This window comes from Paenibacillus sp. PK1-4R (genome assembly GCF_030369595.1).
Classification (GTDB): domain Bacteria; phylum Bacillota; class Bacilli; order Paenibacillales; family Paenibacillaceae; genus Paenibacillus.
The window spans coordinates 6283630-6514315 of record NZ_CP126535.1 but is presented as its reverse complement, the minus strand read 5'-3'; the positions used below and the strand labels follow the sequence as shown (position 1 = coordinate 6514315).

Below are 230686 nucleotides of genomic sequence, written 5' to 3'. Positions count from 1 at the left end.
GGATGTGCTGACAACGGCTTCCGTTGGACGCGAGGACATCGTGAAGAAGAAAACCGTAAACTGTATTGTCATCCCGGATGGTCCTAGCCAGGGCCGCACGGTGGAGCAAGCAGACGGACGTCCAGTACAACTGGTGTATGATACCGATCCGGAAGCGTTCTTTACGTACATGACGGATTTGGGTAAAAAAGCTGCTCCGCAGCGCTACTAATTCAGGCAGCCTCTGGGCTTGCCATCCTTAAAGGTACAACAAAAATAAAGCCGCAGGCAGTGTCCGGAAATGGGGTTGACCCCATAATCCCGTCCCTGCCGTGCGGCTTTTTGTTTTGGGCTGATTTTATATAGATTGATAACAGCGATCGGAAGTTTGTTCTGTCATCGAAGTGGCATGTGTGAATATTCTTAAGTTCAATCTGTATAACAATCTAAGCTGCCCGCTATATTTTAAATCGACTAATCAATCCGTTCAGCTCACTGGACAATACCCGCAGAGATTCGGCGGATGCACGCATCTCATCCATAGATTGCAACTGGCTTCCGGTAGCGTGCGACACCTGTTGGATACTTGAAGAGGATTCGCGTGAGATATGTTCCATATCCTCCACAGAAGCGGATACTTCTTCTGCACTGGCAGACAGCTGCTCGGATGCTGCGGATACTTCGTGCAGACGATCATTCATCGTCTCTATCCCGGTATGAATGGATGTGAATGAACGGCCTGCCTCCTGAACAACAGCGAGACCGGATTGAACTGCTGATGTGCTGGCAGACATATGTTCTGACAACAGGGCGGTCTGGCGTGTCATCTCGGCGATCAGTTCGGTTACATGCTGGGATGATTGCTCTGATTCCCCCGCAAGCTTGCGAACCTCTGAGGCAACCACCGCAAACCCGCTGCCATACTCTCCTGCACGAGCCGCTTCAATACTTGCATTAAGTGCGAGCAGATTGGTCTGTGAAGCGATGCCTTTCATCAGATGTGCCACCGATTCAATTTTACCTGAGTACTGCTCCAGCTGAGAGGTGGAGGCCACCATCTGCACATTTGCTTGATGAATTTTGTCCATGCTGTCAATCGCCGTGTTGATGTTGGCTTGACCTTGCACCGCGTTATTAGTCGTTTCCTGTGAGACATCCGCGACCATGGAGGAAGAATTGGCAATATGCTGCATGCTACGCGTAATCTCTTCCATGGCTACTGTGACTTCGCCTGCACGTGCTACCTGTTCTGCAGCTCCATTGGCCGTATGATTGGTATGCTCGGCAATACGCTGACTAGCTTCGGCAGTCGCCTGTGAATGTTTCGATACACCTTCTGCAGCCTCTAGCAGAGAATCGGAGCTTTGACGGATGCCCGTCATGACATCCCGGGTACCTGTAACCAGATGTTTGAACTCGGAAGCGAGCTGTCCCACCTCGTCCTTGCGACTAAGTTCAACGTTGACGGTCAGGTCGCCTTTTCCTACCTGGGTAATTAACTTCTTCAACTTCACCAATGGTCGGGTCAAGTAATGGGCGAATCCATACACCAGCAAGACACTCAGCAGAACAATAGCCAAGGCTGTCCAGATCATGGTCATACGGTTGCGGGACATCAGTTCATAGACCGCAGTGGAGTCCAGATCCGCACCGACCAGCCCCAGTACTTTTCCGTCATCTCCATGGATCGGCACATATGCTGTAATGGTAGCGCCATATTCATCCTGTGTGAGTTCACCCCGAATAGGCTCATTCTGTTCAAAAGCTTGCAGCATTCCTTCATAATGGGTCTCTTCTGCGGAACCGTAAGGGGAGAAGTCATCCTCTGCCACATCCGCAGCAGCCCCATCCACAACGTAGAAATATGTATTTGTTCCATTTTCTTCGCGAGTACCAAGTGTGTACAGATATTTGAGCCCATTGGCCTCGCGCAGCTGACTAAGCTGCTCACGCAATGTGCCATAATACGCTGTCTCCTCCTGTCCGGTACTGAGTGGTGCATACAGAGAGGTGTCAATTATTGCTACTGCCCGTTCAGCCACAGCCTGTGCCTGCATCCCCATGGATTGTTCGACCAGTTGAGCCGATGAACGGTACATGGTAATGCCAAGAACCGCACCCGCGGCCAGCATCAGACAGGAAAAAAATAAAAAGATCCTCATAAACAAACTGTTCATTGGTAAAAGTGTTCCCCCTTGATCTGTTGAATCAATCGTCTCTTTGTCTCTTTACTTGGTGTTTGTCGTTCTTCTTTGGTTCGTATGTATTGTATATCCAATATACAGTTTTCTACTTGAAATATCGGCATCCGGTCCATAAAGAATTAGCCCCCAAGTCAATTTGATCCGGGAGCTAGTTTCGTTTCAATCCTATATTGACCATGCCCATCATTGGAAGAAACCTCATGGTTACTCCTTAGAGGGGCTTCATATAACTGAGTGATTACCTGATTACATTGTTCCGCCGCCCTGGCGAACAGAGGCAGGAATCTTTTCAGGTCCCTGATTAATATATTTATTAATAAAAGTACCCACCTTGGCATCATCGAATTGGTCGAGCTTCATCGTTTTGGTCCATGCGGTCACCACGACTTCACTGCCTTCGGGAATATCCTTGTTGGGTACAGCCAGAATACCTGCTCCGGCTTCGCGGAATTTAGCGAGGTATTTCAGATGTTCCTTCAAATCCTCGCTTGCGTTCTCACGATAATAGATGATGATATCCCCGTGCTCCAGATTGTGTACCAGGTAATTATAACCCGGGAAGTCGGTGTAAAATCCAAACTTGATATCATGCGGATTATGCGGCCCTGAAGTCGGGATCTTCATCTCATACTGAATAGGGTCCTCCGTATGGTCAGCCCCGTAATATTTATCGTCCGTCACGTCGATTGTCGCGTTGGACTCCAGATCAGCTACATTATATGTTTTACCTGCCCCTTGCATGAAGAAAAGGCCAAACGTAATAATCGACACAGCCATCATTACGTGTGCAGCCAGCCGAAGGGATCGACTTTTTTTCTGAATGTCCGCCCGCTCTTTCTTTTTCATGTGGCCCAGGATTTTGCCCTGTGTGCGTGATGCCCAGATATAGGCGGCGATGGAGAACAGCAACACGATTACACCTACGATGAGCCACAGGTAGGATGTACCTGCCTCGTGCTCCATTTGCATATGATCCATATGAGTCATGTCCATAGAGAGTTCCTCTGCTTTCTTTGTAAAATGAGTGATTAATACACTACATAATGTAGTGTTTATGGCAACGGTGAATCCTCTCATTACGTAACGAGAGTTGCTATAAGAACATACCTCTTGCACTACACATTATAGTGTATGAAACATATTCGGCGCAACGCTGTCTTGGAAAATCAAAAAAAGACGTTCCCCGCGTGAGCAGGGAACGCCTTAATATAATCTAATGGGATAACAGCGATCGGAAGGTTGTTCTGTCATCGAAGTAACGAGTGTAAATAGCTTTATTCCAACTGAACTATTTTACAGACGACCAAATGGTGAAAGCATCAGGCTGATCAGTCCAATAATAATTTCACCCAGCAATTGATAAACAATAAAGAACACGACCGCATTGGCGATCAGCACACTGTACATGCTGTCGATGGCTGCTTTGGTGCGATTCAGTGGATATTGGAACAGCACCGAGTTCAGAGCGACAAAGACAATGATATATGAGACAGCAAGCAAGGAGATCGCGATGGAATACGAGATAATAATAAACAGATTCGCCAGAACAAGGGATACTACAGCAGGAACAAGCAATGTACCGAACTGGGCAACCAATGTTTTGGGACGGAAGGTTATTTTTTCAATCTTCAGAATAGCGTACATCAGTGCAATTGAGGCAATTAGGATAATGACGGTGAACAATAGCGGCCTTAAAAATCCACCAATGAACAAGCCGTCCATGCCTATGCGACTAAAGGTAATTAAGAAGTATGTAGAAGATAGAACTGCAATCAGCGCCATCGTTAGCCATCCGTTTAGTGAATGCTGGTCGCCAACGGTTTTCATCGTCTGATAAGGACGGGCCAATACACTGAGGAAATAGGATAGATACTGTTTACTTACTTCTTTGGCTTGCTGAACTTTCTCATTCTGCACGATATTATTCCACTGATTGGAGCTATTGTCTCCTGCAGAAGCATGGTCATTGGTGCCTGTTGATTCTCTTGCCTGTTCCTTGTGAATAGATACGGATGGTGTGTTGGATGGAGCGGATGCCTGGGAAGAGGTAGCCTGTGTGCTGGACCAACGGGTATATTCGGGTTCGGAAGCAGCAGCAGATTCCGGGTTCGGTACAGGAGTTGGTGATGAGGTTGTTTGCGTCAGATTAGAGCCGCACCTCTCGCAAAAATGGGCATCTCCATTTTCATGATTACATACTGGACATTTCATGGTATAAGCCTCCAATTTCTAGAAAATAAAAACATGTCAACATTGTGTCTCATTTTAACGGTTGATGACGAAGTTTGTCTATGTTTCGCAGGAATTAATACCCCTACAGAGAGAAAGTTGAAACGAAGACTCGAATGCTGTGTATTAAAACGTAGTTTAGAAGTAACAATAGTATAGGACTGACATGCAGGCATTTTAATGTAAATTCACCGTGGTTTAAGACGAATTTTTTTTGGGGGTAAATGTCTTATCGTTCGCTTCTGTGTGTGATTTACATGTTAAGTATATCTTTTGGGTTGCTCATTTCAGAAGATTTATGTATAATCAATCGTGTTAACACGTCGAATGTACGGTAGTAAGAGATGTGGGTGAGTTCATGGAACTACTGGACAGCAATGAGAGCAAGAAGAAGATGTGCCAGTATTATAACGAAATCTCGAAGGAACTGTTCGGATTTGGCACCACTCTCCTGAGAGTGACCATTGACCAGAATATTGTGACCTTCTACGCGAAGCACCGACGTTCACCGCGCTCTGATGCCCTGGAAGGGGAGGCCCCCGGCTTAAAGCTGGAAGTGGACTTCCGCATGTCTGTCTTATATAAGAAGAAATTCCGGGAGAAGCTCGAGCAACACATGGGTTTGCCAATTGAAGCTATATTGCGGGATTATGATGCGTCCACTCAGTGGGCGATCACAAATGTGATTCTGGAACAGGCTTAGGATGGATCGGCAGGATTAATTCTTGTTGATGTATGCAGAGGTTATGGCCCGGATTCATGATCAGGTTCCGTACAATTTCATATGATGGCGTCTGTCTTTGGATTGATTCTGAAGCAGAAACCGATGATGTACCGGCAGCGGGTGTCGCTTTCCTTTGTTTACGAAGAAAAGTGTTCTTGTTTATACAAGAATGCTTTTCTTTTTGTTTTTTAAGTCGAACTATACACACTCAACTAACGCAATTTACACGGGCACTCGATGACAGAACAACCTTCCGATCGCTGTTATCCCCAGATTTTTTGATCCTTTAATAAAGGTGAAATCCGGTGATAAAGGCGCACGCTTCGCTTCTTCAGGTTATTTCTGTCCTCTCCGTTATGTGTAAATGCTTAGCAGAGCATGTAAGCTAGTTCAACTTAATGGTTGGGTTGTTAAAACACATATATCAGGGGGAATCAGGATCATGATGAAAAAGTGGATTAGCGGTTTGGCAGCAGTGGCAATGACATCAGTATTACTTGCAGGTTGTGGCAGCAGCACGGATGATGCGACAGGCGGATCAGGCAGTGGGGGAACAGCAGCGAACAAATTGGTTATCTCCACTTGGGGCTTCTCGGAAGATTTCTTTAATGAAGAAGTATTTGGTCCCTTTGAAAAAGAACATAATGTAGACATCGTGCTCGAAGTCGGCAATAACGCTGAACGTCTGAATAAAATTCGTCAAGGTACATCAAATGTCGATGTTATCTACCTGTCTGATTATTATGCACAACAAGGTATCGATGAAGGTCTGTTTGAGAAAATCGACCGCTCCAAAATTCCAAATGTAAATGACATTTATGATATTGCCAAAGCACCACTTGGTGAAGATTATGGCCCGGCCTACACGGTTGGACAGCTCGGTATCGCTTATAACCCGGATCTCGTATCCAAAGAAGTGACTTCATGGAGTGACCTGTGGGACCCGGCGTTCGAAGGTAACCTGACCATTCCGAATATTACGGCAACAGCAGGCCCAATGATTGTGGATGCAGCTTCTCGTGTAGCTGGAAACGATACGTTTAATGAAGATGCGGCATTTGCTGAACTGAAAAAACTGAGCGGCAATGTGGTGAAATTCTACAGCCAAACATCCGAATTCGTGAACATGTTCTCCCAAGAAGAGATTGCTGGCGGACCGATCATGGAAATGTATTTCAAAGATCTGAAAGCAGCCGTGCCCAATGCAAAGTTTGTTACACCTAGCGAAGGTGCATATGCCGTGATGAACACGATCAATGTCGTGAAGGGCAGCAAAAACAAAGAGCTGGCTGAAGAGTTCATCAACTGGCAGCTGAGCCAGGATGTACAAGCGAAATCTGCCAAAGCTAAAGTTGATTCCCCGGTTAATACAAAGGTTGAACTGACTGCTGAAGAAGCAGAAGGCGTAACATACGGCGCTGAAGTTGTTGAGAAGCTGAACAAGCTGGATATGGAATTTGTGAATCAACAGGTTAAAGGCTGGACAGATCGCTGGAACCGCGAGATTGCACAATAAATACAAGTAACCGACTGACTTAAAAGTTATCTTTGGTCAACATGTTTAACTTATATCATTTGCAGCAAGCAACCATATCACCGCATAGGAGTTGAGAACGGATGAGTGAAGCGCAAAATCGCATCATTCTGGACGTGGACACGGGGATTGACGATGCACTGGCGATTTTGCTGGCCGTCAAAAGCCGGAAGTTGGACATTCTCGGTATCACCACAGTCTGTGGGAACGTATCACTCCAGCAGGCAACAGAGAATACGTGCAAAATTCTTGAACTCGCGGGTGCACCTGAAATTCCGGTCATTGCCGGAGCAGCTGGACCGCTCACTCGCAAATCGCATTATGAACACCGGGTACATGGACAGGACGGATTGGGCGGTGCGCTGCCTGATCCTGCCGTGTCTAAGAAAGCCGAGGAAGGTTTTGCGCCAGACTTTATCGTGGAACAAGCCAAGCAATATCCGGGCGAACTGACATTAATCATGACCGCACCCTTAACGAACTTGGCCCTCGCGCTTATGAAGTGCCCTGAATTGCCTTCTTTATTGAAGGAAGTCATCTTCATGGGTGGTGTTGTTCGCGGACATGGCAATATTACACCAACCGCTGAGTACAACACATACGCTGATCCAGAGGCCGCTCGCATTGTACTGCATGCAGGTATCGAGAAGCTTACTCAAGTCGGACTGGATGTAACGCGTCAAACGCTGCTGAATGAAGCAACGATTGAGCGTCTCACCAATCCTGCACTACGCGCTTACGTGGCTCAGAGCACGGAGATTTATATCAACCGATATGAACAAATGAACGGCGTCCGCGCTTGCGCGTTACATGATCCACTAGCCGTTGGCGTAGCCCTTGCCCCGGAACTGGTAGGACGCAAATCCTATTACGTCGATGTCGAAACCGCCAGCCGCCTGTGCGATGGCCAGATGGTATGTGACTTCCAAAACCGTTTGGGTGAGCAGCCCAACACGCTCGTCTGCGAAACCGTAGACGCAGAAGCATTCCTTGAACTGTTTATCAACGCATTAAATGCGTAGCTATGATAGTTAAATTCATGTTTTACACAATAACGTAGTGACAGAAGAAAGCTGGAGAAGCGAAGCGTTCGCCTTTATCCCCGGATTTCACCTTTTCAATAAGGATCAAAAAATCTGGGGATAACAGCGATCGAAAGATTCTTCTGGCACGGAGTGGGCTAGTGTAAAGTTGTGCTTTTAACGTGTGAATAAAACCATTTTACAAGTCAGGAGTATCGCGATGAAGAAATCAGTAATCTACTGGCTACTGCTGCCGGGATTCGTGTTTTTGGCGGCATTTATGATAATTCCGATTGTCCTGACGATCGGGTCGACGTTTTTCCAAGAAAACTCCTTCACGTTTGAAGGATACATGCATTTTTTCAGAGACCCATACTTTTTGAAAATATTGCTTACGACGCTGCAAGTCAGCGTGGTCACCACCATCGTCTGTGTGGTGCTCGGATTCCCGACAGCTTATTATATTTCGCAGAAAGCGCCGCGCCGCAAAGGTATTTTGCTGGCACTGGCGATCTTCCCACTGCTGACGAGCCCGGTCGTGCGCTCGTTTAGCTGGATGATCATTCTTGGACGCAAAGGGCTGATTAATAACACCCTTGTAGGCCTTGGTATCGTGGACAAGCCGCTGGACATTCTGTACACGCCGGCAGCGATGATGATCGGTCTGACACACCTGTTCCTGCCATTGATGATTATCTCTCTGGTGGGCGTGCTGGAGAACATTGACGGTGACCTGCTCAAAGCAGCACAAAGTCTGGGCGCCTCGCGTATTACGGCATTCCGCCGGGTCGTGTTCCCACTGGCTGTGCCAGGACTTGTGATCGGAGCCGTGCTTGTCTTTGTCGGAAGCCTGACGGCGTATACCACACCTGCCCTCCTTGGAGGCAAGCAACGTGTAATTGCTACGTTCCTGTATCAAAACGCCATGACCCTCAACGACTGGTATCTGGCCTCGGTTGTTGCCGCGATTATGATTGTAATTACATTTGTCGTGGTCGGTGTCATGAACAAAATGGCCAAAACTTTAAATCCGAAGGGGTAGACATATGCGGGAGAAACATATCGGGCTGGGCCTGTTCAGTCTGCTGGTCTTTATCTTTCTGCTGGGCCCGCTTCTGATCATATCGGTCACTTCGTTTGAACCGGGAACGGTACTCAAATTTCCGCCGGAAGGGTTCTCCTTCCGCTGGTATGAGAATATTTTCAACACAGGCGGATTCCTCCGCACATTCCAAACGTCCATCATCATTTCCCTGCTGGGGAACCTGTTGGCGCTGGTGCTCGGAGTTCCGGCTGCGTATGCACTCAGTCGTTACGATTTCAAAGGCAAGTCTGTGCTGAACGCACTGTTCCTGTCCCCGGTACTGATCCCGGGAATCGTGCTTGGTTTTACATTGATGAAATACCTGATCGTAATCTACCATCTGCCAATGTATCTCGGACTATTGATCGGTCATACGATTATCATGCTTCCATTTATCATTCGAGTTATCGCATCGAGTCTGTCGAGCTTTGACTTTGCAGTGGAAGAAGCTGCGCTGAGTCTTGGTGCGGGACGGGTAAGAACGTTCTTTACGATTGTGCTTCCTAACATCCGCTCAGGAATTATCGCTGCGGTGTTGATTGCCTTCTTGGAGTCCTTCAACAACGTGGACATCTCGGTGTTCATGACCGGACCAGGGGTAAGCACATTACCGATCCAGATGCTGACGTATGTGGAGAATTACTTTGACCCAACGATTGCAGCGATTTCCGTGCTGTTGATGGTACTGACCGGACTCTTAATGTTCGTGATCGAACGGATCATGGGCGGTTTTTCATACTTTACTAAACGTTAATTGGAGGCGCAGAACGCTATGGCATTGCTGACATTAGACCACGTATCCGTGGCATACGATAAGCAGACAATCCTGAAGGATTTTCAGTTGGAGCTGGAAAAAGGTAAACTGCTCTCCCTGCTCGGACCGAGCGGTTGCGGCAAAACAACTACGCTGCGCCTCATCGCCGGATTTCTGGAAGCATCGCAGGGCAAGTTTATGTTCGGCGGCAAGGATTATACAAAGGTTCCGGCGAACAAGCGGAACTTCGGATTTGTATTTCAGAGTTACGCGTTATTCCCGCATCTGTCTGTCTATGACAACGTGGCCTTTGGCCTCAGGATGCGTAAAGTAAAAGACAAGGATATCTCTTCCCGTGTGATGCGAATCCTGGAAGTTGTTAACCTAAATGGATTTGAGAAACGTTTTCCACAAGAACTGTCCGGTGGACAGCGTCAGCGTGTGGCGATTGCCCGCGCATTGGTCATTGAACCTGACCTGCTCTTGTTCGACGAACCGCTCAGTAACCTGGATGCCAACCTGCGCCTTAACATGCGGGTGGAGATTCGCCGGATTCAGCAAGAGCTGGGCATTACAACGTTGTATGTCTCTCATGATCAGGAAGAGTGTTTCTCGATCTCGGATCAGGTAGCGATTATGAACAAAGGTGTGGTTGAGCAGCTCGACCGCCCGGAAACGATTTTTAAATATCCGGCAACGGAGTTTGTAGCACGGTTTATCGGGTTCCATAATTTCATTGAATTTGCGGAGCGTAGTGATGCAGGTGAAGTGATCACATTGACCGCAGGTGGACGCACATTTACTGCAACAGCACATCCCGGAACATCACGTCCGGGTGCTCGTAAAGGCGCGATTCGCCCGGATGATCTGATCGTTAGTGGAGATACTTCTGCGGATGTGGTGAATGCTTTGCCGGGGATTATCAAAGTCAGCACGTATCTGGGACGCAGTTATCAGTATGTAATTGAGACGGAACTCGGTGATTTTACAGCAAATCAGGAGATGGAGACACCTTACCTTAGTGGGCAACGTGTTAGCCTGATTTTCCCACAGGACAAGCTTGTACTGGTGGAGTAGTCGTGAATGGTTGGAATAGCTTGAGGAAATAAGAGCAGTAAAGAAGGCAACTCATGCGATGATTCCGGACGAGGGCAGTGGTGCGCAGTCATGTGCAGTACAGCAGATTAAAGTGCAGGTTCATTGTCCGGTTGGCATCGCGGTGAAATGCTTGTGAAGAAGGAGATTATGCCCCATGCGTGCAGATCAACTGATTGTTAATGTACATGTGTATAACAGTTATTATAAACGGTTTGAAATGAACAACGTTGCTGTACTCGACGGCAGATTCCTGTATGTTGGACCCGGTGGGCCTGAGATGATTCAGGCAGACGAAGTCATTGATGCGCGGGGAAGATACATGATTCCTGGCTTGATTGATATCCATCTGCATATCGAAAGTACGATGGTGACACCGGAAACCTTTTCTCATGGTCTGATTGGCAGCGGGGTAACATCCATTGTCGCAGAACCGCATGAGATGGCTAATGTATTTGGGCTGGAGGGTGTGCAGGAGATGATGACTGCGAGTCGGGAGACGACGGTGGACATGTTCTATGCGATTCCAAGTTCCGTTCCTGCAACCCCGATGGAGACAACAGGTGGTTCGATTGAAATCGAAGATATGGACGTGTTGCTCGCCACTGGCGAGATCATTTGTCTGGGCGAGATCATGAACTATGTCGATGTCATCCGTGATCCGGAGTGTAAGACAAACCAGATTTTACAGCATATCCGCAAAAACTATCCCGATCTGGTGATCGAAGGTCATACACCGAAACTGCTTGGACTCGATCTGCATCGACTGATCTACGCAGGTATCGATTCGGACCATACTCATCAGAGCATTGAGGGATTGCAGGCGCGGATTGCGGCAGGTATGTTTATTGAAATTCAGGAGAAATCAATGACACCGGAAGTCATGGAGTACCTGATTCAACATGATGTGGCACAGCACTTCTGCTTTGTAACAGATGATGTGATGCCGGATTCACTGGTGGAGCATGGTCATCTGAATCATATTGTACGTAAAGCGATTCAGATGGGGATGCGTCCGGAAGATGCGATCTACGCCGCAACATCTACCCCTGCTTCCCGAATGAAAATGACCGATCGTGGCAGCGTAGCCCCAGGCAAAGTGGCCGATTATGTGTTGGTATCCAACCTGGAGGAGCTCGCTATTGATCAGGTGTACAAAAACGGCCGCAAAGCTTATGACGATTACGAACCGTATAAGCAGGAACGCATAACCGGGCAGTTCCCACCTCACTTCTATAAGAGTGTACAGTTGGAGAAGTTGGGCGTAGCAGATTTTGCAATTCAGTTGTCAGACCCAAAAGTCAGCGGATCAGGTGTTGATTTCGCTGGTGAAGGTGAGTATCAATGCCGTGTCATGATGGTCAAGGATGGTTCTACTTTTGTAGAAGAACATATTGCACCGGTTCAGTCTTCGGATGGTGAATTGTTATGGGAAGAAAGCGGATATGCGCAAATCGCGACCTTTGAACGTTATGGTGTGAACGGCAATCGTGCACATGGTCTGATTGGTGGAGACACCATCAAGCGTGGCGCCATTGCAACGACATATTCACACGACAATCACAACCTGCTGGTTGTAGGACGTAATCGTGAAGATATGATAATCGCAGCTAACACGGTAATTTCAAGCCAAGGTGGCTTCTGTGTGGTGGAAGACGGTAAGGTGCTGTCCCATCTGGAACTTCCCGTAGGTGGCATTTTGACGGAAGAACCACTTGCAGTGGTGTCCCATCAAGTGAAGGAACTGAGAGCAGCGATGTTGTCTCTTGGATATGTACATTACAACCCGATCATGTCGATCAGTACTCACTCCCTTGCGGTAAGTCCGGCGCTGAAAATTACGGACCATGGCCTGATTGATGTGAATGCAGGTAAGGTTGTATCGTTAGTAATTTAATTAGAATACACACATTCTGTGGTGTACCTCCAATTAGATCGTTTGATAGTGGAGTAAATTTGGATTAGAAAAAGAAGGGCACCTCAGTTCACTACGATTTATGTTGTGGAAGGGGGGTGTTCTTTTTATATAAAAGAGCCACCAGCTTTCTTTCAAAAGCTACCCGCTCGATTTCGCCTATCCTTATTTGACCCGCGAGAAGAATTTGCCCTCATAAAATAAAAAAATCGCTAATTTAGCGATTTTCATTGGGCTATGTTTATAGCTCTTATACAAATTGCTTCATCGTCAAATTATAATAATTTCTCCGGGTTTTTCACTTTAATTGAAACAACCTCTCCGCAATCCAAGCAAACCGTGAATACTCTTTCTGAGCCAAGCGCCAATTTCTTATCCATTGGACGAAGATTGATAAAATCCGTTGCTTGTACGAAAGACGTTCCTCCACAATCAGTACATTTCTCCATATATTCATCCCACCTTTTAATCTTTAATAGGTTCTTTAATATATTATATTCCATTAACTGGAACAAGACAATTGCTTATATATCTGTTTGTGTAGGCTTCGCTCATATGCAAAGATCTGATCGTCTATAGTACGATGTTTCATTGTTTGGACGGGACAATTGAATACGTATATAGTAAGAAGAGAATGTTTGGACGCAAAAGCAGGAGGATAGACAACCACTATGAATGAAATAAATAATGCTAAAACCATATTTTTCGACGTGGATGACACCTTATATGATCACTTACAGCCGCTTCGTGGCGCGTTGCAGGACGTTCTCGGCCTGCCGGATGATTTTTCTTATGCTGAGGCCTATCACCGTTTTCGTTATTACAGTGACTGGCTGTCTGCACAAGAAGATCTGTCCGCTGTACCGGAGCCGGATGCAGTGGAGCGAATGCGCCGTCGGAGGTTTGAGTTGACGATGGAGGAATTTGGACTTCCCCTACAACTGGGACAGGCTGAAAAACTGCAAGCACAGTATCTGAGCAGACAGTTCGAGATTGTGCCTTTTGAAGGAGCGTATGAGCTGATCAGAAAGCTTCAGGCAGAAGGCCATACTGTTGGTCTAATCACCAATGGAGAAGGAGAACATCAGCGGCGCAAGCTTGAAGCACTGGATGTGCTTAGTCTCGTGGACGAGCATCTGATCTTCATCTCCGGTATGACTGGTTATGCGAAGCCTGATCGCAGGTTGTTTGAATATGTGAGTAAGCAGTCCGGGACAGATGCTCGTTCCAGCTATTACATCGGAGACTCGTGGCGTAATGATGTGGTAGGTGCAGTGGATGCGGGCTGGACAGTTATCTGGTTCAACCATCGGGATGCGCTGCCGGAGTCCGATCATCAACCTCATTTTGTAGCACGTAGCTATGAGGAAATCAGTTCTATTCTGACATTTGAACCTGTCCGAGTTTAAGGAGACTTATGTTTAAAGGAGCAGTCCTTTTACCGTCTTAGGTGCAGGTCTGCTTTTTTTTATACAATAACTTCTAAAGGCGTCAATAATGAAGTGTCTAACTCTTCGCTTTCGATTACAATTGCCATGAGTCCAGTTTCTGTTTTGGTTTCGTGCCATTCATGTATATCCCAGAGAACCGCTTCGCCACAACGAACCTTGATGTATTCATTTGCTTCACCTCTAACCCAACCCTCTCCACTTACGATCAAAAGGAGTTGAGGAACCACAGCTTGGTGATAACCTACTACTCCACCTTCAGCTAAATGCATACATCCGATATGAGCTGCTTTGTTGGTCTGCGTAATACGTGACATTACAAAATTAGAATCAAATTTGGTTATCTTTTTTCCTGACTCTTGTTTAAATTGAAACATCCTCATGTTTACCTCCGCAATAGTGACTAAGTTAACTTCCTATAATGGTAACTATCTTTATGATGGGTATCATCCTATTTCACTAATTTATGGATAATCCAATCAGATGAGTCTATCATAGCTCCAATCGTTTAGGAACAATTTGCTCACATTCATCATTTTGTTAATTGTCTGTGCCAACGTTTCTATGAAGCTCTGCTTCATGAAATCTTCATTCGAAAGAGTAGTTCAGAGCCTTCCCAAATAATATATACGGTGTTATAATTAAAACAAGATTTAGATTAAGTCTAAATTAAAATAACGAATTAAAGCAATCCATAACAATCATTCAAATTCTATTTTTATATTCGAGAGGGGATAAATTCCATGAACACAATCCAAACTAGAAACAACACTTTTGCTAACAACGCCACAGCACTTCAAGAGGTTCTGAACCGTCAGATCGCAGGCTGGTCTGTACTGTACACGAAAATGCATAACTTCCACTGGTATGTTCAAGGACCTCATTTCTTCACACTGCATGCCAAATTCGAAGAGCTGTACAATTTGGCTACAGCGAATATGGACGAAGTTGCAGAACGTTTGCTGGCTATTGGTGGACGTCCGGTGGCTACGATGGCTGAACAGCTGCGTCTGTCTCCAATTGAAGAGGCACAAGGCCAGTTGTCTGCTGAACGTATGGTAGATTCGGTGGTTGCTGATCTACGCACGATGGTGGAAGTGATTCGTCAAGGCATTCACGAAGCAGGAGAAGTAGAAGATAACGCAACGGAAGATATGCTGATTGGATTCACTGCTGCACTGGATAAAGAGGTCTGGATGTTAAACGCATTTCTGGGCAAATAAGCAAAGTCACCCTACATCCTGACAACGATATGTAGAGTCCGTGAACAAAGTGTCCGTTCGCTTACAAATCCGGTGCGCTTGCCGTATAATGATGGCATTCAAGATGTACAGAATGGTGGAATGAACAATGCGGTCAGACCTGGAACAATTGCAGGAAGAAGCTGAACGGTTTATATATACATGTTATGAAGAGCTGGGCCATTCGCGTGAAGACGCGCAGGCCCGGCTTGTTGCCGTTATGGGCGAGATCGAAGTAACCGGTACTTATGTGCATACCACAGAGGAATTGGAGCAGGGTTGTAAAATGGCATGGCGGAACAGTAATCGCTGCATCGGACGGCTGTTCTGGGACAAACTTCGGATCGTGGATGCCCGTCATGCCGATACGGCAGGAACGGCAGCGGATGCTGTGTTGAATCATATTCATGTGGCATCAAACGGAGGCAAAGTAATTCCGATGATTACTATCCTTCCACCGGATGGGCCGAATGGAGCTCCGGTACGTGTCTGGAATCATCAGCTTATTCGTTATGCAGGATATGAGACAGAGCAAGGCATTATTGGAGATCCTGCTTCGGTGGAACTGACCAAGGCGGCGATGTCACTTGGCTGGCAAGGAGCAGGTAGCTCATATGATGTGTTACCGCTCATTATTCAGGTACAAGGACAAGCGCCAGAGTGGTATGTTATACCCGAAGAAGAGATTGTGGAAGTGATGATTGAACACCCAGAGCGGGAAGAGATTGCGGAGCTTGGCATGCGCTGGTACGGTGTGCCGATGATCGCCGATATGCGTCTGGAGATTGGTGGTATATCCTACCCGGCAGCGCCGTTCAATGGTTGGTATATGGGTACTGAGATTGGCGCCCGTAATCTGGCGGACACGTTCCGGTATAACAAATTGCCTGCGGTGGCGGCAGCATTTGGATTGAATACGTCGAGTGAAACGACATTGTGGAAGGACCGTGCTTTGGTGGAGCTGAATGTTGCTGTGCTGCATTCGTTCAAAAAAGCAGGCGTGAGCATTGTGGATCACCACACGGCGGCAGCGCAATTTGCTATGTTTGAACAGCGGGAAGAGAAGGCTGGACGTGAGCTGACCGGGGATTGGGTGTGGCTGATTCCGCCAGTGTCTCCAGCGACAACGCATATTTTCCACAGCTCCTATCGTAATGAGATCGTGAAGCCGAACTTTTTCCATCAGGATCAGGCGTATACCCTGAAAGATGGTGTGGCATCTGCCGCAGAGCCGAGAAGTAGCGAGCAGCAGAATGCACAGGTAGAGAATCCCCAGCCACAGGCCGGAGATGCACCAATGAAATGCCCGTTTGCACATTAAATTGTGCAGGCGGGTTATTTTTTGTGATCCTTTTTTATCAAACGAAGGGCTTTAAAATAGGAAAAAAATGAAAAGATTCTTTCTCTATATGGAAATATATAACACACCTATAATGAAGCCATGACTTTGACTTCACATAGGGGAGGGAACAATCCATGGGTTATATTGAAACGTTGCGAGGAATGGTTGGCAATGCTCCTGTTATTTTGGTGAGACCGAGTATATTGATCTTAAACAAGACAGGTGAGATTCTATTGGTTCGACATCTGGATGATACGTGGGGAGTACCGGGTGGAAATATGGAGCTCGGCGAATCGGTGGAAGAGTCTGCAATAAGAGAAGTCAGAGAAGAGATTGGGATAGAGATCAAGAAACTTCATCTGTATGGCGTCTTCTCAGGAAAAGAGTTATACACGAAATTAAGAAATGGGCATGAATACTACAATGTGGTCATTGGTTATATTTGCACGGAGTATGAGGGAGAACTGAAGCCAGATGGGGTTGAAGTCTTTGAAGCGGAATTTTTCAAACCAACGGAATTGCCTGAAAGGACCGACCCTTACTTAAAAAGAAAAATCCAAGAAAATGCAGAGCATATAGCAACATTATTGGGAAAAGTATAATCGAGAGGTTGCCACCGAAATGGTTTCTCTCACGAGTTGTAGAGCTAACGAACCGAGCGCTTCTTATAGGGCGGATTATTTGTGGAATTGTAATTTAACGAAGTAGAAATTGAAGCAAATAACACTTGTGCAGTTCGTTAGAAAATAATTATGCCAATAAAGGGATGTCCTCCGTCATGTTCGTGACTTGTGGGACATCTCCCTTTTGCTTTTACACCCGTCTTGTCTTATACCGACTTCGCATCGCGGCCTGAACTACAATGGCAACAGCAATCAACACCAGATTGAACACAAACACGGAGTAAAGCGATCCAACTTCCATAAGCAACGCAGCAACCAGTGGAGATACGATGGAGCCGATCTCGGCAGCTGAGACAATTTTGCCTATGACAGAACTTCGACTCTCGTCCGGGATATGATCACCAATATGAGCAAAGAACGAATCCATGTAACATGCTCCGCCCACCCCGCCAATCAACATGCCAACGTAGACCCATAGATGGGAGGACGTGCTTAGAAATACAGCAACTTCGATTCCAATGAGAAACATGCCGAGCATACAGAGTAACAGACGATCGCCTAACCGGTCAGAGAGATAACCAACAAAGGGAGCAGCGGCAAGCGTAGAAATCCCTGAGACGGTGAAGGCGAGACTGGTTGCAAACGGGTCCCAATGCATGATGTGAGCTGCATACAGTGCAAAATAGGTGAGGAATACCGCATAGGCGCTCATCTCCAAAAAATGTACTGTGCCGTAGCCGAGAAGCTGTTGCCGCTGTGTGAGCTTTGTGTATTTGCCAATCGTTGTTGATTTGTGAGATTGGTTGGATTGGTAAGTTAAGGAGGTATCCGTAGCTTCTGAATACAGTGCATTAGAGGTTGCTGAAGGTAAAGGAGGGGTCTCATCCGTGTGGAGCACCGGGTGTGTTAAGTTGTCCAGTGGTTCTTGCTCCACAACAGCCGAAAGCTCTTCTATTACTGGTTCGTTCAACCTATCCCCAGACTCATGATTAGCTCTAGCAGGTGCCGACGTCTTCATCCCCATCGCAGCGACCACGGCCATCAGACAACATACGGTAACGAGTAAAAAAGGCACCGACAATGTCCAGTGCAGCGCAAGCCAGCCACTAATGACTGGGCCAAGTACCATACCGCCACCTTCACTGCTGCTGATATACCCATTGTACAGCCCGCGGTTGTCTATATTACCCCCATCTCCGATGATGGAACGCACAACCACGGTAAGGCCGGTGGAAGCGAGTCCTTGCAGCAGCCGAAGCAGACCGAATAATACCGCAGCAGAAGACAATGCGAAGCCGCCCATACAGACAGCGAGCAGGATCAGCATCAGGATGAGCGCATTTTTCCCTCCGAGCTTTTTATAAATTGCCGCAGCAGGAACACCGCCAATCACTTTCCCCACATAAAAGAGTGCAAAAATAACCCCCATCATCCAGCCGGACAGGCCGAATTCCTCAATAAACAAAGGAAACAGGGGCAGGATCATGAATCCGCCCATCTGACTGAGGAAACAAATGGTCATCAGCAAAGGCAGGTTACGACGAATATCCAAGAGCCAAGACTCCTCTCACACATAAAATGGAATCCTAAAAATCCTTCAATTACTCCATATGGGTACGTATTATCGACATTACCTGTAATGTATGCAGAATTTTAAACAATAAGAAGAAATGACATGCGGCGTTTACATCAAAACCATTGCGGATATACCTGAATCATATATAATAGATGGGTTATCTATAAGGATGCATGAATGAAAGTGTACAGAATTAAGAGGTACCTCAAGTATAAGGGGGCGATGTGAAGCATGTCAGAACAACAACCGATTATCCGCTTTGAAGCGGTGACTCAGCAATACGATCAGGATGAAGCCGTATTGAAGGCAGTCAGCTTTGAGATTGAGCGGGGTAAATTTTATACGCTTCTTGGCCCATCGGGCTGCGGGAAAACAACGATATTGCGGTTGATTGCCGGTTTTGCGGAGCCGACTCAGGGCAGTATTTATTTTAATGGTGCGCTCATCAACCGAGTGCCTGCCCACCAGCGGCAAGTGAATACCGTATTTCAGGATTATGCGTTATTTCCACATTTGAATGTATTTGAGAACGTAGCTTTTGGCTTGCGGATCAAAAAGATGAAAACGGCTGAAATTCGCAGCAAAGTGTTGGAAGCCCTCAAATTCGTCAATCTGTCCGGTTATGAGAACCGTGAAATTGGCGAAATGTCTGGTGGACAACGACAACGTGTTGCGATTGCACGCGCCATTGTGAACGAACCTGAAATTCTGCTGCTGGACGAGCCGCTCTCAGCACTCGATCTGAAGCTGCGGACCGAAATGCAGTATGAATTAAGGGAGCTGCAACAGCGACTGGGCATCACGTTTATCTTTGTTACACATGATCAGGAAGAAGCCTTGGCGATGTCCGACGAGATCTTTGTCCTGAATGGCGGCGTGATCCAACAGAGCGGTACACCGAATGATATCTATGATGAGCCGATTAACCGCTTTGTGGCAGACTTTATCGGGGAATCGAACATTGTATCGGGCAAAATGAAGCAGGACTTTGTGGTGGAATTCGCTGGCGCACAGCACGAGTGTGTCGATCAGGGTCTCCAGCCGGACGAGCCGGTAGAGATTGTCATTCGCCCAGAGGATCTTGAGATTACAACCGAAGAACAAGGTAAGCTGAAGGTCAATGTGGACTCCCAGTTATTCCGCGGAGTGCATTACGAAATATCCACGTACGACGATGCGGGCAATGAGTGGCTTGTTCATTCAACCAAGAAAGCTGTTGTCGGCGCGCGGATAGGGCTCTATTTTGACCCGGAAGCTGTACACGTTATGCGCTTTAACGAGACCGAAGAAGAGTTCGACAAACGACTCGAAGCCTATCAAGAGGCCGCTCATGCAGACTAAGGCCAGCACACGCAATGCGTATCTGATTCCATATGTACTATGGATGGTGTTGTTTGTTGTGGCGCCGGTTCTGCTGGTCATCTATTATTCATTCTTCGATGTGGAGGGTAACTTCACGTTTGGCAACTACGCCCGCTTCTTTACGCCGGTGTACTTGCAGATGACGCTCAGTTCGTTCTGGTATGCATTTCTGATTACGGCGTTCTCGCTGCTTATCTCGTATCCAACGGCGTATATGCTGACCCGGACGAAGCACAAGCAGCTGTGGTTGCTGCTGATCATTCTGCCAAGCTGGATCAATCTTTTGTTAAAAGCGTACGCCTTTATCGGCTTGTTTGGAACGTACGGTTTGACCAACTCCCTGCTTGAAGTCGTGGGTATTGGCACACAGCAGATTTTGTTCACCGATTTCAGTTTTATCTTTGTCTCGGTGTACATCTTCATTCCATTCATGATCCTGCCGATCTTCAATGCGTTGGAAGAGATGAATCCATCGTTGATCTACGCGGCGCGGGATCTGGGTGCCTCATCTTGGCTGACCTTCCGCCGGGTTATCTTTCCGCTGACGATTAGCGGTGTGAAATCAGGCTGTCAGGCTGTATTTATTCCAGCACTGTCTCTGTTCATGATTACCCGCCTTATTGCGGGGAACCGTGTAATTACGCTGGGAACAGCGATTGAACAGCATTTTCTCGTCACCCAGGACTGGGGGATGGGTTCAACGATTGCCGTCTTTTTGATTATTGCGATGGCGATTATTATGTTCCTGACTGGATCAGGCAAGAAGGAGGTGCGTAATGGGAAGAAACGGAAAGCTGTCTAACGTCTATCTGGCCGTTGTATTCGCCATATTGTACGCACCGATTGCGTATCTGATCTTCTACTCCTTCAACAGCGGCGGTCACATGCGCAGCTTCGAAGGATTCACGCTTGAATGGTACAGAGAAGTGTTTGCCGATACACGGCTGCTCATCATTGTGCTGAATACATTTATCATTGCGCTCCTGTCATCAGCGATCTCAACGATCCTTGGTGTTGCAGGAGCACTGGCGATCTACCATGTGCGTCGCAAACGGACCAAGAACACGCTGCTGTCACTCAATAACGTGCTCATCGTGAGTCCCGATGTCATCATTGGTGCATCGTTCCTGATCCTGTTTACCATGATTGGTATCAAACTGGGCTTCACTTCGGTCCTGCTGTCTCATATCGCATTCAGTGTACCGATCGTTGTGATCATGGTACTGCCGAAGCTGCAGGAGATGAGTCCAACACTGATGGATGCAGCACGCGATCTGGGCGCTGGTTCATGGCAGATTCTGACGCGTGTGGTGCTGCCATACGTGAAACCGGGTATTTTTGCCGGATTCTTCATGGCATTGACGTACTCGCTCGATGATTTTGCGGTAACATTCTTTGTCACGGGTAATGGATACTCCACACTCTCGGTAGAGATATACTCCAGAGCAAGGCAGGGTGTTTCCTTGTCCATCAATGCTTTGTCTACCCTGTTGTTCCTGCTCACGGTGCTGCTGGTGGTTGGATATTACTTCATTAACCGCCGTGCAACACGGATACCTCCAGGAGGAAAGGGGCTGCGACCATGAAGCAACTGGTACGGACATTTGCGCTTGTTTTTGTGGCCGCCTTTGCCCTGATGATCCTGGCTTCGTATCTGAATAAGAGTCAGGGGTATTCTGGCGGAAACACGCTGACCATCTATAACTGGGGCGATTATATCGACCCGGATCTGCTCAAGGAATTTGAGGATGAGACAGGCATTAAGGTCATCTATCAGACGTTTGATTCCAATGAAGCGATGCTGACCAAGATTGAGCAGGGCGGTACTACGTTTGATGTGGCGATTCCTTCTGAATATGCGATTAGCAAAATGAAAGAGGAAGACCTGCTCGTTCCAATTGATCACAGCAAATTGACTAACCTGAGCAACATCGATCCGCGATTCTTGGACTTGTCCTTTGACGAAGGCAACAAGTACTCGATCCCTTATTTCTGGGGAACAGTGGGGGTTGTGTTCAATCCCGAACTGGTGGATGGATTGACGTTTGATAGCTGGAACGACCTGTGGGACCCGCGTCTGAAAAACCAAATCCTGCTCCTTGATGGCGCACGCGAAGTCATTGGGATGGGATTGAACAGTCTCGGGTATTCTCTGAATGATACCAACGAAGACCATTTGCAAGAAGCGCTGAAGAAGCTGTCTACATTGACACCAAACGTCAGAGCAATTGTGGGTGATGAGATCAAGATGCTGCTTGCGAACGAGGAAGCGGCAGTTGGACTTGTATGGTCCGGGGATGCATCCGAGATTATGGATGAGAACGACAAGCTGGATTACATGGTGCCAGAAGAGGGATCAAACCTCTGGTTCGATAACATGGTTATTCCAAAGACGGCGAGTAATATTGAAGGGGCACACCAGTTTATCAACTTCATGCTGGACCCAGACCATGCGGCTCGCAATGCCGAGTATGTGGGATATTCCACACCAAACGCTGAGGCCCTTAAGCTGCTGCCAGAGGACATCTCGGAGGATGAACGGTTCTATCCAGACGAGACACTGACAGGTAAGCTGGAGGTCTACGATAATCTGGGTAAAAAAATGCTCTCGCATTATAACGACCTGTTCCTGGAGTTTAAAATGCACAGTAAATAACCGCCAATAACGTGTGCACAGTTCGTTAGATTATGAAAAAAACAAAAAGGGTTGCTGCTCGTCATTTCATTTGAATGACGAGCAGCAACCCTTTTTTATTACCTACTTCAGAGCAATAGCGCTTGAAGTGCCATATAAGATGAACATTACAGGGCACACGTTAACGGAGCGGGCAGAAATAAGCTATAGAAGCGGAGCGTTCGCCTTTATCACCGGATTTTCCCATTGTAAAATGGGAATCAAAAAATCCGGGGATAACAGCGATCGAAAGATTATTCTGCACGTGGAGTGGCTCAGTGTGAACCCGTACCTTATTCATCTTATATGAATGACACTACATGCGCTTTTTGCGACCCACCATGATCCAAGCCCCACCCATAATCAGCACAATCGCCACAAACGGCTGGATAAAGCTCAAACTGCTCAGCATCGTGCCAATCGACATCACGGCAAAGAACAGCAGGGAGATAACCGTTAGAATGTTGATGGGGATCAGCAACCATTTGTTCCGACCACCGAACCAGTATAATTCGAACAAACCAACAGCTACAGCCAGAATGAAGCCCGGCCACATCGTACCCCAGTTGTTAAACAGCATAGCGATCTGACAGACGATACCAACAGTGAGTAACAACCCACCGGGAACCAGTAGTCCAACCCCTCTGCCAATCATGGAGAAGTACAGCCAGTGGAAGAACAGTCCTAGTGGAATCACGAACAACGTGGGCCAGAAAGTCGCAAAGATCGTACCCGGACCGAGTGAACCTCCCTGGTTCAGAATCAGGTACACGCCCAGCAAAATGAGAACAGGCGCAAGGATCGTACGTTTAGCCATAATATCTCTCCTTCTTAATACAAGATCAATTTCCGAACGGTTGTATGTAGAGCAATACTTTCGTTATTCACAGCATACCATGAACTGGAAAAGTCTATCCTCCGTCTTTGGAGTTAAAGTGAACCTAGACCAAAGTCTAGGTAAGTATTTGGGCAACTACCTCTTTGTAGATGAGTGTGTAGTTGAACATACTAAAAACCCACTCTGTTGAAGAGTGGGTTCTGTCATTCTTTTTATCCAAAACGAAGCTTGTTATTTCACCACATCTGAATGTTTCTTGCCCCAGCTGTTCACACCGTCATCCTCAATAATGGAGATGGCAGCGTCGGCGATATCGGGGTTCGTCATCAGTTTCTCCTGAATACGGAACTTGATGTCATCCGCATCAGCCAGGCTGAGTCCTTTGGTCAACTCAATGAGACCTTCCACATGATAATAACGGCCTTCCTGAATAATACGCATCATCTGAATGTCAGCAACATGTGTGTCTGCCAGAATGGTTTGGGACACTTTGTCCTCAATATCCTGTGGAGCCGCTACACCAATCAATCCGATCATATTATCGTAACCGACACGGAAGGCTACAGCGATCATCAGACATCCAATAATCGTTGTCACAATGCCATCGAGCAATGCAAAATTGGTTAATGCAATGACTACAACGGAGATCAAGGCGAGTGTCGCACCGAGTACTGCTACAACATCTTCGTAGAATACGAGACGGGTTGGTGGCGCAGCACGGCCTACATTTTTGATGGCAGCAGGGACCAAGGCCAATCCGGCGGCTTTGGGTGCGCGTGCTTCTTTTAGAATTTCCTTCATGGCTTTGATCAGGATGGCCCCGTCAATGACAATGTTCAGAACAAGCACTCCGATGTTAATCCAGAGACCGCCGGTATGACCAACAGGATGCTGGAGCAGGTGAATCCCCTCATGAATGGTCTCATAGGCCATAATCGTCACGACAATAACGGCGATCATACAGAAAATGTTGATGACCCGTCCGAATCCGGTCGGGAAGCGGCGTGTAGGTTTTTTCTCGGACAACACACTTCCGACAAAGACAAACCCTTGGTTAATGGCATCAGCGAGTGAATGCATCGCCGAAGCGAACATGGCACCACTGCCACTGAATAGGAAGGCTCCCCCTTTGCACACCGCAAGAACAGCATTACCTGCCATCGCTACAGCGGAGGATGTGTTTCCTTTTTTGACGAGAGACATAAAGCTCTCAGACTTCGGTTGTTCAGCCACTTCGTGTGTTCCTCCCAGATCAATGTATTAGGTGTAGAAAAGGCATTTTATCTATACAGCATGTGCATTTCCACTAAATGTTATTATAACCGCTTTGACATATCCCAGCATTATGCAAAAAAGGTCATATCATCATGTGCATCTCAGTACTCAATGGCATCCAATTCACGTAAATTCCGGTTAGACTGTTCCAACAGTTCCGTAAACGTCCCAGTGACATAATATACAAAATCCGGATCATGTACATACATAATAATTTGCCCAACCGTTCCTTGCTCTGTCGGATCAAAATCGAACATCAGATACAGTGAGCCACCTCCAAGCATGCCAAACGTGATCCATTTCTTTTGAAAAAGGTAGGGTTTGATTCGAGGATCAAGCTCACGGATCTCTTCTTCGGTAAAATAATCATCCATGCGGTTCTCCACCAGAGTGGACTGCTCCTTTTGAATCTTTTCCAGGGATAACAGGTAAAATGGCTCAGACTCTCGCCCTTCCTCGAGGCTTGGATACAAGACGTGAAAGCCATATCCACTCCCATTTTTACGTTTATAAAACGCACGAAAATCAGCAGGTAATCGAATACCGTGTTCCTGCTCGAATGCGTCAAGCTGCTCATCCGTCACGCCTTCAAACTCGCGATATGCGGTGAGCAGCTCCCGGTTTTCCTCATCTTGTACCTTCTCCTCCAGCAACATATCCAGTTCATCCATCAATTCATATATACGCTGTTCTGGCATCCAATTCCCTCCGTATGAGCTATTCAGATAATATGGTGAGTGATATGCGAGCAAACTGTGCCTGATTTCACCTCATATTATAGTTATAATCCGGAAAAGCACACAAGAAACCGGAGTCCTTGCTTTACCTACTACAATGGTCTCATTATTCAAAGGCGGTAACAACAAATAAAGCGTGAGCAACAGGGGACCCCCCTGTAACTCACGCTAGTTATTTATCTACTATATAAATAAAACTAATCTTTTACACGAAAACGTAGAGGGCAGAAATAACCTGAAGAAGCGAAGTGTTCGCCTTTATCACCAGATTTTCACCTTTATATAAAGTAAATAAAAAATCTGGGGATAACAGCGATCGGAAGGTTGTTCTGTCATCGGAGTAGCGAGTGTAAATACTTTAGTTCGTTTTATATAGTCCTCTTTAATCAAACTTCCAGCAGGACAAACTCAGGTTGCCATACTGATAGGCTTTGAACAGGAGCGATGCCTGTTTGTTCTGATGCCCCGCACCCATAGCGAGCAACAGTGGTACAAAATGCTCCGGCGTAGGCACGGCGGCTTGAGCTGAAGGTGCCAGTGTATCATAGGAAAAGAGAGACTCCGTATCCCAACTCACCAGCTTGTCATGCAGCCAGTTATCAAACTCTGATGCCCACGGGTCAACACCGTTACTTTCCCAGTTCAATCGACGTAGATTGTGGACGGTTCCGCCGCTGCCGATCACAAGAATGTCTTGCTCGCGTAAGGAAGCGAGCGCTTGTCCAACCTGATATTGCTGCTCACCTGTCAGATAGCGATTCACGGACAAGGCAATTACGGGAATGTCCGCATCTGGGTAGAGCAGGCGTAGAACGACCCAGGCGCCGTGATCCAGGCCACGAACATCATCCGTTTGTACCGGGATCCCTGCTTCTGCAAATAAACGCTCTACCTCGGCTGTGGTCTCTGCCTGTCCTTGAGCCGGGTACTTGATCTGATACAGCTCGGGTTGGAAACCACCGAAATCATAGATGGTCTCGTAATTAGCTACCGAGGATACAAGCTGAGTGGTGGATTCCCAGTGAGCAGAGAACAATACGATTGCTTTAGGTTTTGGCAGTTCCTGTCCGAGTTTCTGCAGAAATTCGGTGTACACATTCTCCTCCAGTGCAAGTGACGGGGCACCGTGAGCAATAAACAGAGATGGCATCATTTTGAATTCAGTCCTTTCGGTCTTCGGTAGTCAGATTTGCATCCGTCCGAAGCCAGTGTTGAAATTGTTGATATAGATCGGGGGTCACCTGGTGTCCACCGTTGTAAGGTACATATGTGACGTGATTGGTGTGTTGACGGAAGAAATTGGCGTTATCTTCGCCCAGTTGCAGCGGGAATAGATGATCCTGATCTCCATGTGAGATGAACACAGACAGCTCCGAATCGGGTTGCAGCTTGTACTCGTCTTTCACAAATTGCGGGATGTACCCACTCATGGCTACTATGCCTTTAATGGCATCTCCCATCACCAGCGATAGGGTCATTGCCATAATAGCGCCCTGGCTGAATCCGGCGATATAACGCCGCGTGGGATCAATCGCATATTTGGCGGACAGATCAACAATCAACTGTTGCAATCCCAGCACAGAGGCATCATACAATTCACGGATGGGGTTGCCAATGCTTTTGATCTGAAAATAAGCATAACCACTACCCTGAACGATAGGCCCACGGATGGCAACAATAATAAAATCAGACTGCATAGGCTCCATTAAACGAAGCATATCCTGTTCATCTGATCCCATGCCATGTAAGGCGAAGATTACAGGGTAACGTTGATCTGCATTGTAATGGGACGGTAAGCGGACTTCATGTATATAAGGAGAATTCATTGAAAACACCACCTGATGAGGAATGAGTTAATATATCGCTTTGATGATAAAGTTCACTAATATGAAATAAATATTCTTATTTATGAACAAAATTTATCATGGTTTCATTGTAGGGTCAATACTTTTTTTGTATGATGAATATATGTTGTTTATTAAAAATCTTGAATGTATCTACAATAAATGCCGCTGCGAATGGTTTATATCTTATTCCCGAGGACGTGATCAGGATGTTAAAAAGTATCGTGCCTATTCTGAGAATATTTGATGAAAATAAAGCTAGAGAGTTCTACCTTGAATATCTAGGGTTTCAATTGGATTGGGAACATCGATTTGAGCAAGATATGCCCTTATATATGCAGGTTTCGCTCGATTCCATCGTGATTCATCTGTCCGAACATCATGGAGATTGTACACCTGGAGCTGCCTTGCGCGTGGAAACAGATAACTTGGATACATTCCATGGTGCACTTCGTCAGAAAAAGTACAAAAATGCGAGACCAGGTATAGAGGAGACCCCTTGGAATTCAAGAGAAATGACCGTGACAGATCCGTTTGGTAATCGGATTATATTTGTTGAGGCAAGCGCCGAATAGTTAACCTGAAGAAGCGACGCGTACGACTGGTGTCTTAGATAGATCAATAGAAGGGGAGGGACGCAATATGGATATTGGCTTGGCTATTCGTACGATCCGCAAGCAGAAACAGATTACGATCATGCAGATGTGTGAGGGCACGGGGTTGTCCAAAGGTTTTATCAGCAACGTGGAAAATAACAAAACGTCACCTTCCATTGCTACGCTTGAGAGTATTGCGGATTATCTGGAAGTGCCACTTCCCTATTTACTGCTGACACCGGAGCAACGGATGAATGTGGTACGCAAGAACGAGCGCAAGGAAACAACGGCGGGAAGCGGACAGATCAAAGTGCAGCAGCTTACAGCCAAAGGTGCGATGCGTATGTCCATTGTGGAGTTACCGCCAGGTGCTTCAACCGGGGTGAGCAAACATGCCGGAGAGGAAAGCCATCTGGTGTTGCAGGGCAAGATTCGTGCGGAGCAATGCGAGGATGTGGAAGTTCTTGAAGTGGGTGATTCGTTTACCTGGAATGCGATCGTGCCCCATGAAGTGACCAATATCGGTGAGGAGCCTGCGGTGGTGCTCATTGCAGTGTCCAAAGAATTGGGTCTGGATCATTTATAGAATAAAAAAAGGACGGCTCCCAAGTCATGAACATGCGAACCTGCATACATGTACAATGGGAAACGTCCTTTTATATTTCTAACGAACTGAGCGAGCCCTATTAGGTGATTTAAAGCAGATATCGAGATGTAACGAATCTCAGACGCTTTAGTTCACTGCTGTGCGTGTATTTGGCTACATTTCACAAGACTTCTGGCGAAATAACGTCGCAGAGATTCGTTACGTTTCTCATTTCCTGCAAAAAAGCACAATAAGGTGCGAGAGATTCGTTAGAAAGGTCAGAAGCACCTGTCTATTGTGGATTAGTCGTCCAGATGCCTGCTGCTTTAACGAAGACACGGTCGGACAGCTTGAGCGTTGCGAGTGCAAGTTCAGCTACATCTTCCGCTTGCATCATGCGATCTTCGTCGCCAATTTTCAGTCCGGCATTGGTCGCAAGCTCCGTATTAACGGTGCTTGGTGTCAGTGCTGTTACACGAATGTTGGACTTGCGCACTTCCTGCATCAGAGATTCGGTCATGCCAAGTAGCGCAAATTTGGATGCACAGTATGCCGAACCTGTAGCGAATCCGCGTTCACCTGCAGTGGAAGCAATATTGATGATACTGCCGCTACTTTCCTTGATCATGCTTGGAAGGACAGCACGTGTGACGTAATATGTACCCATAACGTTAACATGCAGAATGCGTTCCCACTCTTCCGGGTCCATATCCAGCAATGTGCCGAAGCTTGCGATACCTGCATTATTGATGAGGATATCCACCGCGCCGAGTTCCATCTCAATGGCTGCTACAGCGGCTTCCGCCTGTGTGCGATCCGAGATATCTGCTACAGCACTGGTTACTTTCACACCGTATTCTTGACTAAGAGACTGTTGAAGAGCCTGTAGATCGGAAGCGGTACGTGCGATAAGGCCAAGGTGCACACCTTCTTTGGCAAGGGCTTCAGCGATGGCACGACCGATACCTTTTCCGGCACCTGTGATGACAGCTGTTTTATTTTTAAGTTCCATGTGGATAATTCCTCCTTAGAATTGGACTGGCATTTGATTATACTATATTACCCACAGTTCGGAAATTTGCTTCATCACTATTTGGTAATCTCGATGCTGCCAGAGGAGGTACGGGCCTTGATTACTTCCCGGCTTACCATTGGGGATTCAGGTACATCCACACTTCCCGAAGTAGCCTTAGCATCGTAGATTCCGTCAAAATCAGGTGCAGCTTGAATGAAAATATCTCCTGATGTTCCAGACGCATTAATCGGGGCGGAATGGGACTGCTCAATATGAATGCTACCCGAAGTGAATTGAACATCAGCTGCGCCGTTTAATTCAGTAATCTCAATATCTCCTGATTTAATCTTACTGTTTACATGACCGGCAATCTGATCTGCTGTGAAGCTTCCGGATGTCTGTTTCACGGTCATGTCTCCATCAATCATGGAAGCGTTAATGTCACCCGAAGTTAGAACCAATTCAATATTGGGCGCCTTGATGTTTTCCAGACGTATTGAACCTGAGGTATTATTCAGCTCAAGCTGATTGGCATTTAGCCCTGTCAGATCCCATTCACTTGAAGAGGAGTCCAGCTTAACCTCATTTAGTTGGTGTCCTTCAGGCAGGGCAACGGTTATTGTGGAGTCTTGATCATTCCAGTACAAGGTGAAAAACTGCAATCGTTCACGTTCTGTCTGCGCCAGTTGGAATGTGCCGTTGGATAAAGTGGCCTGTTCGAAGCTTTTGACTACAGCAGGGTCCCATTTGCCATCCACTTCGATATAACCATTCGAATCCGGGCTTACAACAAATTCAATATCTGCACTGAAATTAGCATTCATGATAATGTTCTGCAATTCATCTGCTTTGAAATCCCATCGTTTGGAATAATGCTCCCGTTCATCCCCGAACTGAACGCCATAAATGGATGTCCCAAGTAAACCTATTCCGATACATATCACGGCAAGCGCAAGCCATTTTTTGGTACTCATGCGGAAACATCTCCTTTCATCGTGTTTTTATTCCATCTAATATATTGAAGAGTGACGATTTTGAAGGCTCTAAAGACATAATTCGATGTGATGGCAAACAAAATGCCGACACCGAAAGCGCCAATCGCAACGAAGATCTCTGCTTTATCGAGTTGGCTCAGGAATAAGAAATCCACAACCGCTGCCACAGGAGCCAATACCAGCAAGGAAAGGCTGGCAATAACAAGCCATACCGACCACATCATGAGACCAAGGGGGATGCCAAGAATCAGATTCAGAAATAACAGGCCGATGGCTGTGAAAAATTTGCGAGTGGCTCTGGTGCTGTTTCTGGGTGACCGCATTTCGCGATACGTCGGTGCATAGAATGCATCTGAACCCGGCGTATGAATGTCATAACGATCACCGAGTGCTTCCTTGGCGATTTCTTCCGGCTGTCCGAGTTCCCGAGCGATCTCTTCTTCCAGCCTGCCTTCTCGTAGTCCAAGCTCGAAATGTTGATCATAGTCGGCGAGCAACTCAGCCCGTTCGAATGGGTCCATCGGCCGTAGATGAACTTCCATGGCTTTCATAAATTGTTGTCTATTCATTAGGGGTTCCTTCCTCAATCAGATTTGCGACATTGCGCACAAATTCATTCCATTCTGTCGTCAGTGCCGTCATGTAGTCGCGACCTGTATCGGACAGTCGGTAATACTTGCGCGGCGGGCCTTCAGTTGATTCTTGCAGGTAGGTGGTGCAGTAACCGTCATTCACAAGCCGGCGAAGCAAGGGATACAGTGCACCTTCAGCAACTTCGATATGTTTGGAGACAGCCTGAGCCAGTTCGTAGCCATACCGATCCTGGCGGTTTATTAATACCAGGACGCACAGCTCCAATACTCCTTTTTTGAACTGGATGTTCACATTCACACAGGTTCCTCCTTCGTAGCTTCATTTATAGCTATTGTATATTGTTCAGTAGTGGTGAAGTCATCATAGCATCCAGTACTGTTTAATGCAAGGTAGTGATTTTAAAATAGTTCCGTATCACGATTGATCGATAATAAGTTCGTTTAATACTGATGCTTAGCTGAAGCTGTCTGTTTAGCTATAATTCAGCATACGCAAAAACCGGATCGGTTACTTCCGTCTGGAGGCGGATTCCGATCCGGTCTGTGAGATGAACTTTTGTTTCTTTGGTTTACAGGTTAATCGCTAAATGTCGGTTATTCTTGTGCATCCAGAACTTTAAGGTCTTCCACAGCAGGGCCCTCAATGACATGGCCTGCATAATCGAAGCGGGAACCATGGCATGGGCAATCCCACGAACGCTCGCCCTCGTTCCATTCGACTTCGCACCCCAGATGAGTACAGGTGGTATCCACCAGAAACAGCTTGCCACTGGTGTCCTTGTAGGCGCCAGCACGTTTGCCATTATGACGAACGACGGCTCCTTCGTCTTCGCCAATATCACTAACGTTTTTGTGCACAATACCTACTTTACCGGAGATTAATTCCTTGGCTACATTCACATTTTCCACAATAAAATGTTTCATGCCAGGATCGGCCTTGAATCTTGCCGGATCGAATACAGCGGCATGAGGATTGTCACGTCCACTGATGCGATCCGCAAGAATGTGTCCTGCCATCGTGCCAGTTGTCATTCCCCATTTGGCAAACCCGGTCGCCACATAGACACGTTCATGTCTTCCGGTAATCGGTCCAATGTAAGGCACCTTGTCAATAGAGATCAGATCCTGGGCTGACCAGCGAAAAGGAATGTTGCGAATGCCAAATGTCTCCGCTGCGAACTGCTCCAGACGTTCATAATGACCGAAGGTGCAGATGCCTTGTCCGGTTTTGTGATTTTCGCCGCCAAAGAGGATAAGTTCCTTACCGTCATGCAAGACGGTACGCAAGGAACGGTACGGTGTATCGTCCGAGATGTACATGCCGCCCGCATAGGGTTTCTCCGGTTCGACTAATACAGCGTAGGATCGTTCGGCGTGTAATCGTGTGAAATAAAACCCGGAATCATAGACGGGAAAATGAGAAGCCACGACAACATGTTCCGCTGTTACGGATGGGCCATCTCCATAAGTTCTGACATGTAGTGAAGCGTCTTCCTCTACATCCGTAACTGTCGTATGCTCGTAGATCTGTACCCCTTGTTTCACAGCGGAATCGAGCAAGTAGTGCAGGTAGGCCAGCGGATCAAAGCGTGCCTGACCCGGCATGCGGATACCCGCTCTGGCGGGAACTGGAATAGGGAGTGGATCTACCCACTCACCAGGGATATTGAGTTTGCCATAGGCGGTCAGCTCGATCTCCAGTTTTTTAATGTTTTCCTCTGATTGAATATAGACGTAGGCATCTTCCTCTGCCCACTGGCAATCAATCTGTTTTTCCTTCACCAGATTGCGCATCCACTTGGCAGCATCGGCATTGCCTTCATAGTACATCCGAGCCTGTTCTTGTCCGAAGTGATGCATAATTTCATCAAATATGACGCCGTGTTGTGTAGATACCTTGGCAGTGGTATGACCGGTCGTGCCATCCAACACTTTTCCAGCCTCCAGCACGACTACACGCATACCCGTCTGCGCGAGCAGATAGGCTGTAGTAATGCCTGCAATACCGGCTCCAATAATCGCTACATCAGCGGTGATATCTTCGGTCAGTTTTGGATAGCTATCGAATTCATGCGTAGCACGCCACAGTGATTCGGGGACCGGGGGCAGACCCGTCTTGGGCTGCTGATTGTCGCTCATTTTTTTTCCTCCTTGATCGTCTTCAATCTATCGAATGGGATGTTGTTCAGCGCACATCGTTGTACTCTTATTCATGATTGCCAGACTATGCCAGGAAAAAACGGTGTTGTTCAGATTTTGCAGAGGGGATGTTCACAATTTCCTGCACAGAACCTCTGTTTTTTTGTTAGACATGCTATATGATAGGATTACCGAAACCGTTTTAGGTTTTGAAAAGGAGGTAGAGTTTTACACCTGTAAACGTTGATTATAAAAGAATTAGTCTATCCATCGGAAGAAAGATTTCAACCGAATTAACCTCCGTTTTTTCTTGATATATGTATTCGCTATCATTTTAATTAACTACCGATAACCAAAGGAGATTCCATATGACGACCAACCAAACGAAATATCCGTTTCAAGATACAGCACTAGAGTTAGACACCCGTGTGAAGGACCTTGTATCCCGCTTGACGGAAGATGAAAAAATTGAATCCATGCTGCAATATCAGCCAGCAGTAGACCGCCTGGGTGTGCCTGCATACAAACACGGAACAGAAGCGGCCCACGGCTTGGCCTGGCTTGGCGAAGCAACATCTTTCCCACAACCAGTGGGGCTTGCATGCACGTGGGATGCGGATCTGATGAAGGAGATTGGCTCCGTGCTCGGAGACGAGGCACGTGTATTTTATAAACGAAATCCGGCAGTGAACGGTCTTACGCTGTGGGCACCTACAGTAGATATGGAACGTGACCCGCGCTGGGGACGGAATGAAGAGGCGTATGGTGAAGATCCAGAACTGACAGCCGAGCTGACAACAGCAATGGTCAAAGGAATTCAGGGCGACCATCCGAAGTATTACAAAGCGGTTGCTACTTTGAAGCATTTTCTTGCGAATAATAACGAAGTGGATCGCGGAAGTGGTTCGTCCAGCATTGATCCGCGCAACATGCGTGAATATTATCTGAAAGCGTTCGAGAAGCCATTTAAGGAAGGCGGCGCACAGTCCATGATGACGGCGTACAACTCCATTAATGGTACACCAGCGTTGTTGCATCCATTTGTGAACGAGATTGTCAAAGGCGAATGGGGCATGGATGGTTTCATTGTCAGCGACGCAGGCGATGTAATGGGCATCAAGAACGATCATAAATACTATGATTCCCACACACCGGGTACGGTAGAATCTGTGAAGGCAGGAATTGATAGCATCACCGATGATGCCGAACTGTCCAAACAGGCACTACGTGAAGGATTGGAACAAGGTACACTCACGATGGATGACATCGACAAAGCGTTGTTTAATACGTTCCGTGTGCGTTTCCGTCTGGGCGAGTTTGATCCGGAAGAAGGCAACCCGTACGCTGCTATTGGTGAAGAGTCCATGATGACGGAGAAAGCAAAAGAACTGTCGCTCAGAGCTGCCAGAGAACAAGTGGTATTGCTCAAAAACGACCAAGGCACGCTCCCGCTGGACAAAACAAAAGCTGGTAAAGTGGCTGTGATTGGTCAATTGGGCGGAACGGTCTATCGTGACTGGTATGCAGGCACCATGCCGTATAACGTATCCCCACTTGAGGCGATCCGTGGCAAAGTAGGCAGCGATAAAGTATCGTTCAAGGATGGTAATGACCGTATTACGTTAACTTCCGTAGCCAATGGGAAGAAGATTGGACTGGCAGATGGTGAAAAATCACCTGTCATTGCTTCGGGTGAAGCAGAGACATTTATGGTATCCGACTGGGGCTTCGGAAGTTATACCTTGCAGGCGGAAAGCAACGGCAAATATCTGACCACAGATGAAGAGACCGTAACGGCTTCCGCAGATGAAGTGTATGGTTGGTTAGTGAAGGAAGTATTCCACCTGTTGCCACAAGAGGATGGCAGTGTAGGTCTGACCACTTGGAACGGCAAAACAGTGACTGCACCTAATGGTGGAAACGATGCATTTGCAGTGTCCGAAGAACTGAAAACCTTTGGTGCCACAGAGACATTCAAGCAGGATGTGGTTGTGGATGGACTTGAGGAGGCGGTAGCAGCTGCCAAGGCTGCGGAAACGGCGATTGTCTTTGTTGGTAACAATCCGCTTGTAAATGGTAAAGAAGAAATTGATCGTCCAAGTCTGGATCTGGCCGAATCTCAGCAACGTTTGGTTGAGGCGGTCTATGCCGCGAACCCGAATACGGTTGTGGTCATCGTGGGTAGTTATCCATTCACATCGAATTGGGTTCAGGAGAACATCCCGGCGGTATTGTACACTTCACACGCAGGACAGGAACTGGGTAACGCAGTAGCAGACGTACTCTATGGCGACTATGCGCCAGCAGGCCGTTTGAACATGACATGGGTACAATCAGCAGATCAACTGACCGACATCAAGGATTACGATATCATTCAATCCGGTCGGACATATCAATATTTTGAAGGTAATGTATTGTATCCGTTTGGACATGGTCTGACGTATGCAACGTTTAAATACAGCAATTTGGAACTTAGCCCAGCTCAAGTGGGTACAGAGGGCAACGTTACGGTAACTGTAGATGTGAGCAATACGGGTTCAATCGCCAGTGACGAAGTTGTACAGTTGTACGTTCGTGCAGGCAAATCGCGTGTGAAACGTCCACTCAAAACGTTAAAAGGATTCCGTCGTCTTCATATCGAAGCGGGAGCTACAGCGAAAGTCAGCTTCACCTTGCCTGTTCAGGAACTGGCAATCTGGGATGTAACTCGTGATCGGTATGTCGTGGAAAGTGGAACTTACTCCATCATGGTTGCCAAGTCATCCTCTGATGTCCAACTGGTTGCAGACCTGACGGTAGAAGGAGAGACGATCCCTGCCCGTAATCTGGGTGTGGCTACTCGTGCTGAGAATTATGATGCTTACCTGGGTGTTGATCTGGATGAGAGCAAAGAGGGCGGAAGTGCTGTCCGTGCAGTTGGCGAGCAAGGATGGATTGCTTTCAAGGATGCCGATCTGGGTAGTGGGGCAGCAGCAATTGGAGCGCGTGTCTCCGCAGAACAAGCAGGTGCTGTGTTAGAAGTTCGACTCGGTTCAGCAGACGGTACGCTCGCAGGACGTGTGGAACTGGCGCAAGGTGAAGCCCAGCAGTGGTCTACCGTGATGGCTGAACTCACAGGTGCATCAGGTGCGCAGGATGTATACATTGTGTTGTCTGCAGGCGTGCGCATCAGTCACTTCGAGATTCGTTAAGTCAAATAACTCATGAAAAAGCCTCCGAACTTATTCGGAGGCTTTTGTTTATTGTTTGCTATCAAACGCATTTTTTATTGTCCATTAAACGTATTTTTATTTTCCGTCAAACGTAATCATTTTTTGCACAAATTGTTTCAATTGTTTGTTGGTTTCATTCAGCTGCTCAATTGTGCTCATAAAATTGTTTACGAGTTCAGCCTGTTCTTGGGAGCTCGCAGTGATCTCACCAAGTTCATTCTCCATGCCTTGAATGGATTGCCGAACCGAGAGAAGAGAATCTTCAATACGGGCCGTTGCTTCTTTGGTATCCACAGACAGTTTGCGAATTTCTTTGGCAACAACGCCAAAACCTGCACCAGCTTCCCCTACACGAGCAGCTTCAATGGCTGCATTCAAGCCGAGCAGATTGGTTTGTTCGGAGATTTCACGAATGAAGCTGGCGACTTGAGTTACATTGCCTGATTTCTGTACGGCTTGTTTGGAATTATTCCGGATCTCTTCGGTTGTGGCACTGAGTTCCTCGGAGTGTGCAGCTACATGCTGTACACTGTCAATTAACTGGTTGGTCAGATTTTCGGTAGCATCCATGAGCTGTTGCAGCTGGTCCTGGTCATCCATACTGTAGAGCAGGTTAAACAGGGCGATGACTTCACCTTTTTCATTTTTAATGGGGATAAAAGCCACGTCAAAAGGAACACCGAATAAATCTTTAGGGTAGTGATCGAATCGTTTGACTGTACCGCCGTTGAGATCAGCAAAATTTCGATTTCCATCCAATAGAGGGTCGCCGGGTTGATAATTCAGTTGCTTTAACGATTCCCCTGCTGAGAAATATAGGAATTTCTCATGATCAATAACGGAGAGGGTTACATCCTGACGAATCGTATCTCGAAAGAAAGGCATACATGTAATTAATGCTTGAACAATATCCATATAAAAGATGATTCCTCCCTGGTTACCTTATGTAAACGGTTAAATTTTAAATGCTAACTTAGTAACTACCTATATTATATATCGTCATGCAATAGAGAAGAAAATAGAGAGAATGGATAAAACCTATTTCTTAAAGCAGACCGCTATACGCCAAAAAGACACGAGTCCGCTGGGGACTCGTGCCATGTTAGTTGGTGAGGGGAATAAAACCAAATTTTACAGCATACTGAGCTGCATTGTAACGATGGTTCGAGTGGCTAGTGTTGCACTGACATCAATCAAACGCTGATTCCGACTGCCGCGGAAGGGAAGGGAGACATCACGCTCCGCTTCAACGTATCGCCCGTCAATAATCACATCACACAACTGGGCAAGCTCCGCTCTCGCAGGGTCGGTAATCAGTTCTTCATATCCAAATCCCGTGTAGGCCCATACCGTCAGATCAGGACGTGCAGCTCGGAGCTGCTGGACCCAAGACGTACATTCTGCTGCCGAGAAAAAGGGATCACCACCACACAACGTAACGCCATCCAGCAATGGATGGGTCGTCACTTCATGCAGAATCTGCTGCTGCCGCTCCTCTGTAAAGGGCTCACCCGCTCGAAAGCTCCACGAATCCGGACTGAAGCAGCCTGGACAGGCGTGACGACATCCGCTGATGAACAACACAGCACGCAGGCCTGTCCCTTCATTCACCGATTCCGGGATGTAACCATATAGATTCACCGGTGCTTCACCCGATCCCGCACTTCGGCTTGCTTCGCAGCATTGAAGCGTACTTTGTAATCTCCGGTCAGATAGCCAGTTACGCGGCGTAACCGCTGGAAGTGCACATGGTTCTCGTGGGCTTCACAGCCTGGACATACATCCCCAATGACGCCTTCATAACCACATGCAGGGCAGCGATCAATCGGATGATTAATAGAGAAATAACCGATATCCTGTGCCAGTGCATACTGCACAATTCGCAGGAAAGCTACGGTGTTGGCCCGAACGTTTCCGTCAAGCTCCACATAGGAGATTGCACCCGCGTTACATAAAGTGTGGAACGGGGCCTCCAGTTCAATCTTCCGATAAGCTGGAAGAGTGTGGTATACCGGGATATGGAATGAGTTCGTATAATACTCACGATCATTAACCCCGGCAATGAGGCCGTATCGTTCTCTGTCGATCTTCGTGAATTTGCCGGACAAGCCTTCGGCAGGTGTGGCAAACAGGGTGATATTCAGGTTATGCTGCTCGCTCATCCGGTCACAGAACTCTCTCATGGTCCGAATAATGTTGAGCGCTTCGTGGTGTACATGTGGGTCCTGCCCATGATGGCGCCCATAGAGAGCTGTCATACATTCCGCAAGACCGATAAAACCAAGAGATAATGTTCCATGTTTTAATAGATCGGCAACCGGCTCGTTCGGGCCAAGCTGTTCTCCACCTTCCCATACACCCTCCCGCATCATGAAGTCCGATGCTTTGGCAGGCTGTGCTGTCTGAATTCGGTAGCGATGCAGCAGGCCGGAAGTGGCATTATGCATAACCGACTCCAAAGCAGTGTAGAATCCCGCACGGTCAGCGACAGCTCTGGCACCTTGGCAGATGCCAAACCGGATGCCGAGTTTCACGAGGTTAATGGTGTTGAAGGACAGATTACCTTTGCCACTTTGACGATTGCGACCAAACCGGTCAGCCAGTGTACGTGTGCGGCATCCCATAGTTGCAATGATCGTATCCGGATCTTCCGGATGATAGAAAGGCAGATTGAACGAAGCATCAACATTGACAAAGTTGGGATACATCCGCCGGGATGAACAGGTGACTGCGAGGCGGAACAAATCATAGTTCGGCTCTCCATGAGCCTGATTGATCCCCTGTTTACATTGGAAAATATGTTGAGGGAACACGGGAGTCTCCCCGTTGCCCAGGCCACGGATGGTTGCTTCGAGCAATGAACGCGATACCAACCTTCCTTCCGCTGAAGTACATAATCCATAGTTCAGTGAAGTGAATGGAATCTGACCACCTGCCCGGCTGCTCATTGTATTCAAGTTATGAATCAGTGATTCAGCAGCTTGTCCTGTCTCCAGCTCAGTCTCTTCATAGGCGAAGGCATATGCGCGCGGGCACTGATTTTTCGCTTCGATGCTGTCCAGATAAAGCTGTTCATCCTCAAGCAGGGCATGCTCACCAAAGAGGCGTTGCCCTTTGCGATAATGTTTGCGGAACGATCGCTGTACATAAGGGGCCAAATCCCAGTCAATCTTATTGGCCGATACACCGCCATATTGACTGTTCTGCTGGGATTGGAAGATGATCGCAACCAGGGCCATTGCAGACATGATCGTCTGAGGTGTGCGAACCGATCCGTTGCCTGTATTGAAACCCGCAGCAAGGAGACGGTCAAACGGGATAAAGATGCAGTTGGTCGTTCCAAGTGCATACTGATCCAGATCGTGTACATACAGATCCCCATTCTCCACAGCTTGGGCAAGCTCTTCCGGCAACACATGACGCAGAGCATGCCACTTGGCGGTCTCCGAACCGAGCCTGCTCATCTTGCCGCTGAAGGAGTCCCCGTTCAGATTTGCATTTTCCCTCAGCGTATCGGCGTCTTCTGCGCCAATAATGCGTCTTCCCAGGTCGGATAATAGATCGGATGCCGGTGGAGTGGCATACTCAAGCATGTTCATGTAAGGTTCCTCCTAAAATGATTTGGTTATCATTTAATTCACGTTAAATACTATATGTAGATTCGTATTATCCATTTATAAACTATATGTGGTTTTTTGGGTGTGATAATGGTCACACAACGTAGTGGGCAAAGTGGACTTTCCTTTAATTGCTGCGGATAAAGGTTTCCAAAGTCTGAGTAGAAGCGTATAATTTCTAGTTATCTTGCAAGGATAATATTCGAAGTTGGACAAGATGGACTTTAATCAAGCTGAAAAGGCGATTTGCAGTACATTTTCAGTCTTTAACTATCAGTTCAAGACCTGCTTTTGTCCGAAAACGGGCTATCGGCAGGCAGTATGATTCTCTTTTACTTCTACGGTGTTAATCATATAAGTATAGATTGTGACAGCTATTCGGATTCTTGATGAGCCCTTGTACGTGATTAACATTCTGATATACAGATTAGAAAGTGCAGCTAAGACAAAAGGGGTGGATCATGGGGACGGCAGAAGGCATTACGAGAGGCTTCTATGAAGATATAAAGGAAGCTGCGGCCCATATCGTAGACGTATTAAGCGGTATATTGAAGGTCAATACCATCTTTATTGCCACGAATGACGGTGTGACCAATGTCATTTTGGAGGCCTTTAATCGTACGGAAGAGTTAGTTGTTAAAGGCAGTACACTTCCTTTTACGGATTCATATTGCAGCCTGGTATTAAGAGACAACGGTAGTGTTCTTACGATCCCGGATACATGTGAACATCCGATGACACGATCCATGGGCGTTACGAGCGGACTTGGCAATCGCTTCTTCGTGGGCGTGCCTATTATGAGAAGATCGGGCGAAACATTTGGTACCATATGTCTAATGGATGATCCTGGTTATGTGATCAGCGAAACCGATATGAAGACACTGAAGGCGATGGCTGTATTCCTGGGCTATGTTGTCGATTTGGAAAGCACGTTGCATGTTCAGGAGCGGAAATTGAGTGATTCGGAACAAATGCAAGAACAGCTCCAGGCAGAGAAAGAACGTGCCGAATCTGAGGCCATGACCAAAACACAGATGTTGAAATTGATGAGTCACGAGATTCGCAATCCCTTGAATGGTATTTTGGGACTGACAGATCTGATGCGCACACCGGATATGCCAGAGGAGCAGTCCGAATATGTGAACATGATTGAGACAAGCGGCAATATTCTGCTTTCCTTGCTGAATAATATGATGAATTTCAACATTAATGAAGCAGGTAAAACGGTTATACATGATGATCCGTTTGATCTGGTAGGCACCATTGAGAATACCGTGTATCTCTATGCCGGCATTGCGACGGGCAAGAACATTGAGCTGGGATTAAATCTTGAACTGAATGTATCACAAGTGTTCGTTGGTGATGAAGTCAAGATCGGACAGTTGCTTGCACACGTCATTCAGTATGCTCTCGATTCAACGCGTGAAGGTTCCGTTCTGATCACAGCAGTGGTGAACGGAGAAGAATTGGAGGAGACCGGTACACTTCAGCTCAAGGTGAAGTACACGGGTCAGATGTTATCGGAGAAGAAGACACAAACCTTTAACAGCCAAGATGAAAATTTGAATATCCAAAAACTGATTGGAAGCAATCTGGGTTTAGCTGTAAGCCAGAATCTTGCCATTCTCATGCATGGCCGTATTCAGGTGAGCAGTGTGAAGGAAAATGAGACGGAATTCAATATCTCCCTTCCATTGCGCAGATACTGGGAGTTACCTCAACTCGCAAGTGTTCAGCAGCGGTTAAAAGGGAAAAAGGTGTTACTCGCCAAGGACCCTGACATTTTGCAAGGCGTCTCTTCCCTGATGCGTAGGTGGGAGATGGATGTACACATGACCTCGGGTTTAACATTAGCGCATGATTGGATCAAGGAAGGATTCATGCCTGATGTAGCCGTGGTGGATATGGGATTACTGGAAGGCGGAGCGGTTGATTTTGTACATGAACTGAAACAGCGACTGGAAAATCTGCCCGTCATTGTTCTTGTTCCTTATGGTATGCACATTGAATTGCATGAAGCAGAAGCCTTTGATGCTGTCCTGACAAAGCCAGTCAGACAAGCTGATCTGTTGAATGCATTGAGCATTACTTTGCCTTAAATGAGCAGATACATGAAGGAATATTTAATTGGCGCACCTTATAGGTGCGCTTTTTTTCATTTTCCATTTTCTGAGCCAAAGCCCTTTTATTCCGAGCTGGTTACGTTACAATAGAAAGTGAACTTCATCTTTATAACCAACAGAGGAGGATGTACATTGGATTATCGCAGATTAGGTGGAAGCGGACTGAAAGTAAGCGAGATCAGCCTGGGAAGCTGGCTGACGTACGGAGGGTATGTGGAACGTGAGAATGCGGTGAAATCAATTGAAACTGCATTTGATGAAGGCATTAACTTTTTTGATACAGCCAATGTATATGAACGGGGTGCAGCAGAAGAACTGCTTGGGCAGACGCTCAAAGCTTATTCCCGTGACTCTTATGTACTTGCAACCAAAGTATTTGGCAAAATGGGTGATGGTCCGAATGACCAGGGGCTGTCTCGCAAACATATCAAGGAGCAATGTGAAGCCAGCTTGAAGCGCCTGGGCGTTGAATATGTGGATATCTATTACTGCCATCGTTATCATACCGAAACACCAATTGAAGAAACACTCCGGGCGCTGGATGATCTGGTACGTCAAGGCAAAGTGTTATATGTCGGCGTCAGCCAGTGGACTGCGGCTCAGATGGAAGCTGCGTTGGGTACAGCAGACCGTCTGCTCCTGGATCGTATCGTGGTCAATCAGCCGGTGTACAACATGTTTGACCGTTATATCGAAAATGAGATTATCCCGCTCGGCGAGCGTAAAGGCATCGGACAAGTCGTATACTCCCCGCTTGCTCAAGGTCTATTGACCGGGAAATATACGTCCGTTTCCGATATCCCAGAGAATAGCCGTGCGGCCAAGCTAGGATGGGACGAAGGAAAGATCAATGCGGATCGCATCGGGAAAGTTCGTCAACTGATTGAAGTGGCGGACAAGCTGGATCTGAAGGTTGGCCAACTGGCCCTTGCCTGGATTCTGCGCCAGAACAATGTATCCAGTGCACTTGTCGGGGCGAGTCGTCCCGAGCAGGTAAAAGAGAACGCGGCTGCATCTGGCGTGAAGCTGGATGCTGCCATTGTTGAGGAGATCGAGAGCATCCTTGCTTGATTTTCTGTGAGCACACAAGCTGAGATGATATATACTAATCCATAAAGCAAGGGATGTCTTGTGCGCCTGAATAGGCGAACGAGACATCCCTTTTTTGGAGAACGTTGAAAGGTTAGCTTATTGAAAGGCAAGATCTTACTGTGTAAGAGGCAAGGAACGAAAATTTAAGGCACACACACGGTTACGCCCTGTATTCTTGGCTTCATATAAAGCACGGTCGGCCTGTTCGAAGAAGTCGTCATCGTCATGAGCATCACAATGATCCGGATACACGGCCACACCAATGGAGATGGTTAGACGTGTTGTGTGTCCGTCGGGCAGAGCAAAATGGTATTTCTCTACTGCCTGCCGGATAGATTCGGCGGTAGCCACGGCCTGACGGTGTCCACAGTCGAGCAAGAGAATGGCGAATTCTTCCCCACCGTTTCGTGACACGATATCAGCAGAACGTGCGTGCTCAACGAGCAGTTGTCCAAGTTGCTTCAGGACCGCATCACCGGCGGAATGACCAAAGGTGTCATTTACCTTTTTGAACCGGTCAATATCAATGGCAAGCAAGGAAAGCTTTTGTTGGTAATCCCGCGCACGATGGAGTTCCAGTTGAAGTGATTTTTCGAACTGTCGTCGATTGCTCAGGTTGGTAAGATGATCGGTAGATGCTCTTTTTTCCAATAGAAATAACATTTCATTGGATTTATTAATGAATTCTGCGATGAAATAGATAAATATTCCACCGGCAAAGGAAATGGTCATTTGTAACGGATATATCTTCATTAATGAATTCATGCTGTCTGTATTCAACATAAGGATGATAAAGATTAATGTTATGCCAAGCAGATTCATTGTAATTATTTTGGTCAGTCTGGACCAGGGAGCATAGGCGAAGTATACACCGGACAGTCCGATCAGAGTCATGACAAATCCTGCATCTATGGCAGAGGATGATAAACCGAACATCAGAATACGAAGGACCGAGATCATGAGTCCAGTAACGACCGAAGCCACTCCTCCCAGATATACCGCTGCGGTGACGATGGCCAGATGCCGTAGATCTACAATCGTAGTCTCGTTCAGAGGGAAGGAATAGTTCATGAGTACTGTGCCATATATACCGAATAATAAGCCGCCGATCAACTGAACACGTAACGAGGGAAAAGGCAATCGGATACTATAGAACTTTGCGATGATCCCGGACACATACATAAACGTAATCATGACACAGATATTAATGAAAAAAGTGCTAAACAACCGACATTCCCCCTTTTTACGCACATCCCTATATTTTATCTGAAAAGTGGTGCTGTAGCGAACCATATTATCCCAAATTTATGAGGGGATTGCTGGGAAAGATGTTTTATTTGCATATACAGGATGTTAGAGTGATATTGACTTCAATATACAATGAGATTTATACTTAATCTAAATCAAAATTTATTCCTTCTTTTTGGGAAGACCATCATAAGTAGAATATCAGTGTCTGATTTCATATAAAATGGATCAATAATAAAGGAGAAATGGTTGTGAGAACTTTAAATCTGACGATACAACGGCAAGCGGTATATGATGTGGTGCGTCATTCGGAGGATCACCCGACAGCTGCTGATGTCATGAATCGACTCGTGGAACAAGGATATAATCTGGCCTATGGTACGGTGTATAATTCTCTTCGTTATCTGACGGACAAAGAATTGATACGGGAACTTAAACTCGGAGAGACAGCAAGTAGGTACGATGCCCGTATGGATGATCATCAGCACATTATGTGTGAAGTGTGCGGCAAAGTGGACGAGGTGATGACGGAGGTTCCTCCACAATGGATGAAACAGGTAGCTGAAGAAACTGGATATGCAATCGATCATGCTCATGTGGTCTTTGGAGGTGTCTGCGGGGAATGCAGAAACAAACGGATCAAGTAAAAATAAAACTGCCTGGCCGTCGTTTACCCCTTAGGGTTAAACCCGCCTTGTCCGATGCAGCGCCCCTTGTGGACAATTGTCCTGTTACACGGCGTGTTATTCTGATTAGCCCGATGCCGGGGCAGGTTCATGAACTGGTAAAAGCCTTAACGGATAGCTGCTTTGATGTACTGGTTTTCCATCGCTGGGAACCGGATCTGCATGAGCGTCTTGTCTTTGATCTGTTGATCTATGACCTATCTGTTGCCGGAACGATCGATGCATTTGCCGGCATTAGCAGCCGATTGAATCGTGAGGCTGAGCATACAACCCCTTGTCTGTATCTGGTCGGTGAGAAGATGATTGGCAGCGCGAGTGGACCGATGCTTCAGGAGGAATTGCTGGTGTGGCCTGCACGCCCGCAGGAAGCTCTATATCGGGTGCAGCGTATGATTGGCAACAGCCCTGCTCTGCCCAAACGTGGGTTTTTGCCTGAGGAAGGGCAGCGTATCGGATTTAAGGATCTGTGGCTTGATCGGGAACGGATGAGTGTGCAGCGCGATAATAATCGGATTCATCTGACCAAGACCGAGTATGATCTGTTACTCAAGCTGATTGATGCCAAAGGTGCAGTCATTTCCCGTGAGGAGATGCTCAGCGATATTTGGGAGACAGACTTTACGGGTGGAAGTAATGTGGTTGATGTTCATATCAAAAGCTTGCGCAAAAAATTGGGCGATAACGCATCTTCGCCGCAATATATCGTAACAGTAAGAGGAGTGGGCTACCGCCTGGCGGATTAGTCCGCTTTTTTTTGCCCAAATTTATCGTTCACTTAGATACATGTTCATAGTTCATTCATGAAGTGTTGAAGAACCTCATCTTAATCTCATGTGAACCTCATGCAAGAGCAGAGTGGGACATGTTAGAATCAATTTAACAGTTAGATCAAGTCTAAATGTATATTTAAACCGAAGCCGAATATGATTTTAATAGTAGATATATAGCAGCCGTGAGACCCATTAGAGGAGGATGACATGATGACAGAACGTATGACTACGAATCAGGGAGCACCTGTAGGTGACAACCAGAATTCCCGCACAGCAGGCAGAAGAGGGCCAACACTGCTTGAAGACTACCATCTCATTGAGAAAATAGCCCACTTTGACCGTGAACGTATTCCCGAAAGAGTTGTACATGCAAGAGGAGCAGGTGCTCATGGTGTGTTCACGCTAGAGCAGAGTATGAAGGAGTATACAACAGCGGACTTCCTGCAAGATCCGGGTACGGAGACGGATGTGCTGGTTCGTTTCTCAACCGTTATTCACGGTACGGGGTCACCAGAGACTGCACGAGATCCACGTGGATTTGCCGTCAAATTCTACACACGTGAAGGCAACTATGATATTGTCGGCAACCATCTGCCTGTGTTCTTCATTCGTGATGCCATGAAGTTCCCTGACATGGTGCATTCCTTGAAGCCAGCTCCGGATACCAACATTCAGGACCCAGCTCGCTATTGGGATTTCATGACCCTCTCGCCGGAATCAACCCATATGATGACCTGGTTGTTCTCTGACCTGGGTACACCGGCAAGTTATCGGGAAATGGATGGATTCGGCGTACATGCTTTCAAATGGATCAATGCACAGGGACAGGTCCACTATGTGAAGTACAAGTGGGAGTCTGCACAGGGGGTTCGCGGCTTTTCACGTCAGGAAGCTGCCGAGGTACAGGGGCAAGACTTTAACCATGCTACCCGGGACCTGCATGAACATATCAAGAACGGGCAATACCCGCAGTGGAAGTTACAGGTACAGCTCTTGAAGCCGGAGCAAATGGATGATTTTTCTTTTGATCCGCTCGACCCGACCAAAACTTGGCCTGAAGATGTATTGCCGTTCCATACGGTAGGGACCATGACCCTGAATCGGAATCCACAAAACTTCTTTGCTGAAGTGGAGCAGGCTGCCTTTTCACCTAGTGCACTTGTACCTGGAATTGAACCTTCCGAAGACAAATTGCTGCAAGGACGTCTATTCTCTTATCCAGATACACAGCGTCACCGGCTTGGAACGAACTATTTGCAAATTCCGGTGAATTGCCCGTACGCACCCGTTCGTAATCATCAGCGTGATGGACTCATGAATGTGAATCAGGACCCATCTCCGGTGAACTATGAACCCAACAGTTCAGGAAACAGCCCGCAGGAAGATCCGGCATATCGGGACAGTCAGGTTCCATTGCAAGGGCATGTTACACGAGAAAAAATCGAGAAAACGGATGATTACACGCAGGCAGGGGAGCTTTTCCGTTCATTTACTCCTGTAGAGCAGCAACATTTACTTGATAATCTGATCAATGACCTTAAGGGCGTATCTGTTGATATTCAAATGCGTGCCCTGTGCCACTTCTTCCGGGCGGATGGACAGCTTGGCGGACGTTTGGCTCATGGACTCGGCGTGGATATTTCTGCACATATGCCGTCACAGGATGGCAAATAAAGTGCAGTTTGACCCTGTACTCATAACATCATACTGACTGATATTCGGTGAAGACCGGGAAAACCGTGAGCGTGCGGAATTTCCCGGTCTTTGGCCTTTTTCACTGAAATGGAAAACAAATTTACAAATCATTTACATAAAATAGCTGACATAGAGGTTGACTTCTCATTTGTTGGCACTACAATGGGTAGTGTGAGGGGTGTCAGAACATGAGAATACACAATTTCAAAGTGGGTGAGCGTGGGCTCAACCGATTTTTTGGTCCGCTGGAGGCCAAGATCATGGACATTTTATGGTCTCGTCCTGGCAGCAGCATCCGTGAAGTGCAGACCGCACTTGAACAAGACAAAGACGTCAATTTTAATACAGTCATGACCGTGATGAACCGGCTCGTAGACAAGGGACTTCTCGGAAAGTCACAAAAGGGCAGAACATCTTTGTACCAACCGGTACAGAGTAAGGAGGAGTTTATGAACGACCAATCCAAGGAACTGTCACATGAGTTGGTGGATGAATTCGGAGCTCTGGCATTGAATCATATGCTGGATGCGCTGGACGAAGCAGATGCGGGTCTAATTGAACGCCTGGAACAGAAGATCAAACAATGGAAAAAGGATAGCGATTAAAATGTGGAAGACCCGCTCGAAACTTTTGTTTACCGTCGGGTTTGGCATTCCGTTACTCGTGTTCATGCAGATGTTCATGTACGCGATGTACAAAATTTTTGGCTGGGATATCCCGTTTAACCTGCTCTGGCTCTGCAATCATTGGATGAGTCGACTGGGTTGGTTATCCGTGGGACATTTCCTGCTGGCACTGGTATTGCTGACTTTTGCGGGAACAGGTTGGTTGCTAATGGTGCGTATGATGAAAACCAGAGCCGCCCTACGTAAACTTCGCTCCATGGAGGTGCGTGCATTGTCTCGCGAACTGGAGTCCAAGTATCACCATCTCGGACAGCCAGGATTCATTGTGGTGGACAAGCATTCTCCGGTTGCATTCACAATTGGTTTATGGAGACCATGTATTGTACTCTCCACAGGGCTACTGACGATGTTGGATGCAGAAGAGGAGACTGCAGTTGTGTACCATGAAGTCCATCACCTGTGGCACCGTGACCCACTGAAGACGACACTGCTATCGGTATTTGCAATCATGATGCCGTATATTCCCGTATTGAAGCATACTTCGAAACATTACAATATTGTTAGAGAAATTCTGGCAGACAATGAGGCCATTGAGCGTACAGGCAATGTGGCAGGCATTGGCAGTGCTTTGCTCAAGCTGCTCCGTGCTTGTCCTGAACCTTGGGGAGCCAAAGAACTGACCGTTCAGTCCTCATTTGCGGATACGTCGGTGAATGTCCGAATTTCACGTCTGCTGGACCCAGAACAGGACGTTACGCTGAGGTTGCCACGTTATGCTGTTCTGATGTCGGCTACTGTTTTTCTATTGCTGTCTATCTTGTTTGTTTGGTCCATCGGATAAATTAATTTGGCTAAATGTGAAGTCGAATATAACGAGGAAGGAAGATGAACATGAATAATAAAAGTGTAGAGATTGGATTATTTTTCTCAAGGATTATGATCGGTTTGATCTTTGTATTGCACGGCTGGAGTAAATTCGAAGGTGGAATCAGCGGTACAGTAGGTTTTTTCGAAAGTATCGGTATTCCCGGATTTCTTGCATCCGTTGTAGCCATTATTGAGTTGGTGGGTGGTGCAGCGATGATTCTGGGTCTGGGAACACGTGTGTTTGCTGCCCTGTTTGCCATCGTGATGGTTGGCGTTCTGTTTACAGCCAAAATGGGTGAGCCGTTCCTGAGTGGTACCGAGTTAGATTACCTGCTGCTGGCGGGTTCCCTGACACTGCTCTTCACAGGAAGCCGCTTCCTGGCCGTGGATTATCTGTTCTCCAGACAGGGGAGCGCTCGCCAGAATGTGAGTGCTTGAATTGACTAACGATTGCTAAAAAATAATGAAGTGCAGGATGAGTCCTGTAACGAGGTTCTTTATTGGCCAGGCCGGTTCGGGAATTGATTTGCGAACCGGGCTGATCAGTAGAGAACTTTTTTCATTTGGACGACATGCCTGAGGTTTGTTACAATGAGAATAAGTATGCTACTAAGAAAAAATAAGGAGGATGCATTTTATGATTAACGTCATTCCATCCGATGCCCGCTCCAGCTTCGATCGAGGCTGGCTCCGGGGGAGTCACAGCTTTTCTTTCGGAGAATACCAAGACCCGGAGAATACGGCGTTTGGACCGATGAGGGTAGCGAACGACGATGTGATCGCGCCTGGTCGCGGTTTTGGGGCTCACCCGCATAGTGACATGGAGATTGTATCCATCGTACTCAGCGGCAAGTTGCGACATGAAGATAACCTGGGGAATGTAGCCGTTACAGGCTTTGGTGGTATCCAGCGGATGTCAGCAGGCAGTGGCATGATTCATACCGAACATAATGCATCCGATACCGAAGAAGTACGTTTGCTTCAGCTCTGGTTCATGCCAAAGACAAGAGGGGTGGAGCCCTCCTATGAGACCACATCATTTGATCCAGCGGCATTGGCAGGAGCACTCGTGCCGATTGTATCCCCAGAAGGGGGCCCAAGAGTTGCGACCATTCATCAGGATATGACGATCTACCTTGGCCGATTAGCCAAAGACGAAACGTTAACCTTTAATCAGGATTCGGGCCGCCGGATGTACATTTTCTCCATCGAGGGCAAGCTGGGATTGGATGAAGAGTACCTGTTGAACGAAGGCGACACGGCTCGTGTGGAACAGCGGGATTCAATCGAACTGCAAGCAAACGAAGATACGTTCTATATGATTATTGATTTGCCGTAGATGGCTGATGAAATGAACTCCAAGATGAAGGAGGATATACACGTATGGCGCAACAGGAATGGTTTATGGTCAAACATGCGGTGACCGGGCGAGGATTAGCTAATAGCAAAACAGATTCCCTATCCTATCGGTTCCAACAGGAGGGTACAGGTTTCATATTTACCGTTACGGGTCTGGACGAGCAGATTGTGGAACAGATTATGGATCTTAGACAGGAACTGAACGTATTTCGATTCGTCCAACGCAAGAATCAGCCCCTTTTGAAACACTGGTACTACGTAGAAGGTGAGCGGGTTGTGTACGACAGGGAGAGTCACACGCTAAGCATCTATGCGAAGTCGGAGATTCGTTATGTGCCTGAAGATTATTTTGCGGATTAACTACACGTTATAATAAATATTAAGCCTTCCACATGGAAGGCTTTTTTCCTTATATATCATCAATCTTATAGTATATGTATTTCAGGTTGTTTCATGAAATTTAAGAAAAAAGAGCAACGGAAGGTTGACATGATGAATTTAATATCGATATAATTCACTTAATTGATAATGAGTATCAATATCAAATGATGCGAGGTAGAGCAACTACGAATGTTTTACGGCGATCGGTAAGGGGATTAGTAGAGAGATGAAGTTACGTTATATGTTGATCGTACTGGCTGTACTGTCTATCGTATACATATTTATTGGAAATTCAGACATTTCACCATTGGATATATTTCATTTGTCCTCAGTCCAGCTACAGGTATTACAAGTTAGCCGGTTTCCCCGCCTGATCAGCATCCTTGTCGCCGGAATCAGCATGAGTGTAATCGGACTGATTATGCAGCAGCTGACACGCAACCGATTCGTTTCCCCAACTACAGCAGGAACGATGGATTCAGCCAGATTGGGTATTCTTGTGACGTTAATGTGGTTCCCGGGAGCATCCCCTCTGCAAAAAATGTTGGTCGCTTTTGCCTTTGCTCTGGCGGGAACACTGATTTTCATGCGAATTCTGGAGAAAGTCAAGTTCAAGGATACGATATATATCGCTCTGCTAGGTCTTATGTTTGGCAACATTGTAAGCTCCGTCACGACATTTTTTGCTTACAAAAACGATCTGATCCAGAACATCTCGTCTTGGTTACAGGGTGACTTCTCCACCATCATGAAGGGACGTTATGAACTGATCTATATCAGTATCCCGTTGCTCATTATTGTGTACCTGTTCGCTAATCGTTTTACACTTGCAGGAATGGGCGAAGATTTCTCAACCAACCTTGGACTGGCGTATCGACGAGTTGTGAATGTCGGCCTGATCCTGGTGGCGATGGTTTCAGCAGTAGTGATTATTACTGTAGGTACAATTCCGTTTCTGGGCCTTGTCGTGCCAAATATCGTAACACTGTACAAAGGGGATAACTTACGTGATACATTGCCTCATACGGCAGTGCTTGGTGCGATCTTTGTTCTGGTCTGCGATATTCTGGGTCAATTAATTATTTATCCTTATCAACTTTCGATCAGTCTGACGGTGGGAGTTGTGGGAAGTGTATTATTCCTGTATTTACTGCTTCGAAGAAAGGCTTATGGATCATGAGAATGAAATATACGGCGAATACATGGAAGTTGGTCTTGTTAATTGCAGCGGCAGTGCTGCTGATTGGCGTATTTCTGGTCATTCAATCCGGAGGGAACTGGGATTACATATTGCCTCGAAGAGGGAAAAAGATTCTCGCCATTGTATTGACAGGTGCCTGCATCGCGTACTCTACAGCTATTTTCCAAACGATAACCAACAATCGAATTCTGACACCTGGCATCATGGGCCTCGATTCCTTGTATATGCTATTTCAGACGTTTGCAGTGTTTGTGTTTGGAAGCACACATATCAGCTTTGTGAACAAAAACCTTAATTTTGCAATATCTGTCCTGCTCATGACGTTGTTTGCTCTACTACTGCATCAGTTCATGTTCCGCAGGGAACAGGGGCGTAATATTTATCTGTTGCTACTGGTGGGTCTTATCCTGGGTACGCTGTTCCAGAGCATGTCTTCCTTCATGGAGGTACTCATTGACCCTAATGAGTTCCTTGTGCTGCAGGGCAAGATGTTTGCGAGCTTTAACAATGTGAATACGGATCTGCTGATCATCTCAATCGCTGCGATTATTCTTATCCTGCTGTACGCGCAGAAGTTTACCAAATATCTCGACGTACTGTCTCTCGGCAAAGATCACGCAGTGAATCTCGGGGTGGATTACGATTACATTGTGAAGAGGCTGCTGCTGGTGGTGATGGTTCTGGTATCGATCTCCACAGCGCTGGTGGGTCCAATTATGTTTTTGGGGCTGCTGGTCGTGAATCTGGCGCATCAGGTATTCCGGACACATCGGCATAAAGTGCTGATCTGGGGTTCGGTCATGATTGCAGTCGTTGCATTGGTTGGTGGACAACTCATTGTAGAGCGGGTGTTTACATTTGCAACTACAGTAAGTGTCATTATTAACTTTGTAGGCGGCGTGTACTTCATCTATTTACTGCTAAAGGAGAATAAGTCGTGGTAGAAGTCAGAAATGTTACAAAACAATACGGCGGCGTCCGGGTAGTGGATGACGTATCACTGAACATTGCCAAGGGAAAGATTACATCATTTATTGGTCCAAATGGAGCCGGGAAAAGCACCTTGTTGTCCATGATTACCAGGCTAATAAGCAAGGATACAGGACAAGTCCTGATTGAAGGGCGCGAGATTGAAAGCTGGAAGAACAAGGACTTGTCGCGCAAAATATCAGTCCTTAAACAGTCCAATCACATCAACATTCGGTTAACTGTGGAGGATCTTGTGGCTTTTGGCCGGTTCCCGTATTCACAAGGAAGGCTCACACCTGAGGATCAACAGTGGATTCAGGAGGCCATCGACTATATGGAACTGGCCCCATTTCGCAAGAAGTATCTGGATGAACTGAGTGGCGGACAGCGGCAGCGGGCATATATCGCCATGGTGATTGCCCAGAACACCGAGTATATTTTGCTCGATGAACCTTTGAATAACCTGGATATGAAACATTCTGTTCAGATTATGAAGGTGCTGCGCAGAATGGTGGATGAACTCGGCAAAACAATTGTCATTGTCATTCATGACATCAATTTTGCCTCCTGTTACTCCGACTATATTGTTGCGCTCAAGGATGGACGCGTAGTGAAAGAGGGCAAGACGGAAGACATCATCGATACGGATGTATTGCAGAGCGTCTATGATATGCACATCCCTGTGCAATGGATCGATGGACGTAAGATTTGTGTATATTTTGCGTGAGTGAGTAAGGTAGTCCAATATAGAGATCGAGAGGTGTTTATTCATGAAAAAGGGTTGGCTGTTTACGTTATTCGTGGTGTTGTCGGTTGTCCTGGCAGCTTGTGGTGGGAATAAGGCAGCGGATAATACAGGTGCAAGCAGTGGCACAGGATCAGAAGCTACTGCACCAGCAGATCAAGCAAGTGAAGAAGTGGTCATCAAACATAAACTGGGCCAAACAACCGTGAAGAAAAATCCGGAGAAGGTCGTTGTTTTTGACTACGGTGTACTGGATTCACTGGATCAGCTGGGCGTAGAAGTTGCAGGTGTTCCGCAGGAAGGCGTACCTCCTTATCTGGACAAGTATAATGATGCGAAGTACACCAATGTTGGTGGCTTGAAAGAAGCTGATTTTGAGAAGGTTAACGCGATGAAACCAGATTTGATCATAATCTCGGGACGACTCCAGGATTCGTATGAAGAACTGAGTGAGATTGCACCAACCATATATATGGCGGTAGATACGGCAGATTATATGAATTCTCTGACCAATAACGTGAAGACCCTCGGGGACATCTTTGGTAAAGAAAAAGAAGCAGAAGAAGCCATTGCATCGATCGAAACATCCGTTAAGGCACTACATGATAAAGTAACGGCTACAGGTAAAAATGCGCTAATCGTCCTGACAAACGAAGGCAAACTGAGCGCCTATGGTGCCGGTTCCCGTTTTGGTATTATTCATGACGTATTTGGTTTTACTCCATCAGATGCAAACATCGAAGTATCCACACATGGGCAGAGCGTTTCATTTGAATATGTCATGGAGCAGAATCCAGATTACCTCTTTGTCGTTGATCGCAGTGCCGTGGTTGCAGGTAACGGTGAGGCATCCCCGGCAAAACAAGTGATCGAGAACGATTTGGTGAAGAATACAACAGCATATAAAGAAGGACATATTGTTTATCTGGATCCGAATTACTGGTATTTGTCTGGTGGTGGGTTGGAATCCATTCAAGAAATGATTAAGGAAGTGGACGCAAGCATCAACTAAAGTGAATTAAACAATGCATGTGCTGGGTGTCAGGAAGGTCTCTGTTCAATACAGAGGCCTTTTTGCTGTATGAAAACTCAGAGAATTTAATCGTAATTTGCAAAAAAGACCACATAATTCCCAGCTGTCTGGCACAAGCTACCTTGTATAAAAACAAGAACGGAGGGGCGGCATATGGCGGACAAAACATCTGGGAAAGACAAGTCCCGGCAACCGGGACGAGCTTCAGAAGAAAAAAAACATATTCCTTTGGGACTGCCGTCCCCGCCTTTTCTTCGGCAGCCGATTAGTGCAGTACATGAAACTCAGATTAAGGCGGTAAAGGAGATATTCTCCGATTGCTCGGATGTGGTTTTTCGCAACGTCATGATTACGCCTGAAGTGAAAGGACTTCTGGTCTATATCGAAGGCATTGTCAATTCGGCTGATATCCAGGAACACATGCTGCGTCCGATTATTCGAGGGCTGGTGCAGCAACGTACAGATGAACCTGATGTTCCACTGGATGATACAACCGTTGAGCTGACACAGGTGAAGCGAGTGGATACTTGGGCTGCTGCGACAGAAGGGGTGCTGGCATCCTCTGCCCTTCTGGTGGTCGATGGAAGTAACAAAGCCTGGATGTTCAATGTCAAAGGTGGCGTCAGACGTGGTGTGGAGGAACCGCAGACAGAATCCGTGATTCGGGGACCGCGGGAGGGATTTACCGAAACGCTCCGTGTGAATACGGCCTTATTGCGGTTCAAGTTGAAAACACCTGCTCTCAAGATGGTGAGTATGACCCTTGGAACAGACACCAAGACAGATATTGTGCTGACCTACCTGGAAGGTATTGCCGATCCAAAAACGATTCAAGATGTTAAGAAACGTCTGGAAAAAATCAATATTGATGGGATCCTGGAGACGGGTTATATCGAGGAATTGATTGAAGATCATCCGTATTCCCCTTTCCCTCAGATGCACTACTCGGAGCGGCCGGATACCGTTGCAGGCAATCTGTTGGAAGGACGCTTTGCCATTATGGTAGATGGAACTCCATTCTCGCTGATTGCTCCAGTCACGATGTGGCAGATGCTGCAAGCCAGCGAGGATTATTACGAGCGATTCTTCATCAGTAATCTGGTGCGGTGGATTCGCTTCCTGTTCGTAGCCATCGCTCTATTTCTGCCGGCGCTTTATATCTCCATCACTACATTTCATCAGGACATGTTGCCCACCACGCTGATTCTGAGTATTGCGGGTGCACGGGAAGCTATTCCTTTTCCGGCTTTGGTGGAAGCCCTCATCATGGAACTGTCGTTCGAAGCTCTCCGGGAAGCGGGGGTCAGGTTACCCAAGACAGTGGGTCAGGCAGTCAGTATCCTCGGTGCACTTGTGATCGGACAGGCCGCAGTTCAGGCGGGGATTGTATCGGCACCGATGGTTATTATCGTATCCATGACAGGGATAGCTTCCTTCACGATCCCGCGATTTAACTTCGCGATTACGGTGCGTCTGCTCCGATTTCCGATCATGTTACTGGCAGGTATGCTTGGATTATATGGCATCGTCATCGGCTTGGTCCTGATCTCGGTGCATCTGACACAGATGACTTCGTTCGGTGTCCCATATCTCTCCGGTCTTAGCCCGTACAGTAAAACAGATACCAAAGACATTCTCATTCGTGTGCCATGGTGGAAAATGATCAATCGTCCTTCTACGGTACATCGGGATCAGAAACGGATGACCGAAAAGATCAACGGTTCCCCTGAAGCTGAGGAAGGGTGGTGAACCCATGCAGTTCATATATAAGTACCGGGCAGTGATAGCGCTGTTGTTATGTACCACTTTTATTTCAGGTTGCTGGGATCGTAAGGAGATTAACGATGTTGCCTTTGTGATTGGTATTGCTGTCGATAAGGAGGGGGACAATTACAGATCCAGTCTTCAGATTGCTCTGCCGGGACAATCCGGTTCTTCCGGTAGTGAAGGAGGCGGAGGCGGCACGAGTGGGGATAAATCCTGGTTTATGTTATCCAATACAGCCAAATCATTGCATGGTACGTCTATTGAAGGTCAAAAGGAACTCTCACGAACAATCTATTATGCGCATCGCCGTACGATGCTTATTGGTGAGGAGCTTGCCAGGGATGGAGTCGCCTCCATGCTTGATCTGTTTACGCGGTATCCGCTGAACCGATTCTCTGCATTGCCAGTGGTCACAAAAGGTTCAGCATATGAGGTCATGGATACGGATGCACCTATAGAGAAGTTTCCATCCGAGATGGTGCGGGAACTGTGCTTCCTCAATATGCGTAATCCACGTTCACTTAAAACGTTTATAGATGCCATTCTTAGTGAGGGTGTCGATCCATTCCTGCCTGTCGCTTCGAAAGTGAGCAATGTTCCAAAAGGGTGGAAGGACGCCAAAACAAACATCAAGCTGGATGGGTTGGCCATTTTCAAGAAAGATAAGCTGGTTGGCATGATCGACAAAGCTCCAGCTGATGCCCTCATTCTTGCTATGGGCGAGGCCAATGCGCCGGAGATTATGGTTAAAGCTCCTGGCGGAGATGGAGATATGTTCATCAAGTTGAACGAGAACAACGCTTCACTACATCCCAGTATCAAGGCTGACAAGGTCACCGTGAATATTGAATTGTATGCCAAGGGAGTTCTCGTAGATAACGAATCCAATTATGGTGACCGGCGTGAGAATGAAATTCTGAAGTTACATGAAGCCATTCACGAGAAAATAAAATTGGATATCGAGGAAGGTGTCCGGTTGGTTCAGGGAAAATATCATGCGGACATCCTTGGAATCGGTCGATCCATTCATCAACATCTGCCAGCCAAGTGGGACACGATGAAAGATCGCTGGGATGACATATACCCTGAAGTCGAGGTGACGGTTACTCCCCATGTCATTATTGAAAACGTTGGGGTGAGCAATAAACCAATTGGCGTCGGAGAGGATGAAGTTGTACATGATTAAACCACTCTTATTTACCTACCTGGCCATGGTAATCGCGGTCATTTTGATGGATTTCAGACATTTGAAACAGGCAGCTGCCATTAATCGCTGGCTATCCTATAGTTTGATTGCATTGGGTACAGGCATTTGGTTCTATGTGACTAATCTAAGCAAAACCTTATTTGTGTCGGTATGGATAAGCCACGTTATCCAGCGCTTACTGCCACTGCCCTAGGTTGTGGACAGGATGCATTAAGTTTGCGGAATCACGAGAGGGAGAGGAGGTATTTCATGAATCAGAGAGTGACACACCGTCAGATGATCCTGCTCGTGCTGCTGCTCAGTGTTTCAGGTACGTTAATTCAGCCACATGCGCAAGCTATCTACTATGCGGAACAACACGCTTATCTCTCGTATATACCCGTAGTCGTAGTGATGATCGTATCGATGTGGATGTTAAGTCGTGTTCAGCGGAGATTTCCTGAGAAGGATCTGTTCGAGTCGCTCATCGGAAGATTCCCCTTACTGGGAAGATTAATGGCGTTTCTGTATATTCTGTTTTTTTTCTTTGTGTTTGCAAGAGATATTCGGTTAACAGGTGACTATATCAGTATCACATTGCTGGAGACAACACCAATCTCTATCATTGTGATGTCACTGATGATTATGGGCGTTTTTATCGTTCGGGGCGGACTGGGCTCCTTGATTGGAATGACGGAATTGTACGTCACTTTGTTCTTGTTGAACTCGGTAATTGTACCTTTCATGCTCATTCAACAAGTCGACATGGACAACCTGATGCCCTATTTTCATGTCGATGTTGCAGGCGTAGGTAAAGGGAGTTGGTACATATTTTCATTTTATGGCGAGATGATTGCATTGCCCTTTGTCATCAAGGGTAGTGATTTTCGTTTTAAGTCTGCCCTGGGGGGAATTATCCTCTCGGCACTGCTCATGATGCTGATTGTTGTGGAAACCATCACTTCTATTGGCGTTCCGATTGCTTCAAGACTGGTATACCCTTCCTATGAGCTGGCAAGACAGCTGCAAATTAGTGATTTTCTGGACCGGTTTGACCTTGCGCTCGCAGCGGCAACCTTGCCTACCATGATCACAAAGATTGCATTTGACCTGTACTTTGTCTGCTGGGGATTGAAGCGAATGATTCCGAACGTATCGGGAAAGGTATTGACAGGCCCGATTGCCCTCGTCGGATTTGTCTGTGCATTCTGGTTCTTCCGAAATGCCATTCAGCTCAATCGTTTTACTCGGGAATGGACATGGATTGCCATTATTTTTGAAGCGTTGTTCCCCATTGTGCTGTTTCTTTTCCTTCGTCCTCGCAAAAAGGATAAAAAAGAATCTACCCAACAGAGATCGGGAGACCTTTCAAAGAAAGAGAAACATGAGCCGGAACAAAAATCGGCTGATTCGGAGAAGGACGGAGAGAAAAGACGGAAAGATTCTCATGGCGGAGAACTCCAGCCTTCCTGATACATTCCATCAAAAATCCTTATAGATGAACGGGCAAAAAGAGGGGAAGCACAGTTTCCCTTCACAGAAGTACCCTGTATACTGTAGTCAGACTGATGAACATTCGGCTGAACTAACGGGGGGAACATGAATGGCTCAACATTTGGCAGGTGTGCGTGTAGCATTAACAGGACCACGAAAATCGAAAGAAATGTCCGTACTGGTTGAAAAAATGGGTGGAATCCCGCTTGTGCGACCGGCACAGGGGACCGTATTCCTGGATGATCGGAGTATCAGGGATGGGCTGGTATCTTGGATCTCAGACCCGCCAGACTGGGCGGTGTTAACTACGGGTATGGGATTGGATGCATTGTTTGAAATGGCTGAGGATATGGAAGTGGCAGGCCAATTGTTGGATGTATTATCGCAATCCTCCATTGCGGCAAGGGGATACAAGACGGTGAATGCGCTCAAAAAGCGCAAGTTAACACCGCTGGTACGAGACGATGATGGTAGTACGGACGGGCTCATTCGAGAATTCGCCCCACATGATCTCGCAGGGAAAAAGGTTATGTTGCAGCTTCATGGGGAGACAGCTCCCAAACTTGTCGCATGGTTGGAAGAACAAGGCGCACTCGTCAGACAAGTGCTTCCTTACCGCCATGTACCGCCAGAAGAGGCAGAGCTGGAACAGTTATTGAATGAAATTCTAAATTTCGAGGTAGATGCTGTTGCGTTCACAAGTGGACCGCAGGTCAGATTTCTGACGCAATATGCGGCCTCCCAGGACAAGCTTGAGCCGATGCTTGCAGCCTTTAGACAAGGCGTAATCCCTGCGTCTGTAGGTAAAGTTACAGCAAACTCCATGCGTGAAGAAGGCATTGAGGCACTGGTCATTCCGGAGGAAGAGAAGATGGGAGCACTCATCGTTGAGCTTGGACGTTACTTTGCAGCAGGGCGTGCGGCCAAGATTAGAGATTAGTGGCCTGCTTTTAGATCAGTTCGACAAAAAGCTTTTGGCGTCGCTTCTTCAGGTTTTTCTGTCCTCTCCGTTATTGTGTAAACATTCATTTCATGAATAAAGAGTATGCATTAAGCTTAACCGCATCGCTATATGATGCGGTTTTGTTATTTCGAAGAAAAGGTGGAAATGACGATGCCCATTGCAGATCGTAACGCCAGACCCCGACTGATCATTGCAGGCACCGGAAGTGGTGCAGGAAAAACGACAGTAACCTTGGGGCTAATGAGGGCACTCGCTCAGCGTGGGTTGAGTGTACAAGGGTTCAAATGCGGCCCGGACTATATTGATCCGACATACCATACCGCCGTCACGGGCAGACCGTCACGTAATCTGGATGCATGGATGACATCGCCTGAGTATGTGAGATATACGTTCGAGAAGGCATCGGTGGGACACGATATTTCCATTATAGAAGGCGTTATGGGCCTCTACGATGGCAAAGATCCGCTCAGCAATACAGGCTCAACTGCAGAGATTGCTCTGGTCACACAAACCCCTGTAATCCTGGTTGTGGACGTACGCAGTATGGCTCGCAGTGCGGCCGCGATTGTACTGGGTTTTCAACAGTTGGAGCCTGAATTAAATATTGCCGGAGTGATTGTCAATCGGTGTGGAAGTGCGGGTCATTATACCATTGTGCAAAAAGCCATTGAGCAGATGTGCGGCATTCCGGTGGTTGGCTGGCTGAAGCGGGACGAGGGCATGTCCATTCCTGAGAGACATCTGGGACTGGTGCCTGCCATCGAGCGCGGTGAACTGGAACCATTATTCCAACGTGCAGCCGATGTGTTAATGGAAGGCACCGATCTGGATCTTCTGCTGGAGCTGGCAGCAAGCGCCCCGCCTTTGAATGCAGAAGAAGTGAGTCCTGCGACTACTACCCACATGGATTCAGCTAATACTGAACCAGGCTCGAATTACGATCCACATTTCAATTCAGTGATCCACGTTAATAATCGACATGTATCATATGCGGTACAGCCTGTCATTGCCGTTGCGCGCGATGCCGCATTTAATTTCTATTATCCCGATAATCTGGAATTGCTCGAAGCAGCCGGGGCCCGATTACAATATTTCAGTCCGCTCGCTGGTGAAGGTATTCCAACGGATGTGGATGGCATCTATTTGGGCGGCGGATTTCCTGAGGAATTTGCAGCAGATATTTCCGGTAACCAAAGGTTTCTGGAAGGACTTCGACAAGCAGCACAATCCAACATGCCTTTATTTGCCGAGTGTGGTGGTTACATGGTGCTCGGGGAAACGTTGACCGACCGAGAGGGCGTTACTTTCGACATGGCGGGTATTATCCCCGCACAGGTGCAGATGCAGAAGAAGCGCGCTGCGCTTGGCTATCGTGAAGCGAGTAGCGTTCAGGATTCCTTTTTGCTGAAAAAGGGTGAAGTACTTCGGGGTCATGAATTTCATTATTCGACAATGACCTATCGTGATGAAGAAACGATCCCTTATGCGTATGAGACAAAGGGGTTGCGTGGATTGAAGCAAGAGGGATATGCCGCAGGCAACATCGTGGCGGGGTATACGCACGTTCATCTGGGCTCTTATCCGGCAGCTGCTCGAAGATGGGTGGAACATTGTTTAGCCTATCGGCAGGATCGATATATGCAGAGATAATATCAGCTTTTTATAGCTCAAATAGATAGCTGAATTCAATAAGCAAAATGGCTCTAATCTCGCTTTTACCTCATGAGTCTTTGGTCGTGAAGTTGGCGATCCCATTCTGAATTAAAGGTTTTCAGATGAATATGTGGAATGAATAAAAGACAGAATCATTATGCGAGGGAGGGACATCATGATGAGAACCGTATGTGTAACGGGAGCTGCTCGGGGATTGGGATTGGCTTTGACGGCACAGATGCTGAAGAGAGGGTATCTCGTGTATGCGGCCGGTCTGGACGTGGAAGATTCCGAGGGGATTCGTATGCTTGCAGAAGGATATCCGGACCATCTGCGCGCCATCGAACTGGATATCGCGGACGACCTGTCGGTAGCTCTGTTCACGGAGACATTGAAGCTGGATACGAATCATTTGGATATGCTGATCAATAATGCGGCTATACTAGGAAGTATTACGGATCATATCCGCGGGCCGATGAATATGGCGGAGATGGCTGAAGTATTTAATGTGAACACCTTAGGCACACTGCGTGTGACTCATTCCCTGTTACCCCTCCTTCTTCAAGGACAGGTCAAGCTGATTGTTGATATCTCTTCCGAGGCTGGAAGTATAGAGCAATGCAGTCGGGATGGGTGGTATGCCTATTGTATGTCCAAAGCTGCTTTGAACATGCAGGCCCGTCTTGTGCACAATGGTCTGAAGGATGAAGGCGGACAAGTGATGCTTGTGCATCCCGGTTGGGTACAGAGTTATATGAGGGGCGAATTGGATGTTGCTGCGGATCTCACGCCCGAGCAATCTGCACAGCATATCGCAGTACTTATCGACCGCCATGAACAGTTTAAAGGAGATCAACCCGCATATGTGGACTACAAGGGTGAGAAGCTCCCCTGGTAGTTGATTGATACAGTGAGGTGAACAAGAAAGGAGATTGATTGAATGGATCATCGTAAAAAAGCATTACTACTTGGCGATTATACACATCCGGATTGGCACCCGCTTCAAGGTGTGGATGCGGAGATTAGCCGAATTTTCCATGATACTATGACTGTGCAGTGCAGTGAGAATCGGAATATGCTGCTGCAAGAAAATATAACCGGGTTTGATGTATGTATCTCATACATGGACGATTGGAAAGGGAAAGTCTCTCCACAGCAGACAGCAGGTTTGTTGTCCTATGTAAGTAATGGAGGTGGACTGGTCATTATACATAACGGCATTTCGCTCCAAAATCGTTATGAGCTCAAACAGATGATCGGTGCCAAGTTCCTCCATCATCCGGCGTATGCACCGCTTGAATTCACTGTAACGGCGGAAAGCCATCCCGTGACGGAGGGCATTTCCAATTTCACAATGGAAGAAGAGCCGTATCAGTTCGAATTTGGTTCTTTTGCCGAGACGAAAATATTGCTGGAATATCAATCCGAGGAAGGACCAAAGCCTGCGGTTTGGGCTCATCGATATGGTGTTGGGCGTATTGTTTATCTGATGCCGGGTCACCATGTGCCGTCTTTTGCACACGAAACGTACCGGAAGTTACTTCTGCAAGCAGGCAAATGGGCTGCGCGTTACGTCTGATCGGACAGACATCTTTGCATGCAGAGTATAAGGGGTATAATATAGAGATCAACGAAGAGGAGGATGACAAAAATGAGCGATTTGTTCAAAAAGGCGATCTCGTTAGGGCTTGGTCTTACTGTCGTAAGCAAAGAAAAAATTGAGAAAACCGTGGATGATTTGGTCAAGCGCGGGGAACTTGCGCCCGGTGAATCCAAAGCTTTGGTTGAACGTCTGCTGGAACGGGGCGATGAAGAACAGGGCCAGTTCAAGAGAATGATTCAGGAACAGGTCAAGCGAGTGCTTCAGGAAGCTGGTGTGGCATCCGAAAGTGATGTAACCAGTCTGGAACAGCGCGTTGCTGTCCTGGAGAAAAAACTTGCGGAACTGGGCCAATCACCACAACTCCAACCTGATGAATCCCCAGCTCCACTTGAAGTTCCTCCTCCTCTCAAAGGAAACGAGATCGAGTAGATGGCAGTGCGAATCAAACATGTCGGCAGATACCGTGAAATTGCCATGGCGCTAGTGCGTCATGGCTTCGGTTATATGGTCGAGGAGCTGGGTTTGTTCCAGCTGCTGGCTCTGCCCAGACGGTGGATGTCGCGTGAAGCACACACCACCAAAACGCTGAGTGAACGCATCAGGCTTGTGCTGCAGGAGCTGGGGCCAGCTTTCGTTAAGCTGGGGCAACTCGCAAGCACAAGGGCAGATCTATTGCCTGAGTCTGTCATTCGTGAGCTGGTGAAGTTGCAGGATCAGGTCCCGCCGTTCTCTTCCGAGACGGCACGGGGTATTTTGGAACAGGAATTGGATACACCGCTGGAGGAGATCTTTTCCCGGTTCGAGGATACCCCTGTAGCTGCGGCCAGCATTGGACAGGTGCATCTGGGCAAACTTCGAAGCGGTGAGTCGGTAGCCATCAAGATTCAGCGGCCGGGTATATCGCGTATTGTGCAGCGTGACCTGGATATTTTGCGTGAACTGACAGCCATGGCCGAGAAGCGCTGGGACTGGGTGAAGCAATATCAGATTCCGCAAATGGTCGAAGAATATGCTCAGGCACTGATGGCCGAGCTGGATTATACGGTCGAAGGCCGCAATACGGAAAAGATTGCACAGCAATACCAACAGGACAACAAGGTGAAAATCCCGGTAATTTACTGGGATCAGACGTCGTCCCGTGTGCTCACGATGGAGTATATCGAAGGTATCAAACTCAATGATCGTGAAGAACTGGTCAGACGCGGTCATGATCTGAACAATATTGCTGAGCGGCTGGTAGACTCATTATTGAATCAGATCTTTATTCATGGATTCTTTCACGCTGACCCACATCCGGGCAACCTGATGGTATTGAAGGATGGACGTCTTGCCTTTATAGACTTTGGTATGGTGGGCAGTCTGAGTGATGAGATGAAACAGCAGCTTGCTTCGCTTATTATTGGGTTAATGCGCAAAGATACGGACAGTATGATCCGGGCAATTGAGAAACTTGGCATGATGCCAGATGACATGGATCTGCGTGGGCTTCATGTGGATTTGGACAAGTTGCGTAACAAATATTACGATATTCCCTTTTCCAAGATTAGTGTGGGTCAGGCGCTGAATGACTTGTTCGGCGTAGCCCAGAGGCACCGGGTTGTCATGCCTGCCGATATTCTGCTGCTCGGTAAATCGTTGCTGACGATGGAAGGTGTGATTGAACATCTTGATCCTTCCCTGAGCATTGTAGATATGGCTGAACCCTTTGGCCGTAAGCTGATCAAGGAACGTTTTAGTGCCGGAAGAATCAAGAATCGATTGTTCCGCAGTGCGGCTGATATGGCCGAGAGTGTCATTGGTCTGCCAGGGCAGTTAAGGCAATTATCATCCATTATTAGCAAAGGCAAGCTGAGGCTGGAGATTAGTGTCCCTGAACTGGATGCACTCATGCGTAGAATGGACCAGATTAGTAATCGACTGTCCTTCAGTATCGTGTTACTTGCCTTTTGTATTATCATGGTGGGCTTGATTATCGGTTCGTCGATCAGTCATCAATCCACGATGCTGTGGGATATTCCGGTCATTGAGATTGGTTTCCTGGTGGCGATTCTGATGGTGGCGTTCCTGCTCTATTCGATATTCAAATCAGGAAGATTCTAGCATAGTATTACATGAACACCCGTAAAGAGACTTTCTTCAAAGGATCTTTGCGGGTTATTTTTTGTGAGTAGAGAATTGGTGAGTAAATTATAGAAAGATTAAGATAATAGAAGGAAAGGTTCTATTTTTTCGCCTTAACTGTATTAGTACATATCCGGTCCTGTGACTATAATAATAGGTCAGTACATTAACGGACCCGGTTTTTCTGAGAGGGGAAAACCTATTGGCATCAGGATCAACTCCTGATGTGGCATGAGTAAGACAACTGAAGGTAATGGAACAATAGCGGTACACATTGGAACGGAAAAAACGTGAGTGCACATTAACCGTCAAGGATATACGGATGGTGAAGAATGATGCAATTCAGGCAACAGCATAGGCGAATGATGCGGAGAGGAATCCGTTGTTTTGTGCTGTCCTGGGTAGTTGGTTAGTGTGAACGGCTTCTGTTACTCTTCAGTAAGATTGTCCATTATGAGGAATACACGTAGGAGGAACGGCAAGAACATATGAATACTTTAAAACAACAATGGTTTGGCAACATTCGCGGAGACGTGCTGGCAGGCATTACGGTAGCGCTGGCGTTAATTCCGGAAGCCATTGCTTTCTCCATCATTGCAGGTGTTGATCCGATGGTCGGATTATACGCTTCGATTACGATTGCGATTGTGATCTCGATTGCTGGTGGAAGACCAGGCATGATCTCGGCGGCAACAGGTGCCATGGCGGTACTGATGGTTGGACTCGTCAAGGATTATGGCGTGGAATATCTTTTTGCAGCGACGATTTTGACGGGCATTATCCAGTTTCTACTGGGCATATTTAAGGTTGGGCGATTTATTACGTTTGTGCCTCATTCGGTACTGACCGGATTCGTGAATGCACTGGCTATCCTGATCTTTATGGCGCAGTTAACCCACTTCACGGGAGCGAACTGGATCATGTATGCGATGGTGGCGGGCACGTTAGCGATCGTTTATATTTTGCCACGGTTTTTCAAAGGCGTTCCGGCTCCACTGATTGCAATCATCGTGATGACAATTATTACCTTGGTGTTTCATCTGGACGTAAGAACGGTCGGAGACATGGGGAATATAACGAGTACTCTGCCGATGTTCCACTTGCCGAATATTGCATGGACTTGGGACACGCTAATGATTCTGCTGCCTTATTCATTCACTATGGCACTGGTTGGGCTATTGGAATCGCTGCTGACCGCAACCATCGTAGATGAGATGACCGAGACCAAGAGCAGTAAGAACCGTGAGGTGCGTGGTCAGGGTATCGCAAATTTCGTGAACGGCTTGTTTGGCGGCATGGGCGGCTGTGCGATGATTGGGCAGTCGGTCATTAATGTGAAGTCTGGGGGACGTGGAAGATTATCTACGTTTACTGCGGGTGCGTTTCTGGCAATCCTGTTGCTGTTATTTAGCGGTGTGGTGAAACAGGTACCGATGGGGGCGCTCGTCGGTGTAATGTTTATGGTGTGTATCGGAACATTCGACTGGAGTTCTATCAAAAATATTGCTCGCGTGCCGCGCGCGGAAGCCTTTGTCATGATCGTGACAGTGACAATTGTGGTCTATACCCACGATCTGTCGATCGGGGTTATGGTTGGCGTTGTGCTCAGTGTGCTGCATTTTGGCTGGAAACAGACCAAGATTCGCGTACAGGCGAGCCAAGAGCAAGGGCAGAAAGTATATCGGGTTCACGGACCGTTCTTCTTTGGTTCTTCGTCCCGCTTTGTAGATGAGTTCGATGCAGAAGCTGATCCGAAGGAGATCACGATTGATTTCGGAGGGTCACATATCTGGGATAACACTGCTGTTGTGGCTATCGGCAAAGTGAAGTTCAAATACGCGAAGCTAGGCAAAACGGTGCACCTGCGCGGTTTAAACGAGGAAAGCTCCCGTATTCTTGAACGGAGTGGGTTTGCCACAGCGGGCGGGCACAGTTCGTAACTTGGTTGTACAAAGGTTGTTGTACAAAGGTACAATGTCGAAACGTCGTTACGCAGACAAGGTGAAAAATGAACGGCTGGAATTAAGGATCTAAACAAGCAATGAAGTTAGGAAGGCAACTGCCCTAAAGTAGTGTTGAGCAGACATGCGACAGCCCTATGAAGTAGACAACATAAAAAGATACTTTTTATCAGCGGCGCACTTTTTCCCAATGTAAGTCGGGGAGAGGGCGCCGCTGTTTTTTTATTAGAGTGTGGTGTGTACAGTGAAGAAGAGAAAAGAAAAAAGAACGAAGAAGAAGAAGTTCTAATAGAAGTTGTAGTTGGAGTAAAAGTAAGAGTATAGGTAGTGTTGATTGTTTTTGGTTGCTGTTGTTGTTACTAGTTCTAGTTTTTGTAGTTGGTGTTCTGGTCCTAGTAAATGTTGTTATTGCTTTAGCTAATGTTACTGTGTTGATGCTTGTGTCCTTCCCTATGTGTAAAATCTAACGAACCTGGCACGTCTTATGTGGGGTTATTTCATGTTTTCGTTATTTTAACGAATCTCAGACATCTTATTTTGCCAATATCGCCAATAAAGAAGCCGTACAGCCGATGTTTCCGAGTAATAAGGTGACTGGGGTTCGTTAGAAAATCGAAACGGCTCTAATTGGCGTAATAGGGTGTCCTGGATTCGTTAGAATTAGTGGTACGTGGGAATTGCATCGTTAGAGCTATTTTTGAACCGCGAGAAATCTTGAATCTTGATCTCAATGTAGAGAGTTGTGTAAGGACCTTTCAATTCCTGAAACTTTTGCAAAATAGCTCTCTTTTTATCTGTTTTCAGGATGACATAGAAGCATAACAGCTATCTCAACGATATCACTAAACTATCTTGGGTTATGAACATCACGATCCATTACATACTTCTCAAAAAGTACCATTAGACATATACCCCCGCTATGCCCTCCGCCTGACCACATGCAGTTCAATCCTCAACCCTCAACCCCATTCTACAGAGTCAGGGTCATACTTCAAGCTAGCGCTTTAGCTTGTTTCACTCATCATCATTCTCAGAGGTGCTTCTGTAGTTGCTCTCAAAACCATCCTCAAACTCACTTGGTCGATACAACTTACGCTGATCTTGGGATTTTGTGCTACAAGTTGGGGGTGTAACGCTGTATCCCCTTTTGTTTTGCTTGACTAACGTGTAAACTACAGGGTATGGAGAAGAAGAGCAACGAGTGGATTGCTTTTTAAAAAATTCATTTCATAATCATGATTGATATAAGGAAAACTAGTCTTGATGGCAGATACTGATACTAAGGTCATTATGAAATGGACTTATCTAAATGAATATACAGAGGTGTAACGATTGGCAAACTTTGAACAACTGGGCATTCGCCCGGAATGGTGCGAGATCCTGAAACATCAGGGCATCGCCGTGCCGACTCCGGTACAGGAGCGTTCGATTCCGGTACTGCTGGGTGGACGCGATATTATCGCCGAGGCACAGACAGGAACAGGGAAAACGCTGGCATTTTTGCTGCCGATTATTCAGAAAATTAACGTATCCGACCGTTCGCCACAAGCGCTGATTATTGCGCCTACGCGTGAGCTTGCGCTGCAAATTACGGAAGAAGCGAAGAAACTCACGGCAAACGACGATAAACTGCATGTGCTTGCCGTATACGGCGGGCAGGATGTGGACAAACAACTGCGTAAATTGCAGAACGGTACCCAGATCGTTATTGGTACACCGGGTCGTCTGCTGGATCACCTGCGCCGTGGCACGTTGAAGCTTGATAATGTGAAAAAACTGGTGCTGGATGAAGCCGACCAAATGTTGCACATGGGCTTCCTGGACGATGTGGAAACGATTCTTAGCGAGCTGCCACATAAACGTCAGACAATGCTGTTCTCGGCAACGATGCCAAAGGGCATTCGCAATCTGGCGAAAACCTATATGAAAGATCCGGAAGATGTGAAGGTATCTTCCCAATCTGTTATTCCGATCAAACAGATTCGCCAGCAAGTTCTGGAATGTACGGATCGCGGTAAGCTCGAAGCGCTTCGCGGCATGATTGATACGTATCGCCCTTACTTGGCGATTATTTTCTGCCGGACCAAGCGTCGTGCATCCAAGCTGAACCAAGATCTGCGTGAAGCAGGTTATGCAAGTGATGAACTTCATGGAGATCTGTCCCAATCCAAACGTGAGAACGTAATGAAAGCGTTCCGCGATGCCAAACTGCAAGTGCTGGTTGCTACAGATGTAGCTGCACGTGGACTTGATGTTGAGGGCGTAACGCATGTATTTAACTACGATATGCCGCATGATGCGGAAAGTTATATCCACCGGATTGGTCGTACGGGCCGTGCAGGCGGTACAGGTCTTGCTGTAACGTTTGCAACAGAGCATGACAGACCGGAACTTGCACGTATTGAACAAGGGATTGACCAGAAACTGTCCCGTATCCAGTGGACAAGCGAAGGTCCAATTGCTTCAACTGGAGCAGCTAGACGTTCCATCAACAGTCAAGGGGATGACGAACGTTCAGGCGGACGCTCTTCCGGAACAGGCAGTGCCCGTCGCGGTGCAGGTCGTAACGATCGCAGAGATGGCGGACGTGGGGGTCGTGGTTCCCGTGGCGGCGAAGGTGGACGCAGTGAAGGCGGACGCAGTGGTGGTCGTAGCGGTGGCCGCAGCAGCGACAGCAGTCGCGGTGCAGCAGGCCAAGGTGGACGCGGTGCGGGTCGCAGTGGCGACGAGCGCAGCGCAGGTCGTGGTTCCGCGCGCAGCAGCGACAGCAGTCGCGGTGCAGCGGGCCAAGGCGGCCGCGGTGCAGCTAGCAGCGGCTGGGCTGGCCGTAGTGCCGACAAGCGCACCTCCGGGCGCAGCAGCGAAGGCTCTCGCCGTCCGGAATCCGCAGGACGCGGACCGGCGAAGGGTGACCGTCGCGATTCTCGTCGCGGACGGTAAAGCCTTGGCGCAAGCGGCGATGCAGCCGCACTTGCGCAGGCACCATGCCATGCCACAGGGTTTGGCATGGCACATATGAGAGGGTTCGGGTACACATGTACCGAACCCTCAGATCAAGGGTCGCGACGGAACCACGTCGCGGCCCTTTTTCAACAGGATAGTTGATCATTTGCGCTTATTGTTTTTGTCGTCTGCGAGTGCCTGTTTGCGCGCCTGCATCATTCCATGGGAAATGCCATTTGGGTATTTTTTCTTTGTGTCCGTGTACTGCGCATAGCACTTGGCAGACTGCCATAAACTTCAAAACACCTCATCCTAGACCTAAGGATGGGGTGTTTTTGGATTAATTCTTATATTATTAGAATCATAACCTTTGATCTGTGGTGCTGACGCGCATGCAGGGGTGGTTGAAATTCCATTCGTCTATATACACGGAGTGAGTTTGCACTAAATTACGTTTTTCTTTCTCAATATATCATTCCTATACATGAACATCTGCGTATTGATCCCGATATTTCTCGTTATACACCCGGCCTACCGACTCCGCCAGTCCCCCGCGTGCCTTGCTCGGATAGCGTTCAATCGTATGATAAAGTCTCATGAATCGATCCTTGGGCATAAAGCGGGCGTAGCGGGTAATAAGACTAGGGAATAACTCAATATATTTGCTCTTGCGCACAGCAGCAGCAGCTACCGCTGTAAGAATCTGAATTCCGTTGTGGAGCTGTAAAATGTTCACTTCATAGGTAGCGATATAACGAATCGCATCTTCCCGGATCAAATCCGGCTTAAGCCGTGCAATCTCACCGATATATTCAGCCAGCAGCCGCTCGAAGCTGCGTAGCAGCAAGGGCTTGAGCTGCAGATCCATATCACTGCGCAGGACAAAGGATTGTAACAGCGCAACCTGTTGCAGTCGAATCCGGTCATTGTAGACGAGGGAGCCGATCTCGCGGAGCATCTCATAGGCGAGTGCTTCATCCTGCTTTCGGGCTTCGGCGACCAGAGCCCAGTTGCGGTTGATGCCCTGGCGGATGAGTTCCTCGTCCTGTTGCAACATGCGCTTCAACTCGCGCTGCTGCTCTACCTCGAACGAACGTTTCTGCATGAAGATTAGTAAGGCCAGAAGCAGCAGGGAAACGCTGGCTGCCGCCATGGTCTGATCTATGGTCTCACCGAAATAGGTGGCAGCTGCACCGAACAATATCGTAATGAACAGGTCGCGTGCAATGCGGCGTTTCACACGGGAAGTTGCCTTCGCTTGGACGGAATTTAGGGTACCCCGGCCACAGGCCGTGCACTCCTCTTCCCACAGGCAGGTATACTGTCCACAACGGGTGCAGACTTGCAACTTTTCATAGGCATATGTCGTTCGTTGAAATGGTCGTATGGATACAACTAGTTTAGTACTCATGCTCAATCACGCTCACCATTCAGAATAGTGTAGAGGGTACGATCCGTGTCTTCGCGGGAGACCGGTTTCCGCCGATGAAGCTGGAGTGCAATTACCTTTATGATGACAAAAAGAAACAATATGGCGAGGCATCCGTATGTAACCATAATCCGTTCCCTTCTATGGCTTGGTAAACAAGCGCTGTTATATTGCAGTTTGCTGGCAATAACTATATCATATTTCCATAGTTGGTACTTTTGTGCCAGTTACAGGCATGAAATCGTCGATTTTTGTCAGTCATTACAAAACTGTAACTCAAGATAGGGGTGCTTTTCAGAATTTATTAGTAGACTGTTAAGATTTCCTTAAGGCTTGACGCCTATAATAAACTATTCCCATTTTAATCTCAAACGTGAAGGAGTACACCCAATGCTGCGGACACGCAAAATACGCTGGCTCAGTGGAACGATGGTTCTGCTGGCAATTCTAACGCTACTGTTACCTCAAGCGTTGCTGCCACAAGCTGCAGCGGCTCAGGCACAGACGAGCGGAATCGATGCGGTACTTGTAGCCGATGTAAGTAACTCAATGAATACAAGTGACCGTGACAAGATCAGTAATGAAGCCATGAAAATGTTTATTGATATGCTGCCAGTCCAGGGGGACAAGGTAGGGATTGTCGCTTATACCGATCAGGTGGAGCGGGAAAAGGCTATGCTGGAGATTCAGTCCGATGCGGACAAGAGCAGCCTGAAAGATTTTATTGATCAGCTCGGCCGGGGGCCATATACCGATGTCTCTGTTGGTGTCGCTGAAGCCGTGAACATACTGAATCATGGTGCAGACCCATCCCACTCGCCAATGATCGTGCTGCTGGCGGATGGCAACAATGACTTTAACAAAACCAAAGGCCGTACACAGGCACAATCCGATGCTGACCTGGCAAAAGCCGTGAAGGAAGCACAGGATCAGGGTATCCCGGTGTATACGATTGGACTGAACGCGGATGGCAAGTTGAACAAGGATGCACTCGCAGACCTGGCCCAGCAGACCGGAGGCAAGTCATTCATTACCGATACGCCGGATGATCTGCCACAGATTCTGAGTGAGATCTTCGCCGATCATGCCAAACTGAATGTGGTGAAGCTGCCCTCTGTAACGGGAAACGGCAGTTATCAGGAAGTTACCGTGAACGTGCCAAACGACAGTGTGCTGGAAGCAAACATTTCGATCATGTCCTCGAAGCCGGTGGAAGTACAATTGACAGACCCTTCCGGACAAGCCGTAGACCTGAACTCGGATGCAGCCAAGCTCTCAACATCGAAGAGTTATTCACTAGTGAAGCTGTTGAAACCCCAAGAGGGAGACTGGAAACTTCGGGTAAAAGGGGCTCCGAAAGACAGCATCGATATCAACCTGTTGTTCAACTATGATCTTCAGCTTGTTGTGGACCCAATTAAGACCAAGTCCTATACCAAAGGGGACAAGGTTGATCTTGCTGCCAAACTGGAGAATGGCGGTCAGCCACTTCAGGATAATGATCTGTATGCAGATATGAAGGCCACGTTAGTTGTAAAAGATGTGGATACAGGCAAGAGTGAAGAACAATCGCTGGAAAACACAGGTTCTGGTTTTGCTGGTACATTTGAAGTACCGGACAATCATAACTATGAATTAGTCATCCGTGCGGAAGAAGACAGCTTCTACCGTGAAAGTGAGCCAATCACGATCAACGCGAGCGGAGCAGCCGGAAGTGGATCTCAACCAACAACGTCAGGCGGTGAACAGGACAAGCCGTTTCCTTGGTTACCTGTCATCCTGGGTGTTATAGCCCTGATTGTGGTCGGTGTTGGTGCCTGGTTCCTAATGGGCTGGCTGAAACGCAAAAACCGGGGATTTGTGGGTCAGATGATTGTGGAGATACGTGATGAGAACACGGGAGACAAGTCATATCCACAATATAAAAAGCTGGTATCCTTCCGGGGCAGATTCCATCTGCATCAGTTGTTGCAACTGGACCCTGAGTTGAAGGAAACCGAAAAATATGTATTTACGCCCAGCAATGGGGATCGAATTATAATCCGTAACACCGCAGGCGGTACGCTGGAGAAATCCGGTCGTGCAGTCGATGCAAGCTCAGGCGTTGAACTGAAGAACGGTGACCGACTGAGCATCCCGCTGCAACAGGCGGACAAGACCATTTTAATTGAGTATCTGGTGTGAAGGATTATTTGATTTAAGTTGATTGTTTAGTTTAAAAGGATGCCAATAAAATTTGGGACCAACTGTTTACACGAGAACGCAGAGGACAGAAATAACGTGAAGAAGCGGAAGCGTTCGCCTTTATCCCCGGATTTTCACTTTGTAAAAGTGAATTGAAAAAATCTGGGGATAACAGCGATCGGAATGTTATTCTGTCATCGGAGTGGCAAGTGTAATGAAGTTGCAGTTCCAACTTTGTTAATCAAAGGAGGACATGGAATGAAGCCGATTGTTAGAGAACATATTCAGCAACTGGATGTATCACTTGGCGGAGGTATTGTCAGTGAGAAGATCAGAGTTGATACAATTGATAACCCCATTCTGATTATTGGTCTGGGAGGAACGGGAATTGATGCGTTGCTGCGCCTCAAATATCAGATCAACCGTCGTTTCAAGCTGCCACAGGACCCGGTATCCAAGAAAAAAATGGACAAGCCGGACAATGTGGAGTTTCTGGCTTTTGAGACAAACGAACAGGATCGTGCCAAAAAGTATAAAGGGATCGGACTTGATCCGATCAATGAATTCGTTTTGCTGTCCAATGCCGAGATTGGCGGACTTCTACAGAACCGCAGCGTGCTGGAACCGTATATCACGGACTGGCTGTCTCCAGAACTGAGCATCACGGACGGCATGAACGGCGCCGCAGGTGTGCGTCAGGCTGGACGTCTGCTCCTGTTCACGAAGATTAATCAGGTCGTACAGGCCATCGACAAAAAGATCAAAACCTTATCCGTAGGCACCAACAAAAAACTGATGGTGTTCCTGCTGACAGGTCTGTCCGGCGGTACAGGCAGCGGCTGTTTCCTCGATATTTCCTATATCGTACGCGGCATTATCGAACGGGATCATGGCTCTGCCGGGATTGACCGTGTCAATACGCTGGGGTATCTGTTCACGCCAGACGTGAACCTGTCCAACAAAAGCTTGAGCGAACACACTCGCGAATACATTCGTAAGAACGGATATGCTGCGCTCAAAGAGCTGGATTACTGGATGAACGTGGATAGCCGCGGTGAGCGGTTTACACAGAAGTACGGCAATATTTTAACAGTCAACTCACCACTACCGCCATTTAACCTGTGTCACCTGATCTCTGCGACGAATACAGAGGGCAAATTGCTGGAGAACGCCTACGATTACTGCATGAACGTCACGGCCGAGAACATTACCAACTTCATGGCAAGTGAGGAGAAGCAGTCGGGTGAGGAGTTTGCGATCCATGACTATATCAGCAACATTCGCACCAACATTGCACAGATGAATAAGGTGTACCCGGCGAACTATGATTACAACATCATTGGTGCCTCTTCGGCTGTACTGCCAATCGAAGAGATGACCACCTATCTGGCGTATCGCATGTTCGACAAAATGAACACGATGTTCTCCAAAGCACCGAACCAGGAGGATACCGAGAAGTTTGCCCGCAAGCTGGGCATTGATCTCGAAAGTGTGGTCAAGTCCTTTGAAGCGCGCGTGCCAGAGCCGCTGCCTGGTTATCAGAACAGCGAGCGTTTATCCTATGGCAACGTGGTGAAATCACAGGTTGTGAATATGGATACCGAACTGGAGCAGAACTTCCTGGCTCGTGCTCGTGAAGAATATATCAAGGCGAAGAAACAGCTGCCGGGTGAGATTGCGGGTCAGTTCACTGAACAGATCCGGCGTATGTTTTTGCATCCCGAACAAGGTCCGTTCTATGTCTCTCGTCTAATTTATACGGAAAAAGGTTTCTGTGTACTGAAGATGATTCAGTCGTACATCGAAACGCTGCGTGAGAATGCCTTCCGCATTCCGCGTGATATTGAAGCAGCTCAGGAGCAGTCCGAAGAGAAACTGGGCGATGCGAAGAGTGCTTTTGTCTCCAAAGAGAAGAAAAAGAATGCTTATATTGAAGCAAAAATTCATGAGTACTGGCTGCACGCCGACGTGGAACGCAACGATCAGATGATCGAGTTCTATGAAGATCTGTATGAGTTGCTGAACCAGGAAAACAGCCGCATTTATAACGTATTTACCGAAACGCTGAACGCCCTTAGCTCGATATTCGCCAAGAATGGTGATTTGCTGACACGCGGTGAAGAACAAGCCGATCACAAAGGCAACAAAACATATTACTGGAACGTCGTAAGTGTACCGGATATCGTCAGTGTGGTGGACGGGCTGCTGGATAAGCGTGATACGGATGATCTGATTCGTGACTTCTCCCGTGAATTGCTGGAAAACTCCAGCCAGTGGGTGAAAGAGAACGAGATTGATATCGTCAGCTCCATCTCCGACTTCCTGAGTGAGAAATTCGGTGATCTGATTACGCGTTCCATGGAAGATTTCCTGGTGATCAAATATGGTCAGGATGAGTCGGTTGAGAAATTCGTGGAACGTTTCATTGCTGGCAAGCTGGATGATGAGGCCGTTCCGGTGTTTAATCTGAGCAACAGTACAGGCAGTCTGCATTTCCCTTCATGGGGATTTGTATCGGTACCGGCACAGGCGCCAGGCATTCTGAAAGGGATTCGTAATTATCAGAACAATGCGGTGGGCAAGTCTCATTTTACCGTCAAGGAAAGTGAAGTGCGTAACCGGATATTCTGGCTGAACACCCGCAACGGGGTACCACTCTTTGTGTATACACCGCTCAAGGTATATGAGGAAAGTTATGAACGTACCATTTTGGACAAAGAAGGCATTGGTCGTCACTTGGTGCAAACGGAGAAAAACAACTGGACCTATCTGCCGTCTCCGATTCCGGAGAAATCATGGGGAGATGTGTACGAGAACGCCCGCGTGAAGCAGTATAACGCCCGTGTACGTAACGAGTTTGAGCAGGCGCTCGGATACAACATTGTGACAGCCAAATCCATTGATGAGAATACAAGCAACCGGTATGCGATTGTGACAACAGAAGCGTTTGATTTGTCTGCCAAACTGGGAGCCTACGACATGCGTCTGACGTCCACCACGCCGAACCTCGGCGAAGTGAAGCGGGCCGTGATCGAGCTGAAACGTCTGCAATCCGAAGGGTTACCGCGTGTAGGCGTTAAGGATATTTTCGGAAGTATTAATGAAGATATGGCCAAAGAAAACCTGGTACGCTCTCCGCAGCTGATCGCACGTGTACGTGAGGAACTGGCAAAGATGAATGCCATCTCGGCCAAAGTCGCCGAACTCGAAGGCATTCTTGCCCAGTACCAAGACGAGGAGCAGTGGTATGACCGCTTCATCGAAGCGTTATATACCGACACCATCGTCAAAAAAGGGGCACTCTACGTCTATGACCGTGACCCGGAAGAAGACGCATGGGAGCCATTCGCAAACCTGATGAAGAGCCGTAACTTTGCCGAGTATGAAGTGTTTGGCAACTTCCGCGGTCTGGCGGAGAAGGATCGCAGTACATTGCTGCGCAAAGCCTCCCGCCGCGATAACGATCTGACAGCTTCAGAGGATATCACCCCACTGCTGACAAAGCTTGATGATCTGGCTGCGCTGTTCATGGAATCACGTGATCGTCTCGAATACGAGCGGGTAGAGCTGGCTAACGGAGAAGACATCTATCAGTTCTACAGAACGATGTCGTCCAAGCTGAACGACATTCGCAGAAGGCTGAAGTAAGATGGCGGCCGGGATGGAGTTCAATTCGAACAATACCCTGAAGCGTGATCTGGAGAAATATGCCGAGCAGTATGCAATAGAGCAGGAGCGTCAAGGCAGCCTGGGTGATGGTCGCAGCAGTATCCATTACCCGGCGCTGTTCCTGTTTGTGGGTGATCTGGTTGCACCTGCAGTGTCTGCCGTGCAGGAGATCAATCGGCTGAAATGGGATAATGGAGACGGTGTGGTCTACGTTCAGGTTGGTACAGAAGATCAGAAAGAGCATCCGGTTGAAACGAGGAATGGTGGCTCGTCCGATGATGGTCAGGTGACTCGTCACCGCTTGCCTTTGTCCGCTGGGCAGACGGAGCGTCCGTCCAAAACACGGCGTAAGGACGTACATCGTAGTTTCCACGAATCGGATCAGGCGCTCTTTGACCTGAATCGTACGCTTCGGCGGGTCAGTAACCGAATTGCCGAATATGGACGGTTATACTCGTCATTTGATCGGATTTACGTTACGGTGGTAACCAGAGCGGATGATCCGTTAAATGTATTGTTGCCAGAGCTCACCAAGCTGACGGAGACCATTTTGTCCCAAGCCTTCAAGTCGGTGCAGACGGATCTGCATGTATTGGTCAGCGAGATGGAACAGGTGGATTCCTTCGGGTATGCCAGCGCAGCAGGCCTCGCTTTTCTGCGGGAACTGGATTATATGCAGTCGCTGGACTACACGTTCAGCGGCAATCTGCTGGTGACGGAGGATGGGATCTCCATTCCCGTTACACATCCCGCGTCACCGTTGTTTGATCTTGTATATCTGTTGTCCGACAAAAATGAGCGTGGAACCGGCGTTCCCGGTGGTTGGATCGAAAATGCCGAGATTATCTGCCGCATCTGCCTGCTGAAGAACAGGAAACAGGATGGGAATCACTCGGGTACCGTTTCAAGCACAGGAGCGAACACGTACAACAATACATCCTTTAAAAACAATATTCGTACCACCTCTGATCAGCATGGTTATGCAAGCGCGGGTTTTGCCGAGATTAGGCGGCCAAACAAGCCGATTGCACTGGCGGTGTTATATCACATGTATCGGTATCTGCTTGCACGCATGCGGCAGGAGCCGGATTGGAGCATCAAGGACAAGCTCGCTTTCTTTGGACTGGACGCGGCCTCGGTAGAACGCAAAGTCGAAGGTCTGCTGCCCAATGAAGATCTGGTTAGTGGCATGAGCGGCATCATGACGCATAACGTCAGTTTCTCTGATCTGAAGCCGCTCTCCCTTCGTGAAGCAGAGAGAGCGTTGTTTGGACAAGGAGCTGAAGCGTACTTCCGCGATAACGTTGTCCGTCTTGTCGAAGAGCGTGTGCGCGAGCGTAGCTCTAGCGGTTCCCTGCGCCGTCAGGCTGAACATTCCCGCGCGGAGCATCCAGAGGTTGGTTACTTCCAGTGGGCGGCCTGGAGTGACAGTGAGCCTGGCAGTGTACGTGAAGCGCTGCTCGGATTGATTCGGGATAAATCGATGCAGCTTGAATCGGCACGTGCTCTTCTGGAGCAACGTCAGCAAGAGCGTGTGGAAGATCAGTCGTTCAAACGAGCGTTGTTCCGTGATAAACAGAATGTACGCAATCTGATTGACTGCATGCTGGAGCGAGTATATGTACCCAAGGTAGAATTATTGCGACTGGATAATGAATTACATCTGCTGCGCATCTACGATACGGAGATGGAAGAGCTTCACCGTTTTAGTCGCCACGTCACAGCAGCACTTGAAGCGCTGGAACGCACACTGCGCGAGACAGCTGCCCAAAGTATCGCCGCTGCGGATGAATACATCGGCCAGAACGTGATGGAGTACTACGGTAAAGTGACGGAAGAGCTAATCATCGACCTGGAAGCCAAGCGCGGACGGGACGTATGGTTTGAGGACCGTTACATGGGTGACATGAACCGGCTCGCAACGGAAGGCGATGACCGTCTGTTGAAACGGCTGATGGAGGTATGTCACTCGTTGCTGCTTACGGCCGAGCCGTTGCGATTGCCATTTGAAGAAGAGCTGTTGCAACGGGCCAATGTAACGATTGCCTACGGAGACAAAGACGTATTAACCCGGGATGATCTGTTCCGCAGGTTATACCATACGCTGGAGGATCAGGCGGTCGTTCGGGTAAGGGTATTCGATTATACACAGGAACATCGGTATGAAGAGAAGTATTTCTTTGGTGACCATCATAGTGCTTTCATGGACTACGCGGCGCATGCCGAAGAGACGTCACGCATCTACAAGCTGGGTGTGGTGTACGAAGAACGCAGCAGTGGTGTAGAGAAGCTCAATCTGATGGGAGGTTTCCATCTGGAGGATCTCATGGTGTATCGGAACGGTAAGGTATATTACGACTCGTATACGGAAAATGGCTATGAACTTCACCCCGCAGGTCTGGTGGAGAAGTTGTCACCCATCCGTTAAGATGTCTGGCGGTGTCCTATACCCAGCACCAATTTTGTATTAACTCAGCCTGCTTAGGGCTGGTATGGAAAGGATGCATGTAGACATGCAGCGAAAAATCAATCTTCTCCTGGTCCTGTTCAGCCTGATTGGCGGGGCAGTGGGCTTTGCGGCAGGAGAAATCATGCTGCGTCAATGGCTTGGGGAGATGCCACGTCTGTTGCTGATGGGATTATACTTTGGCGTACTGGCGCTGAGTGTGGGATTGTTCTGTTTGATCGCAGAGATGATCTCACCCAAGCTGAATGGCGCTTCATGGAAGCTCCGGTATCTGGGACTGTCGTGGAAATTGCTTGTTCCGGCAACACTGGCTCTGTTGTTTGTTGTTGGACTCGCCCTGCAATTGTTGTATCAGATCAATCCGGGCGGTGTGAAGCAAGTGAAAGACATCGTACTCATGATCGATAACTCGGGCAGCATGAGCGAGACAGATCCGGATAATGGACGCTTTGAAGCCGCCAAGACACTGATCAGTCAAATGGAGAGTGACAAACAGGTAGCTGTCATTACATTTGATGACCAGCCGCAGTTGTTGCAGCCATTTATTGCGCTGGATAGTGAAGCGGCCAAGAATGAGGTTTATAGCAAAATTGATGGCATTGTCACAACTTCGGGCGGCACCAATTTCGATGCCGTGTTGCGGGAAGGCATGGAACAGATTCAAGGCAAACAGGACCCGAAACGTGGTACCGTGGTCATCTTGTTATCTGATGGCTTCAGTGAAGCGGATACGGCAGATATTTTGTCCCAATATAACAACGAACAGATTTCCATTAATACAGTCGGCCTCAGTCTGGTTGACCCATCAGGAACGGATTTGCTGCGTAATATTGCCCAGCAAACGGGTGGCATGTACTATGATGTACCAGATTCCGGTGGTCTGAATCTGGCATTCCAGCAGATCTACGATACGATTGATGAACGGACGCTGGTAACGGAGCGTACAGGCATGATGGAGCACAGCGTTTATCTGTCGATTTTCCGTGTCGTTGCCGTACTGCTAATTGGAGTAGCACTGGGTGTGTCACTCGGACTCGTGTTTGATAACCGTCATCTCGCGCTCAGCTTTGGTATTGGTGGTGCGGTATCGGGTCTACTGGCAGGGTTGCTACTGGAATGGGGCCTCGACGGTTCGAACGTGGGTGATACCTTTGTACGACTCGGAGCGATGCTCATCTTGTCAGGTGTATTAACCCTCTTCTCATGGATTGTTCCGATCAAGGAGAATACGCCGCGGAAGAGCCGAGGTCGTCGTGAAGCTGGCGGCGGAACTTCTTCAGCTGAAGGATTCGGTCAGAGACCAAGAGATACACGCAGCAAAGGATTCTAACGCCGGGAGGTCAATGGAAATGCGGTTTACGGATGCAGACCCTTCGACACCCTTGATTCGAAAACTGACACTTGCGGTGGACGAAGGACGTTGTACACTTCGCTGGCTCTGGCCGGAATCAGTAGAAGCTGTCTATGTGGAACGGCTGGAGCTGGATATGATGAGCAATGATCGTACTGAAGAACAGCCTGCACAGGGCAAGCTGAAGCTGTACACGAGAGAGGAATACAAGGCAAGCAATGGTTACACGGATCGGATCACAGGTTTTGGTGCCATCAAGTACACGGTGTATGTGTGTCAGATGGAGGAAGACGGGCCTGTGCTGATCCGTCAACGAGACGAGGACAATATGGTGATTGCAAGCGCAGGGAAGGCGGATATCCGCTTTTCCATTCGCTACAAGAGCGGTTTTTTTCAGAAACGAAAAAGTGTATTGATCACCGTCACAGCGGAAGTACCTGTTCCGAAGGAAGCCCTCTGTTATGTTCGCAAGCAGGGCGGGGTTCCGCTGAATAAGGAAGATGGTACGGTGTATCCTTTTGTGAGTGATTTTGCTCCCGGAAGAAATGAGATGCCGCCCGTTGAAGTCGCCAAGGATGATTATGTGAGATTATTCTTCACGGACGGACCGAAATATGGAGCCGCCTATAGGCTTATATCAGACTAGATAGTTGGACTAGCGATTGGAAGGTTACTCTGTCATCGTAGTGCAAGTGTAAATCACCTTAGTCTGACTGATCAGGGGAGGGGAGTGGCTATGAGCTTTTTTAGTCGGTTTTTGAAGAGACAACAGCCGGAGGAACGTCCGCTGTTTTACGATATTGTATGCCCTTATTGTTTCAGTAAGTTTTCACCGGAAGAGGTGGTGTTCCGCGCCGCCCATCACCGCGATGATGATGAGGACTACGCACTCGGGGAAGATGCAAAGTTGAATCGGTATCGTGAAAGATTCGGACTCGACACGGTATTTGATATGGAGGCCGTATTGGCTCCGCATGATGTACCGGAGGAACATCGTATTTATTCCGATAACATCGTGATGGGTCTTAACGATCGGTATGGTGTCGTTACACGCCGCCGGTTGTGTCCGCAATGTCATAACGAGTTGCCTGTTACGGCAGGTAAAGCACCGAGCAACATCATTTCCATTATTGGTGCGTCCCAGGTGGGTAAATCCGTCTACATGACTTCATTAATTCATACATTGCAGCATTATACAGCGGATCATTTTGACGCGGCTTGCATGCCACTGAATGCGGAGATCAGCCGCCGGTTCCGTGCGGATTATGAAGAACCGTTGTTCGAACGGGGCGATTTGCTGGATTCCACACAGAAGGAGAAGTTGCAAGAGCCGTTTATCTTCCAGTTTGTTTTCAAAGATGAAGATAAAGCGCCGCTGACCTTGGTATTCTTTGACGTTGCGGGCGAAGGTATGGTGGAGCAGGATTATCTCGGACTTCACGGGCAGCACATCAAGAACTCGGCAGGTATCCTGTTTATGGTGGACCCGCTTCAGATTCGTTCGATTCGGGACAAAATCCGCATTAACCTCGGCAACGAGCCTGGAGAGTGGACACCACGATACGATGAGCCACGTGACGTGGTGCTGACGATGTTCGGAGATTTTATCGCGTATCAGGACAAAGCCAAGACCAATATTCCAACGGCTGTTGTGCTCACCAAAAGCGACATGCTGCATTCCCTCAAGGATGAAGAGGGGGATTATATCAAATCGAACAGTAATGTCTTCCGCAATATGGTGCATCGCGATTGGTTCGACTTAACCGAGTTTGAAAATATCGACGGGGAGATCCGGCGTTTTATCGAGAAGGTGGATCGTCCGTTCAAGGGCACGATGGATGTGTACTTCAAGGATACAGCCTATTTCGCAGTCTCTGCGCTGGGCAGCAATCCGGTGGATATGAAATTGCAGGGTGTGGTTAGTCCGATTCGCGTGGATGAACCCTTCTTATGGCTATTGTACAAGCTGAAGTACATTGAGGGGAGAGTGGGATGATGCGTTCTTCCGTAACCCCGCCCATTGAACAACAGTTGTATACCCGAGAGCGGCGCGGGGTGTTTCGCACAACAGAGGGGTTTGATACGGTTGCGGCATCGCCGGGACTGGACCCTTCTTTTATCAAAAAAGTGCTTCACCCCTACTGTGTCTATGACGCTCCAGCGGAGCTAACAGGCCGTAGCGAGAAGGACGAGACGAAGTTTCCGGCTTCCATTCACCTGCTTCATCTGGAGAGTGGGGAGACGATCCTTGGGCAAAATGTGTACCAGTCTGCGGATTTCACGGGGCTGCGCAGTGCCTTTTTTGCTCATAATTACGTCTTGTCTCCCGAACGCTCGGAAGTGCAGATGAAGCAAGGCGGCTGGCTGGATGCCGTGTTCGCCACGTCCTATGACATCGAACAAGGTACAGTACTGCCGGCGCTTGCTGAATTGCCCATCTCACCGGGAAGTGGTCCTGATTCATCACCAACCCAAGTGCTGAGCGCCTTGAAAATGAACGAAGTGCTGTTCAAGCGCTTGCTCTACGCCGTAATGCAGTCTGTAGCAACACGCAGAAAAGTATACATTGCGCTGGACCTTCCCGCAGAAGAAGTGACCGCAGGGGCCAAAGGATTGCTGCGTTTGCTGTACACAGCGTTACCATACGCCTTCCGGCGGCAGCTGGGATTCATGACGTTTGCCAAGGAGCCGCAGGCCAAGAAGGGCATCCATGTTCAGTTTGTAGAGCGGGGGACGTTGCGTCCGAAAGACCGGAATACGGAGAAGGACTTCACCTTTGATCTGGTATCCGGCAGAGTGACACATGCGGATGCATCTGTGGCGAAGTTACCTTACGCGGAATTCGCCTGGGCTTTATTGCAGGAACCTCGTGCTGCGGATGCGTTCTATACCTTTGCGGACGAAATGCTGTCTGGCATGGAGCCTGGACGGGAGCTTTCCATTGAAGCCTATGGCGAACTATCGGTGTTCTATGCTCTTGAACAAGGCATGGAAGATCTGTACCTGGATAACAAAAGCCATGTCCTGAGTGGCTTGTTGACCTATTTGAAGCCGGAAGGTGGAGTACAGCAGCGTTCGCGTCTGAATGAGTTGTTCCTAACCTTACTCAGCCGGGAACTGGACAGCGTGAAGCGTGAGAATGTACCCGAAGAAGCGGTCGCTGCTCGCATTGGAGAATATTTCAGTGTTGCCGCACCCGTAGTGCAATCCTGGATTGTGGACTATTTCATCTATGGTGTGAATAATGCTCGCGCCCAGAAGCGTATGCGTGCTGTACAGGAATTGTATGCTGTGCTGGATCGGGATCCGCAGCTGAATCGAGCTTTCTTTGATAAAGTGCTGGCCAATGAATCGCTCACCAAGCTGTTGTTCGAGCCTTATCTGGACAATCAGCTGAAACGCACGGAATCGGCAGCGAACGTTGTGGAAGTGATCCGAAGATGGGTTACGTCCCATCCATCTGCGATCCACTACAGCTTCTTGCAGGAGCGGACAGCCAATGAGCTGCGTGAACGGTTATGTTCTGCGCCTAATCCGGTACAGTCTGCGAATGAAGCCCTCCAGCGTGTTAGCATACTGGATCGGGTATCCGCTGATGTCACCTATGATATAGGCATTACGGCACGAATTGGTCAATCTGAAGCTACAGCCCGCCCTAATCGCAAAGGGGGATCTCCGTCTGCCAGTCAAGATTCGGCATATCAGGAGGAGTTAACCCGCCTTGCAGACAAGCTTGCTTATGTCATTAACCTGTTTATGATTCAGGATCTGGATCTGGATCGGGTTAACCGTGAACAGCTATTAAGCATTGATATTTTGCAGCATGGCAATGAGGTTCGGGATTGGGCGGCACGTCAGGGCTCTGATGTATCCGCTCGAACGAACATGATGCTGGCTGCAAGAGCGTGGCTTAGTGGCGAGGGGAATGAAGAAGAGGCATTGGAGGCACTTTCCCTGGCAGAACGCAATGAACTTCAACGCTGGACGCGTCGCTGGCTTGCCGGAGAGCTGCAGGCTCATCCGGGGATCGCGGCATATGAAGCTTTGCCGATGGCTTTTTATCGGGGAGGAAGCGGCAGCAATCGGTTGGATTATCCTGGCCTGATTGAATTCATCCGCACCAATGCAAGTCGTGCTGAAGGGCTGTATCCATTCTTCGAATGGTCAGGAGATCATCGAATGTTTGTCCGGGGTTCCAATGCGCATAAAGGATATGCGGATGCCATCGTGGCGTATTTCAAAGCCCATGATCGTGAAGCATTCAAGTCGAAGTCAGCTTTCAAACCGTATTACGTGAGAGCCAGCAAGACAATGAAGCCGGTCTATGACCGTGCGAAGACGGAATTGTCCTCTCCACTGGTGCGGATGCTAACGGGTAAAAGGAAAAATCTGTTCGGATTACTCCTATTGATCCTGGTTCTGGGTATTGCTGGCGGTACATATGCATGGATGAAAAATTCTGTAGAGCCGCCGGCGGCATCCCCTCCATCCACCCAGGATCCTGCCATTCCGGCTGAACCTGAGGTACAGCTCGCGGAGCAGATTGCTTATATGATTCCTGCGAGTGAACAGGAGGGTACGCAATCACCTGCTCAACTGGTGATCCGTTTCAGGAACGATACGGGAAGCACTGAGTTTGAGCAAGGCAAACTTCAATTGACAATGAAAGATGGCAGTACTCAGGAGTTGGATACCACAGGCAAGTGGGAGAGCTTTAATCGGAATGAGGAGCCAGATAACCAAGTTCCTTCCGATAGTAGTTCAGGAAGTACTTCCGAAGGGAGTACGGATGGGGCGTCAGCGGGAAACGCGGGGAACGTAGAGCAGACGGAGGATGGCGATCAGCAGGTAGATCTTTCAACATCGGGTGATTCCACTTCAGATCCTGCTACCGATACAACAACGGATACAGGTACGAATGAATCGTCTAATGCTGCGAGTGGAGACACGGATCAAGGTACGGATGCCGATCAAGCTACTGGTTCCACATCGCCTGACACATCTGTATCCAATGAACAGGATGCGGATGCGACGACTTCTTCACAGATGTCTATTGGAGAGGTAGATCGTCTCTATCCGTATGGACTGCAGATCGATCTTCCAGCAGATATTGATGCCGAGAGTATTGCCAGTGTGCAGAGCACTCAGGGTGGGATGACTGTAATCCAATTGATGCCACAGCCGAAGCTGTAAGTTATTTTATATGAACATGTTGCATAGATTCATTAAGTGTCTTTTGATCCAATAATGAAAATGCTGACTTCATACCTTATTAATCGAGCGTATGTGAGATGACCTTGAACTTGAATTTCAAGGTCATCTTTTTTTATTTGATATGGCGGATATAGCAAACGCATGAAAAAAACTCACAGATTCACAATTCAGACACAAAATTTGCGATTCAAGAGTTTGAAAAACAGTCAGAAGTGATAAAGTGCGCGGAATGAATGAGAAAAGGTCTCATGTTTACTTGAGAAAAGAGGGGGATTTCTGCTACAGAAAGACCAAATAAAGCACGAAAAGAGAAGAAAATTTGGTTTTTTATGTTGACAAATGATAATGATTATCAGTATCTTTAGTGTAGAAGATATTTGCGTCGGAAATCACAGAATTACAATTTCGTTTTTGTTGTCATAGCCGGATTACATAACCGGGATAAATGAGAGAGGGATGATCGCATGTTTCGTCTGGAGACGACCAAGCTGGATATCGCTTATGAGGAAAGACTAATTGTAGAGGATCTGAATATTCAGATTCCCCAAGGAAAGATCACAGCACTTGTTGGAGCCAATGGTTCAGGGAAGTCAACCATCCTGAAAACGATGGCACGTATTATGGCTCCAAAAGCAGGTAATGTATTGCTCGACGGGAAGTCCATTCATAAACAGTCCACGCGTGAAGTTGCCAAGCAACTTGCGATTTTGCCACAGAATCCAACAGCCCCTGAAGGTCTTACCGTTACTGAACTGGTATCGTATGGTCGCTTTCCTTATCAAAAAGGATTTGGCTCCATGCGTGCGGAAGACAAACGCATGATTGAATGGGCTATCGAAGTGACAGGCATGACAGAATTCCACGATCGTCCGATTGATCAACTGTCCGGTGGACAGCGTCAACGTGCCTGGATTGCCATGGCCCTTGCTCAAGAGACAGATATCCTTTTCCTGGACGAGCCTACAACGTTCCTGGATATGGCTCACCAGCTTGAAGTACTGCAACTGCTGGAGCAGCTGAATGCCACAGCTAACCGTACCATTGTTATGGTTGTACATGACTTGAATCATGCTTCCCGTTATGCACATCACATGATTGGTATCAAAAAAGGTAAAGCCATTGCTCATGGTTCACCTGTGGAAGTTATGAACTCGGATGTGCTTCGTGAAGTATTCAACATTGAAGCAGATATCGTGATTGATCCGCGTTCGGGTGTACCACTCTGCTTGCCTTACGCGCTTGCAGGTGAACGCCAACAAGCGAAGCCGCCGGAACAAATGGTCATGAACAGTGCGATGGTTCATGCTGGAGGACGGACAGAACCACGTGTTCAAGCGACAGGAAGTTAACGAAATGGGCCATATGTGGTCCTTACATTATAGAATGAAGCCGCTGTGCGCTATCGCACACGGCTCTTTTGCATTCAGGGGAATTTGCAACTCATGGGAGCAATGGGATATGGGCAGACCCGGGATTTGGTAATCGCATCGGATCAGGTCTATAATAATAGGACAGGCTGTGGGTTCATTGGTTATACCAACGTGCTCGCAACAGCCCAAACCAACATATGTCATGGGAGGAATCAGTCATGTCCGTATATTCATATCAGGCGGTAACCACCGCGAACCAAGAAGTCTCACTGGATCTGTATCAAGGTAAGGTATTGGTCATTGCTAATACAGCCAGCAAGTGTGGGCTGACCCCGCAATACGGTGAATTGCAGAAGCTCTATGATCGTTATCGCGATCAAGGCTTGGTTGTACTGGGTTTCCCTTGTAACCAGTTTGGAGGGCAGGAGCCAGGTACAAGTGAGGAAGCGGAATCATTTTGCCAGATTAACTATGGTGTGAATTTCCCGGTGTTTGCCAAGGTAGATGTGAATGGTGAGGACACTCATCCCCTGTTCCAATACCTGAAGGAGCAACAACCTGGCGTAGGTGAAACAAGCGACATCCAATGGAACTTCACCAAGTTCCTTGTTAACCGTGAAGGTGAAGTGGTAGGTCGTGTTGAACCAAAAGAATCTCCGGAGACAATGATTGCAGATATCGAGAAATTGCTCGGTTAATACATGAACGTTTGAGAAGCCTGTCCTTGCATGTGCAAGGATAGGCTTCTTTGATTATTTTATATAGAGTGGCTACATTCTCTTCACAGGTAGGGGTTGGCTTCAGGAGCAATTTGTGAGCGTTTACCAATTTAAAAATTAACACTGTAGCGGAAATGGAATGCATTTATGTTGTACAAGTAAAAGATGAATGTGGGAGAGAACTCTAACTTTATACGTCCATACTGCGTTTATACAGGGATTGAGGAAGCCATTACATAGCATAAACCGACCCATATCCGGGGACAATGAATTCAATACAATGAAGGGAAGAAAGGCTTAAATACAGGGAAGTAACCTCTTTCGACAAAATTTTTTTGCACAACCTATTGCAATGTGAAAAATATCACATTATAATGAGTGTGTAAAGTGAAATAAATCACATACACAGTTTCGAATAAGAAGTGAAATATTTCACAACCAAAATAACGTTATATTCAAACTCATTTATATATTTCGAGGAGGAACTTTTAATGAAAATCGCAGTTATCGGATGTACACACGCAGGAACCGCAGCCATCGTAAATACCGCCAAATTGTACCCGAATGCTACCATCACGGTGTATGAGCGCAATGACAATATCTCCTTCCTATCTTGTGGTATTGCGCTCTACGTAGGTGGGGTTGTGAAAGACCCTGACGGTTTGTTCTATTCTTCGCCTAATCAATTGGCAGAGCTTGGTGTTGAGACCAAGATGCTTCATGAAGTAACAGCAGTAGATGCCAAGGGCCATACCCTTCAGGCTAAAAACCTGAAAACTGGGGAAGAATTTGAAGATACGTTTGACAAACTGATCGTGACAACGGGGTCATGGCCTGTCGTTCCGAAGCTTGAAGGCATCGAGATGGATAATATTTTACTTTGCAAAAACTACAATCATTCCAACACGATTATTGAAAAAGCCAAAGATGCCAAACGTGTTACTGTTGTAGGTGCAGGATATATCGGCGTAGAGCTGGTGGAAGCTTTCCAGATGAACGGTAAAGAAGTTACCCTGATCGACAGTGTGGACCGGATTTTGAACAAATACCTGGACCCTGAGTTCACGGATGCGATCGAAGATACGTTGACTGGACGCGGCATCAAGCTGGCTCTTGGTCAAACGGTACAGAAGTTTACTGGTGAAAATGGCAAAGTGACTAAAGTGATCACGTCCAAAGGAGAGTTTGAAACCGATCTGGTTATTCTGTGCATTGGTTTCCGTCCAAATACAGAGCTGCTCAAAGGCCAAGTGGATATGCTGCCAAACGGCGCAATCATCGTGGATAAATATATGCAAACCAGTCAAAAAGACATCTTCGCTGCGGGTGACAGCTGTGCTATTCATTACAACCCAACAGGCAAAGCATCTTACATTCCGCTGGCAACCAACGCCGTACGGATGGGTACACTTGTAGCCCGCAACCTGGTTCGTCCTACGACACCATACATGGGTACACAAGGAACATCCGGTATCAAAATTTATGAGCAAAATATCGCAGGTACAGGAATGACGGAAATGTCTGCTGCTGACGAAGGTTTGATTGTGGAAGCTGTCTTACTGGAAGACAGCTACCGTCCGGAGTTCATGCCAACGGCTGAGAAACTGTTGCTTAAAGTGGTATATGAGCAGGCTACTCGTCGGATCGTTGGAGCACAGGTGATGTCTCAGGTTGATCTGACCCAATCGATTAATACGATCTCGGTCTGCATCCAAAACAACATGACCGTAGATGAGCTGGCCTTCATCGACTTTTTCTTCCAGCCACATTACAACAAACCATGGAACTTCCTGAACACGGCTGGTCTGCAAGCACTGCCACCGGTAGAAGTAAAAGCACCAGCAATGGTGTAAGCAAGCAGAATAGATGGTTGAACAGCGAGCATGATAAACGCCATACAAAGATAAGTCATGCTTGTCCGTAAATATGAGGTGTACAATAACTGCCAGGATTACGAAACAAGGCGGACGATTATAAAGGTAAGAGAAGACTGGCGAGTATATCGTCAGTCTTTTTTTTGGTTTTTTAGCTATAAAAGGCTTTTCTATACTTTTGCTGACTTAACTATTTAAAGACGCTCTTAAAGCATATTTTTGAATAACATTGTGATAATTTGCACAAAGTTTCACGCAGTACCAAGATACAATTGAGATATAGCATTCAACGCATAACAATGAAATTCGGGTAGTTTTCCCAAACGATGAACAATGAAGGAGAGGGTGAATGATATGGCAGCAAAAACACCTCTTGAGGTTGCACAATATACGGCGCAAACAGGTATGAAGAAGGCTCAATATCCGGTGTCTTCTGTACTGGTGCTTAGTTTTCTGGCAGGGGCTTTTATTGCGCTGGGTTTTCTATTGGATATTCGGGTGATTGCTTCTGCGCCAGCTGAGTGGGGGAGTCTGGTCAATCTGATTGGTGCAGCAGTGTTCCCGGTGGGACTAATCTTGGTGCTCATCGGTGGTGGCGAGTTGCTGACAGGTAACATGATGGCAGTTCCACTCGCGACGATTGCTCGAAAGTTATCCGTAGGTAATATGTTGAAAAATCTAACCTTAGTGACGATTGGTAACTTTGTTGGAGCTTTGTTTGTCGCGTACGCGTTTGGACATGTGCTTGGTCTGACCGGAGAGGGTGTATATCTGGCTAAAGTGGTGGATATGGCTGGGCACAAGCTGCATGACGGCTTCTTGCAAGCTTTCATCTCTGGCATCGGCTGTAACTGGCTGGTCGCGCTGGCCGTGTGGCTATCTTATGCATCGGATACGATGAGTGGCAAGGTACTGGGCATTTGGTTTCCAACGATGGCATTTGTGGCCATTGGATTTCAGCACGTTGTGGCCAATATGTTCCTCATTCCGGCGGCAATCTTCGAAGGACATTATTCGTGGGGTCAATATGTGATGAATTTCATTCCGGTATGGCTCGGGAATCTGACTGGAGGTGCTCTGTTTGTAGCTGCAGCCTATTGGGTGGTGTACCTGCGCCAAGCTGAGCCGAAAGTGAAACCGGAGGTAGCAACGTCGATCGAAGCTGTGGAGACGGAAGGCAGAGCGATGTGGAGCAAGCAGGCGTAGCGGGGCATATATACACGTATGTATACATGGGTAATGGAACATTCATGTAGAAGTAAAGACGATTCTGGTCTTGTTCGATTCATGGCGAATATGCTGTGATGGAGCAAGGCGGGATCGTTTTTTTGGTATGGGGTCCTTGTGGATTTTAACGCAAAATAAATTCGCCATGACAAGGTTCGGGGGAACGAAACCTGTTCATGGCGAATTTCGGGAGTGGTCCATGATATGGCATGAGGAGGAAGTGGGGAAACACTAGCCTAATGCCTTATTTTTAATTTACCCCTGAATTCTGAAGTTGAATCAAACTCAAAAACATTTTTTGAAAATAATTTAAAGCCGCTATAGTGGCGAATATGAAGCAAAAACATACTGTTCTCTTTACGCGCTAACCTCGAAGAAGATATGATATAGGGATAGCTTTTAAAGAGGGGAGCCTTACGATGATCGATCAGGAGAATGGTGTATTTGCGGCGGTGTGCCCGCTCGACTGTCCGGACACTTGTGGTCTGTTATTACATAAAGAGAACGGCAAAATTGTGAAGGTGGCAGGCAATCCGGATCATCCGATAACCAAGGGTGCCATCTGTAATAAAGTTAGAAATATGACTGAGCGGGTGTATCACCCCGAGCGTCTACAATATCCGATGAAACGTGTAGGAGCCAAAGGTGAAGGCAAGTTCGAACGAATCAGTTGGGATGAAGCGATTCACGAGATTACGACCAAATTCACTGCATTGTCCGAAACCTACGGCCCGGAGAGCATCCTGCCTTACAGCTTTTACGGTAACATGGGCATTCTTGGTGTAGACGGCATGGATCGACGTTTCTTCAATGCGCTAGGTGCGAGTGTGCTGGAGCAGACAATCTGTAATGCCGCTGGAAATACTGGCTGGAAATATACGATGGGCGCCAACCGGGGTACGGTGCCGGAAGATACGGAGCATGCGGATCTCATCCTGGTATGGGGCGGTAATATCGTCAGTACGAATATGCATCAGGTCGTTTTAGCGGAGAAAGCCCGTAAGAAAGGCGCCAAGATCGTCGTAATCGACGTTCATCGCAATCGTACCGCCCAATGGGGCGACTGGTTTATCCCGCTGTATCCGGGCACGGACAGTGCACTGGCGCTGGGATTGATGCATGTGCTGTTCGAACGGGGACTGACGGATGAAGCGTTTATGCAAAAGTATACGATAGGTCATGAGGCACTACGTGATCATGTCCGCAGTTACACCCCTGAACGTGTTGCACGCATTACGGGCGTGCCGGAGGAAACCATTGTGGAGCTGGCTGAACTATACGGCAACGCACAGGCAGCCCATATTCACATCGGCAATGGCCTCCAGCACCATGATAATGGGGGAATGAACGTGCGTAGCGTTGCTTGTCTGCCTGCCATTACAGGGCAATGGCTGAAGCAAGGCGGCGGTGCTGTTCGCACGAACAGCTACGCGAGCACGAATAGCGACGCGCTGGAACGTCCGGAGCTGCGGCAGAATCCGGAGCCGCGAGTAGTGAACATGAATCGGATTGGTGAAGCGTTACTGGAAGCAGAGCAGCCAATCCGGGCGATGATGGTCTACTGCAGCAATCCACTGGTGGTGGCACCGGATACTGAGCGGGTGGAGCGAGGTTTTGCACGGGAAGATCTGTTCACGGTTGTGCATGATCTGTTCATGACGGATACGGCGAAATATGCAGATATCGTATTACCAGCCACATCTTCATTTGAAGCGACGGACCTGTACACCTCTTATTGGCATCAGTACGTTCATCTGCAAGAGCCGGTAATTGCACCGATTGGGGAGAGCAAGAGCAATGTGGAACTGTTCTCACTGCTTGGGCAGGCTATGGGGTACGATCCTGCAATCTTCGGAGAAACGCCGGAACAGATGATTGAGGACGCACTTCAGGGCACAGGCAACCCCTACATGAATGGAATCACGTTGGAGGGACTGAAGGAACACCGATTCGTGAAACTGGATATGTCGCCACATGCTGCGTTTCTGGATCAGCTACCCACACCTTCAGGCAAAATTGAATTATATTCGGAGATGATGGAACAGCGAGGTCTTCCGCCGCTCCCTACCTATAGCGCTCTGGTTGAAGGATATGATGGGGAGAATCCGGCTGGACCTGCCGATACGTATCCATTGATGTTCCTATCGCCGCCAAACCATAATTTCCTGAACTCCACCTTTGGTAATTCAGCCAAACATCAACGTTTGGAAAAGATGCCTCTATTGCAAATGCACCCCGAGGACGCTGCCCGCAGAAACGTGGAGGATGGAGATGCAGTGGTCGTATGGAATGATCGTGGGCGCATCGAACTTACCGCCAAGGTGAGTGAAGCTATGCTGCCGGGAACCGTCATCAACCAAGGTTTATGGTGGGATGGTGATGGCAAGAAGCAGCGAGCCAATTCGCTCACGTCCAACAGATTGTCTGACATGGGTAACGGGGCGACCTTCTTCTCGGCCACTGTCGAAGTGAAGCGTCAATGAGTGTGCTTGCAGCATGATTTTTTTGAGGTAAGATGAACAAAGGATAAAACTTGAGCAGGATCTAAAGAGCAATACATGTGACACTTCATAAAACCTTCGCTCTGGCTGGTTATGGTTATGCCGTCAGGGCAAAGGTCTATTTTTTATGGTTATTTGTTTGTGCAGAGGTACTAAGGAGAATGAATTAACGATGATGAGATGGCTGGATAACTATCCAAAAGAAGTGAGAATATTTTTATTAGCAAGTCTGGTTAACGCAACAGGCAGTGCCTTGATGTGGCCGCTGACCACCATGTATGTGTTTGATGAGCTTGGACGGACGATGGCCAACGCGGGTTTTGTAATCCTCATTCAGTCCCTGGGTGGCATCTTCGGACAGTTGCTCGGAGGTTCGTTGTATCACCGGGTGGGCGTGAAGAAGCTGATTATTGGCTCACTGGCGCTTAATGCGTTAGGTTTGTTTGCGCTGCCCTGGATTAGTGCGTATTGGGTCGTATTTATATGTGCGATGGGCTGGATTGGTCTGTTTAGTTCATTGTCGCTGCCAGCGATTCAGGCCTTTATTGGCTTCCGATTTGCGGAGCGACGCGGTGAATTATTCAATATTATCTATGTGGCGAACAATATCGGGGTGGCGATTGGTACGGCGCTGAGTGGTTTTCTGGCTGACTTTTCCTATCACCTCAGCTTTGTACTGAACGGAGTGACCTCAGCAGGGTTCGCGATGTTCTTCTGGTATTATCTGTCGCGGGTCGAACCGGATCAGGGGGAAGTACATCTGACCAAACGCAAAACCGTCCCCGATGGGCCGGGCGTCTGGGCATTGCTGGGTAATACCCGATTATATCTGTTTATGAGCTTGGGCGTGCTCTTCCTGTTATTCGGCAACTCCATCTGGAACACAGGTGTGTCCCCGTATATCATCTCTGAGGGTATGGAAAAAAGAATGTACGGTCTGCTCTGGACCCTGAACGGGGTGCTGATCTTTGTGGGCCAACCTTTTACCAGCTGGGTGAAACGGACCATGGCTCGTACCTCCACTGCCCAGATGACCGCGAGTGCCGTATTCTATGGCATGGCCTACATTGTGATGATTACCATGTACAGCTATCCGGGCATGGTGCTCGCAATGGTACTGGCCACGTTTGGAGAGATGTTGATCTCCCCTGCAACGCCTGCATTTATCTCCGAGCATGCTGGCAGGGCGGCACCTTTTTACATCGGGATATCGGGTGGGATCGGTGCGGTTGGACGGGTTATCGGCCCCTATGCGATGGGGGTCATGTATGACAAGCAGGGACTTATTCCGGTAGCGTGGCTGGCAACAGGCACAGCGGCGATTGCGGTACTTGGTTTTGTATTGCATGCGGTGTTGAACCGTAATCGTGAAGTGAAGGAGTATGGGGTGGACGCCTAGCCTTTGCGGGCTGAATCGTATGATGAAGGGAGAGGACAGGTTATAGTGGAGGAGAAAAGAAAGCTACTTTAACCTGTCAGATCATCCTGTTGATTTGTATTGACAAAAAAATCTTTTTATGCTATAATTTACATATTAAATCTCTTCGTATATACTAAGGTTCTCCTGGCCAGGGGGAATCTTATTTTTGTTTGTACGGGAGGAATAGGTATGAAGCAAAATGAATCCAGTATTACATCTTTGATTTCGGCTTTTGGCCGAGCCTATCATTGCCAATATGATACACCTCTTATTTTCAATGATTTTATAGCCAGTGCGCTTATCACTCCTCAAGAGTTTTCAGATATCAGCAATAACATGGTTAGAGGCATTCATTTTTTCAACCCGGATATGGCGCACCAGCTCAAGGACGACCCGGAAAAGGTTCTAAAATGGATTACCCAGGTACAATTATCTCCAATAACTCTGGCTCGGGCCGCTTACTGTGAGCATGTACTTTTGCATGAAGTCGCGTTGGGATTGAAGCAGGTAGTCATTCTTGGCGCCGGGATGGATACGTTTGCTATGAGGCATCCGGAATTGGAGGACACGCTGGATATCATTGAAGTAGATTATCCGGCTACACAGCAATTCAAGAAGGAGCGGCTGAATCAGGCCGAGCTGACTATTCCGGACAATCTTCACTTTGTACCCATGGATTTTACGCGTGAGCTTTCGAATGACAGCTTGACTCTTGAAGGTTTGAAGAAACGGAAGACGTTGGCTAGTCTCCTGGGTGTTTCGTATTATTTGCCCAAAAATGATCTGTTTAACGTGATTCGTCATGTGTTTTCGAACCTGCCAACCGGAAGCTCTATAGTTCTGGATTATGCAGATGAGCATCTTTTTGAGGAAAAAGGAATGTTTAATCGGGTTGAAAATATGGTTAAATTGGCTGCAATGGGTGGTGAGCCGATGCAATCCGGGTACGCATATGCGGAGATGGAGGCTTTGCTTGATGAAGCGGGGTTGCTTATCTATGAGCATCTGACTCCGGAGGCGATTCAGGAACAGTTTTTCCAGAATCGAATCGATTATCTAAGGGCATTTGAAACGATACATTTCATTCACGCAGTAAAAAAATAAATCAATCCGGGCATGTATGGTCACCTATATAGCCCGCATTTGCATAACAACGACCAACCTTCACCCTGTGGCAGGGTGAAGGTTGTTTGGTTTGATCAAAGGACCAGCACAAACCATGATTCGGTAGCCAATAACTTCGCATGTGATACACATGTTCAGAAATCAGACTTGTTAGAGTGCATTCCCATGTCAATCAACGTTCTCCCCTCTATTTGTGCATAATGCCCATATAATAGAATGGAACTGGTTAAAGGCAGGGGGATGCATACGATGTACAAGGTTTTGCTGGTTGATGATGAATTTATGATCTCGGACGGGATCTCCAGTGTGGTGAACTGGTCCCGATTAGGAACAGAACTGATAGGCATTGCTCAAGATGGATTGGAAGCGCTCGCTTCAATTGAGCGGCAACGACCGGATATTATCATCTCGGACATCCGTATGCCGGGAATGGATGGGTTACAGCTGGTTGAAGCTGTGGCAGAGAAGTATCAGCATATCTCGTTTATCATGCTCACGGGTTTTACGGAGTTCGAATATGCGAAAACGGCCATGCAGTATGGGGTGAAGCACTATTTGCTTAAGCCCTGCAGCGAGGAGCATCTCGTACAGGCTATCAGTGAATTGGTCAGTGAGAAGCGGGAGTTGACCGATCAGGAGCGTTTTGTGCAGTCGATTCAATATAATCTGGAGCGTGTACTGCCACATGCCAAGGAATATTTTCTGAAAGAGCTGGTCACGAACAGAACATACGGGGTCAAGGAATGGAAGTATTTCGAGGAATTATTCGATGTACAGTTTCAGGATCAGCGTGTGCGGTTGTTGCTAGTAGAGATTGAGGGAGATCATGAGTATTTGCACTTGTTCGCAGTCAAGAACATTGCCGAGGATATTTTTCACAATCCCATCTTAAGTGCCACGGTTGGAAGGCATGTGCTACTAATTATGGAGGACAAGTTGTCTGAAACACAGTTGTTCCATAATATCGATGAGATTCGCGCCACATTTACCCGATATTATCATGACGATCTCACGATTGCGCTGAGCGAGCCAGGAGATCTATCGCAGGCACGCCATTTGTACATGCAGACGCTGGTTTATCTCAATTACCGCTTTTACCTCGGTGAGGGCAGTCTCATTATGGAGCGGGATGTCTACTCTCCCGGGGAGCGCACCCTTCCTGAATTCGAATACGATCCGGAGCGGATGGTTACTGCAATCAAGGCGGGACACTGGCAGGAAGTGGGATCAGAGCTGAACCGGATGTTTCAGATGCTTGCCAGCTTGCGATACGATATATCCCAAACAAAGTCCTATCTTATTCAGATGTTTATGGAGATGATTCGACTCAGTGGCTCTGCCGAGATGAAAAGGTATATGGACCAGTTGCCGGGCATGATTGAATCCAGCACGCTGCATTCTTTTCAACAGTTTCTGCTTGCCGTCGCCAAGGAAATCACGCTGCGCCGCTACGAACAACACCGCTCCAGACAATCGCAGATGGTAGGTAGTGTGAAACAGTTGGTAGAGAAACGCTACAAGGACGAGACATTAACACTCCAGTCCATTGCTGGGGAAATATACATGAATCCAGACTACATCGGCAAAATGTTCAAAAAAGAAACCGGTGAGAAATTTACGAACTATGTGTTAAGCTACCGAATCCGTAAAGCGTTGGAGCTTCTGGAGCAGGACGGGAACTGCACTGTATCCTCGCTTGCCGAACAGACAGGCTTTGGTGCCAACTGGCCGTATTTCAGCAAAATGTTCAAGAAATACACGGGATTCTCCCCTTCCGAGTATAAAAAAGTACCCTAGGACAGCGTCGCTCTGGCTTTTACATAGCTAATCTTTATATCCGATCACATCTAATCTGTGATCGGGCCCTGTACGCCATTCATCGGCAGCAGGGTCTTTTTTTGTCGGACGGAACTCGGTTTTGAACATCCATTTAACGGAAATGAGCATGGGAAGAAAAGGCGCTCGCTTCTATCATTAGAAGTGTCATGTTAGTGAATCAATACCGAGAGTGGAGGTTGAGTGGATGGAGCTGAATCGAAGCCGGGGGATCGAACCTGGGCGTTTGAAGCCAGCTGGCAAATGGAGTTCGGTGAAAAAGGAACTTGTCCGCAACAGATACGTCTATCTGATGCTCGTTCCTGTGGTAGCCTACTATCTGATTTTCAGCTATGGGCCAATGTACGGGCTACTGATGGCATTTCAGGAATCCTACAACCCGATCAAAGGAATCTTGGCAGGCGAATGGGTCGGATTTGACAACTTCACCATGTTTTTTGAAAGTTATTATTTCTGGCGACTGATTAAGAACACACTGATTTTGAGTTTTTACAGTATTGTGTTTGGTTTCCCGGCTCCGATTCTACTAGCACTGTTGCTGAATGAAGTCCGGAAAAAGTGGTTCAGAGGCGCAGTACAGACCATTAGTTATATGCCGCATTTCATCTCGGTTGTCGTCGTGGTTGGAATGTTGAAAACGTTCTCATCTCTGGACGGTGGGTTATTTAACGTCATTCGTGACTTTTTCGATCTGCAGCCGATTATGTTTTTGGCGGAAAAAGATATGTTCCGTCCGATGTACATCCTGTCCAACATATGGCAGGGAGCAGGCTGGGCCTCGATTATCTTTTTGGCAGCACTTAGTGGGATTGATCCACAGTTGTATGAGGCTTCCAAAATTGATGGTGCAGGCCGCTGGAGACAGCTATTACATATTACACTGCCGGGCATTATGCCAACGATTGTGATCATGTTAATTCTGCGTATGGGGGCGGTCATGAACGCGGATTTTCAGAAAATATTGCTGATGCAAACGGCACCGACCTATGAGACATCGGATGTCATATCCACCTTTGTTTATCGATCCGGTATTTTGGAGGGGAACTATACGTATTCAACCGCCATCGGACTATTTAACGGCGTCATTAATTTCGCGCTGCTCATTATCGCGAACGCGATCAGCAGAAAGCTTAACTCAACCAGTCTATGGTAATCGGAAGGTGAAGCGATGAAACAGTCTATAGGGGAACGACTTTTTGATGTATTTAATACACTGCTGCTCTTGGTGATCATGGTTTTATGTTTTTACCCGATGCTGTACGTGTTCAATTCCTCAATCAGCGACCCGGACCAGATGCTGCGTTCCCGTTCACTGATGCTCATTCCTGAAGGTTTTCAGCTGGGAGCGTACAAGTCGGTATTTCAAGATACTCGCATCTATACGGGATATATGAACACCTTGTTCTATGTTGTGGTGGGTACCGCCATCAATCTGCTCATGACTTCGCTGGCCGCCTATGGGCTGTCACGCGGTGATCTGATGGGCAGAAAAACGCTGATGAAGTTAATTACGTTCACGATGTTCTTCGGCGGGGGTATGATTCCGACTTTTCTGTTGATTCAAAATCTGGGCATGGTGGACACCCGCTTTGCGCTTATTATTCCGGGTGCCATCAGCACATTCTATTTCCTCATTATGAAAACAAACTTCGAAGGCATTCCGATCAGTCTGATCGAATCGGCGAAGCTTGATGGCGCCAATGACTTTCTGATTTTGTTCCGAATTGTACTGCCTTTGTCAAAGCCAATCCTGGCGGTCATGATGCTGTATTATGCGGTTGACCATTGGAATGATTATGTCGGACCGATGCTCTACCTGCGCAGTCAGGAGTTATATCCGATCCAGATTATTATGCGTGATATTCTGATCAGCAGCAGTACAGAGGCTATGGGCGCTGGCGCTGATACCGGCTTTGCCATTGGGGAGAACATCAAATATGCAACCATCATTATCTCCACGCTGCCGATTATGCTGGTATATCCGTTCATCCAACGTTATTTTGTTCAGGGCGCTCTAATCGGTGCTGTGAAACAATAAAAAATGTATCCTATGGAGGCGAATTACGTGAAAAAAAGAATGGGGTCCATCTTGTTGTCATCGCTACTTACCATGTCTTTAATGGCGGGCTGTACGGGGGATAATGAACCAGGTAACGCAGAGCCAGCAGAAGAAACAGAACCTACGGTTCAGGCGTTGACCGAGATTCCACTACCGATTACAAGTGAGCCATTTACCATTGACTACTGGCGCGCCAATGATGCCAAATTGACAGCTTCCTTGAACAACTTTGGCGATATGGCAGCTTACAAGGAAAAGGAGAAATTGACGGGCATCAAAGTGAAGTTCACACATCCTCCGCTTGGACAACAACGTGACCAGTTCAATCTGTTGATCTCCACGAAAGAACTACCGGATGTCATTTATTATAACTGGGCGGATGCCGTTGGCGGACCGGAAAAAATGATCAAGGATGGTCGGATCATTCGATTGAACGAACTGATCGACAGTTATGCACCGAACTTAAAGCGGATTATTGAATCCGATCCGGATGTGAAGAAACAGATTGCACTCGACGATGGCACGATCTATATGTTCCCGCTGCTCAAGCTGGATGCATTGAAGCTGAATGCTACTTCCGGTTTAATTATGCGCCAGGATTGGCTTGATAAATTAAATCTCAAAGTACCTACCAACATTGATGAGTGGTATACGGTGCTTAAGGCATTCAAGGAACAGGACCCCAACGGCAACGGCAAGCCAGATGAGCTGCCATTCACCGGAAACTGGGGACCGGGTAACCTGACTAAGCTCCATGATTTTGCCGCGGCCTTTGGTGTAATTGGTGGCTTCCAGATGAATGGAGACAAGGTGGAGTTTGGACCGATTCAGCCGGGCTACCGTGATTTCTTGGAGACCATGGCCAAGTGGTACAAGGAAGGGCTGATTGATCCCGAGATCATGACCAATGACGGTAAAGCTTTCGATTACAAGGTCACCAGCAATCTGGCAGGCGCATATCAGGGTGGTGTGTTCAGCGGCATGGGGAAATACTTTAATCTGATGAGAGATACGGATCCGAACTTTAACGTGACTGGTGTACCGTGGCCTGTATCTCCGGATGGAACTTCGTATGCGACATTTAATCTGGACGCTAAAGTGTTGACTTATGGTGAGGCCATTACAGCTTCCGCGGACGAAGACAAACTGAAATATATTGTACAGTGGATGGACTACAACTATAGCGAAGAGGGTAGTGATCTGTTCAACTTTGGTATCGAAAATGACAGCTATGTTCGTGATGGGGAAGGTGTCAAATTCACAGATACCATCATTAATAATCCGAACGGTCTGACGTATGATCAGGCACTGGCTTCTTATGCCTTATCCATTATGGACGGTCCGATCAATCAGGATAGTCGTTATTTGGATGCCTTACTATTTGACGACGGACAACGTGCCGCGAATGCGGAATGGATGAAAGCAAGCTCAGCTTTAACGCTTCCTCCAATTCGTTTGTCAACAGATGAGGTGACCACAAGTACGTCCATCATGAGCCAGGTGAATACGTATTTGAATGAAACGATGACTGCCATCATTAGCGGACAGAAGCCGATCACCGAATTTGACACGATGGCCGAAACAATCAAGAGCATGGGCATTGACCGGGCGATTGAGGTTCATCAGGCGGCCTATGACCGATATCAGTCCAAATAATACGTGAGAAATCGAGCGCTAAAACTTTGGGAAAACCTTCCTGCATGTGATATACCTAATAGTATCACGTGGTTCAAAGGAGCGCTTTGGTCATGACAGCCTACCGCAAACTCAGCATCAAAATGAAAATGTTTCTGATGATTATGTTCATGATGGCGTTTATCATCATCCTGGCGTTTGGGTCCTTGTATTATACGTACTCGGTGTATGACAAACAGCTGTTTGATAAGTCGTCCCGACTTCTGAACCTTTCTTCGTCTACAGTGGATGTTGAACTTCAGAAATTGGAAGCGTTATCATTAAACGTGATTTCCGATACTCAGATTCAAAGAGCTTTGAAGTCGTTGCTGGATGACGATAGTGCATATTCAAGCTTTATTGAACGAAAGAAGATCACGGATCGGCTATGGGAGCATATTAGTGGGGCTGCACGTTATGTGCAGTCCGTTCATCTGATTGATTCCAGAGGAAGAGTCAATAAATATGGCGAGACACTAACCGTATCCCAGGAAAAATATGATCGGATGATTGCGGCTGCGGAGCAGGCCAACGGTGCAGTACGCTGGTTATACCCGGATGACGATGACCCGATGCTGGTTATGGTCCGTCAGGTGAGAGCCTACGAACCGATGACCCTGGAACCGGTAGGCATACTGTTTCTGCGTATTAATATCGAGCGACTCGTTGAGGAGTATGCGGGCATTGATAGCCAGGACAGTGACATTATTTTAAAAGCAGGCAGTGAGGTGGTCTATCCTTATCGCCAGCTTCCAGAAGCGGTGTCCACGGGGCTGAATCCACTTCCAGGCAGTGGGGGATATGAGATCAAAAATCTGGATGGGAGGGAGATATTTCTTTCCCAGAAGAAATCCGCATACACCGGCTGGGTGTATTATAATATGGCCTCTTATGATGCAATTTTTGAACGTATTATATGGTTGAAAAATAGTTTGATTGTCGTTTATCTTATCGCCATTCTGGTTGTTCTCGCGCTTGGTATGGTGTTCGCACGTAGTCTGACAAGGCCGATCAGGCAGCTCATCAGTCAGATGAAGGAGGTTCAGTATGGGGATCTGGAGAACATAGACGCCAATCTGTCCATTCCAACCCACCAGCACATGGATGAATTGGGGTTACTACAGCGTACGTATCGACTGATGATTACACATATTAATACATTGATCAAAGAAAATTATGCAAGCCAACTGGTCATTAAGGAAACAGAGTTCAAGGCATTACAGGCGCAGATCAATCCTCACTTTTTGTATAATGCACTGGATTCGATCCATTGGCTCGCCAAAAAGAACAGGCAGGAGCAAATCTCCAGTATGGTGTTATCACTCGGATATTTGCTGCGTTCCTCCATCAGTTTTAAGCAAAATATCATTACCATTGCCGAAGAACTGGAGATTGTCAATCATTACATCACCATTCAGACCTACCGTTTCCGGCAACGGCTGGATTTCCGTATGGATGTGCCTGCTTCTTATCTGGGTTGTGCCATTCCCAAGTTGACCCTACAGCCGCTACTGGAGAATGCCATTCAATACGGTTTGGAACCACAGGTTGGATCATGTCTGATTCGAGTGTATGCCGAGATATCAGGTGGCAAACTGGCCCTTATCGTGGAGGATCACGGTCCCGGCATGGAACCCGAATATGTGGAACAGGTGCTGCGCGGTGAAGTGAAAACCAGAGGCACAGGTATTGGTCTGCTGAATATCAGGGAGCGGGTACGTCTGGCTTTTGGCGAAGAATATGATGTTCTGCTGGAGAGCAATCCGGGGCTTGGAACGAGAGTAACGGTGCTGCTGCCACCCCCATCACCAGGTAAGGAGGAGAAGTTATGGGAAGATGGATGCGAATGATAGGCATGCTCTGCCTTATGCTGACTCTTCCTGGCTGCGTGAACCAGTTGGATCAAAGGCCAGGCATGATTGTGGACGAAGAGCCGATAACGCTGCGAATCGCTTGGTGGGGTGGGGAGTTTCGCAACAATGCAACGATAGCTGTTATCGACCTGTATGAGAAGTTGAATCCACATGTAAACATTGAATACGAATATAGCAGTTTCAACGAATACTGGAGAAAACTTGCCCCACATGCAGCAGGCAATGCGTTGCCCGACATTATCCAGATGGACATCTCCTATCTGTCCCAGTACAGTTCGCTGCAACTGTTGGAAGACATGACGCCGTACATGCAGAGCGGGTTGATTGACACGACAGATATTGAGAAGGAACAGCTGGAGAGTGGTAGCCTGAATGGAAAAACCTTTGGTCTCAGTTTGGGGGTTAACGCCATGCTCAGTATCTATGATCCGGAAGTGTTAAAGGCCAATGCTATTGAGTTGCCAACGGATACGTGGACATGGGCGGATTTTGACCGGATGGGCGAGCAATTGCTGGGGAAAGGCATCTATCTGGGAACCTATTTCACGCCGGAACAGTTTTTCGCGTATTACTTGAGACAGTACGGTTCCAAGCTGTACGCCGAGGATGGCGAGAGGTTGGGTTATGAGGATGATGGGTTGTTTATTGAATACTTTGGCAGGATGCAGCAGCTCGCGGAGAAGCAGCTTATTTTTGCACCGGATATCTGGACATCAGATATTGGCCAGCCTGATAACGACCCGTTTTATCTGGGAGAGGCTTTGTTTAGCTGGGGGTATTCCAACCAATTTATCAGCACCGCTCAGCGTTATGGCAAACCCTTAACCATCTCCCCAATGCCTGGGCCAAACAGCCAGGATGGATTGTTTTTGAAGCCAGGCATGTTTTTCTCCATGGCGGGCAATTCCAGACATAAGGAGGAGGCGGCCAAGTTCATCAGCTTTTTTGTGAATGATTTGGATGCCAATCTGCTGCTCAAAGGGGAGCGGGGGGTGCCCGTCTCATCCAGTGTCAAAGAGCGGATGAAGCTGGTGGTTGAACCGGAGCTGGCGCAGGTGTTTGATTATATTGATTGGGTTGCCGATAACAGCACTCAGATGGACCCGCCTGATCCCGTAGGTGCGCCAGAGGTCACTGCGGTATTGCGAGAGTTGTATGATCTGCTGCTGTTTGGCAAAATTACGCCTGAGGAGGCGGCGAAGGATTTCCGTGAGCGGGCGAACGCCATTCTGGGTGGGTAGTTATATAAATTGAACTAAACGTTAGTTACACTTGCCACTCCGATGACAGAACAACCTTCCCTCTAGTACAGAAGGAAGGTTGTTTTGCTGCTTAGTGCCTTATTTGTACAACTCATATATTGAACTGAACTTATAGCATTTAAGCCTACAAACCACTTGGTTTCACTTTTAAGCGAACCTTTAACCAAACTGGGCTTGATGCAGTCGGCTGTATGAGCCTTTACGCGCGAGTAGTTCTTCATGACTTCCTTGTTCGGCTACGCTGCCGTTCTCCACCACTACGATACGATCGGCGTGTCTGATCGTCGCCAGACGATGGGCGATCACCAATGTCGTACGTCCTTGGGCCAGCTCGGACAACGCCAGTTGAATGGCAGCTTCCGTCTCGGTATCGAGTGCGGAGGTAGCTTCATCCAGAATGAGAATTGGCGGGTTTTTCAGGATCATTCTTGCGATGGACAAACGTTGCTTCTGTCCGCCGGACAGTTTCACGCCACGTTCACCGATCATGGTGTCCAGTCTATCTGGCTGGGATTGTACCAGCTCTTCCAGTTGAGCCCGGCGAATGGCTTGCCAGATTTCTTCATCGGAAGCATTCAGTTTGCCGTATGCAATATTTTCGCGAATCGTTCCGTCAAACAGGAAAATATCCTGCTGTACAATCCCGATATGGGAGCGCAGTGATTCCAGTGTCATGTCCTTCACCGGAATGCCATCAATGGAGATATGTCCCGCATCCACATCGTAGAAACGTGGGATCAGACTGCATAACGTCGTTTTACCTCCGCCCGAAGGTCCAACCAGAGCAACCGTCTGGCCTGCCTGAATATCCAGATTGACCTGAGACAGCGTAGGTTTGTGTTCTCCATAAGAAAAGGTAACGTTATGGAAGGTAATATCGCCTTTGACATTCGGAATCGGTTTCGCCTGAGGAGTATCTTCTACATCTGGTACAGCCTCAAGCAACTCCAGGTAACGTCTGAATCCGGCGATGCCTTTGGGATACGTCTCGATGACGGAGTTAATCTTCTCAATCGGCCCGAGGAATACATTGGATAACATCACAAAAGCGATGAATTCCCCGTAGGTCATACTTCCTTGAATAACAAACCAGGTTCCGCACACCAGTACAAACAGCGATACAAATTTCATCAGGATAAAACTGAGTGAAGAGTTCCAGGCCATGATACGGTAGGTGATTAGTTTCGTAAGCCGGAAACGTTCGTTATTCTCAACGAAACGTCCTACTTCATGTTTTTCATTGGCAAAAGCTTGTACCACACGGATGCCGCTCACATTGTTCTCAACCCGTGCATTATAATCGGCGATATCTGCAAACATACGCTTGAACGCCTTGGACATTTTGCGACTGAAATACAGCGACAGGTAGATCATCAGCGGCACAATGATGAACGTCATCACAGCGAGTTGCCAGTTGATCCCCAGCATAATACCGAAAGCTCCGGCCAGTGTCATGAAGGCGATGAATAAGTCCTCGGGTCCGTGATGTGCGATCTCACCAATATCCATCAGATCGTTGGTCATGCGGGAGACCAGATGTCCGGTCTTATTGTTATCGAAGAAACGGAAGGACTGCTTCTGTACACGCTGAAACAGTTCACGCCGCATATCGGATTCGATGTTAATGCCAAGCTTGTGGCCCCAGTAGGTCACTGCATAATGGAAAAAGGAACTGAGCAGGTAGATGCCGAGCAACCCAACACACGCTGCTAAGATCATGGACCAATTGCCAGCCGGAAGCAGTTGATCGACCACCCGGTTCACGGCGAGTGGAAAGGCCAGCTCCAGCAGAGCGGCGGCGATGGCACAGGAGAAGTCCAAGATAAAGAGCCTTTTGTAAGGACGATAATAAGACATAAAACGGCGAAGCATATGTAAGTCCTCCTCGATATGACACAAATGCCCGAGCAGGCTGATTAGCCTGTCCGGACACCTGTTTCATGCTTATGTTATTTACGGTTTTGCTCGGCACGTTCTACGATCATATCGGCGAATTCCTCAGCCTGACCTTGAATCGCAATCGGGTCGAAGTACCAGTAACGGTCTTCCAGCAACTCATACACCTGATTGTTTTTTACAGCCGGCAGGGATTGCCAGATGGAGTCACCTTGGTAATTTTTATTGTTCTCTCCAACGGTTAAAAAGATATGATCCCCTGCATAATCACCAACAACTTCAAGCGAAATTTCTTTCCATTGGGTATCACCCATCAGTTCTTTTTTGGTGATTTCGAGTGGGGCAAGTTGCAAAGCACGGTAAACCGCTTGTCCTCCTCGACCAAAATTGTCTCCATATCCATAATAACTCTTGTCGGATACCTCAAGGATGGAGAAGGTTTCCTCCGGTTTAATGACTGTTTTCACCTTAGCGCGAGCGGCTTCAATCCGTTCATCGTACGTTTTCAGCCAAGCTTCGGCTGCTTCGGATTTGTTCATCAGCTCTCCGAATCCCCGGATTTCGTCATGCACATTGGTGAATGTACCATACGGAATGACCACGGTAGGTGCGATTTTTTTATAACTTTCAATCTCTTCGGCTTGATCAGAGTAGGTAATGATCAGATCCGGGTTCAAGGCAACAACCTTCTCCATGGATACCGCCGCCCGATCACCAATACTCTCTATGCCCGCCACCTGATCTGCATAGAACGGGTTTTCCAAATAATATTGAACAGCACCAACGGGTTTCACACCCAGTGCAAGCAGATCACTTACGTACATATCGGTAACGATTCGTTTCGGTTCAGCCGGTATCTCAATATCCCCGCTTAATGACTTGTAGATTCGTGTAGCATTTGAATTGTCTGTACCGGACGACGTGTCTGTATTCGTCTCGGAAGATGCTGTCGTCGTTTCGGTTCCCGCTGCCGATGTCTGTTCAGTGGCAGTCGAGCCCGTTCCGCTGCTACAAGCAGCCAGAATCATAATGATGGCGAGCATAAGCAGCAAGCCGGAAAAGCGTTTTTTTACAGCAAACATATTTTTGTTCCCCCTATGTACAATCAATAATGATTATTATTCTCATTAATAACATAGAGGAAGATGTGATATTTGTACATGGACAACTATGATCACTACTGCATGGACAATTATGATGTCAGGTGATGCATGATATGCTGCAATTGCTCCATAACGGACAAGGGATCAAATCCATAGAACATGTCGGCATCAATCTCGTATACACGTCCTTCACGAACGGCGGAGAGGGTCCCCCAGGATTCCTGATTCAGCAGGTTATCCAGCATTTCTCGTTCGGCAGGTTCCTCAGGGAAGGCGACAAACATGTGATCTGCGGCATACAAGTGAATCTCGGACAACGGAACATGAACGTACCCCGTGAGTAACTGTCCATCCTGCTCCATACGTGAGGGTGGAGTGAAGCCCAGCGATTGATACAGCACATGAGAAGCTCTGCCCCAGCCATGACCATAGATATAAGCGCCGTCTTCTCCAATCATAAACATGCAAACGGCGGAACCACGTGTTCCTTCCATCTGTTGGTCCAACGTATAATTGGCCTCTTGCTCAAGTTGATGATATCGATCTAACAACTCCTGTGCATTGGACTCAAGCCCAGTAATTCTGCCCAAATGAAGAAGCTGCTCCTGCCAATCGAGTTCCTCAAAGGGCATCAGAATGGTCGGTGCGATCAGACGTAGTTCATCGGAAGCGGGATGCGGTGCATATCCGACAATGACATCGGGCTGAGCGTTTGCAATCAGATCCGTATGTTTAACCAGCTCGTATTCGGAATGTTGCTCAAATTGCTCATGACCATGTTCACCACGTTTTTCTTCCATCCAGCTGGCGACGGCACCCATGTGGGGAGTGTGGCCCAATGCCAGAAGTGAGGCTGTATAATTGTAAGTCAAAGATACAATCTTTTTGGGCATTTTCCGGTAGTGTGTTGGTGCCGATCCAACCATCTGTTTGAATTTGCGGCTCAGATAGAAAGTGTCCCTGTAGCCTGTCAGTTGTGCAATCTCCTGTAGTGTAGGGTTCGCGAACAACAGATGTTCTTGAGCCATCCTGATTCTGAGACGAGTCACATATTCAACAAACGTAAGACCAGTATGTTTCTTGAACTCCCGTGAAAAATGCTCAGGGCTCACATTTGCATCCCGTGCCAATTGTTCGCGGCTTAACGGATGGGTATACATCTGATGGATATGTCTGAGCACGGCATCGAGCCAGGAGTGATCTTCATGAGCAGAGTGAGCCACATGATCCCGCAAAATATCCAGTAACTCATAGAAAAGCATATGTGGCCTGAATGGGCTGGAATCAAGGCCCTTTGAACTTGCTTGAACCAGCTCTAGTGCCCTATCAGTGAGAGTACGACTCGCAATGGGAGCTGGTATCCCGAACGGCCAGAATAGCTGTTCATTTTCCGTGAAATCAAAAGCAATAGCAATGCCCTGTATTGGCGACAGAGTGCCGCGATTGTTCTCGTGCTGAAGCAGGCTTCCAGCTTGCCGAACGACTGCACAGCCTGCATTTAATGTCAGTTTACCCTCTTCACTAATCAGCCTGGCCTGGCCAGCAGTAATGACGTATAGTACGTGAAGTGTGCTCCACATCTCATCTATGCGGGAGAATGCCTCGCGGTCGTGAAGCTGCACCAGATGGCACAGCTTGAAAAGGGCAACAGGTACGGACTGAATCTTCTGCAAGGAAATGGGACGGGACAGCGATTTTTTATGATAAATGGGCTTGGAAATATTCATTAGATAACTGTCTCCTTACATAAGTCAGCAGAGGCATTATTCGTCTCATGCCCCTGGTGTACTGGCGTAATTCTCGGATCTCGACTATTATGCAGTATATACTATAAACGAAGTGACGTGGATGGACAGATTGAACAAATCAACTTTTTCTATGAAAAATAGATAAAGTGGTTGAAATCGCTATCAACACCGACTATAATGAAAATGTCGAAACGTTTCAATCTGACGTTTACTGCCAGTTTCATTGTGTTAGGCACAAACTGTTCAGGGGGCGTCAGATTGAAATACGCGTCATAACCATCATTAATGGTACGGATTGGAATGAGGTACTTCAACAGTGGTACCGGAAGGATCGAAACAAGGATTTTTTTTGAGAATACCTCGAAACGTTTCGATTGACATCCATAGCTATGATATGTACAAAGATTAATAAACGATAATGAAGGATTTAGTGGTTGTTCTAACCATGTATCGTATAGAATGTAGATAACCTTGAATTTGTTTTAGTTTAGAAGGAGCGAACGTGGAATGGCAACGATTAAGGATGTGGCAAAGCTGGCAGGTGTAGCACTCTCGACTGCTTCCTATGCGCTGAGCGGGGATAGCAAGGTTAGTGCCAAGACCAAGGCTAAAGTGCTTGAGGCAGCACGAGAACTGAATTACCGCAAGAACGGCTTTGCCATGGACCTGAAACGGAGCCGGACGAACACGATCGCTTTGATCCTGACCGATCTGTCGGGCCCGTATTACTCGGAGTTGATCCGTAGTGTACAGGATGTAGCCCTCGCAAACGGGTATGACCTAATTGCTTGCAGCTCCATGGGTGGACGGGATTCAACGGCAGTGCGATTTTTGCGTGAAAAAAGAGTAGATGGAGCCATCATCCTGGCGCATAACATTCATGATGATATTCTGGTAGAATCTGCCGGTCATCGTTTCCCCATCATTGTGATGGATCGTCAGCTGTCGAGTGACCATTTGGTCAACGTGCTGGTGGATGGAGAGCAGGGCGGTTACCTTGCAACCCGCCACCTGATTCAGGCGGGACATCAGAAGATTGCTTATATCAGTGGCCCATCCAACTCGTATGACAACGCGCTCCGTTACCAAGGGTATCTGCGAGCGATGCGGGAAGCGGGACTTGAAGAAAAGTCCAAATGGCGTCTGAACGGTAACTTTGTGCGTGAGGGCGGATACAGTGCAACCAAAATGATGATCATGCAGGGCGAGCTTCCCTCAGCGGTATTTTACGGTAACGATGAGATGGCGATTGGCGGCCTGAAAGCATTGGAAGAGCGTGGTATATCGGTGCCGAATGATATTTCCGTGATCGGTTTCGACGATATTCAGTTGTCCGAATATGTGCATCCACCGCTGACAACGATACGCCAGCCGAAGCATGAAGCTGGGTCGCTCGCCGGACATCTGTTATTCCAGATGCTCAATGGCGAAGCGGTTGACCCTTCATATACGTTAACGATTAATATGATCGAGCGCAGCTCTGTACGTTCGGTTTAGACCGAGTCTGAACAACAAAGAACTGCCTGCATGCGGGAAGTAAAAGTTTAATGATGGGGTTATCGTCCGGACGGGCTGTAAAAAGCCGGTTTGAAGAGGCCCCTATTCTTTTTCAAAATTATCGAAACGTTTCGATTTTAACTAATTCAAGGAGTGAACCTTATGACAACGATGATTAATGAACCGATCCGCTTAAGTGCCGGAGAGTTATCTTTTACCTTTTTGAACAGTGGCGACCTATACCAGGCTACATCCGGTACAACCATGCTGAACCAGTTGCTCAGCAACCAGATTGATGGATCTCTGAACAACCTGTACCTGCGTGTACATGAGGGGGAGAATATCAGCTCGTTCCCGTTGCTCGGTGTACGTTCGAACAGCAAGGTGATTACAAGCAAAGCACAGTCCAGCAACCAGTTGATCTGGGAGGGCACAGTCCAGCTTGAAGGTAGCGAACAAGGCATTGGCTATCAGGTCGTATTTACGGCTACACCGCAAGGTGTATGGTTCTGGGATGTGAAGCTCACAGGACAACAACATAACGTAGACGTGGTGTACGGACAGGATGTAGGTCTTGCTGATCCAGGTGCGGTACGCAGCAATGAAGCTTATCTGTCACAATACATTGACCATACGGTGTTTGAAGATGAAGCGAAAGGTTATGTCGTTTGTTCCCGTCAAAACCAGCCTCAGGGCGGTGCATTTCCTTATATGCAACAAGGTTCCCTGACGAAAGCAGTCGGTTACTCCACAGATGGATTCCAATTCTTCGGTCTGTCGTACAAGGAAACGAATCAACCAGAGAGCTTGAAGCGCCCAACGCTGGCAAATGAGACGTATCAGTATGAATTTGCCTACACGGCGCTGCAATCTGAACTGCTGAATCTGAACGGAGAAGCACAGGTGGTCTTTTATGGGCTAGCGAAGCCTAATCATGCGGAAGGAATCTCTGCACTGGAATTCGGAGATGAAGTTACAGCAGCATGGAATGAAGTACAGGCTCTGACTGTGGAAAACGGAGATACGTTGGAACAGGTAAAACTCTCCTCTTTCTTGGGCGAACCGCTGGTTACACTTGATCTGACACAAGATGAGATTCATGATCTGTTCCCTGATCGTCATCAGGAAGAGCACAGCGGTGAGGAACTGTTATCCTTCTTCACAGGCAGCTATGAACATATCGTTCTGAAAGCAAAAGAATTGCTCGTAGAGCGTCCGCACGGTCACATTCTGATGAGTGGTGGCAACGTGCAACTTGGAGCACAGGTTATTACGACAACATCGTATATGTACGGTATTTTCAACTCACAACTCGTTATTGGTAACACCAATTTTAATAAAATGATCAGTAATGCCCGCAATGCATTGAACGTACCGAAGACGGCCGGACAACGCATTTATGTGGAAATGGACGGACAATATCGTCTGCTGACGATGCCTTCCCTGTTCGAAATTGGCTTTAACTATGTACGTTGGATCTACAAAACGGCATCCGATACGATCATCGTGACCAATTACACAGGCGCACATACTACGGAAGTAAGCATGAACGTACGCTCCACAAGTGGCGCGGCATACCGTTACCTGGTAACAAACCAGATTACGATGAATGTGAATGAATACGAGTATCCACTGCATATGACGCAGGACGGCGATACATTGATCTTCAAGGCTGATCCACAAGCGATTAGTGCTGGAACGTATCCGGATCTGCAATACCGTATGTCGGTGGATGGCGCGACTGTAAATGTAGGTGACGAAACGTTGCTGGCAAGTGGTATCCGCAGTGGTTCCGCATCACTGGTTACCCTTAGTCTGGAAGCGAGTGCTGAATGGACGCTGAAGGTACAGGGGGTATTGGAAGGTCAAGCGGATAGCGGAGTGGTAGCAGGTTCAAGCCTTACTTTTGAAGAGGAAGTGCAGGCATACCGCGAGTTCTTCGCAGGTGTGATGAACGGGTTCCGTTTGTCCCGTGGAGAAGGTCAGAGTGCTGAGGATCTGTTCAAAGTAAATGCGCTGGCTTGGTGGTACACCCACAACATGCTGGTTCACTACTCCGTGCCTCACGGTTTGGAGCAGTACGGCGGTGCAGCTTGGGGTACACGGGATGTATGCCAAGGTCCGGTGGAGTACTTTATGGCAACGCAAAAATATGAGCAAGTTCGCGATATCATCAAAATGGTTTATACCCACCAATATGAAGATGATGGCAACTGGCCGCAATGGTTCATGTTTGATAAATACTTTGCGATCCAACAGGAAGAGAGCCATGGCGACATCATCGTATGGCCGCTGAAAGTGCTGGCGGATTACCTGACAGCGACTCGCGACTATGCAATCCTGGATGAGAAAGTACCTTATACGGTTAAACATAGCTTCGGGTTCACGGAAGAAACAGCAACGGTACTGGATCACGCGAAAAAAGAAATCGAATATATCCGTTCGCACTTCCTGCACGATACGTTCCTGTCTTCCTACGGAGATGGCGACTGGGATGATACGCTCCAACCAGCCAATGCACAGCTGAAGCAATACATGGTGAGCAGTTGGACGGTGGCATTGACGTATCAGTCCGTGAATGTGCTCTCGCAAGCACTGAAATTCAAGGATGCGGACTTTGCACAGGAGCTGGATGTGCTGGCTCAAGGCATTCGTGAGGACTTTAACCGTTACATGCTGGGCACAGATGTGATTCCAGGTTTTGTATACATGGAAGAAGCCGACCAAGCGAAGCTGATGCTTCATCCAACGGATACAGAGACAGGTATTCAATATCGCCTGTTGCCAATGACGCGCAGCATGATTGGTGAGTTGCTGAATGCGGAGCAAGCAGAGTCTCATTACGCATTGATCCGTGAACAGTTCCTGTGCCCGGATGGCGTGCGTCTGATGAATCGTCCGGCTCAGTATGCTGGCGGAGTAAGCACACACTTCAAACGTGCAGAGCAAGCATCCAACTTCGGTCGGGAAATTGGGTTGCAATATGTACACGCTCATATCCGTTACGTAGAAGCGATGGCGAAGCTAGGTAAGACAGATCAGGTGTGGAATGGTCTCGCGATGATCAACCCGGTTGGTATCGGCGAGGTTGTACCTAACGCAGAGATTCGCCAAGCGAACTCATACTTCAGTAGTTCGGACGGTAAGTTTAATACGCGTTACGAGGCACAGGAGCATTTTGACCAGCTTCGTAAAGGTACTGTACAAGTGAAAGGCGGATGGAGAATCTACTCCAGCGGTCCTGGAATCTACATGAACCAGCTGATCTCCAATGCACTTGGCATTCGTCAAGAGGGCGGCGATCTGGTCATTGACCCGGTATTGCCAGCTGAGCTGAACGGCATGCAATTCGAATTTGAGTATGCAGGTGAGCCGGTGACGTTTATCTATCACTTGAACGAAGGTGCTGTGAGCCGTGTAGCGGTGAACGGCAAAGACATTCGCACCGAGCGTACAGCGAACCGTTACCGTCAGGGCGGGGTCTGCATCTCGCTTGATGAGTTCAGACAAGCACGCAGTGCAACTGAGCGTACGGTTGTTGATATCTATATGTAATCTCATAGCATGATGTACACCAAGGTCATCCTCCTTTATTCAAAGGCGGGATGGCCTTTTTGCCATACGCTCTTACGATTGCTTACCGCAGTGGAACTGCCAGCAACGTATGTAACAGCTCATTATGCCGCACATGCTTTGTTACGTAGCCCTGTTGTTCCAACCAGCCGCATAGCTTACTGAGTAGAGGGAAGTGACGTTCGCGCAAGGCGCGCAGCTGTTCCTCGTGTCCTGTGGTTTCTGCCTGTCGAATATAGGAATCACGGTGAGTCGCATCAACAAACATCAGATCGGTTAGACCGATACGTCCGCGCGAGGTTAATACCCGCTGCATCTCCTGTAAGGCCAGTAGTTGCTGGTCTGGACTCAGATGATGGAAAGCAAAGCTGGATACAACAAAATCGAAGGAATGATCGGCAAAAGGCAGCGCCAGAAAATTCCCAAGTTTCACATGCATCTCGGGATATTTGATACGACATCTGCGCAGCATCTCCCGGGATTGGTCGATTGCAGTCATGTCTGCGCCGTGCTGTAGCAGTTTCCCAGCCAGATTACCTGTGCCTGTACCAATATCGAGTCCTTTCTCACCAAGGGTGGGAGAGATCCATTGAGCCGTCTGTTCGAGCGCTTCCTCATAGTTGTGATACAGATAAAAGGAAGACTGTACCGTATCATTGGAATCGCTTGGCGCGGAATGATCTGCATCCTGGTGTGGATGTGAAACTTCATTCTCATCGCTTATAGGCGAGGGGGTGGCTGAATGATGCCTGCCCTCTATGCTGGGGTGTTCAGTACTGACTCTGCCTTCTGCCTGCACTCGTTGATCATGGATGGCTGCCTGCGTGTCATAATTCCACCGATCATGCCAGTTCTGCCGGGCTTCGCGCAGGCGACGGGCACTGTCCGCGAGATCGTGTAGATGGCTGACATCCAGCGGACCGTCCTGACGATTCAGGTCAATCATGCGCTGGGTTGTATCCATCATACGTTTCAACTCAATCCACTGGGCATACATGACGGCCTGTTGCAGCTCCAGATATTCTTCCAGCTGTTGCTGATTCCCTTGATCAATCTCTCCGAGCGCGTGTGTTATATCCTGTAGGGACATGCCAATCTCACGCAGCGCAGCAATGGTCTGAAGCCGCCAGATATCATTCTCGGTATAGGTACGATACCCGTTACTGGACTGTTTGGCGGGGAGAATTAATCCTTTTTCTTCATAAAAACGAATGGCTCTTGCCGATATACCAAGCCTGCTTGCTGCCTCTTTGATATTCATCATGCATCCCCTCCTTATCGGACCAGTATAAACCATGACGTTACGGCAATGTTAAGTGTTTTTCTCATTTTGCTAAAAGGTTCAAGACCGAGCGGAATTTTAGTCAAAGCTGAGGCTATGCTACAATATATAGAACGAACATATGTAAACAATGAAGCAAACGAACAACGTATTTCTAAAGTTTCATAAATTTCTTAACTTTCTTAAATCTCCCGACGTTGTAACGTACAGCGTTGTCGACTATAGCACGAAAGGTTGAATTATTATGCTTACCAGCCATACATTTACGATTCGTCCATCGGAGATTAAAGATGCAGCCCAGCTAATGGGGTTGGATGCCCTGGTATGGGACAAATACACCTCTCCTGCACCGATGCATTGGCGCTCCAGACAGCAATATCTGCAGCATTGCCCGCCAGGCAGTCAATTGATTGCGGTGCAGGGAGAGCGGGTATGTGGTTATGTGGGCTTTCAGCCAGCCACAGGTATGCCGGTCAATCGTCATGTCTACGAGATTCATATTGCAGTTCACCCTCATGATCGGCGTTGTGGCATTGCCACAGCTTTGATGGATGCTATCAAGCAGCATGCGGCCCAACAAGGTGTTCGCAAGCTCAGGCTGCGCGTGCTCTCCAGCAATCCGGGAGCCATCACGTTTTATACACAGTGTGGGTTTGTGACGGAAGGCAGGTTGGTGTCTGAGTTTTATATCGGCGGCAAGTATGTGGACGATATTCTTATGGGTTATTTTATCCAGACCAAATAGAAACTAGCTGAGGAGGAGGAGGAACAACGATGGACATGGGACTTCAAGGTAAAAAAGCGCTGGTGTTGGCTTCCAGTCGAGGGCTGGGCAAAGCGGTAGCCGCTCAATTGGCAGCAGAAGGTGCTGACGTCATGCTTGCCAGCCGAAGCGAAGAAAAGCTTACAGCAGTGAAGCAGGAGCTTCTGGCGCTTGGTGGTGGTGGACGTGTGGAATATTGTGCAACCGATGTGACACGCAAGGAAGATATTGAGGCTCTGATTCACAAGACAGCAGAAATGTTCGGACAGATTGATATTCTGGTGAACAATTCGGGTGGCCCGCCATCGGGTTCATTTGAGTCACTGACGGATGAAGATTGGGAGCGTGCATTTGAATTAAATGTACTCAGTTATGTAAGGCTGATTCGCGGTGCTCTTCCTTATATGAAAGAAAGCGGAGGACACATTGTGAATATCGCTTCAACTTCGGTGAAGCAGCCCATTCCGGGTCTGGTGCTGTCCAACACGTTCCGTACCGGCGTGTTTGGATTGGCGAAGACGTTATCCCAGGAGCTGGCTCCATACGGAATTTTGATCAACACGGTGGCGCCGGGTCGTATTGCAACAGACCGCATTCGTGAGCTGGATGCAGCACGGGCAGAGCAGAACGGAGTCAGTGAGGACGAAGTCTCTGAACAGTTCCGCAAGGAGATTCCACTGGGCCGTTATGGTCAACCAGAGGAGTTTGCCAAAGCGGTGGTGTTCCTGTTATCCGGGGCCAATACGTACATTACCGGAACCTCATTGATCGTGGATGGTGGAATGGTCCGAGCCCTATAAAAGTCATTGAATACAATAACATAAATACCCTCTGTCACCACATTCCGTGGAGATCGAGGGTATTCGTGTTGATCTATTATGTTGGGAGAGATCACTCCCGATTCATTATGTAAGCGAATTAGCGCAAGAGTTCCCATTCATGCTGAAGCATGCCGTATACTGCATGGTTCACGTAACCTTTAGGCAACTTCTCTGCCTGGCGAATGACACCTTCGAGAACAAATCCGAGTCTTTCAGGGATGGCACGACTCCGTTTATTGTTTGTTGCCGAGCGAATCTCGACGCGATTTAGATCCAGTGTGACTAGTGCATAATCAACCAGAACGCGACAAGCACTTGTCATCAAACCCTGACCCTCAAAACCTTTGCCAAGCCAATATCCGATGCTTACCGAGCGGTTGGTCCAGTTAATTTCGTGGAATCCGATGACGCCTGCGAGATCGCCTTTTAACCATACGCCGGCGGTGAAGCCGCCATTTTCAGCACCTTGTTTTAATGCGTTAGTAATGAAGTTTGAGGTGTGTTCCACTTCTGTCACATGATCCACCCACGGCAACCAATGTCTCAATTGATCCCGCGAGCGATCCGTCAGTTCAAACAGCGGTTTGGTATGTTCCATGGCCAGTGGCCGGAGTTCGGTATATTCATCCAATGAATAGGTAAACATGAATGCAACCTTCTTTCTTTATAAATTAGTGATTAACGGGAAGTCTTGGGTAACTTTTGCTCCAGTGCAAACAGGTCTTCTTCCATTGAGGCCATGCGTTGATTGACTGTTGTGCGTGCGTCACGGAGTGCCTGATTATATATGTAGGGAGCGAGCTGTGTCATGAACAGGTCGAGGACACCCCAAGCGGCCAGATCGCCGAGCTCTTCGCCACGTTCCTCTTCGAAATACGACTGGATGGTGCGAATGGCTTCATCCTGCTGTTCTTTGGTCAGTTTAAGCGTGTTCAATGGGAAACCCTCCCTTTAATTTGTTTTTACTATCATGCTACATGATTCGAGCGAACCCGTCAAAATGGTTTTTGGCCTATTTATGCACGGCTGATCCTGACTTTGGTGCCGTTCTTTATTGAACTCCTCCCCCGTTAAAGGTATATTTAAATGAAACGCGTACGAAACTTTCCAAGAAAATAGATTTTTTCAGGAAATGACTTCGTTATTAAGGAATTATAGCCGGAATTGCTGCAATTCCCGAAGGCTCCAATCCATTCATGAAAGGTTTGATACCTGTGGACAATCGTACAACCCCACCTAACTTTATCAAAAATATTATTACCGAAGATCTCCGGTCTGGGAAAGTCCAGGAAGTTATTACCCGTTTTCCTCCGGAACCGAACGGTTATCTGCATATCGGCCATGCCAAGGCGATCTGGATTAACTTTACGCTGGGCGGCGAATTTGGCGGCAAAACGAATCTGCGCTTTGATGACACGAATCCGGTCAAGGAAGATGTAGAATACGTTCAATCGATTCAGGAAGACGTGAAATGGCTCGGATACGAGTGGAACGAGAAACGTTTTGCCTCGGATTATTTTGATGAGATGTACAACCGTGCTGTTTTGTTGATTAAAAAAGGAAAAGCCTACATCGACGACCAAAGCGCCGACGAAATCCGTCAAATGCGCGGAACGCTAACGGAGCCGGGCAAGAACAGCCCGTACCGTGATCGTTCGGTGGAAGAGAATCTCGACCTGTTCACACGTATGCGTGCAGGCGAATTCAAGAACGGAGAGAAAGTGCTGCGTGCCAAGATCGATATGTCTGCACCGAATATCAACCTGCGCGATCCGGTGATTTACCGGATTTCACACGCACACCATCATAACACGGGTGACAAATGGTGTATCTATCCAATGTACGCCTTCGCTCACCCGCTCGAAGATGCGATTGAAGGTGTAACGCACTCCCTTTGTTCGCTGGAGTTTGAGGATCAACGCCCATTCTACGATTGGGTTATTGCGGAATGTGAGATGGAGAGTAAGCCGCGTCAATACGAATTTGGCCGCCTGAACCTGTCCCAGATGGTGACAAGCAAGCGGAAGCTGAAACTGCTCGTGGACGAAGGCCATGTGGATGGATGGGATGATCCACGTATGCCGACAATTTCGGGTCTGCGCCGCCGGGGATATACACCGGAAGCCATTCGTGATTTTGTATTCGAAACAGGCATTTCCAAGAGCCAAGGGGTTATCGACCTGCAAACGCTGGAGCACTTTGTACGTGAAGACTTGAAACTGAAAGCTCCACGCACGATGGCTGTCTTGCACCCGCTTAAAGTGGTTATTACCAACTACCCTGAAGGACAAGTGGAATGGCTCGAAGCAGAGAACAATGTGGAGAACCCAGAGATGGGTAATCGCCAAATTCCGTTCTCCCGTGAGATTTATATTGAACAAGACGATTTCATGGAAAATCCGCCGAACAAATACTTCCGTTTGTTCCCTGGCAACGAAGTTCGTCTGAAACATGCATACTTCATCAAATGTAATGATGTGATCAAGGACGCAGAAGGCAATGTGACCGAGATTCATTGTACCTATGATGTAGAGACGAAGAGCGGCAGTGGATTCACAGGCCGTAAAGTTAAAGGTACGATCCACTGGGTAGAAGCGACTCAAGCGGTACCTGCTGAATTCCGTCTGTATGAGCCTTTGATCCTGGATGAAGCACCGGAAGCAGAGGTGGAAGTGGCAGTAGCTGGAGCTGAAACTGAGGTTGTGGAAGAGCAACCGGAGAAAACGTTCCTGGATCAACTGAACCCGAACTCCCTTGAGGTTGTACACGGGTATGTGGAGCAAGAAATGAAGGAAGCGAACGCGCAGGATAAATTCCAATTCTTCCGTCATGGTTACTTCAGTGTAGATCCAAAACATTCCGAGCCAGGTCGTCCGGTATTTAACCGGGTTGTATCCCTGAAAAGCTCATTCCAACTGCCGAAGGCATAATGTGAAGCGTATAGGTAGGACGATAGGTTAGCAGTAAACTTAAATCTATGAACGTAAAAGGCGTCTCCAGGGCAATAAGCCAATGGAGACGCCTTTTTCTTGTGCGCCTGCAATTGCTAAAGAAGGTTGTACTGGTACAAGTCCTGGTTCTGTGTGGATACACAAGAAAATAATTATTAATACAACGGGATACTAAAATGAACATTTTTCCAACTTTCGACGTTTAAGTTAATGTGAACAATAATTCCAAGGAGGAATCAAGATGAAGCGATTTGTTTCTTTATTGTTGATGTTAACTTTAGTTGTCTGTGTAGGATCCGTTGCATCTGCTGCTTTGGACCAATCCCTAATGGATCTCCCTTTTAAGGAACGTGCGGCAAATGTGTATAATTCATCACTAAAAAAAGTTGAACTAAGTGTCATTAAGGAAGGAAAGTCAACAAAAACAACTTATAATTCCATTTATATCCCAGTGAAAGATGTTTTTAAACGATCCGGAGCAACGTTTGAATGGGATGGAAAGAAAAAAATCACCACGATTAAAAATGAAGGACAAGAACTGATTCTTAATTTCTCTGGCAAAGAAATCACAGCGGGTAAAAATCAAGTTGTGCTCCCTCAAGAGTGGGTACAGTTGAAAAACGGGGTCTCGAGTATTGACGCTTTTGTCTTAGTATATATTTTTGAATATGCTGCTGACGATTCCGATCAGGAAAGATTGGATTGGGAAGAAAAACTCAATTTTTTGGAAATCAATGAAACGACCGGACTTCCAGGATTAGATAAGTATATGCATGTGTTTGTTCAGTTTAATGATTAGTTAAAATCGTGTATTTTCTTTTGTTCAACTTTAAAATCTATAGAGAAACTAGCATAGTATTCATATTGTGATAGAACGAACTACAGCTCCGCTATATCCCCGGATTTCACCCTTTGAAAAGGGAATCAAGAAAATCCGGGGATAACAGCGATTGAAAGATTGTTCTGTCCTCGTAGTGCTCCAGTGGAAATCTCTTTCAACTTTTTCAAACAAAAGATTATCTGTCCTCATCCATATTACCCATCTCCGTCAATACAACCGGCTGATAGCCGTTACGTCGATTCGATAACCACATGATGCCAAATCCGACCGCGCCGATGAGCGAGAAGAATACGCCGATGCTATACATGATTTCCGCACCGAAGCTCTGGAACAACCAGCCGCCGAACAGACCGGCAATCACGCCGGAGAGACCGCCCCAGGCCATCGTATACACCGCTTGACCGGAGGAACGGTAAGGTCTTGGAATAAACAGCATGGTCAGTTGCGTACCCACATAGAAGTACCCACCAAACGTAATGGAGTGCATCAACTGAATGAATACAATCTCCAGCGGGTTGTTAGCCAGTGCCATGAGCTGCCAGCGCAGTGCAAACAGCAAACTGATCAAAATGAGAGATGCCAAGAGCATGCTCATCTTGCGTTTGAGTAGGCGGTCGAGCAGCAGGAATACGCCGACTTCGAGAATGGATGAGGTGAAGATGGCCCAGCCGACCATCTGTTTGTCGCCACCCATTTCTACAATATATAGTGACATAAAAGTACTGTTCATCGCATTAGGCACCGATACGAGTACACCCAGGCCGATAAATGCCATAAAATACGGATTGAACATGACTTTGCCAAACCGCCGAAAAGTAACCACGGGTGTATCCGAAGCGATCGGCTGTCTGGGTAGAAATACGGATAATACAAAGGCGGTGGCAATCATGCACGCAAATATAATGGATACACTGCCGATGCCAAAACGGTCAATGAGCGGTCCGGCTGCGACGGCAGTCAGTGCCCAACCGAGTGAACCCCAGAGCCGGAATGACCCAAATTTTTGGGTTGTACCATCGATATATCCGAGAATCAGGCTATTGGTTTGAGCAAATAATGGACTTTGAAAAAAATAAAAGAAAATCATGGCTACATAGATCCATGTATAAGTGGGCGCATAGAACACACCCTGGGCGAGCACAAATGTGCCTCCCATCATAATCATCAAAATGATGCGAATGTTGCGAGATTTATCGCTCCAGAAACCCCAGAATGGGTTGGCAAACAAGGATACAAAGGGCCCAATCGCCATGAGACTGCCAATCTCCAGTTTGGTCATGCCAATCTCTTGCAGGTAAAGCTGCAGGAATCCGGCGAAGATCGAGATGGCTCCATATATGAAAAAGTTATATAGTTTCAGAGAAACCAATGAGGGGTTGCCTCTTGAAGGTGCAGGTCTGTCCAATTAAGCCATTCCTTTCAAATGCATATTGTTCAATGTATCATTTGTTGAAAGGGGATTCAATGCATAGCGAACGTTTTGAAATTGATGCAGTCAAACACATATCGTGATCTGAAGGAGGATAACAACATGAACACGAGGGAGTGGACAGGCATCATATTGGCAGGAGGTTTATCCAGCCGCATGGGGACCAACAAGGCCATGCTGGAACTGAACGGTTCCCTTGTACTGCAACATGTCACCAAGGCCATGAGACCCGCCGTATCCCGTATCATCGTGGCTGCCGGACCCAATGTGACAACCTATGGTGCAATGGGCTACGACTGCGTTCAGGATCTCTATCCGGGGAAGGGGCCACTCGCCGGTCTTCACGCGGCACTGGAAGCTTCCGATACAGACTGGAATCTGGTATGCGCCTGCGATATGCCGCTCCTGCAAACGTCTTTTTTTGATGGAATAAAAAAACTGGTCGAATCGCATAACTCTTATTCTGCTATCGTTCCACGCGTGGATGGACATGTCCACCCTCTTTCAGGGGCTTACCACAAACGAGTGATCCCTGATCTCGAGCAGCGTCTGATACAGGATCATCTTCGAGTTATGCGATGGCTTGAAGAGATTGGTTGCTGTTATGTCGAAGCGGAAGAGCTTGAGAGAGCTGGCGTTCATAAACTAGCAATGCAAATGAGTAATATGAACACGCCGGAAGAGTACGAACGTATCCGTAATCAAGATTCTGGACTCGATTCAGATCTGTAGGATACAGGATCACCTGATGCATCTGCATGATGATTACGATATTGAAGCGGGCTTTGGCCTGTCCAACGTTTGAATTGTCTGCTGAAATGGGACAGATGGGTGTAACCGAGCTTCCACGCAATTTCCCCAAGCGACAGCTCTGGCTGTTCGATCAGTACTTTGGCCTCCTGCAACTTCAAGCTGGACAGGTAAGCCCTGGGCGACCGCCCGTACACCTTGCGAAAGACCTGTAGACCATATCCCGGGCTGATGCCAAAAGAGGATATAATCTGCTCTACTTTGACCGTGGATACACTGCTTTCCTTGGTTCGAAGCTGGGCATGGAATGCCTGCTTGATTGCCTCCGCTATAGCTCCCGCATAATGCATGGCTGTTGGAGCTGGTGCATGTGAAGCAGCAACGGAAGTGGTGGTCTCCGGTTCATTGTCAGCGGCTTGGGACAACAGGGCGAACAGTTCAAACATGCGGGCCTGCATGATCATTTTGTCAGTAGACGTGTAGGCTTCAGATACGTTAATCATCCCCATCCAACTCTCCAGCACAACGCGCAACTTCCTATTATCTGCCGTACCTGCTGCGTAGATTTGGCTATGCTGTGACATCAGCTTCAGGGTGAAGACTGGATCATCCACATTAAAGTGAGCGCTAAAATAAGTCATGCCTCCCGTGGATACACATTGATTCGTATGTTTGAACCCTGGAGGAATGAGAAGAATGGAACCTTCCTCCACGGTATAGGTAAAACCATGAATCACACTCTCCTGCGTACCTTCGATGATCAACATAATCTCAAAGCCCGGATGTGATTCCTCCGGCATCGCCCATCCATAGGGTACTTGTTGGCTGTGCGCACCATAGAATTTGATGTTACAGTCGATAATAGGCAGCCAGTGGGCCAGCGTATGGTGAGGCATTTCTCGGAGCTGTGATCGCATATCCATCATATTCACCTCGGAAAAGGGTAAAAACAACTTGCCTTATACAATCGGCACCCGTAGTATACTTCATTATAATCAGTTTAACGCAAGCATGGATAATCCATGGCACGTATCAGCGTTTGAAGTGGTTGCTGAACAATCCAAGTTCTTCAATCGGTAATAATGTAAACGCTACCATTATGGATTGGAATATGTCAACTCTTGCACACGTCAAGATCATTATATTTTCCACCTAAAAAGGAGATTAAATCATGGACAAATTATTATATGGTGTAGCTTACTATGATGAATATATGCCTTACGAAAGATTGGACAAGGACATTCAGATGATGAAGGATGCAGGGATCAACGTGGTCCGTATTGCAGAATCAACCTGGAGTACTCATGAACCACAGAATGGCGTATTTGATTTCTCTTCCGTAGACCGTGTGCTGGATGCCATGCATGAGGCAGGAATTCAGGTTATCGTAGGAACACCAACGTATGCTGTTCCAACGTGGATGGTTAAGGAACATCCGGACGTGCTGGCTACCACCTCACAGGGACCTGGCAAATATGGTGCAAGACAGATTATGGACATTACTCATCCAACCTATCTATTCTATGCCGAGCGGATCATACGCAAGCTGATCTCTCGGGTAAGCACACATCCAGCGGTAATTGGATATCAGACAGATAACGAGACGAAGCATTACAATACGGCCGGAGATAATGTCCAACTGCAATTCGTAAAATATATGCGTAACAAGTTCAGCTCCCTGGATGAGCTTAACAAGGAATTTGGTCTCGATTACTGGAGCAATCGAATCAATAGCTGGGAGGACTTCCCGTCTGTTGTAGGAACGATCAACGGCAGTCTTGGCGCTGAATTTGCCAAGTTCCAGCGACAGCTGGTAACCAACTTTTTGGCTTGGCAAGTGGGAATCGTGAATGAATACAAACAGGAAGGACAGTTTGTTACTCAGAATTTTGACTTTGACTGGCGTGGGTATTCGTACGGCATTCAAGGGGATGTGGATCATTTTGCCGCATCGAAGCCTTTTGACATTACCAGTGTGGACATCTACCATCCTTCCCAGGATGATCTGACGGGCATCGAGATTTCATTCGGCGGCGATGTGGCGCGTTCCACCAAACAATCGAACTATCTGGTGCTGGAGACCGAAGCCCAGGCGTTCTGGCATTGGGTTCCCTATCCGGGACAGCTACGTTTGCAGGCATTCAGTCATCTGGCATCGGGAGCGAACATGGTCGCTTACTGGCACTGGCATTCGTTGCACAATTCGTTTGAGACGTATTGGAAAGGTTTGCTCAGTCATGATTTCGAACCGAATCCGGTGTACAACGAAGCAAAGACCATTGGCAGGGATTTTGCCCGACTCAGTCCAAAGCTCGTTAATCTGAAGAAAAAGAATCGGGTAGCTGTGCTGTTCAGCAATGAGGCGCTCACATCGATTAAATGGTTTGGATTTAACTTCACCAGTGACAAGAACTACAATGACGTGGTGCGCTGGATGTACGATGAATTGTACAAGATGAACATTGGCTGTGACCTGATCGATCCATCGGTTGAGAGTTATGCGGGGTATGATGTGCTCGTTGTACCTGCTCTGTATGCAGCTTCGGATGCATTGTTGGAAAGATTAAATCAATTCGTACAGGATGGCGGACATATCGTCTACTCGTTCAAAAGCGGATTTGCAAATGAGCATATCAAGGTACGCTCTACCCGCCAGCCCGGCCTGATCAGTGAGGCATGCGGGATCAGCTATAACCTTTTTGTAGAGCCCAAACATGTCTCGCTGCGCGATGATCCATTCGAGGTTGGTCAGGAGCAGAACCAGATTCACACCTGGATGGAACTGATTACACCAACAACGGCTGAAGTACTTGCTTGGTATGATCATCCACATTGGGGCGAATATGCGGCAATTACCCAGAACACCTATGGAAAAGGCAAAGCAACCTATGTCGGATGTTATACCAGTTCTGCGGTGATCCGTAAGGTGTTGGAACGTGTCATGAAGGAAGCGGGCGTATGGGGAACTGAGCAGGAGCTGGCTTTTCCTATCATTGTGAAGACAGGTGTGAACGATCAAGGAAGCACGATTCGCTACTATTTCAATTACGCGGATGAGGCAACATCCTTCGTCAATGTCTATGGGGAAGGGACCGAACTTCTGGCAGGAACCCCGATTGTTGCGGGAGAGAAGATCGAACTTGAGCCATGGGGCATACGGATTATCGAACAATAATAGGAAATAATAGAGTAGGCAATGGATGCTGAACTATAAATTTACACAAAAACGGAGATGACAGAAATAACCTAACGAAGCGAAGCGTGCGCCTTTATCCCCGGATTTTCCCTTTTCAAAAAGGGAATCAGAAAAAATCTGGGGATAACAGCGATCGAAGGTTGTTCTGCCATCGAAGTGTCCGTGTAAATAGCATTAGTTGTAACATTTCCAAACGAATATAAAGACCAAAGCGCCCTCGGCTTCCATGCTGGGGCGTTTGTCTATTTTAGCTCAGGAGTGGATGCGCTGTGTTTACCGAATGTTATCGGAAGCTGACAGATCCTTTCAAACGCAGCATTCGCAATAAATTGATTCTTACCATGACGCTGCTGGCCGTTCTGCCCGTCATTGCCATGACCGCTATGGCAGCCGAGAATACCCGCTCTTCCATGGAAGAGGAGATTATGGAGACCAACCGAGCCAATATGAACTGGGCCTCCATCTATCTGGGTGAACAGTTCGCTCGCATGAACAATATTATCTATTCGATTCAGATCAGTGACGAATTGCATCAATATCTGGCGTTGAACGAGGAAGCGCCGGCAGCCAGCCGATTCGACGAACAGAAGGCCATGTTCAATATGCTGAACAGTGTATACTATTCTGCCGGCAATTATGTATTTGGCGTTGAACTGTATCTGAAAGAATTGGACACCCTGTTCACCTTCAACTCCATGGATTCTCGCATCAAGGCGGTATCGGAAATACCGGAGGGGTATCATGAGCTTTTTGCACAACATAAAGATTTTACGATTATCAATGATCCGGACGATCCGCAAAAGTTTCACATGACCCGTAGTATGAACCGCTTCGAGGATCAGGCACAGATCGGGGCCATCAGTCTGGAGGTCAAGTGGGCTGAGTTCAACCAGACCCTGGAGCTGCTGGATAGCCGTGGAGACTATGCGGTATACATTGCTGATAGCGCGGGTAGTCCGGTCTATCAACCAAACCAAGAGATTCAGCCGTCTGCGGAAGCAATGGAGAAATTGGCAAGCACGAAAGAAAGTTCGGGCTTCATACGGACAGCCAAAGAATATGTATTCTTTCACTCCATCGAGCCGTCAGGATTGCGTGTGATCAAGATTGTACCTGCCCATGTCGTTAACGAAAGTGCTTTGGACACGATGAAATACGGACTGGTTGTGGGTGGCCTGGCAACCGTCATATCTGTGGGACTGGCTGCGCTCGTGGCCTGGCGTACATCAAAGCCCATTGTCAGACTGGCGAATTCCATGAAGGGTATTCAGCTGATCAAGGACAGGGAAGTGGTACGAAGCGGCCGGGTAGATGAGATTGGTCTGCTGGAGAAAAATCTGCACGGCATGGCTAGTCGTATTCGGGAACATATTCGCGACAACTACCTAATGAATCTTGAGAAGCAGACGGCCGAGCTCAAAGCACTGCAATCCCAGATCCATCCGCATTTCCTGCAAAATACGTTGCAGATGATTGGCGGCATGGTCTACTCGCAAAAACCGGCAGACAGTTACAAAGTCATTCGAGCCTTAAGCGAGATGTTTCGTTATATTGTGCGCGCGCCGGATGGACTTGTCCCTCTACAGTCTGAACTCGATCAGTTGGAGCATTATATGCTGATTCAGAAGCAACGTTTTGCCGGCAGGCTTGAATATACCCTGGAGATTACCGGGGAACTTCGGGCATGTTATATTCCCAAGTTGTCTTTGCAACCCATTGTGGAGAACGCATTTTTACATGGATTGGAGAAGAAACCCGGCGAGTGGAAGCTGGGCATTGAAGTCGTCTGTGAACCTACAGATGTAACCATTCGAATTCGTGATAACGGCGTGGGTATGGATGCTGAGAAACTAACGGAGATGCAATCCAGACTGGAGCGGCTTACCTTGCAGGCAGATCGGGTGTGGAGTTCAGGTACAAGTATTGGACTGGTCAATGCTGCCTCACGAATTATAATGCATTTTGGACCTGAATATGGGATGAGCATGGAAAGTGAATACGGACAGGGGACAAGCGTTACGGTACGAATCCCCTGCAATACAGGAGGCGAAGCCTTGTGAACAAAGAACTGTACAGAGTGCTGCTAGTGGACGATGAACCGTGGAACCGGGATATTTTGCGCAACCTGGGAGATTGGAATGAACTCGGCATGACCGTTGCAGGTGAGGCAGAGGATGGTGAGCAGGCCATACAACTGGTCAAGCAGCATCAGCCTCACATTATCATTACGGATATGCGCATGCCCGGTACAGACGGTGTGGAGCTGCTACAGACGCTGAGCGGACAGTACCCACAGATCAAGGTGATCGTGGTGAGCGGATATGACGACTTCAATTATGCAAAACATGCAATCCGCCATCGGGCTGCAGATTATCTGCTCAAACCGGTGAATCCGGATGAACTGAATGGTGTACTTGCCAAATGTGCAAAAGAGTTGGAAAAGGTTGAATCAGCGCCTGAATCATGGGAATCGTATCCTTCTACGTTCGCAGGTGAGTTCTCCCTGTTTCAGCAGCAGGCTCGCTTGCGGTTTAATGACCTGAACGTTCAGAGTCTGCGTGAGTGGTTCCAACAATTGCAGCAGAAGCTGGAACGATTCGAGATTAACAGACCTCGGCAGCTTGGAAGGGTGGCTCATGAACTACAGGCTTTGTTGGATGAACTGTGCGTCTCCAATGGCTTGTACGAGCGGCCCGAAGCAACGGCGCTACCTCCTTCAACAGCGCTGGCTTCCATCGAATCCACGATCACATGGATTTCGACTCCATACTACCAGGCTTTGGAGCAGCTGATTGCGCAGCGTAAATTCAAGAACAAGCTGAACCTGAATGAGGTAAAGCAATATATTGAGCAGCACTGTATGGAGATGATTACGCTGGAGCAGCTCGCCCAGATCTTTTTTGTCAGCAAGGAATATCTCAGCAAGGTATTCAAGAAAGAGTACGATGTGAACGTGACCGACTATGTTGTCCAATTACGTATGACGAGAGCGAAAGAATGGGTGATGGATGAACAGATTCCGTTCAAGCATGTTGCCGAGATGGCGGGTTATGAGGATGTGTCCTACTTCTATCGGGTATTCAAGAAGCATTTCGGAGTATCTCCAGGGGAGATGCGGAAGGGACAAGCTCGTATGTCAGGCAATTCAGGCAGTAGCACGGAATGAGTCGTTTGAGAGAGCATTTGTGGCAGGATTAAGGTTTAAAATAATCCAATACACAAGTCTAATTTTGTCCAATGAAGCGCTTTCATTTTCTGATATATAATGAGCCTATGAAAGACAAACCAGTTACACACCGGGAGGTCATAAGAGATGAAAGTATGGAAAAGCGTAGCAAGTGCGGTACTGGTCAGTGTTCTGCTCGCAGGTTGCGGTTCCAATGCAGGAACGGACAATGGGCAGGAGGAATCGGCGTCAGGCAGCACGGTATCACTCAAAGTATTCGTTGCACAACCTCGGCTGAAAGAACACTACGATAAATATATAGAACAGTTCAAAGCCAAGGAGAAAGCAGAGAAAAACATTGAGGTGAACGTGCAACTGGAGATGCCGCCTGCGGACAATGCGCCTCAGATTCTGAAGACACGACTCGCCTCCAATGATGCACCGGATGTGTTCGCCTTGCATGCGGTCAATGAGATTCCACCGTTCAGCAAAGCTGGTTATCTGGAAGACCTGTCGGGCCAACCTTTTGTCGATAAGCTGCTGGATTCGGTTAAACCTTCCATAACGGATGCGGAGGGCAAAATCGTAGCTGTTCCATTGGAAACAGTATCATGGGGCTATCTGTACAATAAAGATATTTTCAAAGAGCAAGGACTGGAAGTGCCAACGACGTTAACGGAAATGAAAGCGGTCGTGGAGAAACTCAAAGCAGCCAACATTACACCGTTTGAACTGTCCTACAAAGAAGCCTGGATTCCGCAATTATTCCTGCCACTTACCGTGGGTGCATTAACTCAGTCTGAGCACAAAGACTTCGTGGAGAAGATGAATCAGGATCAGGGCTCCTTTTCCGATATGAAAGCATTGTTCGATATCTTCGATCTCGTCAATGCCAATGGAACAGACAAAGCGCTGGAAGTGGGTGGAGATGATGGTTCAGCAGCCTTCGCATCAGGAAGCGCCGCGATGTGGATTCAGGGACCATGGTTTGCCGAAACGATTCTGAAGTCCAACCCGGACTTTAACTTTGGTGTAGCACCAATGCCGATCAATGACAATCCGGATGATACCAAAATCAATCTGAGCACCTCCACTTCACTGGCAGTATCGTCATCTAGCAAAAACAAAGAAGTGGCACTCGATTTCGTGAACTACATTCTCGATGACAAGGATTCAAGTGCATTCTTCGAAGCACTCAAGTTCAATCCGATTGCCAAGATCCATGACTTCAAGAGCTTCCCGTGGGTAGACGATGCCCAGAAATATGTGAGTGAAGGTAAAGCTTATGAGGACCCATCCCTTCCTCAAGCGGTGAAAGACGAGTCAGGCAAAGCGTTGCAAGGCTACTACTCTGGGCAATTAAATCAACAGCAGGTTATCGATGCGCTCGACAAGGCGTGGAAATCCTACAACAAGGTCAACAAGTAAGGAGTTGCGAGAAATTTAGTACCTGCTTTTGTTGGCAAAATCTCAACGGTTTTGGGAGTTTTGTCAACAAATTAGCGGTACTTTATTTCGTCGCAGTCTCCAAGCAGATGATATGGCAGGCAGAACGTTCTTCGTTCCCTCGTTTACAATCATCCGCTTCGAGTGAAAAGGGGGAGAACCAATGGCTACGAATGTGTTCAAGAAGTATCTGTCACTGCTCGCGTTCACTGCGCCTGCCTTTGTCATCTATGCGATTTTCCTGCTGTATCCCACGTTTAGTGGCATGTTCTATAGTCTGACGGATTGGAACGGACTCAATCGGGATTACAGCTTTATCGGTCTGGGCAACTTTGTGGAATTGTTCAAAGAAGATCCCGACTTTCTGAACTCCCTGTGGTTCACGATGAAATATGTAATATTTATGCTGATTCTGCAAAATGGAATTGCCTTGTTACTCGCCGTGTTGATAGAGTCACGGACGCGCAGCAAAGGGCTTTTCCGGACGCTGTTCTTCATGCCTAACATGATCAGTACAATCATCAGTGCTTTCATGTGGACATTCATCTTCTCTCAGGTGTTACCACAACTCGCAGAGAAACTGGCTTTTTCGTTCCTCGACCAGCAGTGGCTGGGTGATCCGAAGTTTTCATTTTACTCCATTCTGATCGTATCGCTCTGGAACGGTGTAGGGTATATGATGATCATCTATCTGGCCGCTCTCCAGGGAGTGCCAAAAAGTCTCAAGGAAGCGGCTGTTATTGATGGGGCCAACGCATTCCAGGTACTGCGCAATGTGGTGTTGCCGATGATTACTCATGCCGTGACCATCTGTTTCTTCCTGACGTTGAACGGAGCATTTAAAGTGTTCGAAGTGGTGTACGGACTGACTGGTGGTGGACCGGGTCGGGCCACGCAGGTTATCACGATGAACATCTATGAAGAAGCGTTCTCCAATAACTTCAGATACGGCTATGCGAGTGCCAAATCGGTTGTGCTGTTCATCATCGTGCTCATCTTTACACTCATCCAGATCACCGTCATGAAGAAGAAAGAGGTGGAAGCATGAGGATGCAACGACTGAACAGTTATCTGATTCGACTGCTGCTGATTCTGGGCTCTCTCGTCGCTATGCTGCCGATCTACATGGCGGTTGTGAACTCTTTCAAAACACAGGGTGAGATGTTCCAGTCCTTTATCGCGCTGCCAACAACGCTTCACTGGGAGAATTATTCGGACGCGTTTAACAAAATCAATCTGTTGGGCAGTTCGATGAACTCGGCGATTGTATCCTTTCTGGGGATCGGGGGAATCGTCTTCTGTGCCTCACTTGCGGGATACAAGTTGTCACGTACCTCCGGCCGCTTGAGCAACCTGATCTTCTTCCTGTTTGTTGCATCCATGCTGGTACCGTTCCACTCAATCATGATTCCGCTGACACGGGTAGCCAAAGGCATGGGGGTGCAAGGAAGCACGTACGGATTGGCCCTGATCTATATCGGGCTTGGTGTGAACATGGCAATCTTCCTCTATCACGGGTTTGTGAAGTCTATTCCGCGTGAATTGGAGGAGTCGGCTCAGATTGACGGATGTAATGAGTTCCAGACGTTCTTCCAGATTATCTTCCCGCTGCTGCTTCCGATCACAGTCACCATCGCGATTCTGGACTTCCTGTGGATCTGGAATGACTTCTTGCTGCCACTGCTCATGTTGACCGATGTGAATCGTTATACGCTGATTCTGTCCACAAACATGCTGTTTGGTGAATATAACAAGGAATGGCCGTTGATTCTGTCATCCCTGGTACTGACTGCGATTCCGGTTATTCTGATCTATGCGTTCTTCCAGAAGTTCATCATGGAGGGGATTGCTGAGGGGGCTGTAAAAGGGTAAAACATTCAAAGGTATCCCGCAGCGCATCTGGTATTTGTCCGCTCGGGTATTTGGCCAAACTTTCGAAACTTACGCGAATAGCCTTGATCTGAAGGAGATGGTCCTTCCAGGTCAAGGCTGTTTTTTGTTGTGAAATCAGGAAACAGCATTGTTCTAAGTCAGGAGCCAGAATCTATAAGTCTGTGGACGGCCTCTGCGAGGCATTGCAACCCACGTTCCATCTCATCAGGGGAAGCATAGGCATAAGACAGCCGAATGTGACTCGCATCTAACCGGTCATACAGATAGCCCGGGTGGATAAGTACATCCTGCTCCAGACAGGTATGGAACAACTGGCGGATAGAGAGAGGGGATACAGTGAATTGCAGCCAGATATAAAAGCCCCCAGCGGGTATTTCCCAATCCGCTATGCCATGAAAGTGCTGTTGCAACAGATCCAGCATGAAGTCTCTTCGTTTGCGTAACTCAGGGCGAAGGCGTTCCATATGTCCTGCATGATGTCCTTCTGCGAACCACAGGGCAGCAGCTTCTTGGGCGAGTGAACTGGTGCCATAATCGGTCTGCATCTTGATATCTGCGAGACGGCGAATGACCGGCTCTGGCCCAACCAGCCATCCGAGGCGCAGACCGGGACTGACTGCCTTTGACAGGGTACCCATATGCAGCACCCGTCCTTCCTGATCACGCGCCTTCAGTGATGACGGAGGAGGTGTATCCAGCCATAGATCACCGTAGGCGGCATCCTCCAGTATGGAGATGCCTAGTGTTCGAGCGGTGGTCATGAGTTCTTCCCGGCGGTGATCACTCATGACAGAGCTGGTGGGATTGTGAAAGCTCGGGATCGTGTAGAGAAGCGAGATATGATCTTGATCTTTGACATGCTGCGCAGCATCCTCCAGGCGTGCAATGTGTAGGCCTTCGTTATCCATCGGGATACCACTCATTTTCAACCCTGCTGACTGAAAGGCGTGAATGGAATAGAGATACGACGGTTTTTCCAGCAGAACCGCTGATCCGCGAGGGAGCAGTCCGACCGAAATCAAGTGCAGCGCCTGAAGAGAACCGGATACAATCAGTATGGAATCTGGAGAGGCCTGAATGCCGGTAATCTGCAAATGGACGGATAAAGCCTCACGAAGCTCCAGGCTTCCTTGAGGTTCCAGGTAGTTCAGTGTACGAGAACGATGGGACAGGGAGTACAGAATGTCGTTAAAAGCATCCTGAGGCATCAGGTCCGGGGCAAGTTCCCCTGTACCAAGACGTATGATGCCAGGCCTGAATTCAGCCTGATTAATCTGCTGGATCTCGGGCAGGTTGGGATAATACCAGCCCTCCTCAATGGCTTCGTTCCAGTTGGGCATGGCTCCGTGAGCCATGCCATGCCAACCGGAGCCGGAAATATAAGTTCCCCCGCCATGTCTGCCTTCAAGCAGACCCGCGGCGGCCAGATTATCAAGGGCAGTGACCAATGTACTGCGGTTTACTCCCATGGACTCAGCCCATATTCGCTGTGATGGGAGACGGTATCCTGCGGACCATTCGCCCGTTGTGATTTTCTGCCGGATATAGGCTTCAATCTGGCGATATAAGGGCAAGTCGAGAGAAGGATTTGGCTTCCAACCCATGTTTAGCCGGGAATCAGAGCGTTCCATAACCGGCAGAATCACCTCCGTTTTTCTTTGTAACAAACACTATATCATTTGGTTGGGTCTGATGCCATCCAAGTGGTTGGTTACGTCAGTTATCATCTGCCCTAATATGGAGGACAGAGATAAGGGGGAAGAACGATGGAGGTTGTTATTCATGCAGTGGTTCTGGCGTTTGGCCTGATCTTGCCACTGGGTGTGCAGAATGTATTTATTTTTAACCAGGGCATGAGCCAGAGGCGTTATATACATGCCCTGCCTGCTGTAATAACGGCAGGGGTCAGTGATACGTTGTTGATCGGGGCAGCCGTCGGAGGGGTGTCGCTCATTTTGCTGCAATGGCCATTGCTGGCGAATGTGTTGTATGGCGCAGGAAGCTTGTTTTTGCTGTATATGGCATGGAGTATCTGGAGGTCATCCGAATCTGTGGAAGGTTCGGGGACGGTAATGTCAGCGGGGCGACAGATTGCGTTTGCCGCATCGGTGTCTTTACTCAATCCGCATGCTCTGCTGGACACGGTTGCTGTGATTGGCACCAGTTCACTTCAGTATGAAGGGGTGGAGCGCGTCTATTTTGCCCTGACAGCCGCGGTAGTATCTTGGATATGGTTCTTGGGACTTGCAGGTGCAGGCAGGGTGATTGGGAGAACGGATCGAACTGGACGCATCAGTCTGGTGTTTAATCGGTTGTCCGCTGTAGTCATGGTTGGGCTGGCATGTATGATGCTGTGGAAGCTCATCTATTCCTAGAAGGACTGCGATGTGGCTGGTACAACTTGTTAAAATAAAAAACTCCCCGTGACGTTAATCGCACGAAGAGTTCAATGTGGATGCTGAAATTGGTGATCAGCATAGCCTGGTGATCTAGTTATTGAGTTGGAACATGTAGTGCTCGATAACGCTTTGGTGTAGCGTCTATTATATATGGTTGCTCATTTGAGTTAAGGTCATCGTAATCGGATTTATTCTGCCTTCAGTAACATGGATTCAATAAACACTTTCAGATCACGGCTTACACTGTTCAACTGATCAATGACCTCGCTGAACTCGGTTACCAGCACCGCTTGTTGGTTGCTAGACTGTGAGATGGATGTGATCTCTTGCTCCATCTGCTGAATGGAATGCTGAACATCCTTCAAGGAACGTTCGATATTCACCGTAGCTTCTTTGGTACCTGTAGAAAGTTTACGCACTTCAGATGCAACGACGCTAAATCCGGCACCTGCTTCACCGGCTCGGGCCGCTTCGATGGCTGCATTCAGCCCCAGTAGATTGGTCTGTTCTGAGATTTCACGGATGAATGCGGCGACCTTATTAACTTCGCCTGAGTTCTGTACAGCCATGCGGGTATTATCCAAAATCTGCGTGGAAGAGGCCGTCAACTGCTCGGATTGGGCAGCTACCGTCTGCACCATATCTGTTAATTTTCCGCTGATCCCGCCGATCAATTCAGTGAAGTACTCCAGTTTTTCCTCATTCTGAAGAGAGAAACCGATGGCAAGTGTACCCACGATATTTCCTTGCTCATCCCGAAGTGGGGTAGCCGCCGAGTTGATTGATGTGCCATAGAATTTTGCATCAATTCGGTTCGCTGAAGTTTCCCCATGTATAAGTGCCCGGCGGAGTGTAGGGTCATCGAGGGAAACGGGGTCTCCTGCCTTGATGCCCAGATCAAGCTCGTTGCTGGGAACATAATACCAGAACTTCTCGGTATCGGTTACCGCAATCATGATATCGTGTTCTTTCAGCATAATTTTAAAATATGGACTGGCTGCAACGAGTGCTTCAACGATGTTCAATAAGATTCAGCTCCTATAATGTATATGTATCATCTAGATGTATTGTATACATCGTCAGAATGAGGTTAATCTTGAAGGCCTAATAAGGGCATAAAGTATATTAATTAAATTTTCAACAAATGAAACAGGAGAATGGAAGTTTTTCGGGAATTTATGAAAACATAACGAAAAAGCAGACAAGAACATCATGTTCTTGTCTGCTTTGGCTATCCACCTTTGCCATATGACACGCTCCACTTCACGTGATGGATGCTGATTTACGTAAGGGTTCACCCCGCCAGCGTTACCTCATCCGTTGTGTGAAGAGGTCATCCTGACGGTACAAATATGTACCGTACGTACGCAGTAATACGCGGTTGTGTTATATGCGTACTGTTGTTATCCGCCAATCTGGGACATGCGCCGTACCGTCGGTGTGTGAGATTGCATTTTTTGTTCCAAAGCCAGAGCCATTTCATGATTCTTTGGTTTCGTACCCAGTGCTTTGAGGAAGAGCGCCGCCATGGCATCCGGATCATCCACGAAGCGGCGAACATTATACTCATCTGACCAGTAGAGGCAGGCTTTGATATGTCCGTCAGCGGTCAGCCGAAGTCGGTTGCAATTGTCACAGAAGTGATCGCTCACGGGATGAATCAATCCAAATGTGCCTTCGGAGCCCACAATTTTCATATTACGTGATGGGCCATTGCCCGCAGGGCCTGTTGTATTTTCTACCGTCCAGCCTGCTTCAGCACATACATCTGTCACGGCTTCCAGCGGCAAATAAGATTTGCGCCATGAATCCGAAGCCTGTCCAATCGGCATATATTCAATAAAACGTACATGAAGAGGTTGATCAATCGTCATTGCAATAAAATCCTTGATTTCATCATCGTTGATACCCTTCATCAGCACAACATTCAGCTTGATCGGAGCAAGGCCAGCGGCTGTTGCAGCTTCAATGCCTTTCAGTACCTTGTTCACATCTCCGCCGCGGGTAATCATGGAGAAGCGATCAGCTCGCAGGGAATCCAGACTGATGTTAATCCGGTTCAATCCAGCGTCTTTCAATGCCTGAGCTTGCTTATCCAGTAGAAGAGCGTTAGTAGTCAGGGCAATATCGTCAATCCCGTCAATTGCCGAGATCATGCTGACGAGCTTATGCAGATCTTTGCGTACCAACGGTTCGCCCCCGGTGAGTCGGACTTTGCGCATGCCCATTGGAGCAAGCACTTTCAGCACCTGTGCTATTTCTTCGTAGCTCATAATCTCATCATGTGGAGCAAATTCCATGCCCTCTGCAGGCATGCAGTACACACAGCGTAAATTACAGCGGTCCGTAACAGAAATACGGATGTAGTCATGTATCCGGCCAAATGAATCCTGAAGCAGTTCCATGCAGACCACCCTTTCATCGGTTCAGATTGGAAATCTTCTATTATAAATGATACGACAATTTCAAAAGGAACAGTTGCATCAAATTTTAGCTATTTCTCCAATCCGCGTCAACGATGACGTCAGATGACAGTATTTTTGGCGGGGTGATTCAGATGGAATTGTCCCACGAGTTGTTGCAGAAAGACCGTAATGGCTTCCACGTTATGCGAAGAATGCTGAACCTGCAACATATCATGAATCAGCTCCATCATCTCAGCTTCTACCTCAGCAGAAGTCGCCCGATTTTGCTGGCTGATTGCAGCAATATTCTCCATCAGCATGACCACTTGATCCACGACTTGTGTGCGCTCAGGTTCTTCAGCCGTAGCATTTTGCAGAAGTTGCGAAGCGGCCTGAACCAGTGTTGTTCCTTCAGCCAGTACCTGATCACCCTCTGTGATCAATTGGGACGCAGCTCCTGCTGCCGTTGAGATTCGGTCCAGAATCTGATGAATATTTTCCGTAGAAGAGCGGGATAACTCGGCCAGTTTGCGGATTTCCCCTGCCACGACCGAGAAGCCTTGACCATGTTCGCCCACGCGTGCAGCCTCAATGGTAGCATTGAGAGCCAGCAGGTTGGTCTGAGCTGAAATTTCATCAATGACAGCCAGTGCACGGTAAATCTCTTTCATCGTATCCATGAAGGACAGGATGGTACGGTTGGTATCGGACACCGCTCCTGAGATTTGGGTCATTTTGTCGCCGATTCGTTCCACTTCCTGCTGAGCCACGCTGATCTGTTCGGTAGCAGAGGTCTCCAGTTGTTGCAGCGTTATGCGCATGTGATCAGCAGCAATCTTGGCCTGGTCGAGATCTTCCAGTTGGGTGCGAATGGCCTGAATCATCGAACCAAGCTTGTAGTTCACACGCTCAGTCGTACCTTGGGTTGTCTCTGTTGAAGTTCGCATCTGATACTGGTTGTCCATAACGTCTACCGTGGCAAGTTGTACCTTCAGCATAATGCCTTCCAGAGAGTCAATCATGTTGTTGATCCACTTCGCCAGTTCACCCGATTCGTCTTGGGCAAAAGCAGACGTGTCCAGGCGCTGGGTTAGATCCCCCCTGCCTTCGGCGTTAATTCGAATAAATCGGCTGATGCGGCGTAAGTCTTCATGAACCCGTCGATATTGGCTACGATGCAGCTGTAATGCAGTGAAGAATCCGAATAACACATTAAAAGCGGCCATTGCTGCCGCACTCCAACCGCTACCAGTGAGGACATAGACAAGAGCGGCTCCTGCAACGCCTGACAAAAGCGTGAAGAGACTGTGTTGCTTGAACTGGCGCCAGCCGATGCTTCGTATCCGATACACTTCCTCCAGATCCCCTTCACACATCATGCCCCAGCGATCAGGACAGTGTGGCAGCTGGAAGGTGATGCCTTTGCCGATCACAGAAATATGGCGATAATCCGAGTAGCCGGGAAAGGCTACGAACAGATTGGAACCATTCTGAATGGTGTTTGCTACTCCGGGGTGTAGTTCTCCAGTCGATGGATCAGTGAACATGAGTTCCAGTTCGGTATGCTCCTTGACTGAAACGATACCCCATTCGGTGGTGACACCATCTTTGAGGTTTTCCCCATGCGTAAAGGTGCGGTCTTCGAAGCGGCTTCGGGATAAGGCGGTACCGGGTTGCAGATGGGGCCGTAATATTGACTCAGCCATAAAGAGATAATTGTCACCAGAATCGGGATAGATATGACCTGATTCTCGTTGGATCAGGTCACCGAGTACATCCCCGGGTACTCGGCTGCATAATGAACCGACATATCGACCTTCCTGCAGGATTGGGGAGATAAACAGCAAGGTGACATCATCGTGAAAATTGGACGAGCGTGGACCAATATCCAACGTCAGTGGATCAGAATATGGACCATACAAGCATTTTTTGCCATGACGATCTGCTCTGGAGTATTTCAATCCTGGTCCAATTAAAGCTTCGTAATCTTCATAAATCTGTCCAATATGTTTCTTATATGTAGAGAATACCACCTGATTCTGTTCGTTCAGCATGAATAGCTCCGTACTGTCTACGGCTCGAATATAACTGGATTGAAACCATGCATCTAGTTTGCTTAGTTGCTGTGAACCTTGTAATACATCCTGTAACTGGACCGACTGTATCTGTTGAAGCAAACGATCCAGGTGGTTCCATTGTTCATCTGCCCAGTCCATCATAAGCTGCCGTCTCGTTTCGGCAATCCCCTCAAAAATCTGTTCCACATCTTCTTTCATATGTGCGTTCAACCGATACGATCGCCACAGCGGCAATCCTTTTTTCCATCCCAGCCAATCAAACATCATGACCACCCCGATTTCTGGATTTGAAAGCTTCGTTCTACTGATCTTTGGATAGACCTATATATGTGATTTTCAAAGTGATATGTGACAGAGGAATCCAACCTGCGTGGTGATTGATCCAGAACAGTGATACCGCCTTCATCATTCAGGATCGTTGACTCACGTTGAGGTGGAAGCCCTTGTACGTCTATTCAATCTTTATACAAGAAAACGAACAAGAATACGAGGGGATATGTCATATTTTCCGAATATTTAATCAATAAATACAAATGATTGTGCGCTTGTTGTTAGGTGAATTGAATGTTAGCTATCTACGAAGAAAACTCACATGGATGTATCTGAGAATCCATCTCATTTTACATTGTGTAACATGAACAGGCCCATACTCAAAACACACTGTATAATGTAATCCCCGCCCAAAGCGATATAGTATTATCTAACAAGCAAAACCTGTTACGTTCGTGTATATAAACCTCCCATTCAGCCTTGGTGTGCAATGAAAACAACTTCCCACAAAGGAGAATGCCCATGTCCTCCATATCCTCAGCTACAGTCCCCGAAGCCTGCCATATTGATGTAGATCATGTGTCCGTTGTTTTTGGCACAGGTACACAACAGGTCACTGCCTTGTCGGATGTTACATTCCAGATCCAGTCCAATGAGTTTGTCTCTCTGCTGGGCCCTTCCGGCTGCGGCAAGTCGACCTTGCTCCGGCTGGTGGGTGATCTACTTCAACCTACCTCAGGCAACGTACGCATTGCAGGTCAGGAGCCTGAGCGGGCCCGGCTACAGCGACAGTTCGGCATTGTCTTCCAGACACCAGCCTTGTTCGATTGGCGCACCGTTCGTCACAATGTGGAATTGCCCTTGGAACTGCTGGGTACCCGCCGTAAGGAGTGCCGCCGCATTAGTAGTGAACTGCTTGAAATGGTAGGACTAACTCGCTTCGCCGACCATTATCCATGGCAACTCAGTGGAGGGATGCAGCAACGTGTATCCATTGCACGAGCCCTTGCGCTTGATCCACCATTGCTGCTCATGGATGAACCCTTTTCCGCCCTGGACGAATTCACCAAAGAAAAACTTCAATTGGAGCTGCTTGAGATCAAGCGCTCAACAGGCAAGACCTTCCTCTTTGTCACACACAGCATCCCCGAAGCCGTATTTCTGTCCGACCGGATCATCGTACTCTCGGCGCATCCGGGGCAAGTGCACTCCATTCATTCTGTTAATCTGCCTTCTGACCGCCATAGTGAACTGAGAGAAACGGAAGCTTTCTACCACATGATCACAACCATTCGCAATTGCTTCTACGAGGAGCGTGATGAATCTCATGTCCCTGAGGTTCTTTAAACCAGGATATCGATCTTGGATCGTCATCTGGATTGTATCCGTATTGATGCTGTGGGAAGGAATCGCCTGGATGCTCCAACTGTTCCTGTCACCCCAGCAGGCGGCGTCTCGCCTTCCTTATCTGCATGATGTCCTTGTAGCCTTGTTTCGTTACTCGGGTACGCTGGCAGAGCAGGGGGCTGTCACCTTTGGCAATGCAGCCATTGGTTTTGCAGGGGGAACGCTGCTTGGTCTGGGTCTGGCTCTACTCATGAGTGGGGCTATCTGGCTGGAGCGCACGTTATCGCCATATGTTGTCTCCTCACAGATGGTTCCGGTTATTGGTCTCGCACCAATCGTGTACGGCATCATCCACAACGCGGAGTGGGCCCGAATTGTTATGGCGGCGTATGTCACCTTCTTCCCGATAATTATCCATACGTTAAAAGGATTGAAAAGTGCAGCACCAGAGCATCTGGAACTTATGCGTTCCTGTGGAGCTTCACTGACCGCACGATATATCAAATGTCTGCTGCCCTCAGCACTACCGGGACTATTTTCTGGTATGAAAATAGCTGCTCCGCTCGCGGTGACTTCCTCCATCGTTGTGGAATTGATGGGCGCTCCCGACGGACTCGGCGTCCTGATGGTCAGTTCGTTATATTACGGCCATGCCCAAGTTGGCATGTTCTGGGCCACCATCATGCTTAGCATTGGCATTGGCCTGATCTCGTATCTGGTCATCAGTCTGGCTGAACGTTGGCTAACCCCCTGGCAGCCTGAGTTCAGGGCCAAAGGAGGTGATGCCACATGAGTGAAGGTAGAGTTTTGCAACGGAAGCGTGATGAAGGTGTGGCAATTGCTGCTGTAACTGGAGCAGCTACGCCCCTCACGGGTTCACAGGTGACATCTGCCCCTGGATCGGAAATTCATGGACAACAGGGACAAGCCGAAAAGGCCAGATCGGGAACCAGCGTTCGCGGGCGCTCAATTGTACTGAGCATGCTTCCTTGGGGGGCAGGTGTGATGTTTCTCGCTCTCTGGCAGCTCAGGCTGTTTCATTGGATATTCTCGCTGGAAAGCTACCAACTGCCTGTGCCTTCCGCGATTGCGGCATCGATACAGGAAAATGCCAATATGCTCTTTCGTTATGCGGTGTACAGCGGAGCCGAAATGCTGGGAGGTTTCTTGCTCGGCTCACTGCTCGGCGCTCTGGCAGCGGCAGGTGCATCGTTCTTCCCAACAAGCGGCAGGGCGGCGGTTACGGTTCTGTCTGCACTGAACGCTGTTCCGATCGTGGCTCTTGCCCCAATCATGAACAATTGGTTTGGTGACGGGATCTGGTCGCGTATTGCTGTGGTCACGGTTATTACGATGGCCGCCATGGCCGTCAGCCTGTTCAAAGGGCTGACTTCCATTCAGCCGCAGTACAGTGATCTGCTGAGTGGCCTTGCCGCAAGCAGGATGCAGTTTTTTTGGAAACTAAGACTGCCTCACGCGCTGCCTTCCCTCTTTGCAGGACTGAAGATCAACATGTCCACCAGTATTATCGGGGCCATTGTGGGTGAATTTTTCATCGCCTCCCAAGGGCTGGGGTACTTGCTCTCGGATCAGATTAGACTGGCGAACATGCCCTTGGCCTGGTCCTGCATTGTCATCGCTGCCGCGCTCGGTATTGTGTTGTATGAAGCGGTTGTCCTGGCAGAAAAACGACTCATTCCGTGGAATCGTGCACGCACAGATCACTAACATACATCAGGGTACCAACCATAGATCGTAATACCTGATAGAGGTTGTTCAAAAAGTCCACGGTACTGAAAAGCAGACTTTTTGAACACGGACTGATGCTTGAAAAATCGTATATAAACAGGGGGTTGTTCTGTACATGTACAAAACGTTGAAGCCGGGTTTGCTGGTATTGGTCCTGTTGGTTGTTACGATGCTGAGCGCATGTTCTACGAAGTCCGAGCCAGCGGCTGAGCCTGTAGCTGCGAGTTCAGGAGGGGCGGGAGAAGCAGATCAACCGTTAATCAAAGTGAAAATTCAGCTGAAATGGGTGCCGCAGGCTCAGTTTGCCGGGATTTACGCAGCGAAGGAAAAAGGTTTTTTTGCAGATGAAGGCATTGATGCCGAGATTATTCCGGGTGGGCCGGATATCGTGATAGAGCAGCAGGTGGTCAATGGTGCGGCCGATGTGGGGATCACGGGAGTAGACAGTTTGCTGGTCAGCCGGGATAACGGTCTGCCGCTTGTCTCGCTCGCCCAGATCTCACAGAAGAGCAGTTATCGCTTGATTGCCAAGAAGTCCCTCGGTATTACCGATCCCGCTCAGATGAAAGGCAAAAAGGTCAGTACCTGGTTCGGCAGTCAGCAGTTTCAGGTGCTCGCGTTCATGGAGAAGAACGGCCTGGATCCGAAGAAAGACATTGAACTGGTGAAGCAGGGGTTCACGATGGATCAGTTTTTCAATGATCAGGTAGATGTGGCGACGGCAACGATCTACAACGAATATCACGTGGTGCTGGAAAGTGGAACAAAAGAATCCGATCTGGATGTATTCAACATTGAAGATGCTGGTGTTGGCATGCTGGAGGATACGCTGATTGCCAAGAAGGAATGGGTAGACAGCAACCGTGAGCTTGCGGTTAAAGTGACTCGTGCCATTCTGAAAGGCTGGAATTACGCCATCGACAATCAGGATGAGACGGTGGATATCGTGATGAGTAATGTGACGGAGGGCAGCACCACTCGTGAACATCAGGTCACAATGCTCGAAGAGATTGCAAAGCTGATTCGCCCGGAAGGATTTACGGAGCAGCAAGTCGGCAGTTTTGTGGATGAGTCATTTACCCGAACTGCGGATATTGCACTGAACTATGGCCTGATCAAAAAAGCCGCAAATCTGGATGAAGCGCTGGAGAAAAGCATCTATGAAGAAGCGGTGAAATAAGCGTGGAGGAGGATGACGAATGAGTTCTGTAGATCAGCAGCCGCAGCCGCTTGGCGGTACGAAGGAAGAATGGCTGGAGAAGGATCGCAAATACGTGTGGCATCACATCTCGCCTCATAACGATCATCCAATGATTGCGGTAAGTGGGGAGGGCAGCTGGATTACTGATCAGGATGGTACACGTTATCTGGATGCGATGTCTGGACTGTGGTGTGTGAATGTGGGGCATGGCCGTGAGGAGATTGCGAGAAGTGCCTACGAACAGATGAAAGCACTCGCTTACGTACCGATGACGCAGAGTCACGAACCGGCGATTTTGTTGGCAGAGAAGTTGAATGACTGGCTGGAGGGGGAATATCGAATATTCTTCTCCAACTCGGGTTCAGATGCAAATGAGGTGGCTTTTAAAATAGCCCGTCAGTATCACCATCAGAATGGTGAGCCTACTCGGCACAAATTCATCTCCCGTCACCGTGCCTATCACGGCAACTCCATGGGCGCGCTGGGCGCGACCGGGCAAGCCGCTCGCAAGATCAAGTACGAGCCGCTCGGCGTAGGTTTCTCTCATGTTCCGCCACCGTATTGTTATCGCTGCCCGTTTGGACGGAACAAAGATGGATGCGGACTCGAATGTGCAACCATCTATGAAGAGGTGATTCGTTGGGAAGGTCCTGAGACGGTTGCCGCAGTAATTATGGAGCCGGTGATCACAGGAGGCGGCATGATTGTGCCCCCGCCGGATTATATGCGCACCGTGCAAGAGATCTGTCAGCGCTATGGAGTTTTGCTCATTGTGGATGAGGTAATCTGTGGTTTTGGCCGCTCGGGGCAGAAGTTTGGTCATCAGAACTACGGCGTACAGCCAGATATTGTGACGATGGCAAAAGGCATGACCAGTGCTTATTCGCCGCTCTCAGCAACGGCCGTGCGAGCCGATCTGTATGACACGTTCCGGGAATCCGGACCGGATGCCCATTTTCGCCATGTGAATACCTTTGGCGGGAATCCCGTTTCCTGCCGGGTGGCACTGGCGAATCTGGAGATTCTGGAACGAGAAAATCTGGTCAGCCGCGCGGAAGAACTGGGATACCTGCTTCGTGAGAAGTTGGAACCTTTGCTAGAGCTGTCCGTTGTGGGGGATATCCGTTCATTTGGATTCGCCTGTGGGGTGGAATTGATTGAAGCAGATGGTTCTCCTGCGGAAGCGGATAAAGTGATGAAGGTACTCGCCAGTTGTAAAAGGGACGGCATTCTGATTGGCAAGAACGGTGATACCGTGCCGGGGTTTGCGAACATTTTGACAATCTCACCACCGTTTGTCACCACCGAGGAAGAGCTGGATCTGATCGCGGGTAGCTTGCTCGTTGCACTACGTAGTCTGGACGCAGGTTAGTTGCCATAGATGGATAATACACAGGTACGACAGACGTTTACGGTTTAGCAAGCGAGCTGGAGATTTTCATATCATTACGCGATAAATAAGCGAAAGGAGGCGAGGGAGGATGCAGACCACAACAGGCACACTCATTAATGAGCTTCGGTTGAATGAACGAATTGAGCAGTTATCACGCATTGGCCGAATCGCGGAGACGGGTGTCTGCCGACTTGCCCTGACCCCGGAAGATATGGACGGCATCATTCAGGTTCGTCTCTGGATGGAAAAGGCCGGTCTGACGACACGACTTGATGCCTTCGGCAATCTGATTGGTCGTCTGGAAGGCGCGGATCAGGCGCAGCCGATCCTCATGATTGGTTCCCATATCGACTCTCAGCCATATGGCGGTCGATATGATGGAGCGATTGGTGTGCTCGGCGCACTCGAAGCGGTGCAATGCTTGATCGAAAATGGCATTCAGCCCCGTATGCCGATTGAGGTGATTGCTTTTTGCGATGAAGAGGGTTCCCGTTTTAACAAAGGCCTGTTCGGCTCACGTGGCATAACCGGTCAGTTGGAAGAAGGCGAACTGGAGCGGCAGGATAAAAACGGAGTGACCCGCCGGGAGGCACTGGAAGCCTTCGGCTGTTCTCCTTCGGATTTTGAAGAAGCGATCTATCCGCCAGGTTCCATAGGCAGTTATCTGGAGCTGCACATTGAGCAGGGGCCTGTACTGGAAGCACTCAATGCTCCTGTGGGTCTGGTGACGGGCATCTCGGGCCCGCTATGGCTTACGGTGACGATGAAAGGTATGGCGGGTCATGCTGGCTCCGTTCCAATGGCAATGCGACATGATGCTTTGGTAGGCAGCGCCAAAGTCATTGCGGCTTTTGACGACATGGTGAGAGAAGACCCGGAAGCTCCAACCGTAGGTACGGTGGGTAGTCTGAGGGTGTTTCCAGATTCGCGGAATATCATCCCGGAGGAAGTCAGTTTCACGGTTGATTTACGAGATATGCAGATGGAGCGCAGGAACCGGCTTGAAGCCCGATTGATGAACATTTTGGATGACGTGAGTTCCCGATATGGTCTAACCTACTCGCTGACAGAGGATACGAACAGTGAGCCGCGGTATTGTGCAGAGTCAATCATGTCGGTGATTCGTTCATCCGCGGAAGAGATCGGGGTTACTTTGCCAGAACTGATGAGTGGTCCGTTCCATGATGCATTGGCCCTTTCGCTTGTATGTGATTATGGCATGATCTTTGTCCGCAGCAAAGACGGCATCAGTCATCATCCCAGCGAATATTCCTCCCCGGAGGATATTGGACTCGGCACGGAAGTGTTATATCGCACCATTCGGAGGATGTGCAGTGGAATGAACCAACCAATCATTTTACCTGAGGAGGCGTTGTGACGTTATGGGCAAAATTAGCATCGGATTAATCCAGGCTTCTCATGAGATTGAAGGTTCGGCTCCCGTTGAGGTACACAAAGAAGCTGCGGTTCAGAAGCACATAACGCTGGTCCGTGAAGCTGCTGCACGAGGGGCCAAGATCATCGGATTGCAGGAAGTATTCTATGGCCCGTACTTTTGCACAGAGCAGAATCCAAAATGGTATGCATCCGCTGAACCGGTGCCGGAAGGGCCAACGACCAGACGTTTTCAGGAACTGGCGAAGGAGCTTGCGGTGGTGATTATTTTACCTGTGTATGAGGTGGAGGGCATTGCTTCGTATTACAATACGGCAGCTGTCATTGATGCAGATGGTTCATATCTGGGCAAATACCGCAAACATCATATCCCGCATGTGGAAGCAGGTGAGGGTACAAATGGGTTCTGGGAAAAGTATTATTTCAAACCAGGTAACCTCGGGTTTCCGGTTTTTGATACGGCCTACGCCAGAGTCGGCGTGTACATCTGTTATGATCGTCATTTTCCGGAAGGCGCACGATTGCTCGGGTTGGCGGGGGCAGAGATTGTTTTCAATCCTTCAGCTACGGTTGCGGGTACATCGGAATATCTGTGGAAACTGGAACAGCCTGCTCACGCGGTAGCTAACGGCTATTATGTTGCAGCGATCAATCGGGTTGGCGTGGAAGCACCGTGGAATATGGGTGAATTTTACGGACAGTCGTACCTGGTCGATCCGCGAGGCAGAATGGTTGCAATCGGCAGCCGTGATCAGGATGAGGTCGTCATTGGCGAGATGGATACGGAGATGATTCGTGAGGTGCGTAATGTGTGGCAGTTCTACCGCGATCGCAGGCCGGAAACGTACGAACATCTGGTTAGTTTGTAAAAGTAGCTGGAAACTAGCCCGGATCAAACTTCAGGAGGTGCATGACATTGATGAACAGCTCAGGAACAACGTTATCCGATTATGGGTGGGAGAGTCGTTTTGCCGAGATGAAACCCGCCATGACAGGTAAGGAAGCGATGGAGGAGTCAAACCGCTGTCTGTACTGTTACGATGCACCTTGTATCAAGGCCTGTCCAACCGACATTAATATTCCTTCTTTTATTAGCAAAATATCAACAGGGCACCTGAAAGGATCGGCCCGCACCATCATGGATGCGAATCCGGTTGGAGCCAGCTGCGCACGTGTATGTCCCACGGAAGAGCTGTGTGAAGGCGCATGTGTGCTAAACGAATCGTCGAAGCCGATTCGGATTGGTGACTTGCAGCGTTATGCCACCGACTGGGCACGGGCGAAGAATGAGCCGTTATTCCAGGCAGCACCTGCCAATGGGAGAAGCGTCGCCGTTGTGGGAGCAGGTCCTGCGGGACTGTCGGCTGCACGTGAACTGGGGCGCGAAGGGTATGAGGTGACGATCTACGAGGCAAAATCCAAAGGCGGCGGGCTGAATACGTACGGCATCGTATCCTTCCGTTTGCCCGAATCGGTTGCACTATGGGAAGTGGAGCAGGTGGAGGCACTTGGTGTGCAGATCCGTTATGGGGTGCGCATCGGTGTAGATATCCCTGCTTCGCAGTTGCTGGAGCAGCATGAAGCGGTCATTCTGGCCTGTGGCATGGGTTCAGTACCCATGCTGGGCATTGAAGGGGAGACACTGGAAGGTGTCTATGATGCGATTGAACTGGTGGAGTCTACCAAGCAGGGTGTTCCGCCCGCGCTGAATGGTCTGAAGGTTGCCGTTATTGGCGCGGGCAATACGGCGGTAGATGCAGCGACCTGTTCGGTACGTCTTGGTGCCGAGCGGGTGCAGATGTTATATCGACGCGGGGAAAGCCAGATGACGGCGTATGCGTTTGAATATACTTTTGCCAAGCAGGAGGGTGTGGAGTTCCGCTGGTTTACGATGCCGCAGCGTATTATTGGAGACGAGAACGGTCGGGTTCAGGCTGTGGAATGCGTGAAAATGGAGCTAATTACCCCACCTGGCGGTGGGCGCGCGTTGCCTGTGCCTGTCGAGGGATCGGAGTTCATGATTGAATGTGATACGGTCATCCGGGCGATTGGGCAGCATCGTTTATTACCATTAATTGAAGCGTTTGGGCTGAGTCACCACTGGGGTGTCGTTGAGATCGATCCGCATACGTACCGTACCTCGCATCCTCAGATCTATGCGGCAGGAGACGTTATTTTTGGTCAGGGCCAGGGTGAGGCGATGGTTGTCTCGGCTGCACAGCAGGGTAAGCTGGCTGCTGCGGCAGTCATGAAGGCATTGCCTGGACAGGTGGAAGAGACGGCGTGAGCAGTGAGGGAGACAAAGAAAAGTGGAGAGTGCACGGAAAGCGTGGAAGGAGATGCGCGGGTGGGAGGGCGCAAGGGACTGCTAGAGTGTTGAAGGTGTAGATCTGAGCGAGAGGTCTGGCGCGGTGTCCCTGACGCGCTAACGAACCTTACGCACCTTATAGTGGCAATTATGAAGAATTGGAAAATCTAACGAATCTCACACGTCTTATGTTGATGGAGAACCGTTGAAATGAAGCCGAAATGAGCGAATACAGCACAATAAGACTTCTACGATTCGTTAGATTTTGAATTCACCGCATATGGGCCGAATAAGAGCTGTATAGTTCGTTAGTATTTAGTTGCGTGCTATCTAGAACCTATTACTACGCAGAGATCCTGAGCACGACCAAATATTCCAGTGTAACTATATAAGTTGAACTAATCATTTACACGATAACGGAGAGGACAGAAAAAACCTGAAGAAACGGAGTTAAAAGCTTTCTGAAGGAAAGCTGCATCGGAAGCATAAGCTCGCCTTTATTCCCGGATTTTCCCTTTAGAAAAGGAATCAAAAAAAAATCTGGGAATAACAGCGATCGGAAGGTTGTTCTGTCATCGGAGTGTCCAGTGTAACTAATAAGTTCAAACAACACCAAGGAGGGATTGTTATGGCTGACTTATCCATTAATCTGGCAGGTATTCGATCACCCAATCCATTTTGGCTGGCTTCTGCACCACCGACCAATACGGGATATCAGGTTCAGCGTGCATTCGAAGCGGGTTGGGGTGGTGCGGTGTGGAAGACGCTGGGTGAGCCAATTATCAATACATCCTCGCGTTTCGCGGCAGTCCATTTTGGTGGACAGCGGGTGGCGGGGTTTAACAATATTGAATTGATATCCGATCGTCCGCTGGAAGTGAACCTGCGGGAGATTGCCGAGACCAAGAAGCGATTCCCGGATCGTGCGGTTGTCGCTTCACTGATGGTGGAACCTACGCGGGAGAAATGGCATGAGATTGTGAAAAAGGTGGAAGCCGTCGGCGTCGACGGGCTGGAGCTGAACTTTGGTTGCCCGCACGGCATGGCCGAACGTGGTATGGGAGCCGCCTCTGGTCAGCAACCTGACCTCGTAGAACTCCAGACGATGTGGGTGAAGGAAGTGGCAACCACACCGGTGATCGTGAAGCTTACGCCGAATATCACGGATATTACGGCAACCGCCCGGGCAGCAGTACGAGGTGGCGCGGATGCGATCTCCCTGATCAATACCATTAACTCTCTCGCAGGTGTGGATCTGGATTCGTGGAATACCGTGCCCCATGTGGGCGGCAAAGGAGCACATGGCGGTTATTGTGGCCCAGCGGTGAAGCCCATTGCACTGAACATGGTTGCCGAGTGCGCCCGTAATCCGGAGGTGGGTGTGCCGATCTCGGGTATTGGTGGCATATCCGACTGGCGTGATACGGCAGAGTTTCTGCTCATGGGTGCTACAGGGGTTCAGGTATGTACCGCAGCGATGCATCATGGATTCCGCATTGTGGAGGACATGATTGATGGGCTGAACGATTATTTGGATGAAAAGGGTCTGAGCAGCGTTGCAGAACTGGTAGGTCAGACGGTTCCGCGTTACTCCGATTGGGGCAATCTCGATCTGAACTACAAAGTCGTCGCCCGCATCAACCGTGATATCTGCATCAATTGCAACAAATGCCATATTGCTTGTGAGGACACCTCGCATCAGTGTATTGATATGTTGACCGACCCGTCCGGCTCCTATCTGGAAGTGGTGGAAGAGGACTGTGTTGGCTGTAATCTGTGTTCGATCGTTTGCCCGGTGGATGGGGCGATTGACATGGTTGAACTTGTACCTGAGCAGGAACCTGTAACCTGGAATGAACGTCAGTCTGCGATTGCCATGCTGCAATCCGTTAGAGATCAATCAACCAAGGAGGCGATATCATGAGTACCCGCAAATTGATTCGTAATGGTGTGTTGGTCACAGCGTCAGATACCTTTGAAGCAGATATTTTGATCGAAAAGGGTAAAATCACACAGATTGGCATCGGACTGGTGCCTGACGAACGAACGGAGGTTGTGGATGCAGTGGGCTGTTACGTTATTCCGGGCGGGATCGACCCGCATACGCATCTGGATATGCCATTCGGTGGAACGGTAACGGCGGATGATTTTGCGACGGGAACAACAGCGGCAGCCTTTGGTGGTACAACGACGATCATTGATTTCTGCCTGACACAAAAAGGCCGTCCATTAATTGAATCCCTCCAGGAGTGGCATGCCAAAGCCGAGGGTAAAGCCGCCATCGACTACGGTTTCCATCTCATGATTGGCGAGATGAATGATCAGGTGCTGGAAGAGTTACCGCAGATCATTGAAGAAGAGGGTGTGTCATCCTTTAAGGTGTTCATGGCGTATAAAAACCAGTTTCAGGCCGATGACGGGATTCTATTCCAGACGTTGCAAAAGGCCAAAGAGTACGGCGCACTCGTCATGGTGCATGCCGAGAACGGGGATGTCATTGACCTGCTGGTTCGACAGGCGCTCGCCGAAGGGCGCACGGAACCAATTCATCATGCCTTAACGCGCCCATCCATGCTGGAGGGAGAAGCAACAGGCCGGGCGGCCCGTTTGGCTGCACTTGCGGATTCACAGTTGTATGTGGTGCATGTGACCTGTGCGGAGGCTGTAGAGCAAATCGCGCGTATGCGTGAAATGGGTTACCGAATCTGGGGGGAGACCTGTCCTCAGTATTTGACGTTGGATCAGTCGATCATGGATCAGCCGGACTTTGAAGGTGCAAAGTATGTTTGGTCCCCACCGCTGCGGGAAGCAGCACATCAGGAAGTGTTGTGGAATGCATTGAAAAGCGGTCAGTTGCAGACGATCGGCTCCGATCATTGTTCGTTTAATTTCAAAGGGCAGAAGGATCTGGGTAAGGATGATTTCAGTAAAATTCCGAACGGTGGGCCCGTCATCGAAGATCGCCTCAGCATTCTGTATTCAGAAGGTGTAGCCATGGGGCGGATTACGCTCAATCAGTGGGTCGATCTATGTTCGACAAGAGCGAGCAAGTTATTTGGATTATTCCCGCAGAAAGGGACTCTGGCTGTAGGGACAGATGCGGATATCGTTATTTTTGACCCATCTGTAAACAGGGTGATCTCGGCAGATACGCATCATATGAATGTGGATTACAGTGCATTTGAAGGTATGCAGGTACAGGGTTGTCCGGTGACGGTGTTGTGCCGCGGGGAGTATGTCATTCGAGATCGGCAGTATGCCGGAACAGCAGGGGCAGGCCAATATGTGAAGCGCAACAAGTATGATGCAGGCGCACCTATACCGATGAAACAGCCTGTGACGGCAGTGAATGGAGGGAGAAGCTGATGTCGGATCATGATGTGTTTGAGGCCGAGAGGATCGCCATAGAGCGAATGGTTGCACAGGGTTATCGGATCTATGCGGTACGGGAACATCTGGAGGGTGCTCACGTCATATGGGGGCACCCGGATCTTCCCGAAGAGAAACAAGAGCAATACGTGGGCACGGCGTCTGGACGGAAGTGGTTCAGTCACATCCTGATTCGCCAGCTTCAGGAACAACGGGGAGCGTAGACCATGCTGAAGCTTTTCATGCGATCGGGCCGTGTACGTATTCATAGGCATAGAGTGCAAGTTCGATCGCTACCCGCTTCTCTGGGAGGATATAGTCTTCTCCCAAAAGGACTTCGATTTTGTCCAACCGGTGATACAGGGTCTGTCTGACGATATATAGAGCGGTGGCGGTCTCTTGCTTGGAGCAGCACAGGACCAAATATTGCTTGAGCGTGCGAAGCAGCTGACCTCCTTTTTCTACATCGTAACGGATGAGCGGCCCCAGATATTCTTCGATGAAATCATCCAGATTGCCACTCTGCTTCATACTGGCGATGATGCGGTAACAATGAAGATTACTGTAAAAGGGCTGTTGCATCACACCGATGTCCTTCTGGATTCGCAGTGTCTCCTTCGCAGAATCCAGGCTGTCCTTGAGACGGGAGAGGTCCGTGCAGCTATGACCGATACCGATCAGGCCTGAGAATAGGCAGTGGGTCTGTTCCTGCTCGTGCTGCTGCAGCTGTTCGATGCAGCGCCAGAGACTGCTTTTGCGCTGAGATCCAGGGAGTGGGTCGAGAATGATAAGAATGATCTGGTGGTTCAGAACGGTGCTGTAGAGGGTGAAGTTCTCCCGAGTGAACACGGAACGGGCAACGATGTTGCGTTGGATCAATAATTTCTGAAGTTTGAGGCTGTCTGTGTACGCGGGGTTGCTGTCGAATAAGATTATGGTGGCTTTGCTCGTTGCAAGAAGGGGATTAACGGTAGATACATATTCATGGATTTCCTTCGTGGAGTGATGTCCGTTAAGCCAGTCAATGACCCACATATCTTCCTTGTAGCGGCGTTTTTCTTCCATGTATTTGGTTCGCATCCAGTCCTGGGCAATCGCGGCCGCGCAACGTTCCAGTGCCTGAATGATGAATTCATCTGAGGGTTTGATCGGTATGCTTGAATCGTGATCCGGCAGCTTCTGATGCATGAGTACAAGATCGGCAAAGGTGTAGTCTAACGCTCGAACAGGCATGCTGAACGCATGCAATATGTTATCTGACAGCTGCATTACATTCGGAATATCCTCTCCCGTCAAATGCCCCCGCTGCAAAAACCAATCCTGCCGACGAGTCTCCAGCTGCTCTGGAGCGCAATAGGGAACGCTGCTCGCTTCCCCTTCAAGTGGGTATAACGCCACGGCACATCCGGTTGTTCGTGACAATAATCGAAGCAGAGGTTGTACGCCATCTCCATTCAGAAGAAGCTGGTTAAATGAGGTGGTGAGACTATCGAGTTCGGCGATCATCCGCTGATGACTGCGAATCAGGGTGAAATGCAGATCTTGCGTAATATCAATATAACGGACTTGTTCGTGGAACCAGATCAACGGGAAATCCGCTGCGACTGCAATTTCCTTCATGGCACCGAGCTGCGACTTGGTGTGATCCCCCAGTTCCATACAGAGTCCGGCAGCCCCGCGTGCAATTAACTGACGCAGAAAAGACAGACCTTGCTGTTCACCTTCCTGCCAGCCAATGCCTGTCGTCAGTACCAATTCCCCGCCATTGAGCAAGTCCCCTACTTCAGGAACCTCCATAATATGAACCCAGCGAACATACCGCTCCAGTGCGCGTTCACTAGCAAGGACTTCTGCCTTGCGAAACACGGGACGTTTTAACATGTCTCTGACTTGAATATGAAGCGTTGTCTCCCCCACACAACCACCGTCCTTCCCCAATCACATGTGATCTATCTGGAGTCTGGAATCCGTCAACTTGCATAATTAATCCATATTATAAGTCGATTTACAGACGATGAGCTGAAATCTGACGTTCATTTGTTTCAAATGACAATCGAGACTATTCTTTTTGTAATTTTGATTAAAATGAATGGTTTCTATGTCAGTCTATGTGACGTAATTTCGACTCAAATAAAAAAGCCCCTTAGCATCACATCGGAATTCAATCATTCCAATATGGGCTAAGGGGCGAGAGGTTAGAGCGTACAGTCTTTAGTTAAGTTGTACTCGAATCTTTACATGAGCACAACTCTCTACTTCTTAATCTTCGATTCTTTTCTTTTTAAACTTCATTAGGAACTCATACACAATCGGTACGATAACCAGCGTGAGCAGCGTGGAGCTGATCAGACCGCCGATTACAGTGATTCCCAATCCTTTGGAGATGATACCGGCACTCTCTTCGAGACCCGTTACCAGTGGCAACAGTGCACCGATAGTCGCGAGAGCGGTCATCAGAATTGGACGCAGACGAGTTGCACCGGCTTCCAGCAAGGCTTCACGGGTAGGCATACCCTCTTTTTCCTTGTGAATAACACGGTCGATCAACACGATGGCGTTGGTGACCACGATACCGATGAGCATCAGTCCACCCATCATGGCGGAGACATCAAGCGTACCACCAGCGATGAACAGACCTACCATAATACCGATAACCGTAAATGGCAGGGAGAACAGGATTGCGAATGGTGCCAATCCGCCGCCGAATGTAACAACGAGCACGAAGTATACAATGGCGATGGCTGCCAGCATGGCGAGACCCAGTTGAGTGAATGTATCATTAATCTGTTCAGTTGTACCGCCGAACTTCACTTCAACGCCATCAGGCAGATCCAGTTTGTCGATCTCAGCCTGTAAGTTACTCGAAGCTTTCGTTACATCCGAAGCCAAGATGTTGGCTGTAACTTGAACAACAACCTTACCATCAATTTGCATGATGGAGTTCGGGGACGTACCTTCTTCCACTTTGGCAACATCTTTGATCGGAACTTGGATGCCAAGCGGTGAAGTGACGGTTTCATCCTCAATCTCATCAATACTGCTGAATGTTTTATCGTCTGTCTCTACATATACTTTGTACGTTTTATTATCGATATCAACTTCCGTGAGCACAGGACGTTCCCGTGTCGGGCTCAGTGCCATAGCCAGTTGTCCTGCAGTCAGGCCCAAGGAACTTAGTTTCTCCTGATCTGCAACGAGAGTATACTGCCCGTAGGTGTCAGCGAGTGTCGTATCTGCTTTTTCAAAATTATCCTTATCCGCTTCAACCAGTTTCAGAATTTCATCCGATACAGGTTTGAGTTGCTCTACATTATCGCCATAGATGGAGAGGCTCAGTCCGCTGCCACCCAGACCCCCGGACATATCAAGCTCACTCCAGGTTCCTACGCTAACTTCTTTCTTCAGACCTTCTACAAGCTGTTCCTTCACTTGAGTAAAGTCTTTCGTATCTTCGTTATATTCAATATAGAATAGAGCCGAGTTGGAACCACCGCCACCCATACTGCTCAGTGGATTACTTCCGCCGATGGAATATTGCATTTTCTCCAGACCCGGTTGTTCCAGCAACCACTTCTCGGCAACGAGTGCTTCTTTTTCTACATCTTCACGCAAAGCTCCGGTTTGTGGGCTGTACGTAATGGTCACATATTTATCTTGTTGTTCCGGCAAGAAGCTTGCACCGATGAACGGGTACAGGAATAAACTGCCGACCAGCAGGATCACTGCAATACTGACCGTGATGAGTTTGTGAGACAGTGTCCAGTTCAGCAGGCGTTTGTAACCTTCCGCCATTTTGCCTGGTTTTTCTTCATGATTCTGCTTATTCTTCAACCCTTTACGGAACAGGGTATGCGCGAGCATCGGCACAATGGTAATGGCAACGATCAGGGATGCCAGCAAAGCGAATACCATTGTCAGTGCAAATGGTGTGAATAGCTCACCAACCATACCGCTTACCAATGCCAGTGGCAGGAATACAGCAATTGTTACGATGGTGGAAGAAAGAATTGGAATGAACATCTCGCGAGTTGCTTCGCGGACCAGTTCACGGCCTTTCAATCTCTCGCCTTTGAGTGTTAATCTGCGGTAGATGTTCTCGATAACAACGATGGAGTCATCGACAACCCGTCCGATGGCAACCGTCATGGCACCCAGCGTCATCATGTTCAAAGTAATATCCATCATATTGAGCGCAGTCAATGCCATCAGCAAGGAGAGCGGGATCGAGATAATGGAGATAATGGTTGAACGAATATTACGCAGGAAGAGCAGGATGATCAGGATGGCAAACAAGGCGCCAAAAACGGCTTTGCCCAGCATCGTGTTCACCGAGTCCTGAATCGGCTTACCTTGGTCGAGCAGTACAGTCAAATCAGCATTTTTGAACTGCGATTGCAACTCTTCCGCTTTATCTTTGACTGCGTTAACGACATCAACCGTGTTGGCATCGTTGGATTTTACAATGGAAATACCGATCGATTCCTTGCCGTCTGTCCGGGAAATGGATTCCGCTTGACCGATGACTTCGATCTTGGCAATTTCACTTAGTTTTACAGTTGGAATGCCAGGCGCATTGGCAGCGCCTGAAGGACTCCCTACACTGGCATTACCGCCGGCAGCTTGCCCTGCAGCTTGGTCTGTTCCTTGGGCAGAGCCAGGAGCTGTACCTTGACCAGCTTCACCAGTTGGTGCTCCAGAGCCTTGTGGGGCTGCGCTTGCACCATTGCCTGCGGAAGCACCTGCACCGCCAGGTACGACTGGAATGGCAAGGTTTTTCAGATCATCGATGTCGATGATGTTTCCATCTACGACAACGGCTTTCTGGGATTTATCCAGTTCAAACAGTCCAAGGGGCACACGAATGGATGAACCTTGAACGATGCCGTTTACCGTATCTTCGGTCAGGCCCAGCTCGGCCATTTTGGCTTGGTCAAACTTCAATTGAACTTCTTTTACATATTGACCGGACACCTGAACCTGAGCTACACCGTCAATATCTTCGAGTGCAGGCTGAATATCCGATTCAACCAATCGTGTCAATTGCTCCAGGTCACCACCGTCCTTGTCGGACAGGCTTAGAGATACAACCGGGAAAGAGTTAATGCTGAACTTGGAAATGGTCGGCTTCTGCACGCTGTCAGGCAATTGAACTTCATTCAGTGCCTCACGAACGGTTGCAGTTGCGTTGGTCAGATCTGTTCCATAATCAAATTCGAGTGTAATGGATGCTGCATTCTCCATGGAAGTGGAGGTCACCGTCTTCACGCCATCTACATTACGTAGTTTTACTTCCAGCGGCTTCGTGACATCCTCAACAATTCCCTCCGGTGCAGCCCCCGGATCAATGGCAGTGACATTCAGAAACGGTACGTTGATGTTCGGGATTGTCTCTTGTTTCATCGTCAGTCCGCTGTACAGACCTGCAAAAGAGATGATAATTGTCAGAATCCAGATCGCAAACTTGTTGTTCAGTGAAAAATTAATAATACCTTTCATACGATGGTTTCTTCTCCTCTCTGTTTCTCCTGTTTATATGTGTGACGAGTCAGCCTGGATAAACCGGCTATACTTGGCATCCAGACTGTGCTTAAGCTCAGAGTGCAAAGGTTTGATGGCAGATACGCTCTCCAAATTGTGCATCATGCCGAGAATGATGGCACGCCGAGGCGTGAATTCCATCATCTCCTGTCTGAGAATGGCGATAGTTTCGAGCACATCATTCTTTGTTTGCCCTGCGGGCAGTTCGGAACCAGCGATATCCTGCATTTGCTTGATGATGTGAATGGGATGACGCATCACAGTGGAGTCTGTGTTTGGATCACTATTCCATGCGGGCCAGTCTTCCAACAAAATCAAAGGCGCAGGGCGCTGATCGAGCAATCCGTAAGCTGCATAATCAATCATTTGCAGCATATTGGTTGCCATTTTGGAGACGGTAAGGGAAGGCATTTCGGTAAACCAGATCTTAACGTAGGAGAGGAACATACCCTGTATGAGCAAAATAAGATCTATCGTATAGGGTTCAATCTCCGGTCCGTACATATCTTCCAGTTTGTCCTTGAAACCGTGTAGGGTAAGGATCTCCAGATCTTTATGCTGCGGGCTGCATTTTTCCTTGCGATGTGGCTCATCATTCATCATCATGCTTTGCATCTGTACACGCAAAAATTCCTTTAGCTCGGACACATGGCCCAGCAGTGTCTCAATCTGTTTGTGTGAACGTTCTCTCGGAGTAAGGTCAGCTTCATGTTCGATCTGGGATAGTTCGTCTATGAGCGTAAATAAGCAGTACTCCATCGTGCTGTCTTCCAATTCCTCTTTGGATTTGAATATAAGGTAAAGGCTTCCCTTAGACATCCCGCATATCTCTGCAATCTCCTGCATGGAGGTTGCGGCACTGCCTTTTTCCGAGAATAGCTTGAGTGCTGTAGTAATGATGAGTTTTTTCTTCTCATTCATCTCATGTATAGGGTTCATTAACGATACTTTCACCTCATCAGGGAACTTATGAGTTCTTGAATTGACTCTAGGGTCAAACTTAGTATAAACGATCTGGTTGAAGGAATTCAAATGGGAGTAAATTGGAAAATTAGAGCGGAGAAAAGAGGTTGATCAAATGAAAGTAGAGACGGCAAGTAACAAGGTGTAGCTTGTATGTACGTTATGGATAAGGTATCAAGAATGGATAAGTTAGTTTACTCCGGCAAAGGCGTACAAGGCGAGTATAATAATGGCGACAAAAGCGATGAGATAGAAGAGGGCTATGCCGATCAGAAGGGTATACCCTGTATAAGAACCCATGCGTGCCAATAATTTTTTCATGATTACGACATCCTTTCTTACGTAGCAGATTGTAGAGAGGTTCCCTATTTATATCATATCCCAAAAAAGACGACTTCCTGATCGAAGTCGTCTTTTTATATTACAGAATTTAATAGATATCATAATGGAGGCTAAGAATTACACGATAACGTAGATTGCAGAACCAACTTGAAGAAACGAAGTGTTCGCCTTTATCACCAGATTTATCCCTCTTTAAAGGGAATCAAAGAAATCTGGGGATAACAGCGATCGGAAAGTGGTACTGCAATCGGAGATATAAAGTGTAATTCAGTTGTTCCGTTATGTGATCAGTTTCAGACCAACGGCTGCCACCAAAATCATCGCGATAAACAGGATACGCTTCGCTTCTTTCCGTTCACCGAACAGGAACATGCCTGTTAACGTACTGCCGACCGTCCCGATCCCCGTCCACACGGCATACGCTGTGCCCATGGGAATGGACGTCATGGCGTAGGACAACAGCGAGAAGCTGAACACAAACGACACCAGCATAAGTACGATGTATGGCCATCCTTTCTTGGTGGAAGCACCATTAATACCGATTACACCGAAAATTTCACATATCCCTGCACCTACAATTGCCATCCAAGCCATTACGCTGCACCTCCTTGGGCTTCTTGCTGATCCGTAACCAGCTTCAGTCCGATTACGCCGCAGAGCAGCAGCCCGATGAGCAATACTTTGGCCAAGCGGAACGGTTCACCGAACAGTACCATTTCCGTAAGGACGGTACCCGCCGTACCAATTCCCGTAAAGACGGCATACACCGTACCCACAGGCAGTCTTTTGGAAGCGGCAATGATCAGTCCAAAGCTGATCACGATGGCAATCCCCGTTAAAGTCCACTCCCAGGCATTCGAGGCATGTTTCAGCCCGCTTACCCAGACAATCTCAATAATTCCACCGATAAATACATATAACCAGTTGCGGTTCATGTTGTTAAATCTCCTTTCGGCACAACGCTTTGTGCCTCTTCGTTCAAATGATGAATGCCATGCCAAAAGACAGGCCAGGATGCTTCCAACCGTCTCTTGTACCGACGTGAGCTTCCATAGATAATTTCCACGGTAATGCCGTCGAGGAACGTCATAAATGCAATGGCGGCTTGTTCCGCGGGAAGGGGCGGTATATCTCCATTACGCATTGCCCGTTGCAGCAGACGATTCAGTGCACGTTCCATGCCATCGATAAACGGATACACCTGATCCATCACTTCGCCATACAGAGAAAGGGGTGGGTAAAAACAATTACGCAACATCAATCGAGCCGAAGCATGGGCATTGTATTCTTGTTCGAACCAGATCAACAAGCCTTTCAGCCTCTGCTCCAATGGCAGATCCGCATGATCGCGGAAATATTCCAGTGTGTGCCGTTTTACCTCGTGAAAAGCAAAGGCCAGAGTGTGCAAAAACAAGTCATCCTTGCAGCTAAAATGTGCATATATGGACGGTTTTTTAATCCCGACTTCATCAGCAATAGCTCTCAGAGAAGCTCCCTCATAGCCATCTCTCGCAAAATGGAACAGGGCAGCATCCCGAATGGATTGTGCAGTCATTCAATCACCTTCCTAACGGTCGTTAGGTAATTATGTTTTCACACTTCACATCGCCTGTCAAGATGAAAATATCCGCCTGCACAGTAGAGTACAGGCGGATATAACAGGTATGAATGTGGTTTTTGATCAAAAGGTCGTAAGACCCAGAATCAGCTGCAGCTTATATAGGATACCTTTCAAAAACGTAGTCTTCTCCTGAAACTCATCCAGGTTTAGCGTAAACTCCGCATCATCATTATTCCAAATACGCTCGAAATAATTCGCGATATCAAGCGTGAACTTATTGTCTGGAGGAGCAGAAATCCATAAATCATTCTCCAAATTGTAGTCATTCATGTTTCGGGGTGTGAAATTAGTTGAACCTCCCAGGACAATATGATCACCGGTTGCTTTGGCAAGATAGATCATCTTGGTATGGTATTGCTCCTTGGTGGTGTTATACCAGCGGATCTGAATTTTACCGTCGGATTTATCATGCAATTCAGCAGCGACAGGACGGTTCGGAATGCCGATCTTTTCCTGACCAAAGGCATTTTCATTTGGATCAAGTACAAGCCGGATCTCGGTTCCTCGTTTTGCGGCTTCCAGCAGGGCTTCCAATACTTTTGGAGAGGCCACATAGAACATGCCCATCCATAAGGTGTCACCTTTGCCAGCCTGATTGATCTCATGGAGTACAGCGTCATTCACTTTGCCTTCCGTTAAATAGCGTATTCGTATATCTCCCGTGTTTGTATTCGTGGAAGGGGCTGTGTAGGCAGGAACCTGACCTCCGCCTGAGATGTCGAGAACCGCTTGCTCTGACTGAAGAATATCGCCAATGATTGGACCTGTTACTTCAAATGCAATGTTCGAGTGGTAGGCACTCGCATCATGAATATTGCCAGAAGAGACAATGGCCTTCTTCTCACTAACAACAACTTTGCGATGATTGGCCTTCACATTGAGCAGCTTGAGATAGGAACGTACAGTTACATCTGGACCATCGGTGGCCATCAGGTTTTTGATCCAGCCATCTCCAGATTGGCCAAACCATTGGAAGAAGGTCCGCCAGACCGCAGAGTATACTGGAGTTGAATCACGCAAAGGGTCCACATCCGTGATGACCACATGAATGCCTGCCTGTTTCATTTGTTCCAGCAACGGATTGGGTGCTGAGTTATAGTTGGTATTTACTTCATCTGTAATAAACCAGATGTCCATATCAGGATGTTGATTTTTTTTGGCGACCAGCGCTTTGGTGAATTCAGTACTCACGGGAGGAAAGTTCTGTCCCTTGTGCTGATAATTATTGAACAGGAACATATCCACCAGGACAAACTGCTCTGCTTCCTCCACAATTTGCATCATGCGCTGGAAAATCTGCTGTTCGTGCTCCATCTGTCCGTCGGAGGAAGGATAAGTGAGGTCATGCAGGAACTCGACTTGATCCACACGATACTCCGGACTTTCGTAGGAAATGCCCGTTGGTAATGGTTTGTAGGTCTGATAGAGCATGACGGCGATGAGCCATAGGACTAATAGGACGATTCCTGTGCGTATGTATGGAAATTTGCCGCGTGAAGATTGGCGGTCTGAAGATTGGCGGTGTAATGAGACCAACGGTGGACTCCCCCTTCTGTAACTTGCTGACTTCTATTACCACACGGATGATAACGTTGACGCAGGAGAACCCGCCAGCATAAGGAATGTAGCAGTAAAATGCATATGGCAAAATTGGCAGTATGCAATCGACAGGTGTCTGAGCGTTGTGTATAATGAGTGTATTATTTTTGTAGAATGTTAGGGTTTTTATATGCCTGACAAGGACGGGGAACCAATGATATAACCTTTGAAATCTGGACATTTAGGAAAGAAAGTGGGTAATAAGGTGTATTCCATCAAACAAGTCGCTGCCATGCTCGGTATCCCGACGGTGACGCTCCGGGCTTGGGAGAATCGGTATAGTGCGGTCACCCCTGAGCGGACGGAATCGGGTTATCGAATGTATACCGAAGAGAATGTTGCGGATCTGCGCTGGTTGAAAGAACAGGTTGAGCTACATCAGACCAATATTTCGGAAGCGGTACGGATGTTGAAAGTAAACAAATTAAATCCGCCCGAGGCTGTGCCCACGCCGATCATGGCTCCGGTGCCTACGATGGAAGAAGCCTACGCACGCATGGCAGATCAGATCTATGACTCGCTCTACAACTTTCAGGGCGAACGTGCCAATGGTTTGATTGATTTTGGGTTCACCATGTATGGGTATGACTCGATGTTCTATCATGTGTTGGTGCCCATTCTGGTTCGGGTTGGAGATGCATGGGAGCAAGGCAGGGCTTCGGTGGCTCAGGAACACTTCATGACACAGCTGATTTCACAGCGGTTTTATCAGTTTTTCCATCTGTTCCCGATCTATCCGCATCTGCCCAAAGTTCTGGCGTTGTGTCCGGAAGGGGAGCACCATCAGGTTGGATTGCTGCTGTTCTCTCTCTTTATGCGTAAAAATGGAGCGGAAGTATTGTATCTCGGTGCGAACACGCCAGAAGAAGGCATCTTCCCGATTATTCGGGAGCAAAAGATCAAGTTGGTCTGCCTTTCAATCACAAGCCCAGGGCTTCTTGAACGGTGTGATCAGCTTATAGAGCGAATTAAAAACGAGTTTCCACATATTCGCTTCGTACTTGGTGGAAAGGGCTATGAGCGTGCAGAGCATGCACGTTATCCGCAATGGATTATGCCAGAGGATTCAGCGGATTGGCAGTCATGGATAGAACGTGAGTATCTCGCAAATCGACCAACTGGTGCGAGGTTTGGACAGGCAAATAACTAAACATAATCTCAAATGATATGAATAGGTTAGTGAATACAGGACATCCTTTGACGAAAGTGATCAAGGGATGTTTTTTGTTTTTATAAATGGAGTATTCTCGTATTTTGACCGACGGGTCATTTTTTGGTTTACAAGGTCGTATAATATTTGTATTATATTTGTATAATGTTTTTGCTAGTTACCGCTTAAAGTGTTCTTGGGCGGTTTAATAATAGGTTAGGGGCTAGAGAACTATAGGAATTCCCTACATAGAAAGGTGAGTGGCATGATACCGAATCAACAACGCAAACGTGCAGCTGTCATTGGCGCAGGTCCGGGTGGACTTGCAGCAGCGATGTTATTGTCCGGTCAGGGGTACGAGGTAGATGTGTATGAGAAACAGCCAGTCATCGGGGGGCGTTCTGCCAGATTGGAACTGGGTGAATATCGATTCGACCGGGGTGCTACATTTTTGATGATGCCCCAGCTGATTGAAGAGATGTTCGACGTGGTGGGACGTAAGTTATCCGATTATGTGCATATGAAAGAGTTAACCCCACTGTACTCACTGAACTTTGGTGATAAGGTGTTCATGCCTTCTCGTAATCGGGAAGATACAGCTGCACAGATTAAGAAATTGTTCCCGGGCAATGAAGACAATTACCTTCGGTTCATGCAAGAAGAGGAAGTGAAGTTTGGCAAAGTCATGCCTTTGCTCCGTCGTCCTTTTGGCAAGCTGACTGACTATTTACGCAAGGATGCGGTAACAGCTCTACCCAAGCTTGATGTCCACAATACAGTCTATGGAATCTTGTCCCGCTATTTTACAGATGAGCGTCTACGCTGGGCATTTACATTCCAATCCAAATACCTTGGCATGTCTGCTTGGGATTGTCCGGGCACCTTTACCATACTATCGTTTATTGAGCATCACTACGGATTGTTCCACCCCATTGGCGGCGTGAATCGGATCTTTCAGGCCATGGCTGATGTCGTGGAAGAATACGGAGGACGAATACATACTTCCACCCCGGTGAAACAGGTCATCGTTCGCAATGGTCGTGCAGAAGGTGTGTTGCTTGAGAACGGTGAACGCATCGAAGCAGACCATGTGGTGGTGAACGCCGACTTCGCACATGCGGTGAATCATCTGTTCGAACCGGGCGTACTTAAGAAATATACCCCTGAGAAAATGAAACGCAAAAAGTATTCCTGCTCTACAGCAATGCTGTATCTGGGTGTGGATGGTGAGGTGGACCTGCTGCATCACTCGATCTATTTTCCCGAGGACTACCGGTTGAACGTTGATGAGATTACGAAGCATAAAATGTTATCAGCCGATCCATCTCTATATATTCATAACCCTTCCAGACTTGATTCGACGCTGGCACCGGAAGGGAAATCTGCTTTATATGTTCTCATGCCTACGCCTAACCTTACCGCAGACATTGATTGGGAGGCAGAACGGGAGAATGTGCAAGAGGCCATGATGAAACGCATGGAAGGCATTCCTGAGCTGGCAGACATACGCAGTCGCATTGAAGAATGTATGCTGTTCACTCCACTTGATTGGGAGACTGAACTGGATGTGTATCGCGGAGCAACGTTTAATATGGCACATAATCTGGGTCAGATGATGTACTTGCGTCCCCATAACGAGTTTGAAGAGTTGAAAAGTGTATGGCTGGTAGGCGGCGGAACACATCCGGGCAGCGGGTTGCCCACGATCTTCGAATCGGCACGGATCAGTGTGAGACTGATTCAGGAAGAGGACGCGCGCACACGCTCCAAACCTTCCTCGTATGTGAAGACGGCAGAAGCTGGAGGACATTCATGAAGCGGGCCGCTATTGTAGGCGCAGGGATTGGCGGACTTACTTCTGCACTGTTATTGAACCGTCAGGGATGGGATGTCACCGTGTATGAACGGGGTTCCCGCGTTGGCGGACGAATTGGGTATGAGCAGGAAGGGGAGTACAGGATCGATCAGGGGCCAACCATTGTGCTTCTGCCTGAGATGTTACTTGGTATATTGGAGGAAGCAGGCGTAGATCGTTCGAAGATTGAGTTACTTCGCTGTGATCCGCTATACAGAGTGCATTACCACAGTGGTCGGGTCATGACCAAGATGACGTCACGTGAAGAGCAGACGGCGGAGATTGAACGTTTGTTCCCGGGAGAAAGCCGGGGATTCACACGATTCATGAAAGATATGGACACGTTGTTTCCGGCAGGCCGGGCAGCGTTCCTGGAAAGGGCTTTTCCGCGCAAAAGGGATTTCTTCACACCATCTCTCATGTCACTCATGGGCAGATTGCGTGCACACAAAAGTGTCCGGAAAGCGGTAGGTGATTATTTTCAGCACGAGGAATTGCTTGACGCTTATTCTCTGCAAAGTCTGTATATCGGTGGATCACCGTTCGGGACCCCTGGCATCTATTCCCTTTTGCCTTATGCAGAGCATGAATATGGAATCTGGATGGTCAAAGGCGGATATGCAGCATTACCGGCCATTCTGGAACAGGAGCTGACATCGCGTGGTGGGCGTGTTGTGCTGAATTCGGAAGTTACCGGGCTCACGATTAAAAATGGTGTATGTGAAAGTATAGAAACGGCAGCAGGCGCAGAAAATGTGGATGCAGTTATCTACAATGGTGATTTCCCCCATCTATCAGGTTTGCTTGGACAGTCACCAGAGGTAGCGCGCAAAAGAAAGCCGTATCGTCCCTCCTCCGGATGTGTACTGCTCTATGTGGGCGTAGATAAAACCTGGGAAGATGCAACGACACACCAGTTCTTCCTGCCACCGAGTCTTGAAGGTAGTTTGCAGGAAGTCTTCAATCAGCGACGCATTCCGGCAAAGCCCTCATTTTACGTATTTAATCCGGTCGCATTGGATGAAACTGCAGCGCCTCAAGGACAGAGTGTTTTGTATTTCCTCATTCCCGTACCAGATGCCTCAGGTGTCGACTGGGATCAGGAGAGCGAAGCATTGGCAGAACGGGTACTGGTAGAAGCGGAGCAACGAGGATTCCCGGGACTTCGTGCAGCGATCAAGTGGAAAAAGGTACGTACACCCGCTGACGCAGAGCGAGACGGTCTCTATGGGGGCGGAAGCTTCGGTATAGCACCTGTATTGTTCCAGTCCGGTGTATACCGACCACAACCGAAACCATTCCCTAATATAAAGGGATTATATGCCGCAGGAGCATCTGTACATCCAGGTGGCGGAGTGCCGATTGTGATGCAGAGTGCACGTATGGCCGTCAATCAACTCATGAAGGAGATGGGAACATGAATGAAGCGATTTTGAGCAGGTGTGAAGAGTTGATGCAAAAGGGTTCTTCCTCTTTTTATCAGGCCTTTAGAGGGCTGCCTAGTCCACGTCGGGAAGCGGTATATGTCATTTATGCCTTCTGCCGCATGATTGATGACAGTGTAGACGAGCCGGAACATTCGCCCTATACGATTCACGAGATCCATGACTTGTTTGATCGGCTAGAGGAAGCGGAAGGACACTTTATCTGGCCAGCACTGAGATGGTTGTTCAGCAGTTTTCCTCATCTGGATAAGGGGCCATTTTTCCGCCAGATGGAAGGGCAGCTCACAGATCTTAAAGTAACGCATTATGCAACGATGCAGGAACTGGAGCATTATTGTTATCTGGTGGCCGGAACCGTAGGGGAGATGTTGTTGCCTGTATTGCGGGATGATAACGGCGCAGAAGTAGCCATGAACGGGATTGCTTTGGGTAAAGGGATGCAGATCGTTAATATAATTCGGGATGTTGGTGAAGATCGGGCCAGAGTACGCCGGTATGTTCCGCTGGAGATCATGGAGAAGCATGGTTACACCGAGCAGGACTTTGAAGACGGGGTCGTGGACGAACGCTTTATTGCCATTGTTCATGAATTAAAAGCTGCAGCATTGAACTGGTTCCGTATTGGCATGGATCGTCTGGAGACGTACCCAACGGAAAGTGCGTTTTCCATCGAGCTGGCAGCAGCCTTTTACTCCACCATTCTACACGCGGTTGAACGCAACGACTATGACGTATATACCAAACGGGCATATGTTAGCGATGAATTGAAACTGGAGATGCTGGGTGCGATTGTGAAACGTTACCCGATGCTGGCCTATCAAGCCTCCCGAACGGCGGTATCCTGATGATCCAGTGGCTTTACTGGGCGTGGTATGTCATTGGAGCAACCTTGATGCTAACGATCGGCGTGCCGGACGTATTGTCCTTTTCCAATGGTTTATTCTTAATCTTCTATGCGTTGTATGTGCTGGATCTGATCTATCAAGGGCGAAATCGGACAGGTCTGTCCGACCAGTCAGTCATCTGGCTGAAGCCCGGACTCTGGATTTCCTCTGTGATCATCTGGCTTGGAGGTATGGGCGTAGAGTGGGTAGGAGTGCATACGCACTGGCCTTTTGGTGAGTATGCTTACTCAGACTTCTTCGGGATTCATATGTTCAGTGTGCCAGTTACGCTGGGTTTTGCCTGGATCGCAGTGGTTGGTAACTCGGCGCTGTTAAGTGGTGGCGGTTCAACCTGGACTGGCAAATTGCTTCGAGCAGTGAAGACCGGGTTCTGGGCAATTGTACTCGACCTGGTACTCGACCCTGTTGCACATGCGAGAGGATTCTGGGAGTGGCAGGCTCCAGGTGGTTTCTACGGTGTTCCGTGGACCAATTACATAAGCTGGTTTATCATGGGTGCATTCCTGTCCCTCTTCCTTCCGGCCATGCCTAAGGACCGTAGCTCATTGCTGCGTGCAAAATGGCTGTATCAGCTGTTTATTCTTCTGTTCGGCCTGCTTGCTCTAAAGGAAGGGATTACAGGCAGCTTTATCATCGCCATTGCTGGTGTGCTTCTTGCCGAAGGGAGCTGGCTATATGATTCGCGCCGTAAAATCAAAATCGTTTAATCATATTTTTGCCTTATACAATCATTATTATCTGCTACGTCGGCGCTTCCGCTCCTTCACGCTCACAGGGTCACTGGACCCGCAGGTGGACATCAGGGACAACTCCCCGATTGAACCGACTCGTCCGGTGATCTATTTCATGAACCACAGTTCCTGGTGGGATGGTCTGCTGCTCTATCATGCGTCCAGGCAGACATCGCGGGGAGATCATTATGTGATGATGGAGGAGCAGCAGCTTCAGCAATATGCTTTTTTTCGTAAATTGGGTGCGTATTCAATCAATAAGGAGAGTGCATCCGGTATTCGGACCTCTCTACAGTACACCAGTGAACTGCTGGATTCGGGCAAAAGGGTCTGGATTTTTCCCCAAGGAGAAATATTACATCAGGAGGCCAGACCGATTCGGTTCCGTCCAGGCATTGGATTGTTGCTTCGTCGCTCTCCGAATGCCATCGCCGTACCGGTAACCTTGTGCCATGGGATGGTTCAGCATGATCTACCGGAAATATCGATGCAGGCAGGCCCGCCTGTGATGGAAGACTGGAAGGCGTTCAAGAGTGAAGAGATTGCCGCCAGACTCGGCGATGTGCTGGAACAGCAGTTAGACGATCATAGATCAGAGCTTATACGGATGGGGCAGGGAAGTTTGCCAGATGCGCTTCCGCTGATTCGTCATGTACGTTCGACAAGTGAAAAATACGATGCGGCACGAAAGCGGGTGAACCGTTAGCATGAATGCATCTGAAATCTTCTGGACTGTGCTTACAAGCATATTGGGTATCCAGTTGCTGTTCGCTCTATGGAATGTCTCCTGTCTGCCCAAAGTACGTTCATTCCGAGCAGACCGAATACAACCACCAGACCTGCTGGTTTCGGTGCTGATTCCAGCCAGAAATGAAAGACTACATATCGAAGGATGTCTGGAAAGTGTACTCGCGAGCGAGACGTCGGGATTCCGGATGGAAGTGCTGGTGCTGGATGATCGCTCCGAAGATGAGACAGCGGCCATGGTACAAGCGATTGCGGATCGCGATGCACGTGTGCGTCTGCTGCATGGCGTCGATCTTCCCGAGGGCTGGATGGGGAAATCCCATGCGTGTCACAGGCTGGTTCAGGAGGCCAAGGGAGAATGGTTTATGTTTGTGGATGCGGATGTGCGTCTGGAGCCAAGTGCCATTCGGCAGACTCTCGCGGCAGGATGTGAGCAGAGCGGGGGTCTGGTAACGGGTTTTCCTTATCAGGTAACAAAGACATGGATGGAAAAGCTTGTTGTGCCCATGATGGTCTTCACCATCATCAGTCATCTGCCCATTTTTATGATACGCAGATCATCCAGTCCGATGTTTGTGGCCGCTACGGGGGCTTTTTTGCTGATTCATCGCTCCAGTTACGAAGCATCCGGCGGTCATGCTGCCATTCAGGCGCATCTGGTGGATGACATGAGTCTCGCCAAAGCAGTCAAGCGTGCAGGCCATCCGGTGATGCTGACCGATGTGCATGACGTAACAAATACCCGCATGTATCAGAACGGGGCAGAAGTATGGAACGGATATAAGAAAAATATGTACGAAGGTATGGGACGTAAAGACGTACTGCTGCTTGGCACGATGTTCATGTATACACTGATGTATATTGTGCCCCCGCTAGGCTTGATTATTGGAATTATGATGGGTAGTTCGGTGTCCATTCTGTATGGATTGATAGGAACATTACTTGGTATGGCTGTGAAAAGAGTAGCGGATCATGCTGGCGGACAACCCTGGTGGCTTGCCTTTCTGCAACCGGTCAGCATGGCCTGTGTCATTGCCATCGGACTTGCTTCCTGGCAGGCAGGCCGCTCCGGCAAGGGGTATGTATGGAAAGGTAGGCGGTACAGTTGAGAGGTAACGTCATTATTATCGGAGCAGGATTCGGAGGTCTGTCGTGTGCGATACGACTGGCTTCACAAGGTGTGCAGGTAACCATTCTGGAACGGCAGCAACACGTAGGTGGCAAGCTGCAGCAGATTGAGCGGGACGGGTATCATTTTGACCGGGGACCGAGCACAATCACGATGCCATCCACCTTTCGTTCAGTCTTCGACCATGCGGGAGTAGCAATGGAAGATTACGTACAGTTATATGAGTTAGAGCCCCGCACGCGTAATATATTCGCAGATGGCACAGTGGTAGATTTGTCAGGCAATCGCGGGTGGATGAAGGAGCAGATCGCGGCGTACAGTCCGGAGGATGCGGCCCGTTATGATGCGTTTATGGATGAGTCTGCTGCACTGTATGCGGAAGCCAATCGTCATTTTCTGGGTAAGTTGTTGCTGTCGCCCTCTGACAAGTACAATCTTCAGATGTTGCGCAGCCTGCTCCGCGTACGGCCAACGGTGAAGCTGGATAAGTTGCTGCGTTCGTATTTCCAACATCCGAATACGCTGGCTATGTTCGGACGGTACGCGACCTATGTGGGATCATCGCCGTATCAATCGCCTTCTATCTTTGCCATGATGGGTCATGTGGAAGCAGAGGTGGGCATCTACGGAGTCAAAGGTGGAACCTATCAACTGATCGAAGGAATGACTCGTCTGGCACAGGAAAAAGGCGTACAAATTATTACTGGCACAGAGGTCCGGCAGATTGTTGTTCGGAATGGCAAAGTGGCTGGCGTGGATACGGATCAAGGTTTCCGGGAAGCCGACCAGGTGGTTGCCAATGGAGATGTGCTTAGCGTGAATCGACTGCTGCTCGCACCGGAACTTCGGAAAGAGATGAGCGATGCTCGCATACGGAAGTATGAGCCATCCATTTCGGGATTTGTGACGCTGGCGGGTGTGCGAAGACAATATGATGCACTGTTGCATCATACGGTTTTCTTCCCGGAACGTTATGAACCGGAGTTCGACCATATTTTCCGTGAACGTAAAATGCCTGCTGATCCCACAATCTACATCTGTTATTCCGGTTATTCGGAAGCAGGCATGGCCCCGGCGGGAGCCAGTAACCTATTCATTCTAGTCAATGCCCCCTACTTGTCGGATTCGTGGAATTGGGAGCTGCAGACGGAACGTTACGGTGCGTTTGTACTGGAACGATTGGAGGCGCGAGGAATTACCGGGTTGAACCAATCTGATGTGCTGATCCGATACACGCCGCGAGATATCGAACGGGATACCTTGGCGCATCAAGGTTCAATCTACGGTATCTCGTCCAACTCCGTGAAGCAGACCTTTATGCGTCCGGGCAACCGAAGCAAAGATGTACAAGGACTCTGGTACGTCGGCGGAACGACACATCCAGGCGGCGGAACCCCGATTGTGACGTTGTCCGGACAGCTTGTTGGTGAGCAATTGGCATCGGAAATCTTGAGATAAGTTTGTTGTGTGGGATGATGGAGTGGAAGTGCATTCTGTTGATCCACACCTATGTGCGTCGTCTGTGCTAATTAACTTTGAAGATGCCACGGATGATCCGTGCTTTTGCGTAGGTATAAAATAGTGGTGCTCCGAGATTTAAGTGAGACATTTGGTGTCGGGGCATCCTTTCAATAGATGGTTTGGAACGTTATACTGGATAGAGTTGAGCTGCAATGCTTATAGGATTAATGTTTTGTCTTTTACAAAAGACGTCTATACATAGAAGCAAGGAACGGGCAGGTTATCCTGTCGATCCGCACGATTCTCACATAGGAGGTCTCATCATGAATGAACAAGAGCGAGCCGGCGAACGGCTGCTTCCCGAAGTGGCTACGGGAGAACGGAAGCTGGAACACGTGCGCCTCTGTCTTGAGGAGAATGTGGCAGGAGAAGGGGTAACCAGCGGTATGGAGCGGTTTGCTTTTCGCCATCACCCACTGCCGGAACTGGATTTTGAAGAGTTGCATCTGGAGACTTCGTTTATTGGCAAAAAAGTACGTACACCCTTGCTCATCAGTTCGATGACGGGTGGAAGCAAAACAACGGGCGCCATCAATGAGCGCCTCGCTCGAGTAGCAAACGCCAGAGGCTGGGCGCTTGGCGTAGGTTCGATCCGGGCTGCCGTGGAACAGCCAGAACTGGCAAGTACCTTCGATGTGCGGCGCTGGGCACCGGACATCCCGGTCATTGCCAACCTGGGCGCGGTGCAGCTGAACTATGGTTTCACAACAGCTGACTTCCAACGTGCAGTAGATATTGCGGGGGCGGACATGCTTGTCCTTCATCTGAACACGTTGCAGGAAGTTTTCCAGCCGGAAGGCAACACCAACTTTAGCGGATTATTTCAGCGGATTGAGAACTTGTGTCGCGAGCTAGAAGTACCTGTTGGCGTGAAAGAAGTAGGTTTTGGCATCGATGGTGTGACGGCTCAACGCCTATATGAAGCGGGTGTCGCGTTTATCGATGTAGCCGGCGCTGGAGGTACAAGCTGGGTACAGGTGGAGAAGTACCGCAACAATAACCCGGTACGCCGGGCAGCTGCTGAAGCTTTTGCCGACTGGGGCATTCCCACAGCGGAGTGTATTCAGGAAGTACGAGCGCTGAACCCAGAGGGCGCTCTGATTGGTAGTGGTGGACTGCACACTGGCGTGGATGCGGCCAAAGCCCTAGCGCTCGGGGCGGACCTGGCTGGTTTTGGCCGATCGCTGCTCGAATCCGCAGTAGCGTCCGATGATGCGCTGAATGAGCGTTTGGAACAGGTCGAATTCGAGTTGCGTACCGTGATGTTTGGCATTGGGGCTGGGCGGATTGAAGATTTGAAGCAGACGTCACGTCTGGTGGAACGGCGTTAGATAAAACGAGAGATGACGTCTTTCTGAACAGCTTTGACTTGTGAGAGTATACGCTGGGTCTGATGGAGCAACTTCCGCTAACGAACCTGTAACACCTTATATGGCCATTTAGGCGTTAGTTGGGAATTTAACGAATCTCACACACGCTAATGAGATAGAAAACTGCGATTTGCAGCGGATGACGCCAAAGAAAGAGTAAATAACGAGTCTATAGTTCGTTAGATTTTCAAAACGCAGGAAAAATGCTGAATAGTGTCTCTTGGGTTCGTTAGACTGTGAGGAAAACGTGGAAATGTTCATTGAATGGACTTGGCACTTCAACTTTGGACTGCGACAAGTCAATTGATTAATATTGGTGTATTACTTTTAGCATGTCGATAATCAACGGCATGCTTTTTTGTAATGTATAACAAGATGAAGATTTAATTCAAAGTAAAATTTATTATTGTTTGTTAATACATTACACATTATGATTGATGAGTCTTAAGGAATGGTTTTTAATAATTTTATAGGCACGAAGACTCACTAACAATTAAGGAAAGGATGGATTGACTCACGACTAGAAGTTAAAATTTTGAAATTATAAGTATATATTTAAGTTTTACATATCCAAAGTAATAAAGCAGGTTTGTTAAGATCATACATATGAGATATGAGGCATTAAACACAATTTCCTTAGAGGTGATACTTACATGAAGTTCAAGAACTTATTAATTTTCATGCTAGTTATTAATTTATTGTTGGTTAATATACTGATTTCAGGAGTAGGGACAGAAGTAGCTCATGCGAATGACGAGCCTCGTACAGATAAAATAACTACGGAGTCTTCCAAGTCGAATGATAACTCTGTCGACTTGTCTGAGAGAAACACTTCTATATTGTCTACATCGTCTGAAACGATAAGTGATACCAAGACTAAGTCATATTTGCCGAAACCTAACGTAACGGTAACCACATCGGAGGACTCCATAACGTTAAATTGGGATGAAATCCCTGGAGCGGTAGAATATGCAGTCACGGTTAATCGAGATGGCAGAGGTGTGGGGCAACTGAGAACATACACAATAACAAGAGCGATACCTGAATATACATATAGGATCACGGTTCTTGCTTTTGACGGGGAGAAGTATGGAGAACAAGAATTACTCTTTATTAGATTAAAGGAGCCAGCACCAATTTATGACGATGCCGGAAGAATCGATTTTACGGGGAAACGGTCAGGTAAATTAGATAATGTAAAAGATGGTTTCACTTATGTAAACTGGGGACTTGTGAACGCCAATACAATCAGTTTGTTCTACAAACTAGAGGGAATTGCTCAGGCGGAAGTGTACGTCAATGATGTTAAAAGTACAAAATTGACAAGCCAAGTGAGTTCAAGTGCTCATATTAGTGGTCTGAAACCAGGAGAGAAAAATGTAATCCGATTAGCTTGGACGAGTATTGTAGATCCGTCTCAGATTAGTTCATTAGAGTTTATTATCACAACTCCAGCTCCAGATGCTTATACATTAGGAGATATGAAGGCGGAATTTGGATCAATCGTTGATCTCAAGCAATTCGGTAAATGGTACCTTGTTGATGATCAAACATTAATCTCCCAAGATACAGTATCAAAATATATCGATATACAGGGTGAGGCTGCAACGTGGAGAGTGGATACGTACTCTAAGTTCATAGATAGTGTTGGCTATGGTTTAAGTAGAATAAATGGTGATAAACAGTCCCCTTTTTATACGAAATGGTGGACAGTGAATGCATTTGATAATGGTGAGTATAGTTATGGTTATTCATCTCCTGTGGGGCTAGTTACCAAGGAAGATTTGGAAAAATATACAGGAATTGTTCTGAGTGGCCCAAAGGAACCTAATCGGATGATCCCTAGCCTTGCTTTGGGTAATCCCAGTACATATGAAAGTGCACTTGGGAAATCCGAGAATAAGGGATTTGTTTTTACAGAGAATGCGTCCGATTCAAATACATTTCCAAATAACCACATGAACCCTGTCGATGCAGGCACGGTACAAAACTTCAAATATAAAGCCTTCTTAAAAAATAATGTGGAATTTAAAGGACAGGGGACTCCTGAAGATCCTTACGTTATTCCGACCCTAGCTGACGGGGAGCCGGTGATCACAAAACTCGACAAACCTAGATATTACTACTCGGGTCCTGGCGGTAACAATGGTATTCAGTTGAAGTGGTACGCTGTGGAAGGTGCTGAACAATATATACTCAAGCGTGGTTCCATAATCCTTTATGAGGGTCCGCTTGTAGAATATATAGACGAAGGTGTGAATTTTAATGCTGTCACTACGTATACATTAGTAGCTCGCAAAGGCGAAATTTACAGTGAGGAAACGAAGTACACCATCGGAAATGTACCTCATATTCCATATCCACCAGATTTCCGAGCAGAAGCACTGAATTCCACCAAAGTTAGACTTACGTGGAGCAAGGTAGACCATGCAGTAGAGTATGTGATCACCCGTAATGATCAGCCTTTGGCGGTAACCAAGTCAACTTTATACGAGGATGTAAATGTAACACCTGACACCACATACATCTATAAAGTGGTTGGCAGGGACGGAGACAACGAAGGTTCAGCTGCAGTTAAAAGTGTGAAAATTCCTAAAGTGACTGAGGACGAGGCACCGAAAGGCCAAATTAACATCAGAGTCAATCGAGTGTACGATAATAGAGTGGACCTACAATGGAATCTGGTGGAGGGCGCAACCCAGTATGAGATCTACCAGGATCAAGTGAGTAAAGTATGGTCAGGTCATTCAAATACGATGATCGCATACACGCTCCAACCAGGAAGAACATATACCTATCGGGTTGTAGCGAGTAACAAATACGGAAAGGTTGAATCTAGTACAATCGAAGTGCAGACGGCGGGCATACCTCAACCGATGAATGTGGCTCCAATGAATGCCTCAAACGCAACGATTGCCTTTGAATATCAACCTATTGAAGGAGCAGTTCATTACGTTGAACGTAATCCACAAACGAAGTACGAACCTCTAGGAAACGGTGTTTACCGTAAGACGTATTTGAATACTGCCACTGGAGAAACACGTGATGAGGGTATGGTGACTGCTGTGAACGGTAAGTTGCAGTTTAGTGAAGTGGGCGTCGAACGAAATAAATATTATGAGTATAATGTCATCGCTGTTCGTGTCAGACCTGATGGATCAGAAGAGGTCATTGGCAAACAGACGGTTGCTGTAACAACTCCAGCAGATGGAAGTGGTGCAACGGTATATGGATATAATTATCCTATTCCTCCTTACCATAATGTTAATAATACCCCTATCCCTAGTGTGGTTACGGGGGAAAACGACAGCATTACAATTGATACTCAAGTTGTGGGTTCGAATGGAGAAGTGAAAAATCCTGCAAGTGTTACTTTTAGAGATATAGAAAAGAGTTATGCGAAGGAAGCTATTATCTACTTGGCACAGAAGGGAATTGTCAAAGGCTATTCCGATGGTTCGTTTGGTGGACATCAAAAAGTGACGAGAGCCGAATTTGCAATCTTCTTACAACGAGCCCTTGGATATAATTCTGTGGTTCCTTATATTAATGAATTCAACGATGTTCAATCTAACTCTTGGTACTATTCGGAGATAACTCCTGCATTACAACAAGGTATACTTAAAGGATTCAATGATGGTTCGCTTAGACCGAATGTGGACGTTACGAGAGAAGAAGCATCAAGTATGATTGAGAACGTAATGAAAAAACAAGGTTATGTATTATCATCATTCACACTTTACGATGACAACCAAATGATTTCCAATTGGGCTAGAAATAGTATCAGTCTTGTAACTCAAGAATCTGTTATGAAAGGATACCCCGATCGGAAGTTTATGCCTAAAAAGCAGCTAACCCGACAGGAGGCTGCAATGATAATCTATAACCTATTGCATAGCAAGAAGTAAAAGGCCCGAAAAGTTCTTTTTACTAACTAATAACGGTGATAAACGATGTTGAAATAAAATAGGACCCTAACATGCAATCTTCCTAAAGGGAGATTGCATGTTTATTTGATGATTGACTGATCTACCTTTTACATACATTCATCTTTCACGGTGATATTCCCATTGGTTACAGTAACGTAGGAATTGCCTGACAAGTATTCCGTATAACCGCAAACCATTTTGTTATAGGTTTTGCCGCGGCTGTCCGTAAACGCCAAGGAGATGGCGCCCTCGCCGGAAAGTTTCAGCCGTGGGGCGAATTTCACGTTTGTTCCGCTGGGAATATCCTTATCAAATACGTAGGTGGAGCCACTCTCGTTGTTGTTAGATGAGTTGTCGCCTTGGACTAGGCTAGCCTGAATATTGGTGAGATCATAGTCGGACTGGTTGTGGATCGTGATCCTTAAATGGCGAAAGGGATCGACTGCATTCAGCAAGCTCTTAAAGGCGATGATGCCTATGACGAGTACGATGGCGGACATGATAATAATTTTCTTTTTTGAGAATCGGCGACGTGTGTTCAATGTGATCCACTCCTTTCCTTCATGAGGTATAAACGATGGGAAGAGATCAAAAGTTATAATTAAAATGGATAAATATGAAAATTGAAATCCAAATCGTCAGAATAACTTCATGCGCTAAGCGGAAGAACAGGATACAATAAGATACTAGTAGTGCAAAAAGGGCTGCACAGAGATCATACATAATCAAGATCACTCGAAATAAGGAGGGGAAAAAGTTGAAACTTTCTCCAATGAATCAGGAAGATTATGCGAGTTTTCGCATTCGATCGATTAAGGATTTTGCACAGGAAAAAGTAGAAGCGGGCACCTGGGCTGAGGAAGAGGCACAGCAACTGGCGGAGGAATCTTATGAACGTTATCTGCCAGAAGGCTTGAACACACCTGGAGCGTATCTCTACAATCTGGTGCACCCTGTGGACGGCAACGTGGGGTATATCTGGTTTAATATCACGGATAATCGCCGTGGAAAAGATGCTTTTTTGCTGGATATTGTGGTTGAAGAAGCACACCGTGGTAAGGGATACGGAACAGAGACGATGCAGGCGCTTGAACAGACGGCCTTGAGTCTTGGCGTGGATCGCATTGGTTTGCATGTCTTTGGACATAATGTGCGGGCGAGCAGCCTGTATCGCAAGATGGGATATGAGGTAACGGATCTGACGATGTATAAGGAAATCAAAGGGTAAACCTAATAGCGGATATTCTAGGCAAAACTTAAGATCTGCGCAAAACGAATTATCTGCATTAACCGGGGATTTCGGGAAGCGGATGGGACTCTGGTCGAATTGGCGAAGTTCCTTGATGCCTTGAGGTTTGTCATATATAATGTATAGGATTATCCATACCGAACAAGTAATCAATGAGGAGTTGTCATATACATGGCTTTGAAAGCTGGAATCGTGGGTTTGCCTAACGTTGGTAAATCTACATTGTTTAACGCAATTACACAAGCAGGTGCCGAATCGGCAAACTATCCGTTCTGTACGATTGACCCTAACGTGGGGATCGTTGAAGTACCAGATGAGCGTTTGGACAAACTGACAGAACTCGTTGTACCTAAGAAAACAGTACCAACGGCGTTTGAGTTTGTAGATATCGCTGGTCTTGTTCGTGGTGCGAGCAAAGGCGAAGGTCTTGGTAACAAGTTCCTTGCCCACATCCGTGAAGTAGACGCGATTGTACACGTGGTACGTTGCTTTGTAGATGAGAACATTACACACGTTGATGGCAAAATTGACCCGGTAAGCGACATCCAGACGATCAATCTGGAGCTGATCCTGGCCGATATCGAGAGTGTTGAGAAGAAAATCGATCGCTCCAAGAAAAACATGAAGGGCGGCAACAAGACTGCCTCTCAAGAAGTAGAAGTATTGGAGAGAGTGAAGGCTGTTCTGTACGATGACAAGCCGGCACGCAGCATGGAACTTACCGATGATGAGCTTCTGATCATACGTGATCTGCACTTGCTTACCCTGAAGCCTGTTCTGTACGCAGCCAATGTAGCTGAGGACGAAATCGGTGATGTGGCAAACAATGCTTATGTGCAAAAAGTAAGGGAATTCGCAGCTGCTGAAAATGCAGAAGTGGTGCCAATCAGCGCGAAGGTTGAAGAAGAAATTTCTGAGCTGGAAGGCGAAGATAAACAAATGTTCCTGGAAGAACTCGGTATCGAGGATTCCGGTCTGAACCTGTTGATCAAAGCAGCCTACAAATTGCTCGGTCTGTACACATACTTCACAGCAGGTGTGCAGGAAGTTCGTGCTTGGACAATCCGTAAGGGTACTAAAGCACCAGGCGCAGCGGGTGTTATTCACACTGACTTCGAACGTGGATTCATCCGTGCTGAAGTTGTTTCCTACGACGATCTGGTTGCAGCGGGTTCCATGAACGGTGCCAAAGAGCGCGGACAACTTCGTCTTGAAGGTAAAGAGTACGTTGTAAATGACGGCGACGTTATGCACTTCCGTTTCAACGTATAGGTTGTTACACCTTTATATGTAGATTTAATAACCAAAACCCTACGATCTTCTCCTGAAGATTGTAGGGTTTTTAGTATCGATGTATGGGGCCACTTCAATCGTAATGTACTTATTTACGCTTCAATTCATACGAGGTTTGCTTAATTACTGACAATAGTCTTGAAAGAATAGTGTTCTTTATTTATATCAAACGAATCCGCAAGCATTCTTTCGCCATTTCTAGCTTGATTAAGAAGATCGGGGTCTAATTCAGCTATGAGCAACTCAACGTTGTCTTGCGAGGCATCAATTATATTATCACCTAGAGGGTTCCATACACCGCTATGTCCACACGTATCCCAGACTCCGGTTGTTCCAACGTGATTACACATCGCTGTAAATATCGTATTATCCAGAGCGCGGGCAGGAAACCATACTCGTGACTCTTTGTACCCCATTCCTTTACTAAAAAGAGAGCTACCCATATATAAATGACAGCCATTTTGTGCTAAAAGACGAGAATGTTCAGGAAAACCTGCGTCATAACAGATGGCCATCCCAATACTCCAGTTCTTTAATTTGATGATGACCTGCTCATTATTGGTTGAAAAGATTTCCTTTTCGGTCTGAAATAAATGAGACTTGTCATAAACACCTACTTCATTGCCATTGGAATCTATTATAATTGAAGAGATGAACACATCCTCGCCTCTTCTTACAGGAGTTCCGATGATTGACCAAATGCCGTACTTTTTGCATGCTTGACGCAACTTTTCAATCCTCGCATCATTAATGGATAGTGTATATTCAGTTAAATTGGATTCTACGATTTCTGGCACATATCCCGTCAGGTATTTTTCTGGAAACATGATAATATCGGCATGCTCTTTTCCAGCTTCTTCAATCATCTCATAAGCCCTATTAACGTTCTCTTCAATATTTCCGTCGATCGAAGAACATTGTGCCAAAGCAATCTTTAATTTTTCTGTTGGAAAAATAGCTGGTGTTAAGTTCATATCATCCATTCCCTCCTAAACTAAAATATCAAAACTATGAATTATAGAGTCCCTTGTATATATTTTACAACATCAGAAATAAACTGGAATGATCTATTTGTTACAAATATTTTCGGTAGGCGAATCCATCAGCGGGATGGCAACGAGTGAAAGTTGAGAAAAATTGCATTATAAAAATTAGTTCATCCGCCTGCGGAATAGTTACTATTCAGAACCGTAAGAATATGCTATAATTAAGAGTCGTATACCACGTTAAAATTCGCGCTTGAACAGATGAGCTGAAGCGAGTTTCATACAGGGTACACGATTTCTTGATATCACTTTAAAAGTAAAGGATTTGATGACGTTGTAGCGATGTTATACGTCGATCATACATGAATGTGAATACATGCTGCGGTCAGGGGATTCGGTGAGAATCCTGTGCGTTGTGGAATATAGATTATAGATGTAATTAATGTTGAATTGAAATAATTATCGAAAATGTGATGTGCTTGGACAAAATAATGCGTGAGGTGACTATACATGTTGGATAAATTACAGGCGTTAGCCGACCGTTATGACAAGTTGAGCGAGCTTTTGTGTGACCCGGATGTGGCAAGTGACAACAAAAAGCTGCGGGAATACTCCAAAGAACAATCCGATCTGCAACCGACTTATGAAGCGTACAATGAATACAAACAGGTAAGTCAGGATCTCGAAGCTGCGAAGGAAATGCAGGGGGAGAAACTGGATGATGAGATGCGCGAAATGGTCAAAATGGAAATTGACGAACTGAGCACTCGCCAGAAGGAACTGGACGAATTGATTCGTGTGCTTATGTTGCCAAAAGATCCGAATGACGACAAAAACGTTATTGTTGAGATTCGCGGAGCAGCTGGTGGAGATGAAGCAGCGTTGTTTGCAGCAGATCTGTATCGGATGTACACACGTTATGCAGATGCACAAGGCTGGCGTGTAGAGCTGATGGACGTTAACACGAATGATCTCGGTGGATTCAAAGAGGTTGTTTTCCTGATCAACGGACGTGGCGCATACAGCAAAATGAAATACGAAAGCGGCGCACACCGTGTGCAGCGTATTCCAACAACCGAGTCTGGCGGACGTATTCATACGTCAACTTCAACGGTTGCGGTTATGCCTGAAGCCGAAGATTTTGATATCGAAATTCATGACAAAGACATTCGTGTTGATACGTTCTGTTCCAGTGGTGCCGGTGGACAATCGGTTAATACCACGAAATCCGCAGTACGGGTAACGCACGTTCCAACGGGAATCGTGGCGACATGTCAGGATGGAAAATCACAGAACTCCAACAAGGAAAAAGCATTGCAGGTTCTGCGTACACGTATATTCGATATGAAACGTATGGAAGAGGAAGCGAAGATCTCTGTTGAGCGGAAGAGCAAAGTGGGAACGGGCGACCGCAGTGAGCGTATTCGTACGTACAACTTCCCGCAAAGCCGTGTGACGGATCACCGTATCGGCCTGACGATGCACAAGCTGGATCAGGTGATGAACGGAGAGATTGAAGATATTCTGTCTGCACTGACCATTGCTCAGCAGACTGAGATGATGGATAGAGGAGAATAATCTGTGACCCGCGCGCAGTTTGTCATGACGCCGGAACAGAGCTGTCGGGAAGCCTTCGTGGAGGCTTCCTCTTTTTTGGAGAAGTGCGGCGTGTATGAGCCGCAAAACAATGCCCGGCTGCTGCTGGAACATGTACTGGGCGTTTATGGCGCCGCGTATTACATGATGCAGCCGGAGCCCTTTCCCAGCGAGCATCGCAGCCGCTGGGAAGACGCCGTCACGCGCAAGGCTGCGGGTGAGCCGGCGCAATACATTATCGGCAGCCAGGAATTCTATGGGCTGCCGTTCGAGGTCACGCCGGCCGTGCTGATTCCGCGGCCGGAGACCGAGCTGTTGGTCGAGGCTGTGCTGCGCGAAGCCGACCGTGTGTTTCCTGACAGCGCTCCGTTCGCCGTCGATATTGGAACGGGCAGTGGCGCCATCGCGGTGACGATGGCTTCACTACGCCCGCGCTGGCAGGTAGGCGCCGGAGATCTCTCGGCGGCTGCCCTGCAAGTGGCCGCGCGAAACGCGGCCGCGAACGGGGTACAGATCGACTTCCGTGAAGGCGATCTGCTGGCCCCGTTCGCCGGGGCTCGGGTGGACATCTTGGTGTCCAACCCGCCATATATCCCGGCGGCGGATATAGCCGGGTTACAACAAGAGGTGCGAGATCATGAGCCGCGCATGGCACTGGACGGCGGTCCGGACGGGCTTGCACCGTACCGTATCATGCTGGAGCAACTGGCGCTGCTGCCTGCGCCGCCGCAGATCATTGGTTTTGAACTTGGCCAGGGGCAGGCTCGCGACATCGCGGATCTGCTTGAAACGGCGGGACATTGGCCGGAAATTATCATTGTACCGGACCTTGCCGGAATCGAGCGGCATGTCCTGGGTGTTCGTACTTCGGAACAGGTGACGAAAATGTAAGGTTCCGCGGGTTTTCTTTTTACCGTGAAATCCTCTACAATGAGATATACCGAAGATTTCTGAATGCTTGGGGGAACATAATTACATGCTGCACAAATTTAAAAAGATAGACTATTCTATCGTGTTTATACTTGTTATTCTGATGGTTATCAGTATTTTGTCGATTTACAGTACAACGTTTGGTCGTCCAAGATGGGAATCCTATCCCCAAAAGGCAGGGATTTTCTATATTATAGGTTTCATCGTATTCTTCGGAATGTCCATGATTAACTATAAAGTGATCATCAAAAACTATTTATATATCTACGGTGTGGGCTTACTGCTACTCGTCATCGTTAACTTTTTCGGTGTTACGTATTATGGAGCTCAAGGTTGGTTATCCATATTTGGCCTGAGTTTGCAGCCTGCGGAATTATTTAAGCTATGTTTAATCGTTTTCCTGTCTGCTCTGCTTGCGAGAAAGAAAAACAGACCCTTATTCTTCGGGCGGGATGTCATTCCGATCGCACTGTGCGTTTTGCCTCCCTTGTTGTTGGTTCTACTTCAAAATGACTTGGGGAATGCTTTGAGTTATGTAGTCATTCTTGTCGGCCTGTTGTGGATTGGTAATGTGAAATTCAGCCATGCATTGATTGGTTTTGTGATTGCTGTCGCTGCCTTTATTGGTGGAACACAGGCCTATATTCATTATCATGATGAAGTTGCCAAGTTCCTCAAGGATATTGGACGTGCTCACTGGGCTGAGCGGTTTGACCCTTGGCTCGTGCCAGAACAGACATCCAGAGATGTATTGTGGCAGACCTATAATGCCAAGTTAGCCATCGGTTCCGGAGGAATCAGTGGTAAAGGGTATCTCGAAGGTACGACAATCCAGTCCAATCGAGTACCGCTCGCATACGCGGATTCCATCTTTGTGCAGATTGGTGAAGAATTCGGTTTTGTTGGAGCCTCGGTATTGTTACTGCTCTACTTTATTCTGATTCACAGGCTGGTGTTGATCGCACTGGAGTGCAAAGATCGGGCTGGGCCGTACCTGATTGTAGGTATTATTTCGATGCTGCTATATCAGATTTTTGTTAATATTGGTCCGTTTATCGGTCTGATGCCATTAACAGGGATCACACTTCCATTTATCAGTTTCGGTGGTACCTCTCTTGTGCTCAACATGCTCAGTATGGGTGTTGTCATGAGTATTAAAGTTCACACGGAAGAAAATGAAGATATCCTGGGTTCTTCAGAACAACTCAGTATCACTGAGATGGTCATGAAGTTGTTCAGACGGAAGCCGTCGCAGCAAGAGCAATAACTCTCGTGAACAGAACGTAAGATATATGCGTATAAGCGTATAAGCGTAAATAGCGATATAACTATAGAACCCTGGAACAGGCCTATCCCAGTCACATTGGGATAGCTGCTCCGGGGTTTTTTGTTTGTTCCTGTGAAGATTAGGATTTCCATTTTATTATCCAACTATATACAATGGTAATATTGAGTTTAATTGGAAATCATAGAATGCTAGATTTCAGGGGGATGGATGGAGTCATGTTGAGAATGCTGAAAAAGATGGACGGTGTTATTCTTTTTGTAATGCTGTTGCTCATGATTATTAGTATATTTGCGATTTACAGCGGAACGCAGACAGATGCCAAGCTGGCGAATCACCATGTCAAAACGATTTATTTCTATGTGGCCGGGTTCATTGCGGTGCTTGTGATCGGGCTTGTGAATTACAAGTTATACGTGAAATATGCGTTTTATTTGTATGGGTTGGGAATTATACTGCTGATCTTGGCTAATGTCCTGGGCAGTTCGATCAATAATGCTAACGGCTGGCTTAAGCTGGGGGAATTTTCTTTTCAACCGGCAGAGCTGTTCAAGATGATTCTGATTCTGTTCCTCGCCCATTTAATTGTGAAGAGACAACGAGGTACGTTGGAATTTTGGAGAGATATTGTGCCGATTGGCTGCTGGGCGTTTATTCCGTTTGCCCTTGTTATGGCTCAGAATGATTTGGGGAATGCGCTCGGGTATGTGGTGATTTTGGCTGCGGTATTCTGGATCGGAAATATGAGGCTGAAGCACGCTTTGATTGCACTGGCTATCGTGGGGGTAGCGTTCTTTGGTTTTGTTAAAGCCTATACCTTCTACCATGATGAAGTATTCACTTTTCTTGAGAAGATAAAACGTGAGCATTGGGCAGAGCGTATTGATCCCTGGCTTGTACCGGAAAAGGCTACCTCCAAAGCTTCCTGGCATACAAAAAATGCAGGTTTAGCCATCGGTTCAGGGGGCATCATCGGCAAAGGTTATTTGCAAGGAACATCCGTTCAGAGTGGACGAGTCCCCTATACGTATTCTGATTCCATTTTTGTTGTGATCGCAGAGGAGTTTGGCTTTGTTGGTGCATCCGTACTGATTCTGTTGTACTTTATTCTGATTCAACGTATGGTGCTGATTGCTCTGACTTGCAGAGATCGCGCGGGACCCGTCATCATTGTAGGTATTATCGGAATGTTGTTGTATCAGGTGTTTGAGAACGTAGGGGCGTTCCTCGGATTGATGCCGCTCACAGGCATTACGTTACCTTTCATCAGTTACGGCGGCACCTCCTTGCTCATTAATATGGCTTGTATCGGTGTAGTCATGAGTATTAAGTTGTATGGACAAGAAGAGGAGGATGAACTTCTGATGGGGGAGCAGCAACCCCGATGGTCGGAACGTTTATGGAATATGCTCAAGAAAGAGAAAAGTGCTGTGTAAAACTGTTGAGTCGGTATAGTGAAAAGTAAAGCGGTGAGACGTATAACGTGATCGTTGTAGGAATAAAGAGGTTGATTTGCCCTGTAACCAGGTGCAGATCAGCCTTTTTAACATGATGGGTGAGAAAGTTTGAATGAGAGATGAGAGAAGCAATGCATAGGTGTCTTCGAGCCTGCTGTAGGCTGAGGCGAACCGAAAGATTCTGGAGGAGCGTATATGGGCATGGTTGGAGTTTCAGGTGCCAGTTGTTAGGTGGTGTTGGGAGCTAACGAACCTGACGCATCTTATTCAGAGATTTGAAGTGCACGGAGAAAACTAAGGAATCTGAGACATGTTATATCAGCAGATACAGCCTTTTGTAACGTGTTGATCAGATGATTATGGGAAATAACGTGCCTCATGTTCCTTACAATTTCAAAAGAAGACCTGAAGGCCAAATAAGACGTCCTCGGTTCCTTGGAACATCGACTGGTCATTCGCCTAGGGTCAGCCAGTACAGTCTTCAAGGCTTTTTGGACGCTGACATTTGTCATCGTATAACTTGCCTGGTTTAAACACACATTCTAGTAGTACGTGCTCAAAAAGTTGGGTTTTCAGGACCGAGAAGATGTGATGAAGCTAGAAGTGGAGTAGTGGAACGTAGGATAAACTACGTGAGCAACCAAAATATTTCCTTCGGAAACAACCTTCGTAAGCCTCCCGCTTATTTCGTCTGAATTTCATATTCAACGTTGATGATGCAGCTAGGCATCCTTCGTAATAAAAGCAGACTTTTGAACAAACTCTAGTAGATTTATTGCAAATGCTAGGTTTACTTCCGGTTCTCCCGGGCATACTGATAGACATGAGAGAGTTGCAGGTAGCGTGATCAGAGAGCCGAGGGGGAGAACGGAATGAGCAGAAGAATTGTAAAGCAAATTGGACTTATTATTGTATGTCTTATGATGATTATCATGATGTGGGAAGGTCAGAAAACGGATGCAGCTGTGGCGGCCACAGCAATTCCGGAACAATCCATTCGCTTGCGTATTCTAGCAAACTCGGATGCACCGGGAGATCAATTGGTGAAACGTGAGATTCGGGATGCTGTCGTTGCTCAGATGGGCGAGTGGGTAGCCGAACTGGAGAATCCGCAAAGTCTGGATGAAGCGCGCAAGGTTATTCGTGAGCATTTGTCCGAGATTGAGAATAGAGTAGGAGAAGAGTTGGCCAGTCGTGGTTTGCATTACACATATCAGGTGGAGCTGGGTTCGGTTCCGTTCCCGACCAAGCTATATGGTGGTACCGTCTATCCTGCCGGAGACTATGAAGCGGTTCGGATTACGCTGGGCGAAGGAAAAGGTCAGAACTGGTGGTGTGTGTTGTTCCCGCCGTTGTGCTTCATTGATGCAGGGACCGGGGATGCACTGGCGAAACCTTCAACGGTATCGGCCGCAGCGGCTGAACCAGGAGATGCCGAGGCATCTGTGCAGGGAGATACACCGGCACCGGAAGCAAGATTCTTTCTGTGGGATATGGCTGTGAAACTGTGGAGTTGGGTAACTGGATTGTTCGCATAACAACGTATTTATATTATAACAGAGGGCGACTTCGATTCAGGGAGCTGCCCTCTTAATATGAATTAGTGGTGAATTTCCGGGCGAAGTTTGAAGGGCATCCGAGTTGGGACAGGTATGTTATAATTACTTATATTGAATATGGATATGAACTAACCTACTTGAAACTTAGGAATGATGATATATGAGCAGAGAAAACGAACCTGTGCAACACACCTCTGAGTTGAGGAATATTAGAGAAGATCGCGAGATGAAAACTCCGGGAGAGCTGGTCACCGAGATATGGGATGTACGTGTTTTGTTGGCCGCGGAGAATGATCATGGAATGGGTAATATTGAATTGTTGGGTATGAAAAAGGGGAGCGCCGATCAACAGGCGCTCGCCGACTTGCAGGCTGCCGCAGCCTGCATTCGTCAAGGTCAGACGGTGGCCTTTCCGACCGAGACGGTCTATGGCCTGGGTGCTAATGCGCGTAGCACAGCAGCCGTGGAGGCTGTATTTGTCGCCAAAGGCCGACCTTCCGACAATCCACTGATTGTGCATATCGCGCACCGTGACCAGTTGGATGCGCTGGTCACGGAAGTGAACGAAACGGCGGAAGCGCTGATGGCGGCCTTCTGGCCGGGACCACTGACGCTGGTGCTGCCGGTTAGGCCGGGGGCGGTGTCCCCACGTGTCACCGCCGGTTTGGACACGGTGGCCGTGCGCATGCCGGACCATCCGGTGGCCTTGCAGTTGATCGCGGCGGCGGCGTGCCCTGTGGCTGCGCCAAGCGCCAATCGCTCCGGGCGGCCAAGCCCGACACTCGCGTCTCATGTGCGCGAGGATCTGTATGGCCGCATCGGCGGCATCGTGGACGGCGGCCCCACCGGGGTGGGCGTCGAGTCCACGGTTGTGCAGGTCGGTGACGACGGTACCGTCACCATCCTGCGCCCTGGCGGCATTACGGCGGAACAACTGTCCGCCGTTGCCGCCCGTGTCGCCACGGACCCCGCGCTACTCGCGGAGGGGGCCGATGGCGTGGGCAGCCCGGCGCCGCGCTCGCCGGGCATGAAGTACACGCACTACGCACCCGCAGGGGCGCTGTGCGTGGTAGAAGGGCCGCCCGCAGCGGTGGCGGCCTGGATCAGCGCCGCCCTCACAGAGGCGGCGCAGCGCGGAGAGCGCACCGCCGTGCTGGCGTTCGCCGAGCACGCGGAGCAGTACCGCGCCGATGCCGTGTTCTCGCTGGGCGACGCCAGCGAGCTGGAAGAAGCAGCGCGCCGGCTATACGCCGCGCTGCGCAGCTGCGATGAGCAAGGCGCCACATATATTGTGGCTGAAGCCTGCTCACGCGAAGGGCTGGGAGCAGCCGTTATGAATCGGCTGCTCAAGGCTGCGGGTAACCAACTCATACAAGTTGGCAACCAGCAATCCTTTTAATCTCTCCTGATCATACAGTCAGGAGAGTAATCACTCTTTTTCCAAAACAAAATCAAGATTCTATAAAGCCAGCATCCAACCATAGATCCGTCGCCGTTTGCCTTTCATCGGTCATGTTTAGGTCCTTGTCCGCATATCGTGTACAAGAACCTTTACGTGACTTGGGGGTATGGGGATGTGGGATGTGTCTGCCCATGTAGGGCAGTTGGTAACCATTTTGATCATGGCTGTTGCGCTTGGCCTCGATGCGTTCTCACTCGGAATCGGAATTGGCATGAAGGGCATTCGGCTGCGGGATGTATTGCGAATCAGTATTGTAACAGCGCTATTTCATATCATCATGCCGCTCATCGGCATGTATATGGGCAAATACGTCAGCTCCCTGCTCGGCGACATTACCACGTATGCGGCAGGTGGATTGCTTGTTTTGCTGGGTGCTCATATGATTCTGAATGCATTCCGTGAAGGCGATACAAAGCTGGTGGACCACCGTTCCCTGCTCGGCGTTGTTTTGTTCTCCCTCAGCGTAAGTGTGGATTCGTTCTCCGTTGGCGTTTCCTTAGGGATGTTTAGCAGTGATCTGATCTTAACCGTACTTGCTTTCGGCGTTTGTGGCGGGGTGATGTCGGTGATGGGTCTGCTATTAGGCCGTCGGGTGAGCCAGAATCTAGGGGATTACGGCGAAGCTATTGGTGGCGCAATCTTGCTTGCGTTTGGACTTTTGTTTATATTTTAGAATAAAACTTGAGATATCATATCATTTGCATCATATGTAAAATGGGGAGGCTAACACAATGAAACATATTTTATTCGTATGTACAGGAAATACGTGCCGCAGCCCCATGGCAGAGGGGCTTTTGCGAAAACTGGCATCAGAGCGTGGCATTCAGGTAGAGGTTCGCTCTGCAGGTGTGGCAGCAACGTCGGGTATGCCGATCTCCCGTCATGCGGAAGCAGTGTTGAGAGATCATAACGTTGAAGGTCCACCTCATTCCACACAACTTAGCTCTAACCTGGTAGGTTGGGCCGATCTGGTTCTAACATTAACACGGAGTCATAAGCAACATGTCATGCAGGTATTTCCCGATTCAGTCCACAAAACCTATACATTGAAAGAATATGTGGAGGATGATGAACAGGTATTAAGTGATGTTCAGGAGTTGGACAGCCTGTTTGCAACGCTGGAGATGAAACGTGCCCTTGGGCAAGAGATCCTGGCATCGGAGCGTGAACGAGCCATTGAGATTAGACAACGAATCCCAAGTTTCGACATCTCCGATCCATTTGGGGGAAGTCGTGATGATTACAATATAGCTGCAGCTGAGATTCGGACTGCATTGGACCGGCTTTTGGATAAGCTGGGATAATTCTGATCCTGCGGGGCAGGTTATAGAAATAGGACATGTGATGTAAATTAACCGTTGATTTTAGACGCGGGTTGTTTTATGATGAAGGGGAAAACAGGGATCCGGTGTAACTGGCGACGAAGTGGGCATAACCACGATGGAGCACCGGAACAAACGGCCGGTCGCCTGGGCAAAAGAGCAATTCTGCGTTACCCGCAGACTGCTCTTTTTTTCGTCTTTCATCTGATTATTCGCTATAATAGTACCTGAGATGCCGTGCAAGAATACGAAGGACAGCCAAGAGACAGCGGGCATGATTTTATCGGGAGGCGATGATAGGATGACTATAGAGTTAGATTCGGAACAACCCGGATTGCAGGAACAGACCGCGTCTATTCTGCATGAACTGGCGCTTGCTGGACAGCTTGGGCCTGGACAGATCGTTGTGATCGGTACAAGCACAAGTGAAGTCGCAGGCGCTCGGATTGGTACGAGTGGTGCCATTGAAGTGGCACAGCAGCTTCTTGCGGGTATACGCGAGGTGCAGGAGGAATTCGGTTTTGATACGGTATTCCAATGTTGTGAGCATCTGAACCGTGCGCTGGTAATGGAACGTTCTGTGCTTACTCGTCTTGGATTGACCGAGGTTGGTGCAGTACCCGTGCCCAAGGCCGGAGGTTCAATGGCATCCGCAGCATATCGTTCGCTGACCGATCCATGCCTGGCTGAACATGTGCAGGCCCATGCGGGACTGGACATTGGGGAGACGATGATTGGGATGCATCTCCGGCATGTAGCCGTACCCTATCGTACAGCGCTCCGCTATGTTGGAGATGCACGTGTGACCACAGCGTTGACTCGTCCGAAGTTGATTGGCGGCGAACGCGCGGTGTATCGTATGGAAGAACAACCAGATTCGACATTTTGTGACTAACATATAAAGCGAGACTAATTGGGTTACACTCCTGACTTTGATTGCATCACCATCTTCCGATCGCTGTTATCCCCAGATTTTTTTATTCCCTATTTGAAGGGGAAATCCGGTGATAGCCTATGCTTCCGGAGTAGCTTTCTAAAGAAAGCTTTTTGGCGACTACTTCGTTTCTTCAGATTGGTGTTGCACTCGCCGTTTTCGTGTAAACATTAGTTTCACTTTATAAATTCACTTATAAACTGGGAGGAATTTAATCATGGAACAATTGCGCAAGAATGACCCGGCAGTACTGGAAGCGATGAATCTTGAACTGAAACGTCAACAGAACAACATCGAACTGATTGCATCCGAGAACATCGTAAGTGAAGCAGTAATCGAAGCATTGGGATCTGTTCTGACCAACAAGTACGCTGAAGGATATCCAGGCAAACGTTACTATGGCGGTTGTGAGCATGTGGACATCGTTGAAGACATCGCGCGTGATCGTGCAAAAGAATTGTTCGGAGCAGAACACGTGAATGTTCAACCTCACTCCGGTGCACAAGCGAACATGGCAGTTTATCTTGCAGCGTTGAAACCTGGTGATACTGTACTTGGTATGAACCTTGCCCATGGTGGACACCTCACACACGGTAGCCCGGTTAACGCATCCGGTTTGCTGTACAACTTTGTAGCATACGGCGTACAGGAAGATACATTCCTGATTGATTATGATGAAGTACGCAAAGCGGCTTTCAAACACCGCCCTCGTCTGATCGTTGCAGGTGCAAGTGCATATCCGCGTACCATTGATTTTGAAAAGTTGGCTTCCATTGCCAATGATGTAGGTGCTTTGTTCATGGTGGACATGGCTCACATCGCAGGACTGGTTGCTGCTGGTTTGCATCCAAACCCGGTTCCACATGCGCATTTCGTAACAACAACAACACACAAAACGCTTCGTGGACCTCGTGGTGGTATGATTCTGTGCCGCAAAGCGTGGGCAGCAGCGATTGATAAAGCCGTATTCCCTGGTTCCCAAGGTGGACCTCTAATGCACGTGATCGCTTCCAAAGCGGTAGCATTTGGAGAAGCTTTGCAGCCTTCGTTCAAAACATATGCACAGAACGTTGTGAAAAACGCACAGGTTCTGGCTGAAACACTGATCGCTGAAGGATTGAACATCGTATCCGGTGGTACAGATAACCACTTGATGCTGATTGACACACGCAGTGTAAACATCACAGGTAAGGAAGCTGAGCATGTGCTCGATTCCATCGGTATTACCGTGAACAAAAATGCAATTCCATTCGACCCTACAAGCCCGTTTGTAACGAGTGGTATTCGAATTGGTACACCTGCTGCAACTTCCCGTGGCATGAACGAAGAAGCTATGGTAGCGATCGGTAAGATCATTGCCAAAACACTGAAAAATCCAAAAGATACAGCGAAGTTGGATGAAGCTCGTGCAGAAGTGACTGCACTGACAGACCAATTCCCGCTCTATACAGATCTTAAATACTAAAAAACTTTGCTCATGCTGCTTTCTTTTGAGTTTTGATAAATTGGAATACAAAAGACGAAGCTGGCAGAATGCAACCGGAGAAGCGAAGCGCTCGCCTTTATCCCATGATTTTCTCCTTTTATAGGAGAATCAAAAAAATCAGGGGATAACAGCGATCGTAGGTGCAATCTGTTTGCGGAGCATCACTTGTATTCATATTTTTCCCACTCAATGACATAACAGCATGAGCAAAACAGGACCGGATGGATCATTTTCCGGTCCTGTTTTTTATAGGATTCGGTAATCTGTAATGATTGGGTGCCCTTTGATGGTGTAATTCGTTGTTGGTGATGATATAATATACAGGATTTATCGAGCCCATGAATGGTGGCTAGGTATATTTGGAAATGCTTAACATGAAGAACTTACCGGAGGGACAAATTAGATGGGAAAATTAGTAATATGTGATCACCCTTTGATTCAACACAAACTGACGTTTATACGCGACATGCGTACGAATACGAAAGATTTTCGTGAATTGGTGGATGAAGTAGCAACGTTGATGGCTTATGAGATTACAAGAGATGTTGAACTGGAGACGATTGATGTACAGACACCTGTAGCTGCAACACAAGGTAAAGTCATCTCTGGACGTATGCTTGGACTGGTGCCGATTCTGCGTGCAGGACTCGGAATGCTGGATGGTGTTGTGAAATTGTTGCCAGCGGCAAAAGTTGGACATGTTGGTCTGTTCCGTGACCCGGAAACACTGCAACCGGTAGAATACTACACCAAACTGCCTACAGACGTAACAGAGCGTCAATTGATTGTAATTGATCCGATGCTGGCAACGGGTGGTTCGGCAATTGCAGCTATTGACGTGCTCAAAAAACGTGGCTGTACCCAAATCAAAATGATGAACCTGGTTGCAGCACCGGAAGGCGTAAAAGCTGTGCAAGATGCACATCCCGATGTGGACATCTATGTAGCAGCATTGGACGACCGTCTGGATGATCATGGTTATATCGTTCCAGGGCTTGGAGATGCAGGAGACCGTCTATACGGCACTAAATAAGCATATTGCATGCGGAGTAGAAAAGGGGCTTTGCTCGAATGTCCAACAAAATTAAAGTCATGACGATCTTCGGGGTGCGTCCGGAAGCCATTAAGATGGCTCCGCTTATTTTGGAATTGCAAAAACACCCTGAGTCTATTGAATCTATTGTTTGCGTAACTGCGCAGCATCGCCAGATGTTGGATCAGGTACTTGAAGTTTTCGACATTCATCCCGATTATGATCTGGATGTGATGAAGGACCGTCAGACATTGAATGAAATCACAATTCGTGTGCTTGGCGGTCTGGAGCCGGTGTTAGCTGAAGCTAAGCCGGATATTGTGCTGGTTCACGGAGATACATTAACTACCTTTGTAGCGAGCTACGCAGCATTCTTGCAACAGATTCAGGTAGGGCATGTGGAAGCGGGGCTGCGGACGTGGAACAAGCTGTCTCCATATCCGGAAGAGATGAATCGTCAGCTGACGGGAGTACTGGCTGATCTACACTTTGCGCCTACGGATTGGTCTTCTTCCAATCTTGCCAAAGAAAATAAATCGGAGTCTAGTACGTACGTCACAGGCAACACGGTAACAGATGTGTTTCAATATACAGTACGGGAGGACTACACACACCCGGTACTTGATTGGGCCCAAGGCAAACGCCTTGTGCTGATGACAGCTCATCGCCGTGAATCTCAAGGCGAGCCTCACCGCAACATTTTCCAGGCCGTCAAACGGATTGCCGACGAATTTGAAGATATTGCCATCGTGTACCCGGTGCATCCAAGTCCTGCTGTGAAGGAGCCGGCTCACGCGATTTTGGGGAATCATCCCCGTATTCAATTAATTGATCCACTAGACGTGGTGGATTTGCATAACTTTTACCCGCACACTCACTTGATTTTGACCGATTCAGGCGGTTTGCAGGAAGAAGCACCTTCGTTTGGTGTGCCTGTGCTCGTATTGCGCGATACAACAGAACGCCCGGAAGGTATTGAAGCCGGAACGCTGGAACTGGTAGGTACCGAAGAGGAACGTGTGTATGAACGGACCAAAGCTCTGCTTACAGACAAAACCCTGTATGCAAGCATGAGTCAGGCTGCCAATCCATACGGTGATGGACATGCTTCGGAAAGAATTGTCAATGCGATTCTGCACCATTTTGGTGTAAATAGTGAGCGTCCGGAATCATTTCACAGAAAATTCAAAAAATAATACAATTTTTCTGACGGATTTATAAAGGGCATAGCATACAGTTAAACTGTACGGTTTACGCGGGTTTATGGGCTTTGAGGGTCTGTATTCCCGTCGTTTTCCCCTTTAAAACGCTAAAATCATTCAATTGACAAAGGCTCTCATCATTCAGTAAAATTAACTGGGATTGCAAGGGTGGCGTGGAAAATGGCCGATTCGAACAAACCAAATTCATCCCGTAACCATGACGATAATGTATGGAAAGCGATGGGACTCGTGACAGCTTTTGGGATCGAGATTGCCATTCTCGCTGTTGCCGGATATTACGCTGGCTCCTGGTTGGACAAGACCATCGGAGGTAACGGAATATGGATCGCCGTAAGCGTTCTCTTTTTTCTTGCGGCAGGCGGTGTAAGCATCTACTTTATCGCGAAAAAATTCATGGGGGAAAGTGATGAGTGAACTAACCAGATACCGCAGATCGATGACTGTTTTCATCATGTACTTTCTTATGATTTGTTTTCTCGCAGCGGCCTTTATGCCACGTGTGGAGACAATTGCTTTGGGACTAGCCCTGGGTACAGGAATTAGCTGGATCAATGCATTTTACTTGGGCTACAAAGTAAGGAAAATGTCTGATGATGCGGCAGAAGGTAACTTGAAGCGTGTGAACCTGGGATTTTTGACAAGAGCGGCACTCGCTGTGCTCGGTATATTCATATCGATGCGCTTTCCGCAGTACTTCAATACATATGCGGTTGCAGGCGGTCTCGTCATTGCACAATTTTCCTTACTGATTATAGGGATTGTCCATTCCCGCAGAGCAGAATGATGTTAAGGGCTGCAGCTTTCAAGTCGAGAAAGGGGTGAGAAAAATATGCATGAAGCTCCAATTATTATGCTTGGCGGATTTCGACTGGATCTATCGGTTCTGTTGATGCTGGTAGTTACAGGTGCAATTGTTTTTATTTTTGCTGTACTGGCAACACGGAGATTATCCGTTGAAAATCCCGGCAAGCTGCAAAATTTTATGGAGTGGGCAGTAGAATTCGTCCGCAATCTGATTTCCAGCACAATGGATATGAAGAAAGGTAAACATTTTATCTCTCTCGCTCTTTCCATGATTATGTTCATTTTTGTAGGGAATATGCTAGGCCTTCCGCTTGTAGCTGTATCTGAGGTAACAGATGTTAGTCAGGCACAGGTATTCGGTAAGCCGATTGTTACAGCGGTGGAGGCGTTTGAAGAAGCGCATGCCAAGGATCCTGAAGCACACCCACACGTTGAACTGGCCTGGTGGAAATCACCAACAGCCGACTTGTCTGTAACGATGGGACTCGCTCTCGTAGCGTTCCTTGTATCTCATGGACTAGGATTGTTCCGCAACACAAAAGGATATCTCCAGCATTACCTTAAGCCATTCGCCTTGTTCTTGCCAATCAACTTGATTGAGACGGCATCCAAGCTGTTGACACACGGTATGCGTCTATTCGCGAATATCTTCGCGGGTGAGGTACTGATCGCAACGATCCTGAAACTGACCACATTTAAAGTGTTTGGTGCTATTGCAGCGATTCCGCTACTAATGGTGTGGCAAGGCTTCAGTATCTTTATCGGCGCGATCCAGGCATTTGTGTTTGTTATCTTGATGATGGTGTACATTTCACAGAGCATCGAGACGCACGACGAGCATTAAGTTTCAAGCCCTACGAAGATTTCTTCACCAGGCTGAACAATAAAAAATTCGATTTATCATTTTAAGGAGGATATACAAATGGGAGCAATGGCATTAATCGCAGCAGCAATTGTTGCAGGACTGGGCGCGTTTGGCGCAGGTATTGGTAACGGTATGGTAATCAGCAAAACGGTGGAAGGTATTGCCCGTCAACCGGAAGCAAAATCCACTCTTCAAACAACAATGTTTATCGGTGTAGGTTTGATCGAGGTATTGCCGATCATCGGTGTGGTACTCGCGTTCATGTTCTACGGTATGGCTTAATTAAATTTTAAAGGTTTGGCGGGGAAGGCCATAGCCATCCGCGCCTTCTTTTTAGGTAATGTCCGTTCTAACGGATGACGTTTCAAGGATACCTCCAGGAAGGAGTGAACAGATTGAGTTTCATATGGGAAAATACGCTTCTTGCGATTGTTGCATTTGCAATTTTATATTGGCTGCTTAGCCGTTATGCCTTCGGGCCTTTGTTCTCCATTATGGAAAAACGTCGTGAACTCGTGATGACGCAGATGAATGAGGCTGCACAGACTCGGGAACAGGCCATTGCCTATGTGGAGGAACAAAAACAAGCTCTTGAGCAAGCTCGTCAAGATGCTTACGACATCATTGAACAATCCAAACAAACAGGTGGCAAACAAGCTGAATCGATTTTGGCTGATGCAAAAGCTGAAGCTAATCGTCTGAAAGACGATGCAGTACGCGAAATCGAGAGCGAGAAGAACAAAGCAGTCGCAGCACTTCGCAGCGAACTGGGTACAGCTTCCGTTCAGATTGCATCCAAGTTGATCAAAAAAGAAGTTGAGAACGGTCCTGCACAAGAAGAGCTTGTGAACCAATACCTCAATGAGGTAGGAGGCCGACAATGAGCCGCGATACGATAGTTGCCAAGCGTTATGCGAAAGCATTGTTCGAAGTTGCTCTTCAGCAACAGCAGGTGCTTGAGGTTGAACAGGAACTGGTTGCAGTAGTCAGTGCATTGACCGGAGATGCAGATATCGAGAAATTTATCGTATCCCCTAACATTTCTGATGAAGCCAAGCAGAACGTAATTCACTCAAGTCTTGATGGCAAGGTATCCGATTCAGTCCTTCGTACAGTCTTGTTGTTGATTGAGCGCGGACGCGTTGAATTGCTGGGAGACTTACTGAATGATTATCGGAAGATCCAAGGTGAGTCGCTGGGCATCGCTGATGCACGTGTCTATTCGACTTATGCGTTGAATGATGAAGAAAAAGAAGCGGTAGCCCGTGAATTCGGTGGCCGTGTGAATAAAAAGATTCGTATCGAGAACATTGTTGATCCGACTCTGCTGGGCGGATTGAAAGTCGCCATTGGCGATACGATCTATGACGGCAGCTTGGCTGGCAAGCTCGAACGTCTTGAGCAGTCTTTTAACAGACGAGTACAGTAGATTGGGGTGAGGACACTTGAGTATCAAACCAGAAGAAATCAGTACATTAATTAAGAGCCAAATCGAACAATACAAGACCGATATCGATGTAGTCGAAGTCGGAACGGTAATCGAGGTTGGTGATGGTATCGCTCGTGTTTACGGACTTGAGAACGTCATGTCCAACGAGTTGGTTGAATTCCCAAGCGGTGTTATGGGACTCGCCATGAACGTCGAAGAAAGCAATGTCGGTGTCGTTATCCTGGGACCTTACTACGATATTCGTGAAGGTGACCAAGTGAAACGTACTGGTCAAATCATGCAAGTGCCTGTAGGCGAAGCATTGATTGGACGCGTTGTGAACCCGCTCGGTATTCCTGTAGATGGCAAAGGGCCAATCGCTACAACGGAATTCCGTCCGGTTGAAGGTAAAGCACCAGGTGTAATGGATCGTAAATCGGTTCATGAGCCGATGCAAACAGGGATCAAAGCCATTGATGCAATGGTTCCAATCGGTCGCGGACAACGTGAGTTGATCATCGGTGACCGTCAAACAGGTAAAACATCAATCGCGATTGATGCGATCCTGAACCAAAAAGGTAGCGGCATGAAGTGTATCTATGTGGCTATTGGTCAGAAACAGTCTACGGTTGCTCAAGTTGTGGAAACTCTTCGTCGTAAAGGCGCAATGGAGTACACAATTGTTGTAACTGCAGCAGCTTCTGATCCATCACCACTCTTGTACATCGCACCGTATTCCGGTTGTTCGATGGGTGAGTACTTCATGTACAAAGGCGAGCACGTTCTGGTTATCTATGATGACTTGACCAAACAAGCCTCTGCATACCGTGAGCTTTCCTTGTTGCTTCGTCGTCCACCGGGCCGTGAGGCTTATCCGGGTGACGTCTTCTACCTGCACTCCCGTTTGCTGGAGCGTGCTGCGAAGCTGAATGATGAACTTGGTGGTGGTTCTTTAACCGCACTTCCGTTCATTGAAACACAAGCTTCCGACGTATCTGCATACATTCCAACGAACGTAATCTCCATCACGGACGGACAAATCTTCTTGGAAGCTGACTTGTTCAATGCTGGACAACGCCCGGCGATCAACGTAGGTATTTCCGTATCCCGTGTCGGTGGTTCTGCTCAGATCAAAGCGATGAAAAAGGTTGCAGGTTCCCTGCGTCTCGACCTCGCTCAATATCGTGAGCTTCAAGCGTTCTCCCAGTTCGGTTCCGATCTGGATAAAGCGACTCAGGCCCGCCTGAATCGTGGTGCGCGTATGATGGAAATCCTGAAGCAAGGTGTTAACCAGCCTCTGCCTGTAGAACAACAGGTTGTCAGCTTGTACACTGCGGTTAAAGGATTCCTGGATGAGATTCCAACAGGTGATGTTACTCGTTTCGAGCGTGAGTTCCTCGCGTTCATGGAGAGCAGCCATCCGGAGATTCTTGCATCTATCCGTGATACTAAAGAATTGACTGCAGACAACGAAAATGCACTGAAAGGTGCAATTGAAAAGTTCAGAAAGAGCTTTGCTGTCTCTGTCTAAATAAATGATTGCAGGTGCGGAGTTGTCTAACCGATTCCGCATGTCTGCATGTAATACTTTGACTCTGTCAAAAAAGATGATGCTTACGATGTAGTTTTGACTTTGTCAAAACTAGTGGTGATGCTTACGAAGTAACTTTGACTCCGTCAAAGTTTTGAGGTGGTGAAATCATGGCAAAAGGCATGCGCGAAATTAAGCGGCAAATTAAAAGCGTACAAAGCACCAAGCAGATCACCAAAGCAATGGAGATGGTAGCTGCTGCAAAACTGCGTAAAGCGCAGGAAAAAGCGGAAGCAGCCCGTCCTTATTCGGAGAAACTGAAAGAAGTTGTAGCGAGTATTGCATCAAGCACGCAAGGGATACAGCATCCGATGCTGGAGAGCCGTCCGGTCAAAAAGACAGCTTACCTGATCATTACATCGGACCGTGGTCTTGCAGGTGGATACAATGCGAACGTTTTGCGTCAGGTTAATCAGACGCTCAAAGAGCGCCACAACTCCCAGGATGACTACGAATTGTTCGTCATTGGACGTAAAGGACGCGATTACTTCAGACGTCGTGAGATGGCGATGGCATCCACAACAACGGATCTGTCGGATTCGCCTTCATTTGCAGACATCAAATCCATCGCACACGAAGCTGTTCATGGGTTTGAACTGGCTGAATTTGATGAATTGTACATTTGTTATAACCGCTTTGTGAATGCGTTGACCCAGATTCCTACGGTAGAAAAACTTCTTCCGATGGAAACACCTGAGGTAACTGCTGCGGAAGGACCAACGGCAAGCTACGAATACGAGCCGTCTGCTGAAGCTGTACTGGAGGTTTTGCTTCCGCGTTACGCGGAAACGCTGATCTATGGTGCACTTCTGAACGGTAAGGCAAGTGAGCTCGGCGCGAAAATGACGGCAATGGGTAATGCAACCAAAAATGCATCCAAACTCATTAATGACTTGTCATTGACATACAACCGTGCCCGTCAAGCGGCGATTACGCAGGAGATTACGGAAATTGTGGCAGGTGCCAACGCAGCACAAGGCTAACCGTTTTTTTATTAATGAAGGCTTGCAGAGCAAAGATAAACGAACGGTACATTATTTTTGCAAAAGTAGCAGGCTTGTAGGAGGGGAACGTTAAGATGAACAAAGGACGCGTTGTGAGCATCATGGGTCCGGTTGTTGACGTCGAGTTTGATCGCGGCGGTCTGCCGGAAATCCTCAATGCCATTACGATCACTACAGTAAGTGAGAGCGGCGTTAGTGTAAACCTTACACTCGAAGCTTCGAAACATCTGGGTGACAACCGAGTACGTTGTATTGCGATGTCCTCCACGGATGGACTTGTTCGTGGTATGGAAGCTTTAGATACAGGAGCACCAATCTCTGTACCCGTTGGAGAAGCAACACTGGGTCGTGTATTTAACGTACTCGGCGAAGCAATTGATACTGGCGGTGCCGTAGCTGCTGAGCACAAGAACCCGATTCACCGTTCAGCACCTGCGTTTGATGAACTGACTACCCAAGCAGAGATGCTGGAGACAGGAATCAAAGTTATCGACTTGCTCGCTCCTTACGCTAAAGGTGGTAAAATCGGTCTCTTCGGTGGTGCCGGTGTAGGTAAGACGGTAACCATTCAAGAATTGATCAACAACATCGCACAAGAGCACGGCGGTATCTCCGTATTTGCGGGTGTTGGTGAGCGTACACGTGAAGGTAATGACTTGTATCACGAGATGAGTGATTCCGGCGTTATCAACAAAACAGCAATGGTCTTCGGACAAATGAACGAGCCTCCAGGCGCACGTCTTCGTGTAGCCCTCACAGGTCTGACGATGGCGGAATACTTCCGTGATGAAGAAGGCCGTGACGTGTTGCTCTTTATCGATAATATCTTCCGTTTCACCCAAGCGGGTTCAGAAGTATCTGCCTTGCTTGGACGTATGCCTTCCGCGGTAGGTTACCAACCTACACTGGCAACAGAAATGGGTCAGCTGCAAGAACGTATCACATCAACGAAAAAAGGTTCTGTAACATCCATCCAGGCCATCTATGTGCCTGCGGATGACTACACTGACCCGGCTCCTGCAACGACGTTTGCTCACTTGGATGCAACGACGAACTTGGAGCGTAAAATTTCCGAGATGGGTATCTACCCTGCGGTAGATCCACTGGCTTCCAGCTCCCGGATCTTGTCCCCTGAAGTTGTAGGTGAAGAACACTACAGCGTAGCTCAAGGCGTTAAACGCATCTTGGCACGTTACAATGAATTGCAAGATATCATTGCAATCCTGGGTATGGACGAGTTGAGTGAAGAAGACAGAGCGCTTGTATACCGTGCTCGTAAAATCCAACGTTTCTTGTCCCAGCCTTTCCACGTTGCTGAAGCATTTAACGGTATTCCGGGTAAATACGTTCCAGTTAAAGAAACGGTGCGCAGCTTTAAAGAGATTCTCGAAGGTAAGTATGATGATCTTCCGGAAGCAGCTTTCCTCTTTGTTGGTACAATTGAAGAGGCAGTGGAGAAAGCCAAAACACTGGTTTAGTCTGAATCCAGGATTGTCCTTATGAAGCGGGCTATCCTTCGGATATTTCAGGAGGGATGGAATTGAGCACCTTTTTGTTGGAAATCGTAACACCTGAGCGTTTGGTCTATTCAGAACAGGTGAATAGCATTACGGCTCGTGGTATTGAAGGGGAACTGGGCATTCTGCCCGGTCATATTCCTATGGTTACACCTTTGCAGATTGCACCGATCTATATCCATAACGGAAAAGAAAATAAACGAGTTGCTATCGGTGGCGGGTTTATTGAAGTACGTAAAGATAAGGTTGTTGTACTCGCAGAGAGTGCTGAATTCCCGGAAAACATTGATGTGGATCGTGCGCGTGCGGCGAAAGAGCGGGCAGAACGTCGGCTTGCAAGCCAAAGCAATCAGGACCACTTTGATCACCGTCGTGCAGAGATTGCGCTGCAAAAAGCGGTTAACCGGATTAATGTGTTCGGCAAATAAACGATTCTTGGAAGCCCGGCGGCTTAGTCTGCCGGGCTTTTTTGAGTTTGTTTGATAGAATTGTTTTATCGAACATATCAAAAAGGCTGACAACAAATTCCATCCTATCCCTTCAGTAAACAGAAGTATTTTAACCAAATTATTCACCGATGATGAGGATTTGAATAGAATGTAGGACTAAAGTAGTGGGCGCATTTACCACTAAGAGAACCATTTTTTTCATGAATAAATATAAATTATTTCCGAGGAAATGACAGAATCGATATCGAAATAGCGCTCTTTTATGTCGTTTTAGTCACAAAATCCCGGCATTTTAAAATTAAAATATTTTAGAAGTGGAAATCAATGTAATTGACAATGTATGATGAAAGAGCCTATATTCCATAGAGTCAGCAGAAGCAGGAAGCTGCGTAGTAGATTCCATAGTCATGCACAGCCGCATTGTTGCTGCTCGGTGATTGGGCATCAGGAGATTCCTGCCTGGCAGGAGTAAATCTGACAGTACGCTCAGTATGTTGTGCTCAAGACATTCCAGTATACTAACAAGTTATGGGTGCCGGGCATATGATATGCTGATCGCTGCAACAAATGTGGAGGTAAAGAATATATGGATACTGATCTGACGAATCAGGTGAACCAGGCGTTAAGCACCAATGGCTTGGTCTCAATCATCGTCTCCCTGTTATGTATAGCATTGTCTTGGTGGGCTTTGACCAATCTCAAACTGGATTTAATCATCAGGCAACCACGAGGTGCTCAGGGAAGACTGTTGCATTTGTTGCTCGCCATCATTTTGGGGCATGCCGTTGCTGGGTTTGTCATTGACTACTTGTCCTGGACTCAAATGTTGCGTAATTTGTTTTAATGTTGAGATGGTTGGTTAATCATCTGTTAGGTTCTTCAAGCTGCTCATTGTCGAATAACATCGATTAATTGTGTTAACAATTAGAGTATGAGTTGTCGGTAAAGAAATTAAGAAAAAAATGTGACGTAAAATTGGATGAATTTGAGATGTTTTATGTAAAAATGCTTGTATCGTACAATTCAACAATGTTATGATGGAAGTTAGGGAATTCACAATTGTTCACTTATTTTGTAGTTATAAACGGGATATCCGGTTCATGCCGGCTAATAACCATCCCACTCTGTCTGTTCTGATGCTCTGCTGGCTTGTAAGACACTAATTTTACATGCTGAATAGCAAGATGCACGGCACATGGTATCATTGATATGGATTATAAAAACCAATTCTTTTCTGAACAGACATCTGTGGCAATATGCCAGAATATGTCGAAATTCCACACACAGCAACAGTCCTTTCTAGCATAGTGGGGCTTACGTATTCCGGAATGAAGAAAAGGGAATAAAAGCGCGGAGGGAACCATGATGAGCAAATTTATCGTCCGCGGTGGCAAAAGGTTGACCGGAAGTGTCAAAGTTAGCGGCGCTAAAAATTCTGTTCTTCCGATCATCGCTGCCTCTCTCTTAGGGGAAGAAGGACAAAGCGTTATTATTGACGCGCCTCCTCTAGACGATGTGATGACGATTAACAAGGTGTTGGAATCGCTGGGAGCGGGAGTTACATACCGGGACGAAGTGATTACCGTAAATGCGGAGAAACTTACTTCCTGTGAAGCCCCGTATGAATGGGTAAGTAAAATGCGGGCGTCTTTCCTGGTCATGGGGCCTTTGTTGACTCGTATGGGTCATACAAGAATCTCACTTCCTGGTGGATGTGCCATCGGTACACGGCCTATTGATCAGCATTTGAAAGGTTTTGAAGCCATGGGCGCAGAGATCAGCTTGGGCCAAGGTTATATCGAAGCTCGTAGCCAAGGACGGTTGCGTGGCGCGAAAATTTATCTGGATGTGGCTTCCGTAGGTGCCACTCAAAATATTATGATGGCTGCAACATTAGCCGAAGGTGTAACTGTTCTGGAGAACGCGGCAAAAGAACCTGAGATTGTGGATCTTGCCAACTTCCTGAATGGAATGGGTGCCATCGTACGTGGTGCTGGTACTGGAGTGATCCGCATTGAAGGTGTGGAGAAACTTACAGGCGTTACACACACAGTTATTCCGGATCGGGTAGAAGCTGGTACGTATATGGCTGCTGCTGCAATTTCGGGTGGTGACGTGTACATTGAAGGTGCAATCTCGGATCATTTAGGCTCCGTTATCGCGAAGCTTGAAGAGATGGGTGTAACAATCCAACCGGATGAGAATGGCGTGCGTGTAATCGCAGATCGTCCTCTTAAGGCTGTGGATGTGAAAACATTACCATACCCAGGATTCCCGACAGATATGCAATCCCAGATGATGGCACTCTTGCTCGCATCTGAAGGAACAAGTGTCGTGACAGAGACTGTTTTTGAAAACCGATTCATGCATGTGGATGAATTCCAATTGATGAATGCGGAGATCAAAGTTGAAGGACGTTCGTCCATCATCACAGGTAATGCCAAACTGAAGGGTGCCAAAGTAACGGCTACTGATTTGCGTGCGGGTGCCGCACTCATTATTGCAGGTCTTGTTGCTGAAGGTACAACGGAAGTGGGCGGTGTTCATCACATCGACCGTGGCTATGTACATCTCGCTGAGAAGCTTAACGGACTTGGCGCTGACATCTATCGGATCTCGGTTGATGAGCCTAAGCTTGAAGCAACCAAAGCACCTAGTGAAAAAGTGGAGAAAGAAGTACCGATGTTTAAGGTGCAACCAACTTTGGCTTAACACTGGATTGAATAGAAAAAATATGGTCCCCCTATTATGAGTCACACAGTTGTGTGGATTATGAATGCGAAGGAACGTATATTGTAAAAAATGATAAAGCTAAGCCATCTGGCTTGGCTTTTTTTGTGTTTACTTTTAAGAAGACAACGAGATATTTGATACCTGATTCTATTAATAGCTGGTCCTAACTTGTATAGCATAACATCGTATTCTGTATCGATTCTGAACCAAATGAAAGAGCGAACTTTATATAGGGTGTCGGATCCAGCTAAACACCGGTATTCAGCGACAGATCAACGTTTCTAAGAGGTACATAGCAAAAGAAAACAGGAAATTAAACAGAACGAATAGGGCCTCGTTTCTCTTAAATCAGGTTCTATCAGATCAAGCCAGCTCATAACCTAAACTATGGATTTGAACAACACGACCGGCACATGACCGGCCATAGATAACGGAGGGTTATATTCGAATGAAAGAAGCTCGTGTACAGGTAAAGGTACCCCTTGTCCCTCGTCCAGGTATGCAAGAGCCGGAGGGAAATACCGTTTCTAGAGTGGAAAAAGACAAGCCTGCCCCATCGAACCTGAGGACTGTTCCATCACAGCCTGCAAGATTATCCAATCCAGGACGGGTGTCGACAGATGAACTGAACCGAAAGACAACCGAGCATATTCATATACCTGTTATTGAGCTGGACCAGTTCCGCCGTGTGAAGCGTCGTCGAATGCGGACATTTGGACGAAAACCCCGATGGGGAAGAAATAGGACGCGATGGCAACCTGCTGCCGCTGTATCTGCCTTATTGGCAATGGCGTTGCTGATTCCGGTAATTTTGGTATGGCCGCGGACAAGCGAATCACCAAAGCCGATCCCTGCTCCAACAGATTCAAGCAGCACAAGAACCCCAGCTCCTGCGCCAGCCGTTCCTGTTACCTACCCTGAACCTAAAGTACGCGTATACCTGTCTGCAACAGGCACAACGATGAATCTGCCATTGGAAGACTATGTTACCGGGGTTGTGGCAGCTGAGATGCCGGCTGAATTCAGACTGGAGGCGTTAAAGGCGCAGGCGATAGCAGCTCGCACATTTATCGTGCGAAGACTTGCTGCTAGTGATACAAGCGGTGTTCCATCAGGTGCGGCGGATGTGACGGATACGGTCAGCCATCAGGTGTTTATTCCGCCAGATCAGGTGAAAGCGGATTGGACTCGTCTAGGGAAGGCAAAGGAATGGGAGAAGCTGCAACAGGCTGTACGCGAAAGTCGAGATACGGTGATGACCTATCAGGGAAAGGCAATCACCGCATCCTTTTTTTCCACAAGTAATGGGTATACCGAGAATGCCGAGGATGTATGGGGGAACGCTGTGCCGTATCTGCAAAGTGTAGATAGTCCGTGGGACAAAAATCTGGCACCAGGATTCAAGCAGACCGTTACCATGAAGCGTAATGAGATTCTGCAGAAGTTAAACTTGGATGCCATTCCGGTTACCGCTCAGAAGGGTGGATCATGGATGGAAGTATTGTCTACAACCAAAGGGCATCGGATTAAAGAAATGCAGATCGCAGGTGAAACATTCAGCGGACCCGAGGTCCGTAAGTTGCTTGGATTAAGATCCAGCCAGTTCAGTTGGAAGACCATAGGGGATGAGGTCCAGATTACAACGTTCGGGTATGGGCATGGGGTTGGCATGAGCCAATGGGGAGCAAACGGCATGGCGCAGGAGGGACACACGGCCACCCAGATTCTCAAACACTACTATACCGGCATTTCATTCGGACAGGCATCCAAGATGCTTGCATCGAAGTAGGCGAGATGAACACGGATGGATAAAGCGAAATAATTCGAATGGGTAGGAATATGTGCGAATGTGTGCAAAATTATGGGAATGAGAGCAGTTTAGGTTTGGTACTCATCAGTCTTCCCATATACCATTGGCGCGCTAACGAATCTGAGAGTCCTTATTGGGCGTTATCACAACGAATGGAAATTCTAACGAACCTCAGACACGTTATATCACGATATACCACCGAACTGATCCAATAATAGCGCCAAAATGAGTAATTAGCGTGTCTACGGTTCGTTAAAATTCCTAAGCCACGATTTCCCCGCCAATAAGGCCGTCTGAGAATTCGTTAGAAATATTTTATTATCTAATCATTAGCAAATTTGAGGGTGCTGCCCTCACTACATGCTCATTCGCAATAAGCAGCCGAACCAAAACCAAAATAGAACCAGAACGTTGAAATCAAATTTCCAAGTTATAAGCTTACAAATTTGATTTATGTCCCCAATCTACAAAGGAATTTCAGACTATACTGTAACCAATCAAGATCCAGCCTTTTCTAAATCAGTATGTTTAGAAGGATCAGTCATTAGTGCATCCCAATCTCTAATCTCACATCTCGCTTTAACGAGTCCAGGCGCCTTAAAGGGTGTTCATCGGTCACAACCTATATCATTTCGCTCTCACCGATAAATGAACTTCATAGAAGGATTGGCCTCTACAACCAATCCGGACCAGTCTACCAACACCCATTCCGGAGCTTTCGAGATTAGGCTATATATGCCGAGAGTGCTAGCGTATGGAGAGCGCAGGGGACAGAAAAGACCTGTAGAAACGAAGTGTCCGCCTTTACTACCGGATTTCACCTTTGAAGAAGGTGATAGAAGAAATCTGGTAGTAACCAGCGGTCGAAAGGTTTTCTGGCCCCGAAGCGGCGCACGCACTAACCACTCACCCCTCACCCCTCACATATATAGCACTCTCTGAAACCTTCGTGAAAATAATTAGAGTCGCGCGTGTATAAAAGAGTTGCACCCGGTAACACTTGTTACTGAGGTGATTAAGATGAATGAACAAAACAAAAAATCAGTCCAAGAAGAAACTCCTAAAACAACTCAAGGAGTACCGGCTAGTCAGCCCTCTTCATGGAAAAGAGCAATGTCCAAACGCTGGGTCTTCCCGGCAGCCTACATCGCAGCAGCAGGCATTATACTAACCTTAGTGTGGGTCTATCAGGGCACAGGCGACAAAACGCTGAACTCGGACCCTGCTAGCGGGGTAGTAGAAACAGGCGCATCGGCGGGTACAGAAGGAACAGCAGTAGGCGAAGAAGAAAGTGTGGAAGTTGTTGCAAAGTCGGAGAATTTTGTATGGCCGGTAGCGGTACCGTCCGAAATTTCGGTAGTGAAACCTTTCTATGATAGCGAAGCTTCAACCGAGGAACATGAAGCGGCGATGGTGCAGTACAATGATACATTCATCCCAAACACGGGTGTGGATCTGGCACGTGGGGATAATAAAACATTTGAAGTCAAAGCAGCGCTAGCCGGTAAAGTTACCCGGGTGGAGCAAAATCCGCTCACAGGTCAGGTTGTGGAAATCACACACAGCGATAACCTGAAGACGGTATACCAAAGCTTGGCAGACGTCAAAGTGAAACAGGATGACGAAGTGAAACAGGGAGATGCGATTGCATCCGCTGGCGTCAATGAATTGGGTAAAACGCTTGGCAACCACCTTCACTTTGAAGTGTACGAAGACGGACAGCCGGTTAACCCGCAAGGATATCTTCCGGAAAAATAAATGAATTTTACCGCAGCAACATGATGGGCAGAGGGTTGAACCTCTGCTCTTTTTGTGCTTTTCAGAAAATAATGGGACCTTCGAAGCTTGTCACACCTCTAAACCGCGAATATATAGGCATGCTCCTCATATAATGTACCAAACTATCCACACAGTAGGGAGGCGGGAGCGTGCACGATTACATCAAGGAACGGACCATCAAAATTGGTCGCTGCATTGTTGAGACGAGGAATACGGTCCGTACCATAGCCAAAGAATTCGGCGTGTCAAAGAGTACTGTGCATAAGGATCTGACGGAGCGTCTGCCGGAAATCAACCCTGATCTTGCTGACCAGGTGAAACACATTTTGGAGTATCACAAGTCCATCCGCCATTTGCGGGGCGGTGAAGCGACCAAAATTAAATACAAAAAAACGAGTGGCAAGAAACGTGAGGTGTTGGCTTCCGCCAAATCGTAAGCATCTTCACAAAGACGTAGGCCAAAAAGCTCACACATGCATTGAATCCCTCCCCTGAAGTATGATATGTTAAAAGCTGGTACAGGATCGAATTATGACATCTTATCAGCCCGATTTTTACATATATATGTTGCACTTTGTCGAACGAGCGGTGACGTGATAAGGGACTCTTTTTCACAGGATACGCTGACCAAATAATATCACTTTGGGGGCTCTTTTATGTTTAGCAAGGATATCGGTATTGATCTTGGCACGGCGAACGTGCTTATTCACGTGAAAGGAAGTGGGGTTGTCCTCGATGAACCTTCCGTCGTGACCATTGAAAGAGATACGAAGCGTGTCCTTGCTGTTGGGGAAGAAGCGCGTCGTATGGTGGGGCGTACTCCAGGTAACATTGTTGCCATTAGACCGCTGCGTGACGGCGTTATTGCGGACTTCGAGATTACAGAAGCGATGCTCAGACATTTCATTAATCGTGTGGGTGCAAGAAGCTGGTACAGCCACCCTCGAATTCTGATCTGTGCACCAACGAACATTACTTCCGTGGAGCAGAAGGCCATCCGCGAGGCGGCAGAACGCAGCGGTGCCAAAGAAGTGTTTCTGGAAGAAGAGCCGAAAGCGGCAGCGATCGGTGCGGGAATGGATATTTTTCAGCCGAGCGGCAATATGGTCGTGGATATCGGCGGCGGTACGACTGACGTTGCAGTCCTTTCTATGGGCGACGTGGTCACCGCCTCTTCTATTAAAGTCGCAGGGGACAAGTTCGACGAAGCCATTATCAAGTTTATCAAAGCCAAGTACAAGCTCATGATCGGTGAACGGACCGCTGAAGATATCAAAATTGCAATTGGTACCGTACATCCGGGTGGACATCAAACGGAGATGGACATTCGCGGACGCGATATGGTATCCGGTCTGCCTGTTACCGTAACGGTATCGGGAAATGAAGTACAGGAAGCACTTTGGGATTCCGTGCAATCCATCATCGTGGCAGCCAAATCGGTATTGGAACGTACACCGCCTGAATTGTCAGCGGACATTATCGACCGTGGTGTTGTATTGACTGGTGGAGGTGCATTGCTGAACGGACTGGACGAGCTTTTGTCCAATGAATTGCATGTACCGGTATGGGTGGCGGAAGATCCAATGCACTGTGTCGTGAAGGGGACAGGCATTATGCTTAATAATTTGGATCAGGTGGTTAAGAAAAAGTTCTAATCTGCCGATATAAATAGCAAAGGTTCGCCATGCTCGGAAAGCAGAACGGACAAGCAGCCAACCTGTGATGCAGGTCAAGCGCTTGAGGAGAGGGGTTAATTCATGTTAAGAGGTCTGTACACCGCTACTGCGGGAATGATTACGCAACAACGCCGCCATGACACAGCAACACAGAATATCGTAAATATGAACACCACGGGATATAAACAAGTGAACAGCGTAAGCCGTTCCTTCCCGGAAATGCTCATTACTTTGGTAGGCGGAGATGCAAATCTTCCAACAAAGCGGCTGGGCAAGCTGAACACGGGGGTGTTCGCGGAAGAAAGTTTGTCCATGAATTTGCAAGGGACCATTATGGAGACTGGGCAGAAAAATGATTTTTCCATTTCATCCAATATGACTGTCAATGATCCGCAGACTGGACAACCTGTCCCGTTTGACGCATCAGGCAAATTTGTACGGGCCGACGGCACGGTGACTTACCAGCCTCAGGCGTATTTTACAGTTCAGGATGCAGAAGGTAACACCGGATATACACGCGATGGTCACTTCGAGATCACAGGAACGGGACAATTGCTGAGTTCAACAGGTTCACAAGTGTTGGATAATAATGGACAACCTGTAGTGTTGACAGGTTCCGTAGAGCAATTTAAAGTGGATGAGCAAGGCCGTTTGGTGGATGCAGCAACGGGTGCACCGACAGGGGTTACTCTTGGCATTAGTGTCATTGACCAGCCGAATCAACTGGTTCGTCAAGGTAATGGCAATTTCAGTCTCAGCGATGCAAACGGGGCAACGTCCCGGATGATGGCAGCTGGTGATAATGTGCAGATCCGTCAGGGATACCTGGAAGGCTCGAATGTTGATGCTTCACAGGCAACGGTTGATATGAACGCCGCATTCCGTGCGTATGAAGCAAACCAGAAGATCGTACAATTCTACGACCGCAGTCTGGATAAAGCCGTCAATGAAGTCGGGCGTGTATAACGCCGACGTTTAAATATAACCGCGCAGCGGAGAGCCAAACGCCCTTTGCGCAGCAAAGCAGAGAGGCTCACGCGAAGCGCAAAGCAAACGCAACCGAGCCTATGCGAGGACTGCGCGGCAGTACCTGAGCGAAGCGACGGTCTCGACAGTCCTTTGCGGAGCAAAGCAAGGAAGAGACCCCGCGGAGCGCAAGAGCCTAGACGCAGCCGAGCCTATGCGAGGATTGCGCGGCAGTGCCTGAGCGAAGCGACGGTCTCGACAGCCCTTTGCGGAGCAAAGCAGGGAGAGACCACGCGGAGCGCAAGAGCGTAGACGCAGCCGAGCCTATGCGAGGATTGCGCAGCAATACCTGAGCGAAGCGACGGTCTCGACAGTCCTTTGCGAAGCAAAGCAAGGAGAGACCACGCGGAGCTACACGCCGCATAAAGAGCGTGCCGTGCTATGATTCAGCCATGTGAAACTATGGCGGGAATCATAGCACGGCAGTCGCGGCGCGCACACACCACCGCCACTTAGCAAGATCGTACCCCACTTACCTAATCCGCCTGTTTCGGGAGTCCAGAGGGCAGCGCCATCTGGGGCCCTCCCTACTAGGGAGGGTTTGGGAGGGTGGACAGGACACAAGGGAGGGTATACCACCAATGAATAATTCCATGATTAGTGCCAAGGTTTCCATGACTGCCATACAGCAGCGTCTGGATGTCATTTCCGATAATATTGCCAACGTGAATACGGCAGGCTATAAGAGCAAACAAGCGGCTTTCGAGGATGTGCTAACCCGGGTTCAACAACAACCGGACAAGTACAAACTGGATGGGCGTTCCACACCGATGGGATATAACCTGGGTTTTGGTGCTCGTTTGGCAGATGTAACGAAGGATATGTCTCAAGGCCCCTTGAACGAGACTGGTCTTCCGACCGATCTGGCCATTGAAGGAAATGCGATGTTTGCAGTTGAAGCGAATGGGGAGAAAATGTGGACACGTCAGGGTGCATTTCATTTTGTACCTGATACAAGACCTAAGCCTACTCCGAATTCACCTGATATGATGGTGATGGTTAATGGCGAAGGCCACTTTGCCCTGGATCGTCAAGGCAATCGTATTACGGCACCGAATAATAGCAAAGTTGCTTTTGATGAAAATGGCAACCTGTTAATCCGACGCGGTAATGCGGCAAACGCAACCATTGGAGCACAGCTGCAAGTGGTAGACATTGAACGCCCTGAGGGGCTGGTACAGTATGCGGATAACCTGTTTGGTCTGGATGCGGGATTAACTGAGGATGATGTATTTGGCGCTAATGCAGCTACACGTCAAGCGACTGCTTTGATCCGTCCAGGTTATCTGGAGCAATCCAATGTAGATCTGACACAGGAGATGTCTTTGCTTATGCAAGGACAGCGGACATATCAGCTGGCGGCAAAGGCGCTAACTTCAAGTGATTCCATGTTGGGTCTTGCCAACAATATGAGAGCGTAAAAGGTGAATGTGATGACAGAAACACAGCAGCAGAACAGTAAGCCGGAGAAAAAGGAAGTCAAGAAGAAGAAGAGTGGATGGCGCATCGCAAGATGGTTCCTGGTTCCGGTCCTGCTTGTTCTTGCCCTTGCTGGCGGAATGGTAGCTGGATATGTGGTACTGGGCAAACAGGATATCGGTTCCGTATGGCAATGGAGTACATGGGAACATGTATATAATCTGGTATTCGCTCCATAATGTAACGAGTAAAGCGAAAACTCCTGCGCAGGCAGGAGTTTTCTTTTTGACGTTGAAAACAGTATAATGATGGATGACGTTTGACGTCACAAAAGAGGCCTCCCCTGCGAAAGACATTCGTCATCGCGAAGAGAGACCCCTTATCTTAACCTTCACTACTGCAGTCATGAAGGATATAACTAGTGTTAACCGAAAATATGCTTTCCATACAAAATCTAAAAATTAAAAAACCATTTATATGAGCTTCGACTTTGTCATGTGGGGGTTGACCTTGCAGCACCGAAGTAAGTGGAGGGAACGGAATCGTTCAGAAGAAGCGAAGCGCTCGCCTTTGTCACCGAATTTTGACCTCTCTGAGGTTGATCAAAAAAATTAGGAAACAACAGCGAACGAAAGAACGATCCGTAATCGTAATGGTCACCTATGCGCACATGAAAAATCCATGATGAAGAACGCTCATATAAACATCCCGAGAGGAGATTACACTGTGCTCGATATCAAACAGATTCAAGAAATCATCCCGCACCGTCCCCCGTTTCTGCTGGTGGACAAGATTCTAGAGATTGAGGATGGTAAACGTGCCGTTGGTTTGAAAAACGTAACCATTAACGAACCTTTCTTCATTGGTCATTTCCCAGAGTATCCGGTAATGCCGGGTGTACTGATTACAGAAGCGCTGGCTCAAGTTGGTGCAGTAGCTATTCTGAATTTGGAAGGCAACAAAGGCAAAATCGGCTTTTTGGCGGGACTGGACAACTTCCGATTCCGTGGACAAGTTGTGCCCGGAGATACGTTGATTCTGGAAGTGGAGATTACACGTCTGAAGGGTTCTATTGGTAAAGGTAAAGCAACTGCCCGAGTGAATGACAAAGTGGTCGCTGAAGGCGAGATTATGTTTGCACTGTCTGACCCAAGCTGATTACATACGTGAGCATTGACATCATGCAGGAACTTCGTTGGACCGAATGATGCAAGATGCTAGAGTACTCAGCACACCTGAATTTATATAGACGGAAGGGGTTTATCGGAATGGAACAGTTAAGCACAGCAGCAGCAGAGACGTTGCAGCAATGGTTGGAGGATGCTTCGATTGATGAAGCAACGAAGCAGGAGCTTCGTGACTTGCAGGATCAGCCGAAAGAGCTGGAGGAACGTTTTTACAGAAACCTGGAGTTTGGTACAGGTGGATTGCGCGGAGTCATTGGTGCCGGAAGCAACCGGATGAACCGTTACACCGTAGGTCGGGCAACGCAAGGATTTGCGCGTTATTTGCTTGAGCAGCATGGTGACCAGGAAGGTAAACCTTCTGTTGTCATTGCTCATGATTCCCGTCATTTCTCACCTGAATTCACACTGGATGCTGCGCTTGTACTGGCTGGAAACGGCATTGTAGCCAAGCTGTTCCCATCCCTGCGTTCAACTCCTGAGTTGTCATTTGCGGTGCGTAATCAGAAGGCGACTGGCGGAATTGTCGTAACAGCGAGTCATAACCCACCGGAATATAACGGATATAAAGTGTACAACCATGAGGGCGGTCAATTGGTACCGGATGAAGCGGAAAAGGTCATTCAGTACATTCAGGAAGTGCCTTCCCTTGCTGACGTGAAGAAACTGACGCAAGAAGAAGCAGAAGCTCAAGGACTCCTGATCTGGTTGGGTGAAGAGCAGGATCAAGCGTTTGTGGATACCGTAGCAAGCCGCAGTCTGAGCCGTGAACTGATCCAATCCGGCATTGGCCGTGACTTCAAAATCGTTTACACACCGCTGCACGGAACAGGGAACATCCCTGTACGTCGCGTACTGGAGCAGATCGGATTCGAGCAAGTGCACATTGTAGCGGAACAGGAACAGCCGGATGCTGAGTTCTCTACCGTGAAATCCCCTAACCCGGAAGAACGCGAAGCGTTTACGCTTGCAATGAAGCTGGGAGAATCCGTGGGTGCTGACATTCTGATCGGAACAGATCCGGATGCAGACCGTATGGGTGCTGTTGTGAAAGACAACGATGGCAAATATTTCGTCTTGTCTGGTAACCAGTCTGGTGCCATTATGGTACATTACCTGCTCAGTCGCCTGCAAGAGACCGGAACACTGCCAAGCAACGGTGCGGTTGTCAAAACAATCGTAACAAGTGAGATGGGTGCTGTCATTGCTGAACATTACGGTGCAGAAGTGATGAACACACTGACAGGCTTCAAGTATATCGGTGAAAAAATGAACCAGTTCGAAGCAACAGGCAGTCATACATTCTTGTTCGGATATGAAGAGAGTTATGGCTACCTTTCAGGCAACTACGCCCGTGACAAGGATGCTGTACTGGCCTCGATGCTGATTGCTGAAGCAGCTGCGTATTATAAGAGCCAAGGCAAGACGTTGTATGATGTCTTGCAGGAGTTGTACAACCAATTCGGATATTTCTTGGAGAAGCTGGAGTCCCGTACGCTGAAAGGCAAAGACGGCGTAGCTCAGATTCAAGCCAAAATGACGGACTGGCGTTCCAATCCACCACAAGAAGTAGCGGGAATTGCGGTACAAGATGTACTGGACTACTCCCTTGGTCTGGACGGTCTTCCGAAGGAGAACGTACTGAAGTTCATTTTGGCAGATGGTTCATGGTTCTGCTTGCGCCCTTCAGGAACAGAGCCAAAGATCAAAGTATACTTCGCCGTGCGTGGAGAGAACTTGGAAGATGCGGAGAGCCGGATCGAGCGTCTGGTGACTACAGTGATGTCGCGTGTAGACGCACAATAATACGAATGCAACAATGAGCAAGAACATGAGAAGGCCTCTCCGCACCGTAAGGTTGGTTGGCGGAGGGGTTTTTCTTTGAAATAATATTGTAAATGGATCTGGCATATAAGAGGGCTTGTTGACACAAGCTGTTTGTAACCTATTGTAAGAATGTTAAATGAACGAATTACTTGAGCTGAACGTGCATTTGGTTCCAACACTTGAGGAGGTACATGTAGTGCGTCAAAAATGGCTTTATTGGAATAACGCTTCTCGGAAGTGGTTGTGGCTCGTCGTTATTATCGGTCTGGTTGCGTCCATCCCTGTCATCAGTGATCGGGTGCAGACAGAATCTTCTGCCAAAAAGGTGGAGCTTGTCTTCAACTATAGAGGTCTGCTGGATATCTCCGCGTATCAGGCACATCCACAAGATTTCATGAATGAACAATTGACTCGTCTGAAAGACGCAGGCGTAACAACGATGGCTGTGTTCGAAAGTACATTGGACGAGCTGAGAAAGACACGCCGACTAATGGTGTACAATGGCCAAGATCTAGCGAACTTGACCAAAAATGTGATTCCTTCTAATGAAAATTACACGTATGTGTTATTTACATCGGAGGAAAACGCACAGACGTATACCCCTATTATTGAACAAACGTTCGCTGATCGGCAGATTCCGGTAGTACCATGGGAATATGAAGGTCGTAGCGGCTTAATATTGCAGACTCCTCCGGAGAATGCCAACATGCAGCCTTTGCAGCCCGATCCGGTTGCCGTGAAGATGCTGCGTGATAAAGGGTTCTACATTTTGCCGCGGATCTCGGACAGTGTGCCATACAGCCAGGAATCGATGGAGCGCTTGCTTACCTTCTTCGAAGAGAATGGCGTAAAGCGCATCTTGTTTGATGGTGATGCTGTGAAAGGGTACAATGATAATGCAGACATGAAAAGTCTAGACCAATTTGCACAGTTGCTGAATAAGCACAATATTGGTCTTGCAGCCATCGAGAACTTGAAGAAACCGCAGTCTGGATTCCAGACCCTTGCTTATAAAACGGATTACAACGTTACGCGTCTGTACTCGCTTAGTGATGGAGATGCCAATTTGGACGTAGACACGATTGCTGACCGTTTTGTTCTCGCAACCAAGGATCGCAATATTCGTATGCTCTATATGAATGCATCACCAAGCCGGAATACAGCAAAGGCCATGATTACAGATCCAATTGAGAATCTGATCAACAGCCTGGGTGAGCCGGGTCATGCCGTAGAACGCATGGCGAAGCATGGATTCGAGCTAGGACAAGCTGAGGCATTTACAGTTAAGGATTCTTCGATTCAGCGTTATGCCAAGCTGGTTGCTCTTGTTGGTGCAATTGCCATGATTGCACTTATGGTTTCTTATTTTATCCCACTACTGACCTTGATCGCATTTGTAGTTGCTCTGGTGGGCAGTGCAGGATTGTTCCTCTTGAAACCAACGCTGCTGGAGCAAGGAATTGCCTTGCTTGTGGCCATAGCGGCGCCGACCATAGCGATGGTGCTGGCCGTTCGTACAGTGAACTATCAGCAACAGCGTCAACCAGACGCATTCGCGGGTCGTCGTTTGAAGCAAACGTTGGTGTTATATGTAAGAACGTCGATTCTCTCATTCCTGGCGGTACCATTTGTCATCGCGTTGCTTAACAGTATTACGTACAGTCTGGTGATTAACCAGTTCCGCGGCGTGAGTCTGTTGCACTTTGCACCTATGGCACTGGTAGCGATCTATATTGTGTTTTACCGGGGTGCGGGTTCATTCTCTATTAAACAAATTAAGAATATTCTTCGTACACCGATTACCGTTGTAATGGTAGTACTGGGATTGGTTGCTGCCGTGGTTGGATATTACTATTTGAGTCGTACAGGCAACTCGGGTTCGGTTACGCCATTCGAGATGTTCCTTCGTGTAGTACTGGAAGATACGTTCGGTGTACGTCCGAGATTCAAAGAATTTATGCTGGGACACCCGCTATTTATCGTTGGCGTGTTCGCCGCTTTAAAATATCGTAAAGTCATCTTTGTGCTCATTATTGCAGCGATTGGGCAATTGTCCATGGTGGATACGTTCGCGCATATCCATACGCCGGCTGTATTGTCACTCATTCGTGGAGTGATGGGATTGGGACTTGGCTTAATCTTCGGTATCATTGCTGTGGGTGTGTGGCAAGTAGCGGAAGGATGTTGGAAAAAATGGTCACCACTTCTCAAAAGTTAGTCATCTCGGGGTATTACGGATTCCGCAATAGCGGAGACGAAGCGGTGCTAAAGTCGATTTTGACAGCGCTGGAAGAGGAAAGCCAAAGGTCGAACATAACCATTGAACCTATTGTTCTCTCGGGTGATCCCGAGTCTACAACCGCCATGTACGGTGTGCGCTCCGTGCATCGCATGAAATTGAAGGAAGTCCGTGAAGCACTCAAGGAGAGCGACGGGTTAATCAGTGGCGGAGGAAGTCTATTGCAGGATGCAACTGGACTGAAATCCATTCCTTATTATCTGGGTGTAATCAAGCTGGCCCAGTGGCTGAAAAAACCAACGTTTATCTACGCACAGGGGATTGGCCCTGTGAATCATAAAATTTTTAATCCAATGATCAAATCGGTCTTTAAGGCCTGCACCTATGTATCCGTTCGGGATGAACAGTCTGCAGACTACCTGCGTGGGCTCGGGTTACAGTGGAATCAGATCCATGTTGTACCCGACCCCGTAATGGGTTTGCCATTACCTGAAACAAAAGTTGAGAGGGGCGCAGGTGCTGTTTCAGCAGATGCTACTCAAGCTAATCGAGTGGAACCTTCAACTGGAGGACATACCAAGCTTCCTGTGATCGGCGTATCGGTACGTTTTTGGGAGTCAGACCGGAAGGAACTTACGGCTATTGCTGCAGGATTGAAAAAACTATGCTCCAAAAGAGCCGTGCACTTGCGTTTTCTGCCATTTCATTTGCCAGTGGATGAACAGGCATCACGATTCCTTATGGAAATGCTCGGTGATGTGACCAGCAAAGGCAGCGAGATTAGCATCACAGAAGATCTGACCGACCCTCAGCTTATGCTGGAGGAAGTCAGCAAGTGTGATCTCGTCATCGGTATGCGTCTGCACAGTCTGATCTATGCAGCTTCGCAATATGTGCCTCCGGTGGGCATCTCGTATGATCCCAAAATTGATCAATTCCTGCTTCGCCTGGATAGTGAGCCAGCAGGTAATACGGATACACTCGATGGCGACAAACTCGCCAAGACTGTTGTTGGACTGCTGGATCAACGTTCACAGTGGTTGAAGGAACATGAAGAAGGCATCACCCAACTGAAGCAGGAAGCCAGAGTGCCTGCACAGCAGATTATTAACTATTTAGGCCGCAAAGGATGAGATAAAGATGAGTCAGACCGGATCAATACCTACCGTTTCGATCTACGGCATTCCTTTTTCCAAACTGACGATGAAAGAAACGGTAAAGGTTCTTCAGGAAGCTGTGCTGTCCAAGCAACCACACCAAGTCATTACAGCTAACCCGATTATGGTTATGGCTGCGCTGGAAAATCCCGCAATCATGGAAGTCATGCAAGCTGCGGAATTGATTGTTCCTGATGGAACAGGTGTCGTATGGGCTGCAAACTATTGTGGAGATCCTGTAGCTGAGCGAGTGCCGGGTTTTGAGCTTTTACATGAATTGCTGCGTGTTGGAGAAAACTATCGATGGGGCGTATATCTGCTTGGTTCCACCCCTGAGGTGATTCAAGAAACGGCAGTTCGGTTACAACAGCAATATCCGGCGATTCGAATTGTGGGTTATCGTGACGGTTATTTTGGTCCGGCTGAGGATGAACAGGTCATTGCTTCCATTCGGGAAGCGGCACCTGATCTGTTGTTTGTAGCACGTGGGGCAGACACCCAAGAACCGTGGATTCACCAGCACAAAGATGCACTACAAGTTCCCGTAACCATGGGCGTTGGCGGCAGCTTTGATGTGATTTCGGGTAAAACCAAACGTGCGCCTATGCTGTTCCAAAAGTTAAGACTGGAGTGGTTCTATCGCTTATTGCGTGAACCAAGCCGGGCTGGCCGGATGCTTGCGCTTCCGAAATTCGCTGTTAAGGTGATGCGTGACAAAGAAAACGTGACGAAAGTCCGTTAAAAACAGGTAATTGCGAGATAAATGCGTGTTTTTGCTAGAAATTGAGGATGGCTTTTCGGGTGTGATGAGCGTATAATTCATTCCGGATTACATGTGTGCCACTCCATGAAAACAGAAGCGTTACACTTGGCACTACGATTGCAAGGCAACCTGTCGATCGCCGTTATCCCCAGATTTCCTTTTATCCTTTTTGAAAGGATGAAATCCGGTGATAAATGCGAACGTTACACTTCTCTAGGTTTTCCTTGCACTCTCCGTTATCGTGTAACAAAATTTTTCATCAAAAGTGACTAACAATAATTTTTATATATAAAAAGAGATCAGGGGATTTATAATTTCGTACAGGTATTATAATTGGGGGTCGAATGTTCAAATGGTAGCGATCTTTATCATTGGATTTATCGTGTCAATGGGACTGGCTCTTGCCCTGACACCACTTGTCAAAAAGTTCGCAGTCCGCATTGGCGCAATGGATACGCCGAATGCACGTAAAGTACACACACGGATCATGCCACGTCTTGGTGGTCTGGGGATATTCCTGGCCTTTATTATTACAGTTGCGGCATTGCTTCCTTTTGTATCGGCATGGTTCACAACTCGGGACATGAGTTTTGTTAGCGCGTTTCTGATTGGTGGAACAATTATCGTGCTGATCGGAGCACTCGATGATCGGTTTGAGCTGTCGGCCAAAGTGAAGTTGCTCGGTCAGATCGTTGCTGCTTCTGTCGTTGTATTCGGATTTAATATCCGGGTAGATTTCGTTAACATTCCTTTTCAGGATTCCTATTCTTCACTCGAAGCTTGGGTATCCATTCCGCTGACGATCTTATGGATCGTTGGTGTAACCAATGCGATTAACCTGATTGATGGTCTGGATGGTCTGGCAGCCGGTGTATCTGGTATTGCAATTGGTACCATTGCCGTGATGTCCTTCCTGATGGGTAACATGATGATCGCCTTGATGTGTCTTGTATTGCTGGGTAGTATTATCGGATTCCTGTTCTTTAACTTCCACCCGGCCAAGATCTTCATGGGGGATACCGGATCGCTATTCCTTGGTTTCTCTCTGGCGATGCTGTCCATGCTCGGATTCAAACAAATTGCTGTCGTGTCCTTTATTACACCGCTGATTATTATCGGTGTGCCGCTCTCGGATACCTTCTTTGCAATCATTCGTCGTGCGGTACAACGGAAACCGATTTTCTCACCGGATAAAGGTCACCTGCATCACTGCTTGCGTGAACTTGGATTCAGTCACCGCCAGACGGTACTGATCATTTATGGAATTGCCGCATTCTTCGGAGTTCTGGCGATTATCCAATCTTCCGCTGCCATGTTCGAAGCGAACTGGGTAACGTTTGTGGTCATCTGTATCATGATGTTCTTCCTCCAGGTGGGGGCAGAAGTTATCGGGCTTGTTAGCAAGACGAGAAGACCGGTTATTAACTTCCTGATGCGCATGCGCGTCAAGCTGAATCCGGAGACCCGTTCGAAATCATAAATAGATAAATGTAATGATTATAGCTATTCTTGAATATTATTCCAGACCCTACCTTATCCCTTGTGGATAAGGTTTTTTGTTTATTTTGAGATTTTTACTAAATAATTGGAACCTTTTGCCGATATATAAAGGTAACTGACTTAAAAAGAGGAGAGATGATTGAATGCAACGTACGAAGAAGCCGTTAATCTGGCTGATGATGGTGGCACTGGTTGTATCTCTAATACCAGCAGGCCTTGCACCAGTCGCATCGGCGGCGGGACAGACGAGTTATTTTACTCCTGATAATACGACACTGAAAAGCACTGTGGGTTTGTTGTTGGATGGAAAAGATACAGATACCAACAAACTGACTCGTGAGAGAGCATACAGAGTTACTAACAAAGAAGAGGCTGTTTCTGGTACATTCGTCAATGTATCGGGGTCAACTCTAGCAGTTAATGTTCAGCAATTGAATCAAGATGGGGGTAAATGGGTTGAAAGCACAACACGTGTGGCTCCTGGCTTCATCACAGCTGATCCAGAGAGCCCGGATAATCGCTTCAATGCCACACTGACCCTATTTCCGGGAATGAACAAAGTTACATTCACTGGTTCACAGGGACCTAGTGAACGTTCAGAGACGTTCTACATTTTATTCGATCAAGTTCCATATTTGCAGGACGTTCAAATTATGGGCGGGTCTTCTAATCTGAATTTGAATGATGGTTCAAAAGTAGTTGTTAACGCGAAGGCAGTTACGATTCAAGGTACAGCGATGAATGCATCCAAAGTCACTGTTTCAATGAATAATGGTGAAGCACTCCCAACGTCACTTTTGGAAGATGGGTCATTCTTTACACCACAGATGCAGCTTAACCCGGGAGAGAATAAGATCAAACTGATTGCCCAAAATGGGCAGGACACACTGACGTTTAACTACTCTCTTTTGTATTATGATATAGACAATCCTGTTGTGGGATTAGACTTGGTTGGCCAGGATTCAACTCAGAATTTGCTAGGAACTCGTCCTTCTTATACAGGGGACAAGGATCAAGCATTAGTTAAAGTGAAGGTCCTGATTCCGGATCAAGGTGGACAATCATTCATTGAAAACGCTAATGTAACAGTCAGACCTGTTATAGAAGGAGCAACAACGACTCCACCAGCAGTTACAGTTCCGATGCCTACTCAAGCAGATAAGCAAATATTTATTCCAAGTACAGCTACGAACACACCTTCATACTACTTGGTTGAATTTGAGATTGATAAATTGCAACTGGCAGAGGTATCAAATGAAGCTATTGAAAATCAAGAACATACAATCACGATTCAGTACGGTACTCAAACTATTAACAAAACATTCAGATTCCTGTATCAACCAGGCCAAGTTGCTATTACGGGCTTGCAATATCTGAAAGGTTATAGTGAAGGAGGAACCATTCCAGCTGGCCAGCCACTTAATGGCGCCACTATTGATAACGATGAGTTTTATATTGCAGTAGAGACAAGCACAGCAGTTGCCGACCAAGGTGAAAACGGTGCAAATAAAATCATAGCCAAATATCTACCGTTAGGAACCAGTGCCATTGATATTAAATATATTATGGACGTGCCTGTACCTGTGGGATCTACTCAAAATCCTAAATATATTTATAAAATTACAGGATTTAAGAATGGTACACAAACAGTCAGATTTAATTACAATATTGGTGGAAATGAATCGAAAGCCTATAGGGATGCAACCATTTCATTTGCATCGAAAAACTACATTTATATTGAAAATGTAAATGATGGCGAGACTTATGATGTGAACTCCAAAGAAGCAAAACCATTTAAAGTTTCAGGACAACTCGTTGGTTTTGGAGATATGTTAAAAAGCGACTTTTTTGTATTTGATGTATTCGCTAATGGAACAAAGTACTATAATTATGCAGATTCAACAGCCTCAAAAGACTTAACATTTAATAAAGAAACGGGTACATTTAGTTTTGAATTAAGTATTGATGGAGAAAAAGGACCGCTATTCTTCGGAGAAAACAGACTCGTCTTAACTGCTACAGGAAAAGATGGAGAAAATCAGACTAGCGAGATCAAAAAGGAAGTTCGTTTCTACATTAATGATAACAACGTATCGACAGTGAAGAACTTCCAACCTACATTGGTTAGAGGCAGACAAGATCTTCCGACAACGTATAATTCAGATGATGCAATCATCAAAAATCTGTTTAATCTGGCACCTGAATTTACACTCAAAGATAATGTATATACAACAAGTCAGAAGACCTTTGATATCGCAATTCGTGGAGCCGGAGCAGAACGCATTAATTTAAATATGGGAACCAAAAACATTTTCACGTTGAAAATTCCACAAAATCAGGATAATCAAACTGCGGTGACCTGGGAAACCCCTGAATTCTCAACAGAATTCAAGAAGGATCCGCCATATGTAGTAGATCGGATTGGTTCTCAAGATGAGTTCGTCGTACGTCTTAGAGATCTTCCATTAGAGACACCTGGCACATACATCTACACTCTGGAGTTAATCAATAAAACAGGTGCTAAAACATCTCAAAAGTTGGAGATTGTAAGGGAGTCAACAGGTTATCGCCTATTGTCTCCACAACCAACTTCCGGCGATAAGATTGTAGTGAATAAAAACTTCGTTCATATTGATATCGAGGCAGAAGGTGCAACTCAGGTCCTTATAGGGAAAGAACCAGCTATACGTCGTACAGACGTGGGTGAAGATCGCTTTATGTTCGATTACGTAGGACTGAAACAAGATAAGTCCACAGCAATCAAAATCACTGTAGAACGGCCAGGATCAAATCTCACGGATACCATCAACGTGTTCTACACAGGGACTGTAGGAGTAGACGCACAGTACATGGCACCGAAAGTGGCCACGAAGTACACCGTGTTCAATAAGCAATTGCAACTGAATTTTCCAAAAGGTACTGTAATGCAAAGCACGGATACTAAAGGGATCGCGAAGTATTATCCAGATACCAAACTGTTATTTGGTATTGCCGACCCGGTTCGGGGCGTGGTTGAACGTCGTAACGACTATGGTAATGTGATTGGCTTCATCAACACGGGCGAAGAGAGTGGTCTTCCAACGTGGCAGATCCAGGATGAATACTACACACGTTTTGGTTCCACAGCAGCTTCAACGAACTTCAGTCCGATCTCTGAAGTCTATTGGATCAATGGAGGTATGGGTGAGACTGGCGACAGAGGAACACAAGGTTACAGAATGCCAACCAACGGACTTCCACCTTATAGCAGTGAAGCATTATTCGGTGATCCTAACATTCCGTCAGAACGTAAAATTACGCCTTCACAACGAGGCACATTAACACTTACGTATGACTCAAATGTAGTTGATGATGCAGGTTCAACCATTACGGTATTCCGATATAACTCCAAGCGGGAGTGGCAGAATATCGGTGGTGAGGTAAATACCAAGGCTCATACAATTACGGTGCCATTTGATGAATTTGGTTATTACAAAGTTATGAAGTTGAAGCGTAGTTATAACGACATCATTAATCATAACTGGGCAAGAAACGTGCTGAATGGTTTGTATTCGAAAGGATTCATGAACAATCTTCGATTCGAACAGTTTGGTACGGATGATCGCACTACGCGTGGAGAATTCGCCACATTACTGGTTAAGGGGCTTAATCTGCCAATCAATTCAGACAGTAACAACACGTTTACGGATCTGAGACCAGGTACAAGCTCAACAACATGGGATTACGACAGTATAGAAACTGCGGCAAGAGCAGGTATCCTGACAGGACTTACGAACGGTGTTGTAGGTGCGGATCGTCCGCTGACTCGTGAGCAAGCTGCTGTGATGATAGCTCGTGCACTGCAATTAAAGCTGGCGGCGAATGATGCCAAACTTGAGGCTACAGTAGCTAAAGCCTTTGTCGATTCTGGAAGTGCAGAGAAATATGCGTTACCTTCAATCCAGGCTGTATCTAAGGCTAAGATAATGGAAGGTTCTGATGTCACCGTTGCAGGCCAGACTAAACCGCAAAAAGCCTTTAACCCTAAAGGTAATCTGACACGTGCAGAAGCAGGTAAAATTGCAGTAGAATTACTTAAGAAGAGTACGAAAGTATTCCCTAAAAACTTGAGCTAATCTACATCGGACAAATGAACGATTTTAGGAAGGACCTGTCCCTTACTCTAAAGGATCAGGTCCTTTTTATCGCCGTCAATGAATGGACATAGAATACTTTTATAATAGAAGGAAACTGTTTTTTACCAATAACTATTTTTGTAATTTGCTAGAGTTTAAGATACAATAACGGTAAATACACAATGATCTAGAGGGTGAAGTTAGCTAATGAAACCGATTTATTCGAAAGCCCAGCTGGGCTACATGAAGGCAAAGACACAGTTTGAGAAGCAGGCAGTCATTCTGGAGAAAAAGTTGGAAGATACACGCAAGACTCAGGAGATCTCTCAGGAAGTTATGGAAGGGCTTGTACAGTCCACTGGCTTCCATGATGCGTATAACAATCTGGTTCTGGCTGAGAATGAGTTGATTGAATGGTCTCACACGACGATGAAGCATGAGAAAACGTACCGTGAGAACAGACAACCAATTGACGATATGTATCTGAGATTGAACAGTGATCCAAATATGCGTGCTCAGATTATTGAACTCGCGATGAAGATTAAATAACTTATATTTCCAGAACTGCACCAAAAGCATCCCAAAAGGGGTGCTTTTTTATTTTATTTTTTGTGAATTTTGTCGCTTCATAGGTTGAAGTTGCGGGTATAAATAAACGTTGGTAGCACAGACAAACCAGAGATCACCATTCCAGATTCACTGCTGTATCAATGGTTTGAAAAGGTTTTGAATGGCTTCAATACCCGCACTGTACCTATACATAAAAAAAATCAAAACTTTTTTTGTGCAATCCGCAACTTTTTGAAATCTACTGCGTTTAAAGTGTAGAGTCGAAAACATTGGGCCTGTTACCAAGAATGACCTCGTGAAGAATCTTGTCTATTTTTTAGAAAAAATTGCTTTACGGCACGAGAGACCCATTGTATAATACGTAAGGTAGGATTAGGAAACTACTCTATTTACGTGTGATTCTGCTTTACAAACCTAGTTTACAAGTTTCTGTGATATGCTCACAGACATCATTTATATTAACTTGCTCACAACTCTGGAAAGGGGGTGCAACAATATATGAGGAATACGAGCGACCCTATTACTAAAGAAAATTCAAATGTTATGAACGCCCAAGGAGGAGAAAAAAAGGTTATGAAGAAAATTTTATCCGTAGCATTGTCTACAGCAATGGCATTCTCAATGTTTGCATCTGTAGCATTCGGTGACACAGCAGTTTCCCCGCAACAACAGTTTGATGCATTGAAAGCAAAAGGTATCTTCAACGGTTATCCGGATGGTACAGCAGGTCTTGACAAAGACATGACTCGCGCTGAGTTTGCAAAAGTTATCACTAAATTGCTGGGTCTGAAAGAGATCACTGGAACTCTTTCTTACACTGACAAAAACTACACAGCTAAAAACTGGGCTGTACCTTACATCGAAGCAGTAACTGCTGCTGGTATCATGGAAGGTAAAAACGTTGAGAAGAAAATCTTCGACTTCAACGGTAAAGTGACTGTGTCCGAGATGGCTACAATCCTGACTCGTGCATTGGATCTTGAAATCCCAGCTGAAACAAACAACACTGCTCCAGCTTGGGCTAAAGGTTATGTTCAAGCAGCAATCAACGCTGGTCTGGTTGATGCAAACACTAACTTCACAGCTAACGCTTCCCGTGAATTGCTTGTAGGCGCTGCTTACGCAATTGACGAAGCACAAAGCTTGAAAGTATCTTCTTACACAGTAACTGAAGGTGGAAAAGTTGTTGAATTCAAAATCAGCGACGGCGAAACTGTAAAAGTTACTTTGGATAAAGCTCTTGAAGCTAACAAAGAAACTGAAGTGAAATTTACTTACAAAGAAAAATCTTTCACTGAAAAAGTTACTTATGTTGTAGAAGCTGCAACTAAAGTACAATCCGCTTCTTCTGTTAACTTGAAAGAAGTTGACGTTGCTTTTGACGGTAAAGTAGACAAAGCTACTGCAACTGATAAAAACAACTACAATGTGGATAACAATACTAAAGGTATTAAATCCATCACTTTGTTGGAAGATGGCAAAACAGCTCGTCTGTTGTTGAACGAATCCAGCAAATTTGTTCAAGGTACAACTTACAAAGTAGTTGTTAAAAACGTTAAATCTTCTACTGGAACAGTATTGCCACAAGGTGAAGTTTCCTTCACATCTGCTGACAACACTTTGCCTACAGTAACTGAAGTTAAAGCTCTTGGAACTAAAGTTATCAAAGTAACTTTCTCTGAGCCGGTTGTTGCTCCAACAAGCACAAACTTCCAATTGGATGATAAAGCATTTGTTGGTAACGTTACTCCAGGTGCAAACCAACGTGAAGTGATTCTGCGTGATTACACAGGTTCTATCTCTGTGGGAGCACACAAACTGACTACTTCCTTGGTTGAAGACTTCGCAGGTTTGAAATCTTTGTCTGCAACTACTGATTTCACAGTAGCAGCTGATACTGAAGGACCTAAAGTAACTGAAATCTCTGCTACACTAGAAAAAGTAACCGTTACTTTTGATGAAGAAATCGATCCAGCTTCTGTAACTAACGACAGCTTCTACTGGAAGTCTGGCGATAGCAAAAAAACTGGTACAGTAACTCAAGTTGCTTCTAACGTATATGAAGTTCAATTCTCGCAAGCTAACCGTCTGCCAGGGTATGAGTCCACTTTGTTCGTAGAAGTTAAAGACTACTCTGGTAACGCAAATGCTGTGAAAGAACACAAAATCAATGCATCTGTTGACTTGGTTCGCCCACAAGTGGTTGAAACTACTTATGGTGTAGATAAAACTAATCAATTGACTGTACGTTTTGATAAAGCAGTATATGCAGCAGCGGATGTTAAAAAATTCACTGTTAAGAAAG

The 230686-nt window shown here is 47.6% G+C and carries 186 protein-coding genes and 1 riboswitch (2 of these 187 running past the window's edge); of the genes, 142 read left to right on the top strand and 44 right to left on the bottom strand.

Going from position 1 to position 230686, the window contains the following annotated elements; translation table 11 throughout:
• A protein-coding gene (locus QNO02_RS28290) for a nucleoside hydrolase (RefSeq protein ID WP_017691781.1) crosses the window boundary here: on the top strand, positions 1-211 show its 3' portion. Its footprint begins 743 nt before the window's first position; the window shows 211 of its 954 coding nt (coding positions 744-954); the start codon falls outside the window, past its left edge; the stop codon is at positions 209-211.
• Between the two features lie 226 nt (positions 212-437).
• Here the strand turns inward: QNO02_RS28290 and QNO02_RS28285 are convergent, their stop codons facing one another.
• From QNO02_RS28285 to QNO02_RS28275, 3 genes are all read right to left on the bottom strand, one after another.
• Positions 438-2156, bottom strand: a complete 1719-nt coding sequence (locus QNO02_RS28285) for a methyl-accepting chemotaxis protein (RefSeq protein WP_091035974.1) — start codon at positions 2154-2156, stop codon at positions 438-440.
• Between the two features lie 273 nt (positions 2157-2429).
• Entirely contained in the window at positions 2430-3176 is a 747-nt protein-coding gene (locus QNO02_RS28280) for a DUF3105 domain-containing protein (RefSeq protein ID WP_176872918.1), read from the bottom strand.
• A gap of 300 nt (positions 3177-3476) precedes the next feature.
• The gene (locus QNO02_RS28275; RefSeq protein WP_091035979.1) at positions 3477-4394 is read right to left on the bottom strand and encodes a hypothetical protein; all 918 of its coding nucleotides are present in this window, start codon (positions 4392-4394) and stop codon (positions 3477-3479) included.
• 376 nt (positions 4395-4770) lie between these two features.
• Here QNO02_RS28275 and QNO02_RS28270 point away from each other — a divergent pair, with 376 nt between their 5' ends.
• From QNO02_RS28270 to QNO02_RS28240, 7 genes are all read left to right on the top strand, one after another.
• Positions 4771-5115 (top strand): Na-translocating system protein MpsC family protein, encoded by a 345-nt coding sequence (locus tag QNO02_RS28270; protein ID WP_017691786.1) that lies wholly within the window; start codon positions 4771-4773, stop codon positions 5113-5115.
• A gap of 466 nt (positions 5116-5581) precedes the next feature.
• Positions 5582-6652, top strand: a complete 1071-nt coding sequence (locus QNO02_RS28265) for an ABC transporter substrate-binding protein (RefSeq protein ID WP_289392917.1) — start codon at positions 5582-5584, stop codon at positions 6650-6652.
• A gap of 101 nt (positions 6653-6753) precedes the next feature.
• A complete protein-coding gene (locus QNO02_RS28260) occupies positions 6754-7692 on the top strand; it encodes a nucleoside hydrolase (RefSeq protein WP_289390580.1) in 939 nt (312 codons plus the stop codon).
• 220 nt (positions 7693-7912) lie between these two features.
• Entirely contained in the window at positions 7913-8734 is an 822-nt protein-coding gene (locus QNO02_RS28255; RefSeq protein WP_036612869.1) for an ABC transporter permease, read from the top strand.
• A gap of 4 nt (positions 8735-8738) precedes the next feature.
• Entirely contained in the window at positions 8739-9530 is a 792-nt protein-coding gene (locus QNO02_RS28250) for an ABC transporter permease (RefSeq protein WP_017691790.1), read from the top strand.
• 18 nt (positions 9531-9548) lie between these two features.
• Positions 9549-10607, top strand: coding sequence for an ABC transporter ATP-binding protein (locus QNO02_RS28245; protein WP_289390578.1), 1059 nt, complete (start codon positions 9549-9551; stop codon positions 10605-10607).
• 175 nt (positions 10608-10782) lie between these two features.
• Positions 10783-12522 carry an adenine deaminase C-terminal domain-containing protein gene (locus tag QNO02_RS28240; protein ID WP_289390577.1) on the top strand — a complete coding sequence of 580 codons (1740 nt, stop codon included), beginning with the start codon at positions 10783-10785 and terminating at the stop codon, positions 12520-12522.
• A gap of 293 nt (positions 12523-12815) precedes the next feature.
• Here the strand turns inward: QNO02_RS28240 and QNO02_RS28235 are convergent, their stop codons facing one another.
• Positions 12816-12989: a hypothetical protein gene (locus QNO02_RS28235; RefSeq protein WP_289390576.1), complete on the bottom strand. Its 174-nt coding sequence runs from the start codon at positions 12987-12989 to the stop codon at positions 12816-12818.
• Positions 12990-13211: 222 nt separating this feature from the next.
• On the opposite strand from QNO02_RS28235, the gene QNO02_RS28230 reads away from it, so the two are divergent.
• On the top strand, positions 13212-13949 hold the full coding sequence (locus QNO02_RS28230) for an HAD family hydrolase (protein ID WP_289390575.1): 738 nt from the start codon (positions 13212-13214) through the stop codon (positions 13947-13949).
• 59 nt (positions 13950-14008) lie between these two features.
• Here QNO02_RS28230 and QNO02_RS28225 read toward each other — a convergent pair whose 3' ends face one another.
• A complete protein-coding gene (locus QNO02_RS28225) occupies positions 14009-14371 on the bottom strand; it encodes a cupin (protein ID WP_289390574.1) in 363 nt (120 codons plus the stop codon).
• Between the two features lie 360 nt (positions 14372-14731).
• Between QNO02_RS28225 and QNO02_RS28220 the strand changes: the two genes are divergently transcribed.
• The 3 genes from QNO02_RS28220 to QNO02_RS28210 all read left to right on the top strand — a co-directional run bounded on the left by QNO02_RS28220 (position 14732) and on the right by QNO02_RS28210 (position 17173).
• Positions 14732-15211 carry a Dps family protein gene (locus tag QNO02_RS28220; protein ID WP_289390573.1) on the top strand — a complete coding sequence of 160 codons (480 nt, stop codon included), beginning with the start codon at positions 14732-14734 and terminating at the stop codon, positions 15209-15211.
• A gap of 127 nt (positions 15212-15338) precedes the next feature.
• Positions 15339-16550 (top strand): nitric oxide synthase oxygenase, encoded by a 1212-nt coding sequence (locus tag QNO02_RS28215; RefSeq protein WP_289390572.1) that lies wholly within the window; start codon positions 15339-15341, stop codon positions 16548-16550.
• A 155-nt stretch (positions 16551-16705) separates the two neighbouring features.
• Positions 16706-17173 (top strand): NUDIX hydrolase, encoded by a 468-nt coding sequence (locus tag QNO02_RS28210; RefSeq protein WP_133386170.1) that lies wholly within the window; start codon positions 16706-16708, stop codon positions 17171-17173.
• Between the two features lie 211 nt (positions 17174-17384).
• On the opposite strand, the gene QNO02_RS28205 is transcribed toward QNO02_RS28210, so the two are convergent.
• On the bottom strand, positions 17385-18746 hold the full coding sequence (locus tag QNO02_RS28205) for an MFS transporter (RefSeq protein ID WP_289390571.1): 1362 nt from the start codon (positions 18744-18746) through the stop codon (positions 17385-17387).
• Positions 18747-19001: 255 nt separating this feature from the next.
• Between QNO02_RS28205 and QNO02_RS28200 the strand changes: the two genes are divergently transcribed.
• The 4 genes from QNO02_RS28200 to QNO02_RS28185 are packed head-to-tail and all read left to right on the top strand — an operon-like array spanning position 19002 to position 22788.
• Positions 19002-20111: an ABC transporter ATP-binding protein gene (locus QNO02_RS28200; protein ID WP_062836830.1), complete on the top strand. Its 1110-nt coding sequence runs from the start codon at positions 19002-19004 to the stop codon at positions 20109-20111.
• Positions 20101-20934, top strand: a complete 834-nt coding sequence (locus tag QNO02_RS28195) for an ABC transporter permease (RefSeq protein WP_017691799.1) — start codon at positions 20101-20103, stop codon at positions 20932-20934. Before QNO02_RS28200 ends, QNO02_RS28195 begins: the two co-directional genes overlap by 11 nt.
• Positions 20909-21718, top strand: a complete 810-nt coding sequence (locus QNO02_RS28190) for an ABC transporter permease (RefSeq protein ID WP_062836831.1) — start codon at positions 20909-20911, stop codon at positions 21716-21718. The genes QNO02_RS28195 and QNO02_RS28190 overlap by 26 nt, the downstream gene beginning before the upstream one ends.
• Positions 21715-22788 carry an ABC transporter substrate-binding protein gene (locus QNO02_RS28185; RefSeq protein WP_091036006.1) on the top strand — a complete coding sequence of 358 codons (1074 nt, stop codon included), beginning with the start codon at positions 21715-21717 and terminating at the stop codon, positions 22786-22788. The genes QNO02_RS28190 and QNO02_RS28185 overlap by 4 nt, the downstream gene beginning before the upstream one ends.
• 334 nt (positions 22789-23122) lie before the next feature.
• Here QNO02_RS28185 and QNO02_RS28180 read toward each other — a convergent pair whose 3' ends face one another.
• The 5 genes from QNO02_RS28180 to QNO02_RS28160 form a co-directional block, all read right to left on the bottom strand.
• On the bottom strand, positions 23123-23623 hold the full coding sequence (locus QNO02_RS28180; protein ID WP_017691802.1) for a hypothetical protein: 501 nt from the start codon (positions 23621-23623) through the stop codon (positions 23123-23125).
• Between the two features lie 252 nt (positions 23624-23875).
• Positions 23876-24877, bottom strand: a complete 1002-nt coding sequence (locus tag QNO02_RS28175) for a cation diffusion facilitator family transporter (RefSeq protein WP_017691803.1) — start codon at positions 24875-24877, stop codon at positions 23876-23878.
• A gap of 143 nt (positions 24878-25020) precedes the next feature.
• Entirely contained in the window at positions 25021-25617 is a 597-nt protein-coding gene (locus QNO02_RS28170) for an SMI1/KNR4 family protein (RefSeq protein WP_289390570.1), read from the bottom strand.
• Between the two features lie 421 nt (positions 25618-26038).
• Positions 26039-26809, bottom strand: a complete 771-nt coding sequence (locus QNO02_RS28165; protein WP_133386168.1) for a DODA-type extradiol aromatic ring-opening family dioxygenase — start codon at positions 26807-26809, stop codon at positions 26039-26041.
• A gap of 7 nt (positions 26810-26816) precedes the next feature.
• Positions 26817-27482, bottom strand: coding sequence for an alpha/beta hydrolase (locus tag QNO02_RS28160; RefSeq protein WP_289390569.1), 666 nt, complete (start codon positions 27480-27482; stop codon positions 26817-26819).
• A 227-nt stretch (positions 27483-27709) separates the two neighbouring features.
• On the opposite strand from QNO02_RS28160, the gene QNO02_RS28155 reads away from it, so the two are divergent.
• Both QNO02_RS28155 and QNO02_RS28150 read left to right on the top strand, forming a co-directional pair.
• The gene (locus QNO02_RS28155; RefSeq protein WP_249912737.1) at positions 27710-28075 is read left to right on the top strand and encodes a glyoxalase superfamily protein; all 366 of its coding nucleotides are present in this window, start codon (positions 27710-27712) and stop codon (positions 28073-28075) included.
• Between the two features lie 67 nt (positions 28076-28142).
• The gene (locus tag QNO02_RS28150; protein ID WP_017691808.1) at positions 28143-28682 is read left to right on the top strand and encodes a helix-turn-helix domain-containing protein; all 540 of its coding nucleotides are present in this window, start codon (positions 28143-28145) and stop codon (positions 28680-28682) included.
• A 292-nt stretch (positions 28683-28974) separates the two neighbouring features.
• Here QNO02_RS28150 and QNO02_RS28145 read toward each other — a convergent pair whose 3' ends face one another.
• The 5 genes from QNO02_RS28145 to QNO02_RS28125 form a co-directional block, all read right to left on the bottom strand.
• Positions 28975-29694, bottom strand: a complete 720-nt coding sequence (locus QNO02_RS28145) for a 3-ketoacyl-ACP reductase (RefSeq protein WP_133386164.1) — start codon at positions 29692-29694, stop codon at positions 28975-28977.
• A 77-nt stretch (positions 29695-29771) separates the two neighbouring features.
• Positions 29772-30671 carry a DUF4097 family beta strand repeat-containing protein gene (locus QNO02_RS28140; protein WP_133386163.1) on the bottom strand — a complete coding sequence of 300 codons (900 nt, stop codon included), beginning with the start codon at positions 30669-30671 and terminating at the stop codon, positions 29772-29774.
• Positions 30668-31261, bottom strand: coding sequence for an HAAS signaling domain-containing protein (locus QNO02_RS28135; RefSeq protein WP_091036024.1), 594 nt, complete (start codon positions 31259-31261; stop codon positions 30668-30670). The genes QNO02_RS28140 and QNO02_RS28135 overlap by 4 nt, the downstream gene beginning before the upstream one ends.
• Positions 31254-31583, bottom strand: a complete 330-nt coding sequence (locus tag QNO02_RS28130) for a PadR family transcriptional regulator (RefSeq protein ID WP_091036026.1) — start codon at positions 31581-31583, stop codon at positions 31254-31256. Before QNO02_RS28130 ends, QNO02_RS28135 begins: the two co-directional genes overlap by 8 nt.
• Positions 31584-31879: 296 nt before the next feature.
• On the bottom strand, positions 31880-33424 hold the full coding sequence (locus tag QNO02_RS28125) for an FAD-dependent oxidoreductase (protein ID WP_289390568.1): 1545 nt from the start codon (positions 33422-33424) through the stop codon (positions 31880-31882).
• A gap of 368 nt (positions 33425-33792) precedes the next feature.
• Here QNO02_RS28125 and QNO02_RS28120 point away from each other — a divergent pair, with 368 nt between their 5' ends.
• Positions 33793-36615: a glycoside hydrolase family 3 C-terminal domain-containing protein gene (locus QNO02_RS28120; RefSeq protein ID WP_289390567.1), complete on the top strand. Its 2823-nt coding sequence runs from the start codon at positions 33793-33795 to the stop codon at positions 36613-36615.
• A gap of 96 nt (positions 36616-36711) precedes the next feature.
• Here QNO02_RS28120 and QNO02_RS28115 read toward each other — a convergent pair whose 3' ends face one another.
• From QNO02_RS28115 to QNO02_RS28105, 3 genes are all read right to left on the bottom strand, one after another.
• Positions 36712-37551 (bottom strand): methyl-accepting chemotaxis protein, encoded by an 840-nt coding sequence (locus QNO02_RS28115; RefSeq protein WP_036612816.1) that lies wholly within the window; start codon positions 37549-37551, stop codon positions 36712-36714.
• A 216-nt stretch (positions 37552-37767) separates the two neighbouring features.
• The gene (gene nrdG / locus QNO02_RS28110) at positions 37768-38277 is read right to left on the bottom strand and encodes an anaerobic ribonucleoside-triphosphate reductase activating protein (RefSeq protein WP_289390566.1); all 510 of its coding nucleotides are present in this window, start codon (positions 38275-38277) and stop codon (positions 37768-37770) included.
• Positions 38274-40235, bottom strand: a complete 1962-nt coding sequence (locus QNO02_RS28105) for an anaerobic ribonucleoside triphosphate reductase (protein WP_289390565.1) — start codon at positions 40233-40235, stop codon at positions 38274-38276. The genes nrdG and QNO02_RS28105 overlap by 4 nt, the downstream gene beginning before the upstream one ends.
• Before the next feature lie 479 nt (positions 40236-40714).
• Between QNO02_RS28105 and QNO02_RS28100 the strand changes: the two genes are divergently transcribed.
• A complete protein-coding gene (locus QNO02_RS28100; RefSeq protein WP_289390564.1) occupies positions 40715-42352 on the top strand; it encodes an ATP-binding response regulator in 1638 nt (545 codons plus the stop codon).
• Positions 42353-42508: 156 nt separating this feature from the next.
• Complete coding sequence (locus QNO02_RS28095) at positions 42509-43447, top strand: aldo/keto reductase family protein (RefSeq protein WP_047840782.1); 939 nt, start codon at positions 42509-42511, stop codon at positions 43445-43447.
• 135 nt (positions 43448-43582) lie between these two features.
• Here QNO02_RS28095 and QNO02_RS28090 read toward each other — a convergent pair whose 3' ends face one another.
• Entirely contained in the window at positions 43583-44695 is a 1113-nt protein-coding gene (locus QNO02_RS28090) for a GGDEF domain-containing protein (RefSeq protein ID WP_133386158.1), read from the bottom strand.
• Positions 44696-44967: 272 nt separating this feature from the next.
• On the opposite strand from QNO02_RS28090, the gene QNO02_RS28085 reads away from it, so the two are divergent.
• The 24 genes from QNO02_RS28085 to QNO02_RS27970 all read left to right on the top strand — a co-directional run bounded on the left by QNO02_RS28085 (position 44968) and on the right by QNO02_RS27970 (position 70737).
• Positions 44968-45363, top strand: coding sequence for a Fur family transcriptional regulator (locus QNO02_RS28085; RefSeq protein ID WP_036612807.1), 396 nt, complete (start codon positions 44968-44970; stop codon positions 45361-45363).
• Positions 45339-46145 carry a winged helix-turn-helix transcriptional regulator gene (locus QNO02_RS28080; RefSeq protein WP_249912728.1) on the top strand — a complete coding sequence of 269 codons (807 nt, stop codon included), beginning with the start codon at positions 45339-45341 and terminating at the stop codon, positions 46143-46145. The genes QNO02_RS28085 and QNO02_RS28080 overlap by 25 nt, the downstream gene beginning before the upstream one ends.
• A 237-nt stretch (positions 46146-46382) precedes the next feature.
• Positions 46383-47846: a catalase gene (locus tag QNO02_RS28075; RefSeq protein ID WP_289392915.1), complete on the top strand. Its 1464-nt coding sequence runs from the start codon at positions 46383-46385 to the stop codon at positions 47844-47846.
• A gap of 209 nt (positions 47847-48055) precedes the next feature.
• Entirely contained in the window at positions 48056-48472 is a 417-nt protein-coding gene (locus QNO02_RS28070; RefSeq protein WP_091036054.1) for a BlaI/MecI/CopY family transcriptional regulator, read from the top strand.
• Position 48473: 1 nt separating this feature from the next.
• On the top strand, positions 48474-49334 hold the full coding sequence (locus QNO02_RS28065) for a M56 family metallopeptidase (RefSeq protein WP_289390563.1): 861 nt from the start codon (positions 48474-48476) through the stop codon (positions 49332-49334).
• Between the two features lie 50 nt (positions 49335-49384).
• A complete protein-coding gene (locus QNO02_RS28060; RefSeq protein WP_091036057.1) occupies positions 49385-49798 on the top strand; it encodes a DoxX family protein in 414 nt (137 codons plus the stop codon).
• Between the two features lie 199 nt (positions 49799-49997).
• Positions 49998-50699 (top strand): pirin family protein, encoded by a 702-nt coding sequence (locus QNO02_RS28055; RefSeq protein ID WP_289390562.1) that lies wholly within the window; start codon positions 49998-50000, stop codon positions 50697-50699.
• A gap of 44 nt (positions 50700-50743) precedes the next feature.
• The gene (locus tag QNO02_RS28050; RefSeq protein WP_289390561.1) at positions 50744-51079 is read left to right on the top strand and encodes a hypothetical protein; all 336 of its coding nucleotides are present in this window, start codon (positions 50744-50746) and stop codon (positions 51077-51079) included.
• Positions 51080-51326: 247 nt separating this feature from the next.
• Complete coding sequence (locus QNO02_RS28045; protein WP_289390560.1) at positions 51327-52280, top strand: ABC transporter permease; 954 nt, start codon at positions 51327-51329, stop codon at positions 52278-52280.
• Positions 52277-53245 carry an iron chelate uptake ABC transporter family permease subunit gene (locus QNO02_RS28040; RefSeq protein WP_276324002.1) on the top strand — a complete coding sequence of 323 codons (969 nt, stop codon included), beginning with the start codon at positions 52277-52279 and terminating at the stop codon, positions 53243-53245. Before QNO02_RS28045 ends, QNO02_RS28040 begins: the two co-directional genes overlap by 4 nt.
• Positions 53239-53997 carry an iron ABC transporter ATP-binding protein gene (locus tag QNO02_RS28035; protein ID WP_091036066.1) on the top strand — a complete coding sequence of 253 codons (759 nt, stop codon included), beginning with the start codon at positions 53239-53241 and terminating at the stop codon, positions 53995-53997. The genes QNO02_RS28040 and QNO02_RS28035 overlap by 7 nt, the downstream gene beginning before the upstream one ends.
• A gap of 43 nt (positions 53998-54040) precedes the next feature.
• Positions 54041-55027, top strand: coding sequence for a siderophore ABC transporter substrate-binding protein (locus QNO02_RS28030; RefSeq protein WP_289390559.1), 987 nt, complete (start codon positions 54041-54043; stop codon positions 55025-55027).
• Between the two features lie 174 nt (positions 55028-55201).
• The gene (locus QNO02_RS28025) at positions 55202-56797 is read left to right on the top strand and encodes a spore germination protein (protein WP_091036071.1); all 1596 of its coding nucleotides are present in this window, start codon (positions 55202-55204) and stop codon (positions 56795-56797) included.
• Between the two features lie 4 nt (positions 56798-56801).
• Entirely contained in the window at positions 56802-58001 is a 1200-nt protein-coding gene (locus QNO02_RS28020; RefSeq protein WP_091036074.1) for a Ger(x)C family spore germination protein, read from the top strand.
• A complete protein-coding gene (locus tag QNO02_RS28015; protein ID WP_091036077.1) occupies positions 57994-58215 on the top strand; it encodes a hypothetical protein in 222 nt (73 codons plus the stop codon). Before QNO02_RS28020 ends, QNO02_RS28015 begins: the two co-directional genes overlap by 8 nt.
• Before the next feature lie 56 nt (positions 58216-58271).
• On the top strand, positions 58272-59474 hold the full coding sequence (locus tag QNO02_RS28010; protein WP_165980304.1) for a GerAB/ArcD/ProY family transporter: 1203 nt from the start codon (positions 58272-58274) through the stop codon (positions 59472-59474).
• 130 nt (positions 59475-59604) lie between these two features.
• On the top strand, positions 59605-60435 hold the full coding sequence (locus tag QNO02_RS28005) for a uroporphyrinogen-III synthase (protein ID WP_091036083.1): 831 nt from the start codon (positions 59605-59607) through the stop codon (positions 60433-60435).
• A 174-nt stretch (positions 60436-60609) separates the two neighbouring features.
• Positions 60610-62109, top strand: a complete 1500-nt coding sequence (locus tag QNO02_RS28000; RefSeq protein ID WP_289390558.1) for a cobyrinic acid a,c-diamide synthase CobB — start codon at positions 60610-60612, stop codon at positions 62107-62109.
• Positions 62110-62287: 178 nt separating this feature from the next.
• Positions 62288-63010 carry an SDR family oxidoreductase gene (locus QNO02_RS27995; RefSeq protein ID WP_240768190.1) on the top strand — a complete coding sequence of 241 codons (723 nt, stop codon included), beginning with the start codon at positions 62288-62290 and terminating at the stop codon, positions 63008-63010.
• A gap of 42 nt (positions 63011-63052) precedes the next feature.
• The gene (locus tag QNO02_RS27990) at positions 63053-63691 is read left to right on the top strand and encodes a ThuA domain-containing protein (RefSeq protein WP_036667831.1); all 639 of its coding nucleotides are present in this window, start codon (positions 63053-63055) and stop codon (positions 63689-63691) included.
• A 72-nt stretch (positions 63692-63763) separates the two neighbouring features.
• On the top strand, positions 63764-64144 hold the full coding sequence (locus QNO02_RS27985) for a phasin family protein (RefSeq protein WP_091036091.1): 381 nt from the start codon (positions 63764-63766) through the stop codon (positions 64142-64144).
• Complete coding sequence (locus tag QNO02_RS27980; protein WP_289390557.1) at positions 64145-65815, top strand: ABC1 kinase family protein; 1671 nt, start codon at positions 64145-64147, stop codon at positions 65813-65815.
• 509 nt (positions 65816-66324) lie between these two features.
• Positions 66325-67776: a SulP family inorganic anion transporter gene (locus QNO02_RS27975; RefSeq protein ID WP_289390556.1), complete on the top strand. Its 1452-nt coding sequence runs from the start codon at positions 66325-66327 to the stop codon at positions 67774-67776.
• A gap of 1353 nt (positions 67777-69129) precedes the next feature.
• Positions 69130-70737, top strand: coding sequence for a DEAD/DEAH box helicase (locus QNO02_RS27970; RefSeq protein WP_074092592.1), 1608 nt, complete (start codon positions 69130-69132; stop codon positions 70735-70737).
• 481 nt (positions 70738-71218) lie between these two features.
• Here QNO02_RS27970 and QNO02_RS27965 read toward each other — a convergent pair whose 3' ends face one another.
• Positions 71219-72151, bottom strand: coding sequence for a hypothetical protein (locus QNO02_RS27965; RefSeq protein WP_091036100.1), 933 nt, complete (start codon positions 72149-72151; stop codon positions 71219-71221).
• A 2-nt stretch (positions 72152-72153) separates the two neighbouring features.
• The gene (locus QNO02_RS27960) at positions 72154-72297 is read right to left on the bottom strand and encodes a hypothetical protein (RefSeq protein ID WP_165980303.1); all 144 of its coding nucleotides are present in this window, start codon (positions 72295-72297) and stop codon (positions 72154-72156) included.
• A 262-nt stretch (positions 72298-72559) separates the two neighbouring features.
• Between QNO02_RS27960 and QNO02_RS27955 the strand changes: the two genes are divergently transcribed.
• The 20 genes from QNO02_RS27955 to QNO02_RS27860 all read left to right on the top strand — a co-directional run bounded on the left by QNO02_RS27955 (position 72560) and on the right by QNO02_RS27860 (position 105974).
• Positions 72560-74353: a vWA domain-containing protein gene (locus QNO02_RS27955; RefSeq protein ID WP_249912720.1), complete on the top strand. Its 1794-nt coding sequence runs from the start codon at positions 72560-72562 to the stop codon at positions 74351-74353.
• A 258-nt stretch (positions 74354-74611) separates the two neighbouring features.
• Positions 74612-78001, top strand: a complete 3390-nt coding sequence (locus QNO02_RS27950; RefSeq protein ID WP_091036105.1) for a tubulin-like doman-containing protein — start codon at positions 74612-74614, stop codon at positions 77999-78001.
• A 1-nt stretch (position 78002) separates the two neighbouring features.
• Entirely contained in the window at positions 78003-80450 is a 2448-nt protein-coding gene (locus tag QNO02_RS27945; protein WP_289390555.1) for a transcription initiation factor TFIID, read from the top strand.
• Between the two features lie 85 nt (positions 80451-80535).
• Positions 80536-81819, top strand: a complete 1284-nt coding sequence (locus QNO02_RS27940) for a vWA domain-containing protein (RefSeq protein ID WP_091036110.1) — start codon at positions 80536-80538, stop codon at positions 81817-81819.
• Positions 81820-81838: 19 nt separating this feature from the next.
• Entirely contained in the window at positions 81839-82486 is a 648-nt protein-coding gene (locus QNO02_RS27935) for a beta-mannanase (protein ID WP_289390554.1), read from the top strand.
• Positions 82487-82576: 90 nt separating this feature from the next.
• Positions 82577-83836, top strand: a complete 1260-nt coding sequence (locus tag QNO02_RS27930; protein ID WP_024632789.1) for a TRAFAC clade GTPase domain-containing protein — start codon at positions 82577-82579, stop codon at positions 83834-83836.
• Positions 83833-87033 carry a GAP1-N2 domain-containing protein gene (locus tag QNO02_RS27925; RefSeq protein ID WP_289390553.1) on the top strand — a complete coding sequence of 1067 codons (3201 nt, stop codon included), beginning with the start codon at positions 83833-83835 and terminating at the stop codon, positions 87031-87033. Before QNO02_RS27930 ends, QNO02_RS27925 begins: the two co-directional genes overlap by 4 nt.
• A gap of 485 nt (positions 87034-87518) precedes the next feature.
• Positions 87519-88403: an ABC transporter ATP-binding protein gene (locus tag QNO02_RS27920; protein WP_091036119.1), complete on the top strand. Its 885-nt coding sequence runs from the start codon at positions 87519-87521 to the stop codon at positions 88401-88403.
• 239 nt (positions 88404-88642) lie between these two features.
• Positions 88643-89122, top strand: a complete 480-nt coding sequence (locus QNO02_RS27915) for a glutathione peroxidase (protein WP_047840764.1) — start codon at positions 88643-88645, stop codon at positions 89120-89122.
• Between the two features lie 512 nt (positions 89123-89634).
• Positions 89635-90996, top strand: coding sequence for an FAD-dependent oxidoreductase (locus tag QNO02_RS27910; RefSeq protein WP_289390552.1), 1362 nt, complete (start codon positions 89635-89637; stop codon positions 90994-90996).
• A gap of 375 nt (positions 90997-91371) precedes the next feature.
• Positions 91372-92223 (top strand): formate/nitrite transporter family protein, encoded by an 852-nt coding sequence (locus tag QNO02_RS27905; RefSeq protein ID WP_289390551.1) that lies wholly within the window; start codon positions 91372-91374, stop codon positions 92221-92223.
• 440 nt (positions 92224-92663) lie between these two features.
• Positions 92664-94727, top strand: a complete 2064-nt coding sequence (locus QNO02_RS27900; protein WP_289390550.1) for a molybdopterin-containing oxidoreductase family protein — start codon at positions 92664-92666, stop codon at positions 94725-94727.
• 193 nt (positions 94728-94920) lie between these two features.
• Complete coding sequence (locus QNO02_RS27895; protein WP_289392914.1) at positions 94921-96144, top strand: MFS transporter; 1224 nt, start codon at positions 94921-94923, stop codon at positions 96142-96144.
• 210 nt (positions 96145-96354) lie between these two features.
• A complete protein-coding gene (locus QNO02_RS27890) occupies positions 96355-97269 on the top strand; it encodes a class I SAM-dependent methyltransferase (RefSeq protein ID WP_289390549.1) in 915 nt (304 codons plus the stop codon).
• 270 nt (positions 97270-97539) lie between these two features.
• Entirely contained in the window at positions 97540-99087 is a 1548-nt protein-coding gene (locus QNO02_RS27885) for a response regulator (RefSeq protein ID WP_289390548.1), read from the top strand.
• Between the two features lie 331 nt (positions 99088-99418).
• The gene (locus QNO02_RS27880; protein WP_235193717.1) at positions 99419-100279 is read left to right on the top strand and encodes an ABC transporter permease; all 861 of its coding nucleotides are present in this window, start codon (positions 99419-99421) and stop codon (positions 100277-100279) included.
• A gap of 15 nt (positions 100280-100294) precedes the next feature.
• A complete protein-coding gene (locus QNO02_RS27875; RefSeq protein ID WP_076209737.1) occupies positions 100295-101164 on the top strand; it encodes a carbohydrate ABC transporter permease in 870 nt (289 codons plus the stop codon).
• Positions 101165-101191: 27 nt separating this feature from the next.
• Entirely contained in the window at positions 101192-102841 is a 1650-nt protein-coding gene (locus QNO02_RS27870) for a type 2 periplasmic-binding domain-containing protein (RefSeq protein ID WP_289390547.1), read from the top strand.
• Between the two features lie 92 nt (positions 102842-102933).
• On the top strand, positions 102934-104709 hold the full coding sequence (locus tag QNO02_RS27865) for a sensor histidine kinase (protein ID WP_133386139.1): 1776 nt from the start codon (positions 102934-102936) through the stop codon (positions 104707-104709).
• On the top strand, positions 104688-105974 hold the full coding sequence (locus QNO02_RS27860) for an ABC transporter substrate-binding protein (protein ID WP_289390546.1): 1287 nt from the start codon (positions 104688-104690) through the stop codon (positions 105972-105974). The genes QNO02_RS27865 and QNO02_RS27860 overlap by 22 nt, the downstream gene beginning before the upstream one ends.
• 180 nt (positions 105975-106154) lie before the next feature.
• On the opposite strand, the gene QNO02_RS27855 is transcribed toward QNO02_RS27860, so the two are convergent.
• The 3 genes from QNO02_RS27855 to QNO02_RS27845 form a co-directional block, all read right to left on the bottom strand.
• Positions 106155-107867 carry an ABC transporter ATP-binding protein gene (locus tag QNO02_RS27855; RefSeq protein ID WP_289390545.1) on the bottom strand — a complete coding sequence of 571 codons (1713 nt, stop codon included), beginning with the start codon at positions 107865-107867 and terminating at the stop codon, positions 106155-106157.
• 77 nt (positions 107868-107944) lie between these two features.
• A complete protein-coding gene (locus QNO02_RS27850; protein WP_289390544.1) occupies positions 107945-108973 on the bottom strand; it encodes an ABC transporter substrate-binding protein in 1029 nt (342 codons plus the stop codon).
• 110 nt (positions 108974-109083) lie between these two features.
• Positions 109084-110721, bottom strand: a complete 1638-nt coding sequence (locus QNO02_RS27845) for an AraC family transcriptional regulator (protein ID WP_289390543.1) — start codon at positions 110719-110721, stop codon at positions 109084-109086.
• 528 nt (positions 110722-111249) lie between these two features.
• On the opposite strand from QNO02_RS27845, the gene QNO02_RS27840 reads away from it, so the two are divergent.
• Together QNO02_RS27840 and QNO02_RS27835 are read left to right on the top strand one after the other, a co-directional pair.
• Positions 111250-112239, top strand: coding sequence for a LacI family DNA-binding transcriptional regulator (locus QNO02_RS27840; protein WP_091012843.1), 990 nt, complete (start codon positions 111250-111252; stop codon positions 112237-112239).
• A 162-nt stretch (positions 112240-112401) separates the two neighbouring features.
• Positions 112402-115794: a GH36-type glycosyl hydrolase domain-containing protein gene (locus tag QNO02_RS27835; protein ID WP_289390542.1), complete on the top strand. Its 3393-nt coding sequence runs from the start codon at positions 112402-112404 to the stop codon at positions 115792-115794.
• Between the two features lie 82 nt (positions 115795-115876).
• Here QNO02_RS27835 and QNO02_RS27830 read toward each other — a convergent pair whose 3' ends face one another.
• The gene (locus tag QNO02_RS27830; protein WP_289390541.1) at positions 115877-117076 is read right to left on the bottom strand and encodes a methyltransferase domain-containing protein; all 1200 of its coding nucleotides are present in this window, start codon (positions 117074-117076) and stop codon (positions 115877-115879) included.
• Positions 117077-117338: 262 nt separating this feature from the next.
• Here QNO02_RS27830 and QNO02_RS27825 point away from each other — a divergent pair, with 262 nt between their 5' ends.
• The gene (locus QNO02_RS27825) at positions 117339-117839 is read left to right on the top strand and encodes a GNAT family N-acetyltransferase (RefSeq protein WP_249912701.1); all 501 of its coding nucleotides are present in this window, start codon (positions 117339-117341) and stop codon (positions 117837-117839) included.
• A 29-nt stretch (positions 117840-117868) separates the two neighbouring features.
• Positions 117869-118657, top strand: coding sequence for an SDR family oxidoreductase (locus QNO02_RS27820; RefSeq protein WP_289390540.1), 789 nt, complete (start codon positions 117869-117871; stop codon positions 118655-118657).
• A gap of 118 nt (positions 118658-118775) precedes the next feature.
• Here QNO02_RS27820 and QNO02_RS27815 read toward each other — a convergent pair whose 3' ends face one another.
• Positions 118776-119324, bottom strand: coding sequence for a GNAT family N-acetyltransferase (locus QNO02_RS27815; protein ID WP_124116580.1), 549 nt, complete (start codon positions 119322-119324; stop codon positions 118776-118778).
• 32 nt (positions 119325-119356) lie between these two features.
• Positions 119357-119614 (bottom strand): DUF2164 domain-containing protein, encoded by a 258-nt coding sequence (locus QNO02_RS27810; RefSeq protein WP_133386130.1) that lies wholly within the window; start codon positions 119612-119614, stop codon positions 119357-119359.
• A 260-nt stretch (positions 119615-119874) separates the two neighbouring features.
• Between QNO02_RS27810 and QNO02_RS27805 the strand changes: the two genes are divergently transcribed.
• Together QNO02_RS27805 and QNO02_RS27800 are read left to right on the top strand one after the other, a co-directional pair.
• Entirely contained in the window at positions 119875-121608 is a 1734-nt protein-coding gene (locus QNO02_RS27805; protein WP_249912699.1) for a glutamine--tRNA ligase/YqeY domain fusion protein, read from the top strand.
• Between the two features lie 262 nt (positions 121609-121870).
• The gene (locus QNO02_RS27800) at positions 121871-122428 is read left to right on the top strand and encodes a stalk domain-containing protein (RefSeq protein ID WP_133386128.1); all 558 of its coding nucleotides are present in this window, start codon (positions 121871-121873) and stop codon (positions 122426-122428) included.
• A 217-nt stretch (positions 122429-122645) separates the two neighbouring features.
• On the opposite strand, the gene QNO02_RS27795 is transcribed toward QNO02_RS27800, so the two are convergent.
• Positions 122646-123839 carry an MFS transporter gene (locus QNO02_RS27795; protein WP_091036174.1) on the bottom strand — a complete coding sequence of 398 codons (1194 nt, stop codon included), beginning with the start codon at positions 123837-123839 and terminating at the stop codon, positions 122646-122648.
• A 162-nt stretch (positions 123840-124001) separates the two neighbouring features.
• Between QNO02_RS27795 and mobA the strand changes: the two genes are divergently transcribed.
• Positions 124002-124631 carry a molybdenum cofactor guanylyltransferase gene (gene mobA, locus QNO02_RS27790; protein WP_289390539.1) on the top strand — a complete coding sequence of 210 codons (630 nt, stop codon included), beginning with the start codon at positions 124002-124004 and terminating at the stop codon, positions 124629-124631.
• Here the strand turns inward: mobA and QNO02_RS27785 are convergent.
• Complete coding sequence (locus QNO02_RS27785; protein WP_133386423.1) at positions 124601-125572, bottom strand: AraC family transcriptional regulator; 972 nt, start codon at positions 125570-125572, stop codon at positions 124601-124603. The genes mobA and QNO02_RS27785 overlap by 31 nt on opposite strands.
• A 248-nt stretch (positions 125573-125820) precedes the next feature.
• On the opposite strand from QNO02_RS27785, the gene QNO02_RS27780 reads away from it, so the two are divergent.
• The 6 genes from QNO02_RS27780 (at position 125821) to QNO02_RS27755 (ending at position 134329) form a co-directional block, all read left to right on the top strand.
• Positions 125821-127824, top strand: coding sequence for a beta-galactosidase (locus QNO02_RS27780; RefSeq protein WP_289390538.1), 2004 nt, complete (start codon positions 125821-125823; stop codon positions 127822-127824).
• A 290-nt stretch (positions 127825-128114) separates the two neighbouring features.
• Positions 128115-129905 (top strand): sensor histidine kinase, encoded by a 1791-nt coding sequence (locus tag QNO02_RS27775; protein ID WP_133386125.1) that lies wholly within the window; start codon positions 128115-128117, stop codon positions 129903-129905.
• Complete coding sequence (locus QNO02_RS27770; protein WP_289390537.1) at positions 129902-131011, top strand: response regulator; 1110 nt, start codon at positions 129902-129904, stop codon at positions 131009-131011. The genes QNO02_RS27775 and QNO02_RS27770 overlap by 4 nt, the downstream gene beginning before the upstream one ends.
• A 147-nt stretch (positions 131012-131158) precedes the next feature.
• Positions 131159-132439: an ABC transporter substrate-binding protein gene (locus QNO02_RS27765; protein ID WP_091036187.1), complete on the top strand. Its 1281-nt coding sequence runs from the start codon at positions 131159-131161 to the stop codon at positions 132437-132439.
• Positions 132440-132620: 181 nt separating this feature from the next.
• Positions 132621-133505: a carbohydrate ABC transporter permease gene (locus QNO02_RS27760; RefSeq protein WP_017691891.1), complete on the top strand. Its 885-nt coding sequence runs from the start codon at positions 132621-132623 to the stop codon at positions 133503-133505.
• Entirely contained in the window at positions 133502-134329 is an 828-nt protein-coding gene (locus tag QNO02_RS27755; protein WP_062836914.1) for a carbohydrate ABC transporter permease, read from the top strand. Before QNO02_RS27760 ends, QNO02_RS27755 begins: the two co-directional genes overlap by 4 nt.
• 158 nt (positions 134330-134487) lie before the next feature.
• On the opposite strand, the gene QNO02_RS27750 is transcribed toward QNO02_RS27755, so the two are convergent.
• On the bottom strand, positions 134488-135981 hold the full coding sequence (locus QNO02_RS27750; RefSeq protein WP_289390536.1) for an aminotransferase-like domain-containing protein: 1494 nt from the start codon (positions 135979-135981) through the stop codon (positions 134488-134490).
• Between the two features lie 135 nt (positions 135982-136116).
• On the opposite strand from QNO02_RS27750, the gene QNO02_RS27745 reads away from it, so the two are divergent.
• Positions 136117-136725, top strand: coding sequence for a LysE/ArgO family amino acid transporter (locus QNO02_RS27745; RefSeq protein ID WP_289390535.1), 609 nt, complete (start codon positions 136117-136119; stop codon positions 136723-136725).
• Between the two features lie 212 nt (positions 136726-136937).
• Here the strand turns inward: QNO02_RS27745 and QNO02_RS27740 are convergent, their stop codons facing one another.
• From QNO02_RS27740 to QNO02_RS27730, 3 genes are all read right to left on the bottom strand, one after another.
• Positions 136938-137774, bottom strand: a complete 837-nt coding sequence (locus QNO02_RS27740) for a methyl-accepting chemotaxis protein (protein WP_036612668.1) — start codon at positions 137772-137774, stop codon at positions 136938-136940.
• A 378-nt stretch (positions 137775-138152) separates the two neighbouring features.
• Positions 138153-139154, bottom strand: coding sequence for a GTP 3',8-cyclase MoaA (gene moaA / locus QNO02_RS27735; protein ID WP_076209757.1), 1002 nt, complete (start codon positions 139152-139154; stop codon positions 138153-138155).
• A 119-nt stretch (positions 139155-139273) separates the two neighbouring features.
• The gene (locus tag QNO02_RS27730) at positions 139274-141499 is read right to left on the bottom strand and encodes a methyl-accepting chemotaxis protein (RefSeq protein WP_353959089.1); all 2226 of its coding nucleotides are present in this window, start codon (positions 141497-141499) and stop codon (positions 139274-139276) included.
• Between the two features lie 525 nt (positions 141500-142024).
• On the opposite strand from QNO02_RS27730, the gene QNO02_RS27725 reads away from it, so the two are divergent.
• The 11 genes from QNO02_RS27725 (at position 142025) to QNO02_RS27675 (ending at position 154488) form a co-directional block, all read left to right on the top strand.
• Positions 142025-142849 (top strand): ABC transporter ATP-binding protein, encoded by an 825-nt coding sequence (locus QNO02_RS27725; protein ID WP_249912694.1) that lies wholly within the window; start codon positions 142025-142027, stop codon positions 142847-142849.
• Positions 142830-143642: an ABC transporter permease gene (locus QNO02_RS27720; RefSeq protein WP_091036204.1), complete on the top strand. Its 813-nt coding sequence runs from the start codon at positions 142830-142832 to the stop codon at positions 143640-143642. The genes QNO02_RS27725 and QNO02_RS27720 overlap by 20 nt, the downstream gene beginning before the upstream one ends.
• Positions 143639-144577, top strand: a complete 939-nt coding sequence (locus QNO02_RS27715; protein WP_249912692.1) for an ABC transporter permease — start codon at positions 143639-143641, stop codon at positions 144575-144577. Before QNO02_RS27720 ends, QNO02_RS27715 begins: the two co-directional genes overlap by 4 nt.
• Positions 144578-144713: 136 nt before the next feature.
• Entirely contained in the window at positions 144714-145778 is a 1065-nt protein-coding gene (locus tag QNO02_RS27710) for an ABC transporter substrate-binding protein (RefSeq protein WP_289390534.1), read from the top strand.
• 19 nt (positions 145779-145797) lie between these two features.
• Entirely contained in the window at positions 145798-147171 is a 1374-nt protein-coding gene (locus QNO02_RS27705) for an aspartate aminotransferase family protein (RefSeq protein WP_289390533.1), read from the top strand.
• A 109-nt stretch (positions 147172-147280) separates the two neighbouring features.
• A complete protein-coding gene (locus QNO02_RS27700; RefSeq protein ID WP_289390532.1) occupies positions 147281-148570 on the top strand; it encodes a M20 family metallo-hydrolase in 1290 nt (429 codons plus the stop codon).
• Positions 148571-148574: 4 nt separating this feature from the next.
• Entirely contained in the window at positions 148575-149456 is an 882-nt protein-coding gene (locus QNO02_RS27695; RefSeq protein ID WP_289390531.1) for a nitrilase-related carbon-nitrogen hydrolase, read from the top strand.
• A 50-nt stretch (positions 149457-149506) separates the two neighbouring features.
• A complete protein-coding gene (locus QNO02_RS27690) occupies positions 149507-150874 on the top strand; it encodes an NAD(P)-dependent oxidoreductase (protein WP_289392912.1) in 1368 nt (455 codons plus the stop codon).
• Positions 150875-151523: 649 nt separating this feature from the next.
• Positions 151524-152819: an NAD-dependent dihydropyrimidine dehydrogenase subunit PreA gene (gene preA, locus QNO02_RS27685; protein WP_091036224.1), complete on the top strand. Its 1296-nt coding sequence runs from the start codon at positions 151524-151526 to the stop codon at positions 152817-152819.
• The gene (gene hydA / locus QNO02_RS27680; protein WP_289390530.1) at positions 152816-154261 is read left to right on the top strand and encodes a dihydropyrimidinase; all 1446 of its coding nucleotides are present in this window, start codon (positions 152816-152818) and stop codon (positions 154259-154261) included. The genes preA and hydA overlap by 4 nt, the downstream gene beginning before the upstream one ends.
• Positions 154261-154488 carry a hypothetical protein gene (locus QNO02_RS27675; protein ID WP_062836929.1) on the top strand — a complete coding sequence of 76 codons (228 nt, stop codon included), beginning with the start codon at positions 154261-154263 and terminating at the stop codon, positions 154486-154488. Before hydA ends, QNO02_RS27675 begins: the two co-directional genes overlap by 1 nt.
• Positions 154489-154504: 16 nt before the next feature.
• Here QNO02_RS27675 and QNO02_RS27670 read toward each other — a convergent pair whose 3' ends face one another.
• The 8 genes from QNO02_RS27670 to QNO02_RS27635 all read right to left on the bottom strand — a co-directional run bounded on the left by QNO02_RS27670 (position 154505) and on the right by QNO02_RS27635 (position 164264).
• The gene (locus tag QNO02_RS27670; RefSeq protein WP_289390529.1) at positions 154505-156181 is read right to left on the bottom strand and encodes a PucR family transcriptional regulator; all 1677 of its coding nucleotides are present in this window, start codon (positions 156179-156181) and stop codon (positions 154505-154507) included.
• Positions 156182-156523: 342 nt separating this feature from the next.
• Positions 156524-159760, bottom strand: coding sequence for an efflux RND transporter permease subunit (locus tag QNO02_RS27665; RefSeq protein WP_289390528.1), 3237 nt, complete (start codon positions 159758-159760; stop codon positions 156524-156526).
• A 33-nt stretch (positions 159761-159793) separates the two neighbouring features.
• Complete coding sequence (locus QNO02_RS27660) at positions 159794-160741, bottom strand: TetR/AcrR family transcriptional regulator (RefSeq protein ID WP_124116559.1); 948 nt, start codon at positions 160739-160741, stop codon at positions 159794-159796.
• A 213-nt stretch (positions 160742-160954) separates the two neighbouring features.
• The gene (locus QNO02_RS27655; RefSeq protein WP_256332384.1) at positions 160955-161086 is read right to left on the bottom strand and encodes a hypothetical protein; all 132 of its coding nucleotides are present in this window, start codon (positions 161084-161086) and stop codon (positions 160955-160957) included.
• 300 nt (positions 161087-161386) lie between these two features.
• Positions 161387-161701, bottom strand: coding sequence for a DMT family transporter (locus QNO02_RS27650; RefSeq protein ID WP_017691901.1), 315 nt, complete (start codon positions 161699-161701; stop codon positions 161387-161389).
• Positions 161701-162042, bottom strand: a complete 342-nt coding sequence (locus tag QNO02_RS27645; RefSeq protein WP_091036235.1) for a DMT family transporter — start codon at positions 162040-162042, stop codon at positions 161701-161703. The genes QNO02_RS27650 and QNO02_RS27645 overlap by 1 nt, the downstream gene beginning before the upstream one ends.
• On the bottom strand, positions 162039-162662 hold the full coding sequence (locus tag QNO02_RS27640) for a TetR/AcrR family transcriptional regulator (RefSeq protein WP_091036238.1): 624 nt from the start codon (positions 162660-162662) through the stop codon (positions 162039-162041). Before QNO02_RS27640 ends, QNO02_RS27645 begins: the two co-directional genes overlap by 4 nt.
• 126 nt (positions 162663-162788) lie before the next feature.
• On the bottom strand, positions 162789-164264 hold the full coding sequence (locus QNO02_RS27635) for a phospholipase D family protein (RefSeq protein WP_289390527.1): 1476 nt from the start codon (positions 164262-164264) through the stop codon (positions 162789-162791).
• Positions 164265-164532: 268 nt separating this feature from the next.
• Between QNO02_RS27635 and QNO02_RS27630 the strand changes: the two genes are divergently transcribed.
• From QNO02_RS27630 to QNO02_RS27585, 10 genes are all read left to right on the top strand, one after another.
• Positions 164533-165477 (top strand): MerR family transcriptional regulator, encoded by a 945-nt coding sequence (locus QNO02_RS27630; protein ID WP_091036242.1) that lies wholly within the window; start codon positions 164533-164535, stop codon positions 165475-165477.
• A 265-nt stretch (positions 165478-165742) separates the two neighbouring features.
• Complete coding sequence (locus tag QNO02_RS27625; protein ID WP_289390526.1) at positions 165743-167293, top strand: phytoene desaturase family protein; 1551 nt, start codon at positions 165743-165745, stop codon at positions 167291-167293.
• A complete protein-coding gene (locus tag QNO02_RS27620; protein WP_289390525.1) occupies positions 167290-168753 on the top strand; it encodes a phytoene desaturase family protein in 1464 nt (487 codons plus the stop codon). Before QNO02_RS27625 ends, QNO02_RS27620 begins: the two co-directional genes overlap by 4 nt.
• Complete coding sequence (locus QNO02_RS27615; RefSeq protein WP_091036253.1) at positions 168750-169622, top strand: phytoene/squalene synthase family protein; 873 nt, start codon at positions 168750-168752, stop codon at positions 169620-169622. The genes QNO02_RS27620 and QNO02_RS27615 overlap by 4 nt, the downstream gene beginning before the upstream one ends.
• Positions 169622-170389: a carotenoid biosynthesis protein gene (locus QNO02_RS27610; RefSeq protein ID WP_289390524.1), complete on the top strand. Its 768-nt coding sequence runs from the start codon at positions 169622-169624 to the stop codon at positions 170387-170389. The genes QNO02_RS27615 and QNO02_RS27610 overlap by 1 nt, the downstream gene beginning before the upstream one ends.
• Complete coding sequence (locus tag QNO02_RS27605) at positions 170358-171119, top strand: lysophospholipid acyltransferase family protein (protein WP_289390523.1); 762 nt, start codon at positions 170358-170360, stop codon at positions 171117-171119. Before QNO02_RS27610 ends, QNO02_RS27605 begins: the two co-directional genes overlap by 32 nt.
• 1 nt (position 171120) lies before the next feature.
• A complete protein-coding gene (locus tag QNO02_RS27600) occupies positions 171121-172269 on the top strand; it encodes a glycosyltransferase family 2 protein (protein WP_289390522.1) in 1149 nt (382 codons plus the stop codon).
• Entirely contained in the window at positions 172266-173747 is a 1482-nt protein-coding gene (locus QNO02_RS27595) for a phytoene desaturase family protein (RefSeq protein ID WP_289390521.1), read from the top strand. The genes QNO02_RS27600 and QNO02_RS27595 overlap by 4 nt, the downstream gene beginning before the upstream one ends.
• 326 nt (positions 173748-174073) lie before the next feature.
• Positions 174074-175141 (top strand): type 2 isopentenyl-diphosphate Delta-isomerase, encoded by a 1068-nt coding sequence (gene fni, locus QNO02_RS27590; protein ID WP_289390520.1) that lies wholly within the window; start codon positions 174074-174076, stop codon positions 175139-175141.
• Between the two features lie 692 nt (positions 175142-175833).
• On the top strand, positions 175834-179088 hold the full coding sequence (locus QNO02_RS27585) for an S-layer homology domain-containing protein (RefSeq protein ID WP_289390519.1): 3255 nt from the start codon (positions 175834-175836) through the stop codon (positions 179086-179088).
• 128 nt (positions 179089-179216) lie between these two features.
• Here QNO02_RS27585 and QNO02_RS27580 read toward each other — a convergent pair whose 3' ends face one another.
• The gene (locus tag QNO02_RS27580; RefSeq protein WP_289390518.1) at positions 179217-179651 is read right to left on the bottom strand and encodes a hypothetical protein; all 435 of its coding nucleotides are present in this window, start codon (positions 179649-179651) and stop codon (positions 179217-179219) included.
• A 215-nt stretch (positions 179652-179866) separates the two neighbouring features.
• On the opposite strand from QNO02_RS27580, the gene QNO02_RS27575 reads away from it, so the two are divergent.
• Together QNO02_RS27575 and ychF are read left to right on the top strand one after the other, a co-directional pair.
• Entirely contained in the window at positions 179867-180337 is a 471-nt protein-coding gene (locus QNO02_RS27575) for a GNAT family N-acetyltransferase (protein ID WP_289390517.1), read from the top strand.
• Between the two features lie 192 nt (positions 180338-180529).
• On the top strand, positions 180530-181630 hold the full coding sequence (gene ychF, locus QNO02_RS27570) for a redox-regulated ATPase YchF (RefSeq protein ID WP_062836948.1): 1101 nt from the start codon (positions 180530-180532) through the stop codon (positions 181628-181630).
• Positions 181631-181770: 140 nt separating this feature from the next.
• Here the strand turns inward: ychF and QNO02_RS27565 are convergent, their stop codons facing one another.
• On the bottom strand, positions 181771-182625 hold the full coding sequence (locus QNO02_RS27565) for a carbon-nitrogen hydrolase family protein (protein WP_289390516.1): 855 nt from the start codon (positions 182623-182625) through the stop codon (positions 181771-181773).
• 522 nt (positions 182626-183147) lie between these two features.
• Between QNO02_RS27565 and prfA the strand changes: the two genes are divergently transcribed.
• From prfA to QNO02_RS27365, 40 genes are all read left to right on the top strand, one after another.
• On the top strand, positions 183148-184215 hold the full coding sequence (gene prfA / locus QNO02_RS27560) for a peptide chain release factor 1 (protein WP_091036276.1): 1068 nt from the start codon (positions 183148-183150) through the stop codon (positions 184213-184215).
• Positions 184216-184239: 24 nt separating this feature from the next.
• Positions 184240-185124 (top strand): peptide chain release factor N(5)-glutamine methyltransferase, encoded by an 885-nt coding sequence (prmC, locus tag QNO02_RS27555; RefSeq protein ID WP_289392911.1) that lies wholly within the window; start codon positions 184240-184242, stop codon positions 185122-185124.
• An 85-nt stretch (positions 185125-185209) separates the two neighbouring features.
• A complete protein-coding gene (locus tag QNO02_RS27550) occupies positions 185210-186430 on the top strand; it encodes an FtsW/RodA/SpoVE family cell cycle protein (RefSeq protein WP_289390515.1) in 1221 nt (406 codons plus the stop codon).
• A gap of 236 nt (positions 186431-186666) precedes the next feature.
• Positions 186667-187884, top strand: coding sequence for an FtsW/RodA/SpoVE family cell cycle protein (locus QNO02_RS27545; protein WP_289390514.1), 1218 nt, complete (start codon positions 186667-186669; stop codon positions 187882-187884).
• An 893-nt stretch (positions 187885-188777) separates the two neighbouring features.
• Complete coding sequence (spoIIR, locus tag QNO02_RS27540) at positions 188778-189443, top strand: stage II sporulation protein R (protein WP_289390513.1); 666 nt, start codon at positions 188778-188780, stop codon at positions 189441-189443.
• 181 nt (positions 189444-189624) lie between these two features.
• On the top strand, positions 189625-190863 hold the full coding sequence (locus tag QNO02_RS27535; protein ID WP_502921843.1) for an L-threonylcarbamoyladenylate synthase: 1239 nt from the start codon (positions 189625-189627) through the stop codon (positions 190861-190863).
• Between the two features lie 175 nt (positions 190864-191038).
• Positions 191039-191599: a manganese efflux pump MntP gene (locus QNO02_RS27530; RefSeq protein ID WP_017691925.1), complete on the top strand. Its 561-nt coding sequence runs from the start codon at positions 191039-191041 to the stop codon at positions 191597-191599.
• Positions 191600-191657: 58 nt separating this feature from the next.
• A complete protein-coding gene (locus QNO02_RS27525; RefSeq protein WP_036612575.1) occupies positions 191658-192230 on the top strand; it encodes a low molecular weight protein arginine phosphatase in 573 nt (190 codons plus the stop codon).
• 96 nt (positions 192231-192326) lie between these two features.
• Positions 192327-192408: riboswitch (ZMP/ZTP riboswitch) on the top strand.
• A 141-nt stretch (positions 192409-192549) separates the two neighbouring features.
• The gene (locus QNO02_RS27520; RefSeq protein WP_076254013.1) at positions 192550-193143 is read left to right on the top strand and encodes a TIGR01440 family protein; all 594 of its coding nucleotides are present in this window, start codon (positions 192550-192552) and stop codon (positions 193141-193143) included.
• A 256-nt stretch (positions 193144-193399) separates the two neighbouring features.
• Entirely contained in the window at positions 193400-194647 is a 1248-nt protein-coding gene (gene glyA, locus QNO02_RS27515; RefSeq protein WP_165980299.1) for a serine hydroxymethyltransferase, read from the top strand.
• A gap of 424 nt (positions 194648-195071) precedes the next feature.
• A complete protein-coding gene (gene upp, locus QNO02_RS27510) occupies positions 195072-195701 on the top strand; it encodes a uracil phosphoribosyltransferase (protein WP_017691929.1) in 630 nt (209 codons plus the stop codon).
• Between the two features lie 38 nt (positions 195702-195739).
• Positions 195740-196897: a non-hydrolyzing UDP-N-acetylglucosamine 2-epimerase gene (gene wecB, locus QNO02_RS27505; protein ID WP_036667768.1), complete on the top strand. Its 1158-nt coding sequence runs from the start codon at positions 195740-195742 to the stop codon at positions 196895-196897.
• A gap of 186 nt (positions 196898-197083) precedes the next feature.
• Positions 197084-197338, top strand: coding sequence for an AtpZ/AtpI family protein (locus QNO02_RS27500; RefSeq protein WP_024632723.1), 255 nt, complete (start codon positions 197084-197086; stop codon positions 197336-197338).
• Positions 197331-197708: an ATP synthase subunit I gene (locus QNO02_RS27495; RefSeq protein ID WP_062836961.1), complete on the top strand. Its 378-nt coding sequence runs from the start codon at positions 197331-197333 to the stop codon at positions 197706-197708. Before QNO02_RS27500 ends, QNO02_RS27495 begins: the two co-directional genes overlap by 8 nt.
• A 45-nt stretch (positions 197709-197753) precedes the next feature.
• Complete coding sequence (atpB, locus tag QNO02_RS27490; RefSeq protein WP_091036293.1) at positions 197754-198572, top strand: F0F1 ATP synthase subunit A; 819 nt, start codon at positions 197754-197756, stop codon at positions 198570-198572.
• A gap of 78 nt (positions 198573-198650) precedes the next feature.
• On the top strand, positions 198651-198875 hold the full coding sequence (gene atpE, locus QNO02_RS27485; RefSeq protein ID WP_017691934.1) for a F0F1 ATP synthase subunit C: 225 nt from the start codon (positions 198651-198653) through the stop codon (positions 198873-198875).
• A 113-nt stretch (positions 198876-198988) separates the two neighbouring features.
• Positions 198989-199477, top strand: coding sequence for a F0F1 ATP synthase subunit B (gene atpF, locus QNO02_RS27480; protein ID WP_036612568.1), 489 nt, complete (start codon positions 198989-198991; stop codon positions 199475-199477).
• Positions 199474-200022 (top strand): F0F1 ATP synthase subunit delta, encoded by a 549-nt coding sequence (locus QNO02_RS27475; protein ID WP_036612565.1) that lies wholly within the window; start codon positions 199474-199476, stop codon positions 200020-200022. Before atpF ends, QNO02_RS27475 begins: the two co-directional genes overlap by 4 nt.
• Positions 200023-200038: 16 nt before the next feature.
• Complete coding sequence (gene atpA, locus QNO02_RS27470) at positions 200039-201553, top strand: F0F1 ATP synthase subunit alpha (protein WP_047840700.1); 1515 nt, start codon at positions 200039-200041, stop codon at positions 201551-201553.
• A gap of 170 nt (positions 201554-201723) precedes the next feature.
• Positions 201724-202596 (top strand): ATP synthase F1 subunit gamma, encoded by an 873-nt coding sequence (gene atpG / locus QNO02_RS27465; protein ID WP_076209796.1) that lies wholly within the window; start codon positions 201724-201726, stop codon positions 202594-202596.
• Between the two features lie 95 nt (positions 202597-202691).
• Positions 202692-204095 (top strand): F0F1 ATP synthase subunit beta, encoded by a 1404-nt coding sequence (atpD, locus tag QNO02_RS27460; RefSeq protein ID WP_047840699.1) that lies wholly within the window; start codon positions 202692-202694, stop codon positions 204093-204095.
• A gap of 62 nt (positions 204096-204157) precedes the next feature.
• Positions 204158-204562 (top strand): F0F1 ATP synthase subunit epsilon, encoded by a 405-nt coding sequence (locus tag QNO02_RS27455; RefSeq protein WP_091036299.1) that lies wholly within the window; start codon positions 204158-204160, stop codon positions 204560-204562.
• 607 nt (positions 204563-205169) lie between these two features.
• Positions 205170-205427, top strand: a complete 258-nt coding sequence (locus QNO02_RS27450; protein WP_017691941.1) for a DUF1146 family protein — start codon at positions 205170-205172, stop codon at positions 205425-205427.
• A 521-nt stretch (positions 205428-205948) separates the two neighbouring features.
• A complete protein-coding gene (gene murA / locus QNO02_RS27445) occupies positions 205949-207295 on the top strand; it encodes a UDP-N-acetylglucosamine 1-carboxyvinyltransferase (RefSeq protein WP_082762960.1) in 1347 nt (448 codons plus the stop codon).
• Between the two features lie 469 nt (positions 207296-207764).
• Complete coding sequence (spoIID, locus tag QNO02_RS27440) at positions 207765-209105, top strand: stage II sporulation protein D (protein WP_289390512.1); 1341 nt, start codon at positions 207765-207767, stop codon at positions 209103-209105.
• Between the two features lie 1041 nt (positions 209106-210146).
• Positions 210147-210884 carry a M23 family metallopeptidase gene (locus QNO02_RS27435; RefSeq protein ID WP_133386097.1) on the top strand — a complete coding sequence of 246 codons (738 nt, stop codon included), beginning with the start codon at positions 210147-210149 and terminating at the stop codon, positions 210882-210884.
• Positions 210885-211054: 170 nt separating this feature from the next.
• Positions 211055-211342 (top strand): sporulation transcriptional regulator SpoIIID, encoded by a 288-nt coding sequence (gene spoIIID, locus QNO02_RS27430; RefSeq protein ID WP_024632710.1) that lies wholly within the window; start codon positions 211055-211057, stop codon positions 211340-211342.
• A gap of 219 nt (positions 211343-211561) precedes the next feature.
• On the top strand, positions 211562-212560 hold the full coding sequence (locus QNO02_RS27425; protein ID WP_133386096.1) for a rod shape-determining protein: 999 nt from the start codon (positions 211562-211564) through the stop codon (positions 212558-212560).
• Between the two features lie 102 nt (positions 212561-212662).
• Positions 212663-213547: a flagellar hook-basal body protein gene (locus QNO02_RS27420; RefSeq protein ID WP_105600129.1), complete on the top strand. Its 885-nt coding sequence runs from the start codon at positions 212663-212665 to the stop codon at positions 213545-213547.
• A 641-nt stretch (positions 213548-214188) separates the two neighbouring features.
• The gene (locus tag QNO02_RS27415) at positions 214189-215028 is read left to right on the top strand and encodes a flagellar hook-basal body protein (protein WP_133386094.1); all 840 of its coding nucleotides are present in this window, start codon (positions 214189-214191) and stop codon (positions 215026-215028) included.
• Between the two features lie 12 nt (positions 215029-215040).
• Entirely contained in the window at positions 215041-215265 is a 225-nt protein-coding gene (locus QNO02_RS27410; protein WP_017691949.1) for a DNA-directed RNA polymerase subunit beta, read from the top strand.
• 487 nt (positions 215266-215752) lie between these two features.
• Positions 215753-216184: a 3-hydroxyacyl-ACP dehydratase FabZ gene (fabZ, locus tag QNO02_RS27405; protein ID WP_036613058.1), complete on the top strand. Its 432-nt coding sequence runs from the start codon at positions 215753-215755 to the stop codon at positions 216182-216184.
• Between the two features lie 110 nt (positions 216185-216294).
• Positions 216295-218016 (top strand): phospho-sugar mutase, encoded by a 1722-nt coding sequence (locus QNO02_RS27400; protein ID WP_289390511.1) that lies wholly within the window; start codon positions 216295-216297, stop codon positions 218014-218016.
• Between the two features lie 217 nt (positions 218017-218233).
• Entirely contained in the window at positions 218234-220255 is a 2022-nt protein-coding gene (locus QNO02_RS27395) for a DUF5693 family protein (protein ID WP_289390510.1), read from the top strand.
• The gene (gene csaB / locus QNO02_RS27390) at positions 220231-221409 is read left to right on the top strand and encodes a polysaccharide pyruvyl transferase CsaB (protein ID WP_289390509.1); all 1179 of its coding nucleotides are present in this window, start codon (positions 220231-220233) and stop codon (positions 221407-221409) included. Before QNO02_RS27395 ends, csaB begins: the two co-directional genes overlap by 25 nt.
• A gap of 7 nt (positions 221410-221416) precedes the next feature.
• Positions 221417-222175: a WecB/TagA/CpsF family glycosyltransferase gene (locus tag QNO02_RS27385; RefSeq protein ID WP_289390508.1), complete on the top strand. Its 759-nt coding sequence runs from the start codon at positions 221417-221419 to the stop codon at positions 222173-222175.
• A 373-nt stretch (positions 222176-222548) separates the two neighbouring features.
• Positions 222549-223676, top strand: a complete 1128-nt coding sequence (locus QNO02_RS27380) for a glycosyltransferase family 4 protein (RefSeq protein WP_289390507.1) — start codon at positions 222549-222551, stop codon at positions 223674-223676.
• Between the two features lie 163 nt (positions 223677-223839).
• Positions 223840-227811 carry an S-layer homology domain-containing protein gene (locus QNO02_RS27375; RefSeq protein WP_289390506.1) on the top strand — a complete coding sequence of 1324 codons (3972 nt, stop codon included), beginning with the start codon at positions 223840-223842 and terminating at the stop codon, positions 227809-227811.
• Positions 227812-228018: 207 nt separating this feature from the next.
• The gene (locus QNO02_RS27370; RefSeq protein ID WP_036612519.1) at positions 228019-228360 is read left to right on the top strand and encodes a hypothetical protein; all 342 of its coding nucleotides are present in this window, start codon (positions 228019-228021) and stop codon (positions 228358-228360) included.
• 519 nt (positions 228361-228879) lie between these two features.
• Positions 228880-230686: the 5' portion of an S-layer homology domain-containing protein gene (locus QNO02_RS27365; RefSeq protein ID WP_289390505.1), read on the top strand. It continues 1754 nt past the right edge of the window; only the first 1807 of its 3561 coding nucleotides appear in the window; its start codon is at positions 228880-228882; the stop codon falls past the right edge of the window.

Bases quoted from the DNA above. Each gene is read 5' to 3' on its own strand.
- QNO02_RS28220 (WP_289390573.1), top strand. From the start codon at position 14,732: ATGAACACAATCCAAACTAGAAACAACACTTTTGCTAACAACGCCACA.
- QNO02_RS28240 (WP_289390577.1), top strand. From the start codon at position 10,783: ATGCGTGCAGATCAACTGATTGTTAATGTACATGTGTATAACAGTTAT.
- QNO02_RS27785 (WP_133386423.1), bottom strand. From the start codon at position 125,572: ATGGATATGCGATCACAGCTCCGAGAAATGCCTCACCATACGCTGGCC.
- QNO02_RS27935 (WP_289390554.1), top strand. From the start codon at position 81,839: ATGCGGTTTACGGATGCAGACCCTTCGACACCCTTGATTCGAAAACTG.
- QNO02_RS27805 (WP_249912699.1), top strand. From the start codon at position 119,875: ATGAAAGGTTTGATACCTGTGGACAATCGTACAACCCCACCTAACTTT.
- QNO02_RS27945 (WP_289390555.1), top strand. From the start codon at position 78,003: ATGGCGGCCGGGATGGAGTTCAATTCGAACAATACCCTGAAGCGTGAT.
- QNO02_RS27615 (WP_091036253.1), top strand. From the start codon at position 168,750: ATGAATGAAGCGATTTTGAGCAGGTGTGAAGAGTTGATGCAAAAGGGT.
- QNO02_RS27850 (WP_289390544.1), bottom strand. From the start codon at position 108,973: ATGTTTGCTGTAAAAAAACGCTTTTCCGGCTTGCTGCTTATGCTCGCC.
- QNO02_RS27860 (WP_289390546.1), top strand. From the start codon at position 104,688: ATGGGAAGATGGATGCGAATGATAGGCATGCTCTGCCTTATGCTGACT.
- QNO02_RS28255 (WP_036612869.1), top strand. From the start codon at position 7,913: ATGAAGAAATCAGTAATCTACTGGCTACTGCTGCCGGGATTCGTGTTT.
- QNO02_RS27755 (WP_062836914.1), top strand. From the start codon at position 133,502: ATGAGGATGCAACGACTGAACAGTTATCTGATTCGACTGCTGCTGATT.
- QNO02_RS27820 (WP_289390540.1), top strand. From the start codon at position 117,869: ATGGACATGGGACTTCAAGGTAAAAAAGCGCTGGTGTTGGCTTCCAGT.
- QNO02_RS28275 (WP_091035979.1), bottom strand. From the start codon at position 4,394: ATGAAATGTCCAGTATGTAATCATGAAAATGGAGATGCCCATTTTTGC.
- atpD (WP_047840699.1), top strand. From the start codon at position 202,692: ATGAACAAAGGACGCGTTGTGAGCATCATGGGTCCGGTTGTTGACGTC.
- QNO02_RS28050 (WP_289390561.1), top strand. From the start codon at position 50,744: ATGGCGCAACAGGAATGGTTTATGGTCAAACATGCGGTGACCGGGCGA.
- QNO02_RS28030 (WP_289390559.1), top strand. From the start codon at position 54,041: ATGAAAAAGGGTTGGCTGTTTACGTTATTCGTGGTGTTGTCGGTTGTC.
- QNO02_RS27705 (WP_289390533.1), top strand. From the start codon at position 145,798: ATGAGTTCTGTAGATCAGCAGCCGCAGCCGCTTGGCGGTACGAAGGAA.
- QNO02_RS28045 (WP_289390560.1), top strand. From the start codon at position 51,327: ATGAAGTTACGTTATATGTTGATCGTACTGGCTGTACTGTCTATCGTA.
- QNO02_RS27840 (WP_091012843.1), top strand. From the start codon at position 111,250: ATGGCAACGATTAAGGATGTGGCAAAGCTGGCAGGTGTAGCACTCTCG.
- QNO02_RS27980 (WP_289390557.1), top strand. From the start codon at position 64,145: ATGGCAGTGCGAATCAAACATGTCGGCAGATACCGTGAAATTGCCATG.
- QNO02_RS27535 (WP_502921843.1), top strand. From the start codon at position 189,625: ATGAGCAGAGAAAACGAACCTGTGCAACACACCTCTGAGTTGAGGAAT.
- QNO02_RS27765 (WP_091036187.1), top strand. From the start codon at position 131,159: ATGAAAGTATGGAAAAGCGTAGCAAGTGCGGTACTGGTCAGTGTTCTG.
- QNO02_RS27420 (WP_105600129.1), top strand. From the start codon at position 212,663: ATGTTAAGAGGTCTGTACACCGCTACTGCGGGAATGATTACGCAACAA.
- QNO02_RS27610 (WP_289390524.1), top strand. From the start codon at position 169,622: ATGATCCAGTGGCTTTACTGGGCGTGGTATGTCATTGGAGCAACCTTG.
- fni (WP_289390520.1), top strand. From the start codon at position 174,074: ATGAATGAACAAGAGCGAGCCGGCGAACGGCTGCTTCCCGAAGTGGCT.
- QNO02_RS27725 (WP_249912694.1), top strand. From the start codon at position 142,025: ATGTCCTCCATATCCTCAGCTACAGTCCCCGAAGCCTGCCATATTGAT.
- QNO02_RS28005 (WP_091036083.1), top strand. From the start codon at position 59,605: ATGGCTCAACATTTGGCAGGTGTGCGTGTAGCATTAACAGGACCACGA.
- QNO02_RS27600 (WP_289390522.1), top strand. From the start codon at position 171,121: ATGAATGCATCTGAAATCTTCTGGACTGTGCTTACAAGCATATTGGGT.
- QNO02_RS27730 (WP_353959089.1), bottom strand. From the start codon at position 141,499: ATGATGTTTGATTGGCTGGGATGGAAAAAAGGATTGCCGCTGTGGCGA.
- QNO02_RS28155 (WP_249912737.1), top strand. From the start codon at position 27,710: ATGTTAAAAAGTATCGTGCCTATTCTGAGAATATTTGATGAAAATAAA.
- QNO02_RS27720 (WP_091036204.1), top strand. From the start codon at position 142,830: ATGTCCCTGAGGTTCTTTAAACCAGGATATCGATCTTGGATCGTCATC.
- QNO02_RS27825 (WP_249912701.1), top strand. From the start codon at position 117,339: ATGCTTACCAGCCATACATTTACGATTCGTCCATCGGAGATTAAAGAT.
- QNO02_RS27745 (WP_289390535.1), top strand. From the start codon at position 136,117: ATGGAGGTTGTTATTCATGCAGTGGTTCTGGCGTTTGGCCTGATCTTG.
- glyA (WP_165980299.1), top strand. From the start codon at position 193,400: ATGGAACAATTGCGCAAGAATGACCCGGCAGTACTGGAAGCGATGAAT.
- QNO02_RS27920 (WP_091036119.1), top strand. From the start codon at position 87,519: ATGTTTCGTCTGGAGACGACCAAGCTGGATATCGCTTATGAGGAAAGA.
- QNO02_RS27370 (WP_036612519.1), top strand. From the start codon at position 228,019: ATGAAACCGATTTATTCGAAAGCCCAGCTGGGCTACATGAAGGCAAAG.
- QNO02_RS28070 (WP_091036054.1), top strand. From the start codon at position 48,056: ATGAGAATACACAATTTCAAAGTGGGTGAGCGTGGGCTCAACCGATTT.
- QNO02_RS27410 (WP_017691949.1), top strand. From the start codon at position 215,041: ATGACAGAAACACAGCAGCAGAACAGTAAGCCGGAGAAAAAGGAAGTC.
- QNO02_RS27975 (WP_289390556.1), top strand. From the start codon at position 66,325: ATGAATACTTTAAAACAACAATGGTTTGGCAACATTCGCGGAGACGTG.
- QNO02_RS28160 (WP_289390569.1), bottom strand. From the start codon at position 27,482: ATGAATTCTCCTTATATACATGAAGTCCGCTTACCGTCCCATTACAAT.
- QNO02_RS28115 (WP_036612816.1), bottom strand. From the start codon at position 37,551: ATGGATATTGTTCAAGCATTAATTACATGTATGCCTTTCTTTCGAGAT.
- QNO02_RS27495 (WP_062836961.1), top strand. From the start codon at position 197,331: ATGAGTGAACTAACCAGATACCGCAGATCGATGACTGTTTTCATCATG.
- QNO02_RS27520 (WP_076254013.1), top strand. From the start codon at position 192,550: ATGACTATAGAGTTAGATTCGGAACAACCCGGATTGCAGGAACAGACC.
- QNO02_RS27985 (WP_091036091.1), top strand. From the start codon at position 63,764: ATGAGCGATTTGTTCAAAAAGGCGATCTCGTTAGGGCTTGGTCTTACT.
- QNO02_RS27995 (WP_240768190.1), top strand. From the start codon at position 62,288: ATGATGAGAACCGTATGTGTAACGGGAGCTGCTCGGGGATTGGGATTG.
- QNO02_RS28010 (WP_165980304.1), top strand. From the start codon at position 58,272: ATGAATCAGAGAGTGACACACCGTCAGATGATCCTGCTCGTGCTGCTG.
- wecB (WP_036667768.1), top strand. From the start codon at position 195,740: ATGTCCAACAAAATTAAAGTCATGACGATCTTCGGGGTGCGTCCGGAA.
- QNO02_RS28200 (WP_062836830.1), top strand. From the start codon at position 19,002: ATGTCAGAACAACAACCGATTATCCGCTTTGAAGCGGTGACTCAGCAA.
- csaB (WP_289390509.1), top strand. From the start codon at position 220,231: ATGGTCACCACTTCTCAAAAGTTAGTCATCTCGGGGTATTACGGATTC.
- QNO02_RS28180 (WP_017691802.1), bottom strand. From the start codon at position 23,623: ATGGCTAAACGTACGATCCTTGCGCCTGTTCTCATTTTGCTGGGCGTG.
- QNO02_RS27550 (WP_289390515.1), top strand. From the start codon at position 185,210: ATGCTGCACAAATTTAAAAAGATAGACTATTCTATCGTGTTTATACTT.
- QNO02_RS27400 (WP_289390511.1), top strand. From the start codon at position 216,295: ATGGAACAGTTAAGCACAGCAGCAGCAGAGACGTTGCAGCAATGGTTG.
- QNO02_RS27450 (WP_017691941.1), top strand. From the start codon at position 205,170: ATGGATACTGATCTGACGAATCAGGTGAACCAGGCGTTAAGCACCAAT.
- QNO02_RS27960 (WP_165980303.1), bottom strand. From the start codon at position 72,297: ATGGTTACATACGGATGCCTCGCCATATTGTTTCTTTTTGTCATCATA.
- QNO02_RS28195 (WP_017691799.1), top strand. From the start codon at position 20,101: ATGCAGACTAAGGCCAGCACACGCAATGCGTATCTGATTCCATATGTA.
- upp (WP_017691929.1), top strand. From the start codon at position 195,072: ATGGGAAAATTAGTAATATGTGATCACCCTTTGATTCAACACAAACTG.
- QNO02_RS27695 (WP_289390531.1), top strand. From the start codon at position 148,575: ATGGGCAAAATTAGCATCGGATTAATCCAGGCTTCTCATGAGATTGAA.
- spoIIR (WP_289390513.1), top strand. From the start codon at position 188,778: ATGAGCAGAAGAATTGTAAAGCAAATTGGACTTATTATTGTATGTCTT.
- QNO02_RS27660 (WP_124116559.1), bottom strand. From the start codon at position 160,741: ATGAACCCTATACATGAGATGAATGAGAAGAAAAAACTCATCATTACT.
- mobA (WP_289390539.1), top strand. From the start codon at position 124,002: ATGAACACGAGGGAGTGGACAGGCATCATATTGGCAGGAGGTTTATCC.
- QNO02_RS28065 (WP_289390563.1), top strand. From the start codon at position 48,474: ATGTGGAAGACCCGCTCGAAACTTTTGTTTACCGTCGGGTTTGGCATT.
- preA (WP_091036224.1), top strand. From the start codon at position 151,524: ATGGCTGACTTATCCATTAATCTGGCAGGTATTCGATCACCCAATCCA.
- prfA (WP_091036276.1), top strand. From the start codon at position 183,148: ATGTTGGATAAATTACAGGCGTTAGCCGACCGTTATGACAAGTTGAGC.
- QNO02_RS27965 (WP_091036100.1), bottom strand. From the start codon at position 72,151: ATGAGTACTAAACTAGTTGTATCCATACGACCATTTCAACGAACGACA.
- QNO02_RS28190 (WP_062836831.1), top strand. From the start codon at position 20,909: ATGGGAAGAAACGGAAAGCTGTCTAACGTCTATCTGGCCGTTGTATTC.
- QNO02_RS27890 (WP_289390549.1), top strand. From the start codon at position 96,355: ATGAAGCAAAATGAATCCAGTATTACATCTTTGATTTCGGCTTTTGGC.
- QNO02_RS28040 (WP_276324002.1), top strand. From the start codon at position 52,277: ATGAGAATGAAATATACGGCGAATACATGGAAGTTGGTCTTGTTAATT.
- atpG (WP_076209796.1), top strand. From the start codon at position 201,724: ATGGCAAAAGGCATGCGCGAAATTAAGCGGCAAATTAAAAGCGTACAA.
- QNO02_RS27625 (WP_289390526.1), top strand. From the start codon at position 165,743: ATGATACCGAATCAACAACGCAAACGTGCAGCTGTCATTGGCGCAGGT.
- QNO02_RS27875 (WP_076209737.1), top strand. From the start codon at position 100,295: ATGAAACAGTCTATAGGGGAACGACTTTTTGATGTATTTAATACACTG.
- QNO02_RS28210 (WP_133386170.1), top strand. From the start codon at position 16,706: ATGGGTTATATTGAAACGTTGCGAGGAATGGTTGGCAATGCTCCTGTT.
- ychF (WP_062836948.1), top strand. From the start codon at position 180,530: ATGGCTTTGAAAGCTGGAATCGTGGGTTTGCCTAACGTTGGTAAATCT.
- QNO02_RS27655 (WP_256332384.1), bottom strand. From the start codon at position 161,086: ATGAAAAAATTATTGGCACGCATGGGTTCTTATACAGGGTATACCCTT.
- QNO02_RS28270 (WP_017691786.1), top strand. From the start codon at position 4,771: ATGGAACTACTGGACAGCAATGAGAGCAAGAAGAAGATGTGCCAGTAT.
- QNO02_RS27545 (WP_289390514.1), top strand. From the start codon at position 186,667: ATGTTGAGAATGCTGAAAAAGATGGACGGTGTTATTCTTTTTGTAATG.
- QNO02_RS27385 (WP_289390508.1), top strand. From the start codon at position 221,417: ATGAGTCAGACCGGATCAATACCTACCGTTTCGATCTACGGCATTCCT.
- QNO02_RS27900 (WP_289390550.1), top strand. From the start codon at position 92,664: ATGATCGATCAGGAGAATGGTGTATTTGCGGCGGTGTGCCCGCTCGAC.
- QNO02_RS27475 (WP_036612565.1), top strand. From the start codon at position 199,474: ATGAGCCGCGATACGATAGTTGCCAAGCGTTATGCGAAAGCATTGTTC.
- QNO02_RS27835 (WP_289390542.1), top strand. From the start codon at position 112,402: ATGACAACGATGATTAATGAACCGATCCGCTTAAGTGCCGGAGAGTTA.
- QNO02_RS28105 (WP_289390565.1), bottom strand. From the start codon at position 40,235: ATGAACATGCTTGAGTATGCCACTCCACCGGCATCCGATCTATTATCC.
- QNO02_RS27530 (WP_017691925.1), top strand. From the start codon at position 191,039: ATGTGGGATGTGTCTGCCCATGTAGGGCAGTTGGTAACCATTTTGATC.
- QNO02_RS27905 (WP_289390551.1), top strand. From the start codon at position 91,372: ATGGCAGCAAAAACACCTCTTGAGGTTGCACAATATACGGCGCAAACA.
- QNO02_RS28235 (WP_289390576.1), bottom strand. From the start codon at position 12,989: ATGGAGAAATGTACTGATTGTGGAGGAACGTCTTTCGTACAAGCAACG.
- atpB (WP_091036293.1), top strand. From the start codon at position 197,754: ATGCATGAAGCTCCAATTATTATGCTTGGCGGATTTCGACTGGATCTA.
- QNO02_RS28145 (WP_133386164.1), bottom strand. From the start codon at position 29,694: ATGGAACTTAAAAATAAAACAGCTGTCATCACAGGTGCCGGAAAAGGT.
- QNO02_RS27425 (WP_133386096.1), top strand. From the start codon at position 211,562: ATGTTTAGCAAGGATATCGGTATTGATCTTGGCACGGCGAACGTGCTT.
- QNO02_RS27640 (WP_091036238.1), bottom strand. From the start codon at position 162,662: ATGACTGCACAATCCATTCGGGATGCTGCCCTGTTCCATTTTGCGAGA.
- QNO02_RS27880 (WP_235193717.1), top strand. From the start codon at position 99,419: ATGCTCGTTCCTGTGGTAGCCTACTATCTGATTTTCAGCTATGGGCCA.
- murA (WP_082762960.1), top strand. From the start codon at position 205,949: ATGAGCAAATTTATCGTCCGCGGTGGCAAAAGGTTGACCGGAAGTGTC.
- QNO02_RS27915 (WP_047840764.1), top strand. From the start codon at position 88,643: ATGTCCGTATATTCATATCAGGCGGTAACCACCGCGAACCAAGAAGTC.
- QNO02_RS27750 (WP_289390536.1), bottom strand. From the start codon at position 135,981: ATGGAACGCTCTGATTCCCGGCTAAACATGGGTTGGAAGCCAAATCCT.
- QNO02_RS28125 (WP_289390568.1), bottom strand. From the start codon at position 33,424: ATGAGCGACAATCAGCAGCCCAAGACGGGTCTGCCCCCGGTCCCCGAA.
- QNO02_RS28120 (WP_289390567.1), top strand. From the start codon at position 33,793: ATGACGACCAACCAAACGAAATATCCGTTTCAAGATACAGCACTAGAG.
- QNO02_RS28080 (WP_249912728.1), top strand. From the start codon at position 45,339: ATGCAGAAACAAACGGATCAAGTAAAAATAAAACTGCCTGGCCGTCGT.
- QNO02_RS27565 (WP_289390516.1), bottom strand. From the start codon at position 182,625: ATGAACTTAACACCAGCTATTTTTCCAACAGAAAAATTAAAGATTGCT.
- QNO02_RS27585 (WP_289390519.1), top strand. From the start codon at position 175,834: ATGAAGTTCAAGAACTTATTAATTTTCATGCTAGTTATTAATTTATTG.
- QNO02_RS27645 (WP_091036235.1), bottom strand. From the start codon at position 162,042: ATGAACCGCAACTGGTTATATGTATTTATCGGTGGAATTATTGAGATT.
- QNO02_RS28215 (WP_289390572.1), top strand. From the start codon at position 15,339: ATGCGGTCAGACCTGGAACAATTGCAGGAAGAAGCTGAACGGTTTATA.
- QNO02_RS28075 (WP_289392915.1), top strand. From the start codon at position 46,383: ATGACAGAACGTATGACTACGAATCAGGGAGCACCTGTAGGTGACAAC.
- QNO02_RS28280 (WP_176872918.1), bottom strand. From the start codon at position 3,176: ATGGACATGACTCATATGGATCATATGCAAATGGAGCACGAGGCAGGT.
- prmC (WP_289392911.1), top strand. From the start codon at position 184,240: ATGACGCCGGAACAGAGCTGTCGGGAAGCCTTCGTGGAGGCTTCCTCT.
- atpE (WP_017691934.1), top strand. From the start codon at position 198,651: ATGGGAGCAATGGCATTAATCGCAGCAGCAATTGTTGCAGGACTGGGC.
- QNO02_RS28015 (WP_091036077.1), top strand. From the start codon at position 57,994: ATGATTAAACCACTCTTATTTACCTACCTGGCCATGGTAATCGCGGTC.
- QNO02_RS27895 (WP_289392914.1), top strand. From the start codon at position 94,921: ATGAGATGGCTGGATAACTATCCAAAAGAAGTGAGAATATTTTTATTA.
- QNO02_RS28150 (WP_017691808.1), top strand. From the start codon at position 28,143: ATGGATATTGGCTTGGCTATTCGTACGATCCGCAAGCAGAAACAGATT.
- QNO02_RS28025 (WP_091036071.1), top strand. From the start codon at position 55,202: ATGGCGGACAAAACATCTGGGAAAGACAAGTCCCGGCAACCGGGACGA.
- QNO02_RS28140 (WP_133386163.1), bottom strand. From the start codon at position 30,671: ATGAGTACCAAAAAATGGCTTGCGCTTGCCGTGATATGTATCGGAATA.
- QNO02_RS27845 (WP_289390543.1), bottom strand. From the start codon at position 110,721: ATGAATATTTCCAAGCCCATTTATCATAAAAAATCGCTGTCCCGTCCC.
- QNO02_RS27950 (WP_091036105.1), top strand. From the start codon at position 74,612: ATGAAGCCGATTGTTAGAGAACATATTCAGCAACTGGATGTATCACTT.
- QNO02_RS27990 (WP_036667831.1), top strand. From the start codon at position 63,053: ATGGATCATCGTAAAAAAGCATTACTACTTGGCGATTATACACATCCG.
- QNO02_RS27885 (WP_289390548.1), top strand. From the start codon at position 97,540: ATGTACAAGGTTTTGCTGGTTGATGATGAATTTATGATCTCGGACGGG.
- QNO02_RS27665 (WP_289390528.1), bottom strand. From the start codon at position 159,760: ATGAAAGGTATTATTAATTTTTCACTGAACAACAAGTTTGCGATCTGG.
- QNO02_RS28055 (WP_289390562.1), top strand. From the start codon at position 49,998: ATGATTAACGTCATTCCATCCGATGCCCGCTCCAGCTTCGATCGAGGC.
- QNO02_RS27700 (WP_289390532.1), top strand. From the start codon at position 147,281: ATGCAGACCACAACAGGCACACTCATTAATGAGCTTCGGTTGAATGAA.
- QNO02_RS27500 (WP_024632723.1), top strand. From the start codon at position 197,084: ATGGCCGATTCGAACAAACCAAATTCATCCCGTAACCATGACGATAAT.
- QNO02_RS27910 (WP_289390552.1), top strand. From the start codon at position 89,635: ATGAAAATCGCAGTTATCGGATGTACACACGCAGGAACCGCAGCCATC.
- QNO02_RS27675 (WP_062836929.1), top strand. From the start codon at position 154,261: ATGTCGGATCATGATGTGTTTGAGGCCGAGAGGATCGCCATAGAGCGA.
- QNO02_RS27865 (WP_133386139.1), top strand. From the start codon at position 102,934: ATGACAGCCTACCGCAAACTCAGCATCAAAATGAAAATGTTTCTGATG.
- QNO02_RS27715 (WP_249912692.1), top strand. From the start codon at position 143,639: ATGAGTGAAGGTAGAGTTTTGCAACGGAAGCGTGATGAAGGTGTGGCA.
- QNO02_RS28135 (WP_091036024.1), bottom strand. From the start codon at position 31,261: ATGAATAGACAACAATTTATGAAAGCCATGGAAGTTCATCTACGGCCG.
- QNO02_RS28165 (WP_133386168.1), bottom strand. From the start codon at position 26,809: ATGATGCCATCTCTGTTTATTGCTCACGGTGCCCCGTCACTTGCACTG.
- QNO02_RS28250 (WP_017691790.1), top strand. From the start codon at position 8,739: ATGCGGGAGAAACATATCGGGCTGGGCCTGTTCAGTCTGCTGGTCTTT.
- QNO02_RS28225 (WP_289390574.1), bottom strand. From the start codon at position 14,371: ATGAGGATGTTTCAATTTAAACAAGAGTCAGGAAAAAAGATAACCAAA.
- QNO02_RS27710 (WP_289390534.1), top strand. From the start codon at position 144,714: ATGTACAAAACGTTGAAGCCGGGTTTGCTGGTATTGGTCCTGTTGGTT.
- QNO02_RS27925 (WP_289390553.1), top strand. From the start codon at position 83,833: ATGATGCGTTCTTCCGTAACCCCGCCCATTGAACAACAGTTGTATACC.
- QNO02_RS27780 (WP_289390538.1), top strand. From the start codon at position 125,821: ATGGACAAATTATTATATGGTGTAGCTTACTATGATGAATATATGCCT.
- QNO02_RS27800 (WP_133386128.1), top strand. From the start codon at position 121,871: ATGAAGCGATTTGTTTCTTTATTGTTGATGTTAACTTTAGTTGTCTGT.
- QNO02_RS27830 (WP_289390541.1), bottom strand. From the start codon at position 117,076: ATGATGAATATCAAAGAGGCAGCAAGCAGGCTTGGTATATCGGCAAGA.
- QNO02_RS27525 (WP_036612575.1), top strand. From the start codon at position 191,658: ATGAAACATATTTTATTCGTATGTACAGGAAATACGTGCCGCAGCCCC.
- QNO02_RS28020 (WP_091036074.1), top strand. From the start codon at position 56,802: ATGCAGTTCATATATAAGTACCGGGCAGTGATAGCGCTGTTGTTATGT.
- moaA (WP_076209757.1), bottom strand. From the start codon at position 139,154: ATGGAACTGCTTCAGGATTCATTTGGCCGGATACATGACTACATCCGT.
- QNO02_RS27760 (WP_017691891.1), top strand. From the start codon at position 132,621: ATGGCTACGAATGTGTTCAAGAAGTATCTGTCACTGCTCGCGTTCACT.
- QNO02_RS28000 (WP_289390558.1), top strand. From the start codon at position 60,610: ATGCCCATTGCAGATCGTAACGCCAGACCCCGACTGATCATTGCAGGC.
- hydA (WP_289390530.1), top strand. From the start codon at position 152,816: ATGAGTACCCGCAAATTGATTCGTAATGGTGTGTTGGTCACAGCGTCA.
- QNO02_RS28265 (WP_289392917.1), top strand. From the start codon at position 5,582: ATGAAAAAGTGGATTAGCGGTTTGGCAGCAGTGGCAATGACATCAGTA.
- QNO02_RS27415 (WP_133386094.1), top strand. From the start codon at position 214,189: ATGAATAATTCCATGATTAGTGCCAAGGTTTCCATGACTGCCATACAG.
- QNO02_RS27940 (WP_091036110.1), top strand. From the start codon at position 80,536: ATGCAGCGAAAAATCAATCTTCTCCTGGTCCTGTTCAGCCTGATTGGC.
- QNO02_RS27650 (WP_017691901.1), bottom strand. From the start codon at position 161,701: ATGGCTTGGATGGCAATTGTAGGTGCAGGGATATGTGAAATTTTCGGT.
- QNO02_RS28170 (WP_289390570.1), bottom strand. From the start codon at position 25,617: ATGCCAGAACAGCGTATATATGAATTGATGGATGAACTGGATATGTTG.
- QNO02_RS28230 (WP_289390575.1), top strand. From the start codon at position 13,212: ATGAATGAAATAAATAATGCTAAAACCATATTTTTCGACGTGGATGAC.
- QNO02_RS27955 (WP_249912720.1), top strand. From the start codon at position 72,560: ATGCTGCGGACACGCAAAATACGCTGGCTCAGTGGAACGATGGTTCTG.
- QNO02_RS27375 (WP_289390506.1), top strand. From the start codon at position 223,840: ATGCAACGTACGAAGAAGCCGTTAATCTGGCTGATGATGGTGGCACTG.
- QNO02_RS27605 (WP_289390523.1), top strand. From the start codon at position 170,358: ATGATTCGCGCCGTAAAATCAAAATCGTTTAATCATATTTTTGCCTTA.
- QNO02_RS28260 (WP_289390580.1), top strand. From the start codon at position 6,754: ATGAGTGAAGCGCAAAATCGCATCATTCTGGACGTGGACACGGGGATT.
- spoIID (WP_289390512.1), top strand. From the start codon at position 207,765: ATGAAAGAAGCTCGTGTACAGGTAAAGGTACCCCTTGTCCCTCGTCCA.
- QNO02_RS28100 (WP_289390564.1), top strand. From the start codon at position 40,715: ATGGGGACGGCAGAAGGCATTACGAGAGGCTTCTATGAAGATATAAAG.
- QNO02_RS27620 (WP_289390525.1), top strand. From the start codon at position 167,290: ATGAAGCGGGCCGCTATTGTAGGCGCAGGGATTGGCGGACTTACTTCT.
- QNO02_RS28185 (WP_091036006.1), top strand. From the start codon at position 21,715: ATGAAGCAACTGGTACGGACATTTGCGCTTGTTTTTGTGGCCGCCTTT.
- QNO02_RS28285 (WP_091035974.1), bottom strand. From the start codon at position 2,156: ATGAACAGTTTGTTTATGAGGATCTTTTTATTTTTTTCCTGTCTGATG.
- QNO02_RS27930 (WP_024632789.1), top strand. From the start codon at position 82,577: ATGAGCTTTTTTAGTCGGTTTTTGAAGAGACAACAGCCGGAGGAACGT.
- QNO02_RS27855 (WP_289390545.1), bottom strand. From the start codon at position 107,867: ATGCTTCGCCGTTTTATGTCTTATTATCGTCCTTACAAAAGGCTCTTT.
- QNO02_RS28245 (WP_289390578.1), top strand. From the start codon at position 9,549: ATGGCATTGCTGACATTAGACCACGTATCCGTGGCATACGATAAGCAG.
- QNO02_RS28060 (WP_091036057.1), top strand. From the start codon at position 49,385: ATGAATAATAAAAGTGTAGAGATTGGATTATTTTTCTCAAGGATTATG.
- QNO02_RS27435 (WP_133386097.1), top strand. From the start codon at position 210,147: ATGAATGAACAAAACAAAAAATCAGTCCAAGAAGAAACTCCTAAAACA.
- QNO02_RS27690 (WP_289392912.1), top strand. From the start codon at position 149,507: ATGAACAGCTCAGGAACAACGTTATCCGATTATGGGTGGGAGAGTCGT.
- QNO02_RS27380 (WP_289390507.1), top strand. From the start codon at position 222,549: ATGGTAGCGATCTTTATCATTGGATTTATCGTGTCAATGGGACTGGCT.
- QNO02_RS27815 (WP_124116580.1), bottom strand. From the start codon at position 119,324: ATGTTTACCTATTCATTGGATGAATATACCGAACTCCGGCCACTGGCC.